Source organism: Leisingera sp. ANG-M1 (assembly GCF_000813745.1).
GTDB lineage: Bacteria > Pseudomonadota > Alphaproteobacteria > Rhodobacterales > Rhodobacteraceae > Leisingera.
Map to the genome: position 1 here is coordinate 1 of NZ_JWLC01000005.1, position 228,494 is coordinate 228,494.

Here is a 228,494-nt window from a genome sequence, read left to right on the forward strand (position 1 = left end):
GGGAAATCCCAGGCCGAAAGCCGCGCGCCGCGCGGCAGGCCAAATAAAGCGTCGCGGGATGGAGCAGCCAGGTAGCTCGTCAGGCTCATAACCTGAAGGTCGCAGGTTCAAATCCTGCTCCCGCAACCAAAACCTAACCACATGATTACAACGCCTTACACCCCCGCAGCCGCGGGGCTGACTGCGTTCGGAACAAGGATGCTGGAAGCACTACGGAAGCAAACGAGCGCAGCTCGAGCTGTGGCAAACACACCTGAGTGGTTCGGTTTGATTGTTAGTGCATCACTGGCCTCGGTTCCATTGGAACGATGGTTTCCAGTGCTGGTGGGCGGTAGCCTAATGCGCCAGGAGGAGGCGTAAGACAGCTATCAATGGCGCTAGCACCAAAGGGCAAGGAGAGCGAGCGGGGCCCAAAGGGCGCCGGGTGCGGCTCCGCTGGCGTCCGCAGGCCGGATGCCGGGGCAGGGCAGTCCGCTTGCATGGATAAGAAAATCCCCGCGGAGCGTGTTCTGTTTCCGCATTTGCCGTGAAACGCTGTCCCTTGCGGGGCCGAAACATGATACAATTACCTCGCAGGGGTTTTGCATGCTGGGATTGCACTGAAAAAGCTGAACCGCCTGGAAGGAAAGGGAGGACAGGCGCATGTCCGACTCTCCAGAGTGCCAGTTTGCGCTCAGGCCGCTCGAAAAACCGGATCTCGCGGAGCTATCCTGCTGGTTCCAGGACGTGGCTGATCTTGCGTGCTTTGACCGTTCTGCGCGCACTCCGCTCGATTCCGCAGCAACTGCGCACGCCTGGGAAGCTTCGGGGGATGCGGCGGGCGGAACCGGAAAGTGCTGGTTTTCGATTGTGGCGGACACTGGCGCGCTTGCAGGAATTGCCGGGCTGGAAGGCATCTCAGCGGTAAACCGCGACGCAGTGATTGCGCTGTTCATCGCAAAGGAAAGGCGCCGGCAGGGGATCGGTATCCGCGCCATGGCTCTGCTGCTGGATTTTGCGTTCCGTCAGCTTGGGCTGAACCGTGTCACATCATATTACCGCGAAGACAACTTGCGCACCCGGGATATGACAGCGCGCCTTGGCTTTGAAACCGAAGGCAGGCTGCGCCGGGCCTGGTATGCGGAAGGCTGTTTCTTCGACATGGTCGCGGTCGGGATCCTGCGCGCGGAATGGGACAGGCGCCGCCAGGAACTGTCGCAGAGCCTCAAGCCGGGGTTGACTGTCAGCTTCGGTGCCGCGGACGCTCAGGGCTGGGTTTGGCCGCCGCGCCAGCCAGAAGGCGCAACAGGCTGAGCGGGCCGCTGGGGGCGAGAGGCAGAGCAGATGAAGAAGGATTGACGCACGAGGGACATTTCAATGGGCGATCATAGCGAAAACCCTTCGTTCAGGCGAAGGCTCGGTGCAGTGCTCTTTGCCGATGTGGTTGGCTATGCCCGGCTCATGGGTAACGACGAAGTCGACACTTACAGTGCTCTGAAGTCGCTGCTGATGCAGCTTGAGGCGGCCTGCGAAGCCCATGACGGTCAGGTCATCGCTGTGCGCGGAGACGGCGTTCTGGCCCTGTTTGAGACCGCAACCGATGCGGTTCAATTCGGCGTCGAGCTGCACCGGATTGCAGAGCAAAGCAACCAGGCGCGGCCCAGCAGCGAGAAAATCCGCTTCCGTGCCGGGGTGCATTTAGGGGAAATCCTGGAAGATGACCGGGGTATCCATGGCGACAATGTCAACATTGCTGCCCGGTTGCAGGAAATCGCCGAACCCGGTCGCGTGTTTGTCAGCGCGGTTGTCTATGAGCAGATCCGCAACCGGCTGCGGTTCGGTTACGAGTTTCTGGGGCCATGCGCGCTCAAGAACATTGCCGAGCCGGTGCCGACTTATTGCGTCCGCAGCGAGGTTGCGGGGGTGACCATGGCGCCAAGCCGACGGCCGGATTTTCCAAAGCCGGAGCGGGTGCGGCCGGACATTCCCTCGGTTGCGGTTCTGCCGTTTGCCAGTCAGAGCGGGGACCCGTCCGACAGCTGGTTTGCCGACGGGCTGACGGATGACATCATCCTGAATCTCTCCAAGTTCAAGAACCTGTTTGTGATCGCCCGCAATTCCGCCTTTTTCTTCAAGACGCAATCCATGCCCCCGCAGGAGGCCGCGCAGGAACTCGGGGTGCGCTACATTGCGCGCGGCAGTGTCCGCAGGGCGGAGTCGCGGGTGCGGGTCGCGGTCGAGCTGATTGATGCGGACAGCGGCAGGACGATCTGGGGAGAACGCTATGACCGCAATATCGACGACATTTTTGCGATCCAGGACGAAGTCACAGACGCCATTGTTGCTGCAACCGCGGTTCTGATTGAAACCCAGGAACGCAAACGGATGGCCCAAAGAGCGCCCTCCGACCTGGCAGCCTACGGCTATGTGCTGCGCGGCCAGCAGTTTATCTTCAGATATACCCGTCAGGACAATCAGGAAGCGCATGGGCTTTACGAACGGGCGCTTGCCTGCGACCAGGACTATGCACGGGCCTCGGCGGCGATCTCGCGCACGATGAACATCAATTGGCGCTACTCCTGGGCAAAGGACAGCGAGCATGCGCTGGATACCGCTTTGGGGTTTGCCCAGCGGGCTGTTGACCTGGATCCGACAGATGCCCGCGGCTTTGGCGAGCTAGGTTTCGTGCATCTTTACCGCAAGGAGCATGATGCCTCTATCGGCGCCTACAGGCGTGCGCTGGCACTCAACCCGAATGATGCAGACCTGCGATCGGATTTTGCGGATGCGATGGCGCACTCCGGCGACAATGAGGCGGCCATCGAACATCTGCAGCAGGCCATGCGGCTGAACCCCTACTTCCCGGACCAGTACCTGTGGCATCTCGGCGGCGCCTACTACAATCTCAAAGAGTATGAGGCGGTGATCGAGACGCTGACAAAAATGAACAACCCGACCGAAGGGCAGCGCATGCTGGCGGCAAGCTATGCCCAGCTTGGCCAAATGGGCCAGGCGCAGGAAATGACCCGCAAGCATCAGGAAGCCCACCCGAATTTCTCGCTGGAGCGTTGGGCCAAGGTGCAGCCCGACCGTTTGGAAGAGGACACGCAGCACTTTGTCGAAGGGCTGAAGAAGGCCGGTTTTTAGGGGCGGGGCTTCGGCAGCCAGGCGTTTGCCGTACCGTAGCAAGCTGCAGGCAAAGCATTGGCCGTTTCAACCGCAGATTCTGGCGCCGGAAATTTCCTGTATCCAAAGCCGCATGGGCTCGGTGCGGGGCAAAGGATGCAACGCACCGGCACTAGTCCAGAAACAGGCCGAAATGATCCTGAGCTTCCGAAAGTTTCCTGACGCGCTGGCGTGCAGTATCACCCAGCCGGCCGCTGACGTCTTGCAGCAGCAGGTTGAGCCCTGTTGAAATCCCTTGCGGCATCGCAAGGAAGAAATGCGTTTCAGCCGGATAGCGCAGCACATATGGCGTTATGCCCGCGGCCCAGTCGCAGAATTCATCCGCGAGAATAATCACTTCGATGCCGCGCTCGCGGGCAAGCCTGGCAAGGACCGGGCCATGCGCCCCGTAGCGGAACACGTCCATCATGATCAGCGTGACCTTCTCCTTCGGTTCTGGCAGAAGGCCCGCATAGACACCATCGATGCCGTCCACGATATGCACCCTGTCCCGCAGGTAGGAGAGGCGGCGGCAGAACCCGTCGGCCAGATAGTACATAGTCTGAAAACCGGTCACATGGACGGCATCCGATTGTGCGACCAGCCCGACGATATCCTGCCACAAAGCGCTCTCGCGAAAGGAAAACGCTGCGGCTACCGAGGCCTGGCTCAGCTCCAGGTCCGATTGCCATTGTTCAGACTGGCTGCGCGTGAAGCTGGTCTCGAACCTCCGGTCCACACGGTAGTTGTCCGGGCCATAGGTGTCCTGGACAACCTGATTGCGGGCATCAGCGGAATCCTCGAACCCAAGCTTCCTGAAAAACCGGGTCAGCGTCATCGGGCTGAGGTCCAGCTTGCGGGCAATCTCGGAGTTGGTTTCCACGACCACCGCTTCCGGGCGTGCCAGGAAATAGGCGGCGATACGCTTTTCCATAAGCGTGAAGCCGCTTTCAGCCTGCGCTATCGCATTGGCGAGCAAATCCCGCTGTTGCACCGTCCTAGCTCCTTTCCTGTTCACGGCTTTCTGCCTCAGCCACCTCATGTTTACGGCTTAACCGTCTCTGCTGGCCATAGGTTTTGCCGTGTTAACATACTAACATATGCGTATCACATGTTCTATTGATAACATTTTTGGATTGCGCTAAGCAAAGCTCATGGTGAGGATTCGCGGGTTTCCGCGGCCGAAACCTCAAGCGGCGGCGCGGTGGGACGGTTCATCTGCCTGGCGTTTGAAACCGTATCCAACAGGGAGGAACCGAACGTGAAACTGAGAATCCTGGCAGCTGCCGCCTTGCTCATGAGCACCGCAATCACCGCGCAGGCGGAAGCGGTCAAGCTGGGTTACAACGGGGCGCCTGACGCCAAGAAGAACGCCGTGCACTACTTCGCCGAAACGCTTGAGCGGATTGTCGAGGAGAAGTCCGGTATCGAGATCGAGCTTTACCCGAACTCGCAGCTTGGAAACGAGCAGGAGCGGATGGAGAATACCCTGGCGGCGCCGTCGCTGAATGTCGCAAGCTTTGCCGGGCTTTCGCCGGTTGTTCCGGAAAGCTTTGTTTCCAACACGCCCTTCATGTTCAGTACCGCAGAAGAAGCGCGGACGTTCTTTGACGAAGGCGCCTATTGGAAAATGGTTGAGCAGGCGTTCAGCGACCGCACCGGCGGCTCTGAAATCCTGGCAGTGGTGGAAGAAGGCGGCTTCCTGGCCTTCACCAGCACCGACCGGGCCATTCATTCGCCCGCCGATTTCGACGGCTTGAAGTTCCGAGCAATGGATCCGTCCCAAGTTGCCCTGTACGAGGCCATGGGCGCTTCGGGCACGCCCATCCCCTGGACCGAGGTCTACTCCGCGCTGCAGACCGGTGTGGTCGAAGGCCAGATGAACCCGCCGCTTTACATTATCCTCGGCTCGCTCAACGAAGTGCAGAAATACATGACACGGGCGAACGTGCAGTATTCCATGCAGTTCCTAGTCGGCAACGGCGCCTGGCTGAACTCCCTGTCTGAGGCAGACCGCAAGGTGCTGGAAGAGGCCGTGGCAGAAGCCAATGCGATGACCCGCGGCAAGGTTCAGGCGACGGTCGAAAGCCGGGTAGAATGGCTGGCGGAAAACGGCATGGAGGTCATCACGCCGACTGCCGCGCAACTGGCGGAATTCCAGAAGATCGGCCAGCCGAGCTTTATTGAATGGCTGGGCACGCAAAGCATTGATCCAAGCTTCATCGAAGCCGCGTTCAATGATCTGGGCAAGTCCGACCTGCTTCAGAAATGATCGAAACAGCACAGCGCTGGCTGGCACGCCTTACCCTGGGTGTGTCGGCCCTTCTTATCGCTTGGGTCGCCTTGTTTATCCTGTACGGCGTCGGCGCGCGGTACTTCTTTGGATCGTCTCCGATCTGGTTTGATGAACTGGCGCGCTATGTGATCATTGGCGCCGCCATGATCGGCCTCGGCGCCGTCTGGGTTGAGGGCGCGCACATGCGGGTATCGGTGCTGGAAACGCGGGTTCCGCCGCGGGTCCGGTCGGCCATCATCCTGTATCAATGGCTGCTGACGCTGGCGCTTGCCGGTGCCATGGCCTGGTTCTCCTGGACATACGCCGGCCAGGTCGGCTTCTTCAAAACCCCGGGCCTGCAGATCTCGCGCACGCTGCCCGTGATGCTCTTGCCGGCAGGGTTTGGCCTGCTGTTTCTCATGGTGCTGCTGAACGGCCCCAAGGCTCTGCGCCAGCCTGCAGTGGAGAGTGACGAATGATTGCTGCAATGCTTTTTGTCATGCTGGTCAACGTGCTGATCGGCGTGCCGCTGTTCCTGAGCCTGATGGCGACGGCAGTGGTTGGCTTTGCCTTTGTCGGCATGGACCAGATGGCGCGGATCATGCCGCAGCAGGCCTTTGGCGGCATTGATGTCTTCTCGCTGATGGCGATCCCGCTGTTCATTCTGGCGGGCAACCTGATGAACAACGGCCAGATGACGCCGCGGCTGCTGCAGCTGGCCGACCGGCTGGTCGGGCACCTGCGCGGCGGTCTGGGGCATGTAAATGTGACCGCAAGCGTATTCTTTGCCGGGATCAACGGATCTGCGGTGGCCGATACGTCTGCGCTTGGCACTTTGCTGGTTCCGGGCATGCGCAAGGCCGGCTTTCCCGGCACTTATGCCGCCGGGCTGACCGCGGCCAGTTCGCTGATCGGGCCCATCGTGCCGCCCTCCATCTTCATGATCCTGTTTGCCAGCCAGACCGGCACCTCTGTCGGCAGCCTGTTCCTAGGCGGCATTCTGCCCGGCCTGTCGCTCGGCGTGGCCTTCATGGCGATGAACGTCGTCTATTCGCGGCTCTACAACGTCGAAAAGAACCACCGCCGCGCCAAGCTGCGCGAGATTGCCAGCGCGGCCTATGCGGCCCTTCCGGCCCTGATTGCCCCGGTGATCATCGTGGCAGGGATTGTCCTGGGGGTCGTGACACCGACTGAGTCCGGTGCCCTGACCGTGGCTTATGTGCTGGTCTGGGGGCTGTGGTCAAAGAACCTGAGCTTTCATGGCGCCTGGCTGTCGCTGAAGGAAACCGCGACGCTGACCTCGGCTGTCTTTGTCATCATCGCGATCTCTTCGGTCCTGTCCTGGCAGCTTGCCTATGCAAAAGCACCGGAAGCCTTTGTCAGCCTGCTGGAGCCTTTCGCGAACAGCCCTGCGCTGACCCTGATTGCGATATCCGGCATCACCTTCATTACCGGGATGTTCATGGAGGAAGTCTCAGCCCTGATGCTTCTGACGCCGATCGTGCTGCCGGTTGCACAGGTGGCGGGGGTGGATCCGGTCCACCTGGGCATCGTGGTCACGCTCAACATCACCATCGCGCTGATTACACCGCCGATGGGGGCCTGCATCTTTGTTGCAGCGGCGGTGGGCAAGGTCGACATCGCGCGTCTGTTTGTTGCCATCTGGCCTTTCATCGCAGTGGCTCTCGGGGTGCTTCTGATCGTGATCCTGGTGCCCGGACTGACCGTGTGGCTGCCGCGGCAGCTGATCTGACATGCCCCTTCAGCCTCAATCAGCCCTGAACTGGGACGCCGCCCAGACCATTTCCGCTGGAACAAGCCGCGAGCCGCTTGTTCCAGCATCCCCCAGTCCGCATTGGATTACCTGGCCTGTCTACTTCCACAACGGCGTCCAGGCGGCGCTGCCCGAGATCTGGGTCCGCGAAGCGGTCTATGACCGGCTGATCACGGCGGCGCAGAGCCTGCCGCCGCAGTACCGCTTGGTGGTGCTGGACGGGTGGCGGCCGAAGACCGTGCAAAACAGCCTGTTCGAAGGGATGCGCTGCAAGCTGGCTTTGCAGCATCCGGAGCTTCCGGGCTGCGAGCTTGACCAAAGGGCGCTGCTGTATGCGGCACGGGCCAGCGACGACCCCGCACGCCCCAGTCCGCATATTACCGGCGGCGCCGTCGATGTGGCGCTGGCCGATGCGGACGGCCGGTTTCTGAATATGGGCAGCACCTTCGACGAAGCCAGCGAAAGAAGCTGGACCGCGGCGCCAGTGGCCGAAGGCCACGAAGCGCGCCGGAGATGTCTGCTGGATGCCATGCTGCAGGCGGGCTTCACCAACCTGCCAAGCGAATGGTGGCATTTCGACTACGGCAATTGGGTGTGGGCCTGGTACCGGAACAAGGCGTCTGCAATTTACGGTCCAGCGGAAATTCCTGCGATTTAATCTGCGCAGGTGCCAGGCTACTGCACGCTCTGGCTGCCTGGCACTCTGCTGCCGCGTATCGCCGACGAAAAACGCCCGGGCATCGGCCCGGGCGTTTGGTGCATGTCACATCCGGCTGGCTCAGCCGATGATCGCGTTCAGCGTTGCCGAGGGGCGCATCACCTTGGCCTTCAGCTCAACGCTCGGGCGGTAATAGCCGCCGATATCGGCTGCCGGGCCCTGCGCTGCGGCAAGTTCACCCAGGATCTGCTCTTCCTTGGTGCCCAGCTCTTCGGCGATGGGAGCAAAGAAGGCGGCCAGCTCGGCGTCATCCCCCTGAGCAGCCAGGGCTTCGGCCCAGTAGCGGGCAAACCAGTAGTGGCTGTCGCGGTTGTCCGGCTGGCCGACCTTGCGCGAGGGCGAGCGGTTGTGGTCGAGGATGCCTTGCGTTGCGTCCTCGGCTGCCGCGCCCAGCACGCCCGCTTTGGCGTTGCCTTTGCTGTCGGCCAGGAATTTCAGGCTTTCCCCCAGCGCGCAGAACTCACCCATGGAGTCCCAGCGCAGGTGGTTTTCTTCAACCAGCTGCTGCACGTGTTTGGGAGCCGAACCGCCAGCGCCGGTTTCAAACAGACCGCCGCCATTCATCAGCTTCACGATCGACAGCATCTTGGCCGAGGTGCCCAGCTCCAGAATCGGGAACAGGTCGGTCAGATAGTCACGCAGCACGTTGCCGGTGATGGCGATGCTGTCGTTGCCAGCGGTGATGGTCTTCAGCGATTGCGCCGTGGCTTCGCGCGGGGCAAGCGTCACGAACTTGTCCGCCACACCGGCAGCTTCCAGCGCGGGCTGCACGTATTTGATCAGCTCGGCATCATGGGCGCGGTTTGCGTCCAGCCAGAAGATCGCCTCGGAGCCGGTCAGGCGCTGTCGGTCCATCGCCAGCTGGATCCAGTTCTCGATCGGGGCTTTTTTCACGGTGCAGGAACGCCAGATGTCGCCTGCTTCCACTTCGTGGGAATGCAGGGTCTCGCCGTTTGCCAGAACCACACGGATGGTGCCGTCTGCCGGTGCCTCGAAGGTGGTCGGGTGCGAACCGTATTCCTCAGCCTTCTGCGCCATCAGGCCGACGTTGGCGACCGCGCCTGCGGTGGTCACATCCAGCGCGCCGTTGGCTTTGAAGAAGTTGATGGTCTCGTCATAAACCGAGGCATAGCAGCGGTCGGGGATCACGCAGTTGGTATCGCCCTTCTGGCCTGCCGCGTCCCAGCCCTTGCCGCCGGCGCGGATCACCGCGGGCATGGAGGCGTCGATAATCACATCGGACGGCACGTGCAGGTTGGTGAGGCCCTTGTCGCTGTCGACCATATACATGGCCGGACGCTCGGCGGTGACGGCCTCGATAGCGGCCATGATGTCGGCGTTGCCTGCAACGCGGTCCAGCAGGTCGCCCATGCCGGAGTTCGGGTTCACACCCAGAGCGTCCAGCTCGGCGCCGAACTTGTCGAACACCGGCGCCAGCCAGGCCTTCACGGCGTGGCCAAAGATGATCGGGTCGGAGACCTTCATCATGGTGGCCTTCATGTGCAGCGAGAACATGGTGCCGTCGGATTTGGTGTCCTCAATAGCGCCGGCCAGGAAGGTGGCCAGAGCCTTGGCGGACATGAAGGTGGCATCCGCAACGGTGCCTTCTTCCAGCGGCCAGGCGTCTTTCAGAACGGTGACGGCGCCGTCCTTGGCAACGAATTCGATCTTCGCGTCACCAGCCTGGGCGGCGGTGATGGTCGCGGATTTTTCGTTGGCATAGAAATCGTTGCCGGGCATCGACGAGACTTTGGTCTTGCTGTCCGCAGCCCATGCGCCCATCGAATGCGGGTTGGCTTTGGCATAGTTCTTCACGGCTTTTGCCGCGCGGCGGTCGGAGTTGCCTTCGCGCAGAACCGGGTTCACCGCCGAGCCCTTGATGGCGTCGTAACGGGCGCGCACTGCCTTTTCGGCATCATTGGCAGGTTCTTCCGGGTAGTTCGGAATGTCGTAGCCCTGGCCCTGCAGCTCGGTGATCGCGGCGACCAGCTGCGGCACCGAGGCGGAGATGTTGGGCAGCTTGATGACGTTTGCGTCCGGGGTTTTCACCAGCTGGCCCAGCTCGGCCAGGTCGTCGTTCTGGCGCTGATCCTCAGACAGATTCTCCGGGAAGGCGGCGATGATGCGGCCCGCCAGCGAAATATCCTTGGTGCCGACCGAAACGCCGGCGGCCGAAGCGAACTTGCGGATGATCGGCAGGAAGGAGGCCGATGCCAGCTCGGGCGCTTCGTCTACAATGGTATACAATATGTCCGGGTTTTTGTTTTCTGCCATGTTCCACAACCTTTCAGCGATCTCGGAGGCGTTTATGACGTCGGCACAAGCGGAGCCCGCGCCGGAGGGTTATTCCAGTGATGTTCCGGTGCAATCAAACGTGTCCGGAACGGGCTTGGGAAGCCATTGGTATCGCCCCCATGTAGAACAGGATTGCTGCAGGTGCAATGGTGCGGTGCATATGACAGCCCGCGCGGATTGCCGCGGATGGCAGGGGAGGGGCGCTGCCCCTCTTGGCCTTTGGCCAATTCACCCCGGGATATTTTATGCAAGAGGAAAGAGCTGGGGGTTACTCGCGCAGCTCGTCCGGGGCGACACCCCAGAGCTTTTTCTTCGGCGCCCAGCCGCTGTAGCCGCCGGCCGAGATTTCGCACCACTCGCTGCCGCACTCGCCGAGGCGGGCCACAACACCGAGCTCAAAGGCAGCGCTGACCGGCGCGCGGGCATCGGGGCGGGCGTGCACCGTCAGCATGTCCTCTTCCACCAGCACAGTGCGGACGCCTGACAGCAGCGCGTAATGCACCCAGCCGCCGGCGCCGTCGCGGTCCTGCACCCGGCGCCAGTGGCCGTACTCAGCCGTGATCTCCAGCGGCATGCCGCGGCGCTTGAACACCCAGTCGATCTTATGGGTGAGGGAGGGACCGCGGCGCACATTGCCCTTGGCGGCTTTCATCGAGACGTAACGAGGCAGGGGCAGGTTGGTGACAGGGCCGCGGGATTCGGCGGCGCAGACTGCTCCAGCCACCGCCAGGGATACCGCTGCCGCTGCCAGATGGCGCAGTGCCATTGCCGCTTTTCTCACTGCCTGCTCGCCTCTTCGTTGCCCAGCCGGGTTGTGCCCAGCCTCTTTTCCGGTCTTGCGCCCGTGTTTTGCCCCCTGGCGTTCCGGCAAAACTCCGGTTGCGGCCAAGGGAATGCGCGCGGGTTCTTGTGCCTGCCCGCGTCCTGCGCCACGATGCCACGGAGAGGCGGCATTTGAAAAGCCCGAGGGAGAGCGCAAATGGCAAGAGAACGCTTGAGTGTTGTTGTTACGCGACGGTTGCCGGAGCCGGTGGAAACGCGGCTGAGCGAGCTGTTCGACGTGCGGCTGCGCGAGGATGACACGCCGATGACCAAGGCGGAGCTGATCGAGGCGGTGAAACAGGCCGATGTGCTGGTGCCGACTGTCACCGACAGCATCGATGCGGGGCTTTTGGGCCAGGCGGGCGAGCAGCTGCGGCTGATTGCCAACTACGGCGCCGGGGTGGATCACATCGACGTGGCCACAGCGCGGCAGCGGGGCATTCTGGTGTCCAACACGCCCGGCGTTTTGACCGATGACACCGCCGATATGGCGATGGCGCTGATCATGGCGGTGGTGCGCCGGATGCCCGAAGGCCTGGCGGTGATGCAGAAAGGCGACTGGCAGGGCTGGGCGCCGACCGCGCTCTTGGGCGGCCGGATTGCCGGGCGGCGCCTCGGCATCCTCGGCATGGGCCGGATCGGCCAGGCGGTGGCCAAACGCGCCGCGGCCTTTGGCATGCAGGTGCATTACCACAACCGCCGCCGGTTGCGTGCCGAGACAGAAGCGGCGCTGGAGGCCACCTATTGGGAGAGCCTCGACCAGATGGTGGCGCGGATGGATGTGATCTCGGTGAACTGCCCGTCGACGCCTTCGACCTTCCATCTGCTGAACGCGCGGCGGCTGAAGCTGATGAAACCCTCGGCAGTGGTGGTGAACACTTCGCGCGGCGAGGTGATCGACGAGCACGCGCTGACCCGGATGCTGCGCGCAGGCGAGATCGCAGGCGCCGGGCTGGACGTCTATGAGCATGGCACAGACATCAACCCGCGCCTGCGCGAGCTGCCCAATGTGGTGCTGCTGCCGCATATGGGGTCGGCGACGCTGGAAGGGCGGATAGAGATGGGCGAGAAGGTGCTGCTCAACATCAAGACCTTTGAGGACGGCCACCGCCCGCCCGATCAGGTGGTTCCGTCGATGCTGTAGGTGCCCGCAAGCCGGGCCGGAATTTGAGAGAGGGAATTTCCATGAGACATCTGATTCTGGCCTGTTTTGCCGTTGCAGGCGCGGCCAATGCACAGGAAGCCGCAGATTCCGTGGCGCCGGAAGCTGCCACTGCCGGCAGCTTCGAGGCGATCTCAGAGCAGGTTGCTGCCGCACTGGAGGCCAGAAACGCAGGCCAGCCGGTCGAGGCCGAAAATTGGATGGTTGCGGCGGCCAATCCGCACGCCGTTGAAGCTGGCGCCCAGGTGCTGCGCGCAGGCGGCACTGCCGCGGATGCGATGGTGGCAGTGCAGACCGTGCTGGGGCTGGTAGAGCCGCAGTCCTCGGGGCTGGGCGGCGGTGCCTTTCTAGTCTGGTATGACGGGGCGACCGGCGAGCTGACCACACTGGACGGGCGCGAGACCGCGCCTCTGGCAGCCACCCCGACGCTTTTCCAGGATGAAAACGGCGAGCCCTTGCAGTTCTTTGACGCAGTGGTCGGCGGCCGTTCGGTGGGGACGCCGGGCACGCCTGCGCTGCTGGAGGCCGCACACCGGAGCTGGGGCCGTGCCAATTGGCCGTCGCTGTTCGAACCGGCGATTGCCTTGGCCGAGGGCGGCTTTGCCGTGTCGCCGCGTCTTGCCGGGCTGGTGCAGCGTGACGCCGAACGGCTGGCGCGCTTTCCAGCCACGGCGGAATACTTCCTTCCCAATGGCGAGCCGATCGAAGCAGGGGGCGTCCTGCTCAATCCGGACTACGCGGCCACATTGCGTGCTTTAGCCGAGGGCGGAGCGGGGGCGTTCTATTCCGGTCCCATCGCAGCAGAGATCATCCGGACAGTTTCAACTGCCGAAGGCAACCCCGGCGTGCTGTCGGCCACTGACTTGGCGCTGTACCAGGTCAAAGAGCGCCCGGCGGTCTGTGCCGCTTACCGCGATTTTGAGGCTTGCGGCATGGGGCCGCCGTCCTCTGGTGCCCTGACGGTGGGGCAAATCCTGGGAATGCTGGGGAGTTTTGACCTCGCTGAAATGGGCGCCGAGAGCGCCGAGGCCTGGCGGCTGATCGGCGATGCCTCGCGCCTCGCCTTTGCCGACCGCGGGCGCTACATGGCCGACAGTGATTTTGTTCCGGTGCCCACGCATGGGCTGGTGGCGGCGGATTATCTGGCCAGCCGTGCCGAACTGCTGCAGGGCGATGATGCGCTGCCCGAGGTGGCGCCGGGATCGCCCGAGTTTGACCATGCGCTTTGGGCCGATGATGAATCGATTGAGCTGCCCTCGACCTCCCATATCTCGATCGTGGATCAGTACGGCAACGTCCTGTCGATGACCACGACTATCGAGAACGCCTTTGGCTCGCGGCTGATGGCGGGCGGCTTCCTACTGAATAACGAGCTCACCGATTTTTCCTTCCGCACCCATGTGAACGGCGTGCCGATTGCCAACCGGCTGGAGCCGGGCAAGCGGCCGCGCTCCTCAATGGCGCCCACGATTGTGCTGCGGGACGGCAAGCCGGTACTGGCCATCGGCTCGCCTGGCGGCAGCCGGATCATCGGCTATGTGGCAAAATCCATTGTCGCTTGGGCCGATTGGGGGCTGAACATCCAGGAGGCGCTGGCGCTGCCGCATCTCGTCAACCGCTTCGGCACCTATGACCTGGAAGCGGGCACCAGCGCCGAAGGCTTTGAAGAGGCGCTCTCTGGCATGGGGTTCGAGGTGAACATCCGCGATCTCAACTCCGGGCTGCACGCGATTGAGATTGGCGATGTGCTGAAAGGCGCCGCTGACCCGCGGCGTGAGGGGATAGCGCTAGGCGGTTAAAGCTTCCGCCCGGCTGCCCTGCGTGCTCTGGTGCAGGCCTACCCGCTTGTGGGTATTGCGGCGCGGCCTCTGCGGGGCGTAGGTTAACACGTAAACTTCCCCAACGGATGCCTGCCGCCCAAGGAGACCCGCCATGGTGCAAGCCACCTCACTGCCGCGCAACGAAGCCGGAATCGAGGCTGCCATCGAGACGCTGAAACAGCGTTTCGGCGACCAGTTGCAGACGGGCCAGGCGGTCTGCGAGCAGCACGGCCACACCACCACCTGGATCGTCAATCAGGCGCCTGATGCGGTGATCTTCCCAACCTCTACTGAGGAAGTCTCGGAGGTTATCAAAGTCTGTGCCGAGTTCGGCGTGCCGGTCATTCCCTTCGGCACGGGCACCTCGCTGGAGGGGCATGTGAACGCGCCTGCCGGGGGTATCTGCGTTGACATGATGCGGATGGACAAGATCCTGGCGGTCCACGCCGAGGACCTCGACGTGGTGGTCCAGCCCGGCGTTACCCGCGAGCAGCTCAACACCTACCTGCGCGACCAGGGGCTGTTCTTCCCGATTGACCCCGGCGCCAATGCTTCGCTTGGCGGCATGGCGGCCACCCGTGCCTCCGGCACCAACGCGGTGCGCTATGGCACCATGAAGGACAATGTGCTGGGGCTGGAAGCGGTGATGGCCGACGGCGGCGTGATCCGCACCGCGCAGCGCGCTAAGAAATCCTCGGCGGGCTACGACATGACCCGGCTGCTGGTCGGCAGCGAAGGCACCCTCGGCCTGATCACCGAGCTGACCCTGAAATTGCAGGGCATCCCCGAGGCGATCCGCTCCGCCCGCTGCTCCTTCCGCTCGGTCGACGATGCGTGCCGCGCGGTGATGATGACCATCCAGTACGGCATCCCTGTTGCCCGCATCGAACTTCTGGATGCGCTCAGCGTGCGCGCTGCCAACGCCTATTCCGGCCTCGACCTGCCGGAGAACCCGCTGCTTCTTTTGGAGTTCCACGGCTCGGACGCTGGTGTGGTCGAGCAGGCGGACATGTTTGCTTCCATCGCAGAAGAATTCGGCGGTTTCGATATCGAGGCCACTTCGACAGCTGAGGAGCGCAACAAACTCTGGCAGGCGCGTCATGACATGTACTGGGCCAGCCTGCAGCTGCGCCCCGGTGCCAAGGGGATTTCCACCGACGTCTGCGTGCCGATCTCGCGATTGGCGGAATGCGTTGGCGCCGCCCGCGAGAAGGCGGAAGGCATGGGGCTGATGGCGCCGATGGTCGGCCACGTGGGCGATGGCAATTTCCACGCGCTGCTGCTCATTGACATGGACAGCGGTATCGAGCGGCGGAAGGCGGATGACTTCGTCGGCTGGCTCAATGAACTGGCAATTTCGATGGACGGCACCTGCACCGGCGAGCACGGCATCGGCCAGGGCAAGCGCCCTTATCTGCAGCAGGAACTGGGCGAGGCCACCCGCTATATGGCTGCGGTCAAGGCGGCGCTGGACCCGGAAAACATTATGAACCCCGGGAAAATCCTGGAGATGTGAGCTGCTGGCGGTGTTCCGGGACGAAAAGAAGAGTTCCCGCCTGTCGTAAGGCGCATCAAAGATGCACCTGCTTCCGTTGGGCCGGGCGCCGCGCTGGCGCGCGGCGCGGCGCCCCGGGCAACCCGCGGGTCAAGGGCCGCGCAGCGGCGGTGCGCGGCACCGTTTACCCTTGACGCGCATCCCTCTCCAAAATTGCAAACGCACTTAAGGGCAGGCCTGCCCTTAAGCGCTTCTCAGCAATCTCTTTTTGCGCTGCGCAAGCAGCGCCCGGCCCAAGGCTGTAATAGGGCCCCGCAGGGGCCATCTTCAGGCGCGGGAGCCCGCCGCCTGCGGGAAGGCGTGCCGTTGCCGGCCCGGCACACGCCCCGTTCACAGCATTTTTGCCTGGGGGTGCTAAGATGCTTGCCGATCGCGGTCACCGCCGGGACTGACATCCCCGGCCTCCAGGAACAGGGCCCTTTGGCAAGGGCGCGCAGAGACGACGTTCAGCGTGCGGGAGGCATCTCCCGTCCCGCCTCCGCCTCTTTGGCGGCGCCGCCATTCCTTACCGCTCGTGAACAGCCGTTGAGGATCAGCAAGTAAAACTGCAGCAGCCGGCGGGGCAGGGGCCCGGGCCGGATACGGCGCATTGCAGCCAAACCTCCCCTGAATTGCCGGAAAGCTGCCGCAATTGTGCTCCAGGTTTTAAGCAGGTGTGAAAACCGGGCAATTCGCGGACCTGGAGAGCGGCCATGGGATTGAAAAAGGCGGTAGGCATTGTGGTGTTCTGCATCCAGGGCGTGATCGGCGCCGATTACTATTTCCAGACCCGCGACGCAGGGCTTGGCTGGGGCCAGCTGAGCAGCGCGGACTATGCCGCAATCGTGCGTGAACGCATCACCCGTGTCCGTGCCGAACGCGCCGGGCTGAACGCTGGCGCGGAGAACTCAGTTTGGGGAGAGGCCGCAAGCTATGGCAAGCGCCTGCTGTCAGGCGGGCAGCAGGTGGCCGAAGCGCAAGAGCCCGAAGCCCCGAAACCGATCTGCGTGCGCCGCGGCAACGTTTCCGACTGCTGAGGCAGCCCTTTCCGCAGGCCGAACGGCAAAGCGGGCAGCGGCCCCTCATTGCGGCCGGAAAATGCCATTTCCGGCAAAATCATCCTGAAATCCTTCCATCGGCGACGCAGCAGGTCGGTTTTTGCGGTTTTTGCGTCGGATGGATTTTGCGCGCTCCCTTCCGCTTGGGCATAAACCAAAGCCAAGAATCTCATAAAGCTGGAGAGCCGGAGAATGAAAACCCAAGTCAAAGCACTTGTTGTTGGCGGCGGCGCCGTTGGCACCTCGATCGCCTATCACCTGGCCAAGGCCGGCTGGGACGACGTCATGCTGATCGAGCGTGACGAGCTGACCTCCGGCTCGACCTGGCACGCGGCCGGCCTGCTGCCGCTGTTCAACATGTCCTATGCGACCACCCACATCCACAAGTACTCGGTCGACTTCTACAAGACCCTGGAAGAGGAAACCGGCCTGAACGCCGGCTTCGCCGTGGTGGGCAACCTGCGCATGGCGCAGACCCAGGAGCGTATGGACGAGTACATGCTCTACGCCTCCACCGCCGAGACCTGCGACGTTGCCTATGAGTGGCTGACTCCGGAGCAGATCAAGGAGCGCTGGCCGCTGATCGAGACCGGCGACCTGAAAGGCGCGATCTACCACACCGAAGACGGCTACATTAACCCCGCCGACGTGACCCAGGCGATGGCCAAGGGCGCCCGTCAGCGCGGCGTTGAAATCGTCCGCAAGCTGCAGGCCGATGCCTTCCACTGGACCGGCACCCACTGGGAAGTCACCTGCACCAAGATGGTCGAAAAAGGCGGCAACCTGGTGCCCTCTGACGAACAGGTGGTGATCACCGCCGAGCACGTCGTGACCGCATCCGGCAACCACGCGCAGCGCACCGCCAAAATGCTGGGCATCAAGATGCCGGCGATCCCGGTCGAGCACACCTTCATCGTCATGGACAAGGACCCCGAGCTGGTCAAATGGCGTGAAGCCGGCAACCCCGAGCACCCGGTTGTGCGCGACGCCGACAATGAATCCTATGCCCGCGAAGAGCGCGGCGGCTGGATCCTGGGCATCTACGAGCGCGGCGCACCGGCTCAGTTCGAGCACGGCGTGCCGGACAGCTTCCGTGCCGACCTGTTCCCGCTGGATCTGGACCGGATCGCCGAGCAGTACATGGCGATGGCCGAGCGCGTTCCGTCCTGCGCCGAATCCGGCCTGAAAGACGACTTCAACGGCCCGATCTGCTACACCCCCGACGGCAACCCGCTGGTTGGCCCGGCACCGGGCCTGCGCAACATGTGGCTGGCAGAAGGCTTCTCCTTCGGCATCACCGCCGCAGGCGGCACCGGCTACTACCTGGCGCAGATGATGGTCGACGGCGAAGCCGAGATCGACATGGCGTCGCTCGACCCCAAGCGCTACTCCTCCAACTGGATGACCACCGAGTTCGCGGCCCGCAAGAACGAAGAGTGCTATGAGCACGTCTACATCCTGCACCACCCGGACGAAGAGCGCCCGGCAGCCCGCCCGCTGCGCACCGCGCCCGCTTACGACCGTCAGAAGGCCCGCGGCGCACAGTTCGGCTGGGTCAACGGCTGGGAACGCCCCAACTACTTCGGCCCGCTGGATGCAGCTGACAACTTTGACGAAGAATCCCGCTCCTTCCGCCGCGGCGGCTGGTGGCAGTATGCTGTGGAAGAGGCGAAAGCCGTGCGTGAAGGCGTTGGCCTGATCGACGCAACCGCCTTCACCAAGCACGTCGTCAAAGGCCCCGGTGCCACCCAGTTCCTGGACTGGTTCACCTGCAACAAGCTGCCGAAGGTCGGCCGCATCAACCTGACCTACGCGCTGACTGTCTTTGGCACCACCCGGACCGAATACACCATCGTCCGCAACGGTGAGAACAACTACTATCTGGTCTCCGCCGGCGCCTGGTCCGAATATGACGCGGACTTCCTGCGCAAAGCGGCCGAAGACAAGATGGAAGAGTTCGGCTACATCGAGATCCAGGACGTGACCAGCCAGTGGGGCGTCTTCGCCATCGCAGGCCCCAAGTCCCGCGATGTGCTGAAAGAGGTGATCGTCGACGCCGATCCGGAAACCGCGCTGTCCAACAAGCGCTTCCCCTGGCTGTCGGCCAAGCAGATCGAACTGGGCATGTGCCCGGTGAACGCGATCCGCGTGGCCTACACCGGTGAGCTGGGCTGGGAACTGCATCACCCGATCGAGATGCAGAACTACCTGTTCGACCTGCTGGAGAAAGCCGGCGAGAAGCACGGCATGAAGCTGGTGGGTGCCCGCGCCCAGAACTGGCTGCGCCAGGAGAAATCCTACCGCGCCTTCGGCAACGAACTGGGCCGCGACGCGACCCCGCTGGAAGCCGACCTGCCGCGCTTTATCGACATGTCCAAGGACTTCCACGGCAAGGACAAGCTGGAAGAGACCGGCGTGCGCGTGAAGTGCTGCACTCTGCTGATCGACGGTCCGAGCGACGCCGATCCCTGGGGCCGCGAGGCGCTTTATGCCGAAGATGGCACCCGTGTGGGCCGCCTGACCTCCGGCGGCTACTCGGTGGCCTTCGAGAAATCCATCGGCATGGGCTATGTGAAGCCCGAGTTCGCGGTGGAAGGCACCAAGCTGCAGGTCAAGATCCAGGACAAACTGTGGGATGCGGTCGTCACCTGCGACAGCCCCTACGATCCGAAGAACGAGACCATCCGTCAAAACGGCTAAGTCTTACGTCAGAGATGAGAAAGCCCCGGCCAAAGTGCCGGGGCTTTTTCGTTATGCAGTTTGCGGCCCGCGGCGGTGCGAGGCTTACTGTTGTGCGGGCAGAATTCCGGTCATGTTTTCTTTTGCCTCTAGTTTGGTTTTCGCCGTCCGGGCGGCACAGTCCCCGCCCAGGGGAGACAGCTGGTATTCGGCGCGCAGGGGTGTTCTGTCATAGACCGTGCGGGTGAGCAAACCGCCAGCACCTTGGTTCCGCGAGGTCTTGGCCAGCGTCGTTTGCGAGACACCGTGGATCCGCCGCCGAAAGTCCTGGCCCCGCATTGGCCCGCCAAGCTTGGCGGCCAGCGTGAGCATCGTCCTTTTTTAGCAAGCCGGGCCAGGATGCCCGGGCCGGGCTGCTGGCTGGGAAGGCGTTAGGGGCAGAAATCTCTATGGTTACCCAGGGGTACCTAATTGACGGAAGAAACTAAGCGAACAATATCCTGCCCGCACACAATGCCGAACCGGAAAGGAAGCCTACCATGTTCAAGTCAATTCTGTTTGCATCCGCTATCGCTGCCACCGCCGCCATTGCGCAGGCCGGGGAACAGCACATTGTCAACTTCGATGACGTCGACTGGCAGCCTGCTGGGCTGGAAGGGGCCGAAATGGCAGTCCTCTGGGGCAGCGAGGAAGAAAGCTCGGCGATTTGGGCCTTTCGCCTGCAACCGGGCGTCGCGATCCCTGCGCACACCCATTCGGGCACCTACCGGGGGTTTGCGATCCAGGGCAACTGGGTCCACATTGATGCAGAGGGGCAGGAAGAGGTTACTGCACAAGAGGCCTTTGCCGTGATCGAGGCGGGAGAGCTTCACGCGGACCGCTGCGCGGGCCCTGGGGTTTGCATTAACATCCTCGACTTCGAAGGCGCGCGCGACATCGCTTTCCCTGAATAGGGCAAAACGGAATTGCAAATGCAAAGCGGGCGCCCCTCCCAGGCGCCCGCATTTTTCCGGGCCTCTGCATCGGTTGATCCGCGGGGTTGCAGGCAAATTTTGCCGTAAGGCAGGAGTATTGGGCCGGCGTAAATGGGCAGAACCGGCAGCCGCTTCGGCAGGTTTCTGGCCGTGTTTACCCTTCCGAAGCTCTCCCGCCCGTCACCGTTCGGATTGAAAATCCGAAGGTTCCCGTTGGGCCAAGCAGGCCGCGCCGGGGGCACGGCCTGCCGGGGGCTTGCGGCAGGCGGGCTGGCTTTTAGGAGGCCAGCGTTTGGGCGCGGGCGATGGCGGCTTGGAAATCGCCTTCGGGGTCCTGGGTCAGCAGTGAGGGCTGGAAGCGGAGCTCGGCGATGTTCTTGACGCCGGCCTGGTTCAGCCAGAACCGCAGGTAGGAGGACTGGTAGTCAACGCCGAATGCAGGCGAGGGCATTTCGGGACCATAGGCGCCGCTGGTCAGGGCCAGCACTGCGCGTTTGTTTTCCAGCAGGCCAAAGTAGCCGGTTTCCGGCTCCAGTCCCCACAGCAGCCCGGGCTGGTGGATCAGGTCAATGTACTGTTTGAGCCTGTAGGGGATGCTGCCGTTCCACATCGGAGAGGCGATCAGGTAGATGTCGGCGGCAATGAAGCGCTGGGCCAGGCTGCTGATCTGGTCCCAGGCACTGCGCTGCGGGTTGTTCTGATCCTGGCCGGTGATCACATTCATCTTGGCGGCCACCTTGTCGCCATCATAGTCCGGCAAAGCCTCCTGGGACAGATCCAGGATGTCGGTTTCGATCCCGGGCGAAGTCTCTTGCAGCCTGGCAAGATAGGCACTGGCCAGCGCGCCTGATTTCGACTCGGCGCCGCGGGGCGAGGCTTTGATAAACAGCAGTTTGGTCATGGTCCGGGGTCTCCTGTCCGGGGTAACGGGTTGCAGGAGCGATATGGCAAAGGCTCATTCGTGCAAAAAGATGTTGAATTGCAAAGGATCTGTGCGAAAAGTGCAAAGATGAATTCAGACGGCGCCGATAATCTCTTTGTACGTGTGACCGAAGCGGGCAGTTTTTCGGCGGCCGCGCGGGCGCTGGGGGTGGCGCCGTCTTCCGTGGCGCGCCAGATCCAGCAGCTGGAAAAGGATCTTGGCACGCGCCTGTTTCAGCGCACGACCCGCAAGCAAAGCCTGACCGAAGCGGGTGAACTGTACTACCGCCATGCCAAACGCGCGGCGGAGGAAATGGCGGCAGCCCGCAGCAGCATCGCGCGCCTGGCCGCGGCGCCGTCCGGCGTGCTGACGATCACGGTGGAGCCGGATCTGGCCGTGGCCCTGATTGCGCCGCTGCTGCCGGAGTTTCTGCGCCTGCACCCGGAGGTGAAAACCAGGCTGCTGTTCTCCGCTTCGCATGCGGATCTGGTGGAGGGCCGGATCGACCTGGCGATCCGCATGGGGCAGCTTGAGGATTCCGGCCTTGTTGCCCGCAGGATCTTCACCAGCCGTTCACAGCTTTACGCCAGCCCTGCCTATCTCCAGAGCCGCGGGACGCCCAGCCACCCTGCGGATCTGGCACACCATCAGTGCCTGTCGTTCCGGACCGGGGCGGATCAGGCCATATGGCGGTTCGAAACGCAGGACGGGATGTGCGAGGCCGCGGTCAGCGGCCCCGTCCAGGCGAACGGCCTGATGTTCCTGAAGGCAATGGCGCAGGCCGGATGCGGTATCATCATGATCCCGGACTGGAGTGTGCAGGCGGAACTGGCTGGCGGTGGTCTGGTTCCTGTTCTGGCGGAGTTCCCGTCTCATCCGTCCAGCACGCCTGTCAGTGCTGTTTATACCGGACGGCGCAATCTGGAGCCGAAAACACGCGCCTTTGTGGACTTTCTGGCGGCACGCTTGCCCGGGACGTAACGCTTGCAGCGCGGGTCCGGCTGCGCGGCTGGGCCACCGGCAATGCCGGACCGGAAAGTGCAGGGCTCTCAGCTCTCCCGCCCGTCACCGTTCGGATGTGAAATCCGAAGGTTCCCGTTGGGCCAGGCAGGCCGCGCCGGAGGCGCGGCCTGCCTGGCCCCCGTAGCGGCGCACGGAGTGCGGCGCAAGGCCTCGTCCAGGCTTTGCCGCCGGGTGCCGCACGGTCCTGTCGCGGGTGTCAGCCGCTCTTTTGGCTGCGCAAGGACCGGAAGTCGCTGCGGGTCAGCTCGCCGTTGCCATCGGCGTCAACCCGGGTGAAGAATTGCTCGGCCACAGAACGGAACTCAGCCTTGGAGATGCTGCCATTGCCATCCGCATCGGTGATGGCAAAGGGATCGGCATCGCCTGCACGCTTGGAGCTGCCGCCGCGCTTGCGCTGGCTTTTCAGCGCTTCCAGCATCGCCGAGTGCTCTGCCTTGTCCAAGCTGCCGTTGCCGTTGGTGTCGGCGCCGTCGAACTTGGCCACACGTGCTTCCACTGCCTCGGAGACGGTTACTTTGCCGTCGCCGTTCAAGTCCATTGCCTTGAGGCGCCCGCCGCCGGCATAAGCCGGCAGGGCAACGGCAGCTGTCAGGGCGGCGATCAGGATTTGTGTCTTCATTGTCAGGTCCTTTGGTAAAATCTCTGCGACGGTTTGTCCTTTCTGAAACGGGGCTGAAGCCGGTTTCCGGCGCAAAAAACCGGCAGATCTCACAGATGCGTCATTGATCCTCACAAGCTGTTGAAATCAAGGTCTAAAACCGGCGGGGGCGCCGCAAATGGGCGGCCTGTTTCCGACCCGCAGGGCGGGAATGAAGGCGAAACCTTCCGGTCCGGGCGGCACCGTTTTTCCCAGCCAGTTTGCCCGGAGGAGGAAAAATGGGGGAAATGAGCTTTGCCGGCGGTGTCTACACCACTTTGCCGGCCCGCAGCTATACGGATGAGGCGCTTTACGCCGAGGAGAAGGCGAAGATTTTCCGCCGGTCCTGGCAGCTGATCGGCCACGCCAACGATATTCCCAACGCAGGCGACTACGTGGTGGAGGATGTTTCCGGCACCTCCATTATCGTGATGCGCGGCCAGGACGGGGAGATCCGCGCCTTCTACAATGTCTGCATCCACCGCGGCCATGAGCTTTTGGAGGGCAAGGGCTGCGCCAAGAAGATGACCTGCCCGTATCACGCCTGGACCTATGATACCACGGGCCAGCTGCGCGCGGCGCCCAATGCCGCAAACTTCCCAGGTTTCGACAAATCGCAGCACAAGCTGCGGCAGGTACGTGCCGAGGTGTTCTTTGGCCTGGTGCTGGTCAACCTGGATGCGGATGCTGTGCCTTTTGCAGAGCTGGCAGCGGAAGCCATTCCGGAGATTCAGGACTATGCCCCTAATCTTGGCAGCTATCACCGTGCGGCGCGGACCGAGCGGCTGGCTTCGGCCAACTGGAAGGTGGTCGCTGAGAATTTCAACGAATGCTACCACTGCGCAGTGGTGCATAAGACGCTGACCACTGGCGTGGTGGATCCGGATGAATACCGCACCCGCGGCTTTGACTATGGTATCCGCCATGTCTCGCCCGCACGGCCCGACGAGAAGAAGAGCTATTCCTATGTGGCTGATCCGGAGGCGAAGACCGACAAGTTCCTGACCTGGTGGTTCTTCCCGCTGGTGGCGCTGCAGGTCTACCCGGGGGGCATCGTCAACACCTACCGGTGGAAGCCGATGGGAGTGAATAAGACCAGGATCGAGGTCGACTGGTGGCTGCCTGAAGCAACCCCGAATCCGGTGGAAGAGGAGATTATCCTGCAGCACCGCCACACCACCTTTGCCGAGGACGGGCCAATTGTGGACTCGGTGCAGCGGGGGCTGGAGTCCGGCGGGTTTGATACCGGGCCGCTGGTGGTGGATGCGGTCTGCTCATCCCAGTCGGAACACCCGATCATGGCGTTTCTGGAGCACTACCGGGCCGCCATGGCACGCAGCTGATGCTTTTTCCCCTGCAGCACGCGTGAGCCCTGCCGCCCCGGATGCCCGTCCGGGGCGGCTTTTTCGTGCATGAGGCATGTGCGGAGTTGAGAGATGTTTGAGGCTGAGCGCTGAGTAAATACAGAGGCTTTTGCAGCCCAGCCTGGCGTGTCAAAGGGGATCTTAGCGCAAAAATTGCGCAAACCCAGGGGAATGGCCTGAATTATTTCCCGTGAAAAACATGGGTTTCACCCATTCCTTTTCCGGAATGCTTCGGCCTATGCTTATTTTATGAGCAACTCATGTGTCAGAAGGCGGATGGGGATCAGGAGGAGACCGGTCTGTTTCCCGGGGCTGTGGCGTTTGCGGCCTTCTGGTGCCGCCTGTGTCCGGCGCGGGCTGGCTTCGTCAGAGGCGGACGGCGTTTTACCGGCCGCTTTTGCCCGAGTTCTCAAAACTGTTCAGCGCCGTTTCAATCCAGCGCAGAGCCGCCGCAATGGCAGCTTCGGCTGCGGCGCGTTCTTCGCGGCAGCCGGCGGTGAAGTAATACTCCTGCAACTGCAGCAGGTGCTGAGAGGCTTTTTCGAAATCTGCAGGAACAAACTGGCGCATCGGACATCCGTCTTGCGGAAAGTGAGGTGCTGATGACCTGGTGAATTTGAGCGCGGAGGCAATCTCTTCTTGTGCGGCAATACAAGGATTGAAGAAACCGCCCCCGGCCACTCTTGAAAAATGCAACCATTTACAAGGGTTTGATAGGTTTGGGTAAAATCAAGGACAACCTGCAAAGCCGCGAAGTGCAGCTTTTTGACATGTACGGGGACCCGCCGCAGTTCACGTTGCATGAAATGAGACTGGTATTCCGTACCAGGATTTTCCTGAATTACGCCGCGGCGGTGGTGCTGCTGCTGACCGCGTTCGACACCCACGGCTACCGCGCCGGGGGGATGCACCTGGCTGCAAACGTGTTCCTGTGGGCGGTGTGCGTGGCCTGTTATGTCACGGTTTACGCGGCGGTGCTGGCGGCCTGGGTGGCGCTGGCGCCGGGCGGGCGTGTGGTGCGGCTGTTCCGGCTGGTGCCGATGACGGCAGCAATGTCGCTGACCACGGTGGTGGTGCTGGCGATGGCCGCGCAATATTCCATGCTGGCCTTTGGCATGCCTGCGCTGATGCGGCATATTCCCTATAATCTGCTGCTGAGTTTCACCTTTGAATCGCTGCTGGTTCTGTTCATCCTGCCCCACATCGACACAAGCCTGGGCCTGGGCCTGTACCGCAAGGCTGAGCGGGCGGCGGAACCCGCAGCGGCGCCGTCTGCCGCGCCTGCCGCAGTGACCGAGGAATGGATTGAGGACCCGGTTCAGGATCCCTCTCCGGCGGCAGAGCCTGCTTCCGCGCGCCCGGTGGTTCTGGGCGGCAAAAGCTTCGCTTTGGAGGACCTGCGCTACGTGAAGTCGGAGGAGCATTATCTGCGGGTCGCTACACAGACCGGGCAGCAGACCTTGCGCGGGCGACTGGGCGACTTGATTGCGCAGGTGCCGGCCGGAGCGGGCATCCAGCCGCACCGCTCCTGGTGGGTGGCGCGTGCGGCCGTGGCGGGGCTGAAACGCGGCAGCCAAAGCGATGTGCTGCTGCTGGAAGAGGGCATCCGGGTGCCGGTCGCACGCGGCCGCCGGGCCCAGGTGCGCGAGACCGCCCGGGATTGGCAGATCACCGAGCATTAGGGTCCAGCCTTAGGGCCGGCCGGCTGCAACCGTGTGCGCGGAGCAGAAATGAAAACGCCCCTCCGGCTGGAAACCGGGAGGGGCGGCGCCTGGCCCATGCCAGGACAAGGACGGGGAGAGGTGGTCCGTCCCGAGAGAGCGGATCAGTCGTTGGCGGTTTCGGCCAGCTCCATATGGCCCCAGCCGCGCGACAGCACCTTGCGCAGGATCGGCTCGAAGAACTCCAGCGGCTTGGTCGGGTAGTCCGGGTCAAAGGCGCATTGGTCGTATTTCTCGCAGAAATAACGGCAGTCTTCCCAATAGGGGCTGTCGCGGTACTTGTCCCGGGCGTTGCGGTCGCCGCCGAAGTGGTGGTTGTAGTAGAAGCCCTGGAACACGCAGTGATGCTTGAGGATCCAGTAGGTCTTCTCGCTGACATAGGGCTTCATCATCGCCGCCGACAGCTCGCCGTGGTTGTAGGGGGACAGGATGTCGCCGGTGTCATGCACCAGGGCAGCCACGATAATCTCGTCATCGGCGCCGTCCTCATAGGCGCGGGTCGCGGCCTGCAGGCTGTGCTGATAGCGGTTCACCGGGTAGGGGGTCCAGTCCTCGTCCAGCGAGCGGATGGCGTCCAGGATGCGGTCGGGCAGGGCGGCGTTATAGGCCTCCTCATAGGCTTCCACCGCGGCCCAGTCTTCGGGCGTGGCTTCTTCGAAACTGGTCCAGGTTGGCTTGTGGCTTTTGTCCAGCATGTCGCGAGTCCTTTGGTTGATCTGGGGGCAGGGTAGCGAAAGCAGAGTGAGCAGGAAAACGAATTGATTTGTTCAATCCGAGCAGAAATAGTGATCACATGCAGATCAACGCTTTTGAGACTTTTCTGGCTATAGAGGCCGCGGGCAGTTTTCACGGTGCTGCGCGGGAATTGAACATCACCCAGACGGCGGTCAGCGCCCGGATCAAGGCGCTGGAGGAGGCCTTGGGCGCCACCCTGTTTGAGCGGGGGCCGGGCGGCACCAGGCTGTCGGCGGCAGGGCGGCAGTTCCTGCCTTACGCCGAGCAGATGATCCGCACCTGGGAGTTTGTTTCCGGCGATTTGCGGGCGAGCCTGGCGGGCCGGGTGTCGCTGCGGCTGGGGGCGCAGCTGTCGGTTTGGGATCCTTTGCTGGTCGATGTGGCGGTGTGGCTGGAGCGGGCCCGCGGCGCGGTGCCGTTCACGCTGAACTATGACCATGGTCTGAACATGGCAGAGGCGGTGGCGCGCAGGCTCTTGGACCTGGCGATTGTCAATGAGGTGCCGGCGGGCACCCGCCTGGGGGTCGAGGAGCTGCCGCCCGAGACGCTGGTGCTGGTGTCGGACCGTCCGCTGCGGCTGGGCCGGGATGAGCTGCCTTTGTTCATCAACCTCGAGTTTGGAAATGAATACACTGCCCAGCTGCAGCAGGTGCTGCCGCAGCGCAGCCGCCAGCACATCGTGCTGGGCAATGCGCCGATGGGGCTGCGGTATTTGATGAAGCGGGGCGGCATGGGGTATTTTCCGGCCTATATGGCAGCAGAGGCGCTGGCGGCGGCGCAGATCCACAAGGTGGAGGATGCACCGCAAATCAGTCTGAGCTGCAAGGCGCTGTATCTGGCGGACAACCCGGCGCTGGAGCAGATCCTCCAGGTGCTGCAGGGGCTGAGGGAGGTCCGGGCCGGCGGTTAGTTCAGAAAATTCCGGGCGGGGCTTCGGCAGCTGAGGGAGGAGGACGACCATGACACGACTGACAGGCCGCTGCCAATGCGGAGCCATTGCCTGGTCCGCGGACGGTCCCGTCCTGTGGGCGGGCCATTGCCATTGCGACAGCTGCCGCCGGGCCAGCTCTGCCGCCTTCACCAGTTTCTTCGGAGTGCAGCGCGCAGGTGTTGCTTGGCGGGGCGCGCCTGCTGTCAACCGGTCCTCTGCCGCGGTGGAGCGCGGGTTCTGTGCCGCCTGCGGAACGCAGCTGTTCTACCGATCCACGCGTTGGCCTACGGAAACCCACCTGTTTGCCGCAACGCTGGATGACCCGGTCCAGTTCCAGCCCAAGGCGCATTTCCACTGGGCTGAGCGGGTATCCTGGGTGCAGGTTGCAGACAGCTTGCCGAAATTTGCAGGTTCGGCCGAGGGAGCCGAGCCAGTGGAGAACGGCTGATCAGCGGGTCAGCTGGTGGTAGCACTCCATCGCTTTGGCGGCATACATCATCGCCGGGCCGCCGCCCATCTGGATTGACATCGCCAGCACATCCCCAACCTCTTCCTGGCTGGCCCCGGCCTTGACCAGCGCTTCCACATGCAGGGCAATGCAATCCTCGCAACGCAGGGCAACTGCGATGCCCAGGGCCACGAATTCCTTCTGCTTGAACTCCAGCACACCGCCCTGTTTCACCGATTTGCCAAGAGCGCCAAAGGCCTGAGCGGTTTCCGGAATGGCGCCGTTCAGAGTACGCAGGCGGCTGCGAGTCTCATCCAGTTTCTCGTGCCAGCTCATGTCATTTCTCCATACACATTCTGTTTGAGAGATGTGTATGGATCTGCCGGAGGCGCGGCTTTGATCCAGGTCAGAAGGGGGGCTTTTCGGACACCAGCGCCAGGTTGTTGGCGGGCATTTCCACTGCCTGCAGCAGATCCAGTCCGGCGCCCTGCAGCCAGTCTATCGTATCGAAATCGTCCTTGTAGCCGGTCTCGGGGTCGTGGGCAGTGAGTGTCGCGTGAAAGCGCTGGTCGCCGTCGCTGGTCAGCTCGCCGCCGCGCATGAAGGGGCCGTAGATCACGAAGCGCCCGCCCGGGGCGAGGGCAGCGGCGGCCTCGCGGATGAGGATGCGGGCTTCGCCTTCGCTGATCAGATGCAGGAGGTTCACCAGCACGATCAGGTCCTGGCCTGCGTGCGCGGCTCCCCAGCCGGGCGCGGTGGCGTCTAGGACGAGGGCCGGGGAGATATTGGTGAGCCCGCTGTCTGCGGCATAGGCCTGGATACTGGCGCGGCGGGCCTCGTCCACTTCGGTCGGCTGCCAGTGCAGGCCAGGCAAGCGGGCGGCATAAGCCACGGCGTGCTGGCCGGTGCCGCTGGCGATTTCCAGTGCGCGGCCTTTGGCCGGTGCAAATCCGGCCAGAAGATCGCACAGCACGTCCGCGTTGCGGGCGGCGGCGGGCGCAAAGAGCTTGCCGTCCTGCGGTGCGGCGACCGAAGCGGCGCCGGGAACGGACCGAACCGGCATCAGCGCAGCCTCGCCGGAGACAAGGCAGCGACGGCGGCGGCGTCCAGTGCAGGCTGCCGGTCCGCGACCAGGTCTGCCAGCAGCTGCGCCGCGGCGGGCGAGGTTTGCACGCCATAGCCGCCCTGGCCCGCGCTCCAGATGAAGCCTGGGTGCGCAGGGTCCGGTCCCAGCACCAGCGCGCCGTCGGGGGCAAAGCTGCGCAGGCCGGCCCAGCTGGTTTCAACCCGGGTGACCGGCTCGGTCACGTTTTCCTCATAGCGGGCCAGGCCCTCGGCCAGTACCATGTCGTCCGCATAAGCGTCGTGGGGATCAACCGGCTCGGCCTCGGCCGGGGAGACCAGCAGCTTGCCGGCATCCGGTTTCGCATACCAGGTTTCACCAGCCCCCATAATCATCGGCCAGGAGGTCACGTCATGGCCGCCCGGGGCGGGCAGCCGTGCCATCGAGCGGCGTTTGGGCTGCAGCCCGATGGGGGTAGCGCCTGCCATCACGGCGATCCGGTCGGCCCAGGCACCAGCGGCATTGACAAGCTGCCTGGCTTCATAGGTTTCACCGCCTGCGGTGACCTGCCATCCGGCGGCGGTGCGGGTAATGGCTGTGACCGGCGCGCGGGTTTTGATGACGGCGCCATTGGCGCGGGCCGCCTTGGCAAAACCCTGCAGCAGCAGGTCGGCGTCCAGGTCCTGGGCATCGGCGTGAAAACCCGCCATGGTGACGCGTTCGGGGTGCAGGATCGGGACTTTGGCGCGGGCCTCTTCGCCCGAGATCGGCTCCAGATCCAGCTCTTTCAGGCCCTGAGCAAAAACCTCGGCGTTCTGCGGACCGCCCACCAGCATGAAGCCGCGCGGCGACAGGCAGCCCTGGGCTTGGTGATGCGCGGCGCTGGCGCGGGACAATTCCACCACCGGTGCTGGCCCGTAGGTCTCGGCAAACATCGCAGCGGAACGCCCCGAGGCATGGTAGCCAAGCGCGTCTTCCATCTCCAGCAGGGTGACGCTGCCGAGTTCCGACAGCCGTGCGGCTGCTCCGGTTCCGGCAAGCCCGCCGCCAATGACGAGGAAATCCTGCATAGGGTCAGCGCTCCTGTTCTTCCAGCCGGTCGGTGGCGGGTGCCGGGCGCGGGCTGAGGGATTCGATGGCCTGGTACAGCTCTGTGTCCATTTGGAAGTCCAGCGCCGCCAGAGAGGGCTGCAGTTGCTCTGCATTGCGGGCCGAGATGATCGGCATCGGCGCGGTGGGGTGGGCGGCGGCCCAGGCGACGGCGAGGGTGGCAGGGTCGGTGCCGCGCTGGGCGGCCAGCTCCATCAGGGCCTTGGCGGTTTCATGCATGACCGCGGGGCTGTAGCGGGTGCTGTAGCCCTTGTCCTCGGTGATGCGGCCGGTGCCGCCGGCGGCGTATTTGCCGGTCAGCAACCCGCCGCCCAAGGGGGAGTAGGGCGCCACGGCGATGCCCTGGTCAGCGCACATCGGCAGGATCTCAACCTCAACCTGGCGCTTTACCAGTGAGTACATCGGCTGGAGGATGTCCACGGTGATGCCGGAGGCGAGCCCGGCCATCTGCGCCTTCATCACCTGCCAGGCGGCAAAGTTCGACAGGCCTGTATAGCGGATCCTGCCCTCATCCTTGAGGGCGGCAAAGCAATCCATGGTTTCGCGCAGATCAGTGCCGGGATCGAACTTGTGCAGGTAAAGCACATCCACGCTGTCTAGCTGCAGCCGCCGCAGGCAGGTGTCCAGCTGGGCACGCATGTTGGCGGCCCCTGCGCCGCCTTCGTAGGCGACCTTGGTGGCGATCAGCAGTTGGTCGCGCTCAGGTTTGATCAGCTCCCCCAGAATCTGTTCCGAGCGGCCCTCGGTATAGACCCAGGCGGTGTCGAAATGGGTGATGCCGGCGGCGCGGCTGGCGGCGTACATCTCTGCCGACTGGCGCTCATCGGCGCGGCCGCCGAACTGCATGCAGCCAAAGGCAAAGCGGCTGGCCGGGGTGCCATCGGGGCTGGTCAGAATCTGGCGTGCTGTCTGGGTCATGCGGCGGAGCTTGGCACAGGGGCGGGCGGCTGGGAAGGCGGTTTTGCCAGCTTGTACGGTTGCCGTAGGATGCCACAATGCCGCCCGGTTTTGCTGCCATGCTGGAGCCTGGCAAATGGCCCGGTACCAGGCCCGGTACCAGGGCTGTGCGGAATGGAGAGTGAATGTGAAACAGTTTCTGATGATCGGGGCCGCTGCCCTGCTGGCCGCTTGCAGCCCGTTCGACGAGCCGGATTACTGGTCCGCCACCCGGACCGGCCACGGCGTGCAATCTGCAGTACAGGCACAGGCGCCGGCGGAAGAAGGCGCCGATTACCGCGCAGCCGCGCTGGCCGATGCGGGGTATTCCGGAGCCGCCATGCGGCCGGGGCTTCACAAAACCCTCACCGGAGCGCCCTGGCTTGTCGCCCACTCCGCGGGCTTTCAGGCGGGCGGGGTGCGGCAGACGGGACAGCTGGCTGCAGGCTCTGCTCTGACTTACATGGCGTCGGAGCGAAAGTCGCCCTATGCCGCCAAAACCCATCTGGGAGACGCCCAGACACGGTTCCGGATTGTCACCGTGGACGGCAGCAGCTTTGCGGTGCTGTTTGCCATTAACATGCCGAACAAAGAGCTGCGGGCCAAGGACAGCCCGGCGTTGCGGAACCTGACGGCGCATGTGGCGCGGATTTCTGGCTGCTCGGTGACCGGAGCCGCGGTGGCGCAACGCGACGGCGGGCTGGTGCACAGACTGGCCGCGCCGGTGCGCTGTTCCTAAGGGGCAGCCGGCGGGCGCGGCAAGCGGCTGGCCCGGCCTCGCCGGGCCGCGCCTGACCTATGTTCAGGGGAAGGCGCAGCTGCGCCCAGCCAAGGCCTGATGCGGTCTCAGATGAGCCGGTCAGTCTGCAAAACAGAGCTTATTGCCGTCCAGATCCCTGACATATGCGGAAAACCGCGGCCCGCGCTGGCCTGGCACCCCTTCGCAGGTGCCCCCCAGCTCAACCGCCCTTTGGTGCAGCCGTGCTGCTTCTTCAGCAGACCCGGTGCTGAACCCCACCATGGCGCCATTGCCGCTGGTGGCCGGTTCGCCGTTAAAGGGAAGGGCCGCGGCAAAGGCAAAATCGTCCCGCAGCCAGTAAGTCATTCTCGCGGAGGGTTGCACCTTGGCAAACCCTGAGTGTTCAAAAAGCGCGTCGTAGAATTCGACCGACGCGTCCATGTCGTTGGTTCCAACAACGGCGTAATTCATTTTCACAGGCAATCTCCAATATGCGTGCCGGGTTTCCGGGCAGCAAAAATCCGGTGAAAGAGACTGCCGGCCGGCTTGTGGGCGGGTGTAACCGCATGTCTGTGACAGGGTGTGTCAGCAGTCTGCCAGGCGCATCAATGTCTTGCCGTCAAAAGGAAAGGCCCGCCTGAATGGCGGGCCTTTCACATGTCAGGTGCAGCGGCTTACTGCGGGATGTCGCCTTCCAGGCCTTCGACATAGAAGTTCATGCCTGCCAGGGTTCCGTCATCGGCGGTTTCGCCCTCTGCCAGCCAGTCGGAGCCGTCCTGCTTTTTGATCGGGCCGGTGAAGGCGTGGTAGGAGCCATCCGCCAGCGAGTCCTTGATCGCCAGGGCAGCGGCTTTTACATCCGCCGGAACCGCGTCGGAGATCTCGCCGATGCCCACCATGCCGGCGCCGATGCCGTCCCAGGTGTCCTTGCTCTCCCAGGTGCCGTCGATCACGGCCTTGGTGCGGGCGATGTAGTAGGGCGCCCAGTCATCGATGATCGAGGAAACGCGCGGTTTCGGCGCGTATTCCGACATGTCGGAGGCCTGGCCGAAGGTGATCACGTTGCCTGCGGCCTGAGCGGCGGCCTGCGGTGCGGTGGAGTCGGTGTGCTGCAGGATCACGTCAGCGCCCTGTTCAATCAGAACTTTTGCTGCGTCAGCCTCTTTCGCCGGGTCGAACCAGGTGAAGGCCCAGACGATCTTGAACTCGACGTTGGGGTTCACTTTCTTGGCGTGGATATAGGCGGAGTTGATTCCGCGGATCACTTCCGGGATCGGGTAGGAACCGATGTAGCCGATGATGTTGCTCTCGGTCATGTGGCCCGCGATGGTGCCCTGAACCGCGCGCCCCTCATAAAAACGTGCGGAATAGGTCGAGACGTTGTCCGAACGCTTGTAGCCGGTGGCGTGCTCGAATTTCACGTTCGGGAATTTCTTGGCGACGTTGATGGTCGGATCCATGTAGCCGAAGGAGGTGGTGAAGATCAGGTCGGCGCCTTCCAGCGCCATCTGGGTCATCACGCGCTCGGCGTCCGGGCCTTCGGCGACGTTTTCAACGTATACGGTTTCGACCTTATCGCCGAATTCGGCCTCAACCGCCTTGCGGCCCTGGTCGTGCTCATAGGTCCAGCCACCGTCGCCGACGGGGCCGACATAGACAAAGCCTACCTTGGTGGTGTCGGCCATCGCTGCGCCTGCAGCCAGGCCAAGCGCCACGGCGGCGCTGGTCAGGAGGTTGGTCAGTTTCATCAAATTGCTCCCCAGTTTGGATATTTTGGCCCCGGGGCTCCCGGGGCAGTGAAAAGCCCCCCGCTAACGGGAGGCGTGGAAGTTGCGGCCAAGCGAGGCAGGTGCGCTGCTTTTGTCCGCGGAAAGGATAACAAGCACAAGGATCGTAATCAGATAGGGCGACATTGCCAGATACTCGACCGGAATGGCAACGCCTGCCGCCTGCAGATTGAGCTGCACCACGGTGACCCCGCCGAACAGATAGGCCCCCAAGAGCGCACGCCAGGGTTTCCAGCTGGCAAAGACCACCAGCGCCAGGGCAATCCAGCCGATGCCGGCGGTCATGCCCTCGGTCCACTGCGGCACCCGGATCAGGCTGATGTAGGCGCCGCCGAGGCCCGCACAGGCCCCGCCGAACATGATCGCCAACAGGCGGATCTTGATCACCTTGTAGCCGAGCGCATGGGCGGCGTCGTGGTTTTCACCCACCGCGCGCAGCACCAGGCCGATGCGGGAGTATTTCAGCACCCACCAGACCGCGGCGGTCAGGGCGATGCCGAAGTAGAGGATGATGTCATGGCCGAACAGGATCGGGCCGACAACGGGCAGGTCGCTCAGGACGGGGATATGGATATCGCCCATCTGCGGCGGCTTGATGCCGACATAGGACTGCCCCATCAGCGCTGACAGACCAAGGCCAAAGAGCGTCAGTGACAGTCCCGAGGCCACCTGGTTTGCCTGGGCAAACTGGGTGAGGATGGCAAACAGGATCGACAGGGCGGCGCCTGCGATGGCAGCCGCGATGAAGCCGAGCAGCGGCGAGCCGCTTTCAACAGCCGTGGCAAAGCCAGCGATTGCGCCAACGATCATCATCCCCTCGACCCCGAGGTTCAGCACACCTGACTTTTCGACCACCAGTTCACCGATGGCCGCCAGCAGAAGCGGGGTTGCCGCCACCATCAGCGAGGCGATGAGCAGGACCGGATTGATTGCAGAAAGATCCATTGTCGTTACCTCGCCGCTAGTTCGTCGTTAAGTAGGTCGCCGCAAAGACTGCGGCTCCGGCGGAGAGGCTCAGGACATTCCAGAGCCGTTCCTTCATTGGCTTTTTCTGTTTGGTCGGTTCGGCTGACTGCTTTTCTGAAAACCCATCCACGACAAGGCTGATCAGAAAAATCAGTAGGAGGTCTCCGAAAAAAATGAGGCCGAACACAAAGCTGACGAACAGCGTGAGGTAAATCCCCAAAGACAGCCATATCAGCAGGAACGGAAGCATGTAGCCAAGCGCAAACCATCCTAGATTGGCTAGCAGGAGATTGAAGATTTTCCATTCTTTGTTCTCCTTGCTCATGCCTGGACCGGCTTGCCGACGGCAATGCGGAAATTGGTGAGCAGGTCAAAGGCCAGCAGGAAGAACAGAAGCATCCCCTGGAACACCTGGATGGCTGCGGCGGGCAGCTGCAGGTTCGACTGCGCGATGTCGCCGCCGATATAGGTCAGCGCCATCAGCCCGCCCGCCAGCAGGATGCCCACCGGATGCAAGCGGCCCAGGAAGGCGACGATGATTGCGGTGAAGCCGTAGCCGACGTTGAAGTCGATGGTGATCTGGCCGGAGGGACCCGAAACTTCGAACAACCCGGCAAGGCCCGCCAGGGCGCCGGAGGTGCCGAGGCAGAACAGCACCAGCCGGGTGGGGTTCACGCCGGCAAACTTGGCCGCGCGCGGGGCTTCGCCGGTCAGGCGGATGTGGTAGCCGGTCATGTGCCGGTTCAGCAGCACATAGGCAAAGATCACCGCAATCAGCGCCGCAACCACGCCCCAATGCATGCCGGAGCCTGTGATCAGCTCGGCATTATGGGCGCTGTCCCAGGACTGCAGGTTGCGCGAGCCGGGGAAACCGAAGCCCTCCGGGTTCTTCAGCAGGCCCAGCGAGACCGAGGCGAGGAACTGCTCGGCCACATAGACCAGCATCAGGGAGACCAGGATTTCATTGGTGCCGAAACGGGTTTTCAGCACCGCCGGGATCATCGCCCAGGCCCAGCCGCCAAGCGCGCCGGCAACCACCATCAGCGGGAAGATGAAGAAGGACTCGGCTGGATAGAAGGCAAGGCCCGCCCCGGCGCCGCAGATGGCGCCCATGATGTACTGGCCTTCAGCGCCGATGTTCCAGATGCCGGCGCGAAAGCCCAGCGACAGGCCGATGGCGATCAGAACCAGCGGCGCGCCTTTGACCAGAAGCTGCGGGCGGTAGTAGAAAGAGAACTCGCCAAACAGCGGCTCCCAGAAAATAGTGCGGATCGCCTCCACCGGCGGTTTGCCAAGCGCCGCAAACAGCAGCCCGCCAAACAGCATCGTCGCCAGCACCGCTACCAGCGGTGTCGCCATCGACCAGGCGCGCGACGGCTGCGGCCGTTTCTCAAGCCGGATCATTCAAACGCCCCCTGCTTCTTCTTTGTAAAAATACTCTCGCCGAAGGCGAAAGAACTGCGGGTGGTCTCAAACATGCGCCACCTCCATGCCGTGGGCGCCGCCCATCATCAGGCCGATCTCATCCACGGTCAGGCCCGTTGCCTCGCGCGGGGCGCTGAGGCGGCCTTCGTTCAGGGCGGCAAAGCTGTCGGAGATTTCCATCAGCTCGTCCAGATCCTGGCTGATACAGATCACCGCGGCGCCTTTGGCTGCGAGATCCAAGAGCGACTGGCGTATGGATGCGGCAGCGGCGGCATCGACGCCCCATGTCGGCTGGTTCACCACCAAGACGTCCGGGTCCTGCAGCACCTCGCGGCCAATCACAAACTTCTGCAGGTTGCCGCCAGACAGCGAGCGCGCCGCATTGCCAGGCCCAGGCGTGCGCACGTCAAAGGCTTTGATGACGCGTTCGGCAAACTCCTTGGTCTTGCCCCAGTCGAGAAAGCCGTTCTTCTCCAGCCCCTCGCGCACTGATCCGGTGAGCATGGCGTTTTCCGTCAGGCTCATATCCGGCGCAGCCGCATGGCCGAGCCGTTCCTCGGGCGCGGCCAGTACACCCAGCTGGCGCCGCGCGGTCGGACCCAGCTTGCCGATGGGTTGCCCGTGCAGCTTGACAGCGTCTGCCTCAGTCAGAGTTTCGCCTGACAAGACGCCCAGCAGCTCATCCTGGCCATTGCCGGCGACACCGCCGATGCCCAGAATCTCGCCTTTGCGCACCGTCAGATGCACATTTTTCAGCGCAGTGCCAAAGGCCGAAGGGGCGGGCACCGACAGCCCGGAGATATCCATCGCCACATCTCCGAACTCGCGGCTCTCGCGCTGCGGCGTCTGCAGGGTGCTGCCGACCATCATCTCGGCCATATCGCGGGCCGAGGTCTCAGAGGGCGTGCATTCGCCGACGTTCCTGCCCAGTCGCAGGATGGTGGCGTGGTCGCAAAGCGTGCGGATTTCCTCCAGCTTGTGCGAGATATAGAGGATCGAGGTGCCCTCGGAGCGCAGTTTCTGCAGCGTCTCGAACAGGATGTCGACTTCCTGCGGTGTCAGCACCGAGGTCGGCTCATCCATGATCAGCAGCTTCGGATCCTGCAGCAGGCAGCGGATGATCTCGACCCGCTGGCGTTCGCCCGCGGACAGGTCGCCGACGGTGCGGAACGGGTCCAGCGGCAGGCCGTAGGTTTCGGATACTTCGCGGATCCGGGCCGCCAGATCGCGCATCTCGGGCGGGTTCTCCATCCCCAGCGCGATATTCTCGGCCACATTCAGCGCGTCAAACAGCGAGAAATGCTGGAACACCATGGCGATGCCGTCAGCGCGCGCGGCGCGCGGCTCGGCAGGGGCAAAAGGCTCGCCGCGCAGCAGCATCTGGCCGCTGTCGGGCTTCACCAGCCCATAGATCATCTTGACCAGCGTCGATTTCCCGGCGCCGTTTTCGCCGAGGAGCGCATGCACCTCGCCCTCGCCGATGTCAAAGGAGACAGTGTCATTGGCCACCACTCCGGGGTAGGCCTTGGTCAGGCCCTGCAGGCTCAGCAATGGTACAGTCACGCGCGTGCGCCCTCTCTCTGTTCTTCTCTTTCACCGTGCCGCAGCAGCTGGGCTGCCACGCCGACCGCAATCATTTGCGGATGTTTCCCAAGCTGCGGATCGCCGATCGGGCAGGTGATCCTTGCGATGTGCCCGGGCGCATGCCCCAGGGCGGCAAGACGCGAGCGGAACCGCGCCCATTTGGTTTTGGAGCCGATCAGCCCGGCAAATGCGAAATGATGACTCAACAGCGCGTGGCATAGCGCCAGATCCAGCGCATGGGAATAGGTCAGCACCAAATGTGCCGCGTTTTCAGGCGCATGGGATACCAGTAACGCTGGGTCAGAAGCCGGGGCCGCGGTGACGGAAGCCGGGATTTCCGGCGGAAACCGGTCCGCGCCGGTGTCGACCCAGGTGATCTCCAGATCCGGCAGCGGTGCCAGCACATTCACCAGCGCCCGCCCGACATGGCCTGCGCCCCAGATCCAGACCGGGCTGCAGGGGCGGTGGACCGGTTCGATCATCCAGCCGTCCGCCAGCTGCGGCTCAGGTGCCAGTCCTTGGCTGCGGGCCTTGGCAAGGATACGTTTCACGGACATGGGCATCGTCGCCGGAGCCGCAGGGCGGGCGATGATTTCGCTATCCAGCGCGTCCACATCCGCGGCTTCATAAACTTCGCTGAGCAGCGTGACTGCACCGCCGCAGCACTGGCCCAGATCCGGCCCCAGCGCATGGGTGCTGAGTTTCCTGGGTACGATCTGTTCCCGCGCGGCTTCCGCGGCCTCATACTCCAGCGTGCCGCCGCCGATGGTGCCGCTCTGGCCCTCCTGCCAGACCAGCATTGCGGTCCCTGTTTCACGCGGAGAGGAGCCGCGGATGGCCGCGATCACCACCCGCACCACACGGCCATGTTCGGCAACGGCTTGGCGGAGGGCCTGAACATCAAATCCCATCGCGCACCCTCCGGATTGCGCGCCAGACCTCTTCCGCTGTGGCGGGTGCATTCAGCGCCGGGTAATCGGTGCCAAAGGCCGAGACCGCATCGCTGAGGGCCAGCCAGGCGGAGATGCCCAGCATAAACGGCGGCTCCCCCACTGCCTTGGAGCGGTAGATGGTGTCCTCGCGGTTCCGCCCATCGTATAGGGCCACGTTGAACACATCCGGCCGGTCCGAGCAGGCGGGGATCTTGTAGGTCGAAGGCGCATGGGTCCTGAGCCGCCCGGCCTCGTCCCAAACCAGTTCCTCGGTGGTGAGCCAGCCCGCGCCTTGCACATAGCCGCCTTCGATCTGGCCGATGTCCAGCGCCGGGTTCAGCGAGGCGCCGGCGTCATGCAGGATATCGGCGCGCAGGATGCGGTTCTCGCCGGTGAGCGCGTCCACCGCCACTTCGGTCACCGCGGCGCCATAGGCGAAGTAGTAGAACGGGCGGCCCTGGCCTTTGATCCGGTCCCATTCCACCTTGGGGGTCTTGTAGAAGCCGGTGGCCGACAGGCTGACCCGGCCTTGGTAACAGGCGGCGGCGGCCTTATCGAAGGTCATCTCATCCTGGCCGATCCGCACCTTGCCGTTCTCAAACACCACATCGCCGGGGCTGGCCTGGTGCTGCAGCGCCAGATGCTCGGCCATGCGGTCGCGGATGGTGTCGCACGCGGCTTTCACCGCCATGCCGTTCAAATCCGAACCCGAAGAGGCCGCAGTGGCCGAGGTATTGGGCACCTTGCCGGTGTCGGTGGCAGTGATCTTCACCTTCTCCAGCGGGATGCCAAAGCGGCTGGCGGCCACCTGCGCCACTTTCTGGAACAGCCCCTGGCCCATCTCAGTGCCGCCGTGGTTCAGATGCACCGAGCCGTCCTGGTAGACATGCACCAGCGCGCCCGCCTGATTCAGATGTGTGAGCGTAAAGGAAATCCCGAATTTTACCGGCGAAAACGCAATGCCGCGCTTCAGATGCGTCTGCCCCGCATTCCACTTTGCAATCGCCGCCTTGCGTGCCGCATAATCCGAACTGCGCAGCAAATCCGCCGTCATCCCATGCAGCTCAAAATCCGTGACCTCCATGCCGTAGGGCGTGGAATTGTCTTTCCTCTTGCCGGAAGTATCCCGGGGGGAAGGGGGGGCAGAGCCCCCCTCCGCCGGTGCGGCATAGTAGTTCCGCCGCCGCAGCTCCGCCGGGTCCAGCCTCAGGTCATGGGCAATATGGTCCATCACCCGCTCGATCCCCACCATGCCCTGCGGGCCGCCAAAGCCGCGGTAAGCAGTGGCGCTTTGCCGGTTGGTGCGCAGCCGGTGGCTTTCGATGCGGACGTTTGGGATCAGATAGGCGTTGTCAGCATGCAGCATGGCGCGGTCGGCCACCGGCAGCGACAGGTCCTGGGCCCAGCCGCAATCTACCAGATGCAGAAACTCGACACCTTGCAGATGCCCGTCCCGGTCAAACCCGGCGCGGTAGGAGATGCGGAAGGCGTGGCGTTTGCCGGTGATCACCATGTCGTCGTCGCGGTCATAGCGCATCTTGCAGGGCTTGCCTGTGAGACGGGCGGTGACGGCGCAGGCGACAGCAAGTGCGTTGCCCTGGCTTTCCTTGCCGCCAAAGCCGCCGCCCATGCGGCGGGTCTCAACCCTGACGCTGTGCATCGGCAGGCCGATGGCGTCGGCAACCTTGTGCTGTATTTCGGTCGGGTGCTGGGTGGAGGAGAAGACATGCATGCCGCCATCCTCCTGCGGCCAGGCCATGGCTGCCTGGCCTTCGAGATAGAAATGCTCCTGGCCGCCCAGCTCGAATGTGCCTTCGACGGTGCGGGGGGCATTGGCGATGGCGGTTGCGGCATCGCCTTTCTGATAGATGCGCGGGCCTTCCTCAAACCGGCTGTCTGCGGCCAGCGCCGCGTCCAGGGTCAGGAGGGCGGGCTCTTCGGCGTAGTCCACCCGGCCTTTGCGGGCGGCAATGCGGGCGTTGCGGTGGCTGTCTGCCGCCACCAGGAATACCGGCTGGCCGACATAGTTGACAGTGCCCGCCGCCAGCAGCGGTTCATCATGGATCGAGGGCGAGACGTCGTTGGAGAAGGGCAGCCCCTTGGCGGTCAGCACCGCCACGACGCCGGGGCTCTGCTGCACATCACTGAGGTGCATGCCGGTGATATGGCCGCGGGCGATGGGGGAGAGGCCGAAGGCCAGATGCAGAGTGCCCTTGGGCGACGGGATGTCGTCGACGTAGCGCGCGCTGCCGGTCACATGCATTTGGGCGGCATCGTGGGAGAGGGGTTTGGTGACGCTCATGGTTTCACCTCCAGCACCGACACCGGCTGGCCGTTTCTCTCGGCAAAATAGCGCAGGAGCATGTTGCGTGCGGTCTCCAGCCGGTAGACGGCGGAGGCGCGCATGTCGCTCATTGGGGTGAAATCCTGATCGAGGACTGCAGCGGCGGCCTGGATTGAAGCCTCAGCCCAGGGCTGACCGGCGAGGGCGGCCTCGGTGTTTGCGGCCCGCTTCGGAATGCCGGCCATGCCGCCGTAGGCGATGCGGGCGGCGGTGATGGTGCCGTCTTCCACCGTGACGTTGAAGGCGCCAAGCACGGCGGAGATGTCCTGGTCGAAGCGTTTCGACAGTTTGTAGACCTTGAGCCTGTCCGGCTGGCGCGGGAAGCTGACCGCTTCGACAAATTCGCCGGGCGCCCGGTCCTGCTTGCCGTAATCGAAGAAGAAATCCTCCAGCGGCAGTTCGCGGCGGTCATCGCCTTTGCGCAGGTGGACGGTGGCGTTAAGCGCGATGAGGGCGGGCGGGGTGTCGCCAATTGGTGAGCCGTTGGCGATATTGCCGCCGACAGTGGCGGCGGCGCGGATCTGCTGCGAGGCGAAGCGGCGCAGCATTTCGGCGAAAGATGGGTGCAGCGGCTGCATCGCGGCGCGCAAGGCGTTCATGTCCACCATGGCGCCGATACGGACGGTGCTGTCCGTTACCTCAATGTCTTTCAGGTCGGCGCAGCCGTCGAGGACGATCATCTGCGGCAGGTGGCGGAGCTGCTTGGTGACCCAGAGGCCGACGTCGGTGGCGCCGGCCACCAGGGTGGCGTCCGGGTTGGCGGCATAGAGTTCCGCCAGTTCATCGGCTGAAGCCGGGCAGAGAGGGGGCGCTGCCTCAGGTTTGCCGGAGGGGGGCGCTGCCCCCCGGCCTGCGGCCTCCCCCCGGGATTTTTCGGGCAAGAGGAAGGGGGCATCCTGGGCGATCCAGTCCGGAACCGGCGCGCCCTTGGCGGCCTCCGCCGCGCGGATAATCGGGGCGTAGCCGGTGCAGCGGCAGAGGTTGCCTGCCAGCTGGTCGTCAAAGTCGGTGGCGCCGTTGGTGTGGGCGGTCACCATCGACATGATGAAGCCCGGGGTGCAGAAGCCGCATTGGCTGCCGTGGTGGTCCACCATCGCCTGCTGCACCGGGTGCAAGGTGCCGTCCGGGCCCGCGGCGCCTTCGACGGTGCGCACGGACTTGCCCTGCAGTTGGGGCAGGAACAGGATGCAGGCATTGAGGGCCTTCGCTCCACGTGAATCCGTCACCATGACGGTGCAGGCGCCGCAATCGCCTTCGTTGCAGCCTTCCTTGGTGCCGGTGAGGCCCTTCTCTTCGCGCAGCCAGTCCAGCAAAGTTGCCGAAGGGTCTGCGTCAGCGATGCGGACGTCTTCACCGTTCAGACGAAAGGTGAGTGCCATCTTCCCGAGACCCGCCGCGTTACCCTGTTAACCCGGTGTGCCTTCCTTCGATGCGGCGTAGAAGGAGAGGCGGGCTGTTTATTGCTTGCTAAGACCAGCCTAGGGAGCAGGTCCTTGTCAAAGCAAGGAAAACCCGTGCTGCATTGCAGTATTTTGCGGCGCAAGAAAGTTGCTGCTGTGGCGGGTAGCCCGTTATTTTTTATGCTTTTTACCTGTATCTTTCGGTTTGGCTGCTCCGGCGGGGCGAAACAGCTTCAAAAATATCCTGAAAATCGGCGGGGCTGTTTGGCTATTCCGGGCGGCGGAGGGGCAGTTGGCTCTTTCGCCCTGAGCCGCCAATAAGATAGCGTGGCGGCATGACAAGCTCTCCCCGATTCATTCACCTGCGCACCCATACTGAGTACTCTTTGCTGGAGGGGGCGCTGCGGCTGAAGAAGCTGCCGGACCTGTGCAAGAAGCACGAAATGCCCGCGATTGCGGTCACCGACAGCAACAACCTGTTCTCGGCGCTGGAGTTTTCAGTGTCGGCAAGCGGTGCCGGGGTGCAGCCGATCATTGGCTGCCAAGTGGATCTGCGGTTTTTTGAACCGGCGCCGGGCGAGCGGCCCAAGCCGCCGGCGCCCTTGGTGCTGCTGGCGCAGAGCGAGGCGGGGTATGAGCATCTGATGAAGCTGAACTCCTGCCTGTATCTGCGGCAGGGGGGCGAGCTGCCTTATGTGACGCTGGAGGAACTGGAGGCGAATTCCGGCGATGTGATCTGCCTCAGCGGCGGGCCTGACGGGCCGGTGGGGCGCTTGCTGCAGATGGGCCAGCGCCCGGCGGCCGAGGCGCTGATGCAGCGGCTGAAGGCGATATTCCCGGACCGCCTCTATGTGGAGCTGCAGCGGCATCCGGGCGAGCACGGCCAGCCCGAGGCGGAGAAAGCAACCGAGCGCGGCCATGTGGAGATGGCCTATGCGATGGATCTGCCGCTGGTCGCCACCAATGACGTCTATTTCCCCAACACGGAAATGTACGAGGCCCATGACGCGATGATCTGCATCGCCGAAGGGGCCTATGTCGACCAGGTGGAGCCGCGCCGCCGCTTGACCGCGCAGCATTATTTCAAAAGCCAGGAGGAAATGGTTGCGCTGTTTGCCGACCTGCCGGAGGCGATTGAGAATACGGTGGAGATCGCCAAGCGCTGCGCCTTTATGGCGTACCGGCGTGACCCGATTCTGCCGAAGTTCGCCGATGACGAAGTGGCGGAACTGCGCCGCATTGCCAACGACGGGCTGCAGCAGCGTCTGGCCGTGATCCCGCACGCGGTGAGCGTCGAGGAATACCAGGAACGGCTGGATTTTGAACTGGGCATCATCGAGGGGATGGGCTTTCCGGGCTACTTCCTGATCGTTGCCGACTTTATCCAATGGGCCAAGGATCATGACATCCCGGTGGGGCCGGGGCGGGGCTCGGGTGCGGGCTCGCTGGTGGCTTATGCGTTGACCATCACCGACCTTGACCCGCTGCGCTACTCGCTGCTGTTTGAACGCTTCCTGAACCCGGAACGGGTGTCGATGCCCGACTTCGACATCGACTTCTGCATGGACCGCCGCGAAGAGGTGATCAAATACGTGCAGGAGAAATACGGCCGTGACAAGGTGGGCCAGATCATCACCTTTGGCGCGCTGCTGTCCAAGGCGGCGGTGCGCGACATGGGGCGGGTGCTGCAGATGCCCTATGGCCAGGTGGACCGGCTGTCTAAGCTGATCCCGGTCGAGGGCGTGAAGCCGATGTCCATCGTGGACTCGCTGAAGGAAGAGCCGCGGCTGCGCGAGGAGGCGGAGAATGAGGAAGTTGTTGATCGCCTTTTGAAATACGGCATGCAGGTCGAGGGCCTTCTGCGCTCGGCCGGTACTCACGCGGCGGGCGTGGTGATTGGCGATAGGCCGCTGGACGCGCTGGTGCCGCTCTACCGCGATCCGCGTTCCGACATGCCCGCAACCCAATTCAACATGAAATGGGTGGAACAGGCCGGGCTGGTGAAGTTCGACTTCCTTGGCCTCAAGACCCTGACCGTGATCCAGAACGCCATGGACCTGATCTTCCAGTCGGGCCGCGACCTGCATGTCGCCGAGGACGGCACCCAGCTCTATGAGCCGCCGGAAGGGGCGGAGAACCAGATCAACGCCATTCCACTGGATGATAAGGTCACCTACGACCTCTATTCCCGGGCCAAGACGGTGGCGGTGTTCCAGGTGGAATCCACCGGCATGATGGATGCGCTGAAGCGTATGAAGCCGACCTGTATCGAGGACATCGTGGCGCTGGTGGCGCTCTACCGTCCCGGCCCGATGGAGAACATCCCGGTCTACTGCGAGGTGAAGAACGGGATGCGCGAGATCACCTCGGTGCACCCCCTCATCGACCACATCCTGGAGGAAACCCAGGGCATCATCGTCTACCAGGAACAAGTGATGCAGATCGCCCAGGTGATGGCGAACTATACCCTTGGCGGTGCGGATCTGCTGCGCCGGGCGATGGGTAAGAAGATCAAGGAGGCGATGGACGCCGAACGCCCGAAATTCGAGAAAGGCGCGGCGGAAAACGGGGTCGACAAGAAGAAAGCCTCCGAGGTTTTCGACCTGCTGGAGAAATTCGCCAACTACGGCTTCAACAAGTCCCACGCGGCGGCCTATGCGGTGGTGTCCTATCAGACCGGCTGGCTCAAGGCGAACCACCCGGTGGAGTTCATGGCCGGGGTCATGAACTGCGATATCCATCTGACCGACAAGCTGGCGATCTACTTCGAAGAGGTGAAGAAGGGGCTGAAGCTGAAATACGTGCCGCCCTGCGTCAACCGCTCGATGGCGACGTTCAATGTGGTCAAGGGTGAGCTGGTCTACGCGCTGGGCGCGCTGAAGAACGTCGGCGTCGACGTGATGAGGCTGGTAACAGAGGCGCGCAATGAGGACGGCAATGAACGGGTCTTTGTGAACCTCTTCGACTTTGCCCGCCGGGTGAACCTGAAGAAGGTCGGCAAGCGGCCGCTGGAGATGATGGCGCGGGCAGGGGCGTTCGACCAGCTCGACCAGAACCGCCGCCGGGTGTTTGAAAGCCTTGGCGCGCTGGTGGATTACTCTGCAGCCGTGCATGACCAGCGCGCCTCCAGCCAGGTGTCGCTGTTCGGCGAGGCGGGCGAGGACCTGCCCGAGCCGCGGCTGCCTTCGGTGCCTGACTGGCTGCCGGCCGAGCGCCTCAGCGAGGAATTCAAAGCGATCGGCTTTTACCTGTCGGGCCACCCGCTGGACGACTACATGCCCGCGCTGAAGCGCAAGGATGTGATGACGCTGGACGAGGTGACCGCCAAGGCCGAGCGCGGCGCCTGCATTGCCAAGATGGCCGGCGTGGTGGCCGGGCGTCAGGAGCGTAAGTCGGCCCGTGGCAACCGCTTTGCCTTTGCCCAGCTGTCGGACCCCTCCGGCGCCTTTGAGGTGACGCTGTTCTCTGAGGTGCTGGAGAAATCCCGCGAGTATCTGGAGACCGGCTCCAAGGTGGTGATCACCGCCGAGGCGACGATGGAGAGCGACCAGCTGAAGCTGCTGGTGCGCTCGGTTGGTCCGGTGGATTCCGCCATTGCCGATGCCGGGCGCAGTTCCCTGCGGGTCTATGTGAGTGACGCCGCAGCCGTGGGCACCGTGGCCCAAGTGCTGGAGGACGCCAAATCCGCCGCCCGCAATGCATCGCGCGGCGAGGTCTACATGTACCTGCAGGACCCGGCGCTGCCCGGCGATGTGGAGATGGACCTGGGCCAAGCCTTCCCGATCAACCCGCAGATCAAGGGCGCCCTGAAGTCGCTGGAAGGCGTGCTGGATGTGGAGGAGATTTAAGTTGAGCTCTCAAATCTGCATTAAGGATTTATAGAAGTAAGGTTCAGAACTTTGATTAGATTTATTTGTGCAGCCTTGGCCGCATTTTTTGCAACGCAATCTGTTTCTCAGGGGCTTTCGACCGACTATTCGATCCCAACGACCAGGTATATTAAAGATGCCCAAGGCACCTTGACTTTAACGCGATGGGAAGATGCTGGAATCAAGCTGGATATTGTAGGAGACACTTCATCCGAAACGGCATTCTCTACTGCATCGTACCTCAAAACCTTGTCAAACTTTGCCGAAACAAACCTCGAATTGGTTGGCCGTGCCGAAGACTGGTTCGCTCCGCGATCGGAGATTTCAGCGGAGGCTAATTATGTTGTGTTGTTTGGAGATCTGTCTTCCATAAAACAGCCCGACGGTTCACTCCTGCGGCGTCAGAATATTGGGCATTCAATTGATAATGCTTCGAGAGATATTCGTTCGATATTTGACGAGGGGCTGACCCATCTGGGGGCTGGTTGTTATGGCAAATGGAGTGCAAGCAAAGAGAATGTACTTCGCGCTTTCGTCACCGTCGTAGATAGCAGTCAACCGTCAAATATTCAGCGGGGATGTTTAGGCTATAGCCTAGTGGCGTCGTTGGGTGTTTTTTATATTACGACAAAGTTTGAGTTTGATATGCCCAAGTATGGTGGCAAGCAGAACCGGCCTGACTTTTCGAATGACAGTGAGATAATTATGCTTCTTCAATTGTCTGCCTACTGCCGGGAGGTCATGGCCAGTGATTCCTTGCAGTGCCCCGCAGATCTGTATGGGTCGATGTTGAAGTATTATGAAGAACTGAAATCGGCGGACGCGGTGTCTACCCGTTAAGATTTGAGGATCGGCCCGGAACAACGGCGCGGAGCGCCCCGGGCCTGCGGCAGCCTATTCGGGCGGGCTGCCGCAATAGTGAGGCAATGCGCTCCGCCAGAGACGTTCTACGGACTTGGCCGGAAAAAAACTGCTCCGAACATCCGCTGAAGCGCCATCCCACGGGCTGCCGCAGGCCCATTACTGAGGGGGAGAGTCAGGCCTCCTTGGGCACCGGCAGCTTGGCGACGTCTTTCAGCAGGCGGATGGCCTCCTTAATTTCCAGCCGCAGGGTCTTCACCACTTTCTTCAGCATCCCCTTCACCTTCTTCACGCCGCCCAGGATCGTGGTCAGCTCCTTGATCCAGCCAAAGACGATCTGCAGCACCGAGGCAAAGCGGTTCAGGATCGACAGCGCGGTGTCGAGCACGCCGATCTGCTCCCAGATCTCCTGCACCCAGCCCCAGACCTGGCGGAACATCTCGACGTATTTGCGGACCACGGTTTTCAGCACCCGGACCAGGCGGGAGCGGTCGGTGTTCTTGCGGATTGTGTCGAGGATGCGCTGGCCCAGCTTGATCATGCTCTTCAGCATCTGCTCCACCCGGTCCAGCAGATTGAGCACCGTCTGCCCGGCGGAGGTGACCTGCGAGACCGCCTTCTTGCCGGCGGTTTTGGCGATGGACTTGGCCGCCGAGAGCATTTTCTTCATGAACTTGCGCAGCGGCATCAGCAGCGAGCGGACGCGCTTCCAGACCTTCTTGAGGTAAAAGATCACCCGCGCATGCAGTTTGCTGACGCCCTTTTCGACGAACTCCACCGGGTCGTTGGACGGTGCCATGGCCGTGTCCCCCAATCACTTGTCACAAAATACCTGAGTGACAGCCTGCGCGGGGCGGGCGTTTGGATCAAGGAAAACTATGGTGCCCGGTGCGGGCGTCAGTAATGCGGCGGGCGTTCGTCGGCAAAGACCACGCCGCCGCCGCCGTCCTGCTGGCGCTCGGCTTCGCGCTGCATCAGCATGGCGACGCGGCGGGTCAGCAGGTCGATCTCCTGCTGCTGGCGGGCAATCACGTCGCTCATTTCGTCCACGCTGCGGGTCAGATGGGCGATTTGCTCTTCCAGATGCTGCATGGGGTGTCTCCTGTGCGTGCGGCTTTGACATAGTGCCATCGCGGCCCTGGGTCCATGGGGCGGCTGTTGCAGACGCAGGTTTTCTTGCAAAAACCTGCGGGCCTCCGGCGGGGATATTTAAAGCCAGAAGAAGGAGCGAATGCCGTGGTGTTTTCCCAGAGGTGCGGCGCTGGGCAGCGGCGGCTCTGTCTTGCCGTTGTGACCCGCTTCCGTTAGACCGCCACGCGAGTGAAACCGCTACCCGTGAGGAGGCCTCAGATGGCCAAAGTGAAGAAACAGCCCCGCCCCAAGGCGCAGACGCCGAAGGGGTTCCGTGACTATTTCGGTGCGGAGGTGACCCAGCGCAGCGAGATGCTGCGGGCCATCGCGGGTGTGTATCATCATTACGGGTTCGAGGCGCTGGAAAGTTCGGCGGTGGAAACCGTTGAAGCGCTGGGCAAATTCCTGCCCGATGTGGACCGCCCGAACGAGGGTGTGTTTGCCTGGCAGGAGACTGAGGACGACGGCAATGGCGACTGGATGGCGCTGCGCTATGACCTGACGGCGCCCTTGGCGCGGGTCTATGCCCAGCACCGCAACGATTTGCCGACGCCTTACCGCCGCTATGCGATGGGGCCGGTCTGGCGCAACGAGAAGCCGGGACCGGGGCGCTTCCGCCAGTTCTATCAGTGCGATGCGGATACCGTGGGTACCGCTTCGATGGCTGCTGACGCGGAGATCTGCGCGATGCTGTCCGACACGCTGGAAACCGTCGGCATCCCGCGCGGCGATTACCTGGTGCGGGTCAACAACCGCAAAGTCTTGAATGGCGTGCTTGAAGTCATGGGGCTTGGCGAGGACCAGGCGGCCAAAGACAATGTTCTGCGCACCATCGACAAATTTGATAAGGTCGGCGAAAGCGGTGTGCGCGAACTGCTCGGCAAGGGGCGCCTGGATGCGTCTGGCGCATATATTGATGGCGTTGGCCTGAGCGACGATCAGGCGGCGCCGGTGCTGGCCTTCCTGACCTCCAAGGCGGCAGATGCGGCGGGCACTATCTCGAACCTGCGTGCGGCTGTAGGCGACAGCAAGGTGGGCCAGGAGGGCATTGCCGAGCTGGAGCAGATCGGCGAGCTGCTGGCTGCGGGCGGCTATGGCAAGGACCGGATTGAAATTGATCCTTCTGTCGTGCGCGGGCTTGGCTATTACACCGGGCCGGTGTTTGAGGCGGAGCTGACCTTTGAGATCCTGGACGAGAAGGGCCGCAAGCGGCAGTTCGGATCGGTCTCGGGCGGCGGGCGCTATGATGGCTTGGTGAAGCGTTTCACCGGGCAGGAAGTGCCTGCGGTGGGTGTGTCGGTCGGTGTCGACCGGCTGCTGGCGGCGCTGCATGCCAAGGGGCGCTTGAGCGCTGAGGCGACTGGTCCCGTGGTTGTGACCGTGATGGACCGGGACCGGATGGCGGATTATCAGGCGATGGTGGCCGAGCTGCGCAATGCGGGCATCCGGGCCGAGGTCTATCTGGGCAACCCCAAGAACTTCGGCAACCAGCTGAAATATGCGGACAAGCGGAACTCTCCGGTCGCCGTGATTGAGGGCGGCGACGAGAAAGCCAACGGCGTGGTGCAGATCAAGGACTTGATCCTGGGCGCCAAGATCGCCGAAAGCGCGACGCTGGAAGAGTGGAAAGAACGCCCCAGCCAGTTTGAGGTGCCGCGCACTGAACTGGTTGCCAAGGTGCGCGAAATCCTGGACGGGCAGGGCTGATCATGGCGCTTCGTTCTGACATTCAGGCCCGCGCAGCAATGCTGCGGGTCCGCTTCGAGGCCGCGGGCGGGCAGGTGGTGGATACGCCTTTGCTGCAGCCGGCGGGCACTTTGCTGGATCTGTACGGCGAAGACATCCGTGCCCGCGCCTATGTGACCACCGATGCGCTGCGCGGCGAGCAGATGCTGCGCCCGGATTTCACCGTGCCGGTGGTGGAGGCGCATATGCGCCATGGCGCCGAGCCGGCACGTTATACCTACTCGGGCGAGGTGTTCCGCCGCCAGGAAATGGATCCGGACCGGCCGAATGAATACCTGCAGGTCGGTTATGAGGTGTTTGAGCGCGACGATCCTGCCGCTGCGGATGCCGAGGTTTTCTCGCTCTTTGCCTTGCAGGTGCGCGGGCTGCCCTTGCGGGCGGCGACCGGCGACATCGGCATTCTGATGGCGGCAGTTCAGGGTCTGAACACCACGGGGAAGCGCAAGGCGGCGCTGATGCGCCATATCTGGCGGCCGCGGCGGTTCCGTGCCTTGCTGGACCGGTTTGCGGGCCGGGCGCCGCTGCCCGAAAGCCGCAAGAAGCTGCTGGAGACTGAGGGCGATCTGACCGGGTCTGCGGTGGAGATCGGCAAGCGCCGGGCGTCGGAAGTGCAGGCGCGCATTGAAGCGCTGCGCGAGGATGCCAAGGCGCCGCCGATTGCCGAGAATGAGCTGCTGGCGCTGGAGGCGCTGATGGCTGTGCGCGAGACCGTGCCCTTTGCCACTGAACAGATGCGCGACATCGCGGTGGATCTGCCGCAGATCAACCCGGCGCTGGACCGGCTGGATGCGCGCACCGCGGCGATGAAGGCGCGCGGTGTGGATGTCGAGAACCTGGACTTCGAAGCCTCTTACGGGCGCACCTCGATGGAATACTACGATGGGTTTGTCTTTGGCTTCTATGCCGAAGCACGCCCGGACCTGACACCGGTTGCGAGCGGCGGACGCTATGATGCGCTGACCCGGCAGCTGGGAGACGGCGAAGAGATCCCAGCCGTGGGGGGCGTCATCCGTCCCGACCTGATGCTGCAGCTTGAGGAGGCCCGGGCATGACCTTGAAGCTGGGGGTGCCGTCCAAGGGGCGGCTGATGGAGAAGACCTTTGATTGGTTCGCCAAGCGCAGCGTGACCCTGTCGCGCACCGGCTCTGACCGGGAATATGCCGGCGCAGTCGAAGGCGTGTCGAACATGGAGCTGGTGCTGCTGTCCGCCGGAGAGATCCCGCGCGAGCTGGCAGCGGGGCGGATCCATCTGGGCGTCACCGGCACCGATCTGGTGCAGGAGAAGCTGCCGCGCTTCGAGCAGCAGGTGGAAGGCCTGGCAGAGATGGGCTTTGGCCATGCCGACCTGATCCTGGCGGTGCCGCAGTTCTGGATCGATGTGGATACGCTGGACGATCTGGATGCGGCAGCTTCGGCCTTCCGTGTGCAGCACGGCCACCGCCTGCGGATCGCAACCAAGTACCACCGGCTGGTGCGGGAGTTCCTGACCGATGCCGGGGTGGCGGATTACCAGCTGGTCGACAGCCAGGGCGCCACTGAGGGCACGGTGAAAAACGAGACCGCCGAAATGGTGGCCGATATCACTTCGACCGGCGAAACGCTGCGCGCCAACCACCTGAAACTGTTGAGCGACGGTCTGGTGCTGAAGTCTCAGGCAACCCTGTGGCGCAGCCGGGTGGCGAAATACGCAGCGGATGAAAAGGCGGCGCTGAACACGCTGCTGGACCTGCTGGAAGGCAAGAAGTAAGCGAAGCCGCCCGCGCGCCAGCGCGGGCCGCGCCCAACGCCTTCCGGGGCATCTTTGATGCCTCTGAAGGGGGCGGGAGCGGTGCCCTTGCTGGCTGCTGCGGAAGCTTAGGTCAGGGTGTTCCCGTCCGTCAGTTCTTCCAGCAGAAAGCTCATCAGCTGGTTTTTTCCCGACAGCCCGGATTTGGCATAGATGGAATGGGTTTGCGCCTTGACGGTGCCGATGGCCGAATTGCGGATCTCCGCGATTTCGGCGTTGGAGCAGCCCTTGAGCACCAGCCTGGCCACTTCACGCTCCGACCTGGTGAGCTCCCAGGTGTCGTAATGTGCTTCCAGAAGCTTGTTGAATGAGCCGGATGCAGCCTTGAGTTTCTCGGCCATCGAATCGGCCGCCTGCCGCATGGCGCGGACTTCCACGCTCAGGAACCCCACGGCGCAAAGAAGGCCTCCGGTGACCAGAAGCTCCAGAAAATGGTAGCTCTCCCAATCTTCCCACCACTCAGGCTCGGCAAATTCGATTGCCCCTTCGATCAGCATAAGAACCGCACAGACGGCAATGATCAGGAAAGCCGTCTTTACCTTGCTGCCATTGTTCATCATCTGCAGTTCTTCTCAGCTCCCACGCGCGGCCAGCCGGCAGCACGCCGGAGATGAGTCTAATACACATCCCTGCTGCCTGGCCGCAATCGGAACTCACGGAAAAATGCGCAGATAGCGCACATCTTTTGCAAACCCGCTGGGGGGGGTGCAGGGAGCGGCGGGGCGGGGACTAGCCGATCACATCCCAGACATAGGAGATGTCAGTGACAGAGCCGTCGGGCGCAAATGAGGTGGTCTTGCTGTCAAATGGCTGATCGCCGTTCAAGTCCTCCAGAATCCGGGTGGTGAGCACGCCGGATTCATAGAGCAGCGTGCTGCGGTCGCCGTTGTCCCAGTAGTTGATCTGCTGTTCCAGAACGCCGCGGGCGTCGAACGTGCGTTCGATCCTGCTCCAGGGAGCGCTGCTTTGCGCGCCGGTGCCATCGGTGGTGACACGGCCGGTTCTCACGCCATTGCTATAGCTGTCCAGGGCGGAACGGGTGGTTCCGTCGTCATAGACCACGTCCGTCCGCAGAACATTGCCTTGGGCATCGAATGTGCGGGTGATGCTGCTCCATGGGGTTCCGCTTGCGTCGCCGGTGCCGTCGGTGGTGACCCGGCTGGTTCGGACGCCGCCGCTGTAGGTGTTGACGGTAGAGCGCGTGGTGCCATCGTCATAGACCACATCCGTTTGCAGAATGTTGCCCTCGGCATCGAAAGTGCGGGAGAGTGTCTGCCACGGCGTGCCGCTCTCAGCGCCGGTGCCGTCAGTGCTCACCCGACCGGTTCTGACCCCGCCGCTGTAGGTGTTGACGGTGGAGCGGGTGGTGCCGTCGTCAAAAACGGTGTCCGTCTGCAGAATGTCGCCGTTTGCGTCAAAGCTGCGGGAGAGGGTGCTCCATGGTGTGCCGCTTTCAGCACCTGTGCCGTCAGTGGTGACCCGCCCGGTTCTGATGCCGCCGCTATAGCTGTTGACGGTGGATCGGATGGTTCCGTCATCAAACACGGTGTCCGTCTGCAGGATGTTGCCCTCGGCGTCGAAAGTGCGGGTCTGGCTGCTCCAGGGGGCGCTGCTTTCGGCGCCGGTGCCGTCAGTGGTGACCCGTCCCGTCTTGACGCCGCCGCTGTAGATGTTGACCGCGGAGCGGACAGTGCCGTCATCCATCGTCAGATTGACACGCACGACCTTGCCATCGGCATTGTAGAACCGCTCGCGCGAGGACCAGGGCGCGCCGCCCTGGCTGCTGGTATCCGTCGAGACATCGGAAACCCGGACGCCGTTTTCAAAGACGCTGGCCACTTCGACCCCGTTCGGCTGGTTGTTCAGCCGTTGAATGACCTGCCCGTTTGCCCGCAGCACCAGCGACTCGGCCTGTCCTCCGTCCCATGTGAGGCTGGCAACGGCGCCGTCTGCGAAAATGATGGCATCGGTGCCTTCCAGCAGCAGGTCTTGGCCTTCATCCAGCCCGTCCTGCGGATTGGTATCGGTCACCGTGACGCCGCTGCCATCCGCAGTAAAGTCAAAGGCAAACTCATCGCTGTTGCCCAGGTAGGCGGCATAGTCGAAGCCTTCACCGCCTGCGATGGTATCATCTCCGCCCAGCCCGGTGAGGGTGTCGTTGCCGGTGCCGCCCGCCAGGGTTTCGCCCGCAGCGGTGCCGGTGATGGAAAGATGGTCGAGCCTGCCCTCGATGGTGATGTCCAGGACGGCAGGTGTGCCGTCCGCAGCTGCCAGGGCAAAACTGTCAATGACGCTCTGTCCTGGCTCCAGGTGGTCCAGCGCGGCGGTGCGGGTATAGGTCCAGCTGCCGTCAGCGGCCAGGCTGAGGCTGCCGTAGATGCCGGTATAGCTGGCCGCTGCCATCTGGGCCGGGCCGTCGGGGTCGGCAACGGCGATTTGGCCGCTGGCTCCCGGGCTGTCCTCGGACAGAGCAGCGCTCAGACGGCCTGAGACCACTGCCGGGTCATTCACCCCCGTCATGGTGATTTCGATCATCCCCGAGGCGGTCAGCCCATTGGTGTCCGCAAAGCTGTAGGGCACCTGAACCACTGCCGGAGCAGCGCCTGCAGGCAGCCAGTCAAAGGCGCCGTTGGGATCGAAGGTCACGGTGCCGTCGCCGTTCAGCGTGACAACCGCGCCGCTGGCGAGGGTGACGCTGCCGCCTGCGGCCACCGGCGTGCCGTCCAGCGCGGTGATGGCCAGAGCGCTGCCTTCGGTATCGCTGTCATTGGCCAGCGGCGCCAGGGTGACCGGGCTGTCTTCGCTGGTGGTGGCGGCATCATCGGCTGCCACGGGGGCGTCATTCACAGCTGCCACAGCGACCGTCACCGCCGCTTGGGCGGTGCCGCCCTGGCCGTCGCTGACCGTGTAGGTAAACGTGTCCGTGCCGTTGAAATCGGCGTTGGGCGTATAAACCAGCCGGCCGTTCACGATTTCCACCGTGCCATTTGCCCCTTGCCCCGTACCGGTGATCAGCAGATTGGCGGTTTCCACGTCGCTGTCGTTGGCCAGAACGTCGATAGTGACGGCGGTATCCTCGCTGGTCGAAGCTGTATCGTCCACTGCCTGGGGGAGGTCGTTCACTGGGGTGACGGTGACCGTCAGCGTGCCCGTATTGACCGCACCGAGAGCGTCGCCAACCGAATAAGTGATCTGCTCAACCCCGGAGAAGTCCGGGTTTGGAGTGTATGTGATAGTGCCATCTGCGCTGAAGCTCACCGTACCATTGGCCGGGTAGGCGACGCCTGTCAGGCTCAAGGCATTACCCTCGGCATCCTGAGCGTTGCCCAGAACATTCACCGTCAGGGCGGTGTCTTCCTCAGTCGTGGCAGTGTCCGGCGTGATGACCGGTGCGTCATTGATGCCGGTCACGGTGAACTGGATCGAGCCGGTCGAGGTGCCGCCCGCACCGTCCGAGACCGTGTAGCTAACGGTTTCAACAGCCGTTTCATCAAGCGCCAGGTGGTCGTAATTGCCGCCCGGGAAGAAGCTGACGCTGCCGTCGCCGTTCAGGAACACCAGCGCGCCGCTGGCGAGGCTCACGAACTGCCCCGGCTGCAACGCGGTGCCATTCAGTTCGGTGATGCTTAGCTGCGGTCCATCCACATCGCTGTCATTGGCCAGCGGCGCCAGCGTCTGGGTGGCGCTCTGCACCGCGCTGGAGGTGTCGTTCACCACCACTGGCGCGTCATTCACCGGTGTCACGGTGATCTGGACAGTTGCCGTGGCAGTGCCGCCATTTCCGTCCGAGACGGTATAGGTGATCTGCTCGGATCCATTGAAATCCGCATCCGGCGTATAGGTGATCTGGCCGCCGCTGAACTGCGCTTGGCCGTTGGCGGCACCGGTGACGGCAGTCACTGTCAGGGCTTGGCCATCGGGGTCGCTGTCGTTTGCTGCAACATTGATAACCACCGCGGTGTCTTCGGCCGTGGCTGCGCTGTCGGTCACCGCGACCGGCGCATCCTGCACCGGCTGCACCGTCACGGTGATGGTGGCCGCCGAGGTCAGCTCGCCGTCGCTCACCTCATAGGTGAAGCTGTCGCTGCCAAAAAAGTCCGCATCCGGCACGTAAGTGACGGTGCCATCTGCGTTGATCTGCGCCGTGCCATGCGCAGGCGTGCCCAGGCTGGTGATGCTGAGCGCGGTGCCTTCCGGATCGCTGTCATTGCCGCGCGGATCAAAGGTCAGGCTGCCGTCCTCGGCGACTGTTACGCTGTCGGCATTTGCCACCGGCGCGTCATTGACCGCGGAAACATTGACCTTGACGGTTGCCGTGGTTGTGCCGCCCAGCCCGTCTTCGCGGGTGTAGGTAAAACTGTCGGTGCCGTTGAAATTGGCGTCCGGCACATAGGCGAAGGTCTGACCCTTTTGCACGATGGCGCCGTGAGATGGTGTGCCGACTGACAGAACCGCACCGCTGAAGCCCTCAGGGTTGACGTCGTTCGCCGTCAGATCCAGCACAACCTGCTGATCTTCTGCGGTGGTGATGGTGTCATCCACCGCCGTGACGGGATCGGTCACCGGCGTCACTGTGATGGTGATTGTCGCGGTACTGGCCGCGCTTTCCGGCTGATACTGCGACCCCACGTAATAGGTGATCGTCTCGGTGCCGTTGAAATTGGCATCGGGCGTATAGCGGATGCTGCCGTCGGCCAGCACTTCGGCGGTGCCATTGGCAGGCTGGTCCACTTTGTGAACCACCATAGTATCGCCATCGGCATCGCTGTCGTTGGCCAGGACATTGATGACAACCGCCGTATCCTCAGCCGTGGTGGCGCTGTCGTCCGCAGCAGCCACATCATTGTCGACATAGACAGTGGCACGGCCGGTCTCGAGCGCTAGCGCATTGTTATCATAGAAAATATATTCAAATGTGGAGATCCCATGGAACCCGGCATCCGGCGTATAGGTGACGTGGCCGCCAGCGCGCGAATCCAGAATTGCGCTTGCTCCGGGAAAGACTGCCGGGTGACCGGAATGGGGGTGATCCCGCGTGGTGCTCTCGCCGGCATATCCTGAAATGGTGCCGTCAACACCATTCCCGACCGAAACAATCCAGCCGGTCAGCGCTCCGTCGATATCATAGTCGTTGGCCAGCAGTTCCGAGGTATGGATGGCAAAGGCCTGGTCCGGCGTGGTGCGGAACACGTCGTCCACCATGGTTGGCGCGTCCGGCGTATTGTTGAAGATCAGCCCCTGCACATAGCTCACCTCGTGCAGGCCGTCGGTGACGGTCACGTTCAGATAGACGGTTCCAACGAAGTTCGGATCGGGGGTAGCGGTGTAGGAGCCGTCGCCATTATCGACGATGGTGACATTCGGCACATCGGTCTGGATGCTGACCACCGACAGCGCGTCGCCGTTCACGTCCTGAAACAGCGTCGGATTAAAGGTCGAGGGCTGATCCTCGTAACCCAGCAGCGAAAAGTTAAAGACGTTCGGCGGTGTCTCGTTCACCAGCGTGACGTCGATCTGCCCGCCATAGCCAACATGCCCGGCGTCGTCCCGGATTCCGTAATACAGCTGGTACGTTCCCGGCCCAAGGTGCGACGCCGGGGTCCAGACAACCTTGTTATCGACCATCTGCACCGCCCCGGCCCCGGAGGACCAGGCGTGCGCGCCCCAGATTGTCAGCTCACCGCCTTCGGGATCGAAATCATTGGCCAGCACATCAATTTCAACCGGCCCGCGGCCGATGGTTGCGGTCACCGTGTCATTCACGATGGTCGGCGCGTCATCCACCGCCACATAGTTCAGCGACACTGTAGCGGTCTGAGTGCTCACCCCATCCGTCGCGTCATAGGTGAAGGTCACCGGCCCGTTGTAGTTCAGCTGCGGGGTATAGACGATCTGCCCATTGACGATCTCGGCGGTGCCCACGTTGGGGGTTCCAACACTGACCAGGCTCACCGGATCGCCATCCGGGTCGATGTCATTGGCCAGCACGTCCAGCGTCAGGACCTGATCCTCCAGTACCACCCGGCTGTCGTCCTGGGCGGTGAAGGGATCATCCACACCGGTCACCGTCACGGTGACGGTGGTGGTGGAGGCATAGCGCCCGTCATCCAGCGTATAGGTAAAGGTGTCGGTGCCGGTCTCCCCTGCCTTCAGGCTGTTGAAGGCATCGCCAGGAGTATAAGTGAACGTGCCATTGCCATTGTAGGCCACGGTGCCGCCGCCGGTGCCGGTGCTGTCGAACTGGCTGACAACCGCATCCTGCGCGCCGGGGTCCAGGTCGTTGGCCAAAGCATCGAAGGTAAGCGCCGTATCCTCGTTCGTGCTGACAGAGTCGGCATAAGCCACCGGGTTGTCGGTGAAGCCCGCGATATTGATGGTGACGGTGGCTGTGGTTGTCGTGGTGCCGTCCGATACCGTGTAGGTGAAGCTGTCGGTGGCCGATTGCCCGTCGATCAGCCCGTCAAAGATATCGGCCGGGTCATAGGTGAACTGGCCGGTGCCCGGCACCCGCGTGACCGTTGCGCCATGGGCAGATACCGCGTCAAAAGACACGATTTGCACATTTGCGATGCCCGGGTCGGTGTCATTGGCCAGCACGTCGCCGGTGGTGAGGACCGTGTCCTCATCCGTGTTGAAGGCTGCGCCGCTGTCGTCGCGGGCCACCAGCGTGCCGTCCACCACGGTCATCTCCCAGGTGGTCACGCCGCCAGTGCTGGAGGACGCGGAATTCAGGTCCAGCAGGCCGGGCGACGTAAAGACGGCCGTGGTGCTGCCGAAGGTGACGGTGTAGGTGTAGTTTCCGTCGCTGCCGCTGCGCACCAGCGACGGCGCGCTGCTTCCGTCCGGGCCTTCGAACACCAGCACATCGCCGATTACCGCATCTGCCAGCACATCGGCGCCGTCGTTCAGGCCGAACAGGAAGCGGTCATTGCCGGCGCCGCCGCGCAGCGTGTCGTTGCCGCCACCGCCGCGCAGCGCGTTATCGCCTGCATCCAGTGAGATCACCTCGCCATTGGCAGTGCCGGTGATCGCCTCAAAGCCGGAAACCGTATCGGTGGCGGCCAGCGTGCCGTCGCTGTTCAGAAGCCGGATGGTGCCATTGCCATTGGAATCCAGACCGGAGAAATCAAGGGAATAGGCTGCGTCCAGGCGGCTGTAGTCGAGGGTGTCGTAACCGCTTTCCCCTGCAAGTGTGTCGTTGCCTAGGCCCGCGTAATAGGTGTCGTTGCCTGCCCCCAGCGCCACATTGTCATTGCCGCTGCCAGTGCCGATTGCGTTGTTGATGGTATGGCCCGCAATCGACGGCCAGAAGTCGGGCTCGAAATCCGCCCAGTCCACCAGGTCGACGGTGATATTGCCGCCGGTCAGGTGGATCTCCTCGAAGTTCAGATATTCGGTTGTCCGCACCCGGCCCGTGTGAGGGTCCACGTCGCGGAAACCGGTTACGAAGTCATAGGAGAAGCTGGCGGACTGGAACGTTGCCAGATCGGTGTAGAGCAAGGACGCGCCGCTGACGTCCACGGTCAGAACATCATAGCCCGCGCCGCCGTCCAGGACGGCATTCTGGTAAATATACTCGTAAATTGAAAAGTCGAAGCCCAGGTTGAAGTCGCCTCCGCTCCAAATATCGGTGACGATATCGTCGCCTGCACCGGCAGAAACAACGTCCAGCCCGGCGCCTGCGCTGATGGTGTCGCTGGCACTGCCGGTGGTAATTTTGTCGTTGCCCGCACCGCCTGCAATCAGGTTTGCGCCCTGCAAGTCTGTGATGCTGTCATTGCCGCTGCCGCCCATGAGGACGTCCTGGCCTGCACCGCCGTCGAGCGTGTCATGGCCCGCGCCGCCCTGCAGCCGGTCCACGCCGCCGCCGCCCAGCAGCGAGTCGTGGCCATCGCCGCCGTACAGCTGATCGTGACCGCCGCGCCCGTGCAACGTATCATTGCCCGCCTGGCCACGGATGCGGGAGCCGGAATTCAGCGCATAGATGATGTCGTGATACTGGCTGCCGACAGCCCATTCGAAGCCCTGCACGGTGGCAGTGGTGTCGGTATGGACCAGAACGTCGTAGTGCGGCTCGGTAATCCAGTAATGGATCGAATTGCCCACCGCATGGGTGCGCATCCAGGTTGCGCCGCTCTCCAGGTCCAGCGAAGTCACGAAATAGGTGTTGGCAATAACTCCCGGTTCCGGCGCCCGGTTCACGTCCGGTGCCAGGATCTCGAATGTGTCAATTCCTGTGCCGCCCTGGTAAGACGCCCCGTTGACCAGCTCGCCGGCCACATAGTCGTGCCCGGCACCGGCATCCACCGCCACAAACCGAGCGCTGGTGTCCCCATAGCTGATCGAGGTCACCTCCCCTTGCCAGAGCGTAACCCGGGCGGTCACGCTGCGGCTGGTGTCGATGATCAGGGTGTCGTCATAGGCAGAGCCGTAGACATGCGACACGGACACGCTGTCAAATGCATCCTCCGCCGACAGTTTCACTGCGTAAGCCGACTGGCGCATGTCAAACAGGCGCAGGTTTGTGACGTGGAATTCTTCGAAATTCCGATGGGTGGCAATGGTGCGGAAGTTCGAGGCATCCAAGCCGTAGAACGGACCAGCCACATAGCGCACCGTGTTATGGTCGATCACGATGTCGCCGGTGTAGCCGTCCGCGTTGCCTTCGGTCAGCCCCAGCGTGCTCATAGTGTCAAAGCCCGCACCGCCGTCGATCAGCCCTGCAGTGACTGTCTGATAGTAGGGGCTGACACCGGTGCCGCCGCCTGCGTCCTCGGCAAAGTTGAAGGTGTCGTTGCCGCCCAGCAGATTGACCGGCCTGCCTGCGGGCGCAAAAACGGTGTCCACGTTGTCGCTGGTGGTAAAGGCCGCCGTGTCCTTTTCGAGAATATACAGCCCGCCATTGATTGCAGTCGGCGCGTTGTTGACGTGAATAAGGTCCCAGGGGTTGGTCGTGTTCGGGTCGACGCCGGGAAAAATGACGTTTGATGCTGTAAAGAACGGCCTGGTTTCCCAAATTCCGTTGAACGCAAAATAATACCGTGTCGCGCCCAGGTTCGCGTCCAGATTCAGCGTCAGCTCCTGATAATATTTTCCGTAACTGCCGTATTGCGCCCGGAGCTGCGCCGACAACCCGGCCATGAAGCTGGTGCTTTCAAACCCTCCATAGGCATCAGCAATTGCAACGGCCCGGTCAAAGGTGCCATTGTTGTTACTGCTGCCGGTGGCGCTGTACCACCAGTCGGGCAGGGTGCCGCCGTTGTCATGCACCGCCGCCTCGACCAGCCCCTGCGAAATCGCTGTCGGAGACAGGTCAATCAGCCCGTTGGCGCCCATTTCGGCATTGGCCGCTGCTGAAATGATGACCGGGGCAATGTAATCAAAGAAATAGTCCGAAGCCCCCCAGGTCAGAACCGAGGCAGCCATTTGAACCGCAATGGTCAGAAGCGTTGCCGGATCGCCATCGCCTTTTACCGCCGCCGCAATGCCAGGCGCCAAGTAGGACGCAAAGTTCACGATGTTGACGACGGCCTTTGCAGCCGGCGGCAGCGGCAGTACGGCGAGGATCGACGTTGCCGTTTTGACCGCAGCCGCGACAGTCAGCCCGATCACTTCGGGGCTCGTGTCTCCTGCCGCAATCTTCTGGAAAAAGGACCGCGCATCCGCCAGATCCTTAATCGCGTTTGCCACTCCGCGGTTGAATTGGACCTCTTCCTCGGGCGTGCTGGGCAGATAGACGGCAACCGATGGGTTCGCCGAGATCTGCGTCTGGAACTCTGCCAGCATGTCGGCGGACAGCTGTTCCGCCCGCGCGTCAAGCTCGGCTTCCGTGAAATTTGCGTCGGACTGGGCAGTCAGTCCGGAAACCTCATTGACCTGGGCCAGCAGCGCGTCAGCGATCTGGCTGACACCCTCCACGGTCAGCGGATTGGCGGATCCGACCCCCTTGTCCCCGGCAATCAGCGCCGCGGAGAGGCTGATGTTCTCCTGCTGCAGTTCCGCTGCTGTCAGCCCCGCGCCGCTGCTGCCGTAAAACCCGGCGTCGCCAAGATCCAGAACCGGTGTGTTGCCGGATTCCGCTGCCCGGAAATAGGCCTCGTAAACCGTGAAGGCCTCGGCGTCCGCCGTGATCGTCTTTACCACCCGTGCTCTCCCGCGCTCTGCAGCGCCCGCAGGTGCCGCCTGGTTCCCGAGGCTGCCGGCGGACAGGCGGAAAAGGCGCCCCGAAGAGCGCCCCGACACATGATCAGCCCGGCCTGTTTCTCTGCCTCGTGCCGGTCTCAAAGACGGCAACAGCGGCTCTTTCAGGCCGCATCCCTGATTGGCACGGGCAGGGGGCGGACGGCAATAAACCCAAGGCCAGCAGGCATAAACCTTTGGCGTGAAGGGCATAAACCTTGGATATATGCCGGGGTGAGCGCCCCTTAATCGCCGGGACCGGCATTAAGCGGGCCGCCATGTGAGGGGGCAGGCAAGCCGCCAAAAAACATTGCCTCGCCATTCCCAAGTCAGCTTCGCCAAGCCGGTGAATGGTTTCCCGCAAGAACTGCATCCAGCACACCCCGCCGGTTTCAGTCCGTCCGAAAACTGCAATCCAAGGCTGGCGCCATCCACCGCGGGTACAGTTTTCTGCCGGAATGTTATATTGTCGACAATCCAACAGTATTGTGATAGAACGCCCATGCTGCACCAAGGGTGACAACCGCAAGGTAATCTGGCTTGCGCCACCAAGAGGAGGAAAACATGAAGAAAAACAGAAAATTCGGCGCGAATCTCAGGCGCCGGGCCACGGCGGCGGTGCTGGCAGCAGGTCTGGCTGCGCCCGGAGCGGCAATGGCAGAAGAAACCTTTCTGACAATTGGCACCGCCGGTGTTACCGGCATCTATTATGCTGTTGGCGGCGGTATTTGCCGGCTGGTCAACAAGGGACGCAAGGATCACGGCATCCGCTGCTCGGTCGAAAGCACCGGCGGCTCGGTCTACAACCTCAAGACCATCCGCGCGGGCGAGCTGGAAATGGGCACGGTGCAGTCGGACTGGCAGTTCCATGCCTACCACGGTTCCAGCGTGTTTGAAGAAGACGGCGCCAACCCCGATCTGCGCTCGGTGTTCTCGCTGCATCCCGACACGGTGATCATCGCCGCGCGCCAGGACACCGGCATCCAGAAACTGGATGACCTGAAAGGCAAGACCGTGAACCTGGGCAATCCGGGCTCCGGTACCCGCGCCACCGCCGATGTTCTGGTCGATGCGCTGGGCTGGAGCCACAGCGATTTCGGTCTGGTGACGGAGCTGAAATCGGCCGAGCAGTCGGCGGCGCTGTGCGACGGCAACATCGACGCCTTCCTGATGGTCGCGGGCAACCCGGTCGCCAACGTGCTGGAGGCTGCCACCACCTGCGATATCAACATCATTCCGGTTGTGGGCGAAGCCGTCGACAAGCTGGTCGAAAGCAAGTCCTTCCTGGGCCATGTGACGATTCCCGGCGGGCTGTACCGCGGTGTCGATGAAGGCGTGCCGTCCTATGGCCTGTCGGCTACTTTCGTGACCTCGGCTGAGATTGACGACGAGGTTGTCTATCAGATGGTCAAAGCGGTTTTCGACAACTTCGATACCTTCAAGGGGATGCACCCGTCGTTTGCCAACCTGGACAAGCAGCTGATGGTCTCCCAGGGCCTGACCGCGCCGCTGCACCCGGGCGCCGAGCGGTATTACCGCGAAGCCGGCCTGATCAAGTAAGAGCAGTGCCCGGGGCTTCCACCGGCCCCGGTACCGAAGGGAGAGGCCTTCCGGCCCCCGCTTCCAGGAATGCCCGCTTGCGGGCGGGCATTCACCCTTTCCGCCATCAATAGAGCGATGAGTCCAATGTCTGAAGCTGCCCACAGCCACTCCACCCATGACGCCGAAGAAGATATCCGCAACCGCGATATCAAGATCTATGTGAACGGTGACATCGTGCACCGGGACGAGGCCAAGGTGTCGGTCTATGACTCGGGCTTCATGCTGGGCGACGGCATGTGGGAAGGCCTGCGGCTCTATAACGGCAAATGGGCCTTTTTCGACGAGCACATGGACCGGCTCTACAACAGCTGCAAATCTGTCTCGATCGACATCGGCCTGACCAAGGAGGAGCTGCTGGAGGCGATGAACCGCACCGCGGCGGCCAATGGCATGACCAGCGACGCCCATTGCCGGCTGATGATCAGCCGCGGCCGCAAGGCCAAGCCGTTCCAGCACCCCGGTCTGTCGCGGTTCGGTCCGACCATCGTGATCATCGTCGAGCACTCCAAGCCGAAATCCAGCCTGCACAGCGCGGGCATCCGCCTGGCCACGGTGCCTCAGGTGCGCGGGCTGCCGATGAGCCAGGATGCGAAATACAACAGCCATTCCAAGCTGAACTGCGTGATTGCCTGCCTGCAGGCTGAGCAGGCCGGTGCTGACGAGGCGCTGATGCTGGATCCCAATGGCTTTGTGAACACCACCAACGCCTGCAATTTCTTCATCGTGCGCCGCGGCGCGGTTTGGACCTCGACCGGCGATTATTGCATGAACGGGGTGACCCGCCAGAAAGTAATCGACCTGTGCCGCCAGGATGGCATCCCGGTGTTTGAGAAGAACTACTCGCTGTATGAGGCCTATGGTGCGGACGAGGCGTTTCTGACCGGCACTTTCGGAGCGCAGACGCCAGTGGCCTCAATCGACGGCAAAACCATCGGTAATGGCGAACGTCCTGTGATGGCGCGGCTGCAGGAGCTCTACAAGGAGCTGGTCCGCGGGAACACCGCAGGCTGAGGATCCTGACATGCTAGAGACTATCGGGACGCTGCTGCTGGTTGGCTGCGGCAAGATGGGCAGTGCGCTGCTGCGCGGCTGGCTGGAGGCGGGGCTGAAGCCTTCGCAGGTGTCGGTGATCGACCCGCACCCCTCGAACTGGCTGCTGGGGCTGGCGGAACAAGGACTGGTGCTGAACCAGCCGCCTCAGCAGGCGCCGGATGTGGCGGTGATCGCCACCAAGCCGCAGATCATGCAGGACGCAGTGCCGGGGCTGAAGGGCTTCGGCGGCGGCAGAACGCTGTTTTTGTCGATTGCCGCGGGCACGATGATCTCTGCCTTTGAGGACATGCTGGGCGCAGGCACGCCGGTGGTGCGGGCGATGCCCAATACGCCGGCCGCCATTGGCCAAGGCGTCAGCGGCATTGTTGGCAATGCCGCCGCGCGGGCGCAGATGCCGCTGGCGGAGGCGCTGATGCGTGCCGCGGGCCAGGTGGTTCTGCTCGATAACGAAGAGCAAATGCATGCGGTCACGGCGCTGTCCGGCTCCGGCCCGGCCTATGTCTTTGCGATGACCGAGGCGCTGATCTCTGCCGGCCAGGCCGCGGGATTGAGCGCGGACATGGCGCGCGGGCTGGCGGTGGCGATGGTGGCGGGCTCGGGCCAGCTGATGGCGCAGACCGGCGAAGAGCCGAGAGAACTGCGCCGCCAAGTGACTTCGTCCAATGGCACCACGGCGGCCGGGCTGGCGGTGCTCCAGCAAGAGCAAAACGGAATTGCCGATCTGATCCAAAAGACCGTTGAAGCGGCAAAAGCCAGGTCGGTTGAACTGGCAGCCGGCCCCTGACGGGCCGCCGCGCAGGGGCATGGCCCAAGCCAAACAGGGGAGGCTGACGTGGTAAAGGACACCGTAGAGACCCGCGAATTCACCGAGGCGCAGCTGCAGGAGCTGGTGGCCTCGTCCGATGCGGGCGCGCGCAGCCCGGCCGGAGCGGTCGGCACATTGATGGCGGTGACGGCCGTCACCTGGTCGCTGTTCCAGGTGATACTGGCGTCGCCGGTAGTGAACCACCTGCTGCCCGCTGATGTGATCAACAACTCACGCCAGTTCCATCTTACCTTTGCCATCTTTCTGGCGTTTCTGGCTTATCCTGCGTTCAAGTCCAGCCCGCGCAGGTACGTTCCGCTGCAGGATTGGGGGCTGGCGCTGGCGGGCGGCTTTGCGGCCATCTATGGCTATCTGTTCTACGAAAAGATCGTCCGGGCCGGCGGTATCGCCGATGACACCGACAAGCTGGTTGCCTTGGCCGGGCTGTTGCTGCTGTTCGAGGCCGCGCGCCGGGCGCTGGGGCCTGCAATGGCCGTCATTGCCTCGGTGTTCCTGGCCTATATCTTCTTTGGCTCTTCGGAATACGTACCCGAGGTGATCCGCTGGAAGGGCGCCTCGCTGACCAAAGCGATGAGCCATCTGTGGACCACCTCCGAAGGCGTCTTTGGCCTGCCGCTGAGCGTTTCGACTAAATTTGTCTTCCTCTTTGTCCTGTTCGGCGCCCTCTTGGAGAAGGCGGGCGCAGGCAACTATTTCATCAAGCTCGCCTTTGGTGCGCTTGGCCATCTGCGCGGCGGCCCGGCCAAGGCGGCGGTGGTCGGCTCGGCAGCGACAGGGCTGATTTCGGGTTCGTCGATTGCCAACGTGGTGACCACCGGCACTTTCACCATCCCGCTGATGAAGCGGGTGGGCTTCACCTCGGAGCAGGCCGGTTCGGTCGAAGTGGCGAGTTCCGTCAACGGCCAGATCATGCCGCCGGTGATGGGGGCTGCGGCCTTCCTGATGGTGGAATATGTCGGCATTCCTTACGTGCAAGTGATCACGCACGCGTTTGTACCGGCTGCGATTTCCTATGTGGCGCTGGTCTATATCGTGCATCTGGAGGCGGTGAAGCGGAACATGCCGGTGCTGGGCAGCCGGGCGGTGCCGGTGGCCCATACCATCGGCGGCATGTTTGCTTTCTTCGCGGGCTTTGCGCTGCTGTGCTATGCGATGAAATACCCGGTTGCCATGGTCACCTCGCTGGTGCCGGAGGGCGCGGGCTGGGTCCTACCGGTGATGCTGGGGCTGGCCTATGCAGGCCTGCTGGCCATCGCCGCGCGGCAGCCGGATCTGGAGACCGATGATCCCAACGCCAGGGAAGTCCGTCTGCCGGTGGTCTCCGAGATCTACAAGAGCGGGCTGTATTACCTGCTGCCGATCATCGTGCTGGTCTATTTCCTGATGATCGAGCAGAAATCGCCAGGCCTCTCGGCTTTCTGGGCCACTATGCTGCTGTTTTTCATCCTGCTGACGCAGAAACCGCTGAAGGCGTTCCTGCGCGGCCAGTTAGATTACGGCGATCAGCTGCGCAGCGGACTGCGGGACGTAGTCGCCGGCCTGATCGACGGGGCCCGCAACATGACGGGCATTGCCCTCGCCACTGCCACTGCCGGGGTGATTGTCGGCACCGTGACCCTGACAGGGGTTGGCCAGGTGATGGCGGATCTGGTGGAGTTCCTGTCCGGCGGCAACCTGATTGCGATGCTGCTGTTGGTCGGTTTCCTGTCGCTGTTCTTAGGGATGGGGCTGCCGACCACGGCGAACTATATTGTTGTGAGCTCCTTGCTAGCTGCTGTGGTGGTCGAACTTGGCGCCCAGGCCGGCCTGGTGGTGCCGCTGATCGCGGTGCATCTGTTTGTCTTCTACTTCGGCATCATGGCTGATGTGACCCCGCCGGTGGGGCTGGCCAGCTTTGCCGCGGCCGCAGTGTCGGGCGGCGATGCGATCCGCACCGGCTTCACAGCGTTCTTCTACAGCTTGCGCACCGTGGCGCTGCCGTTTGTGTTCATTTTCAACACCGACCTTTTGCTGATTGATGTCACCCTGTGGCAGGGCTTTTTCATCTTCATCATCGCCTCGATCGCCATTCTTGTGTTCACTGCGGGCACCATGGGCTGGTTCATCACCCGCAGCCGCCTCTATGAGAGCTTACTGCTGGTGCTGATTTCCTTTGCCCTGTTCCGACCGGATTTCTTCCATGACCGGATCGAGCCGCCCTTTGTGCAGCACGAAGCGGCAATGCTGGAGCAGCTGCTGGGCGAGGCCGCGGAAGGCGACGAGATCCGCGTGGAGGTGAACGGTCCGGATTTCGACACGCTGGAGCTGAAGGATCTGACGGTGAAGATCGACGTGCCTGCCGGGGCCTCGGGCGCCGAACGGCTGGGCAAGCTGGGTCTTTTGCTGCTGGCCGAGGACGGCCAGGTGAAGCTGGAGGAACCCTTTGGCGGCACCCCGTTCTTTGGCCCGCTCAGTAAGTTCGACTTCTACGCCGATGATCCGGTGGTGGTGAAATCGGTACTGATCACGGCGGACCGGCTGCCCAAGGAGCTGGTCTATTTCCCGGCGCTTCTGCTGCTTGGCCTGATTGCCCTGATGCAGCAGCGCCGTGCCCGGCGGCAGGCAGAGGAGGTGCCGGCATGACCAGATGCATTTACTGTGCGATTGATGTTTTGCATCCCGATCAGGACAAGCAAGCGCTGGAGGAGGCCGTCCCGCAGGCCTGGCCAACATGGCCGGCTCGCGGAAGAGGCCCGAATCCGGATTAGCGGTCTGGTCGCTGGCCTGCTGGGCGAAGAGCCGGAACGGAAGCTGCGCAGGATCGTGGCGACCGGTTCTGCCTATGAGCAGATCCTGTAGGTGGTGGAGACAACCTGCTGCGGGCTGAACGTGATCGGGGCGCATAAACCGGGCTGCCAGGATTGCCTGCAAGGGCCCAATTCCGCCCAGTTGGTGCGCCGCGCGCAATGCTCAGTATATGTCGTGAGATGACAGGGCAGGGGCGGATTGCGGGCCGCACTTGGCCACCTGCCTATTCCTCGGGCAGGGCGGTCAGTGCCTGTTTCATGCCCTGGCGCATGTGGTGGGTCAGGTGCTCAAGCATCGCGTCCAGATCACCGCCGCAGGCCAGCGACACATAGTTATCATGCGCATCGCGCTGCGGCCCGGAGCGTGCATGGGCTTGCTGGTGAATGGTGAAATAAAAGCTCAGATTTGGCCGCAGCTGGCTCCAGCTTTTCTGCAGGAGCGAGTGGTCCGAAACCTCGTAGCACCAGCTATGCAGCACCAACTCCCGCTCGATGGCCTCCTGCGGGCTGCAGCCATCGTCAATCACGCTGGTCAGGCTGAGGTTGCGTGCCCGCAGGTCCTCCAGATTGGCTTTGGTTCGCTTGCCCCAGCATTCCTGAAAGGCAAATTTCTCAAGCGCCAGCCGCAGCGAATAAAGCTCCTCGATATCGCGCTTGGTCACGCCGCGCACAAAGATCCCGGTGTAGGGTTTGCTGACCAGCAGCCCCATTTCCACCAGATCCCGGATCGCCTCGCGCAAGGGGCCGCGGCTAATCCCCAGCGCCTTGGCCAGCCCGGTTTCTGTCAGCCGCTCCCCTTTGCCCAGCTGCCCGGAGATGATGAGGGTTTTCAACTCATCCACGGTCTGTTCGCGCAGGGTCCTGGTCTCAATCGGCTTTAAATTGGCTAGCGGCATGTGTCAGGAAACGTCCCGGTTCTGATGCAAGAGATATTCAAAGATGATTGTATCATAGGCTGTGCTTTGTCGACAATGCAGCAATCCGAGCGGCGGATTTGGTGAAGCTGCCAAAGTGCCTAGCCCCAATTCCATCGGTGGGTTCGGATTATCCGATTCGTTTCAAAATGCATAACCGCAGGCGGCCTGCCGCCGCCTCAACGCGGATGTTCGAGCCGGGGCAATCGAACAGTTCGTCTGGATGGAGCGGACTATGGCAACCTTTACCTGTGTGAGAACGTGCTGCCCAAATAAAGGTTAATGCCAGGGCCAGCGCCTGAACGACAAAGGGCGGAGCATTGTGTCCCGCCCTTATTTTTATGGCTCATTTTTTTAATCCGGAAACCGGTTGGTGTGAGTTCCGGAAAAGGCATGGTTTGCCCGGCAACAGCAGCTTCAGCCGGTCATCCGCACTTGGAGTGGCCGCAGCTGCGGCAGGTCATGCAGCCCTCGACCATCTGCATGTCGAACTGGCCGCAGCTGGGGCAAGCTTTGCCGCGCGGTGCGTTCAGGTTCACCACCTCTGCCTGCGGGTCGGACTTCAGGCCCATGCCTTCACCTTCCAGGAAGCCGGTCTTAACCATATGGGTCTCGATCACACCGCCGATCGCGGCCAGGATTGAGGGGATGTACTTGCCCTGTACCCAGGCGCCGCCGCGCGGATCGAACACTGCCTTCAGTTCCTCGACAACAAAAGACACATCGCCGCCGCGGCGGAACACGGCCGAGATCATCCGCGTCAGCGCCAGCGTCCAGGCGTAATGCTCCATATTCTTGGAGTTGATGAACACCTCGAACGGGCGGCGGTGGCCGTTGATGATGATGTCGTTGATGGTCAGGTAGATCGCGTGCTCGCTGTCCGGCCACTTCAGCTTGTAGGTATGGCCCTCCAGCGACTGCGGGCGGTCCAGAGGTTCGGACATGTAAACCACTTCCGCGCTGTCGCTCTCATGCGGTGCCTGCGCGGTCTCGCCCGGCGCGGTGTCGGCGCTTTCGCTCACCGACAGGACCGAGCCGGTCACGTCGTTCGGGCGATAGGTGGTGCAGCCTTTGCAGCCCTGATCCCACGCCTGCATGTAGACATCCTTGAAGGCGTCAAAGGAGATGTCTTCCGGGCAGTTGATGGTCTTGGAGATCGACGAGTCGATCCATTTCTGCGCCGCCGCCTGCATTTTGACATGGGCCGCGGGGGACAGGGTCTGGGCGTTCACGAAATAGTCCGGCAGCTTGGCATCGGCGCCGAATTTCTCGCGGTACATCTGCACCGCGTAATCCACCACTTCCTCTTCGGTGCGCGAACCGTCCTTCTGCAGAACCTTGCGGGTGTAAGCATAGGCAAACACCGGCTCGATACCCGAAGACACGTTGCCTGCGTAGAGAGAGATGGTGCCGGTCGGTGCGATGGAGGTGAGCAGAGCATTGCGGATACCGTGCTCGCGGATCGCGTCGCGGACGTCGTCATCCATGTTCAGCATGTTGCCGGAGTTGAGATACGCCTCGGCATCAAACAGCGGGAAGGCGCCCTTTTCCTTGGCAAGCTCCACCGACGCCAGATAGGCGGCGCGGGCGATACCGTGCAGCCATTCGTCGGTCTGACGCGCCGCCTCGTCGGAACCGTATTCCAGGCCCAGCATCAAGAGCGCGTCGGCGAGGCCGGTGACACCCAGGCCGATCCGGCGCTTGTTCTGCGCTTCCTGCGCCTGCGCTTCCAGAGGAAATTTCGACACATCGACAACATTGTCCATCATGCGGACTGCAGTAGCGACGAGCTCCTGCATGGCAGCCTGGTCCAGCTGTGCGTCTTTTTCGAACGGATTTGCCACCAGCCGTGCCATGTTGATCGAGCCCAGCAGGCAGGCGCCATAAGGCGGCAGCGGCTGCTCGCCGCAGGGGTTGGTGGCGCAGATGTTCTCAACGTAGCTCAGGTTGTTGGCCTTGTTGATGCGATCGATGAAGATCACGCCCGGCTCGGCATAATCATAGGTCGCCTGCATGATCTTGTTCCACAGATCGCGCGCCTCGACGGTGTGGTACACCTTGCTGTCGAATTGCAGCTCCCAGGAGCCGTCTGCCTTCACCGCTTCCATGAAATCATCGGTGACCAGCACCGACATGTTGAACATGCGCAGGCGGGCCGGGTCGGATTTCGCGGTGATGAACTGCTCGATATCCGGGTGGTCGCAGCGCATGGTGGCCATCATCGCACCGCGGCGCGAGCCTGCCGACATGATGGTGCGGCACATTGCATCCCAGACATCCATAAACGACAGCGGGCCGGAGGCATCTGCCGCTACGCCTTTCACATCGGCGCCGCGCGGCCGGATGGTTGAAAAGTCATAACCGATGCCGCCGCCCTGCTGCATGGTCAGCGCCGCTTCTTTCAGCATGTCGAAGATCCCCGACATGCTGTCCGGCACAGTGCCCATCACAAAGCAGTTGAACAGGGTGACCTGCCGCGCGGTGCCGGCACCTGCGGTGATCCGGCCTGCAGGCAGGTATTTGAAATCCTCCAGCGCGCCAAAGAACTTGTCTTCCCAGGCCGCCGGGTCTTTCTCCGCCCGTGCCAGGTCGCGTGCAATCCGCCGCCAGCTGTCTTCGACGGTCACATCGATCGGCGTGCCATCGGCCTGCTTGAAACGGTACTTCATATCCCAGATCTGCTCGGCGATGGGGGCAGCAAAGCGGCTCATGTCATGGTCCTTTGAGTCGTATAGGCGTCTTTGGGTCGCAAATGGCAGAGGCGCTGTACCGGAGTTTACCCGGCAGCGAATCCGTCATTCGTTAAGGCTTTCTTGCAGTAAAAGCGTGGATAAACACAATACCTTGAAGTCAGGGTTCCGTAAACTACTATATACTGTCGAAACTATGGACGACTCTGTGGGGAACCTGTGGATAAGCGCGTGAACCTTGTGAAGCTTTCGGTGGGCACCGAGAGCGTCGAAAGCCTGATGGCCTGGCAGGAGATGCGCCGGAAAGAATTGCCGGAAGGATTGCCGCGGCATGTCACCCGCATGTGGCCCAAGCGCGAGGCGGAAATCCTCAACGGCGGCTCGATCTATTGGGTGATCAAGGGGCTGATCCAATGCCGCCAGCGGGTACTGCGGATGGACGAGGTCATCGGCGAAGACGGCATCCGCCGCTGCGCCATCATCCTTGATCCGGAGCTGCACCGCACCCACACCGCACCCAAACGCCCGTTCCAGGGCTGGCGTTATCTGAAAGCCGGAGAGTCTCCGGCGGATCTGCCGGCCGGCAAGCAGCAGGAAGAGCCGCTGCCGCCGGAACTGTCTCAGGCACTGGCCGAGATTGGCGTGATCTGATCAGCTGCCGGCGCAGGCATGGCGGCTTCCGGGCGCGTCCGGGCGTCGAAACAATTTTGCGTCAGATATCCAGGCGCAAAAGTATCATTTTTGTTTTCGGGCCGGGTAGGGCAGGCGGTGCAGCGATAGCTGCCGAAGCAGCCGCTAGACACTGGATAGCAGAATACTGGTCTCGCTGTTCATGACGCCGTCGATCAGCCGCACTTCACGCAGGACCCGGTCAAAGTCCTGCAGGCTGGCAACGGTGATCTCCGCGATCAGATCCCACTTGCCGCTGGTCGTGTGCATCATTGTCAACTCCGGCAGACCGCGCATTCTGCGGATCACCTGCGAGGTGTTCTTGCCCATTACCTCGATCATCATGATGGCGCGGATCTGGTCGGCTTCATAATCATCCCGCACCCGCGCAGTGAACCCCAGCAGCGCGCCGCTCTCCAGCAGCCGGTCGAGCCGGGTCTGCACGGTGCCGCGCGACAACCCCATGATCTCGGCCAGCTTCGATACCGGGGCACGGCCGTCCTTGCGCAACAGGCTGATCAGCAGCCGGTCGTGATCGTCGAAGATGTGCTTGGCATTGCTGTGCTGTTTCATCGTGGTTCCTGCAAAGTGCTGAGACTGGCTGATCAATTTGTATAAATTGAGAGAGCAAAACTTAGCAGACTTTAGATTTTCAATGCAATCTGTCTAAGGAATGCTGGCGGCAGGTCATGAATGAAATACAGGATGACACCATGTCTGCACCCGTCCCTTCGGAACGCGCTTATGTTCCCTTTGTCAGCGTCGACAGCATGATGCAGCTGATCCACCGGATTGGAATTGAACAGATGCTGGCTGGCATTGCCGCCTATATCGAAGAGGATTTCCGCCGCTGGGAGCTGTTCGACAAAACACCGCGCGTCGCGGCCCATTCCAAGGAGGGTGTGATCGAACTGATGCCGACCTCGGACGGCATCACCTACGGGTTCAAATACGTGAACGGCCACCCCAAAAATACCAAGGAGGGTCTGCAGACGGTGACGGCCTTCGGGCTGCTGGCGGATGTTTACACCGGCTACCCGGTTCTGCTAACCGAAATGACCGTGCTGACAGCCTTGCGCACAGCGGCCACCTCGGCAGTGGTGGCAAAGCATCTGGCCCCCAAGGGCGCCCGCACTATGGCAATGATCGGCAACGGCGCACAGTCGGAATTCCAGGCCCTGGCGATGAAAAAGATCTGCGGCATCGACAGCCTGCGTCTTTATGACATTGACCCTCAGGCCACTGCCAAACTGCTGCGTAATCTCGAGGGGCAGGGCTTCTCCCTTGTGGTCTGCGCCAGCGCCGAAGAGGCGGTCCAAGGGGCAGAGATCATCACCACCTGCACCGCGGACAAGCAAAACGCCACCGTGCTGAATGACAATATGGTCGGCGCCGGTGTGCACATCAACGCCATTGGCGGCGATTGCCACGGCAAGACCGAACTGGCCCGCGCGATCCTGAGCCGCGCCGATGTCTTCGTCGAATATCCGCCGCAGACCCGGATCGAAGGTGAAATCCAGCAGATGCCCGAAGATTTCCCGGTGACTGAAATATGGCAGGTCATCACCGGCCAGGCGGCCGGGCGCATTGATGACCGCCAGATCACCCTGTTTGACGGGGTAGGCTTCGCCACCGAGGATTTCTCAGCCCTGCGTTACGTCCGCGATCAACTAAGTGGCACCGGGCTCTATCAAAACCTCGACATGCTCGCTGATCCGGATGACCCGCGCGACCTGTTCGGCATGGTGCAGCGCGCGGCCCCTGCGGCGGAGGAAACAGCATGATCCGGTCTTCCGTACAGGCGCCCGGCGCGGTGGTGATGGTGCGCCCGCATCATTTCACCGTGAATACCGAAACCGCCGCCGACAATGCGTTTCAAGCGGTAGTGACGGCCAAGGACGGGGAAGAGGCCGAGTACGCCCGGCGCGCCTACGCGGAACACTCCCGCGCGGTTGAGGTTCTGCGAGAGCACGGCGTCCGCGTACATGTGTTCGAAGGCGAAGACCCCACCACGCCCGATTGCGTCTTTCCCAATAACTGGTTCTCAACCCACGCCGGTGGCCATGTGGCGGTCTATCCGATGAAGGCCAAAAACCGGCGGCTGGAGCGGCGCCAGGACATCCTGGAGATGCTCAAATCCGAATACCGGGTGCAGGACATCATCGACTATTCGGGGCTGGAGCCGGACGGACTGTTTCTGGAAGGCACCGGGGCAATGGTTCTCGACCACATCAACCGGGTGGCCTATGCGGTGGCCAGCGACCGCACCAACCCGGTGGCGCTGGAACGCTTCTGCACCCATTTCAACTTTGAACCGATGGTGTTCGAGGCGCAGGACGGGCAGGGCACGTCTGTATACCACACCAATGTCCTGATGTGCATCGGCACCGGTTTTGCCATGATCGGCAGCGGCATGATCGCCGATCCCGCCCGACGGGCTGAGGTCCTGGCCCGGCTGGGGGAAACCGGCCGGAATGTGATCGACCTCACCGAGGCTCAGATCGCCGGGTTTGCAGGCAACGCCATCGAGCTGATGGGTTCGGAGGGCCCGATCCTGGCACTGTCGCAGGCAGCCTTTGAAGTGCTGACACCGGAACAGCGCAGCCGCATCGAAGCCCATGCGAAACTGGTGCCGCTAGAGATCCCCACCATCGAAATGGCAGGTGGCTCCGTGCGCTGCACCATTGCCGGCATCCACCTGGCCAGCCGCGGCTGAGGATTGCTGCGAAGATAGGCCCGTTTCTAACCTGAGCGGGCCTCATTTTGCTGCCGGAGCAGGCAAGCTCAACGGTTTTGGAGTCGCGCTGTCATCCGTCAATACATACGGGTTGCGCTGCCCCTAAACTGTTTAGAGGTTCGCCATTATGGCTCTGGGCTGGGCTTCGATCATCCCGGCGGTAACCTCCGCTCCGTTCTAAGCGCCAAAGGGTATTGCGTCATATCCTCTGGAGGCTTTCGGCAGGCAGCTTACGTCCACGACAATCGTGTTCACCGGGATCGCGCTGGAGGACTTTGTCCGCACGTCTGCCAGGCAGCGCAATAACGCCTTATTGGATTAGGCTGATGCGCGCTCGGAGGACGCTGAAACGCCGTATCTGCGCCGGTAGGCGCGGGCAAAGCTCTCCGGGTTTTCGAAGCCGCAAAGGCTGGAAATCTCTCCGATACGCAGGCTGGAGTTGAGCAGCAGGTTGCGGGCTTCGCCGAGCCGCAGATTGCGGTAGTAAGCGGCGGGCGTTTCTTTCAGGTGATGTTTGAAAAGCCGCCCCAAAGTCCAAAGCGGAACCCCGGCCCGGGCAGCAATTTCAGCCACGGGTACCGGTTGATCCAAAGTGGCGATCATCAGATCCACTGCTTTGGCCAGGCTGCGGTCCAGCCGCGCCAGAGACGTATCGGTCAGCAGCCGCTGCTGCGGGCCGCCGTGCTTGGTTGGCCGGTAGGTGAGGATCTCGGCCACCCGGTCTGCCAGCTGCCGCCCGTTGAAATGCTCGATCAGCCCCAGCGTCATGTCAAAGGTGGCGACCCCGCCCGCGCTGGAGCAGCGGTTGCCGGAGACATCGAACAGCCGGTCGGCAAACATCTCTGCACCGAATTTCTCGCGGTAGCCGCGCAGCGCCTCGAAATGCACCGCAGCAGGGCGGCGGCTGAGCAGCCCGGCCTCGGCAAAGATCAGCGCGCCGGTGTCGACGCATCCCATCACCGCACCTTCGCGCGCGCGTCGTTTGAGCCAGCTGAGCAAAGGCCCGGCGACGGCGCTTTCGGGGTGGTAGGAGGACAAGAGCAGCACCACATCCGCCTTGCTGCGGTCCAATGCTTCGGTGGGGATTTCAATGCCGCTCGAGCTGGTCAGGTAACCGCCCTCCACCGAGAGGAACCGCCAGCGCCACAGCGTATCCGCGCTTTCGCGGTTGGCCACCCGCAGCGGCTCGGTCACCAGGGTGAGTGACAGGATCGGGAAGTTTCCGGTCAGGATAATGTCGGCTTGCGGCATGGAGCCTCGTGGCAGTTTGTCAATTTACGTTAGAAAGTTGCAAAACCTGGTCAAGCGTTTTTGATGCACGGTTTCTAACATCCTCTGCCAGTGGAGGAGAGAACATGACCGAGCTGCCTTGGACGCCGGACTTCGATGTCTGGCCGATCGACCACCATGCCGGGCGTTTGCAGCACACGGGCGAGGCGCTGGAGGTAACCTGGTCGGATGGCCAAACCAGCCAGCACCACGTGCTGCTGCTGCGCGAAAACAGCCCCGATGGGGCAACGATCCATCCCAAAGCAAGGGAGATGTGCATCTCTCCGAACGGTATTGTCGCCGATGTCGCCATCACCGGGGCCGGGATCCTGGACAGCGGCGCGGTGGAGGTGCGTTTCTCCGATGGCACCACCAGCGCCTATCACCCCGGCTGGCTGCGCGGTACGGCTTGGTTCGGAGAGGAGGAGCCTGCGCCGCCAATCCTATGGCGGGGCGAGGATCTGATGGAGCCGCTGACCTTTAATGGCCCCGAGGCATTGGAGAACCCGCGCGTCTTTCTGCAATGGCTGGAGGCTTTGCGCGATTACGGCGTGGCCAGGCTGCGCGGTCTGCCGCAGCAGGACGGACTGCTGGAGGAGATCGTCACCCGCATCGGCCCGGTCCGCGAAAGCAACTTTGGCCGCCAGTATGTGCTGGAGATCAAGGACGATCCCGACAGCCAGGCCTTCACGCCCGATAAGCTGCTTCAGCATATCGACATGCCGACACGCGAAACCCCGCACGGGCTGCAGTTCCTTTACACCCGCAGCAACACCGCCACCGGTGGCGAGGGAATTTACGTCGACGCTTTTCAGGTCGCGGAAGACATGCGCGAGGAGGAACCGGAGCATTTCCATTCTCTGGTGACGGACGTCTGGGAATACTCGAACCGCGCCCGCCGCTCGGACTATCGCGCCAGCGGCCCGGTGGTGGAGACCGATGCCAAGGGCAGCATCACCGGTGTGCGCTACAACACCTTTCTGCGGGCGCCCCTGAAGGCGCCGCTGGAGGTGCAGGCCCGCGCCTACAAGGCTTACCGCGCCTTTTGCGCCCGGGCGCAGGATCCGCGCTACGAGATGGTGTTCCGCTACGAGCCGGGTGACCTCCTGGCCTTCGACAACCGCCGCGCGCTGCACGGGCGAGCGGGGTATGACGCAAAGGGCGGCACGCGGCTCATCGAGGGGATCTACTCCGACCGCGACGACCTGCATTCGCGCATCCGCACTTTGAAACGGCAGTTCCGGGCCGAGGCCGAGCAGGAGGCGCAGTCATGATCCCCGACAAAATGGCTGCCGTGCATCTGACCGGCTACGGCGGGCTGGAGTGCCTGCATTACCGCACCGATGTGCCGGTGCCGCAGCCCGGACCCGGCGAGGTGCTGGTCCGGGTGACCGCCGCAGGCATGAACAACACCGACATCAACACCCGCACAGGCTGGTACAATGCCGGCGTTGGCGACGGCACCACCGAGGCTGGCGGCCAAGCGGGCTTTGGTGTCGACGAAGGCGGCATGGGCGACTGGGCCGGCGACATCCGCTTCCCGCGCATCCAAGGAGCGGACTGTGTGGGGTGCATTGCCGCCGTGGGACAGGGAGTGGACCCGGCCCGCATCGGCGAGCGGGTGGTTTGCGCCCCTTACCTCTACGATCCAGAAGACCCGGAGTGGCTGGAGAACGCGGGTTTTCTGGGCTCGGAATACGACGGCGCCTTTGCCCAGTTCACCAGGCTGCCCGCGCGCAACGCTGTGACGGTAGCGGATGACCTGCCGTTCACGGACGCGCAGCTGGCGACGCTGCCCTGTTCCGGCGGCACCGCGATGAACATGATGCTGATGGCCGGGCTCAAGGCTGGCGACGTGGTTCTGGTTACCGGAGCTTCGGGCGGAGTCGGCACCTTCCTTATTCAGATCGCCAAGCACTACGGCGCCGAAGTGGCGGCGGTCTGCAGCGCCTCCAAGGCGGATGAGGTGCGGGCCATCGGAGCAGATCATGTGATCGGTCGCGCCGCCGCGGATCACGCAAGCGCGGCCCTGGCCGCCACTGGGGGCCGCAAGTTCACCCTGATCGCCGATGTGGTGGGCGGGGAGCGCTTCGCCGAGTACCTCTCACTGCTGAAACGCGGCGGCCGCTATGTCACCGCAGGTGCCATTGCCGGGCCGAATGTGACTCTCGATCTGCGCACGCTCTACCTCAAGAACCTCAGCTTCTTCGGCTCCACCGCCTACCTGCAGGAGACCTTTCCGCGGCTCATGGAAATCCTGCATGCGGGCGGGCTGAAACCGGCTGTCGCCGCCGCCCGGCCACTGTCTGAAATCGCCGCCGCGCAGGAGGCATTCCTGCAGAAACACCATGTGGGCAGCATGGTGCTGATCCCGCCGCAGCAGGCCCTGGCCCAGGAGGACCGGACATGAAGATCACCAAGTTGACCGTCTACCGCGTGGTGCTGGACAAATGGGGCGTCGAGACCCGCTATACCAAAACCCTGAACATGGAGATCCCGCTGGAAACCACCGTGCTGCGGATCGACACCAGCGAGGGGCTGACCGGCTGGGGCGAGACCATGACCGCGCCCTCCTACTACCTGCCGACCTCGCCGCAGGCGGCCCGCGCGGGGATTGAGCTGATCGCGCCCGCACTGCTGGGGCAGGACCCGCTGAACCACCGCGCCCGGATGGAGGACATCCGCTTTGCTATGCGCGGCCACAAGCCCACCAAATCGGTGATCGATATGGCGCTGTGGGACCTGCAGGGCAAGGCGCGCGGGCTGCCGCTGGTCGACCTCTGGGGCGGCCGGGTGGTCGAGGACATGCCGGTTCTGTGCCTGGTGAACACCGCTTCGCCTGAAGAGCAGGTGGCACAGATTGAGGAATTCCGCGCCCAGGGCTACAAGCTGTTCCAGATCAAGATCGGCTATGGCAGCCCGCAGCTGGAAGTTGCCCGCATCCGTGCCTGCCAGCAGGCCATGCGCGAGGATGAGCGTTGCTGGTTCGACGTGAACCGCGCCTGGACCGTGGATCAGGCGATGCAGGTGATGCCGCTGGTGCGCGACCTGGCACCGCTGATCGAGCAGCCCTGCGAGACCTACGAGCAGTGCCGCACTGTTGCCCGCCACACCGGCATGGGGCTGATGCTGGACGAAGCAATCGAGGATCAGGACAGCTTCATCCGCGCCGCCAAGGACGGGGTGATCAATGCCGCGGTGCTCAAGATGGGCTGCACCGGCGGCATCTCCGAACACCGCCATCTGGTGGAGACCGGCTTGCGTCTCGGCATCCCGATGCGGATCGAGGATTTCTACGGCACCGGCCTGACCCTGGCAGCGGTCTCCCACTTGGCGCAGGGGCTGCCGGCGGCGGCAACTTTTGGCCTCTATGACTACCACCTGCCCGCGGTGCCTGTGGTGAAGAACCCGTTCCCGGTGGTGAAAGGCCGGGTGAAGGTCCCGGAAGACTGCGCGCCGGGCCTCGGTGTTGAGGTCGATCCGGAGGTGCTGGGCGATCCGGTGGCGGAGTACAGCCTGTGACCAAGGCGGACCGTTTGAAACGGATGCTGAACCCGGCCCGGGTGGCCTGGTTCGGCGGCGGCGGAATTGCGCCTGCAATCGACTACATGAAGGCCAATGGCTTCGCCGGAGAGGCCATCGCAGTGAACCCAAAGCGGGCGGAAATTGCTGGACTGCCCTGTGTGCCCTCGGCTGCGGACCTTCCTTGGGCACCAGACGTTGCTGTCCTGGTGATCCCCAAGGAAGCCGTGATCGAAACCGTGCGCGCCCTGTCGGAACAGGGCTGCGGCGGGGTGGTCTGCATCACCTCTGGCTTCTCGGAAAGCGCCGATGGCGTGGCGCGGCAAACAGAGATGATCGAGGCCGCCGGAGAGATGCCGGTGATCGGCCCCAACTGCCCGGGCATTGCCAATTTCCTGGATGGGAATGCCTTCATGATGGATCACTTCGGCAATCATTCGCCCGGCAAAGGCGTGGCGGTGATCTCCAACGGCGGGGCCTACCTGAGCGACCTTGGCTGCGCCGACCGTTCGCAGCCCATCGCCTATATGATCGGCCTTGGCAATCAGGCGATGGTGAGCGTCGCCGACATGCTGGATGCGGTGCTGGACGATGCCCGGGTGACGGCGGTGAATGTCTATTTCGAGGGCATTGCCGATGTTGGAAAACTCTCGCAGGCTGCTGCCAAGGCCGCCGGCAAGGGCATTCCGGTGGTGGCCATCAAAGGCGGCCGCAGCGAGGCAGGCACCCGCGCCGCGCAGTCGCATACAGCGTCTTTGTCGGGTGATGCGGCAGTGGCCTCAGCCCTGTTCCGCCGCTTTGGCTGGATCGAAGTAACGACACCCTCGGAAGCCATCGAAACCGTCAAGATGCTGAACTTCACGCCCATCCCCAAGGGCTTGAAAACCGGTTTCATCACCTCCTCAGGCTCTTATGCGGTGCTGGGCGGCGATATTGCCGAGAAGGCGGGCTTGCAGATGGTGCCGCCCTCGGCAGAGGTTGCTCCGGCCATTGACGCGGCGCTGCCTGCCTATGTCGGCCCTGCCAACCCTTTGGATATCTCCGACGCCCATGGCTGGCCGCAGGGTGATCAGCTGCCGATCTACCAGGCCTTTGCGCAGGATGATTACGATCTCTTTGCCCAGGTGATGTGCTACCCGCCTGAAAGCGGCTGGGACATGTCGACCTGGGACGCCACCACCGGCGCTTTGGCCGAGGCCAAAGGGAACCGTCCGGCGGCCTTCGTCAACACCCTGGCCGAGGCGCTGCCACGCGAAGCCCGCGACCGGATGATTGCCAGCGGCATGGCACCTTTGCAGGGGATCGAGGACGGTTTGCGCGCGGTGGCCCATGCGGCGCGCTATGGGAAATCTCGCGTCGATCTGAACCCGGAAGTCATGATTTTGAACGCTGAGAGCAGCGCCCGGCCTGGCGGGGGGGAAGCGCAGCGCCCGCCCCGAGGAGGACGGGCCGGGCGCTGCCTGGCCGATCTGCCGGGCGGGACGCTGAGTGAAGCAGAGGCAAAACTCTGGCTTGCCGAAGCAGGATTGGATGTGCCGCGCCAATGGCTTGTGCATGGGCCGGGCGGCTTGCCTGAGATCCCCTGCACCTGCGCCGTGAAAGCCATCGTGCCGGGTCTGCTGCACAAGACCGAGGCGGGCGCTGTCGCGCTGAACATTGCGCCGGAAGACCTGTCTGCTGCAATCAGCGCCATGGCAGAACGCCTCGCTGAACAAAATCTTGAGGCCGAAGGCTTCCTGATCGAGGAAATGATCCAGGATCCCGTTGGCGAACTGCTTGTCGGCATCCGCCATGTGCCGGGCATCGGCCTCACCCTGACGCTGGCCATTGGCGGCATTGCGGTGGAGCTGATGCAGGACACCGCCACTCTGATCCTGCCCGCACCGCGCGCCGATATCGAAGCAGCCCTGAGGGGCCTGAAACTGGCGCCGCTGATCCTCGGCTACCGGGGACGGCCTGCGGCTGACCTTGCCGCCGCTCTGAATGCCATCGAGGCGCTTTGCGCCTTTGCTGCGGAACACCCCGAAATCGCAGAGCTGGAAGTGAACCCGCTGCTGCTCACCCAAACCCGCGCGGTTATTGCCGATGCGGTCCTGACCCTGAAAGGCTGAGACATGACCGACTATTCCCATCTGATCTACGAAGTAGACGCCGACCATATCTGCTGGCTGACGCTGAACCGGCCGGAAAAGCTCAATGCGATGAACCTCAAGCTGATCGCTGAATTGCAAGCCGGGCTGGAGCGCGCGGATGCGGATGACGACGTCAATGTGATCGTGATCCAGGGCGCCGGCCGGGGCTTCTGCGCCGGTCATGATCTGGACGAGGACGCGGAGGAGGACCGCACCTCAATCTATGAATACCGCGCCCATTACTTCAAGCAGTTCGAGGAGTTCACAACTCCCTGGCGGGTGACCAAGCCGGTGATTGCATCCGTGAACTCCATCGCCATCGGCAAAGGGTTTGAACTCAGCCTGTTCTGCGACATCACCATCGCCTCGGACGATACCCGCATCGGCTATAACGAGGTGCGCTATGGCATCTCCGGCCACTGCATGTTCCTGCCCTGGCTGGTGAACATGAAGACCGCCAAGGACCTGCTGCTGACGGGGCGTGAGCTGACTGCGGCTGAAGCCAAGGAGATGGGGCTGATCACCGATGTGGTGCCGCTGGAAGAGCTGAAGGAGGCGACCCACAAAAAGGCGCTGCTGATGGCCCGCATGCCGCGGGAGATGCAGCGGATGCACAAGATGTATTTGAACAAGGTCTATGAGATGCAGGGCCTGCGCACTGCCACTGATTATTATCTGGAGCAGGTGGCCATCATGGGGGCAAACCCGGTGCCGGAGTATGAAGAGTTCTCGAAGTCGACGATCGAAAAAGGGCTGAAGGCAACTCTGAAGGAAGCCAATGCGCGCTATGAGGGGCTGGATTGAGACCTCCCGCCCAATTGCGGCGGGGGGCTCCCGCCCGTTTCCGGTGCTCCTCTGGAGCACCGTCACCCGTTGGGCCCGGCGCCGCGCTGGCGCGCGGCGGACCGGTCAGCAGGGCTGACCGGATGTTTCGCGTGCGAAACATTGGGGCAGAGGTGCTGACTTATAGGAGGCCGTTACCGGCCTTCGATTTCGCCTAGGATCTTGTTGCGCTGGATTTTGCCCGAGGGGCCCTTGGGCAGCTCCGGCAGAAAGTGGACCTCATCCGGCGATTTGAATTTCCCAAGCTGGCTGTGGCAGATCTCGATCAGCTCCAGCGGCGTCAGGCTGGAGCCGTTGCGAATCTTGACGGCTGCTTCCACCGTCTCTCCGTAGCTCGCGCAGGGGCGTCCGAAGGCCGCGGCCTCGATTACGTCGGGGTGGGAATAGAGCGCCTCGTCAATCTCGCGCGGGGCGATGTTCTCGCCGCCTTTGATGATCAGTTCCTTCAGGCGGCCGGTGACAAAGACATAGCCGTCGGCGTCGATGCGGCCCAGGTCGCCGGTGCGCAGCCAGCCGTCTGCGGTGAAGGTGCCCGCGGTGGCCTCGGGATTGCTGAGGTACTCCATCATCACATTGGGACCGCGCACCGCCAGCTCGCCTTCGCTGCCGTCGGTGACAGGGTTCTGATTGGCGTCCAGGATGGCGATCTCATTGCCATAGGCGATGCCGGGGGAACCGATCTTGCGGATGCCCGGAGGCAGCGGGTTTGACAGGATCTGGGCGGCGGTCTCGGTGAGGCCCATGGTCTCGATGATGGGCATGCCGAAGCGGTCCTCAAAGGCGCGCTGCACATCCGGAGCCAGCGCCGAGGAGGCGGAGCGGCCGAAACGGATGCGAGCGCGGGTGCTGTCGACCGGGTCGAGGTCCGAGTGCAAGAGGTGCGAGATGATGGTGGGGACCACCGAGAACCATGTGGCTTGCGACCAGCCCGCATGGGCCCAGAACCGGCTGGCGGAGAAACGTTCGCACATGGCCAGCGAACCGCCGGAGATCAGCGTGCCCATCACCGTCACACAGAGGCCGTTGATATGGTAGATTGGCAAGACACAGAGACCGCGGTCCTGGGGGGTGAGCTCATGCGCGACGGCGGTGGTCCAGCCGCCTGCCAGCAGGCTTGCGTGGGAATGCACTACGCCTTTGGGGCGGCCGGTGGTGCCGGAGGTGTACATCAGCAAAGCGTGGTCGCCGGCAGAGAGCGGGTGCAGCTCTGCCGGCGGACCACCAGTTGCTGCCTGCCTGTCGAAAGGGGAGATGGAAGACAGGTCGGCAGTCTGCTCGAACAGGTCTGTCTGGCTGGCGTGCACAAAGGCAAAGCGGGCGCCGCTGTGCTGCAGGGCGTAAGACACCGCGCTGTTGCCTGCGACCAGGTTGATCATGGTGGCGCGGAAGCCACCGTAGAGAACGCCGAACAGGCACTCCAGCGCCTCGCGGCCATTGGGGTGCAGGATGGCGACGCTTTCGCCCTTGGAAATGCCCTTGGCGGTCAGCGCGCGGGCGATGTTCCGGGCGGTGTCGCGCAGCTCGGGCCAGCTGAGGTCGGGCGCGCCGTCGGGGAAGACAAAGCCGGTGCCGCCTTCCTCTGCGCGTGTGTTGAGCCAGTCGCGGATGGTTCCTTTGGGCGGTTCCATCATTGGTCCGCCTCCGCCCAGTAGCCGGCAAAGATGTCTTCCAGCGCCGGTTCGCAGGAGGGGATTTCGCGCACGATCTTGGTGCTCTGCACGAAGTGGCGCCAGTTGAGGTTGGTGTCGATCGAATTGCCGCCCCAGCTGCCGCAGCCCATCGACAGGGAAAACGGCATTCCATTGGTGAAGGCGCCGCCGGTGGCAAAGGTATGGGCCTGGTTGACGATCACCCGGCAGGTGGGCATGTCGCGGCCCATTTGCACCGCGCGTTCGTTCCGGGCGGTGTGAATGCCGATGGAGTGGCCTGCGCCTTGGTGGGCGAGAATACGGGATGCGGTGGCTTTGGCCTCTGCGAAATCCGCCGAGCGATAGACGGCCAGAATTCGGCTTAGCTTTTCGCCGGAGAGCGGGTGGTCCGGGCCGATGCCCTTGGTTTCGATAGCCAGGAATTTGGTACCTGCGGGGACTTTGCCGGACATATCCAGCGCAGTCAGCATCTTGCCGGCGTCCTGGGCGATGACTTCGCGGTTCAGATGGCCATCGGGCCAGAGCTTAGCGATGATGCCAGCGGCTTCTGCTTCGGGCACCAGTGCGCCGCCTTCCTGGGCAAGCGCGGCGATGAACTGCTCATAAATGGCATCCACCACCACCACGGAGTTTTCCGAGGAACAGGAAGTGGCGTTATCGAAGGTCTTGGAGGCGGTGATCTTGGCCGCGGCATCCGCCAGGTTTGCGGTCTCATCCACGATCACGGTCACATTGCCGGCACCGACCGCCACGGCTGGCGTGCCGCAGGACTGGGCGCGGTCGACGTTGTTCTGGCTGCCGGTGCAGATCACCCGGTCCGCGGCCTCCATCAGCGCCTGGGTCTTGGCCTTGGAGCCGGGGGCGGGGATCATCTGCACCAAATCCGGGTCCAAGCCCAGCTTGGCGAATTCATCATGGATATAGGAAAGCAGCAACTCGCAGGAGGCCACGCCCTTGGGCGAGGGGGCCACAACGATGGCATTGCCGCCTTTCAGCGCGTTGATGATGTTGTTGGCAGGCGTCGCTGCCGGATTGGTCGAGGGGACAACGGCGCCGATCACGCCGATGGGGCGCATGATCTCGGTGATGCCGGTTTCAGGATCGTCGCTGATAATGCCGTGGGTCTTAACACCCGCGATGTCGCGCAGCAGGCCCAGCGTCTTGCGGTGGTTCTTGGTGATCTTGTCCGCCACATTGCCGAGGCCGGTGGTTTCCACCGCCAGTTCGGCCAGGGCGCGGTTGCGGGTGGGTTCCATGATGGCCCAGCCTGCTGCCAAAGCTGCCTTGTCATAAAGCGCCTGGCTGCCGCCTGCCTCAAAGGCCTGCTGGGCGGTGCGGGCGCGCGCCACGATCTGTTCCACCTCGGCGATGCCGGAGGCGAGTGCGTCCTGAGCGGTCATGTCTTTCCTCGATTGATTGTCCGGGGCAGGGGCGCTGCCCCGGAGGGTTTCGGCCGGAGGGGGGGATCAGAGCCCGGCCAGAAGTTCTTTCAGCGTTTGTTCGCGTGCGGCCCACATCTCTTTGACCTCGTCACGGGTCATGATGTGCATGGGCGAGCCGCCGGCCTGCATCTTCTTGGCGACGCGCGGGTTGGCAAACATCTCAGGCACGGTGGCGGCAAGCTCGTCGATCACCTCTTGCGGTGTGCCCTTGGGCACCATCACGCCGCGGAAATTGACCGAGGAGTTGTCTACGTCCAAGCCTTGCTCCTGCATGGTGGGGACGTCGGGCAGGAAGTCCGAGCGGTGCAGGTCGGCGACGCCGAGGATTTTCACACTGCCAGCCTCCTGCGCGCGGAAGGCATCGGACAGGTTGTTGATCCCGCCCATAACTTCACCGGCGATCACGGCCTTCATCGCTGCTGCGCCGCCGCCTTTGGTGGGGATATAGGCCATCTTCACGCCTGCCGCCTTTTCGATCTGCAGCGCGGCGATGTGGTGGCCAACAAACAGGCCGGCGCCCGAGAAGGTGAGCTTGCCCGGGTTCTCCTTGGCGTGGGCGACCACATCCGCCATGGAGTTGAAGGGGCTGTCAGCCGCCACAACAAAGACTGCCGGGTCGGCGCCCCAGTTGGCGATGGGCTCAAAGCTGTCGGCGGAATAGGACACACCGCCTTTGATCGACTGGGCGATGAAGTGCGGCACGTTGTAGGCCGCCAGGGTGTAGCCGTCCGGATCAGCTTGCGTTGCAAACCAGTTCCAGCCGACACGGCCGCCGGCGCCGGGCTTGTTGATGATGGCGATGGGCATCCCCAGCGCGTCCTCGTTGCCCGCGGTCATGGTGACGATCCGGGCCTGGAAGTCGGTGGCCCCGCCGGCCCCGTAAGAGACCATCATCAGGATCGGCCGTTCCGGATACTCCTCAGCCATGGCGGTGCCTGCCAGGCCCATCAGCGCTATGGCGGCGCTTGCAATCAGTTTCTTCATTTTCTTCTCCTCCCTATTGATTTCGGACCGGTTTTGCCGGTCAGAACAGAATTTCACGCGGCGTGTAGACGCTCAGCAGTTTGGCAAAGAGGCCGTACATCACTGCCACGAACACGGCGGTGATCACGGCCCGCTTGACCCAGGTTTTGCCCTCGGAATGCGGCGCCGGGTCGTAGAGCGACAGCAGGATGAAAAAGGCGATGGCGGTGGCGGTGTAGAACCCCAGCGCCTTGGCGGCCCAGAAAACATAGACCGTCATCACGGCCAGCCCGGGCACCATGCTGATGAACATGGTGCGTGAGATGCCCGAGCCGACTTTGCTGAGGCCCAGAACCGCCTTGCCGAAAGTCCAGCCCGCCAGCACCACAAAGACGGATGCAATCAGGCGCGGGAACAGGAAGGCTTCGGCGGGGGATTGCGTATAGCTGACCCAGGTCACCCAGATGCCAACTGCGAACACAAGGCCGGAGCCAAGGATGTGCTGAGACCGGTTCATGCCTGCGCCTCCTCTTTGGTGGTATGGCGGCGGGTCCGCAGCTCCATCCAGGCCGAGTAGGCGATGGAGGCGACGACCACGGCGATCAGGAAGATGTTCAGCCCGCCGGACAGGAAGTAGCTGGCCTTGCCCACTGTGGCGTCGGCGATCATGCCGCCCTGGATGAAGTTCGACTCCGCGATCGGCCCCAGGATCAGCCCCAGAACCAGCGGTGCGGCAGAGAAGCCGAAACGCTCCAGGAAATACATGCCGATGCCAAGGCAGGCCATGACATAGACATCGCCCATCGAGCTTTGCACCGAGTAAGCGCCGAAGACGGAGAGGGCGAGCACGATGGCAGCCATCACCGATTGCGGCACCTGGGCGACACGGGCGGCAAGCCCTGCCACGTAGAGGCCGAAGAGGCACATCAGAACCTGGCCCACCAGCATCGAGTTGATGAAGGTCCAAGCCACATCCGGGTGATTGTCGAACAGGTCGGAGCCCGGGAAGATGCCGTGGATCAGCAGCCCGCCCAGCAGCACCGCAGCGGTGGGGCTGCCGGGGATCGACAGTGTCAGCAGCGGCACCAGCGAGGGGCCGACCATGGCGTTATTGGCGGATTCCGCGGCAATCACGCCTTCGCTGTGGCCCTGGCCGAACTTCTCCTTCTCTGAGGAGAACTTCTTAGTCTGGTCATAAGCCACCAGCCCGGCAATCTGGCCGCCAACGCCGGGGATCAGACCGATGATGGAGCCGGTGATGGTGCCGATGCCCAGGGCACGCGGGCGGCGCAGCAGTTCTTTGGTCGCGTCGAGGACCGAGTGTTTCTGCACTTCGATCACCTCGGCACCGCTCGCGCGGCGGCCCTTGGCGAACATGGTCAGCACTTGCGGGATGGCAAACAGGCCGATGAGGGCTGCAATGATGTTGATGCCGCCGCCGAGCGACGGGTGGAAGATAAAGCGCTGGGCGCCCATGATGTCGTCAAAGCCGATGGTCGCCAGCCACAATCCGATGCAGCCGGACAGCAGGCCTTTGACCACAGAGGCCGAGTCGAGCGAGCCGATCACCGTGACTCCCAGAATGGCCAGCCAGAACAGATGCGAGGGGCCAAAAGCCAGCGCCCATTGCGCCAGAACTGGGGTCAGGAAAATGAGCAGCAGCACGCCGAAGATGCCACCCACGGCTGAGGCGAGGAAGGACAGCTGCAGCGCCTTGGCGCCTTTGCCCTGCTTGGCCATCTTGTGGCCGTCCAGTGTTGTGGCGATGTTGGCAGGGGCGCCGGGGATCTTCAGCAGGATCGCGCTGACCGCGCCGCCTGCCACGGTGGATGTATAGGCGGCTCCCAAGAGGATCAGGCCCTGAACCGCTTCCAGATGGAAGGTGAAGGGGATCAGCAGCGCCACTGCCATGGTGGGGGAAAGCCCCGGGGTCGCCCCCAGGATCAGCCCGCCAATCGTGCCGCCCAGAAGCAGCAGGAATGACAGCGGTGAGAATACGTCTCCGAAGTAAAATATGAAGTCCATTCGGGGCCTCCCAACCCGGCTGATCGCGCTTTTGCTTTTGTTGACAAAACAGGTTAGGCCATGAAAATAGTATTGCAAACGTTTTCATAAATTCTGCCAGAGGAGGGGAGATTATGACGCCAAAACAAAAGGGTAACGTGGATATTGTTGCGGTTGCCAGGGCCGCCAAAGTGTCACCCTCCACGGTGTCGCGCACCTTCAATCACCCCGATCTGGTGAGCCCGGCGACTCGCAAGAAGATCAATCGCGCGGTGCAGAAACTGGGCTATGTCAGGAACCGCGCCGCGCAGATGATGCATGGCAAACGATCGGGCACCATCGGGCTGGTGGTGCCGACCATCAACCACGCGATTTTTGCCGAGGTGATCCAGGCGTTTTCGGATGCCATCGACCAGGCCGGGTTTACATTGCTGCTGGCCTCGCACGGTTACGATCTGGACCGGGAATATGCGATGGTGCGCAAGCTGATGGAGCACCGGGTCGACGGGGTGGCGCTGATCGGGCTGGAGCACTCCGACGCCACCGCCCGGCTGATCGCGCAGCAGGAGACGCCTGCGATGGCGATCTGGAACTACGCAGAGGAGTCGGAGCTGCCCTGCGTCGGTGCTGACAACAGGCAGGCGGGCCGGATGGCGGCTGAGCATCTGCTGCAGCTGGGGCACCGGGACATCGGCCTGATCTTCCCCGACACCCGCGGCAATGACCGGGCCCGCCACCGGCTGACTGCGGCAGTGGAAGCTCTTGAAACCCATGGCATTTCCGTGCCGGACGAACGGAAGTCCGAGGCGCCCTACAGTGTCTCCCAGGCCAAACAGGCCGCCCTGGAGCTGCTCTCCGGACCGTCGCGTCCAACGGCCTTGTTGTGCGGCAACGACGTGATCGCCCAGGGCGCCCTCTACGGGGCGCAGAAATGCGGACTGAAAGTGCCGCAGGACCTATCGATCATGGGGATCGGCGACTTCAAGGGCTCGGCAGATATCGAGCCGAGCCTCACCACGGTGCGGATCCCGGCGGAAACCATCGGCACGCTCGCAGGCGAGCGGTTCACCAGCTATATCACCTCGGAGGCGCCGGAGATGTTCAAACTGTGCTGTGAGCTTGAACCTATCCTGCGCGGCACCACCGGACGGATTTGAGGAGGGCAGGGGGCATGAAATTCGGCTTTATCGGAACCGGCGTGATCACCGAGGCCATCGTGACCGGCCTGCTGAAGCAGGAGGGGGCAGCGCATGAGTTCCTGTTGTCCGAGCGCAGCCGCGCGGTTTCGGCACGGCTGGCGGTGGCTTCGGCTCAGGTGCAGATCGCCACGGATAATCAGGAGATTGCAGATCAGGCAGATGTTTTGTTCCTTGCGGTGCTGCCGCAGGTTGCGGAAGAGGTGCTGCAGCCATTGCAATTCAGGGCAGGCCAGAAAGTGGTCAGCCTGATTGCAACCGTGACCCATGAACGGCTGCGGGAATGGATCGGCGCGGATGTGGAGCTCACCCGTGCCATCCCGCTGCCCGCAGTGGCTGAGCGGCGCGGGGTGACGGTGCTTTACCCGCAGGACCGGGTGCTATCCGGATTGTTTGCCGGGCTTGGAACGGCTGTTACGGCAAAGACAGTTGAAGAATTTGACGCTTATGCCGCCGCCAGCGCCCTGATGGGCACCTATTTCGGCGTGCTTGAAACCGCAGCAGGCTGGCTGGCGGCTCAAGGCTGCTCCGAAGAGGGTGCGCAGGCCTATTTGACGGGTGTCTTCAGCGGGCTGGCAAAGCGGGCTGAGGCAGATGCCGGCAGCAGTTTCAGCGCCCTGCGTGAAGGGCACTCAACCCCGGGCGGGCTGAACGAGCAGCTGTTCCGGGTTTTTGACAGCGCAGGCGGCAGCAAGGCTTTGACTGAAGGGCTGGAGAGTGTCGCGGCCCGGCTGCAGGCGGCCAAATCATAGGCCTTTTCAGGCCGGCAGATCAGCGGACAGATCGCAGGACCGGATAAAGGTGCAGCACTCCTCTGTCAGCACGGCAAAACGGCTGCGCTCTCGCTGATAGAGGTAAACCTCCCGCTTGTCCGGCAGATCGGCGATGGGGCGGAAGGCGGTGGTTTCCGGCATGAAACGGGCCACGGTCTGCGGCAGCACCGTCACCCATTTGCCGGTCCGCACCATGGTGATCAGCGAGTGGGTGTTGTGGATCGTTACATCGGCGGAGCCGCTGGCCGCGACAAAACGTTCGTTCCGGATCAGATCGCACAGCGCATTGCGCACAAAGGACGCGCCGGCGATGTCGGCGATCACCGGCGGATGCTTCTGCAGCACCAGAGGGTGGTCGGTGGAGCAGACCAGCCCGAAACGGTCCTCGAACAGCGGCACGGCCTTGACGCCGTTGACCGGGTGATAACCCGAGGCGATGCCGATGTCCGCCTTGCCTTCGGCCAGGGCATCCAGAACCTGCTGGGTGTCGGTATCGCGCAGCTCGACCTTCAGGCCCGGGTAGCGTTCGGTCATATGCTCCAGCACCGCGGGGAAGACCAGCGCCGCGACAGACGGCACCGAGACAATGCGGATCAGCCCGTGGATCGCCTCGGCCGCCATCTCGATGCTCTGCACTGTTTGATCGAATTGGCGCACCTGTTTCTGGGCCAGTTCAAAGACTTGCTCCCCCAGCGGCGACAGCTGGTTCTTGCGCTCACCCTCGAACAGCTTCTTGCCCAGATGCTCCTCCATCTGTTTCAGCGTCATCGAGACAGCAGATTGGGTGCGGCCCAGCCTGTTGGCCGCTTCGGAGAGGTTGCCGGTCTGCGCCACGGTGCAGAAGGCGCGCAGCATTTCGATCTTCAAAGGCATGGCTTCAGTTTTGTTGAAGTTTCTTTCAGTTTATTGAGTTTGACTGATGTGTCCCGCGGAGTCCATCCTGCTGCAAACCTGAATTTCAGCATCTGGGGCCCGTACCGTGACCAAACTGAACCTGATTGCCGGCGAATGGCTGGCTGGCGAAAGCGAAATCGAAAACCGCAACCCGTCGGATCTGAGCGATCTGGTCGGCATGTTTGCCCAGGCCAGCAGCGACCAGCTGGAAGCGACACTGGATCAGGCGCAGATCGCACAGCGCGAATGGGCAGCCTACGGTCTGGAGCGCAGGCAGGCGGTTCTGATGAACATCGGCAACGAGCTGATGGCGCGCGCCGAAGAGCTGGGCACACTTCTCTCCCGCGAGGAAGGCAAGCCGCTGGCTGAGGGCAAAGGTGAAGTCTATCGGGCAGGACAGTTCTTTACCTACTACGCCGCCGAATGCCTGCGCCAGATCGGTGAAAACGCCGACTCCGTGCGCCCGGACATCGAAGTCGACGTGCGGCGCGAGGCGGTGGGCGTTGTCGCCATCATCTCGCCCTGGAACTTCCCGACCGCAACCGCGTCCTGGAAAATCGCGCCGGCGCTGTGCTACGGCAACGCCGTTGTCTGGAAGCCCGCCAACATCACCCCGGCGTCTGCTGTTGCCCTGACCGAGATCATCGAACGCCAGGATATCCCCAAAGGTCTGTTCTCGCTGGTCATGGGTTCCGGCCGCTCGATCGGCCAGCGTCTGGTCGAAAGCCCCAAGGTGAACGCCATTTCCTTCACCGGCTCGGTGCCGGTGGGCAAGGGGATTGCCGCCGCAGCCATCCAGAACCTGACCAAGGTGCAAATGGAGATGGGCTCCAAGAACGCGCTGGCCGTCATGGACGACGCCGATCTGGATCTGGCTGTTTCCCTGGCGCTGGGCGGCGCCTTTGGCGGCACCGGACAGAAATGCACCGCCTCCTCCCGGCTCGTGGTCCACGCGGCCGTGCACGACGCCTTTGTTGAGAAACTGGTGGCAGGCGCACAGGCGATGAAAGTGGGCCACGCGCTGGAAGCAGGCGTGCAGATGGGTCCCGTGGTCAGCGGGCAGCAGCTGAACGAAAACCTGGCTTATGTGGACCTGGGCACATCCGAAGGCGCGGAACTGGCCTGCGGCGGCCAGCGCCTGGAGATGCCGACCGAAGGCTTCTACATGTCGCCGGGCGTGTTCCTGAACACCACCAACGACATGCGCATCAACCGCGAGGAAATGTTCGCGCCGCTGACCTCGGTGATCAAGGTCGGCAGCTATGACGAAGCGCTGTCTGTAGTGAACGACACCAACTTCGGGCTGACCTCGGGCATCGTCACCCAGTCGCTGGCGCGCGCTACCCACTTCCGCCGCAACGCGCGCACCGGTGTGGTGACCGTCAACCTGCCGACCGCAGGCACCGACTACCACGTGCCCTTCGGCGGCCGCGGCGACAGCTCCTATGGCCCGCGCGAGCAAGGCAAGGCGGCGGCGGAATTCTACACCACCGTCAAGACCGCCTACATCAGCGCCGGCAAGCCGGTCTGATCAAGGAACCCTGGCAGCGCCGTGCAGCCGGCCTGCCAGTTTACCGAAGCGCCCGTCCTGCCTCTCTCCGTCAAACCGGAGGTTTGCCTTTGGCAAAACGCGGCGGGCGCCACTTGCCCTTTGCCTGAAAGTGGCCGGGCGCTGGATTTGAAAACCGAGGTGCATGAATGACCGGATACCGTATCGACTGCCTGCAATATGCCAACTGGTCCGAGAAGATCTTCCGCCAGCTGCGGACAGGCAACGTGGACGCGATCCATGTCACCATTGCCTATCACGAGAACTTCCGCGAGACGGTTCTGAATTTCGAGAAGTGGAACCGCTGGTTCGAGCAGTACCCGGACCTGATCATGAAGGGGCAGTGGGCCTCGGACATCGACAAGGCCCGCGAAACGGGGCGCACCGCGGTGTTCTTTGGCTTCCAGAATCCTTCGCCGATGGAAGACGACATCGGCCTGGTCGAGATCCTGCACACCCTGGGTGCACGGTTTATGCAGCTCACCTACAACAACCAGTCGCTGCTGGCGACCGGCTGCTACGAGGCAGAGGATCCCGGCATCACCCGCATGGGCAAGCAGGTGATCAAGGAGATGAACCGGGTCGGCCTGATTGTGGACATGAGCCATTCCGCCGACCGCTCCACCATCGAGGCGGCCGAGATCTCCACCCGCCCGATCGCCATCACCCATGCCAACCCGCATGAGTGGTCGCCGGCCCTGCGCAACAAGAAAGACGATGTGCTGCGCGCGGTCACCGGCCATGGCGGCATGCTGGGTTTCTCGGTCTATCCGCACCACCTCAAGGACAAGTCAGACTGCACTCTGCAGAGCTTCTGCGAGATGATTGCCCGTACTGCTGAAAAGTACGGGACCGGGCACCTCGGCATCGGCACCGACCTTTGCCAGGACCAGCCCGACAGCGTCGTGGAATGGATGCGGGTCGGCCGCTGGAGCAAGGAAATCGACTACGGCGAAGGATCAGCCGCCGCTCCGGGTTTTCCGGAAATGCCCAGCTGGTTCCAGGACAACCGCGACTTTGGAAACATCGAAGAGGGCCTTCGCGCGACGGGCATGAACGATGAGGAAGTCAGCGGCATCATGGGCGGGAACTGGTACCGGTTCTTTGCCGAAAACTTTGGCCCCAAAGGATAGGCTTTATGGAAACAACCGCGCAGACAACGATATCAAGACGGGACCCGGCGCAGGTGATGCGCCTCAGCCGGCTCGGCTCTTTGCATCAGTGCCGCCTCAGCTTCATGCGGGTGCTGACACGGCGCATGGCCGAGGAGAACTGGAGCTTCTCCCGGCCCAAGTTTGATATCGATGCCAAGGGTGTTGGTGTTGCGGTCTATACCGCCACCGGCCCCGCGCGGTCTTATTCCCTCGTGGCCTTTGCCCATGATCTGCCGCCCGAGATGCGCTCGGACCGGGTGATCGCCACCGCCTGGGACGCAACCTTTGCCCTGTTCGACGGGGTGCCCACTGAGGCTGACATTGAGCGGCTGTCGAAGAACGTACCCTACCAGGAAGCGGGCCGGGTCAGCGGCAGCGAGCTGTCGCTGTCGCGGGCCAACCGTTCGGTGCGGCTGTGGGCGCATGTGGTGGAGTGCCTTTCTGAAGGGCGCCAGCCCGACCCGGCGCAGATCGAAAGCGTCGGCTACCTGATGCGCACCACCGCGGTCTACGGCTCCGGCAAGTTCGGCGCCGCGGACCGGGACATCATCGCGGACCGCGCAGAGATGAAGGGTCCGTTCCAGGCCGAGATGCTGTCGGTTTTCCTGACACGCGCCTTTGTCCGCGACCTGGTTGAGCATATGGCCCGCGCCAGAGGCGGCGATCAGGCGGCGCGGATGGCACCCGAGACTGCCCGGCAGCTGGGCATCGGCAACTCCACCGGCTTGGGCATGGCGCCCTACATCGTTAACCACCCGGTGCTGTTCAACAACTGGATTGCCGCGCGGGAAGAAGCGATTGCCCGGGTGCGCTCGGTCGAGACCGCCACGGGCGAAGAGGCCGCCTGTTTCCGCAGGATGCTGCGGCGGAGCGAGATTTCCGCCGCGCGCTGGCGCTCGGAGCACCCGGTGCAGGTGGAAAAACTGGCGGCGCTGGCCAAGGATCTGGAGGCGCTGGCGGCTTGGGTGGCCGCGGATGATTTGCTGAATGACCGCCCCTGGGACCGGCTGATCCGCTGGAGCGAAGCGGAATTGAGCCTGGAGGGGCAGGAGCTGGCCGCCTCGCTCATTTTGGAGCCTTATGGGGAACTGGTGGATGAGCTGGCGCCCTCAATGGCCGACCATAACAAGGACGCCTTCGTAATTGACGGTTCCATGCCGGTGTCCAAGCTGCGCGGCCTGATCGCCGAAAGTTTCGGCTGGGCGCTGGATCTGGACTGGGACGCGCGCGAGAACTGTGCCCGCGCCTGGTATGTCTCGGAAGAGAAGCTGGAGCCGCGCATGGGCGAGCGCTTTGAGGAGCCGATCTCGGAATACGAACAGCCGCTGGCCCCGGCACGCGATGCAGCTCTTGCCCATGCGGCGCTGGCGGACTGGGACGCGGACGAGCTCATTGCCGGCTTCCTGCTGCGTCACCCCGAACACCGCCACACCGTGCGCCGGGCGCAGATGAGCCAGGTGGCACCCTATGGCGAGATCCGCAGCAACACCATCAGCGACCGCGTGCTGCCGATCGACATGCTGCGGGCAAAGCTGTCGTTCTTCGGCGCCACCCATTTCGACCCGCGCTCGGACCGCTGGGTGCGGATCTGCATGTATGCGGGCGCGCCTTACCCGGAGGGCCTGACCACCGCCAACTCCGACCTGTGGGTGTATCCGGAGGCAGAGCAATGAGCTTTTCCCTGAACGAAGTGGAAGCCACCGCCAAACGCGCCGCCCGCGGTGCCGGCTATGACTGGGGACTGGCCGAGGAAGCCTCAAAAGCCACCCGCTGGCTTTGCGCACAGGGGCTCGATGGTGCAGCCGTGCTGGCCGGGCTGTTGGAAGGCGGCTTTGCCGCAAACCTGCCTGCCCATGTGCCGCAAAACCTGAGCGGCAGCTGGCAGGCTGATGCGCTGCTCTGCCCGCTGGCAACCGGCGCCGCCCTTTCGGATTGCGCTATGCGCCTGCAACAGGCGCCGCAGGCCATGGGGCCGATTGCGCAGCCTGCGTTCATCCTGCCCTTTGCTGCCTTGGCCGCACGCCGTCTTGGCGCCTGTGTCACCATCGAAGGCGAGGGCTTTCAAGCCGTTACCGACGGCAGCGTACTGCAGGTCGAAGGCACTCTGCCGGATACCGCTGCCAGCCTGACCATACGCGCAGAGGGCAGCCTGCCTGCTTCCGCTCCGCTCGCCACCCGCGCTGAACCGGAGGAGGCGGGTTGGGCCGTGCTCAACCGTTTTGCCCATAAAACCTATGCTCCGGCGACCGAGGAGTCGCGCCTCTTGGGCGCGGGTGCCGGGCTGTCGGACAACGACTGAAGAGGCCCCGATATGACCGAAACCAAAACCATGACCCTCGCCGAGATCGAGGACCTGTCCTTCCGCGCCCTGGTGGCAGCAGGCACGTCCGAGGCCAATGCCCGGCCGCTGGCCGTTGCCACTGCGGCGACCGAAGCCGACGGTGTGGCCAGCCACGGCCTGGCCTATATCCCGATTTATGCCGAGCACGTGCAGTGCGGCAAAGTGGATGGTCAGGCGGCTCCGGTGCTGACCCGCCCGCGTCCCGGCGTTGTGGCGGTGGATGCGGCCACTGGCTTTGCCCATGCCGCCATCGATATGGGCTTTGAGGCCCTGACCGAAGCAGCGCGCGCACAGGGCGTTGCGGTTCTGGCGATCCGCAACAGCTATAACTGCGGCGTTCTGGGCTATCACACCGCCCGCCTGGCCCGCGCCGGGCTGGTGGGTCTCGGCTTCACCAATGCGCCGGCTTCGATCGCACCGTCGGGCGGCAAAAAGCCGGTTGTCGGCACCAACCCGTTCTCGATTGCAGTGCCGGGTGCGGATGGCGAGCCGGAGCTGCTGATCGACCAGAGCGCCAGCACCATCGCCAAAAGCGAAGTCATGAAGCACGCCCGCGAAGGCAAGGAAATCCCGCTGGGCTGGGCGTTGGATGCTGATGGCAACCCGACCACCGACCCCAACGCTGGCCTCAAAGGCTCGATGGCGCCGTCGGGCGGCTACAAGGGCGTCGGTGTCGCGCTGCTCACCGAAATCATGGCTGCGGCGCTGACCGGCGCAAAGCTCGGCATCAACGCTTCGCCCTTCTCGGGCACGGCAGGCGGCCCGCCGAAAACCGGCCAAATGTTCATCGCAATCGACCCGGGAGCGACATCAGATGACGCTTTTGGTGCCGGATTGGCCGGGATCGTGGAAGCGGTGCGCGGCCAGGCTGGCGCACACCTGCCCGGAGACGGGCGGCGGGCAAAGCGCTTGCAGGCCCGTCAAGAAGGCGTCGCGGTCAACGTGGCAACGCTGCAAAAGATCGAGGCCCTGCTGGGCTGACGCCAATCCCGGCGGTTCCGCAAGCCGCCGGAAACCCCGCACCTCGGTGCGGCACGTGCGAATGGGAGGAAACGCATGTCAGTAAAACAACCGTTTACCGACTTGGAGATTAAGACGTCTCCAAGCGGTTTTTATCAAGGGCACAGCCTTGAGATTGCCTTGCTCAGCAAGGGGATCATGGTCGCCTTGGTTCTCTGGGCACTGGTCTGGCCGGCAAACGCCACGGGCGTGCTGGGCAGCCTCAACTGGCGTATCCTTGAGGATTTCAACGCCTTCTACATCATCATCGTAGGTTTCTTCGCCTTTTTCCTGTTTGTGGTCGCCGCATTGCCGCAAACCGGTAAGCGGATCATGGGGGGACCGGGCCAAGGCAAAGAGTTCTCGGACTTTTCCTGGTTCTCGATGATGTTCGGCGCCGGTCTGGGTGTCGGCCTGATGGTTTTTGCAACCGCCGAGCCGCTGGGCCTGTGGGGTTCCAACCCTGTGGTTCTGGCACAGGAAGTCGTTGGCAACACCGAAGAAGCGGTGCAGTCGGGCTTCCGCTATACTTTCCTGCACTATGGTTTCCACGCCTGGGCAATTTATGTGGTGACCGGCCTGTCGCTGGCTTACTACGCCTATACCCGTGACATGCCGCTGACCATCCGCACCGCGCTGACCCCGCTGTTCGGCAAGCTGATGAACGGCTTCCTGGGCCATGTCGTGGACGTGCTGGGCGTTGTTGCAACCATCCTGGGCGTCTCCGTCACCATCGGCTTCGGCGTGTCCCAGTTTGTGGACGGCGTCTATGCTATCACCGGCATGGAATGGATGATGGACATGAGCGGCGATGCGCCTGCTCCGGGAACTGTTGGCCTGCTGTCCGGCCTGTTCGCAATTATGGGCCTGTCGATCATTTCGGCTGTATCCGGCGTTGGCCGCGGCGTGAAGTATCTGTCGAACCTGAACCTGGTTCTGTCGATCATCCTGCTGCTGACCTTCGTGGTTTTCGGCTCTTTCATGTTCGCCATGACCACCTATGCCTCGGCATTTGTTGACTACATCCTGCACTTTGTCTCGCTGAGCTTCGGCGCTTACGGTCCGCAGTCCGCAGCTGACTTTGCAGCAGCCCTTCCGGCAGACGCCGCACCCTACGCAGATGCTCTGCGCGGCGGCGCAACCAATGCCTGGGGGTCCTTCGACGGCTTCAAATCCGGCCTGGAAGGCGAAGCTGCTGCCCTGTCCGACGACGTTCTGGCGGCAACCTATGCAGCTGGTGAAGCACAGCGACAGTTCGGCTGGCAGGCTGGCTGGACCACCTTCTACTGGGCTTGGTGGATCGCGTTCTCGCCCTTCGTTGGCCTGTTCCTGGCGCGCATTTCCCGCGGTCGTTCTGTGCGTGAGTTCATCGTGGGCTGCGTGTTCGCACCGGCGCTGGTCTGCTTTGCCTGGATGACCATCCTGGGCGGCACCGCCATCGATCTGGAACTGACCGGCGGCGCAGAAGGCGCAATCATCGGCGCATCGAACACCGCCAAGCTGTTCGTGACCCTGGGCCAGATGATCGACGGCGGCCTGCTGTCCGGCATCACCATCATGTGTGTTGTGCTGATCATGACCTTCCTGGTCACCTCGGCTGACTCCGGCATCCTGGTGATGAACACCATCATGTCCGGCGGCGACCAGAACATCGGCAACAAGCACAAGATCGTTTGGGGCCTGATCCTGACCGCGGTGATCGGCACCCTGCTGTTCGCAGGCAAGCAGAACGGCGGAGCCGATCCGATGGAAGCGCTGAAAAGCGCGATGATCATCGGCGCGCTGCCGTTCACCATGGTGATGGGCCTGATGTGCGTGTCCCTGGCCAAAGCGCTGTTCCGTGACGGACAGCGTGAAAAGGCTGCAGCTCCGGCTGAATAAAACACGGCTTTCCTTGTAAAGCGCAGGGCCGGGGGGCGAATGTCCCCCGGCCTTTTCAATTGGTATTGGCGGTGCTGCCGTCCTGGGCCTCCAGCTTGAACCATTTCAGCATCCGTTCCAGCGTGCCGCTGCTTTTGCCCAGCGGGCGGTGCTGCAGGAAATAGCTGTGCGCGCGGTCCGACACCGTTGGCCCCAGCCGCAGCACCTCGCCGCGGGCCAGCGCGTCATCCACGATGCCGGTCCAGCCCAGCCCGACGCCTTCGCCGCGGCGCACGGATTGCAGCAGGAAAGGGTAAGCGTCGAATTCGGCCGAGGGGTCAAGCCGCGGCGGCGTCAGACCGGTCAGGATGAACCAGCTCTCCCAGGTCAGAAAATTCGAGGCGCCGGGATCGAAGTGCAGAAACAGCTCCGGCGGCAGGCTTGAGATGCCGAATGCGGCCTCGGGGTGTTCCCTCAGGAACTCGGGACTGCAGATCGGGAAGGTCTCCGCCGGGATCAGCGGGAAATAGGGGCGGTCTGGCATCCGCGACGGGTCCCAGACCACCGCCGCATCCAGGCGCGACAGGTCGATGTCGCCCAGCTGGTCGGTGGTCACCACCCGCACACGGCTGCCGCCAAGGTGTGTGCGCAGGTCCGAGTAGCGCGGCATCAGCCATTGATCGGCAAATCCGAAGGTGCAGGCCAAGGTCACCTCGCCCGGATCGGGGGCGGCCAGTACCTCGCTCCAGGCCTGATCCACATGGCCCAGTCCCAGCGCCACCGCATCGGCTAGTCTTGCGGCATTGGCAGTGGGCGTGATCCGGTTGTTGTTGCGCTCAAACAGCGGCTGGCGCAGCCGGTCCTCCAGCGTTGCGATATGGCGCGAGACCGCGGGTTGGCTGAGGCCCAGTTCGGTAGCGGCGCGTGAGAGACTGGCATGGCGCACAGCGACCTCCAGCACCATCAGGGCATTCAGCGAACCGGCAGTGGGGCGTATCATGAGTTCCATCAGGAAATATTAGGGACTGCATATGTTTTTGACCAGTGGATATTGCCGGGGGCCAAGATAATCTGTGGCGGAATGACCTATCCAATGGACAACAGGCGAGACTATCCCATGCCGCAGCGCCCCCTTTCCCACATTCGCGTTCTCGACTTCGGCCATTACCTGGCCGGCCCCCTGACCGGCATGATGCTGGCTGACATGGGCGCCGAGGTGATCCGCATCACCCCGCCCGGCGGCACCGGCTTTGACGGCCCGGCCTTCGACATGCTGTCGCGGGGCAAGCAGACACTGGAGCTGGACCTGAAATCGGACGAGGGCCGCGCCACCGCCATCGAACTGGCCAAACGCGCAGATGTGGTGATCGAGAACTTCCGCCCCGGTGTAATGAGCCGCCTCGGCCTGGGGCCCGAGGTGCTGCGCGCCGCCAATGATCAGCTGGTTTATCTTTCGATGCCGGGCTTTGCCTCCACTGATGCGGAACTGGCGGACCTGCCGGCCTGGGAGGCGGTCATCGCGGCCTACACCGGCCAGTTCACCGACATGGGGCTGAACCGCCGCCTGATGGGCATCAACCCGTCCTTCTCGCCGCTGACTCTGGCCTCGGCCTATGGCGCGAGCTTCGGCGCCATGTCGGTGCTCTTTGCCTTGAACGCGCGGGAACAGAACGGCGGCGACCACATCGAAGTGCCGCTGGCCGCCGCGCTGCTGGAAGGGCTGGTCTATAACTGCGAGCAGATCGAAGACTACCCCGAACGCTACAAATCCCCGCGCGAGGTGGAGCTGGACCGGCGCGAGGCCGAAGGCCTACCGATGAACCTGGCGTTTGAGGAGCTGTCGGAATTCCTCGACCCGTTCTACCGCACCTACACCTGCGCCGATGGGCGCGGTTTCTATGTGGTGAGCGGCTCGGTCGCCACCCACCCGCGCCGGGTGCTGGAGACTTTGGGACTGAAGGAGCTGGCCGACGAGCTGCCGGATTTCTCCGCCTATCTGGACACCAAGGACTGGCCCGCGGAATGGTCGATGCGCAATTACCCGGTGGGGCCGTCCGACCGCGAACGCGTGTCCACGGCGATGAAACAGGCCTTCCTCACTAAGCCCTCGCATGAATGGGAAGAGCTGTTCGGCACCGCCAAGGCGCCCGCTACCGCACAGCGCTTCACCAAGGAATGGCTGCATGACCCGCATGCTTTGGCCTCCGGGCTGATCCTGCAGGTAGAGGACGCCAAACACGGGCTGATGCAGCAAATGGGCAATGTGGCCTGGCTGTCCGGCGATGAGGCAGCCGCGCAGAAATCCAGCGCGGCGGAGGCGGATCTGGCGGCGCTGCTGGCGGAACCTGAACGCGGCGGCGCCAGCAGCCGGGAGGGCTGGGGCTGGCTCGACGGGCTCAAGGTTGTCGACCTCACCAATGTGATCGCCGGGCCGACCATCGGCTCGACCCTGGCCCGCTATGGTGCCGAGCTGACCCTAGTGCAGGCGGTGGAGCCGTCGGTGGACCCTTGGAACACTGTTGTCTTCGGCATCCACGCGCAGCGCGGCAAGGAGAGCATCCTGCTGAACCTGCGCACCGATGAAGGGCAGGAGGCGCTGGCACGGCTGATTGCGGATGCGGATGTCGTCACCATGAACGGCACCGACGAGCAGCGCGACAAACTTGGCCTTTCGCCGGAGCGGCTGGCCGCGATCAACCCGCGCCTGATCCTGGTGCAGCTGGATGCCTTTGGCGGCCCGATGCGCGGACCGAAATCCGACCACCTCGGCTATGATGACCTGGCGCAGGCGGCCACCGGCGTGATGGTGCGTTTTGGCGGCGGCATGGAGACGCCCGAGGAACACGCCCATTTCGGCACCATTGACGTGCTCACAGGCTTCTGCGCCTGTGTAGCGCTCGGCGGCGCGCTGCTGCGGCTCAAGGAAACCGGCAAGGGCGGCGTGGCGCGCGCTTCGCTGGCAGGCGCCGGCAACCTGATCCAGGCGCAGTTCATGTATGACCACGAGGACCGGACGCCCTTCGACGAACCCTCGGGCCGGGGCGCCTTGGGATGGGGGCCGTTCTACCACTGCTACCAGGCAGCCGACGCCTGGTTCTTCTTCGCCGCCCCCACCGAGCGCGGCGCTGCGCTGGCGCGGGTGCCGGAACTGGCGGATCTGGCGGAACTGCCGGAAGAGCAATTGCATGCGGCCCTGTCAGACCGTTTTGCGGCACGGCCGCTTGCCCATTGGCGTGCAGCCTTCGCCGAAAGCTCAGCTGCCGCGGTGCCGCTGTCCTCGCTGCACGAAACCCGCGACGCGGCGCTGCAGCTGGAAAGCGAAGGCAGCATCGATCTGTCTGAGGCCACTTTCCGGGTGATCCGCCACGACCAGCACCCGATGGGCCGCTGGTGCGATTTGGTGGCGCCCAATGCGGTGCGCCCGCAGGCAGGCCGCATCAGCATCCCCGGCCCGGCGCCGAAATACGGCGAGCACACACGGGCAATCCTGGCACGGCTGGGCTATTCCGAAGACCAGGCCAATGCGATGATCGCCAGCGGCTCTGCAGGCGAAAGCTGGTCGGAGAAATACATGCCTGAATGAGCTGGGATTTCCGTCTGCGGGAAACAGGGAGGGGCGTCCTGGCCGGGCGCCCCTTTGTCTTTGCGGGAATTGCATGGAATGGGCAATTCTCTGCCGCAAAAGGCGTACAACTTCCGGTTTCTGGATTGAAATGTGAAACCGTAATATACTGACGTCTCATGCCGAATAAGCTTGCAGCCGGGCCTTGGGAGGGGCCGGGCGGCGGTGAAAGGGGGCGGGATGCTGATTGCGATCGTGCTTGTGCTGATCGTGGCGGGATCTGTCGCGTTCCATCTGTACAGTCCGTGGTGGTGGACGCCGATCGCGTCGAATTGGGACTATATCGACAACACGCTGGTCATAACCTTCTGGATCACCGGCGCCGTGTTTGCGGCGGTGATCCTGTTTATGGCTTATTGTGTGGGGAAGTACCGGCACCGGCCGGGGCACCGGGCGGAATTCGATCCGGAAAACAAGAAGCTGGAATGGTGGCTGACCGGCGTGACTGCCGTGGGGGTGGCAGCGATGCTGGTGCCTGGGCTGTTTGTCTGGCACCAGTTCGTCACCGTGCCTGACGAAGCCACCGAGCTTGAGGTCTTCGGCCAGCAGTGGAGCTGGGCCTATCGGCTGCCCGGCGAGGACGGGGTGCTGGGCACTGCGGATGCGGAATGGGTGGATGGCGAAAACCCTCTGGGCATCAACCCGCACGACCGGTTCGGCAAGGATGACATCATCGTCGAGGGCGGCGAGGTCTATCTGCCGGTGGATCAGCCGGTGAAGCTGCTGCTGCGCTCGATCGACGTCCTGCACAATTTCTACGTGCCCGAGTTCCGCGCCAAGATGGATATGGTGCCGGGCATGGTCACCTATATCTGGTTCACCCCGACCCGCACCGGCGCCTTTGAAGTGCTCTGCGCCGAATATTGCGGCACCGCGCATCCGTTCATGCGCGGCTATGTCACCGTGGTGGAGCAAGAGGAATACCAGGAGTGGCTGCAGGAGCAGCTGACTTTTGAGGAATACGCCGGCAACGCCCGGGCAAGCGCCCCGGTGCAACTGGCGGAGAACTGACCGGCACCGCGCCGGACACATAGGCCTGACCGGGCCGCCCCCCTTCTGCGGCCCCGATGGCCCGGCGTGCTGATTGCCGCCGGACTGGGGAGGAAACACGGGAGGAGGAAGGAATGGTAGACCGCGGTTCTGACGAACAGATGCAGCTGCCGCCGCGAGAGGTGGCCGATGTTATGCCGCCGCATGCACACAGCTGGATCGGCAAATATGTCTTCTCGCAGGACGCCAAATACATCGCCATCCAGTATTCCGGCACCGCTGTGGCCATCGGTCTGGTGGCGCTGGTGATGTCCTGGCTGATGCGGCTGCAGTTGGGATTTCCCGGCACCTTCGACTTCATCACGCCTGAGGCCTACTACCAGTTCGTCACCATGCACGGGATGATCATGGTGATCTACCTGCTGACCGCGATCTTCCTCGGCGGTTTCGGCAACTACCTGATCCCGCTGATGGTCGGCGCCCGCGACATGGTGTTCCCCTTCGTCAATATGCTCAGCTACTGGATCTATCTGCTGGCGGTGCTGGTGCTGGTTGCCAGCTTCTTTGTCCCCGGCGGCCCCACCGGCGCCGGCTGGACGCTCTACCCGCCGCAAGCCATCCTCTCCGGCACCCCCGGCGGCGCCCAAAGCGGCATCATCCTGATGCTGCTGTCGCTCATTCTCTTCATCATTGGCTTCACAATGGGCGGGCTGAACTATGCGGTGACCGTGCTGCAGGCGCGCACCCGCGGCATGACGATGATGCGGCTGCCGCTAACGGTCTGGGGCATCTTCACCGCCACTGTCATGGCGCTTTTGGCTTTCCCGGCCTTGTTTGTCGCCTGCGTGATGATGCTGTTCGACCGTCTGCTGGGCACCTCTTTCTTCATGCCAACCCTGGTCGAGCTCGGCGAAAAGCTCAGCTACGGCGGCGGCAGCCCGATTGCCTTCCAGCACCTGTTCTGGTTCTTCGGCCACCCCGAGGTCTATATCGTGGCGCTGCCTGCCTTTGGCATCGTCTCCGACCTGATTGCCGTGCATGCGCGCAAGAACGTGTTCGGCTACCGGATGATGGTCTGGGCCATCGTCATCATCGGCGCGCTCAGCTTCATTGTCTGGGCGCACCATATGTATGTCTCGGGCATGCATCCGTGGTTCGGCTTCTTCTTTGCCACCACCACGCTGATTATCGCCATTCCAACCGCGATCAAGGTCTACAACTGGGTGCTGACGCTGTGGAAGGGCGACATTCACCTGACCATTCCGATGCTGTTTGCGCTTGGGTTCATCGTGACCTTTGTGAACGGCGGGCTGACGGGGCTGTTCCTCGGCAACGTGGTGGTTGATGTGCCGCTCTCGGACACGATGTTCGTGGTCGCCCATTTCCACATGGTCATGGGGGTTGCACCGATCATGGTAATCTTCGGCGCGATCTACCACTGGTACCCCAAGATGACCGGCCGCATGCTGAACGAAGCGATGGGCCATATCCATTTCTGGGTCACCTTTATCGGCGCCTATGCGGTGTTCTTCCCGATGCATTACGTGGGCCTCGTTGGCGTGCCGCGGCGCTACTTCGAGATCGGCGAGCCCGATTTCCTGACTGCACCGGTGGATGGGCTGAACGCTTTTATCTCCTCCGCGGCGCTGATCGTGGGGGCCGTGCAGGTGCTGTTCCTGTTCAACATCTTCTGGAGCCTGCGCCACGGGCGCGCGTCCGGCGGCAATCCCTGGCGGGCAACTTCGCTGGAGTGGCAGACGCCAGAAACCCCGCCAAGGCACGGCAATTGGGAGGAACTGCCCAATGTCTACCGCTGGGCCTATGACTACAGCGTGCCCGGTGCGCCCGAGGATTACATCGCCCAGAACGATCCCTGGGTCTCAAACAGTGAGGACACACGGCTGTGACGGTCATCCTCGCCTTCCTGGCGCTGGTCGCCCTGGCTGCGGGCCTGTGGCTGTCGCAGCAGCATCTGGCCTCTAAGCCCTGGCTGGAAACCGGGATTGCTCCGCTGGCGGGCCACGGCCCGGGCAAGGCGCCGGGCTTCATCTTCATCGTCGTGTTCCTGGCGGTGGTGGGCGGGCTGTTTGCCATGCTCGGCAGCGCTTTTGTCATGCAGATCGACGAGACCCCTTGGGAGCTGGTGCCGCTGCCTACCCGGGTCTGGCTGAACACCGGGCTGCTGCTTTTGGCGAGCCTCTTTCTGCAATTTGTGGTGATCTCGGCCCGGGCCGGCACCGCGCGCTGGCTCAATGCCAGCTTGATTTCCGCCAGCATCGCCACACTCGCCTTTCTGGCGGGGCAGGCGCAGGTGTGGATTGAACTCACTGCGGGCGGCTACCGGCTCGACGGCACCCCGGCGGCGAGCTTCTTCTATCTGATCACCGGCCTGCACGGGCTGCATATGCTGGGCGGCATCGTCGCGCTGGCATGGGTGGCACTGCGCCACGCCGGGGCAGGGGACGTCAAGGCGCTGCTGCCGGGGGTGCGGCTTTGCGCGCTCTACTGGCACACGCTTCTGGCGTTTTGGCTGATGCTGTTTGCGCTGCTGCAGGGCTGGGGCAACGCGTTTCTGGCGCTCTGCCGCGCCGCCGTGGGTTAAGGGAGGGGAGAGATGGAGAGCAAACTTCAAGGCCAGGACCAGACGCTGCTGCAGCAGGGGCACAGCGGCTTTGCCGCCGACTGGGGGTCGGACCAGCGGGTGTTCAAGAAGGTCTCCTGGGGCAAGGCGATGATGTGGATTCTGCTGCTCAGCGATACCTTCATCTTTGCCTGTTTCCTGGTCGCCTATCTGACCGCCCGCAGCTCCACCACCGTTGAATGGCCCAATGCGAGCGAGGTCTTTGCCCTGCATATCGGCGGCGCCAACCTGCCGCTGATCCTGATTGCCATCATGACCTTTGTGCTGATCACCTCCTCCGGCACCATGGCGATGGCCGTCAACTGTGCCTACCGGAAGGCGCGCAAGGCTACAGCTCTTCTGATGCTGGCCACCGCCGCGCTGGGCGCGGCATTTGTCGGCATGCAGGCGTTTGAATGGTCTAAGCTGATCTCCGAAGGCGTGCGCCCCTGGGGCAACCCCTGGGGGGCCGAGCAGTTCGGCGCCAGCTTCTTCATGATCACCGGCTTTCACGGTACCCATGTCACCATCGGCGTGATCTTCCTGATCATCGTGGCCCTCAAGGTCTGGCGCGGGGAATTCGACCGCGATCAGCGCAGCTGGATGTCGGCAGGCAACGGCGACTACGAGGCAGTCGAGATCATGGGGCTCTACTGGCACTTCGTCGACCTGGTCTGGGTCTTCATCTTTGCATTCTTCTATCTGTGGTAGGGGGCCGCCATGACTGACACACCGCACGCAATGGAGACCAGCGCCATGGCACATGACGAAGGGCAGCAGCATCCGATCAAACTCTACTTCGTGGTCTGGGTGCTGCTGTTCGTGCTCAGCGCCGCGTCCTACTGGGTGGACTATGCCCAGCTGCAGGGGCTGCTGCGCTGGAGCCTGATCCTGATCTTCATGACCCTGAAGGCCGGGCTGATCATTGCCGTGTTCATGCATATGGCCTGGGAGCGGCTGGCGCTGATCTATGCCATCCTGCTGCCGCCCTTGGCGATGATCGGCCTCTTGGCGATCCTGATCATCGAGTCGGATTACACAGCTGAGACCCGTGTGATCGAATTCGGACAGGGGGCGGCCGCCGCAGAGTAATAAACCCAGACGTCAATTCCACCCCCGTCCGGCCGGCAGGCCGGGCTGCGCCCGTCCCGCGCCTCCAAGGGGCGGGCGCCACATTTCCGTTTTTCTCCCTTCGGCAATTTCGGGCAGGCGCAAAGGAAAGACGCCCCGGTTTCCCGGAGCGCCCTGTGACTGTAGGGGAGTTGGCTTACGCCGTCAGATCGAACCGGTCGGCGTTCATCACCTTGACCCAGGCCGCCACGAAGTCCTGCACAAAGGCGGCTTCACCGTCACCCTGCGCATAAACTTCGGCCAGCGCCCGCAGCTGCGAGTTGGAGCCGAACACAAGGTCGCAGCGGGTGCCGGTCCATTTGACATCACCGCTGGCGCGGTCGCGGCCCTCATAGGTGCCGTCTTCCGCCGGTTTCCACTCCACACCCATATCAAGGATGTTGGCGAAGAAGTCGGTGCTCAGCGTGCCAACCCGGTCGGTGAACACACCATGGGCAGAGCTGCCATGATTGGCGCCAAGCACCCGCAGGCCGCCAACCAGCGCCGTCATTTCCGGCGCGCCCAGCGTCAAGAGCTGCGCCCGGTCGACCAGCATCTTTTCAGCCGGCACGCTATAGGCCGCCTTCTGGTAGTTGCGGAAACCATCTGCCTCCGGTTCCAGCACAGCAAAGCCCTCGGGATCGGTCTGCTCCTGGCTCGCGTCCGTGCGGCCCGGGGTGAAGGGCACCTCAACCTCGTGCCCGCCCGCTTTGGCCGCGGCCTCGACGCCTGCCGAGCCCGCCAGCACGATCAGATCGGCCATGGAGATCTTCTTGCCGCCCGCAGCAGCGCCGTTGAAGTCGCTCTGGATACCCTCCAGCACACCCAGCACACGGGCCAGCTGCTCCGGCTGGTTCACGTCCCAGTCTTTCTGCGGCGCCAGCCGGATGCGGCCGCCATTGGCGCCGCCGCGATGGTCCGAGCCACGGTAGGTCGAAGCAGAGGCCCAGGCGGTCGAGACCAGTTCGGAAACCGTCAGGCCGGAAGCCAGAACCTTGGCCTTCAGATCCGCCACATCCGCGGCATCCACCAGTGCGTGGTCCACTGCAGGAACCGGATCCTGCCAGATCAGCTCTTCGCTGGGCACTTCATCGCCGAGATAGCGCGCCACCGGCCCCATATCGCGGTGGGTCAGCTTGAACCAGGCGCGGGCAAAGGCGTCGGCGAACTCCTCAGGGTTCTCGTGGAACCGTTTGGAGATCGGCCCGTAGATCGGGTCAAAGCGCATCGACATATCAGCCGTGGTCATCATGGTGGTGACCTTAGTCGAGGGGTCATGCGCCTTGGGGGCCATGTCCTCTTCCTTCACGTCCACCGGGTGCCAGACGATATTGCCGGTGCCGGTGGTGGCCTGTTCCCACTCATAGCCGAACAGCAGGTCGAAATAGCCGTTGTCCCAATTGACCGGGTCCGCGGTCCAGGCGCCCTCGAAGCCCGAGGTTGTGGTGTCGTCGCCCTTGCCGCTGCCATAGGCGTTGGCCCAGCCAAAGCCCATCGCCTCCATCGCCGCGCCTTCAGGTTCCGCGCCCACGTCCTCTTCGGGGCCGGCGCCATGGCCTTTGCCGAATGTATGCCCACCGGCGACCAGCGCCACGGTTTCCTCGTCGTTCATGCCCATGCGCCCGAAGGTGTCACGCACATCAAGGCCGGAGGCGAGGATATCCGGGTTGCCGTCCGGGCCCTGCGGGTTCACGTAGATCAGACCCATCTGCACGGCGCCCAGCGGGTTTTCCAGCTCGCGGTCGCCCGAATAGCGGCTGTTGGCCTGGTCGCTGGTGGCCAGCCATTCGGTTTCAGAACCCCAATAGACGTCTTCCTCCGGCTCCCAGACGTCCGCGCGTCCGCCGCCAAAGCCAAAGGTCGGCCCGCCCATCGATTCAATGGCGACATTGCCTGCCAGGATCATCAGATCTCCCCAGGAGATCCGGTTGCCGTATTTCTGCTTGATCGGCCACAAGAGGCGGCGCGCCTTATCCAGGTTGCCGTTATCGGGCCAGGAGTTCAGCGGCGCAAAGCGCTGCTGCCCGGTGCCGCCGCCGCCGCGGCCATCGGCGGTGCGGTAGGTGCCCGCGCTGTGCCAGGCCATCCGGATGAACAGCCCGCCGTAATGGCCATAGTCCGCCGGCCACCAGTCCTGGCTGTCGGTCATCAGCGCTGTCAGATCGGCTTTCAGCGCCTTCAGGTCGAGCTTCTTGAATTCCTCGGCATAGTTGAAATCAGCGCCCATCGGGTTCGATTTGGCCGAGTTCTGATGCAGGATTTTCAGGTTCAGCTGGTTCGGCCACCAATCCTGGTTCGAGGTTCCGCCGCTGTCGGTGTTCAGCGCCGCACCGTGCATCACCGGGCATTTTCCTGCGGGGTTATTTCCGTCCATTCTTATCTCCGATCGTGGCTGCAAATTCAGATGTGCTACGTGGCGGAAGTCTTCCGGGACCTGTGCGGCTGCATATGCGCGGCCTCTGCGCCGTTTGGAAATGCAAACGGCCAAAGGCTGATGCCGGTCCTCCCTGTCTTCCTGAATTTGAGGCTAGCAGGGAAAATTCATTGGCTTAAGTTGCATTTTTTCATCGCCGTGATAGGAAAATCCTATGATTAACGTGACCCTCCGCCAAATGCGCTATTTCGAGGCGCTGGCCCAGCACCGCCATTTCGGCCGCGCCGCCGAGGCCTGCGCTGTGTCGCAGCCCGCTTTGTCTGTTCAGATCAAGGAATTGGAGGAGGTTCTTGGGGTGCAGCTGGTGGAACGCACCGCCCGCCAGGTCCGGTTGACCAGCTTTGGCGAGGACCTTGCCATGCGGGTGCGCGGCATCCTGCGCTCGGTGGATGAGCTGGGCGAGCTGGCCCGGGCCTCGCGCGAGGGGCTCGCCGGGCGGCTGCGGATCGGGGTGATTCCCACCATCGCGCCGTATCTGCTGCCGTCGATTGTCGGCAACCTGGCGCAGCAGCACCCCGAGGCTGACATCCGCGTGCGTGAAACAGTGACGCCCAAACTGCTGGAGGAACTGGGGGAGGGGCGGCTGGACACGGCCATCGTGGCGCTGCCGGTCTCGGAACCGGCGTTCGAGGAAGTGGCGCTGTTTGCTGAGGACTTCGTGCTGGTGCGCCCGGGAGATGACGCGGGCAAACCGGTGCCAGGGCCCGAGGGCCTGCGCGAAATGCGGCTTTTACTGCTGGAGGAGGGGCACTGCTTCCGCGATCAGGCTCTGTCTTTCTGCAACATGCAATCAGCTGCCCCGCGCGAGCTGCTGGACGGCAGCTCGCTGTCGACCCTGGTGCAGATGGTGAGTGCGGGGATCGGGGTCACGCTGATTCCCGAAATGGCGGTTCCGGTCGAGACCCGCTCGGCGGAGGTTTCGGTTGCACGCTTCCGCGACCCGCAGCCGACGCGCACCATCGGCATGATCTGGCGCCGCAGCAATCCCTTGGCGCGGCAGCTGACACAGGTGGCCGAAGTTGTGCGCCATTCGGCTGAGGTGCTGCGCTCCAGCTATATTCCATTGGGGTAGCACGCGGATCGGCCGGTGTTGAGCGGCGCCTCTGCAGCGCCGCAGTGAAGGCTTGCACGCTGCCCCTGTCATGCAACCTGCATGAGGTTTGATGCGTAAATGGCACGCTCACAACCATTTTATGGTGCTACTGTTTCCGCTGGAACAGCGCTTTGTTAACGTTTCGTTAATAATAATGAACTGAAGCAGGCATACAGGCAGATGAAAACGGGCTTTCGTGGCACGTTTGTTGTTTCCTGGTCGCAAACCGAGATCGACGGCCTTCCGGCCGCGCCGGTTGACGCTCTGGATGTGGGGGCGGCTTGGTCCTGGCACGGCGACGCTGTGCGGGTGGACGGGCCGGCAGGGCTATTGCGGCTGGATATGGCAAATGGCGAGGCAGATTTGCGCCGCCGGGCAGCGCGCTCGGTGCGCCGGCTGGTCGGTGCAGCCGTTCAGAACCGGATCGATGTTGAGGCGGTCGAGGTGGACGAACCGCTGCTCGACAGCAGTTTCGTGGTCACCAACGGGGTGCAGAGTTTCACCGTCACACTGATCGAAGTGGGGCCGGGGCAGCGGCCGCTGCTGATGTTTGTAGATGAACTGCCGCCGCGCGGCGCCGACCTGTGGGTGGTGCATCACTCGCTGGGGTCTGTTCATGCTGACCGTCCCCAGGGCGAATCCGGGGTGATCTGCTTTACCCCTGGCACCTTGATCGCCACGCCCGGCGGCCCGAAGCGGGTTGAGCAGCTGCGCGAAGGTGAAAAGGTCCAGACCCGCGACAATGGCGCTCAGGAAATCCTGTGGATCGGTTCGCGCCGGATCAGCGGCGCCCGGCTGTTTGTGATGCCGCGGCTGCGCCCGGTCCGCATCCATGCGGGCGCTTTGGGCATCGACCGGCCGGAGCAGGAACTGCTGGTTTCTCCCGACCACCGGATGCTGCTGCGCGGTGACCGGATGCAGGCGCTGTTCAACACCCCTGAGGTGCTAGTGGCCGCCGGCGATCTGGTCAATGGCCGCACCATCCTGCCGGACGCCTCTGTGCGCGAGGTGACCTACATCCATATCATGCTGGCCAACCACCAGGTGCTTTGGGCCAACGGGGTCGAAACCGAAAGCTTCCACCCGTCCAACGCCGCACTCACGGCCCTTGGCGACAGCGACCGGGCACGGCTCTTCAGCCTGCAGCCGGAACTTGCGCGCAATCCGCTCGCCTACGGTGCCTATGCACGCCGCAACCTCAGCGCCTCCGAGGCGGCGATTCTCGGCCACGAGGCGGCCTGAAGCTTTACCCTTTCCGGCCCGGGCGCTATTCAGTGCGCGGGCCATTGCAGTTTCTGCGGATTTTCCCGCAAAACCCGGCAGCGCTGTGTTGACTCTGCCCTATCCCCCTATATAAGCGCGGCTTCATTGGTGTTGGTGGCCCCCGCAAGGGGATGCCTGTCATGGGGGAGACCTCAAGAGGACAACGCCCTTCGAAACCATAAACGAAGGAGATCAGCCGTGACCAAACGCACGTCTGCCAAGTACAAAATCGACCGCCGCATGGGCGAAAACATCTGGGGCCGTCCGAAGTCCCCGGTCAACCGCCGCGACTACGGCCCGGGCCAGCACGGCCAGCGCCGCAAGGGCAAACTGTCCGACTTCGGCATCCAGCTGCGCGCCAAGCAGAAGCTGAAAGGCTACTACGGCGACCTGACCGAAAAGCAGTTCCGCCGCATCTATGGCGAAGCCGTCCGTGTGACCGGCGACACCGGTGAAAACCTGATCGGCCTGCTCGAGCGCCGCCTGGACGCCGTTGTTTACCGCGCCAAGTTCGTGGCCACCGTCTTTGCGGCCCGCCAGTTCGTGAACCACGGCCACGTGACCGTGAACGGCAAGCGCGTGAACATCCCCTCCTACCGCGTCAAAGAAGGCGATGTGATCGAGGTCCGCGACAAGTCCAAGCAGATGGTTGCCCTGCTGGAAGCCACTCAGCTGGCCGAGCGCGACGTGCCGGATTACATTGAAGCCGACCACTCCAAAATGAAAGCGACCTTCGTGCGCACCCCCGCTCTGGGCGACGTGCCGTACCCGGTTGTGATGGAGCCGAACCTGGTCGTCGAATTCTACGCCAAGAACTAAGCCGCTGCTCGCAGGGCAAGAGGCTGGAAGGGCTGTCCCATGGGGCAGCCCTTTTCCGTTGCGGCGGCGGCAGCGCAAAAGCCGGTAGCCCTGGGCCGCGCCAGCCACTATCCTGCCCGAAAACGACAGGGAGTGACTGATGAAAACCATTTTGAAGGCTGCCGCCGCATGCGCCGTACTGACGCTTGCCGCCGCTGCAAACGCAGCGCCGCTGAAACTGGCCCCGGCAGACCCGCAACCCTCTGGCGTGCAGCCGGGCTTGTCTGTGGTCTACGCCTATCCCCACGATGTGAAGACACTGGCCGAGGCCTCCTCAGCGCTGAAAATCTCCAGCGAGCCGGGCCTGCCTCTCGCCGGTCTCGACAACCGCGACACCGAAGAGGGCGAGAATACCCTGACCTCCAAGCGGGCGCTCAATGTGGTGGCGCGGATCACCGGTTACGTGAAGCTGGATCAGCCTGGTATCCATAACATCGACTTCCTGACCAACGACGGGCTACGCGCCAGTATCGGCGGCCAGGTCGTGGGAGAGTTCGACGGCCGCCAGTCCTGCGACAGCACCATCCTGACAGAGGTCGAAGTGCCTTCCGCCGGCTGGTATCCGGTCGACATCCTCTACTTCCAGCGCCAGGGCACCGCCTGCCTGCACATGCGCATGGGCCCGGACGGCAAGCGCCCGAAATGGATGAAGGACAGCGCCTTCGGCCACTAAGGCTTCGCTGCTTCTTTCTGGTCCAAATTACCCCGGGGGCGAGGCCGCAGGCCGAGGCGGCAGCGCCCCCTCCTTTTGGGTGCGCTACAACGGCAGCACCCGCCCCTCGGCAATCGCCTCCATCGCAAAGTAGGAGGTCACGCTGTCCAGCTCGACGCCGGAAATCAGCCGCTGATAGACCCGGTCATAGCTGGCCATGTCCTGGGTCACCACTTTCAGCTGGTAATCGTAATCGCCGCCGATGCGGTGGAAATCCACGACTTCGGGGATTGCCAGCACATGGCGGCGGAAGGATTGCAGCCAATCCGCCGAGTGGTGCCGGGTGCGCAAAAGCACAAACACCACCAGATCCAGCCCCAGCTGCTTGCGGTCCAGCCGCGCGGTGGACCCCTGCAGCAGCCCGCTGTCATTCAGCGCCTTCAGCCGCCGCCAGCAGGCGTTCTGAGACAAGCCGACCTGGTCGGCCAGCTCCCGTTGCGACAGGCTGGCATCCTGCTGCAGCGCACGCAGAATCGCCCTGTCAATCTGATCGATTGATTTGCTCATGAGTAGATCATATGACACAATTCTTCGACAAAATACTCAGTAATTGATTAAGCTTTCGCGCCTTCATCCGTTCACAATAGCTGCAGCAAAAACGGAGGCGCGGTATGACCCTGGCAGCATTCAAACAAACGATCCACCAGGCGGCCGTGGATGGCAGCATGGGCCAAAGCGTGATTGGCGACGGGATGGTGATCCCGGGCCTCGATAGCGAGGTGCCGCTGGTTTACGCCGACTATGTCGCCTCAGGCCGCGCTCTGCGCCAAGTCGAGGACTTCGTGGCACGGCAGGTGCTGCCATTCTACGCCAACTCCCATACCGAAGCCTCTTATTGCGGTACTCAAATGACCCGCCTGCGCCGAGAGGCGCGGGCTGAAATTGCCCGCATGACCGGCGCCACTGGGGATGATGCGGTGATTTTCACCGGATCGGGCGCCACCGCGGGCCTCAACCGGCTGGTCAGCCTGTTCGGCGTGAACGAGGCAGACCGGCCGGTTGTTTTCATCGGCCCTTATGAGCATCACTCCAACATCCTTCCCTGGCGCGAAAGCAAGGCTGAGGTGGTGGAAATCCCGGAAGCCCCCGGAGGCGGAGTGGATCTCGAAGCCTTGGAGCAGGCGCTGCAGGACCACGCAGGCAGCGATCTGAAAATCGGCAGTTTCTCGGCGGCCTCCAACGTGACCGGCATCATCACAGATCCGGATCCGATCAGCCGCCTGCTGCACGCCCACGGCGCGCTGGCCGTGTGGGATTATGCCGGCGGCGGGCCCTACCTGCCGATTGACATGGGGGCCAAAGGGGCCGCGCGCAAAGACGCAGTGGTGGTCTCGCCGCACAAGTTCCCGGGCGGCCCCGGCGCCTCGGGCGTACTGGTCGTCAACATTCAGGCGGTGCGCCGCCGCTGCCCCTCCTGGCCGGGAGGGGGAACGGTCAGCTTTGTTTCCCCTTGGCGGCATGAATACAGCGGCGACCTGGCGACTCGCGAGGAGGCGGGCACCCCAAATGTGATCGGCGACATCCGCGCCGCACTCGCCTTCCTGGTCAAAGAGGCCGTCGGGCAAGAGCAGATCGAAGCCCGCGAGGCCCAGTTCGCGCAAATGGCTTGGGAGGGCTGGTCCGGCAACCCGCGCCTGCGGATCCTTGGCCAGCGCGACGCGCACCGGCTGCCGATCTTCTCTTTCCTGGTCTCGGACGGGGCAGGGGCCCCGGTGCATCAGCAGCTTTTCACCCGGATGCTGAGCGATGTCTACGGTATCCAGGCCCGCGGCGGCTGTGCCTGTGCCGGCCCTTATGCGCACCGGCTGCTGGACATCAGCCAGCCGGAATCTGAAACGTTGTTTTCGGAGCTGCAGGCGGGTGAGGAGATGAAAAAACCCGGCTGGGTGCGGCTCAACTTCTCTTACCTGATGGAGCCGCAGACAGCGCAGTACATCATTGACAGCGTCAACGATCTGACCCGCCGCGCGGCAGAACTGGCGCCGCGCTACAACGTTGATCCGGAAACCGCACGGTTCAAGGCGCTGGTGGCCTGAGCCATATGGAACGTGTGCTTTCCCGGGGCGGGGAAGCACCTCACATACCCGTGATATGTAGGTATCCGCACCGGCCGATTAAAGGGGGAAACTCTATTCTAAATCCCCCGGGACAGCGCTAACAGGCCGTGGCAGGCTTTGACTGTAGTAAAAAGTCGGAGCTGTGTTATGGCCCTCAAGCTGTCCGCCCCGGTGGGCGACAAGAAACGTATTACCAAGCCGGACCCCAAGACCGGCGAAAGCAAATTCAAACCCGTTAAGAACAATCCCGCAGACGTCGAATTGGTGCGTTTGATGCTCAAGGCGAACGGTTATTCCGTTGAGGTCAGCACCAAATGCGATGCCGGGCTGATCAAGACCATCCGGGACTTCCAGAAGAAGAAACTGGGCTTCCGCAAACCCGACGGCATTGTCGACCCCGGCATGCGCACCTGGAACGCAGGACTGCCCAAGCTGGCCGCGCAATACGCCGCGGATACCAAAGTCGAACGCGTCGAGGTCGTTGAGAACGGCAAAACCAAACTGATCACCGTGGCGGAGTATGAGGCGGGCCAGGAGGAGCTGCGCCGCAAGCTTCTGGCTAAGGCTGAGATGATGTACGGCCAGGCGGAATCATGGGTCGATTTCTGCAACGAAGTGGAAAACACCCGGCAGGGCAACGAGACTTTCCTGAACGCTTTGACGGAATTTGCCGTCAGCATGGTCAACCACAAGACTGATCCGCCCTGGACTGCGATCCTGAATGCGCGATCCGAGGCAAGCCTGCTCAAGACGCTGACCAGCAAGAAGAAACCGGACTGGAAGAAGGTCTATAAGCAGGACGTGAAGGCCTCGAAGGCCTATAACACCGGCGGCAAGGCCTTTAAGAAATTCATCGACCAGCGCATCAGCACCGCCGGCGCCATTGTCTGGAAACTGGAAGTGGTGCGCGAGGTGTCCTTTGCCGTGGTCGAAACCTATATGACCGCCCGTCTGGTGGCGACCAAGGGCATGTCGCCGGCCAAGGCCCACGCCATTGCCGCCGCGAGCACCGAAGCGCTGAAATCCAGCGCAGGCCAGCTGGGTGAGCATCTGGCGGGCAACAAGGTGACCTGGGACGGCGCCGCCAAGAAAGTCTTCATCGACAGTTTCATTGCCGGCCTCGCAGGGGCTGCGGGCGGCAAGCTGACGGCCAAGCTTTCAGCGGGCCTGGCGGACGATCTGGCCAAGGCGGCTGCCAAAAAACTCTCGCGCGAGCTGCCCAAGAAGGCGGTGAAGGCCTTCTTTGAGAAGTTCCTGAAATCCAAGGCAGGCGAAGCCATGGTGACCGAGGCGCTCAAGGAAACCATTGGCCTCGCCAAACCCTTGATCGAAAAGGGCCGCCCGCCCAACACCAAGGAGATCAAGGAGAGCATCGCCAAGATTCTGACCGCAGGTATCATGTCGGCCGGTGCTGGCAAGGCGCTGGAGAAGTTCTCCTCAGGCTTCACCTCGGCGGCCGAAAAATTCCTCAAGACCAAACTGGCGCCAGCCGCCATGGAAGGCGCGGTCAAGAAGGACCTGATCGCAAAATACGGCGTCAAGGCCACCGAGGATTTCATCAAACTGCACGGCGACGCGATCTACGGCGAGATTGCCAAGCAGATCTCCGGCAAAACGCTCAGCAAATATGCGGGTGAGGCCTTGAACAGCTCGGACGGCTCGCAGTCGGCCGGCACCATGCAGAAGCAGGCCAACGAGGCGATGCGCAAGGACATGGAACTGCGCAAGGAGATCCAGAATATCATCATGGCAGAGGCCAAGCGCAAGATGCCCAAGACAGCAGGCGCGCATTAGGAAGCCAGATCCTGATGCGCTCTGCCAGCGCCGGGGGCTGCCGGGAGGGGGCGGCAGCATTTGGGGAAGCACCATCTTGGTGCTTCCCCACCGGCGTTTGGGCCGCTATGACGGGCTGGAATTAAGGAGCCCGTAATTATGACCCAACTCACACCGCAGCCCGGTATCATGGACATCGCTCTGTACCAGGGCGGGGCTGCCCATGTGAAAGGGGTGAGCAATGTTGTGAAGCTCTCCTCGAACGAGAACCCCCTTGGCCCCAGCCCGCGCGCCATCCAGGCGATGCAGGAGGCGGCGGCCAATATGCACCGCTATCCCGGTTCGGACCACGCGGCGCTGCGGCAGGCGATCGGCGAGGTTCACGGGCTGGAGCCGGAGCAGATCATCTGCGGCGCGGGCAGCGACGAGATCATCGCTTTCCTGTGCCAGGCCTATGCCGGCCCGGGGGATGAGGTGCTTTACACCGAACACGGCTTTGCCATGTACCGCATCAGCGCGCTGGCGGCCGGAGCGACTCCGGTTGAGGTCAAGGAACGCGAGCGTGTAACGGACGTGGACGCGCTGCTGGCAGGCTGCACCGACAAGACCAAACTGGTTTTCATCGCCAACCCCAACAACCCCACCGGTACCATGATCAGCGAGGCTGAGGTGGCGCGTCTGGCCGACGGCCTGCCCGAAGGCGCGCTGCTGGTTCTGGACGGCGCCTATGCGGAATATGTCGAAGGCTTTGACGCCGGCGCCGCGGTGATTGCTGCACGCAGCAACGTCTTCATGACCCGCACCTTCTCCAAGATCTACGGGCTGGGCGGTGCGCGCATCGGCTGGGGCTACGGCCCCAAGGAAATCATCAATGTGCTGAACCGGGTGCGCGGGCCGTTCAACGTCTCCAGCACTGCGCTGGCCGGGGCGGAGGCCTCGGTGCGCGATGTGGATTACGTGGACCAGTGCCGCGCCGAAAACGCCAAATGGCGTGCCTGGCTGGCGGGAGCCCTGGCTGAGCTTGGCGTGCCGTCTGATGTTTCCAGCACCAATTTCATCCTCGCGCGCTTCAGCAGCCAGGCTGAGGCCGAAGCCTGCGACAGCTACCTGCAGTCGCAGGGGCTGATCGTGCGCCGGGTGGCGGGCTACAATCTCCCCACGGCGCTGCGCATCACCATTGGTGACGAAGCTTCCTGCCGCCGGGTAGCGGAAGGGGTGAAGGCGTTCAAAGAGGGCCGGGCATGAGCAATCAAGTGTACGGGCGCGTGGCGCTGATCGGGCTGGGCCTGATCGCGTCCTCGATGTTCTGGGCGATCAAGCGCGCAGGCCTCGCCGGTGAAGTCACCGGCTTTGCCCGCAGCGAAGAAACCCGCGAGACCGCCCGCAAGATCGGGTTGTGCGACCGTGTCTGCGACAGCGCGCAGGAAGCGGCGCGGGGCGCCGATCTGGTGGTGCTGTGTGTACCTGTCGGTGCCATGGGCCCGGTGATGGAAGACATTGCGCCCGTATTGAAGCCCGGCGCCACGGTTTCAGATGTGGGCTCGGTGAAACGCCATGTGATCGATGCGGTTCAGCCGCATATCCCCGAAGGCGTGCATTTCGTGCCCGCCCACCCGCTGGCAGGCACCGAGCATTCCGGCCCCGAATCCGGCTTTGCCGAGCTGTTCGACAACCGCTGGTCGCTTCTGGTGCCGGTCGAGGGCACCGACCCGCAGGCAGTGGAACAGCTGCGCAAGCTGTGGGAAGGCATGGGCGCCAATGTTGATGTGATGGACGCTGACCACCATGACTTGGTTCTGGCCGTCACCTCGCACACGCCGCACCTGATCGCCTATACCATGGTCGGCGTCGCGGATGACCTGCGCCGGGTGACCGACAGCGAGGTGATCAAATACTCTGCTGCCGGTTTCCGCGACTTCACCCGGATTGCCGCCTCGGACCCGACCATGTGGCGCGACGTATTCCTGACCAACAAGGATGCCACGCTGGAAATCCTGGGCCGCTTCACCGAGGAGCTCTTTGCGCTGCAGCGGGCGATCCGCACCGGCGACGGCGAGCATTTGCACGATTATTTCACCCGCACCCGCGCCATCCGCCGCGGCATTATCGAGGCGGGCCAGGACACGGCCGCGCCCGACTTTGGCCGGGGGCCGCAGAAGTGATCCGTGCAAGCCTGTTGCTGCTGGCAATCACATGCGCCGGTGCTGTTGCGGCCGAAAACCCGGGGCAGCAGGCCGCAGAACCGGTGGTTTTTGCAGCTCTGGCACCGTCGGTTGCAACCCTTCCGGAGCTGCCGCAGATACCTGGTGTGCAAACCCGGGAAACCAAGGTCCTGTTCGGCAGCCGCAAACGCCGCAAAGGCGCAGTTTGCGGTGATATTGATATCAAAGGCGTGGAAGCAGGCGACATCGCCGGCACTCTGCCGGGCTGCGGTGCCAGCGATGCGGTGCGGGTGCGCGAGATCTCAGGCGTGCGGCTCAGCCAGTCGGCGCTGATGACCTGCGGTACCGCCAAAGCCCTGAAGAAATGGATCGGCCGCGAGGTTGAAACTGCCTTTGGCCGCCGCAACAAGGTGGTGTCCCTGCGCGTCGCCGCCCATTACGCCTGCCGCACCCGCAACAACCGTCCCGGAGCCAGGATTTCCGAGCACGGCCGGGGCAAGGCCATCGACATCTCCGGCTTCACGCTGGAGAGCGGCGAGACCATCACGGTGCTGGACGGCTGGAAGCAGCGCAAGACCCGGCGCAAGCTGAAGAAAATCTGGAAAGCTGCTTGCGGTCCCTTCGGCACCGTGCTTGGGCCTGAAGCCGACCGCTACCACCGCGATCACTTCCATCTGGACATCGCCCGCCATCGCGGCGGCGCCTATTGCCGCTAGTCCTCCTTCTTCCTCTTGCCCAAAATATCCTGGAGCGCGAGGCAGAGCCTCGCATCCGAACGGCTGCTCCTGGCCCCAACGTTCTAGAAAAACCGGCCCGGCGGTCTCCCGCGCCTGAAAGTGCCCTGCGGGCCCATTACAGCCTTGGGCCGGGCGCGCTGCGCGCGCGAGGGTCTGCTGAGAAGCGCTTCAGGGGCAAACCTGCCCTGAAGCGCCTTGCCAAGTATGCTGAAGTTTGCCTGTAAAGGGTGAACGGCGCGTTGCGCCGCCGCTGCGCGGCCCTTGACAGGCCGCGTGCTGCAGGGGTCAGCGGATGATCAGCCGCGGCGCCGGGCCCAAGGGCAGGGGCCCAAGGGTCACATAGCCGCCCGAGAACCCCAAGGCGATATCGAGGTTGCGTGGGTTGCCGCCGGCTCCGGCCAGAAGGCTTAGCACCCGTTCCACCGAGCTCCGCAAGGAGGGCGGCAGCACGCCGCTGCGCTCAGCCATCAGCACCAGACCGCGCCAGTTCTCCGCCTGCAGCGCGATCTCCCCCTCTGGCCGGCCGCTCTCGTCCACTGTCAGGTCTCCAGCGGCCTTGAGCCGCAGATCCCCCCAGCGGGCCTCGGCCAGTTTCAGGTTGATCCGGCGCGGTTGCGGCCGTTGCTGCTCCAGTGCCGCGCGGTCCCAGGCCGCGTCGAAATCCACCGTCATCTTCACCGTCAGCGCATCAAACGCCTCCGGCAGATCGGAACTGGCGGCAAGCAGCCGCCGCCAGGCAGCCCGCGGAGTAAACGCTCTGGCTTCGCCGCTGATGCGGTAGCGTTCGGGCGTCTCCGTCTGCACCATGCGCAGATCCAGCGCGCTGCCGCTCAGCACGGTTTCGCCGCCGCGGGCAATCTGCCACGGGGCGGAAAACAGCCCCATTTCCTCCAGCTCCAGCGCGGCACCCGGCGCCAGCTGCAGGCTGGCCTGCAATCCTTGGGCCGTGATCACAGCAGTCTGGTCGAAATACGAGAGCCGCTGCGCCGTCTCCGGAAACCGCAAAGTCAGATGCCCCGGCCAAAGTGCCGGGTTCTCCAGCTCCAGCCAATCCGCCCGCCAGGCGGTGCCGGTGCCGGGATCTGCCAGCGTCGGGCGGGTGATCCGCGTCGCATGTTGTGAGGGATAACCGCTGGTTTCTATCCCGGCATATTCTGCTTGCCAGCCCTGCCGCTCCTGCTCAGCAAACCAGGCGGTTATGCCGGTCTTCAGCCCCCAGGCAGCGGCAGTCCAATAGAGGCTCCACAGCAGCAGAGCGGCGATCAGCAGTTTTGCCAGGCGCATCGGATAGCCTCTTTTGTCCGCAGCAGGATTGCTGTTTATAGGGGGAGAGCAGAAAGGGCCAGACAACATGACCATGTGGGTATTCGGATACGGATCGCTTCTTTGGAACCCCGGCTTCCCGGTGGCGCGGCGCGAAGTGGCGGTGCTGCACGGCTATGCGCGCTCCTTCTGCATGACGTCGATCCACCACCGCGGCACCGAGGATCACCCCGGCCTGGTGCTGGCTCTGGACGAAACCGAAGGCGCCCATTGCAAAGGGCTGGCCCTGTCGGTTGAGGCCGGCCACGAAGAACAGACCCTGGCCGAGCTGCGCGAGCGCGAGCTGATCTCCTCCGCCTATCTGGAACGCGATCTGGAGGTGGAGCTGGCGGATGGCTCGGTCGTCACCGCCGTGACCTATGTGATAGACCCGCACCACGTGCAGTATTGCGGCGGTCTCAGCCTGGAGGAGCAGGCGCAGATGATCGCCCATGCGGTTGGCGGGCGCGGGCCCAACACCGAGTATCTCTACAACACCGCCGAGCATCTGTCCGAGATCGGCCTGGCGGACCGCGACCTCGATTGGCTGACAGGGCGGGTTCGGGAAATCACCGCATAAAGCCTTGGCGCTTTTGACACTTTGCTTATAGGCTGCAATCGCAATACGAGCAGCAAAAGTGTCAGGAGCCCGACAAGATGGCGCAGCCAGACCGCAAGACCCGGCCGCAGTTCTCCCAGCCGGTGCGGCAGATCATCATGATGCTGATCGCCCTGGGGCTTTCCGGCTTTGGCGCCTTTGTGGCGCTGCCGCGGGTGCTGCCGGTGTTCGAGGCGAACCCCTGGCTCAACGGCTTTATCGTGCTGGTTTTCGTCATCGGCGTCTTGGCCTGCTTCTGGCAAGTGGTGCAGCTGATCGGTTCGGTGCGGTGGATCGAACGCTTTGCCGCCGGTGACAACCAGGAGCACCGCCGCCCGCCGTCGATGCTGGCGCCGCTGGCCTCGCTTCTTGGCTCGCGTTCTGCTCGGATGCAGCTTGGTTCAGCCTCAACCCGCTCGATCCTGGACTCGGTTGCCAATCGCGTCGACGAAGACCGCGAGATCACTCGGTATATCGTCAACCTGCTGATTTTCCTTGGACTTCTGGGCACGTTTTATGGCCTGGCCACCACCGTTCCGGCAGTGGTCGACACCATCCGCAGCCTGGCGCCGCAGGAGGGGGAAGAGGGGCTCTCGGTCTTTAACCGTCTGATGACGGGGCTAGAGGCGCAGCTGGGCGGCATGGGCGTGGCCTTTGCTTCGTCGCTCCTGGGCCTGGCCGGCTCGCTGATCGTGGGCCTGTTGGAGCTGTTTGCCGGCCACGGTCAGAACCGGTTCTACCGCGAGCTGGAGGAATGGCTGTCCTCCATCACCCGAGTCAGCTTTTCCTCGGGCGAAGACGGCGCCAGCGACAGTGGCGTGGTCTCTCAAGTGCTCGACAATATGGCCGAGCAGATGGACGCGCTGCAGATGATGTTTGCCGAAACCTCGGCGGGCCGTGCAGCGGTGGACGAGAAACTGGGCGCGCTTGTGGAAACCATCCAGGAGATGAACCGCCGCCAGGAGCACACCGGCACCATAACTGCGGCACTCGACCGCGTGGCGGTGGGTCAGGAGGCGCTGACCGAGATCCTGCGCGCGCAAGGCGAACACGGCGGCATCGACGCCGAAAGCCGGATGCGGCTGCGCTCGATCGACGTGCAGATGCTGCGCATCCTCGAGGAAATTTCGGCCGGCCGCCAGGAGAGCCTCACTGAGCTGCGCAAAGACATCGACCTTCTGGTCAAGGCCTTTGCCCGCCCGCGCGGCTTGTCCCGCGGCGGCGTGCCGGGCCGGGACGCGGGAGAGTAAGCCATGGCCCTCTCCCGGCGCACAGGACAGCGGTTCCAGGCCTCGATCTGGCCCGGGTTTGTCGATGCGATGACCGGCCTCCTTCTGGTGCTGATGTTTGTGCTGACCATTTTCATGGTGGTGCAGTTCGTATTGCGCGAAACCATCACAGGTCAGGAAAGCCAGCTGGATGAGCTGTCGGCCGAAGTCAGCGCGCTGGCATCCGCCCTGGGACTGGAAGAACGCGAGAACAGCCGCCTGAACGCGCGGCTGGGGGCGCTGACCTCGACGCTGAACACGGCGGAACAGGATCTGGAACAGGCGCGCAGCCTGATCACCTCATTGACCGCCGAGCGCGACCGGCAGGCAGACGAACTGGCAGAGGCCGCCAGCCGCATCACCAGTTTTGAAGCGCAGGTGGCCGCGCTGATCGCCAGCCGCGATGCCGCCCAGGCACAAATCGCAGACCTGAGCGCCGAGCGTGAAAGCCTGGAGGCGGCCCGCAGTGCGCTGCTGAGCGAGCAAGAGGCCTTGAACCTGGCCTTGGCCCAGGCCCGCGGCGAGATCGACGCCCAGGCTGAAGCAGCCCGGCTGGCTGCCGCCGAGCGCGAAGCGATGGAAGTGCTGATTGCCAGCTTGGAGGCCGAGGGGACGGCACAGGCTGGACAGATTTCTGAATTGCAGGAGCAGCTCGGCGCCGAGGAAGCGGCCCGGTTGCTGGAGGCTGCGGCGGCCGAAGCCCTGCGCGAGCGGCTGCAGAATGCCGATGCCGAGCTCACCGCCATGACCCTGGCGCTTGAGGCACAGCGGCAGGAGGCCGAGGATACGCTGACCCTGCTGGCCGCAGCGGAAGCGGCGAAGAAGCAGCTGGATGCGCAGCTGAGCGAGCTGGAAGCGGCCCGCGCCGGGGCGGATGCCGAAGCCGGGCAGCTCACGGCTGAGCTTGCGCAGGCCAAGGCGGCGCTGGCCGCAGCGGAAACCCAGGCCGCAGATGCGGAAGTGCTGCGCCAGCGTTTGCTGGCCGCTGTGTCGGATCTGGAAACGGCAGAAGCCTCCGCATCGGAGCGGCTGACCCTTGCCGAAGAGCGTGCGGTGCTGCTGGCCCAGGCCCGCTCGGCATTGTCCGAAGAACAGGCGGTCTCCGAGGAGGCCCGCCGGGAAACCGCGCTGCTCAATCAGCAAGTTGCGGCTTTGCGGGAGCAGCTGGGCGGGTTGCAGGCGATCCTGGACGACTACCAGGCCCGCGACGCAGCGCAGCAGGTGCAGCTGCAGAACCTTGGCCAAGACCTGAACGCCGCGCTGGCCCGCGCGGCCTCAGAGGAACGCAAGCGCCGCCTGCTGGAAGAAGAGGAGCGTAAACGGCTGGAGGCGGAAGCCGCGCGGCTGGAAGCCGAAGCTGGCCGGCTGGCGGATGAAGCGCAGGATCTGGCGCGTTACCGCTCGGAGTTCTTCGGCCGCCTGCGCGATCTCCTGGGCACCCAGGAAGGCGTAAAGATCCAGGGCGACCGCTTTGTATTTGCCTCCGAGGTGCTGTTCGATCCAGGCAGCGCAACCCTGTCGCCGGAAGGGGAGGTGGAAATCGCCAAGGTGGTCTCGATCCTGCAGAGCGTGGTGGCGGCAATTCCGCCGGAGATCAACTGGGTGATCCGGGTGGACGGCCATACAGATGACACACCGCTTGGGGCGCATCCGAAGTTTGCCGACAACTGGGAGCTCAGTCAGGGTCGGGCGCTGTCGGTGGTGCGTTACATGGTGGCGGCTCTGGGTGTTCCGCCATCGCGGCTGGCGGCCAACGGTTTTGGTGAATTCCAGCCGGTGAACCTGGCCGACACGCCGGAAGCCCGGGCCCAGAACCGGCGGATCGAGCTGAAATTCACTGAGAAGTAAGCAGCCGCTCCGGGCGGTCCTGACCAGCCTGCCGGCTCTTGTCGGGCGGCGGCGGGTGCAACCCGCTTCACTAATGGAGACAAGCTTACTAGTTACACACGGGTTGCTGCCCCACCGGGCAGTAGGGCCCCTTTAAAACTATTGCGAATTCGGGCGTTATCAAATCCGCTGTGCTACAGCCGCGGCCGCGGCGCAATCTGCAGCGGCAGCGCTCCCGCCCGGCGCCGGTCAGCCCCAAGGGGCAACCGCGCCCGTTGGGCCGGGCAGCCGCCCGGGCTTGCGCCCCGGCGGCTGCGGGTCCGGATCATTGCGAGGCTGCATTCGTGGCGGGCGGGATCACCATGCTGCGGCTGAACCGGTCTACTTCCTTGCCATCCCGCAGCAGCCGGGCAAGCCCGGTGTAGCTTCCGGCGGGCCAAGCGCCGCCGCGCAGGCGGCGCCCTGCGGCGCGGAAGAACTGGGCCTGGTTCTTATTCAACGCTTCGCTGCTGGAGACGAGCTCGCCGCCGGGGCCGTCTACCGTCAGTTCGAGAATATCCCCCGCCATGCCGCCAAAGGCATAAGCCCAGAACACAAAAGCCGGATCATCCGGTGCCAGCGGGGCTTCATCCGCGGCGCCTGCTTTGACAGCCTGATAGTCAGGAATAGCAGTTCCGAACCCCGCGCCCAGCACTCCGCCCGCTTGATAGGGAGGCAGATCGGCCCAGAGCGTCTGTTCCGGCGCTGCACCGCAGCTGCCTGAGCGGTCTGGTGCAAATGGATCCACCACTGCGCCGTCCTTGCGCACCGAGAGGTGCAGATGCGGGAACTGAGTCTTGCCGGACAGGCCGACCTCGCCCAGGACTTCTCCTGCTTTGACCTTCATGCCGCTTTGCACCCGGACCGAACCGCGCTTCAAATGGCAGTACTGTGTTTCCCACCCGTTCCCATGGCGCAACACTACACCGTTGCCGCATTCCTTGCCGTCAATCTCAGCTGCGTTTTCATTCGTGGCGTAACGGTCGGCCATGCTGTTGCGGGTGCCCAGCACCATGCCATCCGCGGCTGCATGCACGGTCACGCCCGCACGCATGTCCGAAAGATAGGGCAGGGCAAAGTCGGTTCCCTTGTGGCCATCATAGCTGAGGGTTCCACAGGTGAAATCGGTGGCCTCTGGGCCTGGGTCGTGGTCGACGAACTGCTGGATATGGCAATCCTCACCGAGGGTGCAATCCAGCGGGAACTGCAAAAGAAAATCGCCCGCCGCGCAGGGCGCGGCGAGCGATGTTGCTGTGATCAGTGCTGCAAGGCGCATCAGTCTGCGGTCAGCAACGGAGGCTTGTTGCCAGAGATCCGCGGCTTGCTGGGGCCTTCGAGGCGCAGGTCCAGCTTGCCGTCCTTGATGCCGACCTGAACCACGCCGCCCTTGGTGAGCTTGCCGAACAACAGCTCCTCTGCCAGCGGCTTCTTGATGTGCTCCTGGATGACCCGGCCCAAGGGGCGGGCACCCATGCGGTCGTCGTAGCCCTTGTCGGCCAGCCATTCGGCTGCCTTGCGGGTCAGTTCGATCGAGACGTTGCGGTCCATCAGCTGCGCTTCCAGCTGCAGCACGAATTTCTCGACCACCTGCAGGATAACCTCTTTGCCCAGCGGCGCGAAAGAGATCACCGCATCCAGGCGGTTGCGGAATTCCGGCGTGAAGGTGCGCTCGATGGCGGCGGTGTCTTCGCCCTCGCGGCGGTCGCGGCCAAAGCCGATGGCGGCCTTTGCCTGCTCAGACGCACCGGCGTTGGAGGTCATGATCAGGATCACGTTGCGGAAATTCACCGTGCGGCCGTTGTGGTCGGTCAGCTGGCCGTTGTCCATCACCTGCAACAGGATGTTGTAGACATCCGGATGCGCCTTCTCGATCTCATCCAGCAGCAGCACGCAGTGCGGATGCTGGTCGACGCCGTCGGTCAGCAGGCCGCCCTGATCAAAGCCGACATAGCCAGGAGGCGCGCCGATCAGGCGGGAGACCGCGTGTTTCTCCATGTATTCCGACATGTCAAAGCGCAGCAGCTCCACACCCAGCTGGTCTGCCAGCTGTTTGGCGACCTCGGTCTTGCCGACGCCGGTGGGGCCTGCAAACAGGTAGTTGCCGATCGGTTTTTCCGGTTCGCGCAAGCCCGCACGGGCCAGCTTGATGGCGCTGGACAGGGCGGTGATCGCATCGTCCTGGCCGAACACCACGCGCTTCAGCGACTTCTCCAGGTCCTTCAGCACTTCGGCGTCATCCTTGGAGACGTTTTTGGGCGGGATACGGGCGATCTTGGCCACCACAGCCTCGATCTCCTTGACGCCGATGGTCTTGCGGCGCTTGCTTTCGATGATCAGATGCTGCGCGGCGCCGGCCTCGTCGATCACGTCGATGGCCTTGTCCGGCAGCTTGCGGTCATTGATGTAGCGTGCCGAAAGTTCCACTGCGGTCTTGATCGCATCACCGGTGAACTTGATGCCGTGATGCTCCTCGAAATAGGGCTTCAGCCCCTTCAGGATCTCGATGGAGTCTTCTACCGACGGCTCGTTCACGTCGATCTTCTGGAACCGGCGGGACAGCGCGCGGTCTTTTTCGAAATGCTGGCGGAACTCCTTGTAGGTGGTGGAACCCATGGTGCGCAGCTTGCCGCCCTGCAGCGCAGGTTTCAGCAGGTTGGAGGCATCCATGGCGCCGCCAGAGGTGGCGCCGGCACCGATCACGGTGTGGATCTCGTCGATGAACAGCACCGCGTCCGGGTGATCTTCCAGCTCGGAGACCACGGCCTTCAGCCGTTCCTCGAAATCGCCGCGGTAGCGGGTGCCGGCCAGCAGTGCGCCCATGTCGAGCGAGTAGATGGTGGTTTCCGACAGGATCTCCGGGGTTTCGCCCGAGACGATGCGGCGCGCCAAGCCCTCGGCGATGGCCGTCTTGCCAACACCGGGGTCGCCGACCAGCAGCGGGTTGTTCTTGCGGCGGCGGCACAGCACCTGGATGCAGCGCTCCACCTCGTGGTCGCGGCCGATCAGCGGGTCGATATCGCCGTCGCGGGATTTCGCGTTCAGGTCGACACAGTATTTCGCCAGCGCCGATTCCTTCTTTTCGCCTTCGGGGGCGGCAGTGATGCTGTCCTCTTCCTGCTCGGTGGCGCCGGTCACCGGGCGGGACTCGCCAAATGCGGGATCTTTGGCAACACCGTGAGCAATGAAGTTCACCGCATCATAGCGGGTCATCTCCTGGTCCTGCAGGAAGTAGGCGGCATCGCTTTCGCGTTCGGCGAAGATGGCGACCAGCACATTGGCGCCGGTGACCTCGGTGCGGCCGGAGCTTTGCACATGGATGGCGGCGCGCTGGATCACCCGCTGGAAGGCGGCGGTCGGCACTGCCTCCGAGCCGTCAATATCGGTCACCAGATTGGCCAGATCCTCATCCACGAATTCCACCAGGGATGATCGCAGTTCGGACAGGTCGACGCTGCAGGCGCGCATCACGCGGGCCGCGTCGGGCTCGTCGATCAGGGCCAGAAGCAGATGTTCCAGGGTTGCGAATTCATGACGGCGTTCATTCGCCAGCGCCAGCGCTGCGTGAATGGCCTGTTCCAGGGTGCTCGAGAATGAAGGCACGGGCGTGCTCCTCTGATCTTGGGTTGGCCGGTACGGGGGCGGCGTTAACCATCCCCTCAGTTCAACCATGTGCTTATAAGGTTAGAGTTTGGTTGATAGCGCGCCGGCTTCAAGGGCTTTTCTGCATTTTGGGGTCACAAATATTTTCTCCTTTCCAGCCCCTGGGCCCCTTGATTTGCTCAGAAATTGTCTTTGCGCTTGCGGATTTCGGCAAAAACCTCTGCGTCTTCAGCATCTTCCAGTCCCAGGTGCGCCCTCACGGCAGTGTCACCAGCGCGCAGGAACGGATTGGTGTCCAGCTCCAGCTGCAGGGAAGAGGGCACAGTCGGCACACCGTTTTCACGGGCCTTTGCGATATCGCGCACGCGGGCCTGCAACGCCGGGTTGCCCGGGTCCACGGTGACCGCGAAGGCAGCGTTAGACTGGGTGTACTCATGCCCTGAGTAAACCATAGTTTGCGGCGGCAGCGCGGCAAGACGCGACAGGCTCGCCCACATCTGGGCCGGGGTGCCTTCGAACAGCCGGCCGCAGCCCAGGGCCATCAGGCTGTCGGCGGTGAATACGGCATCCGCGGCTGGCATGTGAAACGCGATATGGCCCACAGTGTGGCCGGACACATCCGTCACATGCACCTCTTCGCCCAGCAGCGTGAAGCTGCCGCCGTCCTCCACTGCCATATCCAGGTCCGGCAGCCTGTGGGCATCAGCTGCTGCGCCGATCACCTTGGCGCCATAGGCATCGCGGAGTTCGGCAACGCCATCCACATGGTCCCAATGGTGATGGGTCAGCAGGATCCAATCCAGTCCCCAGCCGCGCTCTGCCAGCGCAGACTTGATGGCGCCGGCTTCGGGCGCATCCACCAGCGCGGTCTCGCCCGATGCCGGATTATGGATCAAAAAGGCATAGTTATCCGACAGGCAGGGCAGGGTGATGATCTCAAGAGGCATGGCCATTCGCCTTTACATTGCTAAACTGCGCTCAGATTGGCCGAAGGAGCGGGCGCCTGCAATGCATCTTGATGTTCAGGATCTGAGGAATTTCTACTACCGCAGCACGCTGGGGCGGGCGGCGCAGGCCTCGATCCGCGGCCGCCTGCAGGAGCTGTGGCCCGAGGCCGAGGGGCAGACGGTGGCAGGTTTCGGCTTTGCCGCGCCCTTGCTGCGCCCTTACCTGACCACGGCGCGCCGGGTGATGGCTTTGATGCCCGGCCCGCAGGGGGTGATGCAGTGGCCTGCCGGGCAGCCGAATGTCTCGGTGCTGTGCGAGGAAACCAGCTGGCCCATCGACACCGGCCGTATCGACCGGCTGGTGGTTCTGCACGGGCTTGAGACATCGGAGCGCCCCACCAAGCTGCTGGAGGAATGCTGGCGGGGGCTGGGCCCTGGCGGCCGGGCGATTTTCATTGTGCCGAACCGGGCCGGCTTCTGGGCGCGTTCGGACCGCACGCCGTTCGGCTATGGCCGCCCCTATACGCTGCGCCAGCTGGAAAGCCAGCTGCGCGACCACCAGTTCGCCATCGAGCAGCACACCGCGGCGCTTTACCGGCTGCCCAGCCACAAGCGGTTCTGGCTGAAATCCGGCGGGATGCTGGAAAAGATGGGCCGCAAGCTGCCTGCGATGATCGCGGGCGGCGTGTTCATGGTCGAGGTCAGCAAACAGACCTACCCGCAGAAGGGCCAGATGATCCGCAGCAAGACCCCCAGCCGCATCCGCGTGCTGGAAGGCCTGTCGAACCCGATGCCGGAACCGGCCTGATACACGGACCGCCTAGCACCGCCGCACCGCAGGGCAGCTTGCTGCTGACCCAGGCTGCGCTCCGGCGGTACCGGCTCAGGTCGTATTGATTGTGATCTGAGAGGCAAATTCCAGATTGCTGCTCAGAACCGGCGGATTGGTGACATCGTCGTACTCATAGGCTTCGCCGCCGTCATGCGTATAGTCTACCCAGCCGTTTTGCCCCAGGTTGAGTTCTGCGATTGGAACCATCCCCCGGTCCTCCCAGCGGGTTTCATAGTTTTCCACCAGATCCTCTTCCGAGTATTCGACGCCCTCCGGAACATAGATCAGCGCCAGCCCATGGTCTTCGCCGCCGGAACAGCAGGCGTCAGCCGGGTAATATGAGGTCACATAATAGACCGGCAGAATGGTTCCCCCGGTGCCTTCCGGAAACTCCAGTTCCAGCTCGTCCTCTTCATCCATTTTAAAGCTGCCGCGCACGGTGCCGTGTTCAAAGACTTCCTCCGGCTGCCCGGGCGTATAGATCAGCCGAACGGTATCGGCAGTTTCCCCGGCATCACCGGTGTCGTCGTCGGTGGTGTCGATGCTCTGGCCAAGCCCCGTGACCACAGTGTCCGCACCACCCTGGCCAAGCCAGATGCGGAACTCGCTGATGGTGTCCGTATCGATATAGACCGTCTCATCTTCACTGGTGCCTTCAAATACTTTGGCACCGTTAAGCTCGTCGAGCGTTTCAGGGTCGATCTGCTCCGGTTCGCCATCCTCGGTGACGACTGTCAGACCGTCCTCTTCGACCGGCGGCGTGCTGCCGTCCTCTGAGGGTTCGGCGCTTTGATCTTCATCATCGCTGTCGATAACGGCTGCCGCAATGGCGACACCGGCAGTTGCGATCAGAATGGCTGCGAGCATAAAAGACCTCTGGTTGAAATGGCGTGTGAATTAATCGCGATAATTGCGCGTGGCGGCTGCCATGTCCAGCATCCTTGCCGATTGAGCGCCGTTTCGGCGCAAAGAGCAGCTGGCCCGTCTTGGGATCGGGGCAAAGCGGGGCGCATTTCGATTCCCTGAATGTCCTTGGAGCCTCCCGCACCGCGCCAAACCGTGGTTTTGCACCTATATGTGACGTTTTTTGGCGCAAATGCCGCTTTCCGGAATCGCCAAATCCTGCAGTTCAGCCGCACTTTTTTAATTATATACTGTGGTCAAAGGGCCGCACTTCACGCAAGCCTTTGAAAACATGTGAAACTTGCTTTCCAATGTTACCGTTATAGAGAGTTGATAGGTCGCATCCGCTCTGCTAGACCCACGCTGATTTCAACGCCCCGCTGCCAATGGGGGATGACTCACGCCCCCGGACGCCGCCTGTGGCCAGGTATGCCAACCGGGGCCAAAAACATATCGGAAGGGTGGACGTGTCCGAACCAGCTTCGATTTCTGCAGGCATTGCTGCGCGCTATGCCACGGCGGTGTTCGACATCGCGGAAGAAAACAAGGCGCTCGACAGCCTTGAAACCAGCATCAATGACCTGGCAGCCGCGCTGGCTGACAGCGACGACCTCAACAACCTGATCCACTCGCCGCTGGTGTCGCGCGAAGAGCAGGGCACTGCGATCACCGCAGTGGCAGACAAGATGGGCATGGATCCCGTCCTGCGCAATACCCTGGCTCTGATGGCCGACAAGCGCCGTCTGTTTGTGGTGCCCGCACTGATTGACGTGCTGCGCGCCCGCCTGGCCGAGGCCCGCGGTGAAGTCACCGCCGAAGTGACCTCAGCCAAGGCTCTGACCAAGACCCAAAGCGAAAAGCTGGCCAAGACCCTGGCCGAGCGCGTGGGCAAGAAAGTCACCATTAATGCCACCGTCGATGCCTCCATCATCGGCGGTCTTGTCGTTAAAGTGGGCTCGAAGATGATCGACAGCTCGATCCGCTCCAAGCTCAACTCCCTACAGAATGCAATGAAAGAGGTCGGATAAATGGGTATCCAAGCAGCAGAGATTTCTGCGATCCTTAAAGACCAGATCAAGAATTTTGGTCAAGAAGCCGAAGTGGCAGAAATCGGCCGCGTGCTGTCCGTCGGTGACGGTATTGCCCGCGTCTACGGCCTCGACAATGTTCAGGCCGGTGAAATGGTCGAATTCCCGGGCGGCATCATGGGCATGGCGCTGAACCTGGAAAGCGACAACGTCGGTATCGTGATCTTCGGCTCCGACCGCGACATTAAAGAAGGCGACACCGTCAAGCGCACCAACTCCATCGTGGACGTTCCGGTTGGCAACGGCCTGCTGGGCCGCGTTGTTGACGGCCTGGGCAACCCGCTGGACGGCAAGGGCCCGATCGAAGACGTCACCCGCGGCGTTGCCGACGTGAAGGCGCCGGGCATCATCCCGCGTAAATCGGTTCACGAGCCGATGGCAACCGGCCTCAAGTCGGTTGACGCGATGATCCCGATCGGCCGCGGCCAACGCGAGCTGATCATTGGCGACCGTCAGACCGGCAAGACCGCCGTTGCTCTGGACGCGATGCTGAACCAGAAATCCTACAACGACGCCGCAGGCGACGACGAGAGCAAGAAGCTGTACTGCGTTTACGTCGCGGTTGGCCAGAAGCGCTCCACCGTTGCTCAGCTGGTGAAGAAGCTGGAAGAGTCCGGCGCGATGGAATACTCCATCGTTGTGGCCGCTACCGCGTCCGACCCGGCACCGCTGCAGTTCCTGGCACCCTATGCCGCAACCGCAATGGCGGAATTCTTCCGCGACAACGGCCGCCACGCGCTGATCATCTATGATGACCTGTCCAAGCAGGCGGTTGCTTACCGTCAGATGTCGCTGCTGCTGCGCCGTCCGCCGGGACGTGAAGCCTATCCGGGCGACGTTTTCTACCTGCACTCCCGCCTGCTGGAGCGTTCGGCCAAGCTGAACGAAGACTTCGGTGCCGGCTCGCTGACCGCGCTGCCGATCATCGAAACCCAGGGCGGCGACGTGTCCGCGTTTATTCCGACCAACGTGATCTCGATCACCGACGGCCAGATCTTCCTGGAAACCGAACTGTTCTACCAGGGCATCCGCCCCGCCGTGAACACCGGTCTGTCGGTTTCGCGCGTTGGCTCCTCGGCCCAGACCAAGGCGATGTCCTCGGTTGCAGGCCCGGTTAAGCTGTCGCTGGCTCAGTACCGCGAAATGGCCGCCTTTGCGCAGTTCGGCTCCGACCTGGACGCCGCCACCCAGCAGCTGCTGGCCCGTGGCGCCCGTCTGACCGAGCTGATGAAGCAGGCCCAGTACTCGCCGCTGACCAACGCCGAAATCGTCTGCGTCATCTTCGCCGGCACCAACGGTTACCTCGACAAAGTCGACGTCAAGGAAGTTGGCCGTTACGAAGCTGGCCTGCTCAGCCACCTGCGCGGCAAGCACGCCGACCTGCTGGCCGACATCACCAACAACGACCGTAAGGTGAAAGACGAGCTGGCAGACAAAGTTAAGGCTGCGCTGGACGAGTTCGCCGCTAGCTTCGCTTAAGGGGGGACGAGGCGATGCCGAGTCTTAAGGACCTTAAAAACAGGATCGAGTCGGTCAAATCGACCCGCAAGATCACCAAAGCCATGCAGATGGTGGCCGCGGCGAAACTTCGCCGCGCCCAGGAAGCTGCCGAGGACTCCCGTCCCTATGCCAAGCGGTTCAACGCCGTGATGGCGGGGCTGGCGGCCTCGGTCGGCGGCAGCGAGTCGGCTCCCAAGCTGCTTCGCGGCACCGGCAGCGACCAAGTCCAGCTGCTTGTCGTAATGACCGCCGAACGCGGTCTTTGCGGCGGCTTCAACTCGAACATTGCCAAGCTCGCCCGCCAAAAGGCGGAAGAGCTGAAGGCTGCGGGCAAGACGGTCAAAGTTCTGACCGTCGGCAAGAAGGGCCGCGACGCCCTGAAGCGCGACCTGGGCGATGACTTCATCGGCCACGTGGACCTGAGCGACGTGAAGCGCATCGGCTATGCCAATGCGCAGACCATCGCCAAGGACATCCTGACCCGGTTCGATGCTGGTGAGTTTGATGTTGCCACGATCTTCTTCTCGGAGTTCGTCAACGTCGTCACTCAGATCCCGACCGCTCAGCAGATCATTCCGGCGTCTTTCGAGGCAACGGAAGGCGAGAGCACTGGCGCCGTCTACGACTACGAGCCCGGCGAAGAGCAGATCCTTGCAGACCTGCTGCCGCGCGGCGTGGCGACCCAGATCTTCTCTGGCCTGCTGGAAAACGGCGCATCCGAACAGGGTGCCCGGATGAGCGCGATGGACAATGCGACCCGCAACGCGGGCGACATGATCGACAAGCTGACCATCGAGTTCAACCGTTCCCGTCAGGCCGTGATCACCAACGAGCTGATTGAAATCATTTCGGGCGCTGAGGCGCTCTAAGAGACAACCGGAGACCAACAAATGGCACAAGCAAAAGGCAAGGTGACTCAGATCATCGGCGCCGTTGTGGACGTCCAGTTTGACGACCACCTGCCCGCAATTCTGAACGCGCTGCACACCGAGAACGACGGCAAGACCCTCGTTCTCGAAGTGGCACAGCACCTCGGCGAAAACACCGTCCGTACCATCGCTATGGACGCATCCGAAGGCCTGGTCCGCGGTCAGGAAGTGACCGACACCGGCGCCCCGATCTCGATCCCGGTCGGCAACGCCACCCTGGGCCGCATCCTGAACGTCGTCGGCGAGCCGGTTGACGAAAAGGGCCCGGTGAACGCAGCGGAAACCCGTGCGATCCACCAGCCGGCACCGGAATTCAACGACCAGTCGACCGAGTCCGAAGTCCTCGTGACCGGCATCAAGGTTATCGACCTGCTGGCACCCTACGCCAAAGGCGGCAAGATCGGCCTGTTCGGCGGCGCCGGCGTGGGCAAAACCGTTCTCATCATGGAACTGATCAACAACATCGCAAAAGTGCACTCGGGCTACTCCGTGTTCGCGGGTGTTGGCGAACGGACCCGTGAAGGTAACGACCTGTACTGGGAAATGATCGAATCCAACGTGATCAAGCCGGACAACCTGGAAGAATCCCAGGTGGCCCTGGTTTACGGTCAGATGAACGAACCTCCGGGAGCCCGTGCCCGTGTTGCGCTGACCGGCCTGACCCTGGCCGAACAGTTCCGCGACCAGTCCGGCACCGACGTTCTGTTCTTCGTGGACAACATCTTCCGCTTCACCCAGGCGGGTTCCGAAGTGTCGGCTCTGCTCGGCCGTATTCCTTCGGCGGTGGGCTACCAGCCGACCCTGGCAACCGACATGGGCGCCATGCAGGAACGCATCACCTCGACCAAGAACGGCTCGATCACCTCGATCCAGGCCGTCTACGTTCCCGCGGACGACCTTACCGACCCGGCACCGGCAACCACCTTTGCCCACCTGGACGCGACCACCGTTCTTAACCGTGCGATCTCGGAACTCGGCATCTACCCCGCTGTGGACCCGCTCGACTCCTCCTCGCGCCTGATGGACCCGCAGATCGTTGGCGAAGAGCACTACGCAGTGGCTTCCGACGTTCAGCAGATCCTCCAGCGCTACAAGTCGCTGCAGGACATCATCGCGATCCTCGGCATGGACGAACTGTCGGAAGAGGACAAGCTGACCGTTGCGCGTGCGCGTAAGATCCAGCGTTTCCTGTCCCAGCCGTTCGACGTTGCGAAGGTCTTCACCGGCTCCGACGGTGTCCAGGTTTCCCTGGAAGACACCATCTCGTCGTTCAAGGCGGTTGTGGCCGGCGAATACGACCACCTGCCCGAAGGCGCCTTCTACATGGTTGGCGGCATCGACGAAGTGCTGGCCAAAGCCGAGAAGATGGCTGCGGAAGCCGCCTAAGCACGGATTTTCCCCTGCGCCGTTCGGCGGGGCAGGGGAACCCTGAAAGGAGGCCCCAATGGCACAAACGATGCAATTCGACCTCGTGAGCCCCGAGCGGAGCCTGGCTTCGCTGCAGGCAAGTGCGGTTCAGATCCCCGGAGCCGAAGGTGACATGACGGCGATGCCTCAGCACGCGCCGACCATCACCACCCTGCGCCCCGGCGTGCTGAAGGTCGAAAGCCCGGAAGGCAACGCGGACTATCTGGTCACCGGCGGCTTTGCCGAAATCGCAGGCGACAGCCTGTCGGTTCTGGCCGAGCGCGCGATCCCGATGGCTGAAATGACCCGCGATCAGATGAATGCGCTGATCGAGGAAGCCCGCGAGATGTACAAGACCGCCAAAGAGGAAGACCAGCCGCACGGCCTGGTCGAGGACGCAGCCAAGCTGCTCGCCGACATGGAAGCCCTGGGCACCCATATGTCCCTCTGAACCAGGCGCGGATTGGACGAAAAAGAAACCGGCTCCATTTGGGGCCGGTTTTTTGCTGCGGAGGGGACAGCGGAGTAAAGGGGGCGGCATTCTCCGGCGGTCAGACGGACGCTGCCCCTGGCTGAGTAAACACCGGAGCCGGCGGGGCGGGCCGCGGGCCTAGACCGTGCTGGTCCCGTCGCCGTCCGGCTTGCTGCTCCAGCTCTTGCGGAACGAAGCCGGCGATTGACCGTAGCGCTTCTTGAAGCGGATCGACAGCTGCGTCGCGCTACTGAAGCCGGTGGCGGCCGAGATTTCTGCAACCGTCATGTTGGTTTCATTCAAGAGCGCCAGGGCCCGGCCCACCCGCAGCTCAATGTAGAACTGCACAGGCGATGTGCCGACATAGCGCTGGAACAGACGTTCCAGCTGGCGCCGCGAGATCTGCGCGTGATCCGCGACCACACCGATCTCCACCGGTTCCTCGATGGTTTCATGCATGAACTGCATGGCGTTGATCAGATGCTGGTTGCGGCTGCTGAGCGCCACTGAATAGGCCGACTTTTGCAGCGCTTCGCGGTTGTTGGAGCGGAAGTGAATGCACATGTCCGACACAATGACCGCAAGATCCTTGCCGTGATCGGTCTCGATCATTTCCAGCATCATGTCGGTGGCCGCATTGCCGCCGCCGCAGGTCATCAGCCCGTTGTCGATCTCATAAAGGTTGGCGGTCGGCTCCAGCCCTGGGAAATACTCCGAGAAGGACGGCTGGTTCTCCCAGTGCAGGGTAAAGCGCTGCTCCTGCAGAATGCCGGCCTGCGCCAGGGCAAAGGCGCCGGTGCAGATGCCGCCGAAGCGGCTGCCATGGGCGTTCTGGCGCCGGATCCAGGACAGGGCCTTGGGGCTGGCGCTGTCTGAGGGCTCGATGCCTGAGCAGACAAAGGCAAAGCTGCCCCGCGGCAGGTCCTCCAAGGTCATGTCGGTGTTGATGCCGATCCCGTTGGAGCAGGGCACAGGGGCGCCGTCTTGGCTGATCAGGAACCAGCGGTACAGCTCTTTGCCGGTGACCTGGTTGGCAATCCGCAAGGGCTCAACCGCGGCGCTGAACGCCAGCATGGTCAGCTTCGGCAGAAGCAGGAAATAGATGTCTTTTGGCGGCCCGTCGTAATCCACCCGGAAACTGGCCGCACCTTTCGGGACATAGCTGCGGGGATGCATATCGGTAACCTAACAGATGGGGTGTTCACATCAAAATGCGCGCCGGGGGGGAGGACCCGGCGCGCTAGGGCGGTCAGGTGGTCACTTGCGCCACCGGCTCGCCGCTGTCTTCCCATTCGGCGATTTCCTCATCGCTTGCCTTGGGCGAGAACAACCCGGTCATCGCATAGAAGATGCCGATGAGCGGCGACAGCCAGCAGGCAAAGGCCAGCGGGATGTACAGCAGGTTCTCGAAGTTGCCGTCGGCAATCCCCAGCGCCAGCGCGGAGATCACAAAGGCGCCGCCCGCGTTCCAGGGGATCAGCGGCGAAACCAGTGTTCCGCCTTCCTCGATGGCGCGCGACAGGTTCAGCGGTGAGTACTTCATACCGCGGTAAACCGGTGCATACATCCGCCCCGGCAGGGCAATCGACAGATAGGGATCGCCCGCCACGGTGTTGGTCGCGACCGAGGTCAGAATGGCCGAGGTCTGGATGCCGGCAAAGCTTTTGACCCGGGCAATGATCACTTCAATGATTGCCTGCAGGCAGCCGGTGCGCTCCAGCGCGCCGCCGAAACCCAGCGCCAGCAGAACCAGCGAAATGGTCCACATCATCGACTGGATGCCGCCGCGGTTCAGCAGCGGGTCAATCTCGGCCACTCCGGTCTCAATCGCGTAACCGCTGTTGGCGAATGTGAAGGTCTCATGCAGGCCGGCGCCCTGGCAGACCATCGCCATGATACCGCCCACAACAGCGCCGGCAAACAGAGACGGGATCGGCGGCTGCTTCTTCACCGCCAGGATGATCACCAGCACAGCCGGCAGCAGCATCAGCGGCGAGATCCAGAACGCGCTGTCCAGTGCTGCGGTGATCGCATCAATCCGCTCAAACGATACTTGCGAGGTGTCGATCAGAGTGAAACCCACAACCAGGTAGATCACCAGCGCAATCAGCATCGACGGAATGGTGGTCGGCAGCATGTTGCGGATGTGGTCGAACAGGTTGGTGCCGGTGACGGCAGGCGCCAGATTGGTGGTGTCCGACAGCGGCGAGATCTTGTCGCCGAAGAAGGCGCCGGACACCACAGCACCCGCAGTCCAGTACATCGGAATGCCAAAACCTGCGCCAATGCCCATCAGCGCCAGCCCGACGGTGCCCACGGTGCCCCAGGAGGTGCCGAGCGAAACCGACACGATGGAACACAGCACCATGCCAGCAGCCAGGAACAGCTCCGGCGACAGGATCTTCAGGCCATAATAGATCAGCGTTGGAACGGTGCCGCTGGCAATCCAGATGCCGACAATCATGCCGACGGTGATCAGGATCGACACCGAGGGCAGCGAAATATTGATGACGTGGAACACGCCTTCTTCGATGTTGTTCCACTTGTGGCCCAGTTTCAGCCCCACCAGCGCAGTGATGGCGATGCCGATAGCCAGTGGGATATGCGGGGTGAAATCCCCGAAATAGAACAGCTGGATGCCCAGAACGGCCAGCGTCAGCAGGATTGGCAGCAGCGCCATTCCCAGCCCGGGCTTAACAATATTCGGATCATTTGGTGACACGGGTTTCTCCTCCCTTAAGTCAGATCGCCTGTGCAAGGCGGATGCGGCCAGACACCAAAGAACGGCTCGCCGGACTCGATGCCAGGGCGCCGGAATGGTCAGCATTTGCGACATCGCGGCGGGAAATGCCGACTTTCGGGAAAATGTTCCTTGCGGGGGAAAAGTTTCCTTAGGTGGCAAACGGCCCCTCACCGGTCCGGCCGGACGGGGCGGACCGGTGCCATGTTGGCTCTAGGCTGCCGCGGAAAAGGCACAGCCAAAGCGCGGTGGAAACCCGCGTGGCGGCAGGCCGCATGGGGTACTTGAGCAGGCACCGGGCCGGGCTTCCGAAACACTTTTGCCGGGTTTTCTGCCCCGCAGCCATGCTCACTTTCCGGTAACCCGGCAGCCAATTTTCTGCGTCTTAACCCTATTCTCACAAATTTTTCGAAAATTGCCCCGCATGACATGTTCCTAACCAGCAGGATTCCCCGTGACCGATTGGACTTCCGGCTACATGGCCGGCATCGACTATACTTTCGACTTTCACCGCCAGCTGACGCCCGCCCTGCTTGGCTTCGGCGCGATGAGCCAGGGCCACCGGCACCGGCTGGAGGGCGAGGGCGTCACCTATTGCGAGCTGGGCTGCGGCCAAGGCTTCTCAGCCAATCTTCTGGCGGCAGCGAATCCGCACATCGAATTCCACGCCATGGACTTCAGCCCTTCGCATATCGCCGGAGCCGTTGAGCTGGCGCAGGAGGCGGGGCTGCAGAACATGCATTTCCACGAGCGCTGTTTTGGGGATTTCGGCGAGACCCCGGGACTGCCCGCAGCGTTCGACATCATCGCCCTGCATGGCGTGTACAGCTGGATATCGGAGGAGAACCGGCAGCATATCACCCGCTTCATTGCTGAGCGGCTGAAGCCGGGCGGGCTGGTTTTCATCAGCTGCAATGCGCTGCCGGGGTGGGCTGCGTCTATGCCGCTGCGCCGGATACTGACCGGGCGGGCGGCACAGCGCGGCGGGCCGCTGATCAGCAGGATCGGCGAGGCCATGGAATTCACCCGGCAGCTGGAGCAGGCAGGCGCGGGTTATTTCACCGGCAACCCGGCTGCAGGGCGGCGGCTGGAATACATGCAGACAATGCCCGCGAACTATGTGGCGCATGAGTATTTCAACCGTGACTGGACACCGTTTTACTTCGAGGATCTGGCGGACAGCCTGACGCAGGCCAAGCTGGGCTTCCTGGGCTCGGTGCATCCTTTGGACAATATCGACAGCATCCGTTTTACACCGGAACAGCAGGCGCTTCTGGACGAAGAGCCGGATCCGGTCCGGCGGGAAGGGCTGCGGGATGTTTTGCTGAACGAGCATTTCCGAACCGATATCTTTGTGAAGGGCAAGCAGGAGCATACGCCGCGCAGCGCCATCGGCGCCTGGTTTGCAACCCCGCTGGCTCTTCTTCGCCCCTACAGCGGCGGCAGTTTGCAGTTTCACCACCGCGGCAAGGAGCTGCCGTTGGACAAGAACCAGTTCGCGCCGGTTCTTCAGGCATTGAGTGAAGGCCCGGCCACTGTGCGCAGCCTGCTGGATCAGGGCGTGTTCGGCACGATGGACTGGGGCAGCATTACCCGCATGCTGATGATTCTTGCGGGCACCGGCTGCATTGCGCCCTGCCTGCCGCAGGAGGGGCTGGCGCAGCGGGCAGAGGCTTGCCGCGCCTTCAACCTGGCGGTCTGCAAACGTGCCGAAGAAAGCGATCAGCTGCGCTTTCTGGCGTCGCCCGTCACCGGCGGCGGGGTTGAGCTCGACCGGTTTGAGCAGCTGTTCCTGCTGGCCCGCAGCGAAGGGCTGGAGACGGCTGCGGAATGGGCCGGGCTTGCCTGGCGTATTCTGGCGCCGCAAGGCCAGCGGCTGCAGCACGAAGGCCGGGTACTGGAAACCGAAGAGGAAAATCTGGCGCTGCTGCGGGCGCGGGCAACTCATTTCGAGGCCCGCCGCCTGCCGCTGTGCCAAAGCCTGGGGCTGGTTCTTGAGGCAGAGACAGAGGCAGAGACCGCGCCAGCAGCGGTACGCGGCACCGCGGCTTGAAACAGGGCCGGGCAGGCGGCCGCCCGCCGCCTCCCGGTCCGGGCGCCGCCACGGACCGGCGCAAGCGGGAGTTAGCAATTTGAAAAGCACTGCCGGTTAAACAGGAACAGCACGAGACAACCACTGACAGGAACCCGAACGTGTCCTTTGAAGACCGCACGCTGGCTGTACAATCCAGGGGCAGAGAAGCTCCATTTGCCCTGGACGAGGTGTTTTTTTCCCGCACCGACAACAGGGGCGTGATCCAGGCCGGCAATGCAGTATTTTGCCGGGTCGCCAAGTTCCAGATGGCAGAGCTTCTGGGGGCGCCTCATAAGGTCATCCGCCATCCGGATATGCCGCGCGGCGTGTTCCAGCTGTTCTGGGACAGCCTCAAACAAGGCGAGAGCGTCGGTGCCTATGTCAAGAACAAGGCGAGCGATGGCAGCTACTATTGGGTGTTTGCGGTCGTGACCCCTTGCGACGGTGGCTACCTTTCAGCCCGGATCAAACCGACCAGCCCGCTGCTGAAGACAATCGAAGCGGAATACACTGCGCTGCGTCAGGCCGAACAGGCCGGGGATCTCGACCCCGCAGACAGCGCCGCGCGGCTGCTGGCCCGCCTGCAGGAGCTTGGCTTCGCTTCCTATGGCGATTTTGCCGGGCACGCGCTGGCCGAGGAGCTTGTAGCCCGCGATGCCGGATTGAACCGGGCCGCGGATGACCGTCTTGCCGAGCGTCGTACCATGCATTCCACGGCCGGCGATCTGGTGCAGGAGACCGAGGCGCTGGTGCAGGAGTTCGAATCCATGCGCACCATTCCGCATAATCTGCGGGTCATCGCTTCACGCATCGAGCCCGCGGGCGGTCCCGTGACCGTGCTGTCGCAGAACTACAGCTCCATGTCGCGCGAGATGTCACTCTGGTTTGAGGCGCATGTTTGGGGCAAGAACAGCAACTTCCGCGCCATCAAGGGCACTGTTACCTCAGCGATTTTTGTCGAAGGGCTGGCCCGCATCCTCACCGAATGCGGCCATCAGCTGGAGCAGGAGGATGGCGCCGCAGGTACTGATATCACCCGCGAGCAGGCCATTTTGGCGCAGCTGACCGAGGTGCAGTTCGGCAAGGCCAGGGCCTGCCTGAAGGACGTTCAGTTCGAGGCCGACCGCATTCAGAAGGCTTGCCTGACCCTGCACCGCCATTTCATGGCGCTCACAACAACGCGGGTGCTTTGCAAGATCGAATGCGCACGGCTGGGCAATGTCGGCGAATCTCTGAATTCGATCATTGACGAGCTTGGCCTGTTTCAGGACCGGATCTCGGCGCGTCTGGAGAAGATCACGGGACTCAGCGCCGCGCTCAGCAGCGACGAAGGATAGCGGCGCCGGGCAGGCGCCGCTCTGCCGCGACCGGGCTTTGCCGGGAAAATGCCAATTCCGTCTTGCCGCTGCGCCGCCAATTGGCGACAAGCAGCGCAATTAACGGGGCAGCAGGGGCAGCGGTGGTTTCATTCATTGCCGCATATTTCAAGTTTATGATCAGGGTTGGGCTTTGGCTCTGGGCCAAGCCTCTGATGATAATTTTGCCCGCCGCGGTCGTATGCGCCGTTGCGCTGGAATTCTCCTGGCTGACAGATGGGGCAGCCTGCGGCCTGTGGCGGCCGCTGCCGGTGCTGCTGCCCGTGATGCTGGTGACAGCGCCTGTCTTTGTCCGGGTGGCGGATCTGAGCGGCTACAGCCCGGTCAAGCTTCTTCTGATCCTCCTGGCTGTAACCGTCCTGCTGGCTTTTGTCCCGTTGACCCCCGGAGAGAAGGGGGCAGAATTCAGCAGTTCGAACATTCACAGGACCTGCTTGGAATGGGGTGTGCTTTGGATTGTTTTGGCATGGTGCCTTGCCCTGGCAGGGCTTCAAGCCTTCAGGCTGGCACGCAAGCTGCGCGATTGGCGCCTAAAAAGCCGGGCAGCCAAGGAAACCCGGGGCGAAGGACCGTGACAGCGTTCAGACCTCTTTCATTCCCGGCTGCCAGGCTTAATCTGGGACCGGGACAGGACGCTAAGGACTGCGGATGAAAAGACTGCGCAACCCCCGTACGGGGATCCATCAGGGCGACGCTGAAGTGTTCTCGGATTTCGAGGACGGCGGCGAGATGTGGACCGGCTCCGGCCCGCGCGAGCGGCGCCGGGCGGTGCTTTTTGACGAAGCGTTTGCCTCTCCGCCCGCGGTGCATGTGTCGGTCTCGCTTTGGGACATGGACACCTCCGCCCCGTTCCGGGCCGAGCTGGTGGCCGAGAACGTGACCTGCGACGGGTTCGAGATTGTTTTCCGCACCTGGGCAGACAGCCGCGCCGCCCGGCTGCGTGCGTCCTGGCTGGCGATAGGCGAGCTGCCCCATGCGGACGATTGGGACGTGGACTGACCGGCTGCATGGGCACCGGTGTCACAAAACCTTAGCTTGCGGGCCGGGCGCGGGCTGTGCATCCATCACGCATTAGCTGTACTGCCCGTGTGAGGTTCCCCTATGGCCGGCGATCTGGACAATTTTCTGAAGGCAGCCCTGCATATGGCTGAATTGGCACGCCCTGCCGCCCGCGCGGTCTGGGAGCAGCCGGGCAGGGCGGATTTCAAGAAAGACGGTTCAATGGTGACCCGTGCCGATCTGGAGATCGAGCAGCTGTGGCGGGCCTTCCTGCAGGAGGAATTTCCGGAGCACGGCATTTGGGGCGAGGAGTTCGGCGGCGATCAGGCGGCTGGGGGCTGGACCTGGGTGCTCGACCCGATTGACGGAACTCGGCACTTCGGCATGGGGTTGCCCGGCTTCTCTTCCCTGATCAGCTTGTGTCTGGATGGTGTGCCGGTGCTTGGGGTGATGGATCTGCCGCTTGGCGGCGCCTGCTTCAGCGGCATCCGCGGGGGGGAGGCACTGCTGAATGGCAGGCCGCTGCAGGTATCCGGTGTGGCAAGCCTGGACCGCTGCCAGGCGGCGATTGCCAATCACGATGCTTTCCCCGGTGAAACGGCCCGAATTTACGAGGCTCTGCGTGAAGCGGCGCAGGTCAGCGCCTTTGACGCAGGCTCTCCGGCCTATGGGGCTTTGGCGCATGGCAAGCTGGATCTGGCCATCAACGGCACCGATCTGGAGGGGTTCGACATCTGCGCGCTGGTGCCGATTGTCGAAGGGGCTGGCGGTGTCATTACCGGCTGGGCGGGTGAGCCGCTGTCGCTGGCATCCTGCGGCGGTATCATCGCAACGTCTTCGCAAGCCTTGCACGCGGAAGCATTGGATCTGATCGCCAGCGCCGTGCAGCCCGGGACCCTGGTTTAGCCTGTTCTGCTGCGCGCCACGGCGCGGCCGGTGCACAGCTCCAGCATCCGGCGGAACTTGGGGCATTCCAGATGGCTGGGCGCCGGGCAATCGGCCACATGGCGCAGCGCGTCGCGCAGGGTAGTCAGTTCGCGTATCTGCTCCTCCAGCGCATCGGCCCGGGCGTGCAGCTGATCCCGCGGCAGGTCTGGACGCCCGTCCTTGCCGAACATACCGGCAATTTCCTGCAGCGAAAAACCGGCTGCCTTGCCCATTGTGATCAGCGCCAGCTGCAGCAGGGTTTCCGGGCCGAACTGCCGCCTGAGCCCCTTGCGCCCGATTGAGGTGATCAGGCCCAGTTCCTCGTAATACCGCAGGGCAGAGGCCGCGACGCCCGAGCGTTCGGCGACCTCTCCGATGTCCAATGTCTGCATTTTCATCCTCAAGCTGGCTTTAACCGCAAAGCTGGCACTTCGCGCCCGTACTGGCAAGGTCAGCCGAGCGAATTGGCTTGACTTAAAGCGGACCTGAAGTCGTAGGCCTGCCTCAGACGTGATGTTCAACGCAGGGAAAGGTGAAGAATCCCATGGAAAGCAGCCTTATTTTCAACGCATTACTCATCGGCACAGGGGCAACAATGGTCATGGACCTGGGCACGCTGATCCAGAAGCACCTGCTGTCGCTGCAGACGCTGGACTACGCAATGGCTGGACGCTGGCTGGGCCACGCTGTTCGGGGGCGTTTCATTCACCGGCCGATCATGGCCAGCGCGCCTGTCCGCGGCGAGCGGCTGATTGGCTGGGCCGCGCATTACTTGACCGGCGTCCTGTTTGCGACGCTGTTCCTGTCTGCGGCGGGCGCGGGCTGGCTTGAGAACCCCAGCCTATGGCCGGCCCTGGTCTTTGGCATCCTGACGCTGGCAGCGCCGTTCCTGGTCCTGCAGCCGGGAATGGGCGCAGGCCTGGCAGCGCGGCGGACGCCGGCCCCGAACGCGGCGCGTCTGAAAAGCCTGGCAACGCATCTCACCTTCGGGGCAGGGCTGTGGCTGTCGGCGCTTTGCCTCACTCTGCTGTAGAGCCGGCTGGCCAAAGTTCCCTCAGCGGAGGGCCAAATCCAAAAAGCCCCGCCAGATGGCGGGGCTTTCATACATTCTGAAAACAGCCGCCTTAGCCGCCGTTGGAGTAGAGGCTCTCGTAGATCGGAACCAGGGTCTTGTCCTCAAACAGCGACGACACGCTGGTGCCATGCCAGATGTTCAGGATCGCCTGGGTGAACAGCGGCGCAGTCGGCACGATGCGGATGTTCGGCGCGGCCTTCACTTCTTCGGTCGGCTGGATCGAATCGGTCAGCACCAGCGATTTCATCACCGAGTTGGTGACCCGCTCCACCGCCGGGCCGCTCATCACGCCGTGGGTGATATAGGCGTGCACTTCCTTGGCGCCGTTGTCGAGCAGCACCTGGGCGGCCTTGCACAGGGTGCCGGCGGTGTCGCACATGTCGTCGACGATCAGGCAGATCTTGTCCTTCACATCGCCGATCACGGTCATCTCGGCCACTTCGCCCGGCTTCTCGCGGCGCTTGTCGACGATCGACAGCGGCGCGTTGATGCGCTTGGCCAGCTCGCGGGCACGGGCCACGCCGCCAACGTCAGGAGAGACCACCATCAGCTCGTCCATCCGGTCCTTGAACTGGTCCTTCACGTCCAGCGCAAAGATCGGCGAGGCATAAAGGTTGTCCACCGGAATATCGAAGAAACCCTGAATCTGGGCGGCGTGCAGGTCCATGGTCAGAACCCGCTCGATGCCGGCGCCGGTCAGCATATTGGCGACCAGTTTCGAGGAAATCGGGGTGCGGGCCTTGGTGCGGCGGTCCTGGCGGGCATAGCCGAAGTAGGGGATCACTGCGGTGATCCGCTGGGCCGAGGAGCGGCGCAGCGCGTCTGCGATGATCAGCAGCTCCATCAGGTTGTCGTTGGCCGGGTTCGAGGTCGGCTGGATGATGAACATGTCCTCGCCGCGGACATTTTCATAGACTTCGACGAAGATCTCGCCGTCATTGAACCGCTCGACGCGGGCGTCCACCAGCCCCTGATCAACACCGCGGTGCATGCTCATGCGGCGGGCGATGGCTTGGGCAAGAGGGAGGTTGGCGTTCCCAGCAATAAGCTTGGGTTCGTTCAAGGTCGGCATTGGCTGATATCCCCAGGCAGCAATGGCTATGTGTCAGATTCGTGATATTGAACCCCGCTTAGCATGCACATACCTTCACGCAAAGTTATTAGCGGGAGAAACAACCAATGGCAGCTTTGGACTTCTACTTCTCAACCTTGTCGCCCTTTACCTATCTGGCCGGCACAAGGCCCTGGGAGATCGCCGCCCGCCATGGCGCCACGGTCAATTGCAAACCGCTGGATATCATCTCGCTGTTTCCCCGCACCGGCGGCACCCCTCCGGGCGAGCGGCATCCCTCGCGGCAGGAATACCGGCTGATCGAGCTGGAGCGGCAGGCGGCAAAGCTGGACATGCCTATCAACCTGAAACCTGCCCATTGGCCCACCAATGCGGCGCCCTCCTCCTATGCCATCATTGCAGCGCAGCGGGCAGGCGGCGGCGATATGGGAGCGCTGGTGTCTTCGATCCTGCGCGCCTGCTGGGCAGAGGAGAAGAACATCGCCGAGGACAATGTGATCCGCGACTGCCTCAGTGGCGCCGGCTTCGACCCAGCGCTGGCCGACAGCGGTCTCCTGGCCGGCGCGGAGGCCTATGCGCAAAACCTCGAGGATGCAGTCAGTGCAGGCGTGTTCGGTGCACCGTTCTGGGTAACCGCGGATGGGGCGAGGTTCTGGGGCCAGGACCGGCTGGCAGACCTGGAGATACACCTGGCGGGGCAGGCAGAGTGAAGGATCAACCTGCAGGCATATTCTCCCGCAGCTTCGGCCGCGGCCCCCGCCAGGTTCTGGCAGTGCATTGCTCGCTGGCTCATTCCGGGGCCTGGCGCGGGCTTGCCATGGCGATGGAAGAAGAGGTCACCCTTACCGGTTTCGACATGCTTAGCCACGGGCGCAGCCCGGATTGGGACGGTAAGGGCAATTACCAGTTGCTGAATGCTGATGCTGGTCTCAGCTTGCTCGGCGGGCCAGCTGATCTGATCGGCCATTCCTTCGGCGCCACAGTGGCGCTGCGGATGGCGATGGCCAGGCCGCATCTGGTGCGCAGCCTCACTCTGATTGAACCGGTGCTGTTTGCGGTGGCCGGCGAAGATGACCCGGCGGTACTGGAGGCATTGACTGCGGCAGACGCGCCGGTGGCGGCGGCCCTTGCAGCTGGTGACATTGCGCTTGCCACCCGGCTGTTCAACCGGATGTGGGGCACCGGCCATCCGAAATGGCCGGACCTTCCCGAACCGGCCCGCGCCGCCATGATACGTGCCATGCCGATTATCCCGGCGACACGCAAAACACTCTATGAGGACGCAAACGGCACGCTTGCCCCGGGCGCATTGGAGCCGGTTGCCATGCCGGTCCTGCTGCTTGCAGGGCAAAACAGCCCGCCAGTGATGGAGGTGATCGTCAACGGCCTCGCCCGCCGCCTGCCCAAAGCGCAAGCAAGGACAATTGCCGGCGCCGCCCACATGCTGCCGGTTACGCACCCGGACGAGACGGCAAATCAGATGCGCAGCTTCTGGGCGCAGGCCTGACCCGGCGCGCAAGCGCCTGCTTCTTGCCGCTTCTTTCTGGTCTCAAATACCCCCGGGGGAGGCCCGTGAGGGCCGGGGGCAGAGCCCCCTTTCAGCCTTGCAGCAAGGCGAGAAAAGCACGGATGCGGTCTTCCGGAAGCGACCAGTCGCAGACAAAGCGTGCGGTGACCAGGTCATCTGCCGGCCCGTCCAGGGCCCCGTCCCACAGGTGATAGACGGCGCCTGCCTCGAACAAGGCCTGATGCTGGGCCCGGGGCAGGGCAGCAAAGAGCATGTTGGCCTGCGGCTCATGGGTAAATTCAGCCCCCGCAGCCCGCAGCCCTTCTGCAAGCTGCGCCGCCTTGGCATTGGCAGCACGGGCATTGTTCAGCCACAGATCATCGCTCAGATACGCCAGCATCTGTGCCGACAGGTAGCGGTGCTTGGAGAACAGGTGCGCGCCGCGCTTGCGGCGGTATTCGAATTCCTGCGCGTGTTTGGGATCAAAGAAGATCACCGCCTCGACCCCCAGGCAGCCGTTCTTGGTGCCGCCGAAAGAGACCGCATCCACGCCGGCCTTCCAGGTCATCTCGGCAGGCGTGCAGCCGAGCGACACCAGCGCATTGGCAAAGCGCGCACCATCCATATGTACGGGCAGGCCGTATTCGCGAGCCACAGCGCCAAGCGCCTCCAGCTCCGCAACCGTGTAAACCGTGCCGAGTTCGGTTACCTGAGACAGCGAAACCGGCCCGCGCTGGGGCCCGTGCACGCCGCGGACCTCTTCGCCTTCGATCGCCGCGCGCAAGGCATCAGGCGTCATCTTGTCCGCATCGGTCACCGGCGTCAGCTTGGCTCCGCCGGTGAAGAACTCAGGCCCGTTGCACTCGTCCTGGAGGATATGCGCGGGCCGGGTGCAAAAGATGGTTTGCCAGGGCTGCGCCAGCGTCGACAGGGCAAGCACATTTGCTGCCGTGCCAGTCGCCACCAGATACACCGCCGCCTCCGGCGCTTCAAAGATCTCCCGGATCCGCGCCGTCACCTCCGCCATTTCCGCATCCGCGCCATAGCCCATGGCATAGCCCTGGTTGGCCTTGGCCAGTGCGTCCAGGATCTGTTGCGGCACCGGGCCGGAATTGTCAGAGGCGAAATGCATGGGGCGCGGGCTCCTTGAAAACCGGGAAAGGAAAAGTCAGGTCGGTTCCTCGATGATGTGGTCTTCCCACTCGTCTTCGGAAATCTCGAATTCCGACACGGTCCAGCCGCGCACCGAAACACCGGCATCATGCACGCTTTCCGGGGTGCCGGTCAGCAGCGGGTGCCACTCGGGCAAAGGCTTGCCCTGCCACAGCAGCCGGTAGGCGCAGGTCTCAGGCATCCAATAGGCGTGGGTATCCAGGTTGCTGGGCGTCAGCACGATGCATTCGGGGATGAACTGGTGGCGGATCGGATACTGGGCACAGCGGCAGGTGCTGTCATCCAGCAGGCGGCAGGCCACCCGGGTCAGAGCGACCTCGCCGGTCTCCTCATCCTCCAGCTTATTCAGGCAGCATTTGCCGCAGCCGTCGCACAGCGCTTCCCATTCTTTCTGGTTCAGCTCAGCAAGCGGCTTCTTTTCCCAGAACCGCTTGCCCAGGCCCGAGCGGTCAATGACGTCCTTCACCGGTTTCATAGCGCTGCCAGGATTTCGCGCGATTTGGCGCAATCGGCATCCATCTGTTCAATCAAGGCATCGAGCCCGTCAAACTTCAATTCAGGCCGCAGGAAATCCACCAACCCGACCGACAGCGTTGCACCATAGAGATCGCCCGAGAAATCAAACAGGAAGGTCTCGATATTCGGCACCTCGCCGTCGAACATCGGCCGCACACCGATGGAGGCGGCGCCGAGATGGCTGCCCTCATGCGGCCCGTCCAGCACATCGACCAGCACCGCGTAAACCCCGAACCGGGGCTGGTGCAGCCCGTCGATCGACATATTGGCGGTCGGAAAGCCCAGCTCCCGCCCGCGCTGCTCGCCGCCGATCACCACGCCTTCGATCCGATGCCAATGGCCCAGCATCTCCTTGGCATCTGCCGGGCGGCCTTCGCTCAGCGCATTGCGGATCGCGGTCGAGGAGACCGCATGCTCGGAGTATTCCATCAAGGGCGCAATGGTGACGCCAAAGCCGTACTCATCACCGAAACGCTGCAGGTCTTCGGCGTTGCCTGCACGGCCCTGGCCAAAGCAGAAGTCGGCGCCGACCACCACATGCGCCAGCCCCAGGCCTTCAGCAATCACATCGCGGGCGAATTCCTCAGGTGTCAGGCTCGACAGCGCCGTGTTGAAATTCAGCTCATACAGCCGCTCCACCCCCAGCTTCTCCAGCCGGTGGGCGCGGGTCTCGGCGCGCATCAGCCGGAAAGGCGGGGCATCGGGCGCAAAGTACTCACGCGGGTGCGGCTCAAACGTCATCACCCCCAGCGGCGCCCCGGGCGCGGCTTTGCGGGCCAGCTCGATCACCGACTGATGGCCCAGATGCACGCCGTCGAAATTGCCGATGGCGACGGTGGCGCCCCGGTCCTGGTCTTCGACGAATTCATAATCTCTGACGATACGCATGGCGCATGCCTATCGCTATGGCGCGAGCGGTTCAAGCGGCCAGTGGCGCACGAGGGAAGAGGCCGGGCATGCGCCTGCCCGCGGGGGGCGCTGCGCGCCTTGTTCCGGGCGGGTGTCACCTTGGGAAATTACAGGTATGCGCCCACCCGGGTCCTGCAATATCCAGGTTCTACTGGCCTGTAACCCTGCGGGGGCCGGAGCGGTTGCCGACGTCTGCAAAGGCATCTGAAAAGCCGGACAGGGAGAAACGTGCCGTTCGGCGCACATGTGGATCATCAAACAGATAAAAATGAATTTCTCCAGTCTGGCCGCGGAGGTATTCCTTAAGTGTCTTACTCGTTAGCCCCAATTGGATGAGGCACCGCGACTTCCGGCAAACCGTATAATCATAGGCGAGCCATTGGCCGCCATCTATTGAGATTGTGATCCCGGGTTTCAGAAGGGCGTTTCCGGACACCCTGATTTCGAACCCTGCCACGGCTTCACCCGACTGAACCGGAAAGCCGCTGATCTCTACGGTCTCCTGATCAGGGGTACGCAGTTTCTGTTGAGCCGTGCATTCTCCGGTTTTCCTTTCGCAGAGAACTTCCCAGTCGCCGTGTTTCGCGACCTTTTTGGGTTTTGCGCCGCTTGCCGTTGCCAGAGCGATCATGGCGGTGGCGGCGGCAAGAACTTTGAACATATTTATTTCCATTGAATTGGTTCAATGGAGGGCAAAGTAATGAAGTGCGAGGTCGTGGCAAGACATTCCAGTCACAGGCTTGGCGGCTGTTGCGCCCCCACCGTACGCCCCCTTCATATGATCCTCACGCGCCCCGGGCATACTCCTCTGTGATCGATCCCCCGCCTTGGTCCCGCGCAAGGGCCATGATACAAGGCGCAGGCGAACTGTGAGGCCGCCTGCGCAGCACCCGGAGACCGGCCCCGATAAAAAGGGGGTCGTGCAAGCACGCTTGTCCGAGCAGGCCCCGCGGGGTCTGTCCACCTCCACCCGGCGGCGCCGCCACTCTTCATGGGACCCGCGCCAAACAGACGGCAGCCGGCAAAAGAAAAACCGCCCGGGCAGGCTGCCCTGGCGGCTCAATATGCTGCGCGCACGGGCCAAACTGCCGTCAATGCCGCTTCTTTCTGGTCAAAAATACCCTTGGGGTGAGGCCCGGCACGGGCCGAGGGGGCAACGCCCCCTTTTGAAGGCCGCCTCAGTCGAACTTGCGCGAAGGCGCCATCACCATGGCTTCGCCGATCAGCACCTTCTTGCCGTCCACCATGCAGCGGCAGTCCAGCTTGACGCGGCGCTTTTCGATCACGATGTCGGTCACCTCAACCTCGGCCAGCACCATGTCGCCCGGGCGCACCGGCGCCAGGAACTTCAGCGACTGGCTCATGTAGATGGTGCCGTGGCCGGGCAGCTGCTCGCCGATCACCGCCGAGATCAGCCCGGCGGTCAGCATGCCATGGGCGATGCGGCCCTGGAACATGGTGTCATTGGCGTATTCGTCATCCAGGTGCACCGGGTTGTGGTCGGTCGAGACCGTGGCGAACATCTGGATGTCCTCATCGGTGATCACTTTGCGCACATAGCGGGTCATGCCCATCTCGATGTCTTCGATGCAGATGGTTCCGCGCGGCATGTTGTCCAACATTCGATCCTCCGTTCGCCTGTTTTCTTGCAGGCGTCGATGAAACATTTGCGCGCCCGATTGCCCGCTTGCGCAACTTTATTACTTTGCAGGTGCAGAAAATCAAGAGGTTTCTGACAAAGAAAAACCCCGCCGGCAAGGGCGGGGCTGGACGTCTCATGAAGGCACCTGGCACGATGCCAGGCGCAGCCAAAGGCCGTTTTACCGCAGGAAACCAATGGCATAAGTCGGCGCGGACTGCTCCTGCGCGAGATAGGCTGCCAGCGCCTCCGCGTCCGGCTGGACCGATGTCTTTGTTTCTCTGGCCGCAAGGCCGCCGGTGATGAACAGAGAATCGATGCCTTCGCCCATGGCGCCGGCAATATCCGTATGCGGCCCGTCGCCGATCGCCAGGATCTCGGAATCGGCAATCCCCGGCGCCACTTCCTGCAGCCGCAGCCGGGCCAGATCATAGATCGGCGGATGCGGCTTGCCGAAGTAAAGGCTCTCGCCGCCCATTTCGGTGTAAAGCTTTGCCAGCGCGCCTGCGCACCACTCCCTGGTCTCGCCGCGGTCGACGATGATGTCCGGGTTGGCGCACAGCAGCTTCATGCCTTTCTGCTTGGCATAAAGGAAATCCGCCCGGTTCACCTCCGGATCCGCCATGGTGTCGAAGGGGCCGCAGCAGACGATGCCCTCGGCCTCCTGCAGCGGCACCCGGGTGATCTCCACCGGCTCATGGATCACATGCAGCGGCTCGAAAAAGCCCGCGTCGCGCTGCCATTCTCCCATGAAGTAGACCTTGTTGCCCACTGCGCCGGTGAACATCGCTGCCCGTGCGGAATCGCCCGAGGTCGAGATGGTGTCATAGGCGTCTGCAGGCACGTTGAACTGCCCCAGCTGCGCCGCCACGCCCGCGCGCGGTTTCGGCGAGTTGGTGACCAGCACCACGATGCCGCCCTGCGCCCGGTACGCCTTGAGTGCCGCCACCGCATCAGGGAAGGCAGTGATGCCGTTGTGCACGCAGCCCCAGAGGTCGACAAACAGTGCTTTGTAGCGGCTGGAGACTTCGGACAGGGAGGAGATGATCTGGGTCATGGGGGCTCTCTCGGATTTCCGTTGCGACAGCTATGGCAGAGGCGGAGGGGAATGACCAGCCGCCAGGCAGTGGCAAACCCGGCACCAGAATCACCCATGCCGGGTGCGAGCTGACGGTCAAAGACGCGCGCGTATTTTGTCAGGGTTTCGGCGGTGCACAACTAAGCGGGCCAGCTGGTTTTCAGGGATCCGCGACCGCCCGGCTCGAAGTGCCAGACCGCGGGAAGCACCGTGGCCGGGCAGACTGAAGTTAAGGCTGTGTCTTGAAAACCTGTTCAATACCAGCGACTTGTACGTTTTTCGGTGTTCCCGGCCCGGAACCTTCCTTGCACCGCGGCGGCAGAGCCGGCCTGCGAAGCAATCACCCGCCAAGGCCGCCTGCAGAAGTGCAGAAAACGAAACATTGAAAATCCAAGTTTTCCTTAATGACTCTTCTTTAGGGTGTATTTTGAGCAACTGTATGGTGTGTTAGCGATGTTTCGTACTCTTCCAATGAAAACCCGGCTGTTTTATTCCGGTGTGATTTCGATTGCTTCTGTTGTCATCCTCGCGGCAGCCGCGGTCTACAGCCTGTGGCAAAGCGAGCTGGAGCTGGAGCGGCAGATCAATGCCACCAATGCCATCCGGCACGAGCTGATGGTGGACAAAATGCATGATGCGGTCGAGGCCGGGGTGGTGCATGCGCTGCTGGTCGGTCCGCAAGGAGCCGCCGCCAAGCAGGATCATTTGCTGTCCAAATTCGCCAGCGATGTGCAATCCATGCGGGATTCGGTTGCAGCCTTGCAGCAGGTGGAGCTGTCCGGCGTAATCCGGCAGCATGTGATCGAACTGCTGCCTGTGACTGCGGCCTTCCTGGAGGAGGCGCAAAAGGTGATGGATCTGGCATTTAAAGATGCCGCTGCCGCCGGGGCGGCCCTGCCGCAGCTGCAGGAACGCTACGAGGCGCTGGATGCGGCGCTGGTGCCGCTGGGCAAGGAGATCAAGCAATTCGCCGAGAAAACAGCCACGGAGGCGCGGGCGCATGATATGCAGCTGCTTTACGGGCTGATGGGTTTTTCGGCGCTTGCGGTGCTGATTATGGCCCGCAATGCCCGGCAGGTGGTGGTGACGATCACCCGGCCGATTGCGCGGCTGCGTGCGGCCTTGCGCGAAGTCGCCGAGGGCGATCTGGGGCTCAAGGTCGCGGACCGGATGCGGTCGGATGAATTCGGCGAGATCGCCGCGGATATCGATGCGATTTCCAGCCGGGTGATCAACGCGCTGGATGAGCAGAACGGGCTGCGGGAAGAAAGCGAGAAGGTGATCGACCGGCTGCGGGCGGCGCTGCAGCGGCTATCAGAAGGCGACCTCACCGACCGGATCAACACCAGCTTCAGCGGTGACTATGATCCGCTGCGGGTGAACTACAACGAGACCGTCGACAAGCTGAACGAGCTGATGGCCGATGTGGTGCGCGCCGGGCGGCGGATCCAGCAGCAGTCGGGCGAAATCCAATCCGCTTCCGAAGAGCTGTCGGGCCGCACCGAAAGCCAGGCCGCGACGCTGGAACAGACCGCGGCGGCGCTGGAGCAGATGACCGCCAGCGTCAATTCCTCGGCCCGCAACGCCCAGGAAGTGCAGACTGCGGTAGAGACTGCACGCGGCGATGTCGAGACCAGCGGCCGCGTAGTCGAAGGCGCGATTTCCGCGATGAACGAGATTGAGGCCTCCTCGAACCAGATTTCGCAGATCATCACGGTGATCGACGATATCGCCTTCCAGACCAACCTGCTGGCGCTGAATGCCGGGGTCGAGGCCGCCCGTGCAGGCGAGGTTGGCCGCGGCTTTGCAGTGGTTGCCTCCGAGGTCCGGGCGCTGGCGCAGCGCTCTTCGGATGCCGCGAACGAGATCAAGGGGCTGATCACTGCCAGCTCCGCGCATGTGAAGGACGGTGTCGAAAAAGTGGACGGCGCGGGCAAGGCGCTGACCACCGTGGTCACCCAGGTCACCAACATTGCCGAATTGGTGTCCGGTATTTCCAGCGAATCCGCCGAGCAGGCTCAGGGTCTGAACGAGATCAATTTGGGCGTGTCCCAGCTCGACTCGGTGACACAGAAAAACGCGTCCATGGTGGAAGATTCCGGCAATGCGATCCGGGTGATGAACAACGAAACCGTTGGGCTGAACGAATTGGTCAGCCAGTTTACCCTGCGCGAAGGGGCCGGCGGGGCTTCCCCGGCGGCGGGCTGGCAGCCGCAGCCCGCTGCGGCGCATCCGGAGGTGGCAGACCTGCCGCAGGCCGTTGCGCCGTCCGCGCCGAACAGCGCAATTTGGGAAGATTTCAATGACGGCAGTGAAGCCTGGCCGGAAGAGGATGCCGGGCCGGTGGCCAAATCCGCCTGATCCGGATGCCTGATCCGGCGGCGGCCGCAAACCGCCAGAAGCCTGAAATGCGAAAGGCGCCCCGCGGGGCGCCTTTGCTGTTTGGTCCGGCCTGAGGGGGCGGTTACACCTTCAGGTTCGGGATGATCTGCTTTTTGCGGGACATAATGCCCGGCAGCACCACAGTGTCGCCCGCTGCATCGGCGCCGAAGGACTTGCTGGCCACGGTCTTTACCAGGTCGTTGGGCACCAGCAGGGTGGCTTCCTCGTTCAGGATGTCGACTACAAACAGCAGCACCTGATCAACGCCGTCCTCAGACGCCACGGTGGTCATGGTGTCCATCAGCGAGGCCTTGCGGTCCAGTACAACGGCCGGAGCGGTGGTTTCCAGAACCGAGACGCGGAACTTGGTGCCGTCGACTTCGTATTCCTTGGAGTCCATGCGCAGCAGCTCGGCATCGGAGAAGGAAGAGACGTCCGACTTGGCGGCAAACATTTCGGCGGCGTATTCGGAGATGCTGATGCCCAGGTCGGCGGCCAGCTTCTCGGCCACGGCCTTGTCGTGCGCGGTGGTGGTCGGCGAACGGAATTCCAGGGTGTCGGACAGGATACAGGTCAGTGCCGCGCCTTTGATGGCTTCCGGCATCTTGGCGGCGTCGTCGCCCATCAGGTCGTGCATGATGGTGGCGGTGCAGGCCAGCGGGCGGATGGTGATGTCGATCGGGCCTTTGGTTTCCAGGCCGCCGACCAGCTTGTGGTGGTCGATGATCGCCTGCACGTCGGCGCCGTTGATGTTGGCGGGCAGCTCGGCCGGGTTGTTGGTGTCGACGATCACAACAGCTGCGTCATCAGCCACATCTTCGATGATTGCGGGCTTCTCAAAGCCCCAGCGCTGCAGCATGAAGGCCGCTTCGGTGTTCGGCTCGCCCAACAGTTTGGGCTCGGCGGCAACGCCTTTCACTTCGTTCAGGTACCAGGCCCAGACTATCGGGGAGCCGGTGGAATCGGTGTCGGGGGATTTATGGCCGAAAACTTGAATGGTCATGTGACTGTCCTGTTCACTCATGAGTCCAGATAGGGGAGAATTGCGCGCCTTATAGGACCGGCAGGCCGGCTTGTCACCCCGCAGCTGCTGCAATGCGGCACTGTGGTCAGAAGGGCGCGCGCTCGAGGCTGTAGCCCTGCTGCTGCAGCAGGTTCAGGACGCCATCTTCCCCGGGCAGGTGCAGGGCGCCTGCCGCCACAACAATGCGGTCGCCTGCTGCGGCTTCGATCACCGGGATCCAGGCCCGGTTGCGCAGGGTCAGCAGCCCGGCCATCGACTCGGCCCAAAGCGCTTCGCTTTCAGCAGGGGTCAGGGTGCTGCTGTCCAGGAATTGCTGTTCGCTGAGATGGAGCGCAAACAGCGCCTGCTCATCAAAATAGGACTCGGAGGTGGTGAAGAAATAGTCTTCGCCGCTGCCCAGCATCGAGATATATGCACGCAGCTGGCGGACCTGTTCTTCCAAAGGTTGGGCGTCCATCATCCGGATCACCGCCATCGGGTCTTCGAGCGAGCGGACCGGCACCCCGGCAGCTTCGGCCAAGTTGCCCAGCCGCATGTCCAGGCCGTTCTGGATGTCTTTGTCCTGGCGCAGGCAGGGCGGGATTGCCATGCTGACAGCCAGGAACCACGGCCGCATCTTGGCGGCCATCCACGGCGGGATGCCCTGGCTGCGAACGGTGGCGGCTAGTTCGTCCCATTCTTCCGGCGGCAGCCGGTCAATCAGCGAGGGGCCTTCGGTGATCAGCATCAAAGATGGCGTGCGCCCCATCTCATTTTCAAAGGCGGCCTTGTCGCTGGGGCTGGCCTCAAGCAGCAGCGTGTCGGCCTCAGCAATCACCGGTGCCAGATCCGCTGCAATCTGATCCATCCGCGGGTCGCTGAAATGCAGGGTGCCGATCACATGGACCGTGCGGCCGCCGCGGCGGGCAATCCAGTGGTTGCCCTCGCCGAACGGGGCCGCGGCGATGAGACTCTCAATCCGGGCGCGGTTTTCCGCAGGCAGGGTGGTGCGCAGGTCGGTGCCGCCGCAGGCTGCCCACAGAGAGGCAGGCAGCAGCAGGAGGATAACAGCAAGAAAGAAACGCATGAAGAAAATGTCCTGAAAGCTGTGGGCCCATTGCGGGCTGCGGCTGGTCTACCACGGCGCCCGGGTCAGGGTGAAGCCCCGGGCCTTGAGGAGGTTCAGCACACCGTTCCGGCCGGGCAGATGCGCGGCACCGACGGCGACCACAATCCGGTCTTGCCCGGCGGCCAGGATCGGCTGCATCCAGCGTTTGTTGCGCTGATCCAGCAGGCGCTGGTTGTACTGGCGCCACAGCCGTTCGGTTTCAGCACTGGAAAAACTGCTGTACTGGGCGCTGACCCAGGGCGCGAGCACAAAGGCGGTCCAGACGCTTTGATCGAAGTAGGCCTCAACCGGGGTGGCGTCTTCGGGCCGGTCCGAGCGGACAAGCTCCAGTTCCAGCTCCAGCATCCGCGCCTGATCGCGCAGCGGCAGGCTCGAGATCGCGGCGAGCGCTTCTTCCGGCGATTCCAGCGCGCCCAGCGGGATCCGCTTGCGGCGGGCAAAATCGGCAATTCGGTCGTCCAGCCCGCGCCGCAGGCCAAAGCCGTAGGGGCGGCAGCCGCTTTGCACCAGGAACATGGAGATTGCCCAGGGCTGCATCCGGTTGACCGTCTCCAGGCTGGCGCCGGTCACCTGGGCGGTGAGCTCAAAATGCTGCCAGGCTTCTTTGGCCAGAAGGTTCCGCAGCTCCTGGCCCTTGGGCAGCAGGAAGTTGCGGGCCAGGGCGGGCGGCATCCTGTCCAGGCGCTCCATATCCTGTTGCGAGGTCTCCAGGTAGATCGCCTCCGCCGCGGCCAGAGCCGGGCGCAGGGTGCGCATCACTTTGGCCATGCGGGCATCGCCGCCGTGCATGGTGCCGATCACATGAATAGTGCGGCTGCCCTTGGTGGCCACCCAATGGTTGCCGCGCGAGAACGGGGTTGCGGCCATGGCGCGCTCCAGCCGTTCCAGCGTGGCGGGCGGCATGTGCTCGCGGTAATCAATGCCGCGGCAGGCCGCAAACCCTGCGGAGGCCTGCAGGGCCAGCACAAGTGCCAAAGCAATCCGTTTCATCATGCGCCCTTTCCCCGTTTCCGGAACTGTGGCCTGGACTTATCAACCTAGGTCCGCAGCCGGGGTGCGGCAACGTAAAACCTTGCGCCATTTGCGGTTTTCTGTGCGGGGCAGGCTGTTCGGGCAGAGTTGCCTTTGGCGGCGGTTCCTGCCAGTCAGAGGGTATGGAACGGGAAGATCAGCTGTACCCGCCGGTCAAGGCGCTCTTGGAGACGCAGGGCTACACGGTCAAGGGCGAGGTCGGGGCGGCCGATGTGGTGGCCTGCCGCGGCGATGAGCCGCCGGTGATTGTCGAACTGAAGCTGAAATTCTCGCTGTCGCTGTTCCATCAGGCCATTGCGCGGCTGTCGGTCACCGATCACGTTTACATCGCGGTGCCGCGGCCTGCGGGGCGGCAGGCGCGGCGGATGCTGAAGGACAATCTGGCAATGTGCCGGAGGCTGGGGCTGGGGCTGATCACCGTGCTGTCAGATGGCAGGGCCGAGGTGCACTGCGATCCCGGGCCTTATGCGCCGCGCAAGTCCAAGAAGAAGCAGGCGCGGCTGCTGCGCGAGTTTCAATCGTTGCGCGGTGATCCGAATGCAGGCGGGGCGACCCGGCACGGGCTTGTCACCGCCTACCGCCAGGACGCGCTGGCCTGTGCTGCGCATTTGGCAGGGGCGGGCGCCTGCAAGGGAGCAGAGGTTGCCAAGGCCACCGGTGTTGCCCGGGCCACCCAGCTGATGGGCAAGAACCATTATGGCTGGTTCGAAAGAGTGGAAAAAGGCGTCTACCAGCTGACTGATGCTGGCCGGGACGGCCTGGTGCATTGGGCCGGGAGCTGGGAAGAGGACACAGCCGCATCCTGATCCGGCATGCGCCCCGCCTGCCGGATCACATTCCCAAAGCGCGGTTCAGGTTCAGCCGGCGCAGCAGGATAACCATCACCAGCGGGCCGATCACACCGGCGGCCGTGCCTGCGGCCAGATGCAGGCCGGATCCGGTGACGCCGGCCGAGGTCAGCAGGATCCGGACCAGGGCGCTGAAGGCCGTGTGCGCCAGGTAGATGGCCATCGACATTTTTCCCAGGTACTGCAGAACCGTGGACGCCCGTGCCAGCGGCGGTCGCGAAGCAACCCCTTTCACCGCTTGCAGGAACACCAGCGCAGCGGCGCAGGAGGCCAGGGCTGACAGCAGCATGCTGCCTTGCAAGGCGGGCTGAGTGGCCGCCAGCAGGGCAAAGGCCAGCAGGCACAGCGGCAGCGGCAGGGCAGGACCGCTTTTCCAGCCCGGCAGCAGGCTTAGCCCGGCGCCAAGGGCAAGGAACGGCAGATAGCGCAGGAACTCTCCCAGCCAGGGCCAGGCCGCTGCAGGCAAGGGGGCAAAGGCCCAAACCAGAACGGCAAGGCCCGCTGCGCCGAACCAGGCGGCGGGGCGCTGCCGCAGATGCGGCGTGCGGGCCAGGGTCAGCCCAAGGGCCAGCATCCCGAGAAACAGTGCCCAGAGAAACCACAAGTGGGCATAGGGCGGCAGCGGCAGCCGCAGCAAGGTGCCGGGCGAATTGGCGCCATCGCCGGCAAGCGTCTGAAGCGCCAGGAACAGATAGGTCCACAACACAAGCGGGTAGAGCAGCCGCCAGGCCAGCCGCCCTGTCATTGCTGCAGGGCCGGACTTTGCCGCCTGCTGCAGCAGAAACATGCCGCTGAGGATGAAAAACACATGCATGTGGAACATGTAGATAATGCCATCGGCGCGCAGGTAGGGCTGCGGCTCGGCGATCAGGCCGGCGCCCAGCAGCCCGCGCAGGCAGTGGCCAAGCACGACCAGCAGAATGGCTGCGCCCTTTGCGGCGTCGATCCAATCCAGCCTGTCCGCATGGCGGGTTTCAACAGCCTGGGCAGTATATGGCTTGATGGCAAGAAACATCCTGAACGCGTCACGTAACCTTCATTGCAATAACGTTTTTCTAGCTTCATTTTCCGGATTGCCCAGCTTTTTCAGGCCGGGGCGCAAGCAGGTGCCGTTACGGAAACCTGGGCCGCCGCCTTCGGCTCCTTGCCGGCGCAGCAGGGCATTGGGCGGGCCGGGGTGGCGTTGGAATTGGGTGTGGTGAAGTAAAGTGTGTTTCTATTTTGATCAGGTAAATATGAGTTCACTGATCATCTGAAGTTAGATCAGCTCATCTGATGTGTATTTTTTCCCTGTTGAGCGGAGCCAGGTCTGCACCGATGAAGGCGCCAGCTTTGCATGAGGGGAGACAGCAATGGCAACTCAGGATATCGACCGGCTTCAGGACCGGCTGCGGGCGCAGCGGGTATCTTTTGACAAGATCCCGGTGGTCGACATCAGCGCGCTGAACAGCGGCGGCAGCCTGTTTGAGGTGGCCAAGAAAATCCGCTGGGCGCTGACCAATGTGGGCTTCTTCTACGTCAAGAACCACGGCGTGCCCGAGGCAGTGGTGAACGGCGCCTTTGACGAGACCCGGGCGTTCTTTGACCTGCCGCTGCAGGACAAGATGGACCTGCATATTTCGAAGTCCGGCTTGGCGCTGCGCGGCTATATCGAGATTTTCGGCGAAAACACCGACCCGAAGAAGACCAAGGATCTGAAGGAGTGTTTTGACATCGGGCCGGAATGCCCGGGCGGTACTGCACCGTTCTTTGGAGCCAACCTGTGGCCCGCGGCGCGGCCGGAGTTTGCCGAAGCCGTCTATGGCTATCATGAAGAGATGAAAGGCCTGGCACAGCGGCTGATGCGGGCGATTGCGGTCAGCCTGGACCTGGAGGCGGATTTCTTTGCGCCGCGGATGCAGAACCCGATCACCATCCAGCGGCTGCTGCATTACCCGCCGCAGGAAGGGCAGATCGACGAGAGCGTGATGGGCATCGGTGCCCATACCGACTATGGCAGCCTGACCATTCTGGCGCAGGATGATGTGGGCGGTCTGCAGGTGATGAACCGCGACGGTGCCTGGGTCGAGGGGCCGCCGATTGCCGGGACTTTTGTGATCAACATCGGTGACCTGATCCAGCGGTTGACCAATGACCTGTACCTGGCGAACCTGCACCGGGTGGTGAATGCCTCGGGCCGCGAGCGCTATTCGATTCCCTTCTTTATCGACGCGGATGCCGATGCGGTGTTTCAGCCCCTGGAAAGCTGCGTCAGCGCGGAAAATCCGGCCCGCTATGAACCGGTGACCTGCGGCACGCACAAGTTCGGGCGCTTTAAGGACAGCTTCCCGCACCTGAAAGACAAGGCAGCATAAGCGCGCAAATCAAAGAAAATCAGGGGGCGCCGCGGCGCCCCTCATTTTTTGCCGATTCCGCTGTTGACAAGGCCGCAGGGCATTCCTAGCTTCCCCTCGTTATCACTCGCTGGGTGTGAGTGATAACGGCCCCTGCCAGGGAGCGGGGGTGGATAGAGATAACAACCTTTGAGCCTTTAAGGAGCTGCAAAGATGGCATTGAAACCGCTTCATGACCGCGTCCTGGTGCGCCGCACCGAGAGCGAAGAAAAAACCGCTGGCGGCCTGATCATCCCCGATTCCGCAAAAGAAAAGCCGAGCGAAGGCCAGGTCGTCGCAACCGGCGAAGGCGCCCGCAAGGACAGCGGCGAGCTGATCGCAATGGCTGTTAAAGCCGGCGACAAGATCCTGTTCGGCAAGTGGTCCGGCACCGAAGTTTCGGTCGACGGCGAAGAGCTGCTGATGATGAAGGAAAGCGACATCATGGGCATCATCGAGTAAGCCCTTAAGGCTGCTCTGATCCCAAATCTCGCTGACAATTACAGAATTTCTCTAGGAGAGTGAAAAATGGCTGCTAAGGACGTCAAATTTACCACTGACGCGCGCAACCGCATGCTGGCCGGCGTGAACGTGCTGGCTGACGCTGTGAAAGTGACCCTGGGCCCGAAAGGCCGCAACGTGGTTCTGGACAAATCCTTCGGCGCGCCGCGCATCACCAAAGACGGTGTGTCGGTTGCCAAGGAAATCGAGCTGGAAGACAAGTTCGAGAACATGGGCGCCCAGATGGTGAAGGAAGTTGCTTCCCGCACCAACGACGAAGCCGGCGACGGCACCACCACCGCAACCGTTCTGGCTCAGGCAATCGTCAAAGAAGGCCTGAAGCAGGTTGCAGCCGGCCTGAACCCGATGGATCTGAAGCGCGGCATCGACCTGGCAACCGCCAAAGTCGTCGAAGGCATCAAAGACATGGCCCGCGAAGTGAAAGACACCGCTGAAGTCGCTCAGGTTGGCACCATCTCCGCCAACGGCGAAGCCGAAATCGGCCAGCAGATCGCAGACGCGATGCAGAAAGTCGGCAATGAAGGCGTCATCACCGTTGAGGAAAACAAAGGCCTCGACACCGAGACCGACGTTGTGGAAGGCATGCAGTTCGACCGCGGCTACCTGTCCCCCTACTTCGTGACCAACCCGGACAAGATGATTGCAGACCTCGAAGACTGCATGATCCTGCTGCACGAAAAGAAACTGTCCTCCCTGCAGCCGATGGTTCCGCTGCTGGAGCAGGTGATCCAGTCGCAGAAGCCGCTGCTGATCATCGCCGAAGACGTTGAAGGCGAAGCGCTGGCGACCCTGGTTGTCAACAAACTGCGCGGCGGCCTGAAAATCGCAGCCGTCAAGGCACCGGGCTTCGGCGACCGCCGCAAGGCCATGCTGCAGGACATCGCGATCCTGACCGGCGGCCAGGTGATCTCCGAAGATCTGGGCATGAAGCTCGAGTCCGTGACCATGGACATGCTGGGCACCGCCAAGAAGATCGAAATCACCAAAGACGAAACCACCATCGTCGACGGTGCTGGCGAGAAGGCCGAGATCGAAGCACGTGTTGCCCAGATCCGCACCCAGATCGAAGAAACCTCTTCCGACTACGACCGTGAGAAGCTGCAGGAACGCGTTGCCAAACTGGCAGGCGGTGTTGCCGTGATCCGCGTCGGCGGCATGACCGAAGTGGAAGTGAAAGAGCGCAAGGACCGTGTGGACGATGCTCTGAACGCAACCCGCGCAGCTGTGCAGGAAGGCGTGATCGTCGGCGGCGGTGTTGCCCTGGTTCAGGCAGGCAAGGCATTGGAAGGCCTGGAAGGCGCCAACGCCGACCAGAACGCCGGTATCACCATCGTCAAGAAAGCCATCGAAGCGCCGCTGCGCCAGATCGCTGAAAACGCAGGTGTCGACGGCGCCGTGGTTGCCGGCAAAGTGCGCGAGTCCAAAGACTCCGCCTTCGGCTTCAACGCGCAGACCGAAGAATATGGCGACATGTTCTCCTTCGGCGTGATCGACCCGGCGAAAGTGACCCGTACCGCTCTGGAAGACGCGGCATCGGTTGCAGGCCTGCTGATCACCACCGAAGCCATGGTTGCTGACAAGCCCGCCAAAGAAGGCGCGGCTGCAGGCGGCATGCCCGATATGGGCGGCATGGGCGGCATGGGCGGCATGATGTAATCAGCCCGGTTTTCCCTCGGGAGAGCCAGCCGCTCCGTGAGCTGGAAAAATCAGAAAAGGCCACCTTTGCGGGTGGCCTTTTTTGTTGTTTCGGCTGCTGGATTGCTCCTAATGTGCCTTGCGATATGCTTGGACATTTTATTCAATTTTTGCGGGAGCTCTAATGTCTTTTCTTGTGCCAGCCACCGGCGGTATTCAGGTCAATACCTTCACCTCGTACGAACAGGATGACGCCCGCATTGCAGCCTTGCCCAATGGCGGGTTTGTGGTGGTCTGGGAAGCTCTGGATGCCAGCGGCGAGAGAAACGATGTCTTTCAGCAGGTCTACGACGCAGCGGGTAACCCGGTCGGCGGCAATGTCCGGCTGAATACAAGCACTGCCCACACCAACTACAACCCGGTGGTCGAAATTCTGAACGATGGTTCCTGGGTTGTGGTTTGGGGGGAATACGGCGAAGACGGCGGCGTTTCCGAAGTCAAAGCCCGCATGATCGGGGCGGATGGCATTCCGCGCGCGGCGGCATTTACCGTCAACACTTTCACCTACGGAGAACAGGGTTCGCCCGACGTTTCTGCAACCGAGGACGGCGGGTTCATTGTGGTTTGGGAAAGCTACCACGTTTCCGGAGCGCATGGTGTGGAGACTGTAACCCTTAACATTCGTTCAAGGGAATTCGATAGTTCGGGGGTGGGAGAATCCCACGACGCGACGCTTTTGTACTCTATGGACGACTCCCGTTTCCCGGACGTCACGACCCTGGAAAACGGAGAGGTTTTCGTAGCTTGGCAGGAGCCTGTGTATGACGGCGACGGCAACAGGATCGTATCGAGAAACGGTGGGGTGCTCCTTACAGATGACGTCTACTTTGAAGGGCATTCTTCCGCGTTCCTTTTGAGAGAAGAGTTTAGCGGCATCTACTCTGTCGAGGCGCTGGAGGATAACAGATTTGTTGTGGCCGGGTGGACGGTGATCGACGGCGTAAACCAAGTGGTCGTTCAGGTTTATGAAAGTGGCCCTTACAGATTTGAGGCCATTGCCGAGCCTGTTTATATGGCGGTGCCCGGGCTGGATGTCTATGCCCCCAGGATCGCCGTTACCCCGGATGGCGGGTTTGTTGTGACCTACACTGTGGATACCATCCCCGGGTATGCCGACGCAGGCGGGCAGGAAGATACCTATGTCCAGCGCTTTGATGCGGACGGACAAAAGGCGGGAGCCCCGGTTCGCGTCAGCGAGGTTTCGGGGCCGGGGCAGTATCACATTGATCCCGATATTGCTGTTCTGGAGGATGGCCGGATTGTCTCGGTATGGGAGGGGTATCCGGACGAGGGAGATACTTCCGGGGTCTATATCCGGGTGTTCGAAAGCCAGATGGTTGGAACCTCCAAGCGGGACATTTTGCGGGGGTCTGCCGCAGATGACCAAATCAGCGGACGCGGCGGCAATGACCTGCTGGCCGGGCGCTCGGGCAGCGACAGGATTGAGGGCGGCCGCGGCTGGGATACCCTGAACGGGCACTCGGGACGCGACCAATTGGACGGCGGCCGCGGCCGGGACATGCTGGATGGCGGCGCAGGCCGTGATGTGCTGATTGGCGGCGGCGGCGATGACTGGCTGCAAGGCGGCGCAGGCCGCGACTTGCTGATTGGCGGCCGCGGCAGCGACCGGCTGGATGGCGGTGCCGGCAACGACCTGCTGAAGGGCGGCCGGGGCGCGGACGAATTTGTGTTCTCCAGCGGCCGGGACAGGATTGCCAGTTTTACAGACGGCACGGACACTTTGCTGCTGGATGCCGGAGCTTTGGAGCTTGACGGGATGGGCGTGCAGGAGGTGCTGGAGACCTATGGCAGCCTGACCGGCAGCGGCGCGGCGGTGCTGGACTTCGGCGGCGGCAATGCGCTGACCATCGGCGGTGTCAGCAGCCTGTCCTCGCTTGCCGATGATATCGTCTTCATCTGAGAAGCAGGAGCAGGCAAAGGGAGCCCCGCCTTGCGGGGCTGCCTCCGGCGGGGGTATTTGTGACCAGAAAGAAGCGGGTGCTTGGGGATGGTTGCGGGGCCGGATACTTTGAATGAAGTGAAGGAAGAGTACTTTGACGAGGTCGAGGCGCTTTTGCTTGCCGCCTTTCCCACCGGTGCCGAGGCGCTGCTTGTCCGGAAGCTGCGGGCGGATGGGGACATGCTGTATGAATGCCGCAAGTCCTGGGACGGTAAGATTGGCGGTTATTTCGCTCTAAGCCGGATGCAGGCGCCGGAAGGCTGGGCCTGTCTGGCGCCCATGGCAGTGCGGCCTGAGTGGCAGAATGGCGGGTTGGCGGACAGTATGCCCAAAAGAAATGCGGGCGGAGTTGAAGTGCAGCCGCACCGGCCGTCCTTCCGGTTCGGCACTCGGATGCTTCAGGAGCTTGAGTGCTTGTACGAATTACCTTCTGAAAAGATCCGAGAACGTTTGCCGGAAACAATCGTGGTTCTGGGGAAGCCGTCCTTCTATGGCCGGTACGGGTTCAGCCTGGAGCGGGCGCAGAAGCTTAAGAGCCCGTATCCGCTGAAATACACCTTGATCCTGCGTCATGGCGACGACGTGCCGGAGGCGGAGCTGATCTATCCGCGGGCGTTTTCCGGGAGCGGCTGACACGAAGATTTCATTGGCGGGGCCAAGGTTTGCGCACTAGCTGTTGAAGAACACGCGCAACAGGGAGGGTCCGGCAGATGGCAAAACCGGCAGGGCGGATGCTGGCCCGTCTGCTGCTTGCGCTGCTGATCGCCGGCTGTGCGGTCTCGCCGGTGGACCGGCTGGCCAAGCCGCCGAACCTTTATGTGACAGGGCGCAACTATCAGGCCGATGAGGTGCCGCAGGCGCAGCGCACGGTGGCGCCGCGGCTGCTTTATGTCACCAACCGCTCGCAGCGGCTGAATGAAGACGGTTCCATCACCTATCTGGCGGAGCGGTCGGATTCGATGGCCTTTGGCGCTGCCGAGGTGCAGTTCACCCGGGTGCAGGACTGGCCGGAGCTGGTGGCGCTGACCCATGCCGATGGGGAAGGCCGCCTGCCGCGGCTGAAGGTGGCGGGGTTCCAGGACAGCATCCGCTTTTCCAAGACACCGCTGGCGGCCGAGCGGCGGCTGGGCCGGGTGGTGACCGAGACCCGGGCACAACAGGAGTATGCGGCCCATGCCGCCGCTTTCCGCCAGGCCATTGCGGCGGAGGTGCGGCGCGCGGGCACCGGACGCATCCTGCTGTTTGTGCACGGCTTCAACAATGATTTCGAGGAAGCACTGACCACGCTTGCGAACATCTGGCATTATTCGGGGCGCCGCTCGGTGCCGATGGTGTTTTCCTGGCCGGCGGGCAATTCCGGATTGTTTAAGTATTTCCGTGACCGTGAAGCAGGGGATTTCTCGGTGTTCCACCTGAAAGAGACGCTGGATCTGCTGGCCTCGGTTCCCGGGGTGGAGGACATCGACATCGTTGCCCATTCCCGCGGTTCGGATGTGACCACCACCGCTTTGCGGGAGCTGGTGATCCGCGAACGGGGGCGGGGCGTGCGGCCGAAGATCACGCTGAAAACAGGAACACTGGTGCTGGCGGCGCCGGACCTGGATGTCGGGTTTGTGCGGCAGCGCCTGATCAGCGAGCGGGTGTTTGCCGCCTTCGAGCAGGTCAATGTCTATATCAACCCGGAGGATCAGGCGCTGGCCTTTGCTTCGATCCTGACGCAGGAGGCGCGGTTCGGGCGGCTGGATGCAGAGGATTTTGCACCAGGCGAACTGGCCTCTTTGAAAAAGGTGGGCCTGGTGCATTTCATCCGGGTCGAGGGTGCGGGCGGCGCCGGGCATTCCTATTTCCGCGACAATCCCGGGGCGATGTCGGATATCGCGCTGGCGCTGCGCACCCGGGCTTTTCCAGGCGGCACCCTGCGGCCGCTGGAGCTGGATCACGACAATATCTGGACCCTGCATCCCAATTACCCGCTGGAGCGGCTGCCGGATCTTGAGCTGGACTTTGTGCAGGATCGGCGCTGAGCGGACACGAAGTTTTCACTGGCAGGCAGGCTCTTGGCAGGGTAGCCCAAGCATATGCGTTTGTTCCTGCTTGTCTCCCTCACCATGACCGCCTTTGCCGCCAACTCGATCCTTGGCCGGGAGGCAATTGGCGGCGGTTACATGGACGCCACCGGCTTTGGCCTGTGGCGGCTGGTCTCCGGCGCGCTGATGCTGGCGCTGCTGTGCCGGCTGCGGGGGCTTGAGACCTGGACCCGGGCTCGGCTGATGCGGCCCGCCAGCCTGTGGGGCGGGGCGGCACTGACGCTGTATATGGCGGGGTTTACACTCGCCTATCAGGATCTGGACGCGGGCCTCGGCGCGCTCGTCCTGTTCGGTGTGGTGCAAATCTCCATGTTTCTGTGGGGGGCGGTTAAGGGCGCTCCGGCGACCGGGCTGCGGGTGGCCGGCGCGGCGCTTGCCTTTGGCGGGCTGGCCTATGTGGTCTGGCCGCAGGAGGGCGCAGGCGTGCCGCTGGCGGCATCGCTGCTGATGGCGGCAAGCGGTTTGGGCTGGGGCATCTACAGCCTTCTGGGCCGCGGCGCGCGGGCGCCCCTGGCAGCGACAGCGGTCAATTTTGCCTGGTCCAGCGTGATGATGCTGCCGGTGCTGCTGCTGGCGGGCGGCGGTTCGGTGGTGAGCCCGTACGGTGTGTTTCTGGCAGCGCTGTCCGGCGCGGTTACCTCTGGACTGGGCTATGCGCTGTGGTACCGGGTGCTGCCGCAGCTGCTGCCTGCGGTGGCCGCCACCGTGCAGCTGAGCGTGCCGGTGATTGCGATCCTGGCCGGGGCTGCGCTGCTGGGCGAAGCGGTTGGGCTGCGGCTGGTGTTTGGCACAATGGCGGTGCTGGGCGGTATTGCCCTGGTGGTTCTGCGCGCTCCTGCCGCCCGGCAGCGGGCTGCCGAGTAAGGGCTTTTACCGTCCCGGGTTTGCGCTTATCTGGGGGCATGGGTAATCAACTGACATCCTTGGTTATGTCTGCCGCAGTGCTGCTGCCGCTGCCTGCGGCGGCGGATTGCGTGATCCTGCTGCACGGGCTGGCCCGCAGCGAGGCTTCTTTTGCAGTAATGGAAGAAGTTCTGCAGTCGCGCGGGCATTCGGTGGTGCGGCCGGGGTATCCCTCTACCGAGGCGCCGGTCGAAGCCCTGGCCAATCAGGTGCTGCCCGAAGCTTTTGCTGCTTGCGGGGCCCAGGAGACCCATGTGGTCACGCATTCGATGGGCGGCATCCTGCTGCGCTACTGGCTGCAAGAGAACCAGCCGCAGGCCTTGGGACGGGTGGTGATGATGGGGCCGCCGAACCAGGGCAGCGAGCTGGTGGACACGCTGGGGGACTGGGAGGTGTTCGGCCTGTTGAACGGCCCGGCGGGCCTGCAGCTGGGCACCGGTGCGGACGGCCTGCCGGGACGGCTGCCGCCGGTCGCGTTTGAACTGGGGGTGATTGCCGGGAACGAGACGCTGAACCCGGTGTTTTCGAACCTCATTCCGGGGCCGGATGACGGCAAGGTCTCAGTGGAAAGCACCAAGGTGGCGGGCATGTCCGCGCATCTGACACTGCCAGTCACCCATACCTACATGATGAACAACCCCAAAGTTATCGCCCAGGCGCTGTATTTTCTTGAAAAAGGGCGGTTTGAGCCGTCGCTGACCTGGCTGGCGGCGGTGGAAGAGATTATCGGAGAGGCCTGTCAGCTTAATGGCGGCTGCGGCGGCGAGGGATCGGAAGAATGACATTGGAGCTGACGCTGCAAGGCGGCGATGTGCTGCATCCGGGCGGGCTGGAGCGCGGCGGCGCGCTAGCCATCGCGGACGGGCTGGTGGCACAGGCGCCTGCAGGCCGGGCGGTGGACCTGTCGGGCTACCTGGTGCTGCCAGGGATTGTCGATCTGCATGGTGACGGGTTCGAACGCCATCTGGCACCGCGCCGCGGGGCGATGAAGCAGATGGCCGAAGGGGTTGTGGCCGCCGAGGCGGAGCTGGCCGCCAATGGCATCACCACCGCGGTGCTGGCGCAGTTTTATTCCTGGGAAGGCGGCTTGCGCGGGCCGGAGTTCGCAGGCCAGGTCTTCGAAGGCATCCAAGCCGTGCGCGCAAGCCTGGTCACCGATTTGCTGCCGCAGCTGCGGTTCGAGATTCACATGCTTGAGGATTATGCCGGGCTGGCGGCCAGGATTGCGGAATGGCAGGTGCCTTATGTGGTGTTCAACGACCACCTGCCGCACGACCGCCTGTCGCAGGGCAAGAAGCCGCCGCGCTTGACCGGCCAGGCGTTGAAGGCGGGGCGCAACCCGGAAGTGCACTGGCAGATGCTGAAGGACATGCACGCACGCAAAGGCGAGGTGCCTGCAGCGGCGGATGCGCTTTGCGCCGAACTTGCGGCCATGGGCGTGCGGCTGGGCAGCCATGACGATCATACCGGCGAAGACCGCGCTGTCTGGCGCGGGCGCGGCGCGCGGATTTCGGAGTTCCCGGAGACGCTGGAGGCGGCAGAGGCTGCGCGCGCGGCAGGGGACAATATCATCCTTGGCTCGCCCAATGTGGTGCGCGGCGGCTCGCACAAGGGCAATGCCTCGGCGGTGGAGCTGATCGCCATGGGGCTGTGCGACGCGCTGGCCTCGGACTACCACTACCCCAGCCCGCGGCGCGCGGCACTGATGCTGGAACGCTCCGGCCTGCTGGACTTGGCGGCCGCCTGGAAACTGGTCTCGGAAGGGCCTGCCCGGGTTCTGGGCTTGCAGGACCGCGGGCGGCTGGAGGCGGGCAAGCGGGCCGACATCGTGGTGCTGGACAAGGAAACCCGCCGTGTGGCCGCGACGCTTTCCGGCGGCCGTGTCAGCTATATGTCCGGGGATATTGCCGGGCAGTTCCTGAGGTAGCTGCGCCGCGCATCAGGCCGGATGGCCCTCTTTGCGGCCTGGGGTGCGGCTGGGCAGGCTTGCGGGCAATTGATTTAAGGCATCTGCAAGGCAGTGGACATGCTTAAGAAATACGGCCGGACATTCCACTTGCCGGGATCGCCGGGTGCCACCAGCGACGACAAGATCATGCGGGACATCTCTGCTTTGATGGCCGAGCCTGAAGTGGTGATCACCGAAAAGATGGATGGAGAGAACACCACCATTCATGCAGGCGGCTGCCATCCGCGCAGCCCGGATGCGCGTTATCACCCGTCCCGGGATTGGATGAAGGCGTTTGCAGCCGGAATATCCCCTGCTTTGACAGCGGGGGAGCGGATCGTGTGCGAATACCTCTATGCCCGCCATTCCATCGCCTATGCGGCGCTGCCTTCGTACTTTTTGGGCTTTGCCTGGATCCTGGACGGTGTGATCCAGCCTTGGGACCGCACCATTGAGAGGTTTGGCGAGCTTGGCATTACCAGCGTGCCGGTGCTGTACTACGGCAAGGCCTCGCGGCAGGTGATCGATCAGGCAATTGCCGGGCTGGACCTGGAAGCTCAGGAGGGTTTTGTGGCCCGGGCCGCCGGCGGCTTTGCCGAAGCGGAGATGAGCCGCCTGCTGGCAAAATACGTCCGGGCGGATCACGTGCAGACGGATATCCACTGGATGAACGCTGAAACCGTCAAAAACGGTCTTGCCTGATGGCGCCTGCTGCTTCTTTCTGGTCCTAAATACCTCCGGGGGTCTGGGGGCAGCGCCCCCAGCTATAGCCTCCGGTTTCAGGTCTGGGGCTTCACCACCCGGTTCACATGGCCCATCTTGCGGCCCGGCTTGGCCTCGGCCTTGCCGTAGAGGTGGATGGCGCAATCGGTTTCCCTGGCAAGCTCTGGGATGCGGTCGACGTCATCGCCAATCAGGTTTTCCATCACCACATCCGAATGGCGCTGGCCGTCGCCCAGCGGCCAGCCGGCAACCGCGCGTATGTGCTGCTCAAACTGGTCCACGGTGCAGCCGTTCTGGGTCCAATGGCCGGAGTTGTGCACCCGCGGGGCGATCTCATTGACGATCAGGCCTTCGGGCGTCACGAAGAGCTCAACCCCCAGGACGCCGACATAATCCAGCGCGTTCAGGATCTTGCCGGCCATCAGCACCGCATCCATGCGCTGGCCGGTGCTGAGGCGTGCGGGAATGGTGGTAGTGTGAAGAATGCCGTCGCGGTGGACGTTCTCGCCGGGGTCGAAGCAGGCGATCTCACCTGTCGTGCCGCGGGCGGCGATGACCGAGACTTCGTGGCTGAAATTGACGAAGCCTTCGAGGATCGAGGGCGCACCCGCCATGGCAGAAAGCGCTTCGCTTGCGTCTTCCGGTGCCTTGATGCGGGCCTGACCCTTGCCGTCATACCCGAAGCGGCGGGTTTTCAGGATCGACGGTGCGCCGATTTCGGTCAGGGCAGCATCGAGGCTGGCCTGATCGGTGATGTCGGCAAAAGGGGCTGTGTGCAGGCCGAGGTCCTGCAGGAAGGTCTTTTCCGTCAGCCGGTCCTGGCTGATCCGCAGCGCTTCGCGGCCCGGGCGGATCGGCTTTTGCGATTCCAGTAGGTCGAGCGCGGAGGTGGGGATGTTTTCAAACTCATAGGTGATCACATCGACCGAGGCTGCGAAGGCTGCCAGCGCCTCTGCGTCCTCGTAGCCTGCGGTGGTTACGCGGTCGGCGACATGGCCTGCGGGCGGGTTGGCGCCGGGCTCGAAGATATGGGTTTTGAAGCCGAGGCGGGAGGCTGCGACCGAGAGCATCCGGCCAAGCTGGCCGCCGCCGAGGATGCCGATGGTGGAACCGGGAGCAAGCACATCAGTCATCGGAGGGCTCCTCTGGGATCGAGGCGGAGAGCGCCTCGCGCCAGGCGTCGAGGCGTTCGGCCAGGGCGGCGTCCTGCAGCGCCAGGATGCCCGCGGCCATCAGGCCGGCGTTGGCGGCACCGGCGGAACCGATCGCCATGGTGGCCACCGGGAAGCCCTTGGGCATCTGCACGATGGAATAAAGCGAGTCGACGCCGGAGAGGGCGCGGGTCTGGACCGGCACGCCGACCACCGGCACGCGGGTCTTGGAGGCGACCATGCCGGGCAGGTGGGCGGCGCCGCCGGCGCCTGCGATGATCACCTGCAGGCCGCGGCCCGCCGCGGATTTGCCGTAGCTCCACAGCCGGTCCGGGGTGCGGTGGGCGGAGACGATCTTGGCCTCGTATTCAACGCCCAGTTCATCCAGGATGTTTGCGGCTTCCTTCATGGTGGGCCAGTCGGATTGGCTGCCCATGATGATGCCTACTTTGATGTCGGCCATGGCTGGTGGCTCCTGTCGCGGCTTGTGGAGCGCGCACTATAGGGAAATTGGGATTCGGCGCAATGCGGGCTGGGCGGGAATCCAGGCGGATAGGGCCCTATTTTGCGTGGTTTGGCGCTTTGCCGCAGCCTTTGGGGGGACCACGGGCAGGCGGAGCGCTCCCGCCCGCGCGGGATGCAGCACAGCTGCACCGCCTTGCCGTTGGGCGCGGCGCCGCGCTGGCGCGCGGCGGGGGGGCGTGCGGCGAAGCTTGCGCGCCGCCGCGGGCCGGGGCAGGGTGGCGCAGGGAAGAGGAGAGCCGGATGCTGGAACTGCGCCCGAATTGCGAGCTGTGCGACAAGGATCTGCCGCCGGATGCGGCGGATGCGCGGATCTGCAGCTATGAATGCACCTATTGCACAGACTGCGTGGAGACGGTGCTGCACAATGTCTGCCCCACCTGCGGCGGCGGTTTTGCACCGCGCCCCATCCGGCCGAAGCGGGCGTGGCGGGAAGAGCTGGAGCTGGGGCAGGGAAACCACCCGGCCAGCACGAAGCGGGGGCATTCGAAGTTCAGCCGCGAGGATATTGAAGCGCATGTGGCACGGCTCCGGCATTTGAAGCCGGAGGAACGGTGAGCGGAGCCGCCCGCCGGGCGGCTCCGTCGTCTTTCTGATCAGTTCCGCTGTTTCGGCAGGATCAGGTTCAGTACCAGGCCTGCGACGCCGGAGAGGCCGATGCCTGCAAGCGTGAAGCCTTCGCCGAATTGCAGCGTCAGCCCGCCCAGGCCTATGATCAGCACGGTGGAGATGATCACCATGTTGCGCGCTTCGGACAGGCTGTCGCCCAGTTTGGCCAGCACCGACAGGCCGACTACGGTGACCATGCCGAACAAGAGGATCATGATGCCGCCCATCACCGGCATCGGGATGGTGGAGAGCGCGCCGGACAGTTTGCCCACGAAGGACAGAGCAATCGCAAACAGCGCCGCCCAGGTCATGATCGCCGGGTTGAAGGCGCGGGTGAGGGTGACGGCGCCGGTCACTTCGGAGTAGGTGGTGTTGGGCGGGCCGCCCAAGAGGCCTGCAGCAGCAGTGGCGAGGCCGTCGCCCAGCATGGTGTTCTGGATGCCGGGTTTCTCCATGTAGTCGCGTTTGGTCACGTTGGAGATCGCCAGGATATCGCCGAAATGCTCAATCGCGGGGGCGATGGCGACCGGCAGGATGAACAGGATGGCGGCGAGATTGAACTCGGGCGCGACGAAGCCGGGCAGTTTGAACCAGGGGGCGTCAGCGACGGCAGCGGTGCTGACCAGGGTTTCACCGGTCACGGCACCGAGGATCAGGGCAGCGGCGTAGCCTGCGGCAACGCCTGCCAGGATCGGCACGATGCGCATGATGCCGCGGCCGAGGATCGCGGTCAGCATGGTGGTGCCGAGCGAAATGGCGGCCAGCAGCAGCGCGGTGTTGCGCGGCATGATCTGGGTGTCGCCTGCCAGGCCGGTCGCCATGTTGACCGCAACCGGCGCCAGCGACAGGCCGATCACCATGATCACCGGGCCGACTACTACGGGCGGCAGCAGCCGGTGCAGGAAGCCTGCGCCGAAGGCACGGATGGCAAAAGAGAGAGCCACATAGAGAAGGCCCGCGGCGGCCAAGCCGCCGGTGGTGGCAGCCATGCCCCAGGTCTGCACGCCGTAGATGATCGGTGCAATGAAGGCGAAGGAAGACGCCAGGAACACCGGCACCTGGCCGCGGGTCACGATCTGGAAGATCAGCGTGCCAAGGCCTGCAGTGAACAGGGCGACGCTCGGGTCCAGCCCGGTCAGCAGCGGCACCAGAACCAGCGCGCCAAAGGCGACAAACAGCATCTGGGCGCCCGCCAGCGCTTGTTTGGGGGAGAAGTTGTAGTCGGCGGCCTGCGCATCAGGCGCCGGGGTCTGTTCGCTCGCAGCGGTCATTCTTGGGCTCGTCTTGTTGTTCAGAAGCTTGTTCCGCAACGGCTTTTCCAGGCTGCTGCGGACTCAATCGCGCTGCTCCTAGACGGTTTCGCCGGATTTGACCATCCGGTAAGGACTGCGGCGCAGTAAGAAGCGGGCCTGTGTCGCAACACCCCTGGCTTAATGCCGGTTTTCTGCAAGTCTGCCGCAGCTCAATGCCGCCCTCTGGATGACGGCAGCGAACTCCGGAAAGCCCCCAATGAGCACTGACACCGATCCTCTCCTCCAGCCCTTGCAGATCCGCCACCTGACCCTGCGCAACCGGATCATGAGCACGGCGCACGCGCCCTCGTTCCAGGAAGGCGGCCATCCGCGCGACCGCTACAGGCTGTATCATGAGGAAAAGGCCAAGGGCGGCATTGCGCTGACGATGATCGGCGGTTCGACCAATATCGCGCCGGACAGCCCATCGGTTTTCGGGCAGTTGTATGCCGGCGATGACAGTATCATCCCGTGGTTCCGGGAATTGATGGCGGGTGTGCGCTCTCATGGCGCGGCGGTGATGTGCCAGATCACCCATATGGGGCGGCGCACCGCCTGGGACGATGGCCATTGGCTGCCGGTGCTGGGGCCGTCGGGGCGGCGCGAACGGGCGCACAGGGCTTTTCCCAAGGCGATGGAGATGGAGGATATCTCCCGCATCATCCAGGACTTTGCCAATGCAGCAGTGCGCTGCCGGGAAGGCGGATTTGATGGCATCGAGATCCTGTCTCACTCCCATCTCTTGGGGCAGTTCCTGTCGCCGCTGGTGAACACGCGGGAGGATGACTACGGCGGCTCGCTGGACAACCGGCTGCGGCTGACGCTGCAGGTGCTGGAGGCAGTGCGCGCGGCGGTGGGGCCGGATCTGATCCTGGGCATGCGGGTCACCGGTGATGAGCTGGCGGAAGGCGGCCTCAGCGCTAGGGAGTGCATTGAGGCCGCGCAGAAAATCGCCGCCACCGGTGCGGTTGATTTCCTGAATGTGCTGGCAGGGGCGCCTTATGACGACCTGGGGCTGGCCGACTGGGTGGCGCCGATGGGGATGCCTGCGGCACCGCATCTGAATGTGGCTGGTGCGATCCGCCAGGCCGTGGACCTGCCGGTGTTCCATGCCGGCGGGGTGGCGGATATTGCCACCGCCCGCCATGCCATCCGCGAAGGCCAGGCCGATATGATCGGCATGACAAGGGCGCATATGGCTGATCCATACCTGGTGCAGAAGCTGCAGCAGAGCGAAGAGGCGCGGATCCGGCCCTGCGTGGCGCTGGGCTATTGCGTCGACAGGGTCAACCAGGGCAAGCCGGCGGTTTGCGGCCACAATGCAGCCACCGGACGCGAGGCGGTGATGCCGCATGTGATTGCCCCGGCGCCTGAGCGCCGCAAGGTGGTGGTTGCGGGCGGCGGCCCGGCCGGACTGGAGGCCGCAAGGGTGGCGGCTGAGCGCGGTCATAACGTGGTGCTGTTTGAGGCCAGCGGGCGCTTGGGCGGCCAGGTTGGGCTCGCGGCCAAGGGCATGACCCGCCGCCAGATCTGGGGTGTTGCCGACTGGCTGATCTCTGAGGTGGAGCGGCTGGGCGTGGAGGTGCGGCTCAACACCTACGCCGAGGCGGAGGACGTGCTCGCCGAGGAGCCGGATGCGGTCATCGCGGCCACCGGCGGCTGGCCGGAGCCGCTGGACATTCCCGGCGGCCATCTGATCACCTCAAGCTGGGAGGTTCTGAGTGGCGAGGCGCGGGTTTCCGGTGAAGTACTGCAGCTGGACGAAGCTGGCGATCACGCGGCCCTGGTGTGCGCGGATGTGATGGCGCGTGCGGGCTGCAAGGTTACCCTGGCCACGCCGGACCGGATGGCGGGCCATGACCTGGGGCCGACCAATGCGGCGGTGGTACTGCGGGATCTGGCCCGGCAGGGCGTGGTGATGGAGAGCCTGCTCGAACCCGTCGCAGTGGCGGCAGACGGTGGCCGCAAGCGGATCACCCTGCGCCATGTGTTGACTGGAAAGCTGCAGGAGCGGCTGGCGGACCACGTGGTGTCGGAACACGGGATTGTTCCCGCCGAAGATCTCTATCACAGCCTGAAACCCCGCTCGCGCAACCTGGGCCAGCTGGATCACCAGGCGATGATCGCCGGCCGCAGCCCTTTTGCGCAGGTAAACCCCGGGGGCCGCTTCTGGCTGGCGCGTGCGGGCGACGCAGTCGCCGGGCGCAACATCCACGCAGCGCTTTATGATGCGCTGCGGGTCTGCAAGGATCTCTGACGCCGCCAGGACATGCAACCGCAGCGCGCCGCAGGCGCGCTGCCGGGCCCAACGCTTGTGCCGGGCAGCTCCGCTGCCTGGCCAGGGGGCGGGAGGACACCGCCTGCAGCCGTCATGGCTGCCCAAAGAAGGAGGCAACCTCTTCGATGATCTGCCTGTGTTTGGCCGCACGCTCCGCACCGCCGCCTGCGCAGATGATCTCATCGCCGGGTTCGGCTTCGGCCAGGAGGTCATAGCCGCCCGGCTTGCACTGGCCGAGGAAGTCGAAATGCGCCAGCGCCGGCGGTTCGATATAGCGGCTGCCCGCGGCGGGCAGGGCGGCTGCCAGGGCCCGGGACTCGCGGTCGAGCGTCAGGCCGGAGTTCATCACCGGCGCGCCGTAGATCAGCAGCGGGCGGCGGATCCTGCCCAGGCTTGCCGGGTCGAAGCTGACCGTTCCGCCCAGGTCGAACAGGGCAAAGGCCTTGATCCTCGGATCGGAGAGGTCGGCTTCCATCCTCCCGCGGTCCTCCGCTGTCTGCGCCACTTGCCAGCCCTCCAGGATGCCGCAGACCAGATCCCCAGGTTCAGCAGTGCAGAACCGCTCCAGCCCCGCCGCATCATAGCGCGCACCCGCCAGCAGCGCTGCGGTGAAGCCGCCCAGCGAATGCCCGGCCATGAAGATCCGCTCCGGGTCCGCCAGCCCGGCCGTCTCCGGCGCCGCCAGCGCAAAATCGATCACCCGGGAGATGTCCTGCGGCCGCCGCCACAGCTGGCGGCTCAGCTCCGCGTTGCGCGACCAGGTCGAGCTGCCCGGGTGGCTGATGGCGGCCACCGCAAAGCCGCGCCGGGCCAGGGCGGCGGCCAGCCAGCTCTGATTCAGCGCATTGCCGTAGATGCCGTGCGAAAGCACGACCAGCGGATGCGGCCCCGGAACAGGCGCGGCGTCCCGCGCCACCGGAACCGGTTCCCAGACCCGGCTGTCATGCATCGGGCTCAGCGTGCCGCCGGAGACCGCGGGGTACCAAAGGAAGCCCTCCAGCGGTTCAGCTCCGCCTTGTCCAGGGATCTCCAGGCTGCGCAGGCCAGGGGCATAGTCCTCGGCCTGGGCGTTGACGGCAGAGGCAATCAGGGCAGCGCCGCAGCAGGCCAGCGCTGCCAGCACGGGTTTCAGGAAAAACGGGGGTGTCATGTGCGTCTCCAAATAACTGCATCAGATCCCCGGACAGTGGGTGCGGTGATGAATTGCAGCAAGCCGCGGCACAGCCTATAGCTGTCCTGAAACCCGATGCAGGACAGGCTGACAGGGATCGAGGACAGATGGACAGCACTGCATTGCTCACCTTTCCGCTGCCGGTGATAACCGCCTGCTTCTGCGCTGTGCTGGCGGGGCTGGTCTGGCGGGCCGGGCTGGGCTGCATACGCGCAAACCTGATGTTTTCGGCCTTCTTTGCGCTTTGTGCCCTGTCCTCCTTCCTGGTTGGCTTACGGTTCGGCTATGGCGTCAGCAGCGTTGTGCAGCTGCAGCGGCTGGCGCCTCTCTATTTCGGGCCGCTCCTGTATCTCGGCTTTGCGGCACTCGCGGCGGAACCGCGGCTCTTTGCCCGCTCTGCGGCCCTGCATCTGGCAGCCCCTGTGGCAGTGCTTGCTCTGTTCTGGCTGCTTGCTGCCGGGTTTCACCGGCTGGATTGGCTGATCAGCGCCAGCTACCTTTTTTATGCCGCGGCGCTGCTGCGGCTGTGGCGCAAGGGGCCGGACGCACTGGCCCGGATCAGCCTGGACCGGGCTGCAGTGCTCAGCCGATGGCTGCTGCGGGCGGCCGGGCTGCAGCTGTTTGTGCTGCTGATGGACACCGCCATTGCTGCGGATTTTGCGATCTATGGCGGCGTGCATGTCCCGGCCCTGATCTCGGCGGGGACGGTGCCGCTGCTGGGGGCGCTGCTGGCCACGCTTATTGCCCTGCCGCTGATGTTTGCCCCGCCGCGCCCCGCGCCGGCTCCGGCCGGGGCGCCGGACACAGGGGCTGAACAGCTGGAAGCCCGGCTGCGCAGCCTGCTGTCCCGCGAGCAGCTCTATCTGGACCCGGAGCTGTCGCTGCAGCGGCTGGCGCGGCGGCTGCATGTTCCAGCGCGGGATCTGTCGGCGGCAGTGAACCGGACCCAGGCGCAGAACGTCTCGCAATATATCAACGGCTTCCGGCTGGAGCATGCGGCAGGGCTTCTGGCCGGCGGCAGCGACAGTGTCACTGCCATCGCCGCGCAATCGGGGTTTCTGTCGCGTTCGAATTTCTACCGCGAATTCCAGCGGGTTTACGGCCAGACACCGGCGGGCTTCCGCAAGTCGCAGCAGCCGGCGTAGCCGGTTGCAGGCGGGTCCTGCCGCGCTGGCGCGCGGTGCCTCCGGCGGGAGTATTTTTAACCAGAAAGAAGCCGCGGCCGGGCTTGGCCTGCGTTGCAGTCTGATCCAGGAACTGCGGCGGGATATGGGGAACGCTGCTTTCTGCAGCTTTCGCCGGGGCGGCTTTGGCGCCGGCGCACTGGTCACTGATAGAGGGCTTGCAGCACCGCAATGCGGCGCCGCGGCGCACAATGCCGTCAGGCGATAATATCCGGGGTGAGCCGGTCTTCGATCAAGGCGATCTTATCCTTGAGGATGAGCTTTTGCTTCTTCAGGCGGCGGATGGTCAGCTGGTCTGAGGTGGCGCGCTCTTCCAGCGCGCTGATCGCCTCGTCCAGATCACGGTGCTGCCTGCGGAAAACCTCCAGCTCAACTTTCAGGACCTCATCGGTCTTCATCGACACATCTGTGGGTGCATTCATGGGCGACTCTGTAAAGCTGATGAATGAAGTACCGCCGAAGATACTTCGTTAACCGCTTTTCCGCTAGACCTATAGGCACATGCTCTTGTGAATCCAAAAGGAACGACCCATATTCTTTTGGACGCGGCTGCCGGGACCGGGGCCGCACGCATCCGTCGCTTTGGCATAAAGGACGAACACACGTGTCGAAACTTACCTTGGGCTCCTACCCGCATATGCTGGGGTTCGAGCAGCTGGAACGCCTCCTGGAACGCTCGGCCAAATCGGGCAACGAAGGCTATCCGCCCTACAACATCGAACAGACTTCCGACTATTCCTACCGCATCACCCTGGCTGTGGCCGGCTTTGCCGAAGAGGACCTGGCAATCACCGTCGAGGACCGCCAGCTGGTGATCCGCGGCCGCCAGCGCGACGACAGCGAGGGGCGGGTGTTCCTGCACCGCGGCATCGCGGCGCGCCAGTTTCAGCGCATGTTCGTGCTGGCTGATGGCGTCGAAGTGGGCGAGGCGGTGATGGAGAACGGGCTTTTGCATGTGGATCTGACCCGCGCGCGGCCCGAAACCGTGGTCCAGACGATCAATATCAGAAAGGGGTAAGAGCAATGCATACACCGTTTGACTTCAAAGAAGGCGCCGACCGCACCGTCTATGTGAAACCGGTTGCGGTGGCTGATCTGCCCAAGGAGGTGCAGGACAGCGCCGGCGGCCATGAGCAGCTCTATGCGGTGCATGACGCCGAGGGCGGCCAGCTGGCGCTGGTGACGGACCGGCGCACAGCTTATGTGCTGGCACGGCAGAACGACCTGACACCGGTTGCGGTGCACTGAAGGGCGAAAATCATTTGCGCAGACAGCGGAAAACACTTGAATTTTCCGGCAGCAGGCTCCCAATTCGGGGGCCTGATTTGTTTTGAACACTGCTTTGAGGAGATGCTTGTGATGCTGCGAGGGTTCAGCCTGTTTTTCCAAGCACTGGGGTTTTCGCTTGGTTTTGTTTTGCTGGCGGCCCCGGCTGCTGCCGATGCATTTACTGCTTGTGTGCAGCGGCAACTGGCGGATCTGGGCTATGACCCGGGCCGCACCAACGGCACGCTGGTTCCGGCCACGCAACGCGCTTGGCAGAACTTGCGTGCCGCGCATCACGGAGTTTTCAAAGAGCACTTGGCAGAGCTGCCGCCTTTATCCCGAAAGACGGCGATGCATTGGTGCCGGGAGCTGCCGGCGCTGCAGCCTGGCCTGGGCAAGCATCTGCCTTCAGCGGCGCCGGTGCTGCTGCTGGCGGATGCGCCGAATGTCGAAAAGGGCGTCCAGCGCGCCTATGATCAGACCCGCCGGTTTATGGATAAGGAATACGGGATCGTTCTGGCCGGCAATATCGCGATTGCAGCGGCGGGCAGCACCCGGACTGTGCAAGGTTATGTGCGCCGCCTGCTGGCGGAGCTTACCCCTTTGAAATACAATCCGGATGCGTCAATCGCGGCCCATTGCGACACAACATTCGGTGTGGCCGGAGCAGCATACTTGCGGTTTATGTACATCTGCTGGGACAACCCGCACCAGGCGGACAAGGCCTGGCTCAAGCGTGCCAAGCACTGGCTGGGCAGCATGATGGCGCATGAATACATGCATCTGGTTCAGGCTGAGCTGAGCGGCGCCCGTGCCGAGGGCTGGAACAGCGGCGCAGTGCGCCGCCGTATGGGACCGCATTGGCTTGTCGAGGGCGGAGCAGAACTGGTTGCCGCCCGTTTTCGAAAGAAAGTGCTGCGGCACCGCTCACCCGGACTTGAGGAACTGAGAGAGGGGGCGCAGGGCTCCAGGAAGAGTTTGAAAGGGATGCGGGTGCACAAGGCCGTGGGCACCGAAGCAGACTATGACTTGGCCCATTACGCGGTGCATGTCCTGACCCGGATCAGCGGCGAGGACGCGTTGTTCGGATTCTGGCGCCGCCTTGGAACCGGTGAGAGCTGGGAGCAGGCATTCCAGCAGTCCTTTGGCCTCGATATGGCGGAGTTTGAGGCGCAGGTCACGGAGTTGCGCAAAACCCGCGGGGCGGCCAGGGCCTATATTGCAAAGATGCGGCGGAGGAGTTCGTGATGGCACAATTTGATTTCGACTGGGTGGATGCGTTCTCTGCCCGCGCCTTTGGCGGCAACGGCTGCGCCGTGGTGCATGGCGGGGCGCATCTGCCGGTGGAGGTTTGCACTGCTTACGTGCGGGAGACCTCGCTGGTGGAATGCACCTTTACCGGACCTTCGGATGCAGCGGATGTGAAAGTGCGCTATTTCCTGGCCAGCCGCGAGATCCCCTTTGCCGGCCACCCAACCATCGCCACGGTGGCAGCGATGCGGGATCGGGGTTTGATTGACGGTGACAGCCTGACTCTGGAGACCGGCGCCGGGATTGTTGCTGTGACGCTGGATGGCGGCATGATCGAAATGACCCAGGTGGCGCCGGAGTTCGGGCCCTTTGCCGATCCGGAGCTGGTCGCTGCGGCGGTCTCGCTGCCGGTGGAGGCGATTGTCGGCCGGCCGCAGCGGGTGTCTACCGGGCTGCCGTTCTGCGTAACGGTTCTGCGCGACCGTGCGGCGCTGGAGGCGGCGGAGCTGAACCTGGAGGCGCTGGAGCCGCTGGTCAGGTCGCTGGGGGCCGATGGCATTGACACGATGGAGCCATTCCTGGTGACCCTTGAGGGCGCAACCGCGGCTGGGGACACTTTCTCGCGTCTTTTGATGGCACCGCCAAGCCCGCCGGAGGATCCCTTTACCGGCTCCGCCACCGGCGCGATGGCGTCGTACCTGTGGCATCACGGGCTGATGGACAAAGCGGAATTTGTGGCCGAGCAGGGCCACGGCCTTGGCCGCCCCGGCCTGGCGCGGGTTGCCCGGGTGGGCCCGGCGGAGGCGATTGAGGGCGTACGGGTGGCCGGCGAGGGCTTTGTGCTGATGCGCGGCACGGTGGATTTGCCGGAAGCCGTCTAACGCCCTTGCTGCTTGAAAGTGCGGCGTCAACTTCGGCAAAGCGGGGCGGACCGGGCATTCGGCAGTTCATGCCAAGTGCCTGATCCGCCCCGCACGCGGTCACGTCGGCCGTCTTAACCGTAGGCAGATGTATCCCACAAAGCAGGCTGCATAAACGGTTCCACGGCCAGGGTTCTGCCGTTCAGGGGCCCCGCCGATCCTGCCTTCAGCTCAAGCATCATCCATGAGGCTGGAAGAGTCAGAAGATCCGGGTAGGGTGTCTGCTTGTCCGTCGGCGCAAACCCGTAGCGCGGGTAGAAGCCAGGCACGCCCAAGACGAACACTGCATCTGCTCCAATGGATTTGAGGTGCCCGATGCTGGTCTCCATCAGTTCTTTCCCGACACCTTGCCCCTGCAATCCGGGCAGTACGCCGCAGGGTGCCAGCAGGTAGCAGGCCGCGTCCGGATGGTTTTGAAAGGCAAACGGTGTGAACAGCACGTTGCCGGCGATAGTCCCGCCGCGCCGGACGCTGATGGAAATCGTATCCGGCAGGGCGAGGAGCTCTTTGGCAAGCCGGGCGATTTCGGGCCCTTCCGCGCTGCCGAAGGCCTGCAGGTGCACGTCCAGGATGGCTTTGGTTTCTGTCTGGTTCATTGCTCTTTCCTATCGTTGGTTCATTTGCGCGCGCACGGATTTGATCCCCAGTGCGGTGGCGCGGTACGGGGCGCCGTTCTTGGAACGGATGAAGCGCCGTTTAAGAAGGCGTTGGAACACGCCGAGAGTGCAGTCGGTCAGCACATGGCCATGGCGGGTGTAACAGGTGACGGCGCTGATCTTGCCGTTTTCCAGGCGCTCATGATGGATGGACCCGCCAAGCGCGAGTTCATGCAAAACACGCTGCTCGTGCTTTGAGATGTTCAATGGGATGTCTCGATTTTACGAAAGTACAGAAACAGGGCACTCAGCGTCGCGCGTGAGTGCTCCTATCAATGCTGGTGTTCCTGAATTTGCTTCGCCAGGAACGGGCGTTAGCCCCGGGACTCTTTCATAAAATCTCTATTGCGGGAGGCGGTGTGCCTCAGGCGCAGTGGCCATTTAGGCAATGATGGCGGAGGGGTCAACGGTTTGGCGGTGAAATGTCGTGGGTGATGCAGCCTTGCAGCCCTCTGCAGCAGGTGGCTGTTATGGGGGGTGGGTGCGCGGACCATTGTCCCTGTTAAATGGAAACGGCCCGCCAAAAGGCGAGCCGTTTAAATCTTTCAATGCGGTCCGGATCAGCCGGAGATCAGACCCATGCTTTCCAGCTTCAGCAGAACCTGGTGGGCGCAGTTGTCGACGTCGACGTTTTCGGTCTCAACCGACAGCTCGGGGTTCTGCGGCACGTCGTAGGGGTCGGAGATGCCGGTGAACTCTTTGATCTTGCCTTCTCGGGCCAGTTTGTAGAGGCCCTTGCGGTCGCGGCGCTCGCATTCCTCGATCGAGGTGGCAACGTGCACTTCGACAAAGGCGCCGAAGGCTTCGATGTCCTCGCGCACGGCGCGGCGGGTGGTGGCGTAAGGCGCGATCGGGGCACAGATGGCGATGCCGCCGTTCTTAGTGATCTCAGAGGCCACATAGCCGATGCGGCGGATGTTGAGGTCGCGGTGCTCTTTCGAGAAGCCCAGCTCGGAGCTGAGGTTCTTACGCACGATGTCGCCATCGAGCAGGGTCACCGGGCGGCCGCCCATTTCCATCAGCTTGACCATCAGCGCGTTGGCGATGGTGGATTTGCCGGAGCCGGAGAAGCCGGTGAAGAACACGGTGAAGCCCTGCTTGGAACGCGGCGGCTTGGTCTTGCGCAGCTCGGCCACCACTTCCGGGAAGGAGAACCATTCCGGGATTTCCAGGCCTTCCGCCAGGCGGCGGCGCAGCTCGGTGCCGGAGATGTTCAGGATGGTGACGTTGTCGCGGTCTGCGATTTCGTCGTTGGGCTCGTACTGGGCGCGCTCCTGCACATAGACCATGTGCTTGAAGTCGACCATTTTCAGGCCGATTTCTTCCTCATGGGCGCGGAACAGCTCCTGCGCATCGTAGGGGCCGTAGAAGTCTTCGCCCTGCGAGTTCTTGCCCGGGCCCGCGTGGTCGCGGCCGACGATGAAATGGGTGCAGCCGTGGTTCTTGCGGATGATGCCGTGCCAGACAGCTTCGCGCGGGCCGGCCATGCGCATCGCCAGGTTCAGCAGCGACATGGAGGTGGTGGCCGCCGGGTACTTGTCCAGAACTGCCTCGTAGCAGCGCACACGGGTGAAGTGGTCGACGTCGCCCGGTTTGGTCATGCCGACCACCGGATGGATCAGCAGGTTGGCTTCGGCTTCGCGCGCGGCGCGGAAGGTCAGCTCCTGGTGGGCGCGGTGCAGCGGGTTGCGGGTCTGGAACGCAACAACCTTGCGCCAGCCCAGCTTGCGGAAGTAGGCGCGCAGCTCGTTCGGGGTGTCGCGGCGGCCGCGGAAGTCATAGTGGATCGGCTGCTGGATGCCGGTGACCGGACCGCCCAGATAGACCTTGCCGGCCTGATTGTGCAGGTAGTTCACCGCCGGGTGGGCGTCGTCATCTGCGCCAAAGACCTTCTCGGCTTCGCGGGCTTTGTTCGGCACCCAGTTGTCGGAGACGGTCATGGTGGCGAGGATCACGCCTTCCTGGTCGCGCAGCGCGATGTCCTGGCCCGGCTCCAGCTTGGAGGCGAAGTCTTCGGAAACATCCAGGGTGATCGGCATCGGCCACAGGGTGCCGTCAGCCAGGCGCATGTTTTCAACGACACCGTTGTAGTCGGCCTCGGTCAGGAAGCCTTTCAGCGGGTTGAAGCCGCCGTTCATCAGCAGTTCCAGGTCGCAGATCTGGCGCGGGGTCAGGTCCCAGCTGGTCAGCTCGGCCGCTTCGACCTTCAGTTTCTGGGCGCTTTCGTAGGAGACGTAGAGCTCGGGAATAGGAGCCAGGTTGCTTTGCATCGGGTTATTCCTGTGTTTGAGAGGGGGCAGGCCGCTGGCGGTGCCGGTGAGTTCCGCATGCAAGGCGTTGTATTCGGCGAGCTTGCGGGCGAGGAATTGATCGGTGAGACGCACTTTTTCGGCCGCGCCCCGGGTGGTCAGCGAATAGGCAAACCGCTGCCGTTTGTCGGGGCCCGGGCGGTTGCTGATGGTGATCAGCCCCGCATCAGCGGCCAGGCGCAACTGTGTGTTCAGACGCCCCAGCGAAATCCCCAGCGCCGCGGCGGTGGTCCGCTGCGAAGCGTCCGGCTCGGTGTCGAGCTGGCGCAGGAGCCGGAAGAGCAGGTCTTCCTCCTCCGGGCTGAGGGGATTTGCGTCGGCGGGCACGGGTCACTGTCCTAAAGTGTGTTCACGGGTGAACGCTTTGCATGGATCGAACCGGAAGCAAAGCGCAAATTCAGTCAAATTGCTGATTTCTGCCTGCGTGGCCCAGCTGCAACGGGCGCAGGTGCGGCGTCAGCCTGTCCTCCCCGGGCGCGCCGTTTCGGGCTGATACACCGGTTGCAGAGACTGGGAGGGGCAGATGTTCCTGAGTGCGGAGCTGCAGCTTAACGCTGTCCCGCGGCCAGCACCCTGGGCAGTGCGGCGGCCTGATCTACCGGCAGGGCGGCCAGCGGCCGGGAAACGCCCCTGAGCTGGAACTCCTGCAGCGCGAATCGCCCGGCGTCATAGCCTGCGGCTTCCAGCAAACGGGCCGAGATCAGCAGCTCGATGCCCAGTTCCTTGGTTTGTGCCTCCAGGCGGCTGGCCGTGTTGACGCTGCCGCCGATGATGGTGCGCGGGGCATGGGCGGCGCTGCCGATCTCACCCAGCACCAGCTCGCCCAGGTGGATGCCGATGCCGATACGGATGTCCGGCTCGCCATCGGCGGCAAGCTGGGCGTTGAAGTCCTGCAGGGCGGTGCCGATGGCGGCAGCCGCGTCCAGTGCGGCCTGGGCGGAGAGCGCCGGTGTCTGTGCCTCAAACAGCGCCAGCAGCCCGTCGCCAAGGTATTTGTCGACGGTGCCGCCGGCTTCGGTAATGGCCGGGACAATGGCGTCGAAGAAACGGTTCAGCAGGAATACCACGTCATAGGGCAGCTGGCCCGAAGTGCGGGCGGTAAAGCCGCGCATGTCAAGGAACAGGATTGCCAGCTGCTGTTCGCTGCCCTGGCTGGCATGGGCGCGGCCTTTTTGCCCGTCGGGGCGGAACATGCGGGTGACGGTGAGCGGCGCCTGCGGCTGGATCTGGCAGGCCAGCCGCATGTTGGCGGGCGCCTTGACGCGCTCAAGGCTGCGGGCCTCGGCGGGGGAGGGCGGCGGCAGGGTCTCGCCGCCTTCGTCGACCACCACGCGGCAGGTGGTGCAGCGCCCCTTGCCGCCGCAAAGCGATGTGTGCAGCACGCCGTTGGCCTGCGACATCTCCAGCAGGGTCTGGCCGCGTTCGGCGCGGATCTCGGGACCGAAGGCGTAGCGGATGCGCACCGCGCGGCGCCGCCGCAGGACGCGGCTCAGGACATGGGCCGCGGCGGCCAGCCCCAGCAGAACAAGAAAGCCTGTGAGGGCCTCGCTGTTGGCCTGGAACAGCGCCTCAAAGGTTTCGTTGCTGGGCCAGTTGTAGTCCTCCATCAGGGCAGGGCGCTGGCTGCCTTCGGCAAACAGGCCGAAGATACGGCGGCCCTCGGTCAGGAAGCCGGCCAGTGCAAAGCCCGGGACAAGCACCGCCAGCCCGGCCATCCAGGGGATCGCCGCCCGCCACCAGTGGGTGAGGCGCAGCCAGTAGTGCAGGCCGATGCAGCCGTGGATCCAGACGGCCAGCAGAAGCGCAGACTGCTGCCAGGCCTCGGGCGAGTTCCACATCAGCACAATGACATAGGGCATTTCGTCATTGGTGCCGAAGATTTCATGCGAGTAGCGGGTGAACACCAGGTGGTTCAGCAGCTGCAGCGGGATCAGGAAGCCAAGCAGAGTCTGCAGCCCCTCGCTGAAGCGCATCTTCAGGCTGCGGCGGCGGGCCAGGCTCCACAGCGCCAGGCCGGCGTGCAGGATCAGCGAGGCATAGAGGATGGAGCTGCCAAGCCCGCTGCGGGTGATTGCCAGGCGTGCATCCTGGAACTCCTCCATCCAGACCGGCGACAGCAGGCCAAGGCCGATGTTGAGGAAATGGAAAAACGCATAGGCAAACAGCACCAGCCCGGTGATGATCCGGGTGCGGCTGATCCAATTGCCCTGCCAGAGTGCGCTTGCCACCCGGGGGTCCTCCTGTTCGCGGCTGTCTGGCGGCAGACTGGGGCGCGCAGGCGGCGGGGTCAAGGCGGCTAGGTCGCGGGCAGGTCCGAGAGCAGCTGGCTTTCCTTTTGCTTCAGGATCATGCGGGCCGCGGGGTAGGTGCTGCTCTGATCCCGGGTCAGTTCCGGGAACAGCGCCAGGATCTCGGCCCGGATTTCCTTGCCGCCGTGCTTGAGCAGCCGGGCGCCGGGCTGGAAGCTTTCGGTCCACAGGCCGTTGGAGAACACTGCCTGGTGGCGCTCGAACAGCAGGTGCACGTAAGTCGTGCGGTTCACCTGCGCCGCAGTGACGCCGGGATGCGCCAGCAGATGGCTGGCCGCGGCCAGCACCTCGGGCTCGCCGAACATCATCTGGCAGGCGGCGCCTTTCAGCAGCAGCCGGTGCTGCGGCGACACCCAAAGGTCCTGCGCGGGCTGGCCAGGGCCAAATGCACCGGCTGCGATCCGCACCGGCTGCAGATGCGGGCAGGCCCGCAGCCAGCTGGGGCCAACCAGGCGGACACCCACCCACAAAAGCGGCTGGAAACCGTTGTCCCGGGTCAGCACCCGGTCGCCGGGGCGCAACTGCTCGACCGGGCGCAATCCCTGGTCGGTGCAGATTTCGGTGCCGGCAGTGAAGCAGGGCACAAAGCTGGAGTATTTTGCCGATCCATGGTTGCTGCCGGAGATTTTCTGGTACCGCGCGCCGTCCTTCAGCGGGATGTCGGTTGAGAAACCCCAGACGTCCTGGGTGACGCCGCCCTGTGAGAACACCGTGATGGTGATCTTCGGGCCCACCGGGTTGCCGTCATCGTCCAGCTCTTGCACGTAGTGGAAGGATTCCGCCTCGACCGCGGTGCCGGCTGCCACCATCGAGCCGCCGTCGATGATAGTGTGGCCTGCTTCCTGGTCGTCCTCGAAAATGTCGGCGCTGCCGGCGGTGTCGTCCAGCGTGACCTGTTCGATGGCATAGCTGGCATCATACACAAAGACGGTCCCGACGGGGGTGTCGGAATTGTTGATGATCGCGCTGTCCGGCGTCAAATGCGGGGAGCTGGCATCAACGGTCAGTGCGTTCGCGTTGAACGCGCTAAAGGTGCGTATTGCCATGTTGTCCCCCGGCAGAATCTTGGAGCTTTACGTTGCTTTGCCGGTGGTTTTGCGAGGGAATTTCTAATGCCCGGTTAAGGCCGCAGGACGAATGTTTTGGATTTTAGGGATTGTTCGGCGAGACGCGGGATGTGACGCGGGTAGTGTGAATTTCGTCTTATTTTCAGATGCTTATGGAGATGTTTCGCGCTGCGGCATAGGCACGCAGACTGTCAGGGGTGGGAGGGCCAGGGCTGTGCCGGGCCTGCGGTCTGCACGGTGGCCGGGCTGATTGCAAACAGCGCCAGATGCGCAAGCTCCGGCCGGGAGCGGGAGGAGTAGAGCAGGCCCTGGGCGTCGACCGCTCGGGCCGTATCGGAATGCATCCAGGTTGGTGCTGGCGCGCCGCTGGCGCGGATGTCCTGCCACACCGCAGAGACGCCGGGGCGGCCGCGCAGATCGGTGATCCGGGCGGCGGTCACCTGCAGCGGCAGGATGATCCGGGGCGGATCGCCGGGAGAGATATAGCGCTTGATGGCGATGCCTGCGCCCTCGGGCGTGAGGGAGGCGTAAAGGGCCGGCTGGCCGGAATGGTGGAACCGACCTTCGGGGGCGCGGGCAGGGGCCAGGGGCTGGCCTGCCTGCGCCTGAAACAGAATTCTCCAGACAGTGCCGAAGAATTCTATCACGTGTTTATTCCTGTTCCGCCAGGAAACGTTCGGCGTCGAGCGCCGCCATGCAGCCCATGCCTGCCGAAGTGACCGCCTGGCGGTACTTGTGGTCGGTCAGGTCGCCGGCCGCATAGATGCCGGGGATCGAGGTCTCGGTGGAGCCGGGCTTCACTTTGACGTAGCCGCCGTTGTGCAGCTCCAGCACGTCCTTCACCAGTTCGGTCGCAGGCGCGTGGCCGATGGCAACAAAGACGCCTTTGCAGGGGATCTCTTTCAGCTCGCCGGTCTGCACGTTCTTGACCACGACGCCCTCAACCCCCAGCGGGTTGTCGGTGCCCACGACCTCTTCGAGGGTGTGGAACCACAGGGTCTCGATCTTTTCGTTCTTCATCAGGCGGTCCTGCAGGATCTTCTCGGCGCGCAGCTCGTCGCGGCGGTGGATCAGGGTGACCTTGGAGGCGAAGTTGGTGAGGAACAGCGCTTCCTCAACAGCGGTGTTGCCGCCGCCGATCACCACAATCTCCTGACCGCGGTAGAAGAAACCGTCGCAGGTGGCGCAAGCCGAGACGCCGAAGCCCTTGAACTTCTCTTCCGATTCCAGGCCCAGCCATTTGGCGCGGGCGCCGGTCGCCAGGATCACAGCGTCAGCGGTGTAGGTTGTGCCGCTGTCGCCTTTTGCCACGAAGGGGCGCGCCGAAGTGTCGAGCGAGGTGATGATGTCGCCGATGATCTCGGTGCCCATCGCCGCCGCGTGCTCCTGCATCTTGATCATCAGGTCGGGGCCTTGCACCTCGGTGAAGCCCGGGTAGTTTTCTACCTCGGTGGTGGTGGTCAGCTGGCCGCCGGGCTCGATGCCCTGAACCAGGATCGGTTCCAGCATGGCGCGGGCCGCATAGACCCCCGCGGTATAGCCTGCAGGCCCGGAGCCGATGATCAGAACCTTGGTGTGGCGCGTCTCGCTCATGTTCGTCCCTTACATAAAGCAGCATGGCGGTCAGGCCGCCGTCAGGACATGCATATAGCGGCGCGAGGTGCTGGCTTAAACCCCTCAGCATATGTATACGGCGGGATGCGAATTTGCCGCGGAGGCAAGCATTGCGCCTTGCACCTTCGGGATGCAAAGAATATTGCGCGCGGATGAAACATTATTGCGCGGCTCCGCGGCAGTGCTATAAGAAACGCAAAAATCACAGGAGTTTCCGCCATGGTCACCACCCGCCTTGATCCGATTGATCGCAAGATTTTGTCGGAGCTTCAGGCTGATGGGCGGATGACCAATGTCGAGCTGGCCAAGCGGGTCGGCATCTCGGCGCCGCCGTGTTTGCGCCGGGTGCGGGCGCTGGAAGAAGCCGGGCTGATTCACGGTTATCATGCGGATGTGAATTCGCGCGAGCTGGGGTTTGAGGTGCAGGTCTTTGCCATGGTGGGGCTGGAGAGCCAGGCCGAGGTGGAGCTGAGCGCCTTTGAGGAGAAATGCCGCAGCTGGCCCTTGGTGCGCGAGTGCCATATGCTGAACGGCGAGGTGGACTTCATCCTGAAATGCGTGTCGCCGGATCTGAGCACTTTCCAGAGCTTCCTGACCGGCGAACTGCTGACCACCCCGAATGTGGCCAGCGTCAAGACCTCGCTGGTGATCCGCTGCGCCAAGGATGAGCCGGGCGTGCCGTTTGAGGTGCTGGAGGAGCGGCTGGCCCGCGAGGCCTGAGCGCCGCTGTCTTCAGGCTGCCGCACATGCAAAAGCCGGGCGCGCGATGGCCCGGCTTTTTTGTGCGCGGATGTCTGGCGGCCTAGAGAACGGCAGACCCGGAACGGGTGCCGCCGTCGGCCCTGGGATGCGCCAGCGGGCCGAAATCGGCAATGCTGTCGGCATGGGCAAACAGGTTCAAAAACAGCGTCTTGATCGCGTAGCTTGCCAGTTTCAGCGCATCCGGCCCCGGGTGGTAGGTTTCGAATTCCAGCCCGCCGGCATTGATCACCGCATGGCGCGGCAGGCAGAGGTGGTACATGTCCACCGGCGTCGGCGGCGCGGTTTCAAAGATGCTCATGCCGTCCTGGAACTCGGCCGCCGGGGTCAGCAGCTGGGTGCCGTCTGGGCCGCCCTGCATGTGCGGCGGCATGCGCAGCAGGCGGGCCGCAGGGCCCACCACCAGGCTGGCGGCGGGTTTCTGCAGGCCCAGGCTGTCGGCCATGAAGCTGGTCAGATGGTGGCTGCGGCCGCGGCTGCCGGGGCGGGCAGGCAAAAGGCTGGTGTGGCCGATCCACACCAATGTCTGGCCGCCGCCTTCGCTGGTCAGAATCTCGTCACCGGGCAGCAGATCCTCGACCGCAATGGGCCCCTGCGTTGTTTCCACCAGCGAGCCGCGGGAGAAGGCGCAGAAGGCATCCTCGAACAGCGGCAGCGCCGGGGCGATATGGCGGGTTTCCGAGATGCCGCCGCTGGGCAGCAGGCTGCTGACCTCATAGCGGCGCAGCTGCGGTTTGACGCCGGAACGCAGGGCGGCAGGGTCCTGCAGGAACGCGTTGGCCTCGACGGCATTGGCTGCAGCCCTCTGCAGCGACTGGGGGATGGTCATACCCGGACCTCTCCTTTCAAACTGCCCGTTTGCATCGGCCCCCACCGGCAACACAGACGCGCTTGAAACATGTGTATGCCTGTAATTTGGCGGGTTTTAATTCGAATTGTCAAAAAATCTGAAGCAAACTGGTTAACGTGCGGCCGGCCCGTTGCCGCTGCGGGCGGAACCCAGCGGCTGGCTGGAACGGGCCTAAGGCGATTCGGCTAAGGAAGCGTCAAGCGGGGCTGTGAGGCTCCTGAACCCCGGTCAGGTGCCCCGGCGGCGGCTGGCCGGGCTGGTGCAATTGCACCAGGGGAAAACCGCCGCCCGGGCACCCGTCCCCGGCGTTAACCCAGTTTCCGCTTGGGCGCAGGCACGGCCAGCCGCGCCGGCGTTTCGCCGGTGCTGCGGCGCTTGGCGGCCCAAGGCAGAGTCACGGTTTCGCTCTTGGCAGAGCGGATAATGGAGGCAATGAAACGTTTGTTCATTTTCACTAATCCTTCGCCCGGCAGCTCAGCCCGTATGCGGAGGCGGCTGCTGTTGTCTGTTCTGCATTCTTTATGGGTAAGCTTTGCGCCGTGAATGTGACCCGCGGTGGGCATTTCCGCGGGTTGAAGCGGTTTGAAAGCCGCCGTGCAGCAAGGCAGGATGCGGGCTTTACGACGTTGTTTTTGTTTTGGAAAAATACCGCCCAGGGTGCAGCTTCCGTTGCGGAAGGCACAGAATGCGGCGGAATTTCTGAAAATCCGCCACAATTGGGCAGGTTAACGCCGGGTTAAAGCCGGATGCAGGAGATCAGGCGCCCGTAGTCGGCTTCCTTGGCGTGGGTGGCGCGGCGGTAGGAGTAGAATTTCTCTGCATCGGAATAAGTGCAGTGGCGGGTCCATTCGGCGTGGCCGGCACCTGCCTGACGCAGCTTGTGCAGGCCCAGGGCGGGCAGATCGAACTGGTAGCGGCCGTTCACGCCATTGGCGAAGAAACGGGCGTAGCTGTCGTCCTGCATGACAAAGTCGTCAAAGAATTCGGGGCCGACTTCATAGGCGCGCTGCGAGATTGTCGGCCCAATCACCGCGGCAATGTTCTCGCGGCGGGCGCCGAGCCCTTCCATCGCTTCCAGCGTCGCTTCCAGAACCCCGTCCAACGTGCCGCGCCAGCCCGCATGAGCAGCCCCGATGACGCCGGCATCGGGGTCGCTGAACAGCACCGGCTGGCAATCGGCCGTCAGGATCGACAGCGCGAGGCCGGGCACATTGGTGACCATCGCGTCAGCCCGCGGCCGCTCTTGCGACGGTTCGGTGATCACCAGCACATCGGCGCTGTGCACCTGATGCACGGCGCTGAGATTTTCGGCAGGCACCTCCATGGCTGCAGCCACCCGGCTGCGGTTGATCTGCACCGCCTCGCGCTGGTCGGTGGAGCCGAGGCCGCAGTTGAGGCCGCGGTAGATGCCCGAGGAGGCGCCGCCCTTGCGGGTGAAGAAACCGTGCCGCACCGGGCCAAGCAGATCGGACGTGAGAATTTCAAGCGTCATGGGTTCAGTCCTGGCGGAGGGGCGGCCGTCGAAGGATAGAGGCCGAGTACTTTGAACAGGTTTCCCATTTCCTCGGGGTGCGTCAACCGCCGATGTGCCGAGATCAGGTTTTCCAGCGCTTCACCCTGCAGCGGTGCAGCCAGGGCGCGGGCGCGATCGGTGATGCCGAGGCGCTCCAGGAACACACCTTGCGGAGTCAGGCGGGTATGGGCACACCCCGCGGTTTTTGCGGCCATTGCCAGCGCTTCGAAGTCGACATGGGCCGTCAGGTCGGCCTGGCCGGGGGTCTGCAAGGGATCCGCAGGCGCGTGCGCGCGCAGCGCTTGCAGGGTGTCGCCAAGCGCCCGCCAATCGCCGTAGTCCACGATCAGAGCGGCACCGCCATGGGCAGCGATTCGCGCCGCAATGGAATGGGTGACGGGGGCGGCTGCTTCGCAGAGTTCGACCAGATCGCCCTCGGCTGTGTCCGCCAGCCGGTGCTCCAGTGCGGGCTGGGGTGCCGGCGGGGTGAGGCCGAAGCTGAGGGCGTTTCCAGTCAGTCCTATGCGTTTCTCGCTCCAGTGATTGCCTGCGCGGATGAACTGGCGGATGGGCAGCGCGTCGAAAAACTCGTTGGCGGCCAGGAACAGCGGCTGTTGCGGCAGGCTTTCCACAGTGTCCAGCCACTGCGGGGCGTAGCCGTCCAGCGCCTTGGCCTGGGCATCGCGCAAGGCAGGGGAGGCTTCGACCAGATGCAACTGCATGGCGGCGTGAAAGCCCGGCACGCCGCGGGTGGCGCGCAGCAGGTCTGCCATCAGGGTGCCGCGGCCGGGGCCCAGCTCCGCCAGCGTGAACGGGGCAGGGGAGCCTTGGTCGATCCAGGCCTGGGCCAGGGCCAGGCCCAGCAGCTCGCCGAACATCTGGCTGATTTCCGGCGCGGTGGTGAAATCCCCTTTGGCGCCCAGCGGGTCGCGGGTGGTGTAATAGCCGAACTGCGGGTGCAGCAGGCATTCGGCCATATAGTCGGCGACCGGGATCGGACCGTCAGCCCGGATACGGGCGGCGAGGTGGTCGGCCAGGCTCATGCCGCGCTCCGGACGGAGTTGCGGGCACGCAACAGGAAGTAAAGCCCGATGGCAATCATCGGCAGCGACAGCGCCTGGCCCTGGGTGAGGCCGAAGCCGTCGATGTGCCACGCAAGGCCCAGCGGGTTGCCGGGGGAAACAAATTGCGCATCCGGCTGGCGGAAGAATTCGACAATGAAGCGCGCCAGCCCGTAGCCTGCAAGGAACACACCCAGCAGGCGGCCCGGGGTGTGGAAGGCATTGCGCCGCCAGGCGAGGTAGAGGAGCAGGGCGCCAAGGATCAGCCCTTCCATCAGTGCTTCATAGAGCTGGGAGGGGTGGCGGGCGCAAAGTTCGCCGAGCGCTTGCCCGCAGTCCTGGGCGGCCTGGCCGGGGAAGGCAACGCCCCAGGGCAGATCGGTCGGCCGGCCCCAAAGCTCGGCATTGATGAAGTTTGAAAGCCGCCCCAGCAGCAGGCCAGGCGCCACGGTATGCGCTACCAGATCGGCCATTTGCAGGCGCGGGATGTTATGGCGCAGGGCATAGATCCAGGACGCCACGATCACGCCGATGAGGCCGCCGTGAAAGGCCATGCCGCCCTGCCAGACCTTGATGATCTCGCCCGGGTTGGCCAGGTAATAGGCGGGCTGATAGAACAGCACGAAGCCAAGCCGCCCGCCCAGGATCACGCCGAGGATGATCCAGGTAAGCAGATCCTCGATCTGTTCGGGCCGCATCGGCGGCTGGCCTGCAGGCCAAAGCGCGGGCCGGCGCAAAGCCGCCACCGCCAGGCGCCAGGCGATGACGATGCCCGCGATATAGGCCAGTGCATACCAGCGCAGCGCGAACTCGAAGCCGCCAATGGCGATGGAGAAAATCTCGGGCGAGAGGTCGGGGAAGGGGATCAGGGCCTGCATATGCGTCTGAATGCCTCTGCATGTTAAGGAGAGTCAACGGCTTGCCGCCGCGGCTTTGCTTGCCCATATAGAGGCTAAGCCTGATACGGAGAAGACGATGCAGACCCGGAACAAGATCCTGGACGATATTTCCCAGCTGATGACCAATGCGATGGGCGTCGCCCAGGGCGCCAAGGATGAGGCCGACACCGCGCTGAAGAGCATGATCGATCGCTGGCTGGCCGACCGCGATTTCGTTACCCGCGAGGAGTTCGACGCGGTGCGTGCAATGGCGCAGAAGGCGCGCGAAGAGAACGAGGCGCTGAAGGCCCGGCTGGATGCGCTGGAGGCAGGAAAAGACGCAAAATAAGTTCTTTTCAATTTACCAAAGGCACCCGCCTTTGCCGGGTGCCTTTAAATCTACTGGTGCGGTTGCGGTTAGCGGACAGCACGCGGTCCGAAGCATTGCAAGGCTGTCAGCACGCGCTGCATGCGGCGCTGTTAGACGGACAGGATCCAGACGACGGCCAGGCTCACCACCAGGTACACCAGCGTATTGACCATCCAGCGGATCAGTGCGGCTTCCCCCTCCGGGTTCACTTTCAGATATTCGCAGACTTTGGTTCCGGGCCACAGGAAGGCTTCCGACAGTGTCATAGGGCTGATCCTTAATGTGCATTTGTGATGCGTATTATCTGCACCTGTAAATGCGCATTGTAAATACCAAATATATCGGGGTGGCGAAAACGCCGCATGTTGGCGGCGCAGCTGGTGGCCGCACTATGGCCTGCCAAGATCCTTGGCTGCTCTGCAAGCGGTTTGGCCCATTCGATGGAAACCAAGTTTCCAATCTAAGCGGCGGCGAGTCAGCAGTCCCCGCAATCGCCTGATTTCGGATGGTATTCCGCGATGCCGCCGCGCGTATCCAGCGAAAAATGGCAGCAGTCCTCAAACGCCTTGCGCAACTCGGCGCGGCCCTTTTGCACCCGTGATTTCAGGGTGGAATAGGGCAGGCCGCTGGCCTCGGCGTAATCGCGCTGGGACATGCCCTGCAAGTCGATGGCGGTGAGCGCTTCGGCGGTTTCCGGCGGCAGCGACTGGATGAAAGGCGCGACGCAGGCTTCCAGCTCCTGCCGGGTCTCCGGGTCGTCCTTGGCGTACCACAGGTCATCGGGGTGCGGCGGCGCGCGGCGGCCGGTCTTGCGGTAGTGGTCGATGATGGCGCGCTGGGCGGTTTGGAACAGCCAGGGCTGCAGCCTGGCGCTGTCCTGAAGATCAGGCAGGCCGGTGAAGACCTTGATCGAGATCTCCTGCAGCAGGTCTTCGGCGTCCTCCGGGTTAGCCACCCGGGACCGCAGGAAGGCACGCAGGCGGGCTTGATACTCCGGCCAGATGTCTTCGATTGTCATGTCCGGGCCTCCCGGTTGCCATATGCGCAATTCTCGATGTGTTCTGTTATACTGGCACGGGGCGGCCGCGCAATCGGCACCCAGGTGTGTTTAAACGGGGGACAGGTACAATGACGGCACAGAATGGCTATCTGCTGATTGCGGATATTTCGGGGTACACGCAATTTCTAACCTCTTCGGAGCTGGATCACGCCAATCCGATCCTGCAATCGCTGCTGCAAGCGGTGGCTGAGCAAGTCGATGCCCCGTTGCACTTCTGGAAGCTGGAGGGCGACGCGGTGCTGGCCTATTCGACCCGGCAGGAGCTGGTTTCGGGCGATCTGATGCTGACCTTCTGCGAAAACCTCTATAACGCTTTTGCCACCCGCCTGCAGGACATCGTTGCCAATACCACATGCCCCTGCAAGGCCTGCGCCAATGCGCACGGGCTGGACCTGAAGATCATCGTCCACTTTGGCTCCTTTGAGGAAATGCAGGTGGGGCCGGTCACGGATCTGTCCGGTGCCGATGTGATCCTGGTCCACCGGATGACCAAGACGGGGGCGGCAGCGGAAACCGGTGTGCGCAGCTATGCACTGTTCAGCGACGCGGCAGTTCGGCAGATGCAGCTCGAGGCCGCCATGGCGCCTTACTCTCAGGATTTCGAGCACTTTGGCGATGTCTCGATGCAGGTCTATGACCTGGCCCGTGCCTGGGACCGGTTCAGGGCCGGTCAGGAGCGGGACTTCCTGGAGGAGGCCGACGGGGTCTGGACTTACCGGCGCCGGATTGATGCGCCGGTCCAGCTGGTTTGGGAGGCGCTGACCGCGCCGGAGTTCAAGGTGCGCTGGATGGACAGAGTGGGTGCGATCAGGATGGAAAACCCCGAAGGCCGCCTGGGGCCTGGCTCGGTGTATCACTGTGCCCATGAGCTGGCTGAATTTGTCTACAGGATCACGGACTGGCAGCCCTTCGACTATTTCTCGACCCGGATCAAGGATCCGGCGCGGGAAGGCGTTGAGCTGCCCGAAACCTACCACCTGACGCCGGTGCCGGGCGGGACCGAGCTGCGCTATACCATGGGCCGGGCCTTTGACAGTGCGGGCAACCGGTCCGAAGCTTCTGAGCAGGAGGCTGCCGGGTTCCTGGCGGAGTTCTGGCCGGTGTCCTTTGACGCGATGGACCCGCAACTGGCTCCCCGGTCCTGAGGCAGGCAGGCCCTCATTGATTGAAGCGCAAACCCGGCCCTGCCGCAGCGGCCCGGGCTTTACTCTTGAGGTTTTCCATTTCATAGTCGCCAAGCCGGCATTTAGGGGGCTGTGGATAGTTCATCCACAAGTTATTGCAGATATCCCCAAAATAAAGGGTTGTCAGAACATCAATTCAGGCCCACCATATCTGGTATGGGAGCGGGGATGCCTCCCCGGCCCATAGCACATAAATCTAGCTATAGGGCGCCTCTGTGCCCCGAAAGCTAGGCATACAGAGAGGTGGCATCATGGCACTATCCGAGCTTCACCTGGACGAAGACATTCACCCGATCGACATTGTCGAGCATCTGGCCTCGCGCCATGACTGGGACTTCGACAGGGTCGGGGACGACCAGATCGCCATGTCGGTGGAAGGCCAGTGGCGCACCTATTCGCTGACCCTGGCCTGGTCGGGCTACGAGGAATGCCTGCGGCTGGTCTGCAGCTTTGAAATGGAGCCGCCGGAGGCTGAGCTGCCGCGGCTCTATGAGCTGATCAACCGGATGAACGACCAGTGCTGGGAAGGCTCCTTCACCTATTGGGCGGATCACAAGCTGATGCTGTTCCGCTATGGGCTGATGCTGGCCGGCGGCCAGATGGCCAGCCCGCAGCAGATCGACGCGATGCTGAATGCAGCCGTGGCAAATGCCGAGCGCTACTACCCGGCGATCCAGCTGGCGGTCTGGGGCCAGCGCAGCCCGGAAGAGGCGCTGCAAGTGGCCATTGCAGAGGCCTACGGCCGGGCGTAAGACTTTGCCCTGAACCTAGGAATTTGGGGAGGGGCTTAAAATGGATATGACGGAAATCGCTGCGCGCGGGCTGGTGCTGCTGGGCTGCGGCAAGATGGGATCGGCGATGCTGGCCGGCTGGCTGGAGGGCGGATTGCCCGCATCCTCGGTCTGGGTGATCGATCCGCGGCCCTCGGAGTGGCTGCAGGGCACCGGCGTTCATATCAACGCAGAGCTGCCGGCGGCGCCGGGCATTGTTCTGATCGCAGTGAAGCCGCAGATGATGGGTGAAGCGCTGCCGACGCTGCAGAGCTACGGCAATGGGTCGACCCTGTTCATCTCGGTGGCAGCAGGAACCTCGATCGCAACTTTCGAAGATGTTCTGGGCGCGCAATCCCCGATCGTGCGGGCGATGCCGAACACGCCGGCCGCTGTCGGCCGCGGCATCACTGCGATTATCGGCAATGACCACACCAGCGCCGCCGATCTGGAGCGCGCCGAAGGACTGCTGCAGGCGGTGGGCCAGACCGTGCGGCTGGAGAATGAGGACCAGATGGATGCGGTCACCGGCGTCAGCGGTTCGGGGCCGGCTTACGTGTTTCACCTGATCGAGACCCTGGCCACCGCGGGCGAAGCGCAGGGCCTGCCGGCAGAGCTGGCGATGCAGCTGGCCAAAGCGACCGTTGCGGGCGCCGGTGCCCTGGCAGAAGCGGCCGAAGAAAGCCCCAGCCAGCTGCGGATCAATGTGACCAGCCCCAACGGCACCACCCAGGCCGCTTTGGAAGTGCTGATGGATGATGACGACGGCTTCCCGGCGCTGCTGAACCGCGCGGTGGCGGCGGCCACCAGCCGCTCTAAGGAGCTGTCGCGTGGCTGAGATCTCCTTTGACGACTTCCTGAAGGTCGACGTCCGCGTGGGTGAAATTGTCCGTGCAGAGCCGTTTCCCGAGGCGCGCAAGCCGGCAATCAAGCTCTGGGTCGATTTCGGGCCGGATATTGGCGTAAAAAAGAGCTCAGCGCAGATTACGGCGCATTACATGCCGGAAACGCTGGTGGGCAAGCAGGTTCTGGCCGTCGTAAACTTCCCGCCGCGGCAGATCGGCAAGTTCATGTCAGAAGTCCTGGTGCTGGGCCTGCCGGATGAGGATGGAGAAATATTCCTGGCGGGTCCCGATGGACAGGTCCCGCTGGGCGGGAGGATGCACTGAAATGAAAATCTGGATTGCGCGGCCGATGACGGCAGCGGTGGAGGCCCGGGCGCGGGAGGCGTTCGGGGATCTGGAGATCCGTGAGACCAATGCGGTGATGAGCGAGGCGGAGATGCTGCGCGCGCTCAGCGAGTTCGACATTGTTGTGCCGACGCTGGGCGACAAGTTCTCGGCGGAGATCTTTGCCAAGGCGGGCACCCCGCGCTGCAAGCTCTTGGCCAACTTCGGTGTCGGCTACAACCACATCGACGTTGAGGCCGCGCGCGCGGCAGGCGTCGAGGTGACGAACACACCTGGGGCGGTGACCGATGCTACCGCCGATATCGCGATGACGCTGATCCTGATGTCGGCGCGCCGCGCCTCGGAAGGTGAGCGGATGCTGCGCAAGGGCGATTGGGAGGGCTGGCACCCGACCCAGATGCTGGGTTTGCACGCCACCGGCAAACGCGTCGGCATCGCCGGCATGGGCCGCATCGGCCAGGCCATTGCGCGCCGCTGCCACTTTGGCTTTGGCATGGATGTGTCTTATGTGGCGCGGTCCGAAAAGGACCTGGACTTCCCGGCGGACCGGGCCGAAAGCCTGACCGCGATGGCAGTGGAGGTCGATTTCCTGGTGGTGGCGGTGCCGGGCGGCGCAGAGACCTATCACCTGATCAACGCCGAGGTGCTGAACGCGATGCAGTCCCACGCGCATCTGATCAACATCGCCCGCGGCGAAGTGGTCGAGGAAGCGGCGCTGATCGAGGCGCTGCAGCAGGGCCGCATCGGCGGCGCGGGGCTGGATGTCTATGAGTTCGAACCCAAGGTGCCGCAGGCGCTGATTGATCTCGATAATGCCACCCTGCTGCCGCATCTGGGCACTGCCACCGAAGAGGTGCGCAGCAACATGGGCCATATGGCGCTGGATAATGTCGCGGCCTATCTGGCCAGAACAGAGCTGCCGAACCGGGTGTGAAGCGGCGCGGGCGGACCGGGGCTCTGCCCCGGACCCCGGAGTATTTTTGACCAGAAAGAAGCAGCAGCGGTGAAAACCGCTGCTGTTTTGCATTGCGGCAGCGGCGGGTTAGAGGTGCTGATGCGCGGCGGTGCCGGGGAGCAGCTGCGGTGCCTGCAAGCGGCCCGAGGCCGCTTCCTGGCTGGCCCAGCGGCAGGCCAGCTGCGGCCGGGCAAGGGGGCCCATGGCGCAGGCGGGGGTTCCGGCTGCAACGGGCAGCACGGCTGCGATCTGCAGCCGTTGCACGGGCGAGAGCAGAGCCAGGGCCCGGGGACCGGGATAAAAGCTTTCAGCCGGGGCCCCTTCAGCAATCAGGATCTGGTGCCGGGCGCACATCAGGCTGTGATAGCTGACTGTACGGGCGCCGCGCATCCGGCGGACACCCGGCAGAACAGCAAGGCTTTTGGCGATGGCAAGGCATTGGCTGCTGCCGGTTCTGGCGGCCAGCCTTGGGCCGCTGACCAGCAGCCTGTGCTGCGGGGAGACGGCGAGATCGCGGGCCGGCAGGCCGCCGCCCAAGGCGCCTGCCTGGATCAGAACCGGCCTTTGGCTGTCCGGGGAGGGCGGGAACCGCAGATGCCGCGCACCGGTCCACAGCAGCGGCTGGGGGCCATTATCCAGGGTTTCGACCAGGTCGCCTGGGCGCAGCGCCTCAACCGGCCTGGGGCCTGCGGGGGTGAGGATGGCGGTTCCGCTGGCAAAACAGACAAACTCGAGCGTGTCGAAATCCGATTGTATCAGGCTGGAGTAATTATGGCTGTGGACGCTGTCGAGCGAGATGCTGCGGATCGCGGCGTCGTCCAGGTTTGTCTCGTCATCATGGGCAATCAGGAAGACATCGCCGTTCTGCAGCTGTATCAGGTCGATCAGCGCGGAGCTGGTCGAGCCGTCGGCAAATGTGATGGTGCCGTTGTAGACGACATTGGAATCCAGGCCTGAAACTGTCGGGCCTGAGCCCACGTCATAGGTGAATGTGCCGTCCGAACCGGATTCATCGCGGTCAATGTAATTGTCCGGGCTGTCGGTATCGAGGGTGGTTTTCTCCTGCCACAGCGGCGAACCAGCTGAGCCGTAAGTGCTGAGCATCGTTGCCCGGCCCTCTACATCGGAGTTGCTCTCGTTGGTGTCGAGATCCGCGAAATTACCGAGGTAAAGCGCGGAAAAGTCCACATTGTTTGCCATGCCGGTTTGCCCTTGCCTGCCGGCAGCATGGCGGGTCGTGCTTAATATCAGGTTGTCCGGCGGGGCAGGGGGCGTCTGGCAGCCGTGATTTGACGGAATGCTTGCGGAGCCGCCGGCCTATTCTGCCGCTGCCTGGCTCCGGTACTGGCCGCCAACCGCTTCGCGCCAATGGCGGCGGCACAGCGAGACATAGGATTCATTGCCGCCGATCTGGACCTGGTCGCCTTCGGTCAGCACCTTGCCGCTGCCGTCCTGGCGCACCACCATGGTGGCCTTCTTGCCGCAATGGCAGATGGTGCGCACCTCGCGCATCTCGTCGGCCAGCGCCAAGAGGGTGGCGGAGCCGGGAAACAGCTTGCCCTGGAAGTCCACCCGCAGGCCGTAGGCCAGCACCGGCACCCGCAGATCGTCCACCACCCGGGCCAGCTGCCAGACCTGATCCGGCTCCAGGAATTGGGCCTCGTCCACAAAGACCGCCGCCACCGCGCCGCGCGCCAGGCGCTGTTCGATGCGCGCATAAAGATCATCGCCGGCCGAGAACATGTCAGCCTCTTCGCCGATGCCGATGCGGGAGGCGATTCTGCCCTTGCCGGCCCGGTCATCCAGCCGGGCGGTCAGCAGATAGGTATCCATGTGGTTTTCACGGTAGTTGTGCGAGGCCTGCAAGAGCACCGTCGACTTGCCCGCATTCATGGTGGAGTAGTTGAAATAAAGCTTGGCCATGGCGGCGGTTTACCCGGACAGGCGTGCGGGGAAAACCGGATTCGCACAGGATTTCCAGAACTGTTGCGGCGCCGGAAGCCGCAGCGGGCCTTTTCTGGAAGGCCCGCCGGGGCTGACGCGGCCAGGGCGGAACAAACCCCGATAAAACAGCCGACGCCGATTGCCCCGGAGAGCACAGGTTCCGGGCAGAACAATTACCCAAACAACAGGGCTTCACTCACCCGCCCTGCCTTGCACTGGACAACAGGTACCAATTGCACCATGCCACTCGCTAAATCCCTGAAAACCTGAGGGATGGATAAGGTATCGCAATTCCTCTACAACTCGGACATGGGAAATTAATCAGTTCGTTCCCCTAAGGGGGGGCGGCGGTCTAGCCAGGTAGGAAGTATATGGCCGAAATCGGGACGTATCTGAAGAAACACACCGAGGCTCTGGTAAAGGATGTCGGCATCGAAGCCGCCTGCCAGATCACCGGCAAGTCCAAGGCGACGCTGGGGCGCTATTACTCGGACAATGCCGAGCATGCCGACCGGTTCATGCCGGTGGACGCGGTGGCCAAACTGGAGGGTGCCGCCTCCTTTCCGCATGTGACTTCGGCGCTGGCGGATCTGAAGAACATCACCTTGTCCTACAACGGCAACGGCTCGGCCGAGGAAACCGGCCGCAGCGGCGGGGTCAATGCGGATGTGATTGCGCTGAGCCAGCGCTTTGCCCAGCTGATGGGCGAATACCAGGCAGCGATCGAGGACGGCATCATCACCGTCAACGAGGCCAAGCGGCTATTGAAAGAGACGGTGCTTCTGCAGCAGGTTCTGCTCGACATGAAACTGCATCTGGAAGAAGAGAGTGCCTGATCTTACCGATTTGAACGATCTGCCGGAAATCGCTGATGGCGTGCTGCATCCGATTGACGTGGAGGCCCTTGCGGCGCCCGGGGATGCGCGCCACCCGCCGCGCATTCTGCTGCTGTACGGATCCCTGCGCGAGGTGAGCTATTCCCGCAAGGCCGCGGAAGAGGCGGCGCGGGTGCTGCGCGCTTTGGGCTGTGAGACGCGGATCTTCGATCCCTCCGGGCTGCCGCTGCCTGATGATACCGGGGCTGCGGAGCATCCCAAGGTGGCCGAGCTGCGCGAGCTGGCGGTCTGGTCCGAGGGCATGGTCTGGTCGAGCCCGGAACGGCACGGCGCGATGACCGGCATCATGAAGCTGCAGATCGACTGGCTGCCGCTGTCTCTGCAGGGCGGCATCCGAACCACCCAGGGCAAGACGCTGGCAGTGATGCAGGTTTCGGGCGGCTCGCAAAGCTTCAATGCGGTCAACCAGATGCGGATCCTCGGCCGCTGGATGCGGATGGTGACGATCCCGAACCAAAGCTCGATCCCCAAGGCCTGGCTGGAGTTTGCGGAAGGCGAACGGCTGCCTGAGGGCCCGTTTTACCGCCGCTTGGTAGACGTGATGGAAGAACTGGCGAAATTCACCTGGCTGGTGCGGGGCCGCAAGGACTACCTGACCGACCGCTACTCGGAACGGGTTGAAAGCGCCGCAGAGGTGCACAAGCGGGTGTCGCAGAAGTAACCCGGCTGCTGCCGCCAAAGAAACAAAGCCCCGGACCAAGCGCCGGGGCTTTTGCATTCAGATCAGCGGTATCACCGGCACGTCGCAGGCGGCCAGCGTCAGCAGGGCGGTGACTAGGATGGTCAGGCGCATTCGGCGCTCCTTTCTTGCTGCTTGATCTCTTGCCACAGTGCAACCTCCGGGCGAAGGCGGCAAGCCCTGGCCTCTGCACGGGCAGGCGGCAGTTGCGGCTGCGCCGCTGTTGGCCGTGTTAAAGAATTGGGCGCAGCCAAATCCGGTGTTTAGGCATTTGTTAAGGCTCATTTGTGCCGCATTTGGGCCGTGAAGTTACCAGCCGGGGCGGAATTCCCGCGGAAACAGCGGAAATCCTGCATCTTTTTGCTAACGGAAAATATAAGGTTTTCCTTGGTTTTTAAGGGGTTTTTCCAAAAACCGCCGGCAAGCGTTAAGAAAATAAGGGTTTCCGGCGGTTCGTCTGCCGCGCTGCTGTCCCGGATTAACCTGTTGTTAACTTTGCCTCATTCTGCCCATCATTCTGCCTGCGCGGCACCGCGGCAGGCCCCATTCCGGCCCCAGGCTTCACCGACCATGGCGATGTGGGAACATGGAGTGGGTCATGAGACGATTACTGGGTATCGCTGCTGCGGCCTTGATCACATGCGGGGCTGGCAACGCTCTTGCCGGCGGCGGGCAGGCGCAAGTGCAATCTGTGCCGGGCTGGGAGGCCGTCGGGCGGCTGAACATTTCCGGCAAAGCCATGTGCACCGGCAGCCTGATTGCGCCGGATCTGGTGCTGACCGCCGCCCATTGCCTGTATAATCCGCAAAACGGGCGGGCGGTGAACCCGCGGCGGATCAAGTTCGAAGCGGGGCTGAACGGCAGGCAGTCGAAGGCCCAGCGGAAAGTGGTTAAAGCTGTGCAGCACCCCGGCTATGAGCACCGCACCAATGGCCGGGCCCAGACCGGTTACGATTTGGCGGTGCTGCGCCTGGACAGGCCGATCAGCCCGCAGAAAATCCGCCCACTGGCGCTGGCCGCAGCGCCGGGCCGGGGCGATAGCGTTGATGTGCTGTTTTATTCTTATCACAAAGCAACCACCCTGAACCGGCAGAACGCCTGTCAGGTGCTGGCAGCCAGGCAGGCCATGCTGGTCACTACCTGCCTGGTGGATTTCGGAGCCTCGGGCTCGCCGGTGCTGCAGCTGCAGCCCGGCCGCCCGCCGCGGCTGGTCTCGGTGATCTCGGCCAAGGCGAGGATGGGCGGCAAGCGGGTGTCGATCGCCACCGGCGTGAACCATGCGCTCCATGACCTGATGCGCAAGGCGGGGTGAGGCTGCGCAAACCTCTTGCGGGCTGGAGAGCGGCTACTTAACGGTGCCGCTCTCTCCTGGCCAGTAGAACAAGTGGCTTGCAGTGATACGGGTCTCAGCCTGGACAGAGGCTTGGCTGCTGCCAACCCTGCAATCGAAGGCCCCGCCCGGGGCCTCTACTGTGACTCGGGTGTCCGGCTGGACTAAGCCGCGGGCCTGGCAGGCTTCCACCACCGCCAGGGCGCCCGTGCCGCCGGCAGAGCTGGCAATTTCGCCGGCGTCGGAGATCCACACCGTCCGGATATGATCGCGGGCTGTCTGCCGGATGGCCATCACAAGATAGGGGGCGTAGCTGGCTTCTGCCCCGAAGCGGGAGGTCGGAAACACCTCGCTTGCCCGGCGGCTGAGAGCCGCGGCGGCCGGCCCGAGGCTGGGGTGATCGTCAAGGGAAGCGCCCAGCGTGTCTTCATCCGCCACCAGATAAGGCAGGCCGGTTGAAACCAGGGACACGCTGTGCGTGCGGCCAGGCGCGCCGGGCAGCTCGGCATTTGCCGACAGCATGGCAGGCGGGGCGGTGATCCATTCCGCCTGGGCCGTCAGGCCTGCAGCGTTCTGCACGTTGATCCTGGCCGGACCATTGGCTGTCTGGAAGAAATAGGCATTCCGCGCGGCCTGGCCGTCTTCAAGCGCCTGCCGGGCCAGTGCTGCGGCCGCCGCCATCAACGCTGTGCCGGCCAGCGGCGCATAGGCAAAGCGCGAGGCCAGAAACAGGGTGCCATCGGTGTCCGGCGCGGCGGGCGGATACAGCAGGCAGGAATTGACCATCGCATTGCCGTGCGGCGGCTGGTTGAGAAAACTGCGGAAGCCTTGATGATTTTGGCGCAGCTCTTCCAGGGCAGCTTGCGGGTTGGAAGTGTTCAGGTCCGGCAAGCCGCCATGCACAACCCGCAGGATGTCGCCTGCAAGCCTGACGTCGGTTGCGGAAACGCTGGTTTCGATTGGCCCTGAGCTCATGTTTCCGCTCCTGCGTTGCTGACACAGGCAATGGGTAGCGGTGCGGTTCCTCCTGTAGCAAGCGGAAACAGGGAGAGATTGGGGAGGTCCAAAGAAAAAGCCCCGGGAAATCCCGGGGCTTGATCTGATTTCAGGCATTTTCCGCTGCTTAGCCCTGCAGCGATTTCACCTCAACGTCACCCTCAGCCTGGGCTTTGATCGCACGCGCGGCGGCGTTGGCGCCGGCGGCGGTGGTGAAGTAGGGGATCTTGTCATAAAGCGCGACCGAGCGCATTTCCTTGCTGTCCTCGACCGCCTGGGCGCCTTCGGTGGTGTTCATCAGCAGCTGGACGTCGCCGTCCTTCAGCATGTCGACCACATGGGGGCGGCCCTCATAGACTTTGTTGACCAGCTCGCAGGCGACGCCCTGGCCGTCCAGCCAGGTCTGGGTGCCGCGGGTGGCGACCAGGGTAAAGCCTTGCTCTACCAGGATCCTGGCGGCGTCCAGCATCAGCTGGCCCTTGTCGGCGTCCTTGATCGAGATGAAGGCGCGGCCCGAGGAGGGCAGCACCATGCCGGCCCCCATCTGTGCTTTCAGGAAGGCGCGGGCAAAGGAGCGGTCCCAGCCCATGACTTCGCCGGTGGAGCGCATTTCCGGGCCCAGGATGGTGTCGACACCCGGGAAGCGGGCGAAGGGCAGCACGGCCTCTTTGACCGAGAACCAGGGCATGTCCGGGTCCGCGAGGGTCATCGGGTCAGCCATCGGGGTGTTGACGTCATAGCCTGCGTCCGGCTCGTAAGGCGCGCGCATCGGGAAGTTCGACAGCGGCTCGCCGGCCATCACGCGGGCGGCGATGGAAGCGATGGCGGAGTCGGTGGCTTTTGCCACAAACGGCACGGTGCGCGAGGCGCGCGGGTTCACCTCGATCAGGTAGATCTCGCCGTCCTTGATCGCGAACTGCACGTTCATCAGGCCGACCACGTTCAGCGCCAGCGCCAGGGCGTTGGTCTGTTCCTTGATCTGCGCGATCACGTCCTTTTCCAGCGAGTAGGGCGGCAGAGAGCAGGCGCTATCGCCCGAGTGCACGCCGGCCTCTTCGATGTGCTGCATGATGCCGGTGACGTGCACGTCCTTGCCGTCGCAGAGCGCGTCGACGTCCAGTTCAACCGCGCCGGCCAGGTAGCTGTCGAGCAGCACCGGGCTGTCGCCGGAGACCACAACGGCTTCGGCGATGTAGCGCTTCAGCTGGTCCATGTCGCGGACGATTTCCATCGCCCGGCCGCCCAGAACGTAGGACGGGCGGATCACCAGCGGGAAGCCGATTTCGCCTGCGATTTCCAGCGCTTGCTCGTCGGTGGAGGCGATGCCGTTTTTCGGTTGCTTCAGGCCCAGCTGGTTGACCAGCGCCTGGAAGCGCTCGCGGTCTTCGGCCAGGTCGATGGCGTCGGGCGAAGTGCCCAGGATCGGGATGCCTTCGGCCTCCAGCGCGTTGGCCAGTTTCAGCGGGGTCTGGCCGCCGAACTGCACGATGACGCCGTGCAGGGTGCCGTTGTCCTGCTCGGTGCGCAGGATTTCCATCACGTGCTCGAACGTCAGCGGTTCGAAATACAGCCGGTCCGAGGTGTCATAGTCGGTCGACACGGTCTCGGGGTTGCAGTTGATCATGATGGTCTCATAGCCCGCGTCGGTCAGCGCAAAGCAGGCGTGGCAGCAGCAGTAGTCGAACTCGATGCCCTGGCCGATCCGGTTGGGGCCGCCGCCGAGGATGACGACTTTCTTCTTGTCCGAGGGGCGCGCCTCGCATTCCACGTCGCCGAAGGCCGGCGTTTCATAGGTGGAGTACATGTAGGGGGTCTGCGCTTCGAATTCGGCGGCGCAGGTGTCGATCCGCTTGAACACGGCGTTGACGCCCAGCACCCGGCGGGCCTTGCGGACCTCGGCTTCTTTCTTGCCGGTCAGCTTGGCCAGGCGGGCGTCGGTGAAGCCCAGCATCTTGAGCGCGCGCAGGCCTTTTTCGTCACCCGGCAGGCCATTTCCACGGACTTCTGCTTCGGCTTCGACGATCTCGCGGATGCGGGACAGGAACCAGGGGTCGAACTTGGTGACGGCCTGGATTTCATCGTCGGACAGGCCATGGCGCATCGCCTGGGCGATGGTGCGCATCCGGTCGGGGGTCTGCTGGCCGATCGCCTTGATCACCGCGGCCTTGTCGCCTGCCGGTTCCCAAGTACCGGCGTTCACACCGTCGATTTCCACTTCGTCAAAGCCGGTCAGGCCAGATTCCATCGAGGCCAGCGCCTTCTGCAGCGACTCATGGATGGTGCGGCCGATGGCCATCGCCTCGCCCACCGACTTCATCGCGGTGGTCAGATAGGGTTCGGAGCCCGGGAATTTCTCAAAGGCGAATTTTGGGATCTTGGTGACAACATAATCGATGGTCGGCTCGAACGACGCCGGGGTCACCTTGGTGATGTCGTTGTCCAGCTCGTCCAGAGTGTAGCCCACCGCCAGCTTGGCCGCGATCTTGGCAATCGGGAAGCCGGTCGCCTTGGAGGCCAGCGCCGAAGAACGCGACACACGCGGGTTCATCTCGATCACCACCATGCGGCCGTCGGCGGGGTTCACCGCCCACTGCACGTTGGAGCCGCCGGTTTCCACACCGATCTCGCGCAGCACGTTGATCGAGTGGGTGCGCATGATCTGGTATTCTTTGTCGGTCAGCGTCAGCGCCGGGGCCACGGTGATCGAGTCACCAGTATGGACGCCCATCGGGTCGACGTTTTCAATCGAGCAGACGATGATGGCGTTGTCGGCGGTGTCGCGCACCACTTCCATCTCGTATTCTTTCCAGCCCAGCAGCGATTCATCGACCAGGATCTGGTTCACTGGCGATGCATCCATGCCCGAGCGGCAGAAGTGGATGTAGTCGTCGCGGTTATAGGCGACGCCGCCGCCGGTGCCGCCCAGGGTAAAGGCGGGGCGGATGATCGCGGGCAGGCCGATCTCGTCCAGCGCGTCCAGCGCGATGCGGACGCCTTCGTCCAGATCGGCGGTGCCGTCGTCTTTTTTGGGGGCAGTGACGATGGTCGCCTTGGGGTTTTCGATGCCCAGGCGGTCCATTGCTTCGCGGAACAGCTTGCGGTCTTCAGCCATTTCGATGGCGTCGCGCTTGGCGCCGATCATCTCAACGCCGAATTTGTCCAGCACGCCCATCTCTTCCAGCGCCAGCGAGGTGTTGAGGCCGGTCTGCCCGCCCATGGTCGGCAGCAGCGCGTCGGGGCGTTCTTTCTCGATGATCTTGGCGACGACTTCGGGGGTGATCGGCTCGATGTAGGTGGCGTCGGCCAGGCCCGGGTCGGTCATGATGGTGGCCGGGTTGGAGTTCACCAGGATGACCCGGTAGCCCTCTTCGCGCAGGGCCTTGCAGGCCTGAGCGCCGGAGTAGTCGAATTCGCAGGCCTGCCCGATGACGATGGGCCCCGCTCCGATGATCATGATCGACTGGATGTCGGTTCTTTTGGGCATGGCAGGCTTCCTTCGGTTTTCGCGCGGGCAGGCTTTGAATCAGGGGCGCTGGCGTGCGCCCAAATTGTCCTGCGTTATAGGGACCGCGCAGAAAGGTTCAAGGGGGATCGGAAACGGAAATGAAAATGCCGCATCCACCCCTTTTGTTCGCATAGCGAACGGATATATGTGGAGCCCAACAGCTCATGGAGTCAAATCCGGTGCGGATTCGCTTTGATCAGGGGCCCATGGGGGCCGGCACATGTTTCGACCAGCCGCTGCGCATGATCCGCGCGGACGGGCCGGAAGAGGTGCCTGCCGCGCTGGCCGCTTTGGATGCGGCGCGGGACGCGGGGCATTGGCTGGCGGGCTATGCCTCTTATGAGCTGGGTTATGCGCTGGAGCCGAAACTGGCCGCGCGGATGCCCGCAGAGCGGCGGCTGCCGCTGCTTTGCTTTGGAGTTTATGAGGCGCCGTCTGTTTCTTTCACCGAGGGCAGCGCCCGGCCGCGGGGGAGCGAGTATCGCCTGCCCGGGGGGGGGGACGGGCGATGCCCGGCCTATCGGCCAGGCGAAGCGGGTCTTGAGGGCATAACACCCCGCTGGAGCTATGAGCGTTACGCCGAGGCCTTCGCTGAAGTGAACCGCAACATCGGCCAAGGGGATATTTATCAGGCCAACTTGACCTTCCCGATTGATGCGGAGGCCTACGGCACCGCAGAAGAGCTTTATGCTGCGCTGCAAGCCAAACAGGCGGTCGGCCACGGCGTGCTGGTTCAGCAGGACGGCCTGCCGGACCTCTTGTCGCGCTCGCCTGAGCTGTTCTTCCGCACCGATGCGGAGGGCGTCATTGAGACCCGCCCGATGAAAGGCACCCAGCCGCGCAGCGACGATCCCGTAGAGGACGCCCGCCGCCGCGACTTCCTGCGCCAGGACGAGAAGAACCGCGCCGAGAACCTGATGATCGTCGACCTCCTGCGCAATGACATCAGCCGCGTGGCGCAGACAGGCTCGGTGCATGTACCGGAGCTGTTTGCGGTGGAAAGCTATGCCACTGTGCACCAAATGGTCTCGCTGGTGCGGGCGCGGCTGCGGCCCGATGCCGGGCTGGCCGAGATCTTTGCGGCGCTGTTCCCCTGCGGCTCGATCACCGGGGCGCCCAAGATCCGGTCGATGGAGATCCTGGCGGAATTGGAACCCTGGGCGCGTGATATCTATTGCGGCACCATCGGTTGGGCGGCGCCGGATGGTTCGTCAGAGTTCAACGTGGCGATCCGCACCCTGATGCTGGAAGAGGGGCGTGCAACGCTCAACGTTGGCGGCGGCGTGGTCTGGGACAGCACAGCCGTGTCCGAATATGAGGAAGCCCTATGGAAAGCCCGCTTTGCCCGCGTGACGCCCTCCAGAACGATCCCGCTTTCCGCCTGATCGAAACCCTGGGCTGGCATCCGGGCGAGGGATTCCGGCATTTGCCGCAGCATTTGGAGCGGATGGGGCGCAGCGCGGCGGCGTTTGGCATTGCCTTTGATCCTGATGAGGCGCGGGCGGTGCTGGCTGAGGCTGCAGGCGGTACGCCGCTGCGCTGCCGGCTGACTTTGTCTGCGGACGGCCAGCTGGAACTGGCCTCGGCGCCGCTGGGCAGCCCCCCGGCCGAATGGCGGCTGGGCATTGCAGAGACCCGGCTGGATGCCAATGACATCTGGCTGCAGCATAAGACCACCCGCCGTGCGCTGTATGATACCGCGCGGGCCGCGCTGCAAGCGGGCATGGATGAGCTGCTGTTCCTGAACGGGCGGGGTGAGCTGTGCGAAGGCACAATCACCAATCTCTTCGTGACCCGGGCAGATGGGCAGATGGTGACACCACCGCTCAGCTCGGGCCTGCTGCCCGGCATCCTGCGCCAGGTGCTGCTGGATAGCGGCCGGTGCCGGGAAGAACTTCTTCTGCAGCAGGACCTGCACCAGGCACTAGCCATTCACATGGGCAATTCCCTGCGCGGGCTGATCCCGGTCAGGCTGGTTTGACAGCGGCGGGCTCCCGCGCGCAAACGCCGCTTGGCTGCGCCAATCACCTTTTGCCCTTGGGCCCGGCAGCGCGCCTGCGGCGCGCTGCGAACGCTGCCCGCGCCCGGCCGCAGGCCGGGCGCCACGCCCAACGCTTTCCGTTCCATCGCGCCGGCGATGGGACAGGGAAGGGGCGGGAGCTCTCCGGATAAGACGCGGCAACCGGAAAAACCGGACACTGGGCGGCACCGAATTTGCCCAGTTTGCTTGACAACAGAGCCGCAACCTTGTGTACCACCCCGGACGAATTCTGCGCCGCACACAGGCGCATCTCCCGAATGACGGCCCGCCCGGGCACCCCCGGTCCAATGAAAGGTCACGCCATGCATGCCTACCGCAGCCATACCTGCGCCGAACTGAACAAATCCAACGTCGGCGAAACTGTCCGCCTGTCGGGCTGGGTCCATCGCGTCCGCGACCACGGCGGCCTCTTGTTCATCGACCTGCGCGACCACTACGGCGTGACCCAGGTGATGGCCGACCCGGACAGCCCGGTGTTTGCCGAGATCGAGAAGGTCCGCTCCGAATGGTGCATCCGCATCGACGGCAACGTGCTGGCGCGTGACGAGAGCCTGGTGAACCCCAAGATCCCGACCGGCGAGGTCGAGGTCTTCATCCGCGACATCGAGGTTCTGGGCAAATCCGAGGAACTGCCGCTGATGGTTTTCGGCGAGCAGGAATACCCGGAGGAAACCCGCCTGCGCTACCGCTACCTGGACCTGCGCCGCGAGAAGATGCAGCGCAATATGGTGCTGCGCGCCAACATGATCCAGTCGATCCGCAAGCGGATGTGGGACATAGGCTTCAACGAATACCAGACCCCGATCATCACCGCCTCCAGCCCCGAAGGCGCGCGCGACTTCCTGGTGCCCTCGCGCCTGCACCCGGGCAAGTTCTACGCGCTGCCGCAGGCGCCGCAGCAGTTCAAGCAGCTGATGATGGTCTCGGGCTTTGACAAGTATTTCCAGATCGCGCCTTGCTTCCGCGACGAGGACCCGCGCGCGGACCGCTCTCCCGCAGACTTCTACCAGCTTGACATGGAAATGTCCTTTGTCACCCAGCAGGACGTCTTTGACACCATCGCGCCGGTGATGGCGGGCGTGTTTGAGGAATTCGGGCAGGGCCGCAAGGTGGATGCCGCCGCCGACTGGCCGCAGATCTCTTACAAGGATGCCGCCAAATGGTACGGCACCGACAAGCCGGACCTGCGCAACCCGATCAAGATGCAGGACTGCTCCGAGCATTTCCGTGGCTCGGGCTTTGCGATTTTCGCAAACCTCCTGGAAAACGAAGGCACCGAAATCCGGGCCATCCCGGCACCCACCGGCGGCTCCCGCAAGTTCTGCGACCGGATGAACAAGTTTGCCCAGGGCGAAGGCCTGCCGGGCATGGGTTACATCTTCTGGCGCGACCAGGGCGAAGGCATCGAGGCCGCAGGCCCGCTGGCCAAGAACATCGGCCCCGAGCGCACCGAGGCGATCCGCCAGCAGCTGGGCCTGGGTGTCGGCGACGCGGCTTTCTTCTTGGGTGGCAAGCCGAAGGCGTTTGAAGGCGTCGCAGGCAAGGCCCGCACCGTCATCGGCGAGGAGCTGGGCCTCATTGACAAGGACCGCTTTGCCTTTGCCTGGATCGTCGACTTCCCGATCTACGAGAAGGACGAGGAAACCGGCAAGATCGATTTCGAGCACAACCCGTTCTCGATGCCCCAGGGCGGCATGGACGCGCTGCTGTCCGATCCGCTGGCGGTCAAAGGCTTCCAGTACGACCTGGCCTGTAACGGCTATGAACTGGTCTCCGGCGCGATCCGGAACCACAAGCCGGAAATCATGTTCAAGGCCTTTGAAATCGCAGGCTACGGCAAGGAAGAGGTTGAGAAGCGGTTCGGCGGCATGGTCAACGCGTTCCAGTACGGCGCACCCCCGCACGGCGGCTGCGCGGCCGGTATCGACCGTATGGTGATGCTGCTGGCCGATGAGGCCAACATCCGCGAAGTCATCATGTTCCCTATGAACCAGCGCGCCGAAGACCTGATGATGTCGGCACCGTCCGAGCCGCTTAGCGAGCAGCTGATGGAGCTAGGCCTGCGGGTGATCCCGCAGGATCAGTAAGCAGCGGCAACGCGGAGAACTCAAAAAAGGCCTGGTTCTGCACCAGGCCTTTTTTTGTTTCGGGCAAAGGGCTGGCAGCTGCCGGTTAGCGGATTTCAGACGAATGATTTTGAATAACACCGACGGATTGGGGCATTCTCTGCGTAACAATTGAAATCGCACTGCGGGGTAGGAGACGATGCCCTGTATTTGCGCTGCAAAGAAACTGAGGGAGAGCCGGCGATGCGGTTTGATCCAGACCTGGCGGAAATCCGGTTCGGCGCGGGGCTGTCTCCGCTGCTGCCGCCGCCGCAATCGGCAGAAGACATGCTGCGCCGTTTGCAGGGGCCGGATGAAATGGCGCTGCGGTTTCCCGTCAGCAGCTTTGACGAGGCCTTTGCCGGTGTCAGCGACTTCAGGCGCCTGCGCAAGCAGCGCCGGGAGCTGGAGGGCAGCAGCGGTTATGAAGCTGCTGACAAAGCCTTCAAGACCTACCGGCGCGAGCGCAACGAAACCCGTCTGAACTGGCATGGCCAGCGGATCCTGCGCCATGTTGCAACCCGGGACGGGTTCCGCGAACGGCTGGTTCTGTTTTGGGCGGACCACTTTACTGCCCAGGGCAAGTCCGGGCCGATGCGGGTGCTGGCGGCTCCCTACGCCGAATCTGTGATCCGGCCGCATGTGGCGGGCCGCTTCGAGGACCTGCTGATCGCGGCGGTGACCAGCCCGCTGATGCTGCATTACCTTGACCAGCTGCGCTCGGCCGGGCCGGGCAGCCGGGCCGCAAAGCGGCGTAAACGGCTGAGCGGGCTGAATGAGAACCTGGCGCGCGAGGTGCTGGAGCTGCACACTCTTGGGGTTGGCGGCCCTTACAGCCAGGCGGACGTGCGCCAGCTGGCCGAGCTGTTCACCGGATTGAGCGTTTCTCAGGACCAGGGGTTTGTATTCCGGCCCGGGATGGCGGAACCCGGGCCGGAAACCGTGCTGGGCAAGGTCTATGGCGGCGGCAGGCCGGAGGCCGGGCAGGTGCTGGCCGCCTTACGGGATCTGGCCCGCCATCCGGCAACCGCCCGGCACATCGCCTGGAAGCTGGCAGTGCATTTCACGTCGGACCAGCCGGAGCCTGCGCTGATTGCCCACATGGCGGCGCTCTACCAGGAGAGCGGCGGCCAGCTGCTGCCGGTTTATGCGGCGCTGCTTGAGCATCCGGCCGCCTGGCAGCCGGAATTGGCCAATGTGAAGCCGCCGTTTGACTATGTCGCCTCTGCTTGCCGGGCGCTGGCGGTGCCGCAGGCACGGATTGCCGGCCTGCGGGCGGGCCAAACCCGCCGCCTGCTGCTGTCGCCGCTCACGCAGATGGGGCAGCGCTGGGAGTTTTCGGGCGGTCCCGACGGCTGGTCCGAAGAGGATGCATCCTGGATCACTCCGCAAGCGCTGGCCGCGCGTTTGCGCTGGTCGATGTCGGCGCCGCGGCGTCTGCAGCAGCCGCTGCCCGACCCGCGCCGGTTCGCCGGCGCAGCCTTGGGCCGTTACGCCGGCGAACGGGTGCACTTTGCCGCCGGTGCAGCCGAAACCGAAGCCGAGGCGATCGGGCTGGTGCTGTCGTCTCCTGCCTTTCAGCGCCGCTAAGCCGTTAACCGGAGACCTGCCGATGCAACTTACCCGCCGTTCGCTCCTCACCCGGTCCGCCGCTCTGGGCTGTTCGCTCGCCGCCAGTCCTTTGGTAACACCGGTCAGCTTTGCCGCCGCCCCGTGGGACACCCGCCTGGTGGTGATCATCCTGCGCGGCGGCATGGATGCCCTGGATGTTGTGCAGCCCTATGGAGATGCGGATTTCAGCGGCCTGCGGCGGACTCTTTCAGGCGGGCCCGGGAGCGGTGCGCTGGATCTGGACGGTTTTTTTGCCATGCACCCGGCGCTGGCGCCTTTGCTGCCGTTTTGGCGTAAGGGTGAGCTGGGCTTTGTGCAGGCCGTGTCCACGCCTTACCGGGACCGGCGCAGCCATTTCGATGGCCAGGATCTGCTGGAGGCAGGCACCTCGGCCTTGGGAGAAGCCCGCGGCGGCTGGCTGAACCGGCTGCTGCAGCAGCTTCCCGGGACCGAGGCGCGCACCGCCTTTGCGATCGGCCAGGAACGGATGCTGCTGATGGATGGTGCGGCGCCGGTTTCGCAATGGGCACCGGGTGCCGGGCTGGCGATGAGCCCTCAGGCCGAGCGTCTGGCAGGCCTGCTGATGGAGGAGGATCCGCTGTTCCACGCGGCGCTGAACGAGGCTTTGGAGCTGACCCGCCAGGACCGGCTGCCCGCCCTTGAGGAGGAAGGGGTAGACAGCGCGGGCATGATGGAGATGATGGCGCCTCCGCGGGGCAAGGCGCATGCCGAGATTGCAGCCTACGCGGCGGAACAGCTGCGTGGGGATACCAGGATTGCAGCCTTTTCGATCAACGGCTGGGACACGCATTCCGGCCAGGCGAAGGGGCTGCAGGCGGCGCTGGGGCGGCTGTCGGAAACGGTGCTGGAGCTGCACCGCGGCGTGGGAGCGGAGATCTGGGGCCGGACGGCCATCGTTGCGGTCACCGAATTCGGGCGCACGGTGCGGGAAAACGGCACCGGCGGCACCGATCATGGCACTGGCGGTGCAATGATGCTGGCCGGCGGCGCGGTCCGCGGCGGCAGGGTCTTTGGTGATTGGCCGGGGCTTTCGGAGGCGGATCTCTATGACCGCCGGGATCTGATGCCGACCGGCGATGTGCGCCGCCACCTGGCCTGGCTCTTGCACGGGCTGGCGGGGGCCGGGCGAAACGGCCTGGAAACCGCGGTTTTTCCAGGAGTGGAAATGGCAGGGAACCCGGGCTTGCTGCTGTAGCTTGAATGATCCGGGGCAGGGATTGAGGAGTTCCATCGGGAATGGATCGCGGATGGGCATTGGCTGGTCATCGCGACGTAGAATGTGCCGATTTTACCAGTGCTCTATGCATCCGAGTGTCCGAAAGGCGTTCTCCACCAGATGCCGCTGTCTGGACTGCGCGTTGCCAGTCTCCAGCTGCAGTTTCCGCTTGGGGGAGAAAAAGAATAGCGGTCCTGGTGCCGCTTTGGGCCGTGCCTCCAATGATGCAATTTCTGTCGAAGGCCTTGCCCGCAGGTGGCACTCCGGATGCAATGCTGCAGGGGTATGGGGCTGCATCCATTGTGCCGTGACGGTTTGCGCGGAACATTTCAGGTTCCCGGTAGCGTCCGCCAAGGCCGGCACTATGGCCGCCAGCCGCCATTTGATTTTTTCCCATGTCGCGCTCACCCGTGGCCGTGATCTTTCATGGGTGCCGCGCCGGTGATTGTGCTTTCGTTGTCAGCCCCGTGTCTGAGACATCAAGTACCTGTTTGAATACAACGGTTTGGGTCCGATTGCGGCACCCGGTGGGAGGCACTTCCAATGACCGGTTTCCTGCGGCAGGCCGCGCCCGAGCGCACCTGCCCGGGACATCTGGTAACCTGTGTCCAGGAAGAGCCGCGGGCCGCTTGCCCCGGTGGAGCATTGCAGCCGGAAACGTCATGACAAGGGCAATATTCTGCTCGCCCACCGGACCAGCACCGCCCGGTATCTCCTTGCGGAAGGCTGAATCAGAGCTCAGGCCAGGAGGGCTTTCCGAACGTTCAAACACCAAAGACGCAGGACGCATCACCGGCAGCAGCTCCCGCCCGCTCAGGCCGTTTGCAACGGCCTGATCCGTTGGGCCCGGCACCGCCTTCAGGCGGTGCCGGGCCCAAGGCCGCAAAGGGGTGCGGCGCCAGCCGCGCATCTGCGGGCGCGGGAGATCTGCGGAGGTACGGGCCGCCTGCCGGAGCAAAGTACCGCCTGAGCATTGCGGTCAGTTGGTCTGAGGCTGGTGTTCCTTCCCGCTTCCTTGGGTTCGAAGCGTGGATCAGGATGCTCCGGGGAGAAGCTGGTAAGATGCCTGCAACGCCGCACGGATTGAGGCGGGCAGAGGAGCGTCATGCTCAAACGGCAAGCTCAGGTAACGGAACCGGTGGGGTACAATGGCTCAGTTTGAAGAAGGAGAGAACTGCGGTTTCAACGGCGCGGCGGGTAGAGAACCAGCGGGCGGTTTTTTTCTGCGCTGCGATTGCGGATGTCCCGTGCTTCCATCCGGGTCTGGCCGTACAGTACAATGGCGAGGGTGGCCAGGGCGATCAGAAACGCTTCCACCATCTCAGATAGCCGCACGGCGTTCCAGCCGCTCCTGCACGAGGCCGGCGATGACCGCGGCGTCCTGGGTCAGCGGTTTCCCTGTGCGCCGGGCCCGGGCCAGGCGGTCGGCGGCCTCGGCCAGAGGGTTGTCGCCGGCGCTGCGGGCGACACCGCCGAGAAACTGCGCCAGATAGGCCAGGGTTTTTTCTTCCTGGCTCATGCTCAGTACATCCGCGGCATGGGCCATGTCGTCCCGGTAGGCGAGGAAATCAGGCTCCACCGTTTCGTCATCCAGTGCCCGTGGCCCCGAGAGCTGGCGGTCGGCGGGAAGGTTGGAAAGAATTTTCTGCTGGAATGCGGCCAAAGAGGTGATTGGCTTTTCCAGGAAGCCCGCAGCCCCTGCTTCAAAAGCGGCTTGTTCGAGCAAGGGATCGCCCGAGGTTGCAAGGATCACGCTGGGGCGGGGGCTGGCGTCTGCCAGTTCGCGGATCAGGTCGAGGCCGGAGCCGTCAGGCAGCCCGACATCGGCGATCAGAACCGTGGGACGGTAGACCTGCAGATGGCGGCGGGCGGACTTCAGGCAGTCGGCCCGGCGGATGCGGGCGCCGCTGCGCAGGCACAAAAGCCGCAGCGCCTCGCAGGCGAAGCGGCTGTCTTCCACCACGAGGATCGTCAGCCCCAATAGCGGGCGGCGGGTGGTGGGCAGGCGTTGAGCGGCGGCAAACAGTTCCGAATCGTCCATAACATATGCTCCTTGCGGGATATGATCCGAGGCTAGGGATTCGAGGCTAATTACAGGTTAACGCCGCGTGCGGCGCCGGGAGCCGCCGGCCCCGCGCGCAATGGCGCACTTGCCGCGGCGCAGCATCCATCCCATAACCGGGGCGAGGAATGTTTGTGAGAGGAGCACAACAGAGATGATTGGCCGTTTGAACCATGTTGCCATTGCCGTCCCTGATCTGGAGGCGGCGTCGGCCCAGTACCGCAATGCGCTGGGCGCCAAAGTGGGGGAGCCGCAGGACGAGCCGGATCACGGGGTGACCGTGGTGTTCATTGAGCTGCCGAACACCAAGATCGAGCTGCTGTATCCGCTGGGGGAGAATTCGCCGATCAACGGATTCCTGGAAAAGAACCCGGCGGGCGGCATTCACCACGTCTGCTATGAAGTGGAAGACATTCTGGCGGCCCGCGATCACCTGCAGGCGGAAGGCGCGCGGGTGCTGGGCTCGGGCGAGCCGAAGATCGGCGCCCATGGCAAACCGGTGCTGTTCCTGCATCCCAAGGATTTCAACGGCTGCCTGGTGGAACTCGAAGAAGTTTGACGCTATGAGCTCCCTGTCCCAACTGCGGGGCAGGGCTATTCCGGGAGGCCAGTGAGATGGGCGTTACCTCAGCGATCGTGCTTTATGCGGTGATCTGGTTCATGACCTTCCTGGTGGTCATCCCGATCCGGCTGGAGACACAGGGCGACAAGGGCGATGTGATGCCCGGCACCCATGCAGGCGCGCCTGCGAAGCATTTTCTGAAGCAGAAAGCCTGGATTACCACCGGCGTGGCCGCGGTTCTGTGGGCCGTTATCTGCGGGATCATCATTTCCGAAGTGATCTCGGTGCGGGACTTCGACTGGATGGGAATGCTGCCCGAGCAGCAGTGATCCGTCTCTTTCCCTGTAAAAGAAAACAGGAACTCCCGCCCGGTGCCGGCGGCATTGAAAATGCCTCCGCGCCGGTTGGGCGTGGCGCCGCGCTGGTGCGCGGCGCAGGTGCGGCCAGCCTGGGTGGCCAGCCCTGGCGGACTGGAGCAGGCCGCTATGAAGGCTGTTTCGGATGGAATTTGCTGAGAAGCGTTTGAGGAGCAGGTTTGCTCCTCAAGGCGCCTCGCCCATTGTAACCCGTCCTTCGCCGCGTCAAGGCTGAACCGCGCGTGCCGCGCGGCGGCTGGCGCCGGCCTTGACCCGGCTGCGGCCGGGGCGCCTATTTGCGCGCCAAGGCGTGGTAGAGGTGGGTGAAAGTGGCGGCGCCCAGGATCGGGATCACAAGGTTCACCAGCGGCAGCGACAAGGGCATCGCCATCAGAGTACCAGCTGCCCAGATGGTGGTGGCATGGCGGCGGCGCAGCTTCTTGGCTTCGGCGGTGCCAACCCGGCGGGCGGCGGCGAGGGTGAAATATTCCCGGCCCAGCAGGAAACCGTTCAGAGCCCAGAAGATGAACGGCGCTGCCGGCGGGAACAGGAAATAGAGAAACAGCGCCAGGATGTTGGCCGCAATCAGCAGGCCGAGGAAGTTCACCGTGTCCTTGACCGCGTCCCAGAACGGCACTTTGGCGGCGGGCGGCAGGGCGGGGTAGTGCTTGTCTTCCACTGCCTGGGCAACCTCATCCAGGAACATCGAGGTGATCGCCGAGGCGACCGGCACCATCAGGAAAACCGATAGGAACAGCATAAAGAACAGCGAACCGATCGACAGCAGGTCGTCGACCCAGGTGACCTGGCCCAGCACCGGCAAAGTCACTTCCGGACCGGCCAGCCATTGGATCAGCATAAGGAAGGCGGCGTAGGCGGCAAACAGCAGCGCGATGCTGAGGCCGATGCCGAGGAACAGCACTTTGCGGAAACGCGGGTCGCCGGTCTGGCCGAGGGTCTTGAAGAAGGCGGTGAAGATCATTCGCTCATCCAGGTTGTGATGGCGTCCAGGTCCGGGCGCGGGCGCTCGGGCGGGGCGGCGCTTTCGGTGGCTATGTGGATGATCCCGGCAATGCGCTCGTTGGCGGCCAAGTCAAAGGCGGCCTTGGCAAAACCCGCGTCATGGCTGGCCCAGCCGCTAAGCCAATTGGCACCCCAGCCGGCGGCCAGCGCGGCGTTCAGCAACGCCAGGCAGACGGCGCCGGCGGAATAGGTCTGTTCCAGAGCGGGGATCTTGGCGCTGTCCTTTTGCACTTCGACCACCACTACGGCCAGCTGCCCCTGATCGAACTGGCTGCGGCCCTTGGCAATATCCTCGGGGCTTTTGCCAAGGCGGGTGCCTGCTTCTTCGGTCAGGGCGGCGAGGCGGGCCATCGCGGGCTGCTCCACCACGATGAAGCGCCAGGGCTCCAGCTTGCCGTGATCGGGAGTGCGGGCGGCAGCGGTCAGGATCGGCTGCAGCTCATCCCGCGTTGGCGCGGGCGCCACCAGCGTTTTGGCCGGGCGCGAGCGGCGCGACAGCAGGAATTCAAGAGCGGCATCATTGCGTGCGGGCATATGTGAAACCTTTTTACATCTGTTGCCGCCTATTTCGGCGGCCATGGGTGTTTTTTCAAGAGCCGATTGGCCTTGCGGGCCGCAGGTGTGCTGCGAATGCAGCAGGGCGGCGGGCTGGGTTTCGCGAGCAAGGTGATAGCGGCGGGACGAGGGCAAAGTCAAAGCCTATGGCGTTTGCGGGATGCACAGGGCATGTGTGGCCATATGGGAAAGCCAAAGAAGAAAGACCTGCCGGACCTAAGCCATTTGTGCGTGCCGGGCGCAGAGATCGCGGTCCGGGCCACGCCCAAGGCGGCCCGCAATGCGATTGTGCAGGCAGAGGGGGAGCTGAAGGTCTTTGTCACGGCCGCGCCGGAAAACGGCAAGGCAAATGACGCCATCCGCCAGCTTCTGGCCGCGGCCATGGGCACGGCAGGTTCAAATCTGGAGCTGCGCCGCGGTTCAGCCTCCCGCAGCAAGCTGTTTGTCTATACCGGCCCGGCCTGACTGCCAGGGACCTGGCGGCTAGTCGTCGTCGGGCACCAGCCTGTAGACGCCCTCGGGCAGATCCAGCGCTGCCGCCAGATCCCGCACCTGGTTATGCGACAGCGTGATCTTCTGCACGCTGTCGGTGCGCGGGTCGAATTGCTCGACCGTGACGCATTCGGCAAAGGAATTGATGGTCACATCCTCGTTGAGCGGGGTGCTGTCCTCGTCCACCAGGGTGATGACCGTCGAGTCAAATTCATGTTCGATGGTAAACATGCCTTCAGCCTGCCATTGCGGGCTACGGTCTGGCAAGGCCTTGCAATTGCAGTTCTTAACTGCGCTTGCAGCGGCAATGTTCCGCTGCTGCGCAATTGCCATTCCCGGCGCTGGCACGGTACAGTGGCGGCGAATTGCAAAAGGATCCCCCATGCGCCGTTTTCTGTGCCTGCTTGCCTTTGCCATCAGCGCCTGCGACGTGGCGATCGAGCCTGCGCCGCAATCCGTTCCGGTTGCTCAGACGCCCCGGGTGCAGGGCTTGGCGCCAGCCCAGGCGCGCCAGGCCTTTGCCACCGTCACACGCCGGGTGGAGCCGGTGGCAGAGCGCGAATGCCGCCAGCGCACCCAAGGCCTCAACTGCGATTTCCTGATCCGGATCGACCCGAACCCGAATGCCGCACCCAACGCTTATCAAAGCCTCGATCGCTCAGGGCGGCCTGTCATCACCTTCACCCAGCGGATGCTGGGGCAGATTGCCAACCAGGATGAGCTGGCCTTTGTGATGTCGCACGAAGCCGCGCACCACATCCGCGGCCACCTGGCGCGGCAGGCGCAGAACTCAGCTCTGGTCAGCGTAGGCGCGGGGCTCATCACCGCTCTGGCAGGGGGCAGCGCGGCCACCGTATCCACCGCGCAGGATGTAGGCGGCTTTGTTGGTGCCCGCAGCTATTCCAAGGATTTCGAGCTGGAAGCGGATGAGCTGGGCACCATCATCACCCATAAATCCGGCTACCGCCCCAGCGTCGGCGTGCGCTTCTTCAACCGGCTGCCGGATCCCGGCGACCGTTTCCTTGGCACGCACCCTGCCAACCCCGACCGTGTACGGGTGGTGCAGTCCACCATTGACCGCCACGGGCTGAACTGACGATGGCCAAAGACCAGACTGCACCGGCGCTGACGATGCTTGGCGTGGTGCTGACCGACCGAGGCTCGAAATACGCGGTAACCGGGGCAAAGGCCATCTCGCGCCAAGAGATCGACGCGGTGCTGGCGGAACTCAAGACAGACCGCGCCTACGCCAAGGCAACTCACAACACCTGGGCGGCGGTACTGCCCACCGGCGGGCTCAAAGCTGATGACGGCGAGACCGGGGCCGGCATGGTGATTCTGCGGATGATGGAGCGCGAAGGCCTCAAGGATCACGTGATCATCGTCACCCGCTGGTACGGCGGCAAAAAGCTGGGCGGCGACCGGTTCCGGCGCGTTCAGGATGCAGTGCGTGCGTATTTCGACCACCTGGGCGGGAAATCTGCATAAATCCGGTCCCGTTTGACCTGCATCAAGTTGACGCTGCCGCCGCGCGGGTAAGCTGCACCCTGGATGAATGATTCATAGGGGATGCGCGCGATGACCACCCAGGCAGAACTGAAGAAACACGCTGAACTGTTCGACCGGATGGCCGCCACTGTCGGTCTCGATCTGGAACAGGACGCGGTGGAGGGCAATCTGCGCTTCGACGAGATTGCCGAAGCGGTGCTGCGCTGCACCCGCTGCGGCGGTGTCGGCGCCTGCCAGAAATGGCTGGCCGAAGGCCCGCGCCCGGGCGCCGACGCCCCCGATTTCTGCCGCAACCGCGACCTGCTGGCCTATCTGAACGAACAGCACGGCTGAGACGTCCCTTTTACAGGAGTTAAAGACATGCAGCCATTGGGGGACCCCCTGCATCACCTGCGGCTGGTGGCCCGGATGGGCCAGGCCGTGGGGGCCGATCTGTCCGGCGCCTTTGATTCCGGCGCCATAAGCCCCGAGGACTGGGCAGCCATGATCACCCGCTGCCGGGGCTGCGAAGCGCCGCAGCGCTGCGAGGCGTTCCTGGATGCAAACAGAACCGCAGAGGCCCCGATGCCGGGCTGCCGCAATGCAGAGGCGCTGATGCAGCTGAAGGACCGCACCGCATGAAGGACCTGGCAGCAGAGGCCGAGGGCCTGGGCAATATCTTCCGCCACCTGTGGCTGCTGCAGGCCGTGGCCAAGGCCGCGGGCGTTGATCTGACCGCAGAAATGCGCTCCGGCCGCCTCAGCGGGCTGGAATACGCGCAAATGGTCACCCAGTGCCGGGGCGCAGGCTGCAGCAAATCCTGCGCCTTGTGGAACTCTGCCCGCCGCGGCGATGAGCCGCCCGCAGTGCCGGAGTTCTGTCCCAGTACCAGGATCTTCAAGCGGCTGATGGACTGACCGCCGGGCCGCAGCCCGGTTACAGCTTGGAGTGGCTGCCGTCGCAGCGCGGCGTGTTCTGCGAATGCTTGCAGCCGCAGAAGAACACCTTGCCGTCCTTCTCGGCCGTGTATTTCACCGGCTCGAACCCGGTGCCCTTGTGCGAGCCGTCGCAGAACGGCTGCTTGCTGGACTTGCCGCAGGCGCACCAGAAATAGGATTTCCCCTCCTTCACCTCGACGGGGAAGGGGGCTTTCTGGGCAATCTCCGGCGCACCGGTGTCGTCGCTTGGCATGGCTGGGGGCTCTCCCTGGCTTTGCTGGTTTGTCGTCGGGGCAAGGCGGCCCGCCAAGAGCCGCCCCCCAAATCCTACTTTAGCTTAATGACAAAGTGTTTCAGCACCTTTTCCTTGATTTCCCAGGTGCCGTTGAAATCCGCCTCCACCACAAAGGCATCGCCGGGCCCGACCTCGTTGGAGCTGCCGCCTTCCGGGGTGATGACAATCCGCCCCTCGATCAGATGCACGAATTCCCAGGCCGCGTAAGTTGCGTGATAGGTGCCCGGTGTCGCTTCCCACCAGCCGCTGATGATGCCGCCATCCTCCGAGGTATACTCGATCCAGGTCTTCATCGAGGGCGCGCCGTCCAGTTTCTTCCAGCCTTCCAGGTCCTCCAGAATCGGCTCCACGGAACGGTCGGGCAGTTTGCTAAATGATGGTCTGGTCACGGTAATCTCCACTGTTGCGTTATGGTTTTCCTGGGGCAATGGCTTTCTTCATGGGAAATAAATATAACTCAAAGTGGCGGTCCTGTAACCGGCCTGCCGGCGGGAGGGCGCTGTGCCGCAAATGGCCAGGTTTGCCTTCTCCCCCATTGCGCCCCGCCGCGGCTGCCGCCAGAGTGCCGCGATGAAGTATTTTCTGACGCGATTGAAA

206 protein-coding genes and 1 tRNA gene (1 of these 207 running past the window's edge) are annotated in these 228,494 nt (G+C 63.4%); 120 read left to right on the forward strand and 87 right to left on the reverse strand.

Annotated features, from left to right (window positions below; all coding sequences use genetic code 11):
• The first annotated feature begins 52 nt into the window (after positions 1–52).
• The 3 genes from RA19_RS02360 to RA19_RS02370 all read left to right on the forward strand — a co-directional run bounded on the left by RA19_RS02360 (position 53) and on the right by RA19_RS02370 (position 3,126).
• A tRNA-Met gene (locus RA19_RS02360) sits at positions 53–129 on the forward strand.
• A gap of 513 nt (positions 130–642) precedes the next feature.
• A complete protein-coding gene (locus RA19_RS02365) occupies positions 643–1,293 on the forward strand; it encodes a GNAT family N-acetyltransferase (protein WP_039159237.1) in 651 nt (216 codons plus the stop codon).
• A gap of 63 nt (positions 1,294–1,356) precedes the next feature.
• Entirely contained in the window at positions 1,357–3,126 is a 1,770-nt protein-coding gene (locus tag RA19_RS02370) for an adenylate/guanylate cyclase domain-containing protein (protein ID WP_039159239.1), read from the forward strand.
• A 151-nt stretch (positions 3,127–3,277) separates the two neighbouring features.
• Here RA19_RS02370 and RA19_RS25620 read toward each other — a convergent pair whose 3' ends face one another.
• Positions 3,278–4,138: a MurR/RpiR family transcriptional regulator gene (locus tag RA19_RS25620; RefSeq protein WP_193748209.1), complete on the reverse strand. Its 861-nt coding sequence runs from the start codon at positions 4,136–4,138 to the stop codon at positions 3,278–3,280.
• Positions 4,139–4,405: 267 nt separating this feature from the next.
• On the opposite strand from RA19_RS25620, the gene dctP reads away from it, so the two are divergent.
• From dctP to RA19_RS02395, 4 genes are read left to right on the forward strand one after another with little or no spacing between them, the layout of a single operon-like run.
• A complete protein-coding gene (gene dctP, locus RA19_RS02380; protein ID WP_039159661.1) occupies positions 4,406–5,416 on the forward strand; it encodes a TRAP transporter substrate-binding protein DctP in 1,011 nt (336 codons plus the stop codon).
• Positions 5,413–5,898: a TRAP transporter small permease gene (locus RA19_RS02385; RefSeq protein WP_052261611.1), complete on the forward strand. Its 486-nt coding sequence runs from the start codon at positions 5,413–5,415 to the stop codon at positions 5,896–5,898. The genes dctP and RA19_RS02385 overlap by 4 nt, the downstream gene beginning before the upstream one ends.
• Positions 5,895–7,172, forward strand: coding sequence for a TRAP transporter large permease (locus RA19_RS02390; protein WP_039159241.1), 1,278 nt, complete (start codon positions 5,895–5,897; stop codon positions 7,170–7,172). Before RA19_RS02385 ends, RA19_RS02390 begins: the two co-directional genes overlap by 4 nt.
• A 1-nt stretch (position 7,173) precedes the next feature.
• A complete protein-coding gene (locus RA19_RS02395) occupies positions 7,174–7,851 on the forward strand; it encodes a M15 family metallopeptidase (protein ID WP_039159243.1) in 678 nt (225 codons plus the stop codon).
• 120 nt (positions 7,852–7,971) lie between these two features.
• On the opposite strand, the gene RA19_RS02400 is transcribed toward RA19_RS02395, so the two are convergent.
• Together RA19_RS02400 and RA19_RS02405 are read right to left on the reverse strand one after the other, a co-directional pair.
• The gene (locus tag RA19_RS02400) at positions 7,972–10,185 is read right to left on the reverse strand and encodes an NADP-dependent isocitrate dehydrogenase (RefSeq protein ID WP_039159245.1); all 2,214 of its coding nucleotides are present in this window, start codon (positions 10,183–10,185) and stop codon (positions 7,972–7,974) included.
• A gap of 289 nt (positions 10,186–10,474) precedes the next feature.
• Positions 10,475–10,972, reverse strand: a complete 498-nt coding sequence (locus tag RA19_RS02405) for an SH3 domain-containing protein (protein WP_039159247.1) — start codon at positions 10,970–10,972, stop codon at positions 10,475–10,477.
• Positions 10,973–11,185: 213 nt separating this feature from the next.
• On the opposite strand from RA19_RS02405, the gene RA19_RS02410 reads away from it, so the two are divergent.
• From RA19_RS02410 to RA19_RS02430, 5 genes are all read left to right on the forward strand, one after another.
• Complete coding sequence (locus RA19_RS02410) at positions 11,186–12,172, forward strand: 2-hydroxyacid dehydrogenase (RefSeq protein WP_039159249.1); 987 nt, start codon at positions 11,186–11,188, stop codon at positions 12,170–12,172.
• A gap of 41 nt (positions 12,173–12,213) precedes the next feature.
• Positions 12,214–13,989, forward strand: coding sequence for a gamma-glutamyltransferase (gene ggt, locus RA19_RS02415; RefSeq protein ID WP_039159251.1), 1,776 nt, complete (start codon positions 12,214–12,216; stop codon positions 13,987–13,989).
• A 133-nt stretch (positions 13,990–14,122) separates the two neighbouring features.
• Positions 14,123–15,526, forward strand: coding sequence for an FAD-binding oxidoreductase (locus RA19_RS02420; protein ID WP_039159253.1), 1,404 nt, complete (start codon positions 14,123–14,125; stop codon positions 15,524–15,526).
• A gap of 731 nt (positions 15,527–16,257) precedes the next feature.
• The gene (locus tag RA19_RS02425; RefSeq protein WP_039159254.1) at positions 16,258–16,581 is read left to right on the forward strand and encodes a hypothetical protein; all 324 of its coding nucleotides are present in this window, start codon (positions 16,258–16,260) and stop codon (positions 16,579–16,581) included.
• A 213-nt stretch (positions 16,582–16,794) separates the two neighbouring features.
• Positions 16,795–19,302, forward strand: a complete 2,508-nt coding sequence (locus RA19_RS02430) for a GcvT family protein (RefSeq protein ID WP_039159255.1) — start codon at positions 16,795–16,797, stop codon at positions 19,300–19,302.
• A gap of 84 nt (positions 19,303–19,386) precedes the next feature.
• Here RA19_RS02430 and RA19_RS02435 read toward each other — a convergent pair whose 3' ends face one another.
• Complete coding sequence (locus tag RA19_RS02435) at positions 19,387–19,653, reverse strand: winged helix-turn-helix transcriptional regulator (RefSeq protein WP_052261612.1); 267 nt, start codon at positions 19,651–19,653, stop codon at positions 19,387–19,389.
• Positions 19,654–19,820: 167 nt separating this feature from the next.
• Here RA19_RS02435 and RA19_RS02440 point away from each other — a divergent pair, with 167 nt between their 5' ends.
• A complete protein-coding gene (locus RA19_RS02440; RefSeq protein ID WP_039159256.1) occupies positions 19,821–20,234 on the forward strand; it encodes a cupin domain-containing protein in 414 nt (137 codons plus the stop codon).
• Positions 20,235–20,532: 298 nt separating this feature from the next.
• Here the strand turns inward: RA19_RS02440 and RA19_RS02445 are convergent, their stop codons facing one another.
• Positions 20,533–21,156, reverse strand: a complete 624-nt coding sequence (locus RA19_RS02445; protein ID WP_039159258.1) for an FMN-dependent NADH-azoreductase — start codon at positions 21,154–21,156, stop codon at positions 20,533–20,535.
• Between the two features lie 108 nt (positions 21,157–21,264).
• On the opposite strand from RA19_RS02445, the gene RA19_RS02450 reads away from it, so the two are divergent.
• Entirely contained in the window at positions 21,265–22,158 is an 894-nt protein-coding gene (locus RA19_RS02450; RefSeq protein WP_039159260.1) for a LysR family transcriptional regulator, read from the forward strand.
• A 238-nt stretch (positions 22,159–22,396) separates the two neighbouring features.
• Here the strand turns inward: RA19_RS02450 and RA19_RS26845 are convergent, their stop codons facing one another.
• On the reverse strand, positions 22,397–22,819 hold the full coding sequence (locus tag RA19_RS26845; protein WP_039159262.1) for an EF-hand domain-containing protein: 423 nt from the start codon (positions 22,817–22,819) through the stop codon (positions 22,397–22,399).
• Positions 22,820–23,076: 257 nt separating this feature from the next.
• On the opposite strand from RA19_RS26845, the gene RA19_RS02460 reads away from it, so the two are divergent.
• The gene (locus tag RA19_RS02460) at positions 23,077–24,180 is read left to right on the forward strand and encodes an aromatic ring-hydroxylating oxygenase subunit alpha (RefSeq protein ID WP_082020433.1); all 1,104 of its coding nucleotides are present in this window, start codon (positions 23,077–23,079) and stop codon (positions 24,178–24,180) included.
• Positions 24,181–24,585: 405 nt separating this feature from the next.
• On the opposite strand, the gene RA19_RS26415 is transcribed toward RA19_RS02460, so the two are convergent.
• Positions 24,586–24,882 (reverse strand): hypothetical protein, encoded by a 297-nt coding sequence (locus RA19_RS26415; RefSeq protein ID WP_152615662.1) that lies wholly within the window; start codon positions 24,880–24,882, stop codon positions 24,586–24,588.
• Between the two features lie 38 nt (positions 24,883–24,920).
• Here RA19_RS26415 and RA19_RS25625 point away from each other — a divergent pair, with 38 nt between their 5' ends.
• Positions 24,921–25,883 (forward strand): LytTR family DNA-binding domain-containing protein, encoded by a 963-nt coding sequence (locus RA19_RS25625; RefSeq protein ID WP_052261614.1) that lies wholly within the window; start codon positions 24,921–24,923, stop codon positions 25,881–25,883.
• Positions 25,884–26,026: 143 nt separating this feature from the next.
• On the opposite strand, the gene RA19_RS02475 is transcribed toward RA19_RS25625, so the two are convergent.
• On the reverse strand, positions 26,027–26,617 hold the full coding sequence (locus RA19_RS02475; RefSeq protein ID WP_039127659.1) for an HD domain-containing protein: 591 nt from the start codon (positions 26,615–26,617) through the stop codon (positions 26,027–26,029).
• Between the two features lie 98 nt (positions 26,618–26,715).
• Here RA19_RS02475 and RA19_RS02480 point away from each other — a divergent pair, with 98 nt between their 5' ends.
• Positions 26,716–27,567: a LysR family transcriptional regulator gene (locus tag RA19_RS02480; protein WP_039159267.1), complete on the forward strand. Its 852-nt coding sequence runs from the start codon at positions 26,716–26,718 to the stop codon at positions 27,565–27,567.
• Positions 27,568–27,616: 49 nt separating this feature from the next.
• Positions 27,617–28,036: a GFA family protein gene (locus tag RA19_RS02485; protein WP_052261615.1), complete on the forward strand. Its 420-nt coding sequence runs from the start codon at positions 27,617–27,619 to the stop codon at positions 28,034–28,036.
• On the opposite strand, the gene RA19_RS02490 is transcribed toward RA19_RS02485, so the two are convergent.
• From RA19_RS02490 to RA19_RS02505, 4 genes are all read right to left on the reverse strand, one after another.
• Complete coding sequence (locus RA19_RS02490; RefSeq protein ID WP_039159269.1) at positions 28,037–28,372, reverse strand: carboxymuconolactone decarboxylase family protein; 336 nt, start codon at positions 28,370–28,372, stop codon at positions 28,037–28,039.
• A gap of 70 nt (positions 28,373–28,442) precedes the next feature.
• Positions 28,443–29,099, reverse strand: a complete 657-nt coding sequence (locus tag RA19_RS02495) for a DUF938 domain-containing protein (RefSeq protein ID WP_039159271.1) — start codon at positions 29,097–29,099, stop codon at positions 28,443–28,445.
• Positions 29,099–30,169 carry an NAD(P)/FAD-dependent oxidoreductase gene (locus tag RA19_RS02500; RefSeq protein WP_039159273.1) on the reverse strand — a complete coding sequence of 357 codons (1,071 nt, stop codon included), beginning with the start codon at positions 30,167–30,169 and terminating at the stop codon, positions 29,099–29,101. Before RA19_RS02500 ends, RA19_RS02495 begins: the two co-directional genes overlap by 1 nt.
• 4 nt (positions 30,170–30,173) lie before the next feature.
• The gene (locus RA19_RS02505; RefSeq protein WP_039159275.1) at positions 30,174–31,127 is read right to left on the reverse strand and encodes an aldo/keto reductase; all 954 of its coding nucleotides are present in this window, start codon (positions 31,125–31,127) and stop codon (positions 30,174–30,176) included.
• A 166-nt stretch (positions 31,128–31,293) separates the two neighbouring features.
• Between RA19_RS02505 and RA19_RS02510 the strand changes: the two genes are divergently transcribed.
• Positions 31,294–31,884, forward strand: a complete 591-nt coding sequence (locus tag RA19_RS02510) for a hypothetical protein (protein WP_039159277.1) — start codon at positions 31,294–31,296, stop codon at positions 31,882–31,884.
• A gap of 120 nt (positions 31,885–32,004) precedes the next feature.
• Here RA19_RS02510 and RA19_RS02515 read toward each other — a convergent pair whose 3' ends face one another.
• The 9 genes from RA19_RS02515 to xdhA form a co-directional block, all read right to left on the reverse strand.
• Positions 32,005–32,355 (reverse strand): VOC family protein, encoded by a 351-nt coding sequence (locus RA19_RS02515; RefSeq protein WP_241479017.1) that lies wholly within the window; start codon positions 32,353–32,355, stop codon positions 32,005–32,007.
• Positions 32,356–32,558: 203 nt separating this feature from the next.
• Positions 32,559–33,632: a BMP family ABC transporter substrate-binding protein gene (locus RA19_RS02520; protein WP_039159281.1), complete on the reverse strand. Its 1,074-nt coding sequence runs from the start codon at positions 33,630–33,632 to the stop codon at positions 32,559–32,561.
• Positions 33,633–33,695: 63 nt separating this feature from the next.
• A complete protein-coding gene (locus tag RA19_RS02525) occupies positions 33,696–34,616 on the reverse strand; it encodes an ABC transporter permease (RefSeq protein WP_039159283.1) in 921 nt (306 codons plus the stop codon).
• A gap of 16 nt (positions 34,617–34,632) precedes the next feature.
• Complete coding sequence (locus RA19_RS02530; protein WP_039159284.1) at positions 34,633–34,962, reverse strand: hypothetical protein; 330 nt, start codon at positions 34,960–34,962, stop codon at positions 34,633–34,635.
• On the reverse strand, positions 34,959–36,041 hold the full coding sequence (locus tag RA19_RS02535) for an ABC transporter permease (RefSeq protein WP_039159287.1): 1,083 nt from the start codon (positions 36,039–36,041) through the stop codon (positions 34,959–34,961). Before RA19_RS02535 ends, RA19_RS02530 begins: the two co-directional genes overlap by 4 nt.
• Before the next feature lie 66 nt (positions 36,042–36,107).
• A complete protein-coding gene (locus RA19_RS02540) occupies positions 36,108–37,625 on the reverse strand; it encodes an ABC transporter ATP-binding protein (protein WP_039159288.1) in 1,518 nt (505 codons plus the stop codon).
• Positions 37,622–38,557: a xanthine dehydrogenase accessory protein XdhC gene (gene xdhC, locus RA19_RS02545; RefSeq protein ID WP_039159290.1), complete on the reverse strand. Its 936-nt coding sequence runs from the start codon at positions 38,555–38,557 to the stop codon at positions 37,622–37,624. The genes RA19_RS02540 and xdhC overlap by 4 nt, the downstream gene beginning before the upstream one ends.
• A complete protein-coding gene (gene xdhB, locus RA19_RS02550; RefSeq protein WP_039159292.1) occupies positions 38,547–40,880 on the reverse strand; it encodes a xanthine dehydrogenase molybdopterin binding subunit in 2,334 nt (777 codons plus the stop codon). Before xdhB ends, xdhC begins: the two co-directional genes overlap by 11 nt.
• Positions 40,877–42,301, reverse strand: a complete 1,425-nt coding sequence (gene xdhA, locus RA19_RS02555; RefSeq protein ID WP_039159294.1) for a xanthine dehydrogenase small subunit — start codon at positions 42,299–42,301, stop codon at positions 40,877–40,879. Before xdhA ends, xdhB begins: the two co-directional genes overlap by 4 nt.
• Before the next feature lie 114 nt (positions 42,302–42,415).
• On the opposite strand from xdhA, the gene RA19_RS26420 reads away from it, so the two are divergent.
• Genes RA19_RS26420 through RA19_RS26425 form a run of 3 tightly spaced genes read left to right on the forward strand, consistent with a single transcriptional unit; the run spans position 42,416 to position 47,031 of the window.
• The gene (locus tag RA19_RS26420) at positions 42,416–42,643 is read left to right on the forward strand and encodes a hypothetical protein (RefSeq protein ID WP_152615663.1); all 228 of its coding nucleotides are present in this window, start codon (positions 42,416–42,418) and stop codon (positions 42,641–42,643) included.
• Between the two features lie 14 nt (positions 42,644–42,657).
• Positions 42,658–46,170, forward strand: a complete 3,513-nt coding sequence (dnaE, locus tag RA19_RS02560; protein ID WP_039159296.1) for a DNA polymerase III subunit alpha — start codon at positions 42,658–42,660, stop codon at positions 46,168–46,170.
• A gap of 51 nt (positions 46,171–46,221) precedes the next feature.
• The gene (locus tag RA19_RS26425; protein WP_152615664.1) at positions 46,222–47,031 is read left to right on the forward strand and encodes a hypothetical protein; all 810 of its coding nucleotides are present in this window, start codon (positions 46,222–46,224) and stop codon (positions 47,029–47,031) included.
• Between the two features lie 196 nt (positions 47,032–47,227).
• Here the strand turns inward: RA19_RS26425 and RA19_RS02570 are convergent, their stop codons facing one another.
• Positions 47,228–47,851, reverse strand: coding sequence for a hypothetical protein (locus tag RA19_RS02570; RefSeq protein ID WP_039159298.1), 624 nt, complete (start codon positions 47,849–47,851; stop codon positions 47,228–47,230).
• A gap of 98 nt (positions 47,852–47,949) precedes the next feature.
• On the reverse strand, positions 47,950–48,144 hold the full coding sequence (locus RA19_RS02575; RefSeq protein WP_039159299.1) for a SlyX family protein: 195 nt from the start codon (positions 48,142–48,144) through the stop codon (positions 47,950–47,952).
• 258 nt (positions 48,145–48,402) lie between these two features.
• On the opposite strand from RA19_RS02575, the gene hisS reads away from it, so the two are divergent.
• The 3 genes from hisS to hisG are packed head-to-tail and all read left to right on the forward strand — an operon-like array spanning position 48,403 to position 51,676.
• A complete protein-coding gene (gene hisS, locus RA19_RS02580; protein WP_039159301.1) occupies positions 48,403–49,890 on the forward strand; it encodes a histidine--tRNA ligase in 1,488 nt (495 codons plus the stop codon).
• Between the two features lie 2 nt (positions 49,891–49,892).
• The gene (locus RA19_RS02585) at positions 49,893–50,981 is read left to right on the forward strand and encodes an ATP phosphoribosyltransferase regulatory subunit (protein ID WP_039159303.1); all 1,089 of its coding nucleotides are present in this window, start codon (positions 49,893–49,895) and stop codon (positions 50,979–50,981) included.
• Positions 50,978–51,676: an ATP phosphoribosyltransferase gene (hisG, locus tag RA19_RS02590; protein WP_039159305.1), complete on the forward strand. Its 699-nt coding sequence runs from the start codon at positions 50,978–50,980 to the stop codon at positions 51,674–51,676. Before RA19_RS02585 ends, hisG begins: the two co-directional genes overlap by 4 nt.
• Before the next feature lie 107 nt (positions 51,677–51,783).
• Here the strand turns inward: hisG and RA19_RS25630 are convergent, their stop codons facing one another.
• Together RA19_RS25630 and RA19_RS26430 are read right to left on the reverse strand one after the other, a co-directional pair.
• Positions 51,784–52,272, reverse strand: a complete 489-nt coding sequence (locus tag RA19_RS25630) for a helix-turn-helix transcriptional regulator (protein WP_193748210.1) — start codon at positions 52,270–52,272, stop codon at positions 51,784–51,786.
• Positions 52,273–52,444: 172 nt separating this feature from the next.
• A complete protein-coding gene (locus RA19_RS26430) occupies positions 52,445–61,858 on the reverse strand; it encodes an Ig-like domain-containing protein (RefSeq protein ID WP_039159307.1) in 9,414 nt (3,137 codons plus the stop codon).
• A 600-nt stretch (positions 61,859–62,458) separates the two neighbouring features.
• On the opposite strand from RA19_RS26430, the gene RA19_RS02605 reads away from it, so the two are divergent.
• The 4 genes from RA19_RS02605 (at position 62,459) to RA19_RS02620 (ending at position 67,997) form a co-directional block, all read left to right on the forward strand.
• Positions 62,459–63,454 (forward strand): TAXI family TRAP transporter solute-binding subunit, encoded by a 996-nt coding sequence (locus RA19_RS02605; RefSeq protein ID WP_039159309.1) that lies wholly within the window; start codon positions 62,459–62,461, stop codon positions 63,452–63,454.
• A 126-nt stretch (positions 63,455–63,580) separates the two neighbouring features.
• Entirely contained in the window at positions 63,581–64,507 is a 927-nt protein-coding gene (locus RA19_RS02610; RefSeq protein ID WP_039159311.1) for an aminotransferase class IV, read from the forward strand.
• A gap of 10 nt (positions 64,508–64,517) precedes the next feature.
• Positions 64,518–65,333, forward strand: a complete 816-nt coding sequence (proC, locus tag RA19_RS02615) for a pyrroline-5-carboxylate reductase (protein WP_039159313.1) — start codon at positions 64,518–64,520, stop codon at positions 65,331–65,333.
• Positions 65,334–65,381: 48 nt separating this feature from the next.
• A complete protein-coding gene (locus RA19_RS02620) occupies positions 65,382–67,997 on the forward strand; it encodes a TRAP transporter permease (protein WP_039159315.1) in 2,616 nt (871 codons plus the stop codon).
• Positions 67,998–68,385: 388 nt separating this feature from the next.
• Here RA19_RS02620 and RA19_RS02630 read toward each other — a convergent pair whose 3' ends face one another.
• Both RA19_RS02630 and RA19_RS02635 read right to left on the reverse strand, forming a co-directional pair.
• Positions 68,386–69,057 (reverse strand): GntR family transcriptional regulator, encoded by a 672-nt coding sequence (locus RA19_RS02630; RefSeq protein WP_039159319.1) that lies wholly within the window; start codon positions 69,055–69,057, stop codon positions 68,386–68,388.
• Positions 69,058–69,500: 443 nt separating this feature from the next.
• Positions 69,501–71,786 carry an adenosylcobalamin-dependent ribonucleoside-diphosphate reductase gene (locus tag RA19_RS02635; protein ID WP_039159321.1) on the reverse strand — a complete coding sequence of 762 codons (2,286 nt, stop codon included), beginning with the start codon at positions 71,784–71,786 and terminating at the stop codon, positions 69,501–69,503.
• 198 nt (positions 71,787–71,984) lie between these two features.
• On the opposite strand from RA19_RS02635, the gene RA19_RS02640 reads away from it, so the two are divergent.
• The gene (locus RA19_RS02640; RefSeq protein ID WP_039159323.1) at positions 71,985–72,416 is read left to right on the forward strand and encodes a DUF1489 family protein; all 432 of its coding nucleotides are present in this window, start codon (positions 71,985–71,987) and stop codon (positions 72,414–72,416) included.
• Positions 72,417–72,560: 144 nt separating this feature from the next.
• On the opposite strand, the gene RA19_RS02645 is transcribed toward RA19_RS02640, so the two are convergent.
• Positions 72,561–73,007, reverse strand: a complete 447-nt coding sequence (locus RA19_RS02645) for an Lrp/AsnC family transcriptional regulator (RefSeq protein WP_039159325.1) — start codon at positions 73,005–73,007, stop codon at positions 72,561–72,563.
• Positions 73,008–73,147: 140 nt separating this feature from the next.
• Between RA19_RS02645 and RA19_RS02650 the strand changes: the two genes are divergently transcribed.
• Positions 73,148–74,218 (forward strand): ornithine cyclodeaminase, encoded by a 1,071-nt coding sequence (locus RA19_RS02650; protein WP_039159667.1) that lies wholly within the window; start codon positions 73,148–73,150, stop codon positions 74,216–74,218.
• Positions 74,215–75,150, forward strand: a complete 936-nt coding sequence (gene ctlX, locus RA19_RS02655) for a citrulline utilization hydrolase CtlX (RefSeq protein WP_039159326.1) — start codon at positions 74,215–74,217, stop codon at positions 75,148–75,150. The genes RA19_RS02650 and ctlX overlap by 4 nt, the downstream gene beginning before the upstream one ends.
• A 339-nt stretch (positions 75,151–75,489) precedes the next feature.
• Here ctlX and RA19_RS02660 read toward each other — a convergent pair whose 3' ends face one another.
• Entirely contained in the window at positions 75,490–76,422 is a 933-nt protein-coding gene (locus RA19_RS02660) for a GlxA family transcriptional regulator (RefSeq protein WP_039159329.1), read from the reverse strand.
• A 104-nt stretch (positions 76,423–76,526) separates the two neighbouring features.
• On the opposite strand from RA19_RS02660, the gene RA19_RS02665 reads away from it, so the two are divergent.
• Genes RA19_RS02665 through RA19_RS02685 form a run of 5 tightly spaced genes read left to right on the forward strand, consistent with a single transcriptional unit; the run spans position 76,527 to position 82,898 of the window.
• Positions 76,527–77,714: a TauD/TfdA family dioxygenase gene (locus tag RA19_RS02665; protein WP_052261617.1), complete on the forward strand. Its 1,188-nt coding sequence runs from the start codon at positions 76,527–76,529 to the stop codon at positions 77,712–77,714.
• Positions 77,711–78,850 carry a zinc-binding dehydrogenase gene (locus RA19_RS02670; RefSeq protein WP_039159331.1) on the forward strand — a complete coding sequence of 380 codons (1,140 nt, stop codon included), beginning with the start codon at positions 77,711–77,713 and terminating at the stop codon, positions 78,848–78,850. The genes RA19_RS02665 and RA19_RS02670 overlap by 4 nt, the downstream gene beginning before the upstream one ends.
• Positions 78,847–79,962 (forward strand): mandelate racemase/muconate lactonizing enzyme family protein, encoded by a 1,116-nt coding sequence (locus RA19_RS02675; protein WP_039159333.1) that lies wholly within the window; start codon positions 78,847–78,849, stop codon positions 79,960–79,962. The genes RA19_RS02670 and RA19_RS02675 overlap by 4 nt, the downstream gene beginning before the upstream one ends.
• Positions 79,959–82,073: an acetate--CoA ligase family protein gene (locus tag RA19_RS02680; RefSeq protein WP_152615666.1), complete on the forward strand. Its 2,115-nt coding sequence runs from the start codon at positions 79,959–79,961 to the stop codon at positions 82,071–82,073. Before RA19_RS02675 ends, RA19_RS02680 begins: the two co-directional genes overlap by 4 nt.
• 3 nt (positions 82,074–82,076) lie before the next feature.
• A complete protein-coding gene (locus RA19_RS02685) occupies positions 82,077–82,898 on the forward strand; it encodes an enoyl-CoA hydratase/isomerase family protein (RefSeq protein ID WP_052261618.1) in 822 nt (273 codons plus the stop codon).
• A gap of 173 nt (positions 82,899–83,071) precedes the next feature.
• On the opposite strand, the gene RA19_RS02690 is transcribed toward RA19_RS02685, so the two are convergent.
• From RA19_RS02690 to RA19_RS02710, 5 genes are all read right to left on the reverse strand, one after another.
• The gene (locus tag RA19_RS02690; protein WP_039159336.1) at positions 83,072–84,568 is read right to left on the reverse strand and encodes an AMP-binding protein; all 1,497 of its coding nucleotides are present in this window, start codon (positions 84,566–84,568) and stop codon (positions 83,072–83,074) included.
• Positions 84,565–85,986, reverse strand: coding sequence for an acylating sulfoacetaldehyde dehydrogenase (gene sauS / locus RA19_RS02695; RefSeq protein WP_039159339.1), 1,422 nt, complete (start codon positions 85,984–85,986; stop codon positions 84,565–84,567). Before sauS ends, RA19_RS02690 begins: the two co-directional genes overlap by 4 nt.
• A gap of 66 nt (positions 85,987–86,052) precedes the next feature.
• Positions 86,053–87,012 carry a Bug family tripartite tricarboxylate transporter substrate binding protein gene (locus tag RA19_RS02700; RefSeq protein ID WP_039159341.1) on the reverse strand — a complete coding sequence of 320 codons (960 nt, stop codon included), beginning with the start codon at positions 87,010–87,012 and terminating at the stop codon, positions 86,053–86,055.
• A 40-nt stretch (positions 87,013–87,052) separates the two neighbouring features.
• Positions 87,053–87,508: a tripartite tricarboxylate transporter TctB family protein gene (locus tag RA19_RS02705; protein WP_039159343.1), complete on the reverse strand. Its 456-nt coding sequence runs from the start codon at positions 87,506–87,508 to the stop codon at positions 87,053–87,055.
• Complete coding sequence (locus RA19_RS02710) at positions 87,505–89,016, reverse strand: tripartite tricarboxylate transporter permease (protein ID WP_039159345.1); 1,512 nt, start codon at positions 89,014–89,016, stop codon at positions 87,505–87,507. Before RA19_RS02710 ends, RA19_RS02705 begins: the two co-directional genes overlap by 4 nt.
• Positions 89,017–89,129: 113 nt before the next feature.
• Here RA19_RS02710 and RA19_RS02715 point away from each other — a divergent pair, with 113 nt between their 5' ends.
• Together RA19_RS02715 and RA19_RS02720 are read left to right on the forward strand one after the other, a co-directional pair.
• Positions 89,130–90,152, forward strand: coding sequence for a LacI family DNA-binding transcriptional regulator (locus RA19_RS02715; RefSeq protein ID WP_039159347.1), 1,023 nt, complete (start codon positions 89,130–89,132; stop codon positions 90,150–90,152).
• A 14-nt stretch (positions 90,153–90,166) separates the two neighbouring features.
• Positions 90,167–90,943 carry a pyrroline-5-carboxylate reductase gene (locus RA19_RS02720; RefSeq protein ID WP_039159349.1) on the forward strand — a complete coding sequence of 259 codons (777 nt, stop codon included), beginning with the start codon at positions 90,167–90,169 and terminating at the stop codon, positions 90,941–90,943.
• Positions 90,944–90,949: 6 nt separating this feature from the next.
• Here the strand turns inward: RA19_RS02720 and RA19_RS02725 are convergent, their stop codons facing one another.
• A complete protein-coding gene (locus tag RA19_RS02725) occupies positions 90,950–91,837 on the reverse strand; it encodes a LysR family transcriptional regulator (RefSeq protein WP_039159351.1) in 888 nt (295 codons plus the stop codon).
• A gap of 106 nt (positions 91,838–91,943) precedes the next feature.
• On the opposite strand from RA19_RS02725, the gene RA19_RS02730 reads away from it, so the two are divergent.
• From RA19_RS02730 to RA19_RS02755, 6 genes are all read left to right on the forward strand, one after another.
• Entirely contained in the window at positions 91,944–93,389 is a 1,446-nt protein-coding gene (locus tag RA19_RS02730) for an aldehyde dehydrogenase family protein (protein ID WP_039159353.1), read from the forward strand.
• 167 nt (positions 93,390–93,556) lie between these two features.
• Positions 93,557–94,540 carry a membrane dipeptidase gene (locus tag RA19_RS02735; RefSeq protein ID WP_039159355.1) on the forward strand — a complete coding sequence of 328 codons (984 nt, stop codon included), beginning with the start codon at positions 93,557–93,559 and terminating at the stop codon, positions 94,538–94,540.
• A gap of 5 nt (positions 94,541–94,545) precedes the next feature.
• On the forward strand, positions 94,546–96,234 hold the full coding sequence (locus RA19_RS02740; RefSeq protein ID WP_039159357.1) for a hypothetical protein: 1,689 nt from the start codon (positions 94,546–94,548) through the stop codon (positions 96,232–96,234).
• Entirely contained in the window at positions 96,231–96,860 is a 630-nt protein-coding gene (locus RA19_RS02745; protein WP_039159359.1) for a DUF3726 domain-containing protein, read from the forward strand. The genes RA19_RS02740 and RA19_RS02745 overlap by 4 nt, the downstream gene beginning before the upstream one ends.
• Positions 96,861–96,872: 12 nt before the next feature.
• The gene (locus RA19_RS02750) at positions 96,873–97,883 is read left to right on the forward strand and encodes an Ldh family oxidoreductase (RefSeq protein ID WP_039159361.1); all 1,011 of its coding nucleotides are present in this window, start codon (positions 96,873–96,875) and stop codon (positions 97,881–97,883) included.
• A gap of 75 nt (positions 97,884–97,958) precedes the next feature.
• Entirely contained in the window at positions 97,959–99,782 is a 1,824-nt protein-coding gene (locus RA19_RS02755) for a BCCT family transporter (protein ID WP_039159363.1), read from the forward strand.
• Between the two features lie 55 nt (positions 99,783–99,837).
• Here the strand turns inward: RA19_RS02755 and RA19_RS27630 are convergent, their stop codons facing one another.
• Positions 99,838–100,770: a LysR family transcriptional regulator gene (locus RA19_RS27630; RefSeq protein ID WP_039159365.1), complete on the reverse strand. Its 933-nt coding sequence runs from the start codon at positions 100,768–100,770 to the stop codon at positions 99,838–99,840.
• Positions 100,771–100,854: 84 nt separating this feature from the next.
• Between RA19_RS27630 and RA19_RS02765 the strand changes: the two genes are divergently transcribed.
• From RA19_RS02765 to RA19_RS02790, 6 genes are all read left to right on the forward strand, one after another.
• The gene (locus RA19_RS02765; protein ID WP_241479010.1) at positions 100,855–103,344 is read left to right on the forward strand and encodes a CoA transferase; all 2,490 of its coding nucleotides are present in this window, start codon (positions 100,855–100,857) and stop codon (positions 103,342–103,344) included.
• Between the two features lie 219 nt (positions 103,345–103,563).
• Positions 103,564–104,394 carry a cytochrome c oxidase subunit II gene (locus RA19_RS02770; protein ID WP_039159367.1) on the forward strand — a complete coding sequence of 277 codons (831 nt, stop codon included), beginning with the start codon at positions 103,564–103,566 and terminating at the stop codon, positions 104,392–104,394.
• Positions 104,395–104,507: 113 nt separating this feature from the next.
• Positions 104,508–106,280, forward strand: coding sequence for a cbb3-type cytochrome c oxidase subunit I (locus RA19_RS02775; protein WP_039159369.1), 1,773 nt, complete (start codon positions 104,508–104,510; stop codon positions 106,278–106,280).
• Complete coding sequence (locus tag RA19_RS02780; RefSeq protein WP_039159370.1) at positions 106,277–106,975, forward strand: cytochrome c oxidase subunit 3; 699 nt, start codon at positions 106,277–106,279, stop codon at positions 106,973–106,975. The genes RA19_RS02775 and RA19_RS02780 overlap by 4 nt, the downstream gene beginning before the upstream one ends.
• 12 nt (positions 106,976–106,987) lie before the next feature.
• Positions 106,988–107,704: a heme-copper oxidase subunit III family protein gene (locus RA19_RS02785; RefSeq protein WP_039159372.1), complete on the forward strand. Its 717-nt coding sequence runs from the start codon at positions 106,988–106,990 to the stop codon at positions 107,702–107,704.
• Between the two features lie 9 nt (positions 107,705–107,713).
• Entirely contained in the window at positions 107,714–108,085 is a 372-nt protein-coding gene (locus tag RA19_RS02790) for a cytochrome C oxidase subunit IV family protein (protein ID WP_039159374.1), read from the forward strand.
• 175 nt (positions 108,086–108,260) lie between these two features.
• On the opposite strand, the gene katG is transcribed toward RA19_RS02790, so the two are convergent.
• Positions 108,261–110,477: a catalase/peroxidase HPI gene (gene katG / locus RA19_RS02795; protein ID WP_039159376.1), complete on the reverse strand. Its 2,217-nt coding sequence runs from the start codon at positions 110,475–110,477 to the stop codon at positions 108,261–108,263.
• Between the two features lie 214 nt (positions 110,478–110,691).
• Between katG and RA19_RS02805 the strand changes: the two genes are divergently transcribed.
• The 4 genes from RA19_RS02805 to RA19_RS02820 all read left to right on the forward strand — a co-directional run bounded on the left by RA19_RS02805 (position 110,692) and on the right by RA19_RS02820 (position 114,424).
• Complete coding sequence (locus RA19_RS02805; RefSeq protein WP_039159380.1) at positions 110,692–111,609, forward strand: LysR substrate-binding domain-containing protein; 918 nt, start codon at positions 110,692–110,694, stop codon at positions 111,607–111,609.
• Between the two features lie 201 nt (positions 111,610–111,810).
• Positions 111,811–112,872 carry a Hint domain-containing protein gene (locus RA19_RS02810; RefSeq protein WP_039159382.1) on the forward strand — a complete coding sequence of 354 codons (1,062 nt, stop codon included), beginning with the start codon at positions 111,811–111,813 and terminating at the stop codon, positions 112,870–112,872.
• 219 nt (positions 112,873–113,091) lie between these two features.
• Positions 113,092–113,712 (forward strand): 30S ribosomal protein S4, encoded by a 621-nt coding sequence (rpsD, locus tag RA19_RS02815; RefSeq protein WP_039129266.1) that lies wholly within the window; start codon positions 113,092–113,094, stop codon positions 113,710–113,712.
• A 139-nt stretch (positions 113,713–113,851) separates the two neighbouring features.
• Complete coding sequence (locus RA19_RS02820; RefSeq protein ID WP_039159383.1) at positions 113,852–114,424, forward strand: PA14 domain-containing protein; 573 nt, start codon at positions 113,852–113,854, stop codon at positions 114,422–114,424.
• 84 nt (positions 114,425–114,508) lie between these two features.
• Here RA19_RS02820 and RA19_RS02825 read toward each other — a convergent pair whose 3' ends face one another.
• The gene (locus RA19_RS02825; RefSeq protein WP_039159384.1) at positions 114,509–114,970 is read right to left on the reverse strand and encodes an Lrp/AsnC family transcriptional regulator; all 462 of its coding nucleotides are present in this window, start codon (positions 114,968–114,970) and stop codon (positions 114,509–114,511) included.
• A gap of 104 nt (positions 114,971–115,074) precedes the next feature.
• Here RA19_RS02825 and RA19_RS02830 point away from each other — a divergent pair, with 104 nt between their 5' ends.
• From RA19_RS02830 to RA19_RS02850, 5 genes are all read left to right on the forward strand, one after another.
• The gene (locus RA19_RS02830) at positions 115,075–116,499 is read left to right on the forward strand and encodes an aminotransferase class V-fold PLP-dependent enzyme (protein ID WP_039159385.1); all 1,425 of its coding nucleotides are present in this window, start codon (positions 115,075–115,077) and stop codon (positions 116,497–116,499) included.
• Positions 116,500–116,667: 168 nt separating this feature from the next.
• Positions 116,668–118,314 carry a hypothetical protein gene (locus RA19_RS02835; protein WP_039159388.1) on the forward strand — a complete coding sequence of 549 codons (1,647 nt, stop codon included), beginning with the start codon at positions 116,668–116,670 and terminating at the stop codon, positions 118,312–118,314.
• Between the two features lie 138 nt (positions 118,315–118,452).
• Positions 118,453–119,538, forward strand: coding sequence for a histidinol-phosphate transaminase (gene hisC, locus RA19_RS02840; protein WP_039159389.1), 1,086 nt, complete (start codon positions 118,453–118,455; stop codon positions 119,536–119,538).
• Positions 119,535–120,455, forward strand: coding sequence for a prephenate/arogenate dehydrogenase family protein (locus RA19_RS02845; RefSeq protein WP_039159391.1), 921 nt, complete (start codon positions 119,535–119,537; stop codon positions 120,453–120,455). Before hisC ends, RA19_RS02845 begins: the two co-directional genes overlap by 4 nt.
• On the forward strand, positions 120,455–121,171 hold the full coding sequence (locus tag RA19_RS02850; protein WP_446720261.1) for an extensin-like domain-containing protein: 717 nt from the start codon (positions 120,455–120,457) through the stop codon (positions 121,169–121,171). Before RA19_RS02845 ends, RA19_RS02850 begins: the two co-directional genes overlap by 1 nt.
• 306 nt (positions 121,172–121,477) lie before the next feature.
• Here RA19_RS02850 and RA19_RS02855 read toward each other — a convergent pair whose 3' ends face one another.
• Positions 121,478–122,476, reverse strand: coding sequence for a DUF2125 domain-containing protein (locus tag RA19_RS02855; RefSeq protein ID WP_039159393.1), 999 nt, complete (start codon positions 122,474–122,476; stop codon positions 121,478–121,480).
• 67 nt (positions 122,477–122,543) lie between these two features.
• Here RA19_RS02855 and RA19_RS02860 point away from each other — a divergent pair, with 67 nt between their 5' ends.
• From RA19_RS02860 to RA19_RS02870, 3 genes are all read left to right on the forward strand, one after another.
• Positions 122,544–123,074 carry a gamma-glutamylcyclotransferase gene (locus tag RA19_RS02860; protein WP_039159395.1) on the forward strand — a complete coding sequence of 177 codons (531 nt, stop codon included), beginning with the start codon at positions 122,544–122,546 and terminating at the stop codon, positions 123,072–123,074.
• Between the two features lie 77 nt (positions 123,075–123,151).
• Positions 123,152–124,342: a biopolymer transporter ExbB gene (locus RA19_RS02865; RefSeq protein WP_039159396.1), complete on the forward strand. Its 1,191-nt coding sequence runs from the start codon at positions 123,152–123,154 to the stop codon at positions 124,340–124,342.
• 3 nt (positions 124,343–124,345) lie between these two features.
• Entirely contained in the window at positions 124,346–126,208 is a 1,863-nt protein-coding gene (locus RA19_RS02870; protein ID WP_039159397.1) for a peptidoglycan -binding protein, read from the forward strand.
• 304 nt (positions 126,209–126,512) lie between these two features.
• Here the strand turns inward: RA19_RS02870 and RA19_RS02875 are convergent, their stop codons facing one another.
• The 3 genes from RA19_RS02875 to gloB all read right to left on the reverse strand — a co-directional run bounded on the left by RA19_RS02875 (position 126,513) and on the right by gloB (position 130,779).
• Entirely contained in the window at positions 126,513–127,502 is a 990-nt protein-coding gene (locus tag RA19_RS02875; RefSeq protein ID WP_039159399.1) for a M23 family metallopeptidase, read from the reverse strand.
• Positions 127,502–129,826, reverse strand: coding sequence for an ATP-dependent Clp protease ATP-binding subunit ClpA (gene clpA / locus RA19_RS02880; RefSeq protein ID WP_039159401.1), 2,325 nt, complete (start codon positions 129,824–129,826; stop codon positions 127,502–127,504). Before clpA ends, RA19_RS02875 begins: the two co-directional genes overlap by 1 nt.
• Before the next feature lie 179 nt (positions 129,827–130,005).
• Positions 130,006–130,779, reverse strand: coding sequence for a hydroxyacylglutathione hydrolase (gloB, locus tag RA19_RS02885; protein WP_039159404.1), 774 nt, complete (start codon positions 130,777–130,779; stop codon positions 130,006–130,008).
• Positions 130,780–130,834: 55 nt separating this feature from the next.
• On the opposite strand from gloB, the gene RA19_RS02890 reads away from it, so the two are divergent.
• Positions 130,835–131,581 carry an ATP synthase gene (locus tag RA19_RS02890; protein ID WP_039159406.1) on the forward strand — a complete coding sequence of 249 codons (747 nt, stop codon included), beginning with the start codon at positions 130,835–130,837 and terminating at the stop codon, positions 131,579–131,581.
• Positions 131,582–131,656: 75 nt separating this feature from the next.
• Here the strand turns inward: RA19_RS02890 and RA19_RS02895 are convergent, their stop codons facing one another.
• On the reverse strand, positions 131,657–132,472 hold the full coding sequence (locus tag RA19_RS02895) for a hypothetical protein (RefSeq protein ID WP_039159407.1): 816 nt from the start codon (positions 132,470–132,472) through the stop codon (positions 131,657–131,659).
• Between the two features lie 503 nt (positions 132,473–132,975).
• On the opposite strand from RA19_RS02895, the gene RA19_RS02900 reads away from it, so the two are divergent.
• The 5 genes from RA19_RS02900 to RA19_RS02920 are packed head-to-tail and all read left to right on the forward strand — an operon-like array spanning position 132,976 to position 137,883.
• Entirely contained in the window at positions 132,976–133,536 is a 561-nt protein-coding gene (locus RA19_RS02900; RefSeq protein WP_039159408.1) for a F0F1 ATP synthase subunit delta, read from the forward strand.
• Complete coding sequence (gene atpA / locus RA19_RS02905; RefSeq protein WP_039159410.1) at positions 133,537–135,075, forward strand: F0F1 ATP synthase subunit alpha; 1,539 nt, start codon at positions 133,537–133,539, stop codon at positions 135,073–135,075.
• A gap of 14 nt (positions 135,076–135,089) precedes the next feature.
• The gene (locus RA19_RS02910) at positions 135,090–135,965 is read left to right on the forward strand and encodes a F0F1 ATP synthase subunit gamma (protein WP_039159412.1); all 876 of its coding nucleotides are present in this window, start codon (positions 135,090–135,092) and stop codon (positions 135,963–135,965) included.
• A 21-nt stretch (positions 135,966–135,986) separates the two neighbouring features.
• Positions 135,987–137,411, forward strand: coding sequence for a F0F1 ATP synthase subunit beta (atpD, locus tag RA19_RS02915; RefSeq protein WP_039159414.1), 1,425 nt, complete (start codon positions 135,987–135,989; stop codon positions 137,409–137,411).
• A 58-nt stretch (positions 137,412–137,469) separates the two neighbouring features.
• Positions 137,470–137,883 carry a F0F1 ATP synthase subunit epsilon gene (locus RA19_RS02920; protein ID WP_039159416.1) on the forward strand — a complete coding sequence of 138 codons (414 nt, stop codon included), beginning with the start codon at positions 137,470–137,472 and terminating at the stop codon, positions 137,881–137,883.
• A gap of 159 nt (positions 137,884–138,042) precedes the next feature.
• Here RA19_RS02920 and RA19_RS02925 read toward each other — a convergent pair whose 3' ends face one another.
• Positions 138,043–139,080, reverse strand: a complete 1,038-nt coding sequence (locus RA19_RS02925; protein ID WP_039159417.1) for a GlxA family transcriptional regulator — start codon at positions 139,078–139,080, stop codon at positions 138,043–138,045.
• A gap of 73 nt (positions 139,081–139,153) precedes the next feature.
• Positions 139,154–140,584 carry a Na+/H+ antiporter NhaC gene (gene nhaC, locus RA19_RS02930; RefSeq protein ID WP_052261619.1) on the reverse strand — a complete coding sequence of 477 codons (1,431 nt, stop codon included), beginning with the start codon at positions 140,582–140,584 and terminating at the stop codon, positions 139,154–139,156.
• 514 nt (positions 140,585–141,098) lie between these two features.
• Between nhaC and RA19_RS02935 the strand changes: the two genes are divergently transcribed.
• From RA19_RS02935 to RA19_RS02955, 5 genes are all read left to right on the forward strand, one after another.
• Positions 141,099–142,697: a class I SAM-dependent methyltransferase gene (locus tag RA19_RS02935; RefSeq protein ID WP_039159422.1), complete on the forward strand. Its 1,599-nt coding sequence runs from the start codon at positions 141,099–141,101 to the stop codon at positions 142,695–142,697.
• A gap of 140 nt (positions 142,698–142,837) precedes the next feature.
• Positions 142,838–144,055, forward strand: a complete 1,218-nt coding sequence (locus tag RA19_RS02940; protein ID WP_039159424.1) for a PAS domain-containing protein — start codon at positions 142,838–142,840, stop codon at positions 144,053–144,055.
• A gap of 194 nt (positions 144,056–144,249) precedes the next feature.
• Complete coding sequence (locus RA19_RS02945) at positions 144,250–144,669, forward strand: hypothetical protein (protein WP_152615667.1); 420 nt, start codon at positions 144,250–144,252, stop codon at positions 144,667–144,669.
• A 73-nt stretch (positions 144,670–144,742) separates the two neighbouring features.
• Positions 144,743–145,093, forward strand: a complete 351-nt coding sequence (locus RA19_RS02950) for an H-type lectin domain-containing protein (RefSeq protein ID WP_039159426.1) — start codon at positions 144,743–144,745, stop codon at positions 145,091–145,093.
• A gap of 102 nt (positions 145,094–145,195) precedes the next feature.
• Positions 145,196–145,999, forward strand: coding sequence for an inositol monophosphatase family protein (locus RA19_RS02955; protein ID WP_039159428.1), 804 nt, complete (start codon positions 145,196–145,198; stop codon positions 145,997–145,999).
• On the opposite strand, the gene RA19_RS02960 is transcribed toward RA19_RS02955, so the two are convergent.
• Positions 145,996–146,412, reverse strand: a complete 417-nt coding sequence (locus tag RA19_RS02960; protein WP_039159430.1) for a helix-turn-helix domain-containing protein — start codon at positions 146,410–146,412, stop codon at positions 145,996–145,998. The two genes, RA19_RS02955 and RA19_RS02960, sit on opposite strands and share 4 nt — an antisense overlap.
• 152 nt (positions 146,413–146,564) lie before the next feature.
• Here RA19_RS02960 and RA19_RS02965 point away from each other — a divergent pair, with 152 nt between their 5' ends.
• Positions 146,565–147,053, forward strand: a complete 489-nt coding sequence (locus tag RA19_RS02965) for a DUF2938 domain-containing protein (RefSeq protein WP_039159432.1) — start codon at positions 146,565–146,567, stop codon at positions 147,051–147,053.
• A gap of 91 nt (positions 147,054–147,144) precedes the next feature.
• Here the strand turns inward: RA19_RS02965 and RA19_RS02970 are convergent, their stop codons facing one another.
• Positions 147,145–148,167 (reverse strand): ribose-phosphate pyrophosphokinase, encoded by a 1,023-nt coding sequence (locus RA19_RS02970; RefSeq protein WP_039159434.1) that lies wholly within the window; start codon positions 148,165–148,167, stop codon positions 147,145–147,147.
• 107 nt (positions 148,168–148,274) lie between these two features.
• Between RA19_RS02970 and RA19_RS02975 the strand changes: the two genes are divergently transcribed.
• Positions 148,275–148,877: a 2-hydroxychromene-2-carboxylate isomerase gene (locus tag RA19_RS02975; protein ID WP_039159436.1), complete on the forward strand. Its 603-nt coding sequence runs from the start codon at positions 148,275–148,277 to the stop codon at positions 148,875–148,877.
• On the forward strand, positions 148,874–149,674 hold the full coding sequence (locus RA19_RS02980) for an alpha/beta fold hydrolase (RefSeq protein ID WP_039159437.1): 801 nt from the start codon (positions 148,874–148,876) through the stop codon (positions 149,672–149,674). Before RA19_RS02975 ends, RA19_RS02980 begins: the two co-directional genes overlap by 4 nt.
• Before the next feature lie 91 nt (positions 149,675–149,765).
• Here the strand turns inward: RA19_RS02980 and RA19_RS02985 are convergent, their stop codons facing one another.
• The 6 genes from RA19_RS02985 to RA19_RS03010 form a co-directional block, all read right to left on the reverse strand.
• The gene (locus tag RA19_RS02985; protein ID WP_039159440.1) at positions 149,766–150,806 is read right to left on the reverse strand and encodes a threonine aldolase family protein; all 1,041 of its coding nucleotides are present in this window, start codon (positions 150,804–150,806) and stop codon (positions 149,766–149,768) included.
• A 36-nt stretch (positions 150,807–150,842) separates the two neighbouring features.
• Positions 150,843–151,313, reverse strand: coding sequence for a YcgN family cysteine cluster protein (locus tag RA19_RS02990; RefSeq protein WP_039159671.1), 471 nt, complete (start codon positions 151,311–151,313; stop codon positions 150,843–150,845).
• A gap of 5 nt (positions 151,314–151,318) precedes the next feature.
• A complete protein-coding gene (locus tag RA19_RS02995) occupies positions 151,319–152,251 on the reverse strand; it encodes a bifunctional riboflavin kinase/FAD synthetase (RefSeq protein ID WP_039159442.1) in 933 nt (310 codons plus the stop codon).
• A gap of 169 nt (positions 152,252–152,420) precedes the next feature.
• On the reverse strand, positions 152,421–152,933 hold the full coding sequence (locus tag RA19_RS25635) for an invasion associated locus B family protein (protein WP_052261620.1): 513 nt from the start codon (positions 152,931–152,933) through the stop codon (positions 152,421–152,423).
• Positions 152,934–153,450: 517 nt separating this feature from the next.
• Positions 153,451–153,894 (reverse strand): MaoC family dehydratase, encoded by a 444-nt coding sequence (locus RA19_RS03005; RefSeq protein ID WP_039159444.1) that lies wholly within the window; start codon positions 153,892–153,894, stop codon positions 153,451–153,453.
• A gap of 198 nt (positions 153,895–154,092) precedes the next feature.
• Positions 154,093–154,968 carry a TIGR01459 family HAD-type hydrolase gene (locus RA19_RS03010; RefSeq protein ID WP_039159446.1) on the reverse strand — a complete coding sequence of 292 codons (876 nt, stop codon included), beginning with the start codon at positions 154,966–154,968 and terminating at the stop codon, positions 154,093–154,095.
• A gap of 474 nt (positions 154,969–155,442) precedes the next feature.
• Here RA19_RS03010 and RA19_RS03015 point away from each other — a divergent pair, with 474 nt between their 5' ends.
• Positions 155,443–157,350 carry a methyl-accepting chemotaxis protein gene (locus tag RA19_RS03015; RefSeq protein ID WP_039159448.1) on the forward strand — a complete coding sequence of 636 codons (1,908 nt, stop codon included), beginning with the start codon at positions 155,443–155,445 and terminating at the stop codon, positions 157,348–157,350.
• A 103-nt stretch (positions 157,351–157,453) separates the two neighbouring features.
• On the opposite strand, the gene RA19_RS03020 is transcribed toward RA19_RS03015, so the two are convergent.
• From RA19_RS03020 to RA19_RS03030, 3 genes are all read right to left on the reverse strand, one after another.
• Complete coding sequence (locus RA19_RS03020; protein WP_039159449.1) at positions 157,454–158,374, reverse strand: manganese-dependent inorganic pyrophosphatase; 921 nt, start codon at positions 158,372–158,374, stop codon at positions 157,454–157,456.
• Positions 158,375–158,480: 106 nt separating this feature from the next.
• A complete protein-coding gene (locus tag RA19_RS03025) occupies positions 158,481–159,461 on the reverse strand; it encodes a TraB/GumN family protein (RefSeq protein ID WP_039159450.1) in 981 nt (326 codons plus the stop codon).
• A 48-nt stretch (positions 159,462–159,509) separates the two neighbouring features.
• Positions 159,510–160,496 carry a TraB/GumN family protein gene (locus RA19_RS03030; protein ID WP_241479012.1) on the reverse strand — a complete coding sequence of 329 codons (987 nt, stop codon included), beginning with the start codon at positions 160,494–160,496 and terminating at the stop codon, positions 159,510–159,512.
• A 161-nt stretch (positions 160,497–160,657) separates the two neighbouring features.
• Here RA19_RS03030 and RA19_RS03035 point away from each other — a divergent pair, with 161 nt between their 5' ends.
• Positions 160,658–161,341 (forward strand): DUF2161 domain-containing phosphodiesterase, encoded by a 684-nt coding sequence (locus RA19_RS03035; RefSeq protein WP_039159452.1) that lies wholly within the window; start codon positions 160,658–160,660, stop codon positions 161,339–161,341.
• 25 nt (positions 161,342–161,366) lie between these two features.
• On the opposite strand, the gene RA19_RS03040 is transcribed toward RA19_RS03035, so the two are convergent.
• Complete coding sequence (locus RA19_RS03040) at positions 161,367–162,398, reverse strand: acyltransferase family protein (protein ID WP_039159454.1); 1,032 nt, start codon at positions 162,396–162,398, stop codon at positions 161,367–161,369.
• A 337-nt stretch (positions 162,399–162,735) separates the two neighbouring features.
• Between RA19_RS03040 and RA19_RS03045 the strand changes: the two genes are divergently transcribed.
• The 10 genes from RA19_RS03045 to RA19_RS03090 all read left to right on the forward strand — a co-directional run bounded on the left by RA19_RS03045 (position 162,736) and on the right by RA19_RS03090 (position 173,572).
• Positions 162,736–163,737, forward strand: coding sequence for an isopenicillin N synthase family dioxygenase (locus RA19_RS03045; RefSeq protein WP_039159456.1), 1,002 nt, complete (start codon positions 162,736–162,738; stop codon positions 163,735–163,737).
• A gap of 192 nt (positions 163,738–163,929) precedes the next feature.
• Positions 163,930–164,217, forward strand: a complete 288-nt coding sequence (gene groES / locus RA19_RS03050) for a co-chaperone GroES (RefSeq protein WP_039159457.1) — start codon at positions 163,930–163,932, stop codon at positions 164,215–164,217.
• A 66-nt stretch (positions 164,218–164,283) separates the two neighbouring features.
• Positions 164,284–165,933 (forward strand): chaperonin GroEL, encoded by a 1,650-nt coding sequence (gene groL / locus RA19_RS03055; protein ID WP_039159458.1) that lies wholly within the window; start codon positions 164,284–164,286, stop codon positions 165,931–165,933.
• A gap of 163 nt (positions 165,934–166,096) precedes the next feature.
• Positions 166,097–167,893: a calcium-binding protein gene (locus RA19_RS27175; RefSeq protein WP_052261622.1), complete on the forward strand. Its 1,797-nt coding sequence runs from the start codon at positions 166,097–166,099 to the stop codon at positions 167,891–167,893.
• Positions 167,894–167,980: 87 nt separating this feature from the next.
• Positions 167,981–168,565 carry a GNAT family N-acetyltransferase gene (locus RA19_RS03065; RefSeq protein ID WP_039159460.1) on the forward strand — a complete coding sequence of 195 codons (585 nt, stop codon included), beginning with the start codon at positions 167,981–167,983 and terminating at the stop codon, positions 168,563–168,565.
• 77 nt (positions 168,566–168,642) lie between these two features.
• Positions 168,643–169,956 carry an alpha/beta hydrolase gene (locus RA19_RS03070; protein WP_241479013.1) on the forward strand — a complete coding sequence of 438 codons (1,314 nt, stop codon included), beginning with the start codon at positions 168,643–168,645 and terminating at the stop codon, positions 169,954–169,956.
• Between the two features lie 54 nt (positions 169,957–170,010).
• Positions 170,011–170,883 (forward strand): DMT family transporter, encoded by an 873-nt coding sequence (locus tag RA19_RS03075; RefSeq protein WP_039159462.1) that lies wholly within the window; start codon positions 170,011–170,013, stop codon positions 170,881–170,883.
• A 38-nt stretch (positions 170,884–170,921) separates the two neighbouring features.
• On the forward strand, positions 170,922–171,704 hold the full coding sequence (locus tag RA19_RS03080; protein WP_039159464.1) for an esterase/lipase family protein: 783 nt from the start codon (positions 170,922–170,924) through the stop codon (positions 171,702–171,704).
• The gene (locus tag RA19_RS03085) at positions 171,701–172,849 is read left to right on the forward strand and encodes an alpha-D-ribose 1-methylphosphonate 5-triphosphate diphosphatase (RefSeq protein WP_039159466.1); all 1,149 of its coding nucleotides are present in this window, start codon (positions 171,701–171,703) and stop codon (positions 172,847–172,849) included. Before RA19_RS03080 ends, RA19_RS03085 begins: the two co-directional genes overlap by 4 nt.
• Before the next feature lie 99 nt (positions 172,850–172,948).
• Positions 172,949–173,572, forward strand: coding sequence for an RNA ligase family protein (locus tag RA19_RS03090; RefSeq protein WP_039159468.1), 624 nt, complete (start codon positions 172,949–172,951; stop codon positions 173,570–173,572).
• A gap of 77 nt (positions 173,573–173,649) precedes the next feature.
• Here RA19_RS03090 and RA19_RS03095 read toward each other — a convergent pair whose 3' ends face one another.
• A complete protein-coding gene (locus RA19_RS03095; RefSeq protein WP_039159470.1) occupies positions 173,650–174,726 on the reverse strand; it encodes a 5-(carboxyamino)imidazole ribonucleotide synthase in 1,077 nt (358 codons plus the stop codon).
• Complete coding sequence (purE, locus tag RA19_RS03100; protein ID WP_039159472.1) at positions 174,719–175,207, reverse strand: 5-(carboxyamino)imidazole ribonucleotide mutase; 489 nt, start codon at positions 175,205–175,207, stop codon at positions 174,719–174,721. The genes RA19_RS03095 and purE overlap by 8 nt, the downstream gene beginning before the upstream one ends.
• Positions 175,208–175,509: 302 nt before the next feature.
• Here purE and RA19_RS03105 point away from each other — a divergent pair, with 302 nt between their 5' ends.
• Positions 175,510–175,824, forward strand: a complete 315-nt coding sequence (locus RA19_RS03105) for a DUF1272 domain-containing protein (protein ID WP_039159473.1) — start codon at positions 175,510–175,512, stop codon at positions 175,822–175,824.
• A gap of 38 nt (positions 175,825–175,862) precedes the next feature.
• Here RA19_RS03105 and RA19_RS03110 read toward each other — a convergent pair whose 3' ends face one another.
• Positions 175,863–177,146 (reverse strand): uracil-xanthine permease family protein, encoded by a 1,284-nt coding sequence (locus RA19_RS03110; RefSeq protein ID WP_039159475.1) that lies wholly within the window; start codon positions 177,144–177,146, stop codon positions 175,863–175,865.
• Between the two features lie 238 nt (positions 177,147–177,384).
• Between RA19_RS03110 and RA19_RS03115 the strand changes: the two genes are divergently transcribed.
• Positions 177,385–179,424 (forward strand): NADH:flavin oxidoreductase, encoded by a 2,040-nt coding sequence (locus RA19_RS03115; protein ID WP_039159476.1) that lies wholly within the window; start codon positions 177,385–177,387, stop codon positions 179,422–179,424.
• A 112-nt stretch (positions 179,425–179,536) separates the two neighbouring features.
• On the opposite strand, the gene RA19_RS03120 is transcribed toward RA19_RS03115, so the two are convergent.
• Positions 179,537–180,595 (reverse strand): alpha/beta hydrolase family protein, encoded by a 1,059-nt coding sequence (locus RA19_RS03120; protein WP_039159477.1) that lies wholly within the window; start codon positions 180,593–180,595, stop codon positions 179,537–179,539.
• Positions 180,596–180,723: 128 nt separating this feature from the next.
• On the opposite strand from RA19_RS03120, the gene RA19_RS03125 reads away from it, so the two are divergent.
• Positions 180,724–181,761, forward strand: a complete 1,038-nt coding sequence (locus tag RA19_RS03125) for a helix-turn-helix domain-containing protein (protein ID WP_052261623.1) — start codon at positions 180,724–180,726, stop codon at positions 181,759–181,761.
• Positions 181,762–181,997: 236 nt separating this feature from the next.
• Here RA19_RS03125 and RA19_RS03130 read toward each other — a convergent pair whose 3' ends face one another.
• Positions 181,998–182,222, reverse strand: a complete 225-nt coding sequence (locus RA19_RS03130; RefSeq protein ID WP_039129125.1) for a YdcH family protein — start codon at positions 182,220–182,222, stop codon at positions 181,998–182,000.
• 182 nt (positions 182,223–182,404) lie between these two features.
• Between RA19_RS03130 and RA19_RS03135 the strand changes: the two genes are divergently transcribed.
• The 4 genes from RA19_RS03135 (at position 182,405) to RA19_RS03150 (ending at position 185,198) form a co-directional block, all read left to right on the forward strand.
• Positions 182,405–182,818, forward strand: coding sequence for an Hsp20 family protein (locus RA19_RS03135; protein WP_193748212.1), 414 nt, complete (start codon positions 182,405–182,407; stop codon positions 182,816–182,818).
• A gap of 5 nt (positions 182,819–182,823) precedes the next feature.
• The gene (locus RA19_RS03140) at positions 182,824–183,048 is read left to right on the forward strand and encodes a DUF1150 family protein (protein ID WP_039159479.1); all 225 of its coding nucleotides are present in this window, start codon (positions 182,824–182,826) and stop codon (positions 183,046–183,048) included.
• Between the two features lie 111 nt (positions 183,049–183,159).
• Positions 183,160–184,314: a hypothetical protein gene (locus RA19_RS03145; RefSeq protein ID WP_152615668.1), complete on the forward strand. Its 1,155-nt coding sequence runs from the start codon at positions 183,160–183,162 to the stop codon at positions 184,312–184,314.
• Positions 184,314–185,198, forward strand: coding sequence for a PhzF family phenazine biosynthesis protein (locus RA19_RS03150; RefSeq protein ID WP_039159483.1), 885 nt, complete (start codon positions 184,314–184,316; stop codon positions 185,196–185,198). Before RA19_RS03145 ends, RA19_RS03150 begins: the two co-directional genes overlap by 1 nt.
• Before the next feature lie 113 nt (positions 185,199–185,311).
• On the opposite strand, the gene RA19_RS03155 is transcribed toward RA19_RS03150, so the two are convergent.
• The 7 genes from RA19_RS03155 to trxB form a co-directional block, all read right to left on the reverse strand.
• The gene (locus tag RA19_RS03155; protein ID WP_052261624.1) at positions 185,312–185,833 is read right to left on the reverse strand and encodes a GNAT family N-acetyltransferase; all 522 of its coding nucleotides are present in this window, start codon (positions 185,831–185,833) and stop codon (positions 185,312–185,314) included.
• A 9-nt stretch (positions 185,834–185,842) separates the two neighbouring features.
• The gene (locus RA19_RS03160) at positions 185,843–186,100 is read right to left on the reverse strand and encodes a YjhX family toxin (RefSeq protein ID WP_039159485.1); all 258 of its coding nucleotides are present in this window, start codon (positions 186,098–186,100) and stop codon (positions 185,843–185,845) included.
• Between the two features lie 353 nt (positions 186,101–186,453).
• Positions 186,454–188,529: a bifunctional sulfate adenylyltransferase/adenylylsulfate kinase gene (locus tag RA19_RS03165; protein WP_039159487.1), complete on the reverse strand. Its 2,076-nt coding sequence runs from the start codon at positions 188,527–188,529 to the stop codon at positions 186,454–186,456.
• A gap of 221 nt (positions 188,530–188,750) precedes the next feature.
• Positions 188,751–190,430 carry an adenylate/guanylate cyclase domain-containing protein gene (locus RA19_RS03170; protein ID WP_039159489.1) on the reverse strand — a complete coding sequence of 560 codons (1,680 nt, stop codon included), beginning with the start codon at positions 190,428–190,430 and terminating at the stop codon, positions 188,751–188,753.
• 68 nt (positions 190,431–190,498) lie between these two features.
• The gene (locus tag RA19_RS25645; protein ID WP_052261625.1) at positions 190,499–191,557 is read right to left on the reverse strand and encodes a Hint domain-containing protein; all 1,059 of its coding nucleotides are present in this window, start codon (positions 191,555–191,557) and stop codon (positions 190,499–190,501) included.
• A gap of 212 nt (positions 191,558–191,769) precedes the next feature.
• The gene (locus RA19_RS03180) at positions 191,770–192,225 is read right to left on the reverse strand and encodes an RES family NAD+ phosphorylase (protein WP_082020436.1); all 456 of its coding nucleotides are present in this window, start codon (positions 192,223–192,225) and stop codon (positions 191,770–191,772) included.
• Positions 192,226–192,229: 4 nt separating this feature from the next.
• The gene (gene trxB / locus RA19_RS03185; RefSeq protein ID WP_039159491.1) at positions 192,230–193,171 is read right to left on the reverse strand and encodes a thioredoxin-disulfide reductase; all 942 of its coding nucleotides are present in this window, start codon (positions 193,169–193,171) and stop codon (positions 192,230–192,232) included.
• 240 nt (positions 193,172–193,411) lie between these two features.
• Between trxB and RA19_RS03190 the strand changes: the two genes are divergently transcribed.
• Entirely contained in the window at positions 193,412–193,912 is a 501-nt protein-coding gene (locus RA19_RS03190; protein WP_039159493.1) for an Lrp/AsnC family transcriptional regulator, read from the forward strand.
• Positions 193,913–193,994: 82 nt separating this feature from the next.
• Here the strand turns inward: RA19_RS03190 and RA19_RS03195 are convergent, their stop codons facing one another.
• From RA19_RS03195 to lgt, 5 genes are all read right to left on the reverse strand, one after another.
• A complete protein-coding gene (locus tag RA19_RS03195) occupies positions 193,995–194,780 on the reverse strand; it encodes a Hint domain-containing protein (protein ID WP_039159495.1) in 786 nt (261 codons plus the stop codon).
• A gap of 329 nt (positions 194,781–195,109) precedes the next feature.
• Complete coding sequence (locus tag RA19_RS26850; protein WP_193748213.1) at positions 195,110–195,250, reverse strand: hypothetical protein; 141 nt, start codon at positions 195,248–195,250, stop codon at positions 195,110–195,112.
• 287 nt (positions 195,251–195,537) lie between these two features.
• Positions 195,538–196,293: a peptidoglycan editing factor PgeF gene (gene pgeF / locus RA19_RS03205; RefSeq protein WP_039159498.1), complete on the reverse strand. Its 756-nt coding sequence runs from the start codon at positions 196,291–196,293 to the stop codon at positions 195,538–195,540.
• Positions 196,290–197,357 (reverse strand): class I SAM-dependent methyltransferase, encoded by a 1,068-nt coding sequence (locus RA19_RS03210; protein ID WP_039159499.1) that lies wholly within the window; start codon positions 197,355–197,357, stop codon positions 196,290–196,292. The genes pgeF and RA19_RS03210 overlap by 4 nt, the downstream gene beginning before the upstream one ends.
• A complete protein-coding gene (lgt, locus tag RA19_RS03215; RefSeq protein ID WP_039159502.1) occupies positions 197,354–198,253 on the reverse strand; it encodes a prolipoprotein diacylglyceryl transferase in 900 nt (299 codons plus the stop codon). Before lgt ends, RA19_RS03210 begins: the two co-directional genes overlap by 4 nt.
• Before the next feature lie 97 nt (positions 198,254–198,350).
• Here lgt and RA19_RS03220 point away from each other — a divergent pair, with 97 nt between their 5' ends.
• A complete protein-coding gene (locus RA19_RS03220) occupies positions 198,351–198,602 on the forward strand; it encodes an accessory factor UbiK family protein (RefSeq protein WP_039159503.1) in 252 nt (83 codons plus the stop codon).
• 131 nt (positions 198,603–198,733) lie between these two features.
• On the opposite strand, the gene RA19_RS26855 is transcribed toward RA19_RS03220, so the two are convergent.
• Positions 198,734–198,889 carry a hypothetical protein gene (locus RA19_RS26855; protein ID WP_193748214.1) on the reverse strand — a complete coding sequence of 52 codons (156 nt, stop codon included), beginning with the start codon at positions 198,887–198,889 and terminating at the stop codon, positions 198,734–198,736.
• A 209-nt stretch (positions 198,890–199,098) separates the two neighbouring features.
• The gene (sigZ, locus tag RA19_RS03225; RefSeq protein ID WP_039159505.1) at positions 199,099–199,641 is read right to left on the reverse strand and encodes an RNA polymerase sigma factor SigZ; all 543 of its coding nucleotides are present in this window, start codon (positions 199,639–199,641) and stop codon (positions 199,099–199,101) included.
• A gap of 110 nt (positions 199,642–199,751) precedes the next feature.
• Here sigZ and RA19_RS03230 point away from each other — a divergent pair, with 110 nt between their 5' ends.
• The 5 genes from RA19_RS03230 (at position 199,752) to RA19_RS03250 (ending at position 203,761) form a co-directional block, all read left to right on the forward strand.
• A complete protein-coding gene (locus RA19_RS03230; RefSeq protein WP_039159507.1) occupies positions 199,752–200,828 on the forward strand; it encodes a DUF2652 domain-containing protein in 1,077 nt (358 codons plus the stop codon).
• Between the two features lie 290 nt (positions 200,829–201,118).
• Complete coding sequence (locus tag RA19_RS03235; protein WP_039159509.1) at positions 201,119–201,619, forward strand: YbjN domain-containing protein; 501 nt, start codon at positions 201,119–201,121, stop codon at positions 201,617–201,619.
• Positions 201,620–201,659: 40 nt separating this feature from the next.
• On the forward strand, positions 201,660–202,475 hold the full coding sequence (proC, locus tag RA19_RS03240) for a pyrroline-5-carboxylate reductase (RefSeq protein ID WP_039159510.1): 816 nt from the start codon (positions 201,660–201,662) through the stop codon (positions 202,473–202,475).
• Positions 202,468–202,806 carry a tRNA-binding protein gene (locus RA19_RS03245; RefSeq protein WP_039159511.1) on the forward strand — a complete coding sequence of 113 codons (339 nt, stop codon included), beginning with the start codon at positions 202,468–202,470 and terminating at the stop codon, positions 202,804–202,806. The genes proC (RA19_RS03240) and RA19_RS03245 overlap by 8 nt, the downstream gene beginning before the upstream one ends.
• 1 nt (position 202,807) lies before the next feature.
• Entirely contained in the window at positions 202,808–203,761 is a 954-nt protein-coding gene (locus RA19_RS03250) for a 2-hydroxyacid dehydrogenase (RefSeq protein WP_039159513.1), read from the forward strand.
• A gap of 108 nt (positions 203,762–203,869) precedes the next feature.
• On the opposite strand, the gene RA19_RS25650 is transcribed toward RA19_RS03250, so the two are convergent.
• Both RA19_RS25650 and RA19_RS03260 read right to left on the reverse strand, forming a co-directional pair.
• On the reverse strand, positions 203,870–204,982 hold the full coding sequence (locus tag RA19_RS25650; RefSeq protein ID WP_052261626.1) for a Hint domain-containing protein: 1,113 nt from the start codon (positions 204,980–204,982) through the stop codon (positions 203,870–203,872).
• A gap of 117 nt (positions 204,983–205,099) precedes the next feature.
• On the reverse strand, positions 205,100–205,705 hold the full coding sequence (locus RA19_RS03260; RefSeq protein WP_039159515.1) for a thymidine kinase: 606 nt from the start codon (positions 205,703–205,705) through the stop codon (positions 205,100–205,102).
• Between the two features lie 392 nt (positions 205,706–206,097).
• On the opposite strand from RA19_RS03260, the gene RA19_RS03265 reads away from it, so the two are divergent.
• The 3 genes from RA19_RS03265 to RA19_RS03275 all read left to right on the forward strand — a co-directional run bounded on the left by RA19_RS03265 (position 206,098) and on the right by RA19_RS03275 (position 208,613).
• Complete coding sequence (locus RA19_RS03265) at positions 206,098–206,562, forward strand: hypothetical protein (RefSeq protein ID WP_039159517.1); 465 nt, start codon at positions 206,098–206,100, stop codon at positions 206,560–206,562.
• Positions 206,555–207,283 (forward strand): arsenical resistance protein ArsH, encoded by a 729-nt coding sequence (gene arsH, locus RA19_RS03270; RefSeq protein ID WP_039159518.1) that lies wholly within the window; start codon positions 206,555–206,557, stop codon positions 207,281–207,283. Before RA19_RS03265 ends, arsH begins: the two co-directional genes overlap by 8 nt.
• Positions 207,284–207,899: 616 nt before the next feature.
• Positions 207,900–208,613 (forward strand): trypsin-like serine peptidase, encoded by a 714-nt coding sequence (locus tag RA19_RS03275; protein ID WP_039159519.1) that lies wholly within the window; start codon positions 207,900–207,902, stop codon positions 208,611–208,613.
• Positions 208,614–208,646: 33 nt separating this feature from the next.
• On the opposite strand, the gene RA19_RS03280 is transcribed toward RA19_RS03275, so the two are convergent.
• Positions 208,647–209,606: a proline racemase family protein gene (locus RA19_RS03280; RefSeq protein WP_039159521.1), complete on the reverse strand. Its 960-nt coding sequence runs from the start codon at positions 209,604–209,606 to the stop codon at positions 208,647–208,649.
• 148 nt (positions 209,607–209,754) lie between these two features.
• The gene (gene carB, locus RA19_RS03285; protein WP_039159523.1) at positions 209,755–213,111 is read right to left on the reverse strand and encodes a carbamoyl-phosphate synthase large subunit; all 3,357 of its coding nucleotides are present in this window, start codon (positions 213,109–213,111) and stop codon (positions 209,755–209,757) included.
• Between the two features lie 200 nt (positions 213,112–213,311).
• Between carB and RA19_RS03290 the strand changes: the two genes are divergently transcribed.
• From RA19_RS03290 to RA19_RS03315, 5 genes are all read left to right on the forward strand, one after another.
• On the forward strand, positions 213,312–214,517 hold the full coding sequence (locus tag RA19_RS03290) for an aminodeoxychorismate synthase component I (RefSeq protein WP_039159684.1): 1,206 nt from the start codon (positions 213,312–213,314) through the stop codon (positions 214,515–214,517).
• Entirely contained in the window at positions 214,460–215,113 is a 654-nt protein-coding gene (locus tag RA19_RS03295; protein WP_039159685.1) for an aminotransferase class IV family protein, read from the forward strand. Before RA19_RS03290 ends, RA19_RS03295 begins: the two co-directional genes overlap by 58 nt.
• Before the next feature lie 362 nt (positions 215,114–215,475).
• Positions 215,476–217,260 carry an aspartate--tRNA ligase gene (gene aspS, locus RA19_RS03305; protein ID WP_039159529.1) on the forward strand — a complete coding sequence of 595 codons (1,785 nt, stop codon included), beginning with the start codon at positions 215,476–215,478 and terminating at the stop codon, positions 217,258–217,260.
• A gap of 222 nt (positions 217,261–217,482) precedes the next feature.
• On the forward strand, positions 217,483–218,868 hold the full coding sequence (locus RA19_RS03310) for a DUF1800 domain-containing protein (protein ID WP_039159531.1): 1,386 nt from the start codon (positions 217,483–217,485) through the stop codon (positions 218,866–218,868).
• A gap of 22 nt (positions 218,869–218,890) precedes the next feature.
• Entirely contained in the window at positions 218,891–220,105 is a 1,215-nt protein-coding gene (locus tag RA19_RS03315; protein ID WP_039159533.1) for a DUF1501 domain-containing protein, read from the forward strand.
• A 1,203-nt stretch (positions 220,106–221,308) separates the two neighbouring features.
• Here the strand turns inward: RA19_RS03315 and RA19_RS26860 are convergent.
• Together RA19_RS26860 and RA19_RS03320 are read right to left on the reverse strand one after the other, a co-directional pair.
• On the reverse strand, positions 221,309–221,446 hold the full coding sequence (locus RA19_RS26860; protein WP_193748215.1) for a hypothetical protein: 138 nt from the start codon (positions 221,444–221,446) through the stop codon (positions 221,309–221,311).
• Position 221,447: 1 nt separating this feature from the next.
• Positions 221,448–222,167 (reverse strand): response regulator, encoded by a 720-nt coding sequence (locus RA19_RS03320; RefSeq protein ID WP_039159534.1) that lies wholly within the window; start codon positions 222,165–222,167, stop codon positions 221,448–221,450.
• A 175-nt stretch (positions 222,168–222,342) separates the two neighbouring features.
• On the opposite strand from RA19_RS03320, the gene mce reads away from it, so the two are divergent.
• Positions 222,343–222,747 carry a methylmalonyl-CoA epimerase gene (gene mce, locus RA19_RS03325; protein ID WP_039159536.1) on the forward strand — a complete coding sequence of 135 codons (405 nt, stop codon included), beginning with the start codon at positions 222,343–222,345 and terminating at the stop codon, positions 222,745–222,747.
• Positions 222,748–222,803: 56 nt separating this feature from the next.
• Positions 222,804–223,079 carry a DUF1467 family protein gene (locus RA19_RS03330; RefSeq protein WP_039159538.1) on the forward strand — a complete coding sequence of 92 codons (276 nt, stop codon included), beginning with the start codon at positions 222,804–222,806 and terminating at the stop codon, positions 223,077–223,079.
• A gap of 319 nt (positions 223,080–223,398) precedes the next feature.
• Here RA19_RS03330 and RA19_RS03335 read toward each other — a convergent pair whose 3' ends face one another.
• Together RA19_RS03335 and RA19_RS03340 are read right to left on the reverse strand one after the other, a co-directional pair.
• On the reverse strand, positions 223,399–224,088 hold the full coding sequence (locus RA19_RS03335; protein ID WP_039159540.1) for an EI24 domain-containing protein: 690 nt from the start codon (positions 224,086–224,088) through the stop codon (positions 223,399–223,401).
• The gene (locus RA19_RS03340) at positions 224,085–224,663 is read right to left on the reverse strand and encodes a nitroreductase family protein (RefSeq protein ID WP_039159686.1); all 579 of its coding nucleotides are present in this window, start codon (positions 224,661–224,663) and stop codon (positions 224,085–224,087) included. The genes RA19_RS03335 and RA19_RS03340 overlap by 4 nt, the downstream gene beginning before the upstream one ends.
• 204 nt (positions 224,664–224,867) lie before the next feature.
• Between RA19_RS03340 and RA19_RS03345 the strand changes: the two genes are divergently transcribed.
• Positions 224,868–225,149 (forward strand): DUF167 domain-containing protein, encoded by a 282-nt coding sequence (locus RA19_RS03345; protein ID WP_039159687.1) that lies wholly within the window; start codon positions 224,868–224,870, stop codon positions 225,147–225,149.
• An 18-nt stretch (positions 225,150–225,167) separates the two neighbouring features.
• Here the strand turns inward: RA19_RS03345 and RA19_RS03350 are convergent, their stop codons facing one another.
• A complete protein-coding gene (locus tag RA19_RS03350; protein WP_039159689.1) occupies positions 225,168–225,407 on the reverse strand; it encodes a hypothetical protein in 240 nt (79 codons plus the stop codon).
• Between the two features lie 151 nt (positions 225,408–225,558).
• On the opposite strand from RA19_RS03350, the gene RA19_RS03355 reads away from it, so the two are divergent.
• From RA19_RS03355 to RA19_RS03375, 5 genes are all read left to right on the forward strand, one after another.
• A complete protein-coding gene (locus tag RA19_RS03355) occupies positions 225,559–226,272 on the forward strand; it encodes a M48 family metalloprotease (protein ID WP_039159543.1) in 714 nt (237 codons plus the stop codon).
• A 2-nt stretch (positions 226,273–226,274) separates the two neighbouring features.
• Positions 226,275–226,664: a YigZ family protein gene (locus tag RA19_RS03360; RefSeq protein WP_052261627.1), complete on the forward strand. Its 390-nt coding sequence runs from the start codon at positions 226,275–226,277 to the stop codon at positions 226,662–226,664.
• A 90-nt stretch (positions 226,665–226,754) separates the two neighbouring features.
• Positions 226,755–227,018 carry a DUF6455 family protein gene (locus tag RA19_RS03365; protein ID WP_039159691.1) on the forward strand — a complete coding sequence of 88 codons (264 nt, stop codon included), beginning with the start codon at positions 226,755–226,757 and terminating at the stop codon, positions 227,016–227,018.
• A 27-nt stretch (positions 227,019–227,045) separates the two neighbouring features.
• A complete protein-coding gene (locus RA19_RS03370; RefSeq protein WP_039159545.1) occupies positions 227,046–227,306 on the forward strand; it encodes a DUF6455 family protein in 261 nt (86 codons plus the stop codon).
• Positions 227,303–227,581 carry a DUF6455 family protein gene (locus RA19_RS03375; protein ID WP_039159547.1) on the forward strand — a complete coding sequence of 93 codons (279 nt, stop codon included), beginning with the start codon at positions 227,303–227,305 and terminating at the stop codon, positions 227,579–227,581. Before RA19_RS03370 ends, RA19_RS03375 begins: the two co-directional genes overlap by 4 nt.
• Before the next feature lie 19 nt (positions 227,582–227,600).
• Here RA19_RS03375 and RA19_RS03380 read toward each other — a convergent pair whose 3' ends face one another.
• Together RA19_RS03380 and RA19_RS03385 are read right to left on the reverse strand one after the other, a co-directional pair.
• Positions 227,601–227,855: a CDGSH iron-sulfur domain-containing protein gene (locus RA19_RS03380; protein WP_039159548.1), complete on the reverse strand. Its 255-nt coding sequence runs from the start codon at positions 227,853–227,855 to the stop codon at positions 227,601–227,603.
• Between the two features lie 74 nt (positions 227,856–227,929).
• Positions 227,930–228,286, reverse strand: a complete 357-nt coding sequence (locus RA19_RS03385) for a cupin domain-containing protein (protein ID WP_241479014.1) — start codon at positions 228,284–228,286, stop codon at positions 227,930–227,932.
• A gap of 181 nt (positions 228,287–228,467) precedes the next feature.
• Here RA19_RS03385 and RA19_RS03390 point away from each other — a divergent pair, with 181 nt between their 5' ends.
• On the forward strand, positions 228,468–228,494 hold the 5' end (the start) of the coding sequence (locus RA19_RS03390; RefSeq protein ID WP_039159693.1) for a diacylglycerol kinase. 327 nt of this gene lie beyond the right edge of the window; only the first 27 of its 354 coding nucleotides appear in the window; its start codon is at positions 228,468–228,470; the stop codon falls past the right edge of the window.

Coding starts and splice junctions, on each gene's coding strand:
- RA19_RS02365 (WP_039159237.1), top strand. CDS start 643: ATGTCCGACTCTCCAGAGTGCCAGTTTGCGCTCAGGCCGCTCGAAAAA.
- RA19_RS02370 (WP_039159239.1), top strand. CDS start 1,357: ATGGGCGATCATAGCGAAAACCCTTCGTTCAGGCGAAGGCTCGGTGCA.
- RA19_RS02385 (WP_052261611.1), top strand. CDS start 5,413: ATGATCGAAACAGCACAGCGCTGGCTGGCACGCCTTACCCTGGGTGTG.
- RA19_RS02390 (WP_039159241.1), top strand. CDS start 5,895: ATGATTGCTGCAATGCTTTTTGTCATGCTGGTCAACGTGCTGATCGGC.
- RA19_RS02395 (WP_039159243.1), top strand. CDS start 7,174: ATGCCCCTTCAGCCTCAATCAGCCCTGAACTGGGACGCCGCCCAGACC.
- RA19_RS02400 (WP_039159245.1), bottom strand. CDS start 10,185: ATGGCAGAAAACAAAAACCCGGACATATTGTATACCATTGTAGACGAA.
- RA19_RS02405 (WP_039159247.1), bottom strand. CDS start 10,972: ATGGCACTGCGCCATCTGGCAGCGGCAGCGGTATCCCTGGCGGTGGCT.
- RA19_RS02410 (WP_039159249.1), top strand. CDS start 11,186: ATGGCAAGAGAACGCTTGAGTGTTGTTGTTACGCGACGGTTGCCGGAG.
- ggt (WP_039159251.1), top strand. CDS start 12,214: ATGAGACATCTGATTCTGGCCTGTTTTGCCGTTGCAGGCGCGGCCAAT.
- RA19_RS02420 (WP_039159253.1), top strand. CDS start 14,123: ATGGTGCAAGCCACCTCACTGCCGCGCAACGAAGCCGGAATCGAGGCT.
- RA19_RS02425 (WP_039159254.1), top strand. CDS start 16,258: ATGGGATTGAAAAAGGCGGTAGGCATTGTGGTGTTCTGCATCCAGGGC.
- RA19_RS02430 (WP_039159255.1), top strand. CDS start 16,795: ATGAAAACCCAAGTCAAAGCACTTGTTGTTGGCGGCGGCGCCGTTGGC.
- RA19_RS02435 (WP_052261612.1), bottom strand. CDS start 19,653: ATGCTCACGCTGGCCGCCAAGCTTGGCGGGCCAATGCGGGGCCAGGAC.
- RA19_RS02440 (WP_039159256.1), top strand. CDS start 19,821: ATGTTCAAGTCAATTCTGTTTGCATCCGCTATCGCTGCCACCGCCGCC.
- RA19_RS02445 (WP_039159258.1), bottom strand. CDS start 21,156: ATGACCAAACTGCTGTTTATCAAAGCCTCGCCCCGCGGCGCCGAGTCG.
- RA19_RS02450 (WP_039159260.1), top strand. CDS start 21,265: ATGAATTCAGACGGCGCCGATAATCTCTTTGTACGTGTGACCGAAGCG.
- RA19_RS26845 (WP_039159262.1), bottom strand. CDS start 22,819: ATGAAGACACAAATCCTGATCGCCGCCCTGACAGCTGCCGTTGCCCTG.
- RA19_RS02460 (WP_082020433.1), top strand. CDS start 23,077: ATGGGGGAAATGAGCTTTGCCGGCGGTGTCTACACCACTTTGCCGGCC.
- RA19_RS02475 (WP_039127659.1), bottom strand. CDS start 26,617: ATGCTGGACAAAAGCCACAAGCCAACCTGGACCAGTTTCGAAGAAGCC.
- RA19_RS02480 (WP_039159267.1), top strand. CDS start 26,716: ATGCAGATCAACGCTTTTGAGACTTTTCTGGCTATAGAGGCCGCGGGC.
- RA19_RS02485 (WP_052261615.1), top strand. CDS start 27,617: ATGACACGACTGACAGGCCGCTGCCAATGCGGAGCCATTGCCTGGTCC.
- RA19_RS02490 (WP_039159269.1), bottom strand. CDS start 28,372: ATGAGCTGGCACGAGAAACTGGATGAGACTCGCAGCCGCCTGCGTACT.
- RA19_RS02495 (WP_039159271.1), bottom strand. CDS start 29,099: ATGCCGGTTCGGTCCGTTCCCGGCGCCGCTTCGGTCGCCGCACCGCAG.
- RA19_RS02500 (WP_039159273.1), bottom strand. CDS start 30,169: ATGCAGGATTTCCTCGTCATTGGCGGCGGGCTTGCCGGAACCGGAGCA.
- RA19_RS02505 (WP_039159275.1), bottom strand. CDS start 31,127: ATGACCCAGACAGCACGCCAGATTCTGACCAGCCCCGATGGCACCCCG.
- RA19_RS02515 (WP_241479017.1), bottom strand. CDS start 32,355: ATGAATTACGCCGTTGTTGGAACCAACGACATGGACGCGTCGGTCGAA.
- RA19_RS02520 (WP_039159281.1), bottom strand. CDS start 33,632: ATGAAACTGACCAACCTCCTGACCAGCGCCGCCGTGGCGCTTGGCCTG.
- RA19_RS02525 (WP_039159283.1), bottom strand. CDS start 34,616: ATGGATCTTTCTGCAATCAATCCGGTCCTGCTCATCGCCTCGCTGATG.
- RA19_RS02530 (WP_039159284.1), bottom strand. CDS start 34,962: ATGAGCAAGGAGAACAAAGAATGGAAAATCTTCAATCTCCTGCTAGCC.
- RA19_RS02535 (WP_039159287.1), bottom strand. CDS start 36,041: ATGATCCGGCTTGAGAAACGGCCGCAGCCGTCGCGCGCCTGGTCGATG.
- xdhC (WP_039159290.1), bottom strand. CDS start 38,557: ATGGGATTTGATGTTCAGGCCCTCCGCCAAGCCGTTGCCGAACATGGC.
- xdhB (WP_039159292.1), bottom strand. CDS start 40,880: ATGAGCGTCACCAAACCCCTCTCCCACGATGCCGCCCAAATGCATGTG.
- xdhA (WP_039159294.1), bottom strand. CDS start 42,301: ATGGCACTCACCTTTCGTCTGAACGGTGAAGACGTCCGCATCGCTGAC.
- dnaE (WP_039159296.1), top strand. CDS start 42,658: ATGACAAGCTCTCCCCGATTCATTCACCTGCGCACCCATACTGAGTAC.
- RA19_RS02570 (WP_039159298.1), bottom strand. CDS start 47,851: ATGGCACCGTCCAACGACCCGGTGGAGTTCGTCGAAAAGGGCGTCAGC.
- RA19_RS02575 (WP_039159299.1), bottom strand. CDS start 48,144: ATGCAGCATCTGGAAGAGCAAATCGCCCATCTGACCCGCAGCGTGGAC.
- hisS (WP_039159301.1), top strand. CDS start 48,403: ATGGCCAAAGTGAAGAAACAGCCCCGCCCCAAGGCGCAGACGCCGAAG.
- RA19_RS02585 (WP_039159303.1), top strand. CDS start 49,893: ATGGCGCTTCGTTCTGACATTCAGGCCCGCGCAGCAATGCTGCGGGTC.
- hisG (WP_039159305.1), top strand. CDS start 50,978: ATGACCTTGAAGCTGGGGGTGCCGTCCAAGGGGCGGCTGATGGAGAAG.
- RA19_RS25630 (WP_193748210.1), bottom strand. CDS start 52,272: ATGAACAATGGCAGCAAGGTAAAGACGGCTTTCCTGATCATTGCCGTC.
- RA19_RS02605 (WP_039159309.1), top strand. CDS start 62,459: ATGAAGAAAAACAGAAAATTCGGCGCGAATCTCAGGCGCCGGGCCACG.
- RA19_RS02610 (WP_039159311.1), top strand. CDS start 63,581: ATGTCTGAAGCTGCCCACAGCCACTCCACCCATGACGCCGAAGAAGAT.
- proC (WP_039159313.1), top strand. CDS start 64,518: ATGCTAGAGACTATCGGGACGCTGCTGCTGGTTGGCTGCGGCAAGATG.
- RA19_RS02630 (WP_039159319.1), bottom strand. CDS start 69,057: ATGCCGCTAGCCAATTTAAAGCCGATTGAGACCAGGACCCTGCGCGAA.
- RA19_RS02635 (WP_039159321.1), bottom strand. CDS start 71,786: ATGAGCCGCTTTGCTGCCCCCATCGCCGAGCAGATCTGGGATATGAAG.
- RA19_RS02645 (WP_039159325.1), bottom strand. CDS start 73,007: ATGAAACAGCACAGCAATGCCAAGCACATCTTCGACGATCACGACCGG.
- RA19_RS02650 (WP_039159667.1), top strand. CDS start 73,148: ATGTCTGCACCCGTCCCTTCGGAACGCGCTTATGTTCCCTTTGTCAGC.
- ctlX (WP_039159326.1), top strand. CDS start 74,215: ATGATCCGGTCTTCCGTACAGGCGCCCGGCGCGGTGGTGATGGTGCGC.
- RA19_RS02660 (WP_039159329.1), bottom strand. CDS start 76,422: ATGCCGCAAGCCGACATTATCCTGACCGGAAACTTCCCGATCCTGTCA.
- RA19_RS02665 (WP_052261617.1), top strand. CDS start 76,527: ATGACCGAGCTGCCTTGGACGCCGGACTTCGATGTCTGGCCGATCGAC.
- RA19_RS02670 (WP_039159331.1), top strand. CDS start 77,711: ATGATCCCCGACAAAATGGCTGCCGTGCATCTGACCGGCTACGGCGGG.
- RA19_RS02675 (WP_039159333.1), top strand. CDS start 78,847: ATGAAGATCACCAAGTTGACCGTCTACCGCGTGGTGCTGGACAAATGG.
- RA19_RS02685 (WP_052261618.1), top strand. CDS start 82,077: ATGACCGACTATTCCCATCTGATCTACGAAGTAGACGCCGACCATATC.
- RA19_RS02690 (WP_039159336.1), bottom strand. CDS start 84,568: ATGATGGAACCGCCCAAAGGAACCATCCGCGACTGGCTCAACACACGC.
- sauS (WP_039159339.1), bottom strand. CDS start 85,986: ATGACCGCTCAGGACGCACTCGCCTCCGGCATCGCCGAGGTGGAACAG.
- RA19_RS02700 (WP_039159341.1), bottom strand. CDS start 87,012: ATGAAGAAACTGATTGCAAGCGCCGCCATAGCGCTGATGGGCCTGGCA.
- RA19_RS02705 (WP_039159343.1), bottom strand. CDS start 87,508: ATGAACCGGTCTCAGCACATCCTTGGCTCCGGCCTTGTGTTCGCAGTT.
- RA19_RS02710 (WP_039159345.1), bottom strand. CDS start 89,016: ATGGACTTCATATTTTACTTCGGAGACGTATTCTCACCGCTGTCATTC.
- RA19_RS02715 (WP_039159347.1), top strand. CDS start 89,130: ATGACGCCAAAACAAAAGGGTAACGTGGATATTGTTGCGGTTGCCAGG.
- RA19_RS02720 (WP_039159349.1), top strand. CDS start 90,167: ATGAAATTCGGCTTTATCGGAACCGGCGTGATCACCGAGGCCATCGTG.
- RA19_RS02725 (WP_039159351.1), bottom strand. CDS start 91,837: ATGCCTTTGAAGATCGAAATGCTGCGCGCCTTCTGCACCGTGGCGCAG.
- RA19_RS02735 (WP_039159355.1), top strand. CDS start 93,557: ATGACCGGATACCGTATCGACTGCCTGCAATATGCCAACTGGTCCGAG.
- RA19_RS02740 (WP_039159357.1), top strand. CDS start 94,546: ATGGAAACAACCGCGCAGACAACGATATCAAGACGGGACCCGGCGCAG.
- RA19_RS02745 (WP_039159359.1), top strand. CDS start 96,231: ATGAGCTTTTCCCTGAACGAAGTGGAAGCCACCGCCAAACGCGCCGCC.
- RA19_RS02750 (WP_039159361.1), top strand. CDS start 96,873: ATGACCGAAACCAAAACCATGACCCTCGCCGAGATCGAGGACCTGTCC.
- RA19_RS02755 (WP_039159363.1), top strand. CDS start 97,959: ATGTCAGTAAAACAACCGTTTACCGACTTGGAGATTAAGACGTCTCCA.
- RA19_RS27630 (WP_039159365.1), bottom strand. CDS start 100,770: ATGGAACTCATGATACGCCCCACTGCCGGTTCGCTGAATGCCCTGATG.
- RA19_RS02765 (WP_241479010.1), top strand. CDS start 100,855: ATGGACAACAGGCGAGACTATCCCATGCCGCAGCGCCCCCTTTCCCAC.
- RA19_RS02770 (WP_039159367.1), top strand. CDS start 103,564: ATGCTGATTGCGATCGTGCTTGTGCTGATCGTGGCGGGATCTGTCGCG.
- RA19_RS02775 (WP_039159369.1), top strand. CDS start 104,508: ATGGTAGACCGCGGTTCTGACGAACAGATGCAGCTGCCGCCGCGAGAG.
- RA19_RS02785 (WP_039159372.1), top strand. CDS start 106,988: ATGGAGAGCAAACTTCAAGGCCAGGACCAGACGCTGCTGCAGCAGGGG.
- RA19_RS02790 (WP_039159374.1), top strand. CDS start 107,714: ATGACTGACACACCGCACGCAATGGAGACCAGCGCCATGGCACATGAC.
- katG (WP_039159376.1), bottom strand. CDS start 110,477: ATGGACGGAAATAACCCCGCAGGAAAATGCCCGGTGATGCACGGTGCG.
- RA19_RS02805 (WP_039159380.1), top strand. CDS start 110,692: ATGATTAACGTGACCCTCCGCCAAATGCGCTATTTCGAGGCGCTGGCC.
- RA19_RS02810 (WP_039159382.1), top strand. CDS start 111,811: ATGAAAACGGGCTTTCGTGGCACGTTTGTTGTTTCCTGGTCGCAAACC.
- RA19_RS02820 (WP_039159383.1), top strand. CDS start 113,852: ATGAAAACCATTTTGAAGGCTGCCGCCGCATGCGCCGTACTGACGCTT.
- RA19_RS02825 (WP_039159384.1), bottom strand. CDS start 114,970: ATGAGCAAATCAATCGATCAGATTGACAGGGCGATTCTGCGTGCGCTG.
- RA19_RS02830 (WP_039159385.1), top strand. CDS start 115,075: ATGACCCTGGCAGCATTCAAACAAACGATCCACCAGGCGGCCGTGGAT.
- RA19_RS02835 (WP_039159388.1), top strand. CDS start 116,668: ATGGCCCTCAAGCTGTCCGCCCCGGTGGGCGACAAGAAACGTATTACC.
- hisC (WP_039159389.1), top strand. CDS start 118,453: ATGACCCAACTCACACCGCAGCCCGGTATCATGGACATCGCTCTGTAC.
- RA19_RS02845 (WP_039159391.1), top strand. CDS start 119,535: ATGAGCAATCAAGTGTACGGGCGCGTGGCGCTGATCGGGCTGGGCCTG.
- RA19_RS02855 (WP_039159393.1), bottom strand. CDS start 122,476: ATGCGCCTGGCAAAACTGCTGATCGCCGCTCTGCTGCTGTGGAGCCTC.
- RA19_RS02860 (WP_039159395.1), top strand. CDS start 122,544: ATGACCATGTGGGTATTCGGATACGGATCGCTTCTTTGGAACCCCGGC.
- RA19_RS02865 (WP_039159396.1), top strand. CDS start 123,152: ATGGCGCAGCCAGACCGCAAGACCCGGCCGCAGTTCTCCCAGCCGGTG.
- RA19_RS02870 (WP_039159397.1), top strand. CDS start 124,346: ATGGCCCTCTCCCGGCGCACAGGACAGCGGTTCCAGGCCTCGATCTGG.
- RA19_RS02875 (WP_039159399.1), bottom strand. CDS start 127,502: ATGCGCCTTGCAGCACTGATCACAGCAACATCGCTCGCCGCGCCCTGC.
- gloB (WP_039159404.1), bottom strand. CDS start 130,779: ATGGCCATGCCTCTTGAGATCATCACCCTGCCCTGCCTGTCGGATAAC.
- RA19_RS02890 (WP_039159406.1), top strand. CDS start 130,835: ATGCATCTTGATGTTCAGGATCTGAGGAATTTCTACTACCGCAGCACG.
- RA19_RS02895 (WP_039159407.1), bottom strand. CDS start 132,472: ATGCTCGCAGCCATTCTGATCGCAACTGCCGGTGTCGCCATTGCGGCA.
- atpA (WP_039159410.1), top strand. CDS start 133,537: ATGGGTATCCAAGCAGCAGAGATTTCTGCGATCCTTAAAGACCAGATC.
- RA19_RS02910 (WP_039159412.1), top strand. CDS start 135,090: ATGCCGAGTCTTAAGGACCTTAAAAACAGGATCGAGTCGGTCAAATCG.
- atpD (WP_039159414.1), top strand. CDS start 135,987: ATGGCACAAGCAAAAGGCAAGGTGACTCAGATCATCGGCGCCGTTGTG.
- RA19_RS02920 (WP_039159416.1), top strand. CDS start 137,470: ATGGCACAAACGATGCAATTCGACCTCGTGAGCCCCGAGCGGAGCCTG.
- RA19_RS02925 (WP_039159417.1), bottom strand. CDS start 139,080: ATGCATCCCCGCAGCTATGTCCCGAAAGGTGCGGCCAGTTTCCGGGTG.
- nhaC (WP_052261619.1), bottom strand. CDS start 140,584: ATGGCGCTGCTGCCAATCCTGCTGACGCTGGCCGTTCTGGGCATCCAG.
- RA19_RS02945 (WP_152615667.1), top strand. CDS start 144,250: ATGATAATTTTGCCCGCCGCGGTCGTATGCGCCGTTGCGCTGGAATTC.
- RA19_RS02950 (WP_039159426.1), top strand. CDS start 144,743: ATGAAAAGACTGCGCAACCCCCGTACGGGGATCCATCAGGGCGACGCT.
- RA19_RS02955 (WP_039159428.1), top strand. CDS start 145,196: ATGGCCGGCGATCTGGACAATTTTCTGAAGGCAGCCCTGCATATGGCT.
- RA19_RS02960 (WP_039159430.1), bottom strand. CDS start 146,412: ATGCAGACATTGGACATCGGAGAGGTCGCCGAACGCTCGGGCGTCGCG.
- RA19_RS02965 (WP_039159432.1), top strand. CDS start 146,565: ATGGAAAGCAGCCTTATTTTCAACGCATTACTCATCGGCACAGGGGCA.
- RA19_RS02970 (WP_039159434.1), bottom strand. CDS start 148,167: ATGCCGACCTTGAACGAACCCAAGCTTATTGCTGGGAACGCCAACCTC.
- RA19_RS02975 (WP_039159436.1), top strand. CDS start 148,275: ATGGCAGCTTTGGACTTCTACTTCTCAACCTTGTCGCCCTTTACCTAT.
- RA19_RS02985 (WP_039159440.1), bottom strand. CDS start 150,806: ATGCATTTCGCCTCTGACAATTCCGGCCCGGTGCCGCAACAGATCCTG.
- RA19_RS02995 (WP_039159442.1), bottom strand. CDS start 152,251: ATGCGTATCGTCAGAGATTATGAATTCGTCGAAGACCAGGACCGGGGC.
- RA19_RS25635 (WP_052261620.1), bottom strand. CDS start 152,933: ATGTTCAAAGTTCTTGCCGCCGCCACCGCCATGATCGCTCTGGCAACG.
- RA19_RS03005 (WP_039159444.1), bottom strand. CDS start 153,894: ATGTTGGACAACATGCCGCGCGGAACCATCTGCATCGAAGACATCGAG.
- RA19_RS03010 (WP_039159446.1), bottom strand. CDS start 154,968: ATGACCCAGATCATCTCCTCCCTGTCCGAAGTCTCCAGCCGCTACAAA.
- RA19_RS03015 (WP_039159448.1), top strand. CDS start 155,443: ATGTTTCGTACTCTTCCAATGAAAACCCGGCTGTTTTATTCCGGTGTG.
- RA19_RS03020 (WP_039159449.1), bottom strand. CDS start 158,374: ATGACCATTCAAGTTTTCGGCCATAAATCCCCCGACACCGATTCCACC.
- RA19_RS03025 (WP_039159450.1), bottom strand. CDS start 159,461: ATGCGTTTCTTTCTTGCTGTTATCCTCCTGCTGCTGCCTGCCTCTCTG.
- RA19_RS03030 (WP_241479012.1), bottom strand. CDS start 160,496: ATGATGAAACGGATTGCTTTGGCACTTGTGCTGGCCCTGCAGGCCTCC.
- RA19_RS03035 (WP_039159452.1), top strand. CDS start 160,658: ATGGAACGGGAAGATCAGCTGTACCCGCCGGTCAAGGCGCTCTTGGAG.
- RA19_RS03040 (WP_039159454.1), bottom strand. CDS start 162,398: ATGTTTCTTGCCATCAAGCCATATACTGCCCAGGCTGTTGAAACCCGC.
- RA19_RS03045 (WP_039159456.1), top strand. CDS start 162,736: ATGGCAACTCAGGATATCGACCGGCTTCAGGACCGGCTGCGGGCGCAG.
- groES (WP_039159457.1), top strand. CDS start 163,930: ATGGCATTGAAACCGCTTCATGACCGCGTCCTGGTGCGCCGCACCGAG.
- groL (WP_039159458.1), top strand. CDS start 164,284: ATGGCTGCTAAGGACGTCAAATTTACCACTGACGCGCGCAACCGCATG.
- RA19_RS27175 (WP_052261622.1), top strand. CDS start 166,097: ATGTCTTTTCTTGTGCCAGCCACCGGCGGTATTCAGGTCAATACCTTC.
- RA19_RS03065 (WP_039159460.1), top strand. CDS start 167,981: ATGGTTGCGGGGCCGGATACTTTGAATGAAGTGAAGGAAGAGTACTTT.
- RA19_RS03070 (WP_241479013.1), top strand. CDS start 168,643: ATGGCAAAACCGGCAGGGCGGATGCTGGCCCGTCTGCTGCTTGCGCTG.
- RA19_RS03075 (WP_039159462.1), top strand. CDS start 170,011: ATGCGTTTGTTCCTGCTTGTCTCCCTCACCATGACCGCCTTTGCCGCC.
- RA19_RS03080 (WP_039159464.1), top strand. CDS start 170,922: ATGGGTAATCAACTGACATCCTTGGTTATGTCTGCCGCAGTGCTGCTG.
- RA19_RS03085 (WP_039159466.1), top strand. CDS start 171,701: ATGACATTGGAGCTGACGCTGCAAGGCGGCGATGTGCTGCATCCGGGC.
- RA19_RS03090 (WP_039159468.1), top strand. CDS start 172,949: ATGCTTAAGAAATACGGCCGGACATTCCACTTGCCGGGATCGCCGGGT.
- RA19_RS03095 (WP_039159470.1), bottom strand. CDS start 174,726: ATGACTGATGTGCTTGCTCCCGGTTCCACCATCGGCATCCTCGGCGGC.
- purE (WP_039159472.1), bottom strand. CDS start 175,207: ATGGCCGACATCAAAGTAGGCATCATCATGGGCAGCCAATCCGACTGG.
- RA19_RS03105 (WP_039159473.1), top strand. CDS start 175,510: ATGCTGGAACTGCGCCCGAATTGCGAGCTGTGCGACAAGGATCTGCCG.
- RA19_RS03110 (WP_039159475.1), bottom strand. CDS start 177,146: ATGACCGCTGCGAGCGAACAGACCCCGGCGCCTGATGCGCAGGCCGCC.
- RA19_RS03115 (WP_039159476.1), top strand. CDS start 177,385: ATGAGCACTGACACCGATCCTCTCCTCCAGCCCTTGCAGATCCGCCAC.
- RA19_RS03120 (WP_039159477.1), bottom strand. CDS start 180,595: ATGACACCCCCGTTTTTCCTGAAACCCGTGCTGGCAGCGCTGGCCTGC.
- RA19_RS03125 (WP_052261623.1), top strand. CDS start 180,724: ATGGACAGCACTGCATTGCTCACCTTTCCGCTGCCGGTGATAACCGCC.
- RA19_RS03130 (WP_039129125.1), bottom strand. CDS start 182,222: ATGAATGCACCCACAGATGTGTCGATGAAGACCGATGAGGTCCTGAAA.
- RA19_RS03140 (WP_039159479.1), top strand. CDS start 182,824: ATGCATACACCGTTTGACTTCAAAGAAGGCGCCGACCGCACCGTCTAT.
- RA19_RS03145 (WP_152615668.1), top strand. CDS start 183,160: ATGCTGCGAGGGTTCAGCCTGTTTTTCCAAGCACTGGGGTTTTCGCTT.
- RA19_RS03150 (WP_039159483.1), top strand. CDS start 184,314: ATGGCACAATTTGATTTCGACTGGGTGGATGCGTTCTCTGCCCGCGCC.
- RA19_RS03155 (WP_052261624.1), bottom strand. CDS start 185,833: ATGAACCAGACAGAAACCAAAGCCATCCTGGACGTGCACCTGCAGGCC.
- RA19_RS25645 (WP_052261625.1), bottom strand. CDS start 191,557: ATGGCAATACGCACCTTTAGCGCGTTCAACGCGAACGCACTGACCGTT.
- trxB (WP_039159491.1), bottom strand. CDS start 193,171: ATGAGCGAGACGCGCCACACCAAGGTTCTGATCATCGGCTCCGGGCCT.
- RA19_RS03190 (WP_039159493.1), top strand. CDS start 193,412: ATGGTCACCACCCGCCTTGATCCGATTGATCGCAAGATTTTGTCGGAG.
- RA19_RS03195 (WP_039159495.1), bottom strand. CDS start 194,780: ATGACCATCCCCCAGTCGCTGCAGAGGGCTGCAGCCAATGCCGTCGAG.
- RA19_RS26850 (WP_193748213.1), bottom strand. CDS start 195,250: ATGAACAAACGTTTCATTGCCTCCATTATCCGCTCTGCCAAGAGCGAA.
- pgeF (WP_039159498.1), bottom strand. CDS start 196,293: ATGACGCTTGAAATTCTCACGTCCGATCTGCTTGGCCCGGTGCGGCAC.
- RA19_RS03210 (WP_039159499.1), bottom strand. CDS start 197,357: ATGAGCCTGGCCGACCACCTCGCCGCCCGTATCCGGGCTGACGGTCCG.
- lgt (WP_039159502.1), bottom strand. CDS start 198,253: ATGCAGGCCCTGATCCCCTTCCCCGACCTCTCGCCCGAGATTTTCTCC.
- RA19_RS03220 (WP_039159503.1), top strand. CDS start 198,351: ATGCAGACCCGGAACAAGATCCTGGACGATATTTCCCAGCTGATGACC.
- RA19_RS26855 (WP_193748214.1), bottom strand. CDS start 198,889: ATGACACTGTCGGAAGCCTTCCTGTGGCCCGGAACCAAAGTCTGCGAA.
- sigZ (WP_039159505.1), bottom strand. CDS start 199,641: ATGACAATCGAAGACATCTGGCCGGAGTATCAAGCCCGCCTGCGTGCC.
- RA19_RS03230 (WP_039159507.1), top strand. CDS start 199,752: ATGACGGCACAGAATGGCTATCTGCTGATTGCGGATATTTCGGGGTAC.
- RA19_RS03235 (WP_039159509.1), top strand. CDS start 201,119: ATGGCACTATCCGAGCTTCACCTGGACGAAGACATTCACCCGATCGAC.
- proC (WP_039159510.1), top strand. CDS start 201,660: ATGGATATGACGGAAATCGCTGCGCGCGGGCTGGTGCTGCTGGGCTGC.
- RA19_RS03250 (WP_039159513.1), top strand. CDS start 202,808: ATGAAAATCTGGATTGCGCGGCCGATGACGGCAGCGGTGGAGGCCCGG.
- RA19_RS25650 (WP_052261626.1), bottom strand. CDS start 204,982: ATGGCAAACAATGTGGACTTTTCCGCGCTTTACCTCGGTAATTTCGCG.
- RA19_RS03260 (WP_039159515.1), bottom strand. CDS start 205,705: ATGGCCAAGCTTTATTTCAACTACTCCACCATGAATGCGGGCAAGTCG.
- RA19_RS03265 (WP_039159517.1), top strand. CDS start 206,098: ATGGCCGAAATCGGGACGTATCTGAAGAAACACACCGAGGCTCTGGTA.
- RA19_RS03275 (WP_039159519.1), top strand. CDS start 207,900: ATGAGACGATTACTGGGTATCGCTGCTGCGGCCTTGATCACATGCGGG.
- RA19_RS03280 (WP_039159521.1), bottom strand. CDS start 209,606: ATGAGCTCAGGGCCAATCGAAACCAGCGTTTCCGCAACCGACGTCAGG.
- carB (WP_039159523.1), bottom strand. CDS start 213,111: ATGCCCAAAAGAACCGACATCCAGTCGATCATGATCATCGGAGCGGGG.
- RA19_RS03295 (WP_039159685.1), top strand. CDS start 214,460: ATGGAAAGCCCGCTTTGCCCGCGTGACGCCCTCCAGAACGATCCCGCT.
- aspS (WP_039159529.1), top strand. CDS start 215,476: ATGCATGCCTACCGCAGCCATACCTGCGCCGAACTGAACAAATCCAAC.
- RA19_RS03310 (WP_039159531.1), top strand. CDS start 217,483: ATGCGGTTTGATCCAGACCTGGCGGAAATCCGGTTCGGCGCGGGGCTG.
- RA19_RS03315 (WP_039159533.1), top strand. CDS start 218,891: ATGCAACTTACCCGCCGTTCGCTCCTCACCCGGTCCGCCGCTCTGGGC.
- RA19_RS26860 (WP_193748215.1), bottom strand. CDS start 221,446: ATGGTGGAAGCGTTTCTGATCGCCCTGGCCACCCTCGCCATTGTACTG.
- RA19_RS03320 (WP_039159534.1), bottom strand. CDS start 222,167: ATGGACGATTCGGAACTGTTTGCCGCCGCTCAACGCCTGCCCACCACC.
- mce (WP_039159536.1), top strand. CDS start 222,343: ATGATTGGCCGTTTGAACCATGTTGCCATTGCCGTCCCTGATCTGGAG.
- RA19_RS03330 (WP_039159538.1), top strand. CDS start 222,804: ATGGGCGTTACCTCAGCGATCGTGCTTTATGCGGTGATCTGGTTCATG.
- RA19_RS03335 (WP_039159540.1), bottom strand. CDS start 224,088: ATGATCTTCACCGCCTTCTTCAAGACCCTCGGCCAGACCGGCGACCCG.
- RA19_RS03340 (WP_039159686.1), bottom strand. CDS start 224,663: ATGCCCGCACGCAATGATGCCGCTCTTGAATTCCTGCTGTCGCGCCGC.
- RA19_RS03345 (WP_039159687.1), top strand. CDS start 224,868: ATGGGAAAGCCAAAGAAGAAAGACCTGCCGGACCTAAGCCATTTGTGC.
- RA19_RS03350 (WP_039159689.1), bottom strand. CDS start 225,407: ATGTTTACCATCGAACATGAATTTGACTCGACGGTCATCACCCTGGTG.
- RA19_RS03355 (WP_039159543.1), top strand. CDS start 225,559: ATGCGCCGTTTTCTGTGCCTGCTTGCCTTTGCCATCAGCGCCTGCGAC.
- RA19_RS03360 (WP_052261627.1), top strand. CDS start 226,275: ATGGCCAAAGACCAGACTGCACCGGCGCTGACGATGCTTGGCGTGGTG.
- RA19_RS03365 (WP_039159691.1), top strand. CDS start 226,755: ATGACCACCCAGGCAGAACTGAAGAAACACGCTGAACTGTTCGACCGG.
- RA19_RS03370 (WP_039159545.1), top strand. CDS start 227,046: ATGCAGCCATTGGGGGACCCCCTGCATCACCTGCGGCTGGTGGCCCGG.
- RA19_RS03375 (WP_039159547.1), top strand. CDS start 227,303: ATGAAGGACCTGGCAGCAGAGGCCGAGGGCCTGGGCAATATCTTCCGC.
- RA19_RS03380 (WP_039159548.1), bottom strand. CDS start 227,855: ATGCCAAGCGACGACACCGGTGCGCCGGAGATTGCCCAGAAAGCCCCC.